Annotated in this window: 167 protein-coding genes, 1 tRNA gene and 1 pseudogene; 82 read left to right on the top strand and 87 right to left on the bottom strand. The window is 60.0% G+C overall.

All coding sequences use genetic code 11. The features are described from left to right. Window positions 1-283 precede the first annotated feature (283 nt). From BMY45_RS01095 to BMY45_RS01080, 4 genes are all read left to right on the top strand, one after another. On the top strand, window positions 284-3,895 hold the full coding sequence (locus tag BMY45_RS01095) for a Tc toxin subunit A (RefSeq protein WP_092393408.1): 3,612 nt from the start codon (window positions 284-286) through the stop codon (window positions 3,893-3,895). Continuing rightward, on the top strand, window positions 3,892-7,974 hold the full coding sequence (locus BMY45_RS01090; RefSeq protein WP_092393404.1) for a Tc toxin subunit A-related protein: 4,083 nt from the start codon (window positions 3,892-3,894) through the stop codon (window positions 7,972-7,974). The genes BMY45_RS01095 and BMY45_RS01090 overlap by 4 nt, the downstream gene beginning before the upstream one ends. Continuing rightward, complete coding sequence (locus BMY45_RS01085) at window positions 7,967-12,730, top strand: hypothetical protein (protein ID WP_256573614.1); 4,764 nt, start codon at window positions 7,967-7,969, stop codon at window positions 12,728-12,730. Before BMY45_RS01090 ends, BMY45_RS01085 begins: the two co-directional genes overlap by 8 nt. A 143-nt stretch (window positions 12,731-12,873) precedes the next feature. After that, window positions 12,874-13,764: a hypothetical protein gene (locus tag BMY45_RS01080; protein WP_143071592.1), complete on the top strand. Its 891-nt coding sequence runs from the start codon at window positions 12,874-12,876 to the stop codon at window positions 13,762-13,764. A gap of 16 nt (window positions 13,765-13,780) precedes the next feature. Here BMY45_RS01080 and BMY45_RS01075 read toward each other — a convergent pair whose 3' ends face one another. The 6 genes from BMY45_RS01075 to BMY45_RS01050 all read right to left on the bottom strand — a co-directional run bounded on the left by BMY45_RS01075 (window position 13,781) and on the right by BMY45_RS01050 (window position 20,670). Next, a complete protein-coding gene (locus BMY45_RS01075) occupies window positions 13,781-15,112 on the bottom strand; it encodes a DUF58 domain-containing protein (RefSeq protein ID WP_092393398.1) in 1,332 nt (443 codons plus the stop codon). Between the two features lie 175 nt (window positions 15,113-15,287). Then, complete coding sequence (locus BMY45_RS01070; RefSeq protein WP_092393395.1) at window positions 15,288-16,292, bottom strand: AAA family ATPase; 1,005 nt, start codon at window positions 16,290-16,292, stop codon at window positions 15,288-15,290. Continuing rightward, the gene (locus BMY45_RS01065) at window positions 16,289-17,452 is read right to left on the bottom strand and encodes a DUF4350 domain-containing protein (protein ID WP_092393392.1); all 1,164 of its coding nucleotides are present in this window, start codon (window positions 17,450-17,452) and stop codon (window positions 16,289-16,291) included. The genes BMY45_RS01070 and BMY45_RS01065 overlap by 4 nt, the downstream gene beginning before the upstream one ends. Next, a complete protein-coding gene (locus BMY45_RS01060; protein WP_092393389.1) occupies window positions 17,449-18,987 on the bottom strand; it encodes a DUF4129 domain-containing protein in 1,539 nt (512 codons plus the stop codon). Before BMY45_RS01060 ends, BMY45_RS01065 begins: the two co-directional genes overlap by 4 nt. Beyond that, window positions 18,974-19,948 (bottom strand): stage II sporulation protein M, encoded by a 975-nt coding sequence (locus BMY45_RS01055; RefSeq protein WP_092394873.1) that lies wholly within the window; start codon window positions 19,946-19,948, stop codon window positions 18,974-18,976. The genes BMY45_RS01060 and BMY45_RS01055 overlap by 14 nt, the downstream gene beginning before the upstream one ends. Next, window positions 19,945-20,670, bottom strand: a complete 726-nt coding sequence (locus tag BMY45_RS01050; protein WP_092393386.1) for an RDD family protein — start codon at window positions 20,668-20,670, stop codon at window positions 19,945-19,947. The genes BMY45_RS01055 and BMY45_RS01050 overlap by 4 nt, the downstream gene beginning before the upstream one ends. A 361-nt stretch (window positions 20,671-21,031) precedes the next feature. On the opposite strand from BMY45_RS01050, the gene sbcB reads away from it, so the two are divergent. Continuing rightward, on the top strand, window positions 21,032-22,459 hold the full coding sequence (gene sbcB, locus BMY45_RS01045) for an exodeoxyribonuclease I (protein ID WP_092393383.1): 1,428 nt from the start codon (window positions 21,032-21,034) through the stop codon (window positions 22,457-22,459). A gap of 93 nt (window positions 22,460-22,552) precedes the next feature. Here the strand turns inward: sbcB and mvaT are convergent, their stop codons facing one another. Beyond that, on the bottom strand, window positions 22,553-22,930 hold the full coding sequence (gene mvaT / locus BMY45_RS01040; RefSeq protein ID WP_092393380.1) for a histone-like nucleoid-structuring protein MvaT: 378 nt from the start codon (window positions 22,928-22,930) through the stop codon (window positions 22,553-22,555). Between the two features lie 303 nt (window positions 22,931-23,233). Here mvaT and purU point away from each other — a divergent pair, with 303 nt between their 5' ends. Together purU and BMY45_RS28100 are read left to right on the top strand one after the other, a co-directional pair. Continuing rightward, entirely contained in the window at window positions 23,234-24,082 is an 849-nt protein-coding gene (gene purU, locus BMY45_RS01035; RefSeq protein ID WP_092393378.1) for a formyltetrahydrofolate deformylase, read from the top strand. A gap of 57 nt (window positions 24,083-24,139) precedes the next feature. Continuing rightward, window positions 24,140-24,310 (top strand): hypothetical protein, encoded by a 171-nt coding sequence (locus BMY45_RS28100; protein ID WP_177193287.1) that lies wholly within the window; start codon window positions 24,140-24,142, stop codon window positions 24,308-24,310. Between the two features lie 111 nt (window positions 24,311-24,421). Here the strand turns inward: BMY45_RS28100 and BMY45_RS01030 are convergent, their stop codons facing one another. From BMY45_RS01030 to BMY45_RS28550, 5 genes and pseudogenes are all read right to left on the bottom strand, one after another. Then, window positions 24,422-25,417: a glucosaminyl phosphatidylglycerol flippase gene (locus BMY45_RS01030; RefSeq protein WP_092393375.1), complete on the bottom strand. Its 996-nt coding sequence runs from the start codon at window positions 25,415-25,417 to the stop codon at window positions 24,422-24,424. Then, window positions 25,414-26,205 carry an N-acetylglucosaminyl phosphatidylglycerol deacetylase gene (locus BMY45_RS01025; protein ID WP_092393371.1) on the bottom strand — a complete coding sequence of 264 codons (792 nt, stop codon included), beginning with the start codon at window positions 26,203-26,205 and terminating at the stop codon, window positions 25,414-25,416. Before BMY45_RS01025 ends, BMY45_RS01030 begins: the two co-directional genes overlap by 4 nt. Further along, window positions 26,198-27,319, bottom strand: coding sequence for an N-acetylglucosaminyl phosphatidylglycerol synthase (locus tag BMY45_RS01020; protein WP_092393368.1), 1,122 nt, complete (start codon window positions 27,317-27,319; stop codon window positions 26,198-26,200). The genes BMY45_RS01025 and BMY45_RS01020 overlap by 8 nt, the downstream gene beginning before the upstream one ends. A gap of 195 nt (window positions 27,320-27,514) precedes the next feature. Continuing rightward, window positions 27,515-28,279 carry a methyl-accepting chemotaxis protein gene (locus tag BMY45_RS28555; RefSeq protein ID WP_370695207.1) on the bottom strand — a complete coding sequence of 255 codons (765 nt, stop codon included), beginning with the start codon at window positions 28,277-28,279 and terminating at the stop codon, window positions 27,515-27,517. Between the two features lie 93 nt (window positions 28,280-28,372). Further along, window positions 28,373-29,404, bottom strand: a pseudogene (locus tag BMY45_RS28550) (cache domain-containing protein); the annotation flags it as partial. Window positions 29,405-29,593: 189 nt separating this feature from the next. On the opposite strand from BMY45_RS28550, the gene BMY45_RS01005 reads away from it, so the two are divergent. Next, window positions 29,594-31,081 (top strand): helicase HerA-like domain-containing protein, encoded by a 1,488-nt coding sequence (locus tag BMY45_RS01005; protein WP_092393359.1) that lies wholly within the window; start codon window positions 29,594-29,596, stop codon window positions 31,079-31,081. A 149-nt stretch (window positions 31,082-31,230) separates the two neighbouring features. Here the strand turns inward: BMY45_RS01005 and BMY45_RS01000 are convergent, their stop codons facing one another. Further along, window positions 31,231-31,686: a DUF721 domain-containing protein gene (locus tag BMY45_RS01000; RefSeq protein WP_092393357.1), complete on the bottom strand. Its 456-nt coding sequence runs from the start codon at window positions 31,684-31,686 to the stop codon at window positions 31,231-31,233. 307 nt (window positions 31,687-31,993) lie between these two features. Here BMY45_RS01000 and secA point away from each other — a divergent pair, with 307 nt between their 5' ends. From secA to BMY45_RS00980, 4 genes are all read left to right on the top strand, one after another. Beyond that, the gene (secA, locus tag BMY45_RS00995) at window positions 31,994-34,729 is read left to right on the top strand and encodes a preprotein translocase subunit SecA (RefSeq protein WP_092393354.1); all 2,736 of its coding nucleotides are present in this window, start codon (window positions 31,994-31,996) and stop codon (window positions 34,727-34,729) included. 122 nt (window positions 34,730-34,851) lie between these two features. Then, window positions 34,852-36,069: a bifunctional glutamate N-acetyltransferase/amino-acid acetyltransferase ArgJ gene (gene argJ / locus BMY45_RS00990; RefSeq protein WP_092393351.1), complete on the top strand. Its 1,218-nt coding sequence runs from the start codon at window positions 34,852-34,854 to the stop codon at window positions 36,067-36,069. 174 nt (window positions 36,070-36,243) lie between these two features. Continuing rightward, a complete protein-coding gene (locus BMY45_RS00985; protein WP_092393348.1) occupies window positions 36,244-36,876 on the top strand; it encodes a glutathione S-transferase family protein in 633 nt (210 codons plus the stop codon). Beyond that, window positions 36,873-37,817 (top strand): Nudix family hydrolase, encoded by a 945-nt coding sequence (locus BMY45_RS00980; protein ID WP_092393345.1) that lies wholly within the window; start codon window positions 36,873-36,875, stop codon window positions 37,815-37,817. The genes BMY45_RS00985 and BMY45_RS00980 overlap by 4 nt, the downstream gene beginning before the upstream one ends. A gap of 141 nt (window positions 37,818-37,958) precedes the next feature. On the opposite strand, the gene BMY45_RS00975 is transcribed toward BMY45_RS00980, so the two are convergent. Genes BMY45_RS00975 through BMY45_RS00965 form a run of 3 tightly spaced genes read right to left on the bottom strand, consistent with a single transcriptional unit; the run spans window position 37,959 to window position 41,543 of the window. After that, a complete protein-coding gene (locus tag BMY45_RS00975; RefSeq protein WP_092393342.1) occupies window positions 37,959-38,540 on the bottom strand; it encodes a cob(I)yrinic acid a,c-diamide adenosyltransferase in 582 nt (193 codons plus the stop codon). 2 nt (window positions 38,541-38,542) lie between these two features. After that, window positions 38,543-40,579: a sensor histidine kinase gene (locus BMY45_RS00970; protein WP_092393339.1), complete on the bottom strand. Its 2,037-nt coding sequence runs from the start codon at window positions 40,577-40,579 to the stop codon at window positions 38,543-38,545. 46 nt (window positions 40,580-40,625) lie between these two features. Continuing rightward, the gene (locus BMY45_RS00965) at window positions 40,626-41,543 is read right to left on the bottom strand and encodes a putative 2-dehydropantoate 2-reductase (RefSeq protein ID WP_092393336.1); all 918 of its coding nucleotides are present in this window, start codon (window positions 41,541-41,543) and stop codon (window positions 40,626-40,628) included. Between the two features lie 142 nt (window positions 41,544-41,685). On the opposite strand from BMY45_RS00965, the gene BMY45_RS00960 reads away from it, so the two are divergent. Both BMY45_RS00960 and BMY45_RS00955 read left to right on the top strand, forming a co-directional pair. Beyond that, a complete protein-coding gene (locus tag BMY45_RS00960) occupies window positions 41,686-42,171 on the top strand; it encodes a YajQ family cyclic di-GMP-binding protein (RefSeq protein ID WP_003205057.1) in 486 nt (161 codons plus the stop codon). A gap of 178 nt (window positions 42,172-42,349) precedes the next feature. Beyond that, window positions 42,350-43,192 (top strand): mechanosensitive ion channel family protein, encoded by an 843-nt coding sequence (locus BMY45_RS00955; RefSeq protein ID WP_092393331.1) that lies wholly within the window; start codon window positions 42,350-42,352, stop codon window positions 43,190-43,192. A 151-nt stretch (window positions 43,193-43,343) separates the two neighbouring features. Here BMY45_RS00955 and BMY45_RS00950 read toward each other — a convergent pair whose 3' ends face one another. Then, window positions 43,344-44,618 carry an OprD family porin gene (locus tag BMY45_RS00950; RefSeq protein ID WP_092393329.1) on the bottom strand — a complete coding sequence of 425 codons (1,275 nt, stop codon included), beginning with the start codon at window positions 44,616-44,618 and terminating at the stop codon, window positions 43,344-43,346. An 855-nt stretch (window positions 44,619-45,473) separates the two neighbouring features. On the opposite strand from BMY45_RS00950, the gene BMY45_RS00945 reads away from it, so the two are divergent. Continuing rightward, window positions 45,474-45,899: an HIT family protein gene (locus BMY45_RS00945; RefSeq protein ID WP_092393326.1), complete on the top strand. Its 426-nt coding sequence runs from the start codon at window positions 45,474-45,476 to the stop codon at window positions 45,897-45,899. A gap of 4 nt (window positions 45,900-45,903) precedes the next feature. Next, window positions 45,904-46,110, top strand: a complete 207-nt coding sequence (locus BMY45_RS00940; protein WP_092393323.1) for a SlyX family protein — start codon at window positions 45,904-45,906, stop codon at window positions 46,108-46,110. A 70-nt stretch (window positions 46,111-46,180) separates the two neighbouring features. Here the strand turns inward: BMY45_RS00940 and BMY45_RS28525 are convergent, their stop codons facing one another. Then, window positions 46,181-46,786 carry a cold-shock protein gene (locus BMY45_RS28525; RefSeq protein WP_092393320.1) on the bottom strand — a complete coding sequence of 202 codons (606 nt, stop codon included), beginning with the start codon at window positions 46,784-46,786 and terminating at the stop codon, window positions 46,181-46,183. A gap of 375 nt (window positions 46,787-47,161) precedes the next feature. Between BMY45_RS28525 and BMY45_RS00930 the strand changes: the two genes are divergently transcribed. The 18 genes from BMY45_RS00930 to BMY45_RS00845 all read left to right on the top strand — a co-directional run bounded on the left by BMY45_RS00930 (window position 47,162) and on the right by BMY45_RS00845 (window position 60,908). Beyond that, window positions 47,162-47,635 (top strand): Dps family protein, encoded by a 474-nt coding sequence (locus BMY45_RS00930; protein ID WP_092393315.1) that lies wholly within the window; start codon window positions 47,162-47,164, stop codon window positions 47,633-47,635. Window positions 47,636-47,841: 206 nt separating this feature from the next. Further along, window positions 47,842-48,183 (top strand): ribbon-helix-helix domain-containing protein, encoded by a 342-nt coding sequence (locus BMY45_RS00925; protein ID WP_092393312.1) that lies wholly within the window; start codon window positions 47,842-47,844, stop codon window positions 48,181-48,183. 212 nt (window positions 48,184-48,395) lie between these two features. After that, entirely contained in the window at window positions 48,396-48,617 is a 222-nt protein-coding gene (locus tag BMY45_RS00920; protein WP_003178589.1) for an FmdB family zinc ribbon protein, read from the top strand. 75 nt (window positions 48,618-48,692) lie between these two features. Next, complete coding sequence (aspS, locus tag BMY45_RS00915) at window positions 48,693-50,468, top strand: aspartate--tRNA ligase (protein WP_092393309.1); 1,776 nt, start codon at window positions 48,693-48,695, stop codon at window positions 50,466-50,468. 119 nt (window positions 50,469-50,587) lie between these two features. After that, complete coding sequence (locus BMY45_RS00910; protein WP_092393306.1) at window positions 50,588-51,334, top strand: YebC/PmpR family DNA-binding transcriptional regulator; 747 nt, start codon at window positions 50,588-50,590, stop codon at window positions 51,332-51,334. Window positions 51,335-51,466: 132 nt separating this feature from the next. Beyond that, window positions 51,467-51,991 (top strand): crossover junction endodeoxyribonuclease RuvC, encoded by a 525-nt coding sequence (gene ruvC, locus BMY45_RS00905; RefSeq protein WP_030140802.1) that lies wholly within the window; start codon window positions 51,467-51,469, stop codon window positions 51,989-51,991. Between the two features lie 114 nt (window positions 51,992-52,105). Further along, the gene (ruvA, locus tag BMY45_RS00900; protein WP_047227070.1) at window positions 52,106-52,714 is read left to right on the top strand and encodes a Holliday junction branch migration protein RuvA; all 609 of its coding nucleotides are present in this window, start codon (window positions 52,106-52,108) and stop codon (window positions 52,712-52,714) included. Continuing rightward, on the top strand, window positions 52,715-53,776 hold the full coding sequence (ruvB, locus tag BMY45_RS00895; RefSeq protein WP_092393303.1) for a Holliday junction branch migration DNA helicase RuvB: 1,062 nt from the start codon (window positions 52,715-52,717) through the stop codon (window positions 53,774-53,776). Window positions 53,777-53,904: 128 nt separating this feature from the next. Further along, on the top strand, window positions 53,905-54,372 hold the full coding sequence (ybgC, locus tag BMY45_RS00890) for a tol-pal system-associated acyl-CoA thioesterase (protein ID WP_092393300.1): 468 nt from the start codon (window positions 53,905-53,907) through the stop codon (window positions 54,370-54,372). Continuing rightward, entirely contained in the window at window positions 54,362-55,057 is a 696-nt protein-coding gene (tolQ, locus tag BMY45_RS00885) for a protein TolQ (RefSeq protein ID WP_047227067.1), read from the top strand. The genes ybgC and tolQ overlap by 11 nt, the downstream gene beginning before the upstream one ends. A 23-nt stretch (window positions 55,058-55,080) precedes the next feature. Then, entirely contained in the window at window positions 55,081-55,533 is a 453-nt protein-coding gene (tolR, locus tag BMY45_RS00880; protein ID WP_160893274.1) for a protein TolR, read from the top strand. After that, entirely contained in the window at window positions 55,533-56,576 is a 1,044-nt protein-coding gene (gene tolA, locus BMY45_RS00875) for a cell envelope integrity protein TolA (protein WP_092393297.1), read from the top strand. The genes tolR and tolA overlap by 1 nt, the downstream gene beginning before the upstream one ends. Further along, window positions 56,573-57,874, top strand: coding sequence for a Tol-Pal system beta propeller repeat protein TolB (tolB, locus tag BMY45_RS00870; protein ID WP_092393294.1), 1,302 nt, complete (start codon window positions 56,573-56,575; stop codon window positions 57,872-57,874). The genes tolA and tolB overlap by 4 nt, the downstream gene beginning before the upstream one ends. Window positions 57,875-57,926: 52 nt before the next feature. Beyond that, window positions 57,927-58,424 (top strand): peptidoglycan-associated lipoprotein Pal, encoded by a 498-nt coding sequence (pal, locus tag BMY45_RS00865; protein ID WP_003205029.1) that lies wholly within the window; start codon window positions 57,927-57,929, stop codon window positions 58,422-58,424. 6 nt (window positions 58,425-58,430) lie between these two features. After that, complete coding sequence (ybgF, locus tag BMY45_RS00860) at window positions 58,431-59,261, top strand: tol-pal system protein YbgF (RefSeq protein WP_092393291.1); 831 nt, start codon at window positions 58,431-58,433, stop codon at window positions 59,259-59,261. Window positions 59,262-59,427: 166 nt separating this feature from the next. Beyond that, window positions 59,428-60,075 carry a 7-carboxy-7-deazaguanine synthase QueE gene (gene queE, locus BMY45_RS00855; RefSeq protein WP_047227061.1) on the top strand — a complete coding sequence of 216 codons (648 nt, stop codon included), beginning with the start codon at window positions 59,428-59,430 and terminating at the stop codon, window positions 60,073-60,075. Between the two features lie 19 nt (window positions 60,076-60,094). Then, entirely contained in the window at window positions 60,095-60,769 is a 675-nt protein-coding gene (gene queC, locus BMY45_RS00850) for a 7-cyano-7-deazaguanine synthase QueC (RefSeq protein WP_171061329.1), read from the top strand. Between the two features lie 63 nt (window positions 60,770-60,832). Beyond that, window positions 60,833-60,908, top strand: a tRNA-Lys gene (locus BMY45_RS00845). A 126-nt stretch (window positions 60,909-61,034) separates the two neighbouring features. Here BMY45_RS00845 and BMY45_RS00840 read toward each other — a convergent pair. Beyond that, entirely contained in the window at window positions 61,035-61,970 is a 936-nt protein-coding gene (locus BMY45_RS00840; protein ID WP_092393288.1) for a LysR family transcriptional regulator, read from the bottom strand. A gap of 171 nt (window positions 61,971-62,141) precedes the next feature. On the opposite strand from BMY45_RS00840, the gene BMY45_RS00835 reads away from it, so the two are divergent. Genes BMY45_RS00835 through BMY45_RS00810 form a run of 6 tightly spaced genes read left to right on the top strand, consistent with a single transcriptional unit; the run spans window position 62,142 to window position 69,049 of the window. Then, entirely contained in the window at window positions 62,142-62,759 is a 618-nt protein-coding gene (locus BMY45_RS00835) for a thermostable hemolysin (RefSeq protein ID WP_092393285.1), read from the top strand. Further along, the gene (locus BMY45_RS00830) at window positions 62,756-64,321 is read left to right on the top strand and encodes an AMP-binding protein (RefSeq protein ID WP_092393282.1); all 1,566 of its coding nucleotides are present in this window, start codon (window positions 62,756-62,758) and stop codon (window positions 64,319-64,321) included. The genes BMY45_RS00835 and BMY45_RS00830 overlap by 4 nt, the downstream gene beginning before the upstream one ends. Beyond that, window positions 64,296-65,177 carry a TauD/TfdA family dioxygenase gene (locus BMY45_RS00825; protein ID WP_092393279.1) on the top strand — a complete coding sequence of 294 codons (882 nt, stop codon included), beginning with the start codon at window positions 64,296-64,298 and terminating at the stop codon, window positions 65,175-65,177. The genes BMY45_RS00830 and BMY45_RS00825 overlap by 26 nt, the downstream gene beginning before the upstream one ends. An 8-nt stretch (window positions 65,178-65,185) precedes the next feature. Next, the gene (locus tag BMY45_RS00820) at window positions 65,186-66,313 is read left to right on the top strand and encodes an aminotransferase class III-fold pyridoxal phosphate-dependent enzyme (RefSeq protein ID WP_092393276.1); all 1,128 of its coding nucleotides are present in this window, start codon (window positions 65,186-65,188) and stop codon (window positions 66,311-66,313) included. Beyond that, on the top strand, window positions 66,291-67,631 hold the full coding sequence (locus BMY45_RS00815; RefSeq protein ID WP_092393273.1) for an aspartate aminotransferase family protein: 1,341 nt from the start codon (window positions 66,291-66,293) through the stop codon (window positions 67,629-67,631). The genes BMY45_RS00820 and BMY45_RS00815 overlap by 23 nt, the downstream gene beginning before the upstream one ends. Then, a complete protein-coding gene (locus BMY45_RS00810; protein WP_092393270.1) occupies window positions 67,628-69,049 on the top strand; it encodes an amidase in 1,422 nt (473 codons plus the stop codon). The genes BMY45_RS00815 and BMY45_RS00810 overlap by 4 nt, the downstream gene beginning before the upstream one ends. A gap of 6 nt (window positions 69,050-69,055) precedes the next feature. On the opposite strand, the gene BMY45_RS00805 is transcribed toward BMY45_RS00810, so the two are convergent. From BMY45_RS00805 to BMY45_RS00780, 6 genes are all read right to left on the bottom strand, one after another. Next, on the bottom strand, window positions 69,056-69,967 hold the full coding sequence (locus BMY45_RS00805) for a DMT family transporter (protein WP_092393267.1): 912 nt from the start codon (window positions 69,965-69,967) through the stop codon (window positions 69,056-69,058). Between the two features lie 112 nt (window positions 69,968-70,079). Further along, on the bottom strand, window positions 70,080-71,267 hold the full coding sequence (locus BMY45_RS00800; RefSeq protein ID WP_092393264.1) for a cyanate transporter: 1,188 nt from the start codon (window positions 71,265-71,267) through the stop codon (window positions 70,080-70,082). Window positions 71,268-71,516: 249 nt separating this feature from the next. Beyond that, window positions 71,517-72,446 (bottom strand): copper homeostasis membrane protein CopD, encoded by a 930-nt coding sequence (copD, locus tag BMY45_RS00795; RefSeq protein WP_256573613.1) that lies wholly within the window; start codon window positions 72,444-72,446, stop codon window positions 71,517-71,519. A 1-nt stretch (window position 72,447) separates the two neighbouring features. Further along, window positions 72,448-72,834 (bottom strand): copper homeostasis periplasmic binding protein CopC, encoded by a 387-nt coding sequence (gene copC, locus BMY45_RS00790; RefSeq protein ID WP_092393261.1) that lies wholly within the window; start codon window positions 72,832-72,834, stop codon window positions 72,448-72,450. A 59-nt stretch (window positions 72,835-72,893) separates the two neighbouring features. Beyond that, entirely contained in the window at window positions 72,894-73,814 is a 921-nt protein-coding gene (locus BMY45_RS00785) for a copper resistance protein B (protein ID WP_092393258.1), read from the bottom strand. A gap of 10 nt (window positions 73,815-73,824) precedes the next feature. Continuing rightward, window positions 73,825-75,558, bottom strand: a complete 1,734-nt coding sequence (locus tag BMY45_RS00780) for a copper resistance system multicopper oxidase (RefSeq protein ID WP_092393255.1) — start codon at window positions 75,556-75,558, stop codon at window positions 73,825-73,827. A gap of 478 nt (window positions 75,559-76,036) precedes the next feature. On the opposite strand from BMY45_RS00780, the gene nadA reads away from it, so the two are divergent. Next, window positions 76,037-77,095, top strand: coding sequence for a quinolinate synthase NadA (nadA, locus tag BMY45_RS00775; RefSeq protein WP_047227049.1), 1,059 nt, complete (start codon window positions 76,037-76,039; stop codon window positions 77,093-77,095). Window positions 77,096-77,327: 232 nt separating this feature from the next. Here nadA and BMY45_RS00770 read toward each other — a convergent pair whose 3' ends face one another. The 8 genes from BMY45_RS00770 to BMY45_RS00735 form a co-directional block, all read right to left on the bottom strand. Beyond that, on the bottom strand, window positions 77,328-77,816 hold the full coding sequence (locus BMY45_RS00770; RefSeq protein ID WP_092394867.1) for an RDD family protein: 489 nt from the start codon (window positions 77,814-77,816) through the stop codon (window positions 77,328-77,330). A 94-nt stretch (window positions 77,817-77,910) separates the two neighbouring features. After that, on the bottom strand, window positions 77,911-78,123 hold the full coding sequence (locus BMY45_RS00765) for a cold-shock protein (protein ID WP_092393252.1): 213 nt from the start codon (window positions 78,121-78,123) through the stop codon (window positions 77,911-77,913). A gap of 393 nt (window positions 78,124-78,516) precedes the next feature. Next, the gene (gcvT, locus tag BMY45_RS00760; protein WP_092393249.1) at window positions 78,517-79,641 is read right to left on the bottom strand and encodes a glycine cleavage system aminomethyltransferase GcvT; all 1,125 of its coding nucleotides are present in this window, start codon (window positions 79,639-79,641) and stop codon (window positions 78,517-78,519) included. 39 nt (window positions 79,642-79,680) lie between these two features. After that, window positions 79,681-81,057, bottom strand: coding sequence for an L-serine ammonia-lyase (locus BMY45_RS00755; RefSeq protein WP_092393246.1), 1,377 nt, complete (start codon window positions 81,055-81,057; stop codon window positions 79,681-79,683). Window positions 81,058-81,253: 196 nt separating this feature from the next. Continuing rightward, the gene (gene gcvP / locus BMY45_RS00750) at window positions 81,254-84,103 is read right to left on the bottom strand and encodes an aminomethyl-transferring glycine dehydrogenase (protein WP_092393243.1); all 2,850 of its coding nucleotides are present in this window, start codon (window positions 84,101-84,103) and stop codon (window positions 81,254-81,256) included. 10 nt (window positions 84,104-84,113) lie between these two features. Beyond that, window positions 84,114-84,497, bottom strand: coding sequence for a glycine cleavage system protein GcvH (gcvH, locus tag BMY45_RS00745; protein WP_092393240.1), 384 nt, complete (start codon window positions 84,495-84,497; stop codon window positions 84,114-84,116). A gap of 428 nt (window positions 84,498-84,925) precedes the next feature. Beyond that, window positions 84,926-86,434, bottom strand: coding sequence for a sigma-54-dependent transcriptional regulator (locus BMY45_RS00740; RefSeq protein ID WP_092393237.1), 1,509 nt, complete (start codon window positions 86,432-86,434; stop codon window positions 84,926-84,928). A gap of 213 nt (window positions 86,435-86,647) precedes the next feature. Next, a complete protein-coding gene (locus BMY45_RS00735; protein WP_092393234.1) occupies window positions 86,648-87,553 on the bottom strand; it encodes a LysR family transcriptional regulator in 906 nt (301 codons plus the stop codon). Between the two features lie 112 nt (window positions 87,554-87,665). Between BMY45_RS00735 and BMY45_RS00730 the strand changes: the two genes are divergently transcribed. Both BMY45_RS00730 and BMY45_RS00725 read left to right on the top strand, forming a co-directional pair. Next, window positions 87,666-88,544 carry an MBL fold metallo-hydrolase gene (locus tag BMY45_RS00730; protein WP_092393232.1) on the top strand — a complete coding sequence of 293 codons (879 nt, stop codon included), beginning with the start codon at window positions 87,666-87,668 and terminating at the stop codon, window positions 88,542-88,544. 59 nt (window positions 88,545-88,603) lie between these two features. Continuing rightward, entirely contained in the window at window positions 88,604-89,218 is a 615-nt protein-coding gene (locus BMY45_RS00725; RefSeq protein WP_092393229.1) for an NAD(P)-dependent oxidoreductase, read from the top strand. 179 nt (window positions 89,219-89,397) lie between these two features. Here BMY45_RS00725 and BMY45_RS00720 read toward each other — a convergent pair whose 3' ends face one another. The 11 genes from BMY45_RS00720 to BMY45_RS00670 all read right to left on the bottom strand — a co-directional run bounded on the left by BMY45_RS00720 (window position 89,398) and on the right by BMY45_RS00670 (window position 101,916). Beyond that, window positions 89,398-89,727, bottom strand: a complete 330-nt coding sequence (locus BMY45_RS00720; RefSeq protein WP_177193297.1) for a GlpM family protein — start codon at window positions 89,725-89,727, stop codon at window positions 89,398-89,400. 26 nt (window positions 89,728-89,753) lie between these two features. Then, entirely contained in the window at window positions 89,754-91,082 is a 1,329-nt protein-coding gene (locus BMY45_RS00715; protein ID WP_092393223.1) for a two-component response regulator AauR, read from the bottom strand. Beyond that, window positions 91,079-92,980, bottom strand: coding sequence for a two-component sensor histidine kinase AauS (locus BMY45_RS00710; RefSeq protein WP_092393220.1), 1,902 nt, complete (start codon window positions 92,978-92,980; stop codon window positions 91,079-91,081). The genes BMY45_RS00715 and BMY45_RS00710 overlap by 4 nt, the downstream gene beginning before the upstream one ends. A 156-nt stretch (window positions 92,981-93,136) precedes the next feature. Then, entirely contained in the window at window positions 93,137-93,871 is a 735-nt protein-coding gene (locus BMY45_RS00705; protein WP_047227036.1) for an amino acid ABC transporter ATP-binding protein, read from the bottom strand. Continuing rightward, window positions 93,868-94,539, bottom strand: coding sequence for an amino acid ABC transporter permease (locus BMY45_RS00700; RefSeq protein ID WP_092393217.1), 672 nt, complete (start codon window positions 94,537-94,539; stop codon window positions 93,868-93,870). Before BMY45_RS00700 ends, BMY45_RS00705 begins: the two co-directional genes overlap by 4 nt. Further along, entirely contained in the window at window positions 94,539-95,285 is a 747-nt protein-coding gene (locus BMY45_RS00695) for an amino acid ABC transporter permease (RefSeq protein WP_092393214.1), read from the bottom strand. The genes BMY45_RS00700 and BMY45_RS00695 overlap by 1 nt, the downstream gene beginning before the upstream one ends. Before the next feature lie 193 nt (window positions 95,286-95,478). Further along, window positions 95,479-96,393, bottom strand: a complete 915-nt coding sequence (locus BMY45_RS00690) for a glutamate/aspartate ABC transporter substrate-binding protein (RefSeq protein ID WP_092393211.1) — start codon at window positions 96,391-96,393, stop codon at window positions 95,479-95,481. A 448-nt stretch (window positions 96,394-96,841) separates the two neighbouring features. Beyond that, window positions 96,842-98,380 carry a glycerol-3-phosphate dehydrogenase gene (gene glpD / locus BMY45_RS00685; protein ID WP_092393208.1) on the bottom strand — a complete coding sequence of 513 codons (1,539 nt, stop codon included), beginning with the start codon at window positions 98,378-98,380 and terminating at the stop codon, window positions 96,842-96,844. 251 nt (window positions 98,381-98,631) lie between these two features. Further along, on the bottom strand, window positions 98,632-99,387 hold the full coding sequence (locus BMY45_RS00680; RefSeq protein ID WP_092393204.1) for a DeoR/GlpR family transcriptional regulator: 756 nt from the start codon (window positions 99,385-99,387) through the stop codon (window positions 98,632-98,634). Between the two features lie 95 nt (window positions 99,388-99,482). Further along, window positions 99,483-100,988: a glycerol kinase GlpK gene (gene glpK / locus BMY45_RS00675; RefSeq protein WP_092393201.1), complete on the bottom strand. Its 1,506-nt coding sequence runs from the start codon at window positions 100,986-100,988 to the stop codon at window positions 99,483-99,485. Window positions 100,989-101,064: 76 nt separating this feature from the next. Next, window positions 101,065-101,916 (bottom strand): MIP/aquaporin family protein, encoded by an 852-nt coding sequence (locus BMY45_RS00670; protein ID WP_092393197.1) that lies wholly within the window; start codon window positions 101,914-101,916, stop codon window positions 101,065-101,067. A 321-nt stretch (window positions 101,917-102,237) separates the two neighbouring features. Between BMY45_RS00670 and ybaK the strand changes: the two genes are divergently transcribed. Continuing rightward, the gene (gene ybaK, locus BMY45_RS00665; RefSeq protein ID WP_047227027.1) at window positions 102,238-102,708 is read left to right on the top strand and encodes a Cys-tRNA(Pro) deacylase; all 471 of its coding nucleotides are present in this window, start codon (window positions 102,238-102,240) and stop codon (window positions 102,706-102,708) included. A gap of 133 nt (window positions 102,709-102,841) precedes the next feature. Next, a complete protein-coding gene (locus tag BMY45_RS00660) occupies window positions 102,842-103,624 on the top strand; it encodes a PhzF family phenazine biosynthesis protein (protein WP_092393194.1) in 783 nt (260 codons plus the stop codon). Window positions 103,625-103,748: 124 nt separating this feature from the next. Here the strand turns inward: BMY45_RS00660 and BMY45_RS00655 are convergent, their stop codons facing one another. Then, window positions 103,749-104,852: an ABC transporter ATP-binding protein gene (locus BMY45_RS00655; RefSeq protein ID WP_092393191.1), complete on the bottom strand. Its 1,104-nt coding sequence runs from the start codon at window positions 104,850-104,852 to the stop codon at window positions 103,749-103,751. Continuing rightward, window positions 104,849-105,769, bottom strand: a complete 921-nt coding sequence (gene argF, locus BMY45_RS00650) for an ornithine carbamoyltransferase (RefSeq protein ID WP_092393188.1) — start codon at window positions 105,767-105,769, stop codon at window positions 104,849-104,851. The genes BMY45_RS00655 and argF overlap by 4 nt, the downstream gene beginning before the upstream one ends. Window positions 105,770-105,964: 195 nt before the next feature. On the opposite strand from argF, the gene BMY45_RS28275 reads away from it, so the two are divergent. The 4 genes from BMY45_RS28275 (at window position 105,965) to grxD (ending at window position 109,106) form a co-directional block, all read left to right on the top strand. Further along, window positions 105,965-106,090: a hypothetical protein gene (locus BMY45_RS28275; protein ID WP_256573612.1), complete on the top strand. Its 126-nt coding sequence runs from the start codon at window positions 105,965-105,967 to the stop codon at window positions 106,088-106,090. 47 nt (window positions 106,091-106,137) lie between these two features. After that, complete coding sequence (locus BMY45_RS00645) at window positions 106,138-106,425, top strand: hypothetical protein (protein WP_047227023.1); 288 nt, start codon at window positions 106,138-106,140, stop codon at window positions 106,423-106,425. Window positions 106,426-106,556: 131 nt separating this feature from the next. Then, the gene (locus BMY45_RS00640) at window positions 106,557-108,665 is read left to right on the top strand and encodes a molybdopterin oxidoreductase family protein (RefSeq protein ID WP_092393185.1); all 2,109 of its coding nucleotides are present in this window, start codon (window positions 106,557-106,559) and stop codon (window positions 108,663-108,665) included. Window positions 108,666-108,764: 99 nt separating this feature from the next. Beyond that, complete coding sequence (grxD, locus tag BMY45_RS00635; RefSeq protein ID WP_092393182.1) at window positions 108,765-109,106, top strand: Grx4 family monothiol glutaredoxin; 342 nt, start codon at window positions 108,765-108,767, stop codon at window positions 109,104-109,106. Window positions 109,107-109,332: 226 nt separating this feature from the next. Here the strand turns inward: grxD and bfr are convergent, their stop codons facing one another. Both bfr and BMY45_RS00625 read right to left on the bottom strand, forming a co-directional pair. After that, window positions 109,333-109,806: a bacterioferritin gene (bfr, locus tag BMY45_RS00630; RefSeq protein ID WP_092393179.1), complete on the bottom strand. Its 474-nt coding sequence runs from the start codon at window positions 109,804-109,806 to the stop codon at window positions 109,333-109,335. Between the two features lie 199 nt (window positions 109,807-110,005). Further along, window positions 110,006-110,224 carry a bacterioferritin-associated ferredoxin gene (locus tag BMY45_RS00625; RefSeq protein WP_003178704.1) on the bottom strand — a complete coding sequence of 73 codons (219 nt, stop codon included), beginning with the start codon at window positions 110,222-110,224 and terminating at the stop codon, window positions 110,006-110,008. A gap of 305 nt (window positions 110,225-110,529) precedes the next feature. On the opposite strand from BMY45_RS00625, the gene BMY45_RS00620 reads away from it, so the two are divergent. After that, window positions 110,530-111,132, top strand: a complete 603-nt coding sequence (locus BMY45_RS00620; RefSeq protein ID WP_092393176.1) for a peroxiredoxin — start codon at window positions 110,530-110,532, stop codon at window positions 111,130-111,132. A gap of 192 nt (window positions 111,133-111,324) precedes the next feature. Here the strand turns inward: BMY45_RS00620 and rnt are convergent, their stop codons facing one another. Then, window positions 111,325-112,002: a ribonuclease T gene (gene rnt / locus BMY45_RS00615; protein ID WP_047227017.1), complete on the bottom strand. Its 678-nt coding sequence runs from the start codon at window positions 112,000-112,002 to the stop codon at window positions 111,325-111,327. After that, on the bottom strand, window positions 111,999-113,045 hold the full coding sequence (gene pyrC / locus BMY45_RS00610; protein ID WP_047227016.1) for a dihydroorotase: 1,047 nt from the start codon (window positions 113,043-113,045) through the stop codon (window positions 111,999-112,001). The genes rnt and pyrC overlap by 4 nt, the downstream gene beginning before the upstream one ends. A gap of 191 nt (window positions 113,046-113,236) precedes the next feature. Between pyrC and BMY45_RS00605 the strand changes: the two genes are divergently transcribed. Beyond that, on the top strand, window positions 113,237-114,199 hold the full coding sequence (locus tag BMY45_RS00605) for a flagellar protein MotY (RefSeq protein WP_092393173.1): 963 nt from the start codon (window positions 113,237-113,239) through the stop codon (window positions 114,197-114,199). A gap of 127 nt (window positions 114,200-114,326) precedes the next feature. After that, window positions 114,327-115,544, top strand: a complete 1,218-nt coding sequence (locus tag BMY45_RS00600; protein ID WP_092393170.1) for an argininosuccinate synthase — start codon at window positions 114,327-114,329, stop codon at window positions 115,542-115,544. Between the two features lie 99 nt (window positions 115,545-115,643). Here BMY45_RS00600 and BMY45_RS28270 read toward each other — a convergent pair whose 3' ends face one another. Continuing rightward, window positions 115,644-116,144 (bottom strand): hypothetical protein, encoded by a 501-nt coding sequence (locus tag BMY45_RS28270; RefSeq protein ID WP_092393167.1) that lies wholly within the window; start codon window positions 116,142-116,144, stop codon window positions 115,644-115,646. 471 nt (window positions 116,145-116,615) lie between these two features. On the opposite strand from BMY45_RS28270, the gene BMY45_RS00590 reads away from it, so the two are divergent. Then, entirely contained in the window at window positions 116,616-117,242 is a 627-nt protein-coding gene (locus BMY45_RS00590) for a response regulator transcription factor (protein ID WP_047227014.1), read from the top strand. 56 nt (window positions 117,243-117,298) lie between these two features. On the opposite strand, the gene BMY45_RS00585 is transcribed toward BMY45_RS00590, so the two are convergent. The 8 genes from BMY45_RS00585 to metG all read right to left on the bottom strand — a co-directional run bounded on the left by BMY45_RS00585 (window position 117,299) and on the right by metG (window position 124,082). Continuing rightward, window positions 117,299-117,481 carry a PA3496 family putative envelope integrity protein gene (locus BMY45_RS00585; RefSeq protein WP_047227013.1) on the bottom strand — a complete coding sequence of 61 codons (183 nt, stop codon included), beginning with the start codon at window positions 117,479-117,481 and terminating at the stop codon, window positions 117,299-117,301. A gap of 107 nt (window positions 117,482-117,588) precedes the next feature. Continuing rightward, window positions 117,589-118,227: an endonuclease III gene (gene nth, locus BMY45_RS00580; protein WP_092393164.1), complete on the bottom strand. Its 639-nt coding sequence runs from the start codon at window positions 118,225-118,227 to the stop codon at window positions 117,589-117,591. Next, window positions 118,224-118,757, bottom strand: coding sequence for an Rnf-Nqr domain containing protein (locus BMY45_RS00575; protein WP_092393161.1), 534 nt, complete (start codon window positions 118,755-118,757; stop codon window positions 118,224-118,226). The genes nth and BMY45_RS00575 overlap by 4 nt, the downstream gene beginning before the upstream one ends. After that, window positions 118,750-119,361: an RnfABCDGE type electron transport complex subunit G gene (locus BMY45_RS00570; protein WP_092393158.1), complete on the bottom strand. Its 612-nt coding sequence runs from the start codon at window positions 119,359-119,361 to the stop codon at window positions 118,750-118,752. The genes BMY45_RS00575 and BMY45_RS00570 overlap by 8 nt, the downstream gene beginning before the upstream one ends. Continuing rightward, window positions 119,358-120,344, bottom strand: coding sequence for an RnfABCDGE type electron transport complex subunit D (locus tag BMY45_RS00565; RefSeq protein WP_092393154.1), 987 nt, complete (start codon window positions 120,342-120,344; stop codon window positions 119,358-119,360). The genes BMY45_RS00570 and BMY45_RS00565 overlap by 4 nt, the downstream gene beginning before the upstream one ends. Then, window positions 120,331-121,338, bottom strand: a complete 1,008-nt coding sequence (gene rsxB, locus BMY45_RS00560) for an electron transport complex subunit RsxB (RefSeq protein ID WP_092393151.1) — start codon at window positions 121,336-121,338, stop codon at window positions 120,331-120,333. The genes BMY45_RS00565 and rsxB overlap by 14 nt, the downstream gene beginning before the upstream one ends. Then, window positions 121,335-121,907, bottom strand: a complete 573-nt coding sequence (locus BMY45_RS00555) for an Rnf-Nqr domain containing protein (RefSeq protein WP_092393148.1) — start codon at window positions 121,905-121,907, stop codon at window positions 121,335-121,337. The genes rsxB and BMY45_RS00555 overlap by 4 nt, the downstream gene beginning before the upstream one ends. A gap of 129 nt (window positions 121,908-122,036) precedes the next feature. Next, window positions 122,037-124,082, bottom strand: coding sequence for a methionine--tRNA ligase (metG, locus tag BMY45_RS00550; RefSeq protein ID WP_092393145.1), 2,046 nt, complete (start codon window positions 124,080-124,082; stop codon window positions 122,037-122,039). Between the two features lie 343 nt (window positions 124,083-124,425). Here metG and apbC point away from each other — a divergent pair, with 343 nt between their 5' ends. Further along, window positions 124,426-125,520, top strand: coding sequence for an iron-sulfur cluster carrier protein ApbC (gene apbC / locus BMY45_RS00545; protein WP_092393142.1), 1,095 nt, complete (start codon window positions 124,426-124,428; stop codon window positions 125,518-125,520). Window positions 125,521-125,647: 127 nt separating this feature from the next. On the opposite strand, the gene BMY45_RS00540 is transcribed toward apbC, so the two are convergent. After that, window positions 125,648-126,406 carry an SDR family oxidoreductase gene (locus BMY45_RS00540; protein WP_092394864.1) on the bottom strand — a complete coding sequence of 253 codons (759 nt, stop codon included), beginning with the start codon at window positions 126,404-126,406 and terminating at the stop codon, window positions 125,648-125,650. A gap of 163 nt (window positions 126,407-126,569) precedes the next feature. Between BMY45_RS00540 and BMY45_RS00535 the strand changes: the two genes are divergently transcribed. The 4 genes from BMY45_RS00535 (at window position 126,570) to groL (ending at window position 130,076) form a co-directional block, all read left to right on the top strand. Beyond that, entirely contained in the window at window positions 126,570-127,301 is a 732-nt protein-coding gene (locus BMY45_RS00535) for a HugZ family pyridoxamine 5'-phosphate oxidase (protein WP_092393139.1), read from the top strand. Window positions 127,302-127,367: 66 nt separating this feature from the next. Next, window positions 127,368-127,844 (top strand): FxsA family protein, encoded by a 477-nt coding sequence (locus tag BMY45_RS00530; protein ID WP_092393136.1) that lies wholly within the window; start codon window positions 127,368-127,370, stop codon window positions 127,842-127,844. A 244-nt stretch (window positions 127,845-128,088) separates the two neighbouring features. Continuing rightward, window positions 128,089-128,382 (top strand): co-chaperone GroES, encoded by a 294-nt coding sequence (locus BMY45_RS00525; RefSeq protein WP_003204913.1) that lies wholly within the window; start codon window positions 128,089-128,091, stop codon window positions 128,380-128,382. A gap of 50 nt (window positions 128,383-128,432) precedes the next feature. Then, window positions 128,433-130,076, top strand: a complete 1,644-nt coding sequence (gene groL, locus BMY45_RS00520) for a chaperonin GroEL (RefSeq protein WP_092393133.1) — start codon at window positions 128,433-128,435, stop codon at window positions 130,074-130,076. Between the two features lie 108 nt (window positions 130,077-130,184). On the opposite strand, the gene BMY45_RS00515 is transcribed toward groL, so the two are convergent. Beyond that, window positions 130,185-130,925: a phosphatase PAP2 family protein gene (locus BMY45_RS00515; RefSeq protein ID WP_092393130.1), complete on the bottom strand. Its 741-nt coding sequence runs from the start codon at window positions 130,923-130,925 to the stop codon at window positions 130,185-130,187. Window positions 130,926-131,259: 334 nt separating this feature from the next. On the opposite strand from BMY45_RS00515, the gene colR reads away from it, so the two are divergent. The 5 genes from colR to BMY45_RS00490 all read left to right on the top strand — a co-directional run bounded on the left by colR (window position 131,260) and on the right by BMY45_RS00490 (window position 134,959). Next, window positions 131,260-131,943, top strand: a complete 684-nt coding sequence (gene colR, locus BMY45_RS00510) for a two-component system response regulator ColR (RefSeq protein WP_047226998.1) — start codon at window positions 131,260-131,262, stop codon at window positions 131,941-131,943. Then, on the top strand, window positions 131,933-133,210 hold the full coding sequence (locus BMY45_RS00505) for a sensor histidine kinase (protein ID WP_092393127.1): 1,278 nt from the start codon (window positions 131,933-131,935) through the stop codon (window positions 133,208-133,210). The genes colR and BMY45_RS00505 overlap by 11 nt, the downstream gene beginning before the upstream one ends. A 141-nt stretch (window positions 133,211-133,351) precedes the next feature. Then, window positions 133,352-134,020: a class I SAM-dependent methyltransferase gene (locus BMY45_RS00500; RefSeq protein ID WP_092393124.1), complete on the top strand. Its 669-nt coding sequence runs from the start codon at window positions 133,352-133,354 to the stop codon at window positions 134,018-134,020. Window positions 134,021-134,024: 4 nt separating this feature from the next. Continuing rightward, window positions 134,025-134,729, top strand: coding sequence for a lipopolysaccharide kinase InaA family protein (locus tag BMY45_RS00495; protein WP_092393121.1), 705 nt, complete (start codon window positions 134,025-134,027; stop codon window positions 134,727-134,729). Window positions 134,730-134,731: 2 nt separating this feature from the next. Beyond that, complete coding sequence (locus BMY45_RS00490; protein WP_076383717.1) at window positions 134,732-134,959, top strand: hypothetical protein; 228 nt, start codon at window positions 134,732-134,734, stop codon at window positions 134,957-134,959. A gap of 234 nt (window positions 134,960-135,193) precedes the next feature. On the opposite strand, the gene BMY45_RS00485 is transcribed toward BMY45_RS00490, so the two are convergent. From BMY45_RS00485 to BMY45_RS00435, 11 genes are all read right to left on the bottom strand, one after another. Then, window positions 135,194-138,220, bottom strand: coding sequence for a multidrug efflux RND transporter permease subunit (locus tag BMY45_RS00485; protein ID WP_092393118.1), 3,027 nt, complete (start codon window positions 138,218-138,220; stop codon window positions 135,194-135,196). A gap of 13 nt (window positions 138,221-138,233) precedes the next feature. Next, entirely contained in the window at window positions 138,234-139,382 is a 1,149-nt protein-coding gene (locus BMY45_RS00480) for an efflux RND transporter periplasmic adaptor subunit (RefSeq protein ID WP_092393115.1), read from the bottom strand. Window positions 139,383-139,515: 133 nt separating this feature from the next. Further along, window positions 139,516-140,613 (bottom strand): DUF1513 domain-containing protein, encoded by a 1,098-nt coding sequence (locus BMY45_RS00475; protein ID WP_092393112.1) that lies wholly within the window; start codon window positions 140,611-140,613, stop codon window positions 139,516-139,518. A gap of 2 nt (window positions 140,614-140,615) precedes the next feature. Beyond that, the gene (locus BMY45_RS00470; protein ID WP_092393109.1) at window positions 140,616-141,680 is read right to left on the bottom strand and encodes an imelysin family protein; all 1,065 of its coding nucleotides are present in this window, start codon (window positions 141,678-141,680) and stop codon (window positions 140,616-140,618) included. 29 nt (window positions 141,681-141,709) lie between these two features. Continuing rightward, window positions 141,710-143,137, bottom strand: a complete 1,428-nt coding sequence (locus BMY45_RS00465) for a di-heme oxidoreductase family protein (protein WP_092393106.1) — start codon at window positions 143,135-143,137, stop codon at window positions 141,710-141,712. Window positions 143,138-143,378: 241 nt separating this feature from the next. Then, window positions 143,379-144,719, bottom strand: a complete 1,341-nt coding sequence (locus BMY45_RS00460) for a sensor histidine kinase (RefSeq protein ID WP_092393104.1) — start codon at window positions 144,717-144,719, stop codon at window positions 143,379-143,381. Between the two features lie 66 nt (window positions 144,720-144,785). Then, window positions 144,786-145,232 (bottom strand): Spy/CpxP family protein refolding chaperone, encoded by a 447-nt coding sequence (locus tag BMY45_RS00455; protein WP_092393101.1) that lies wholly within the window; start codon window positions 145,230-145,232, stop codon window positions 144,786-144,788. Window positions 145,233-145,558: 326 nt separating this feature from the next. Beyond that, a complete protein-coding gene (locus BMY45_RS00450; RefSeq protein ID WP_047226985.1) occupies window positions 145,559-146,236 on the bottom strand; it encodes a response regulator transcription factor in 678 nt (225 codons plus the stop codon). A gap of 7 nt (window positions 146,237-146,243) precedes the next feature. Further along, on the bottom strand, window positions 146,244-146,654 hold the full coding sequence (locus BMY45_RS00445) for an SH3 domain-containing protein (protein ID WP_092393098.1): 411 nt from the start codon (window positions 146,652-146,654) through the stop codon (window positions 146,244-146,246). 107 nt (window positions 146,655-146,761) lie between these two features. Further along, window positions 146,762-147,061: a YciI family protein gene (locus tag BMY45_RS00440; RefSeq protein ID WP_092393095.1), complete on the bottom strand. Its 300-nt coding sequence runs from the start codon at window positions 147,059-147,061 to the stop codon at window positions 146,762-146,764. Window position 147,062: 1 nt separating this feature from the next. After that, on the bottom strand, window positions 147,063-147,659 hold the full coding sequence (locus tag BMY45_RS00435; protein ID WP_076383722.1) for a septation protein A: 597 nt from the start codon (window positions 147,657-147,659) through the stop codon (window positions 147,063-147,065). 87 nt (window positions 147,660-147,746) lie between these two features. On the opposite strand from BMY45_RS00435, the gene BMY45_RS00430 reads away from it, so the two are divergent. The 6 genes from BMY45_RS00430 to rluB all read left to right on the top strand — a co-directional run bounded on the left by BMY45_RS00430 (window position 147,747) and on the right by rluB (window position 152,763). Beyond that, window positions 147,747-148,610 (top strand): PHP domain-containing protein, encoded by an 864-nt coding sequence (locus BMY45_RS00430; protein WP_092393092.1) that lies wholly within the window; start codon window positions 147,747-147,749, stop codon window positions 148,608-148,610. 13 nt (window positions 148,611-148,623) lie between these two features. Beyond that, window positions 148,624-149,253 (top strand): L-threonylcarbamoyladenylate synthase, encoded by a 630-nt coding sequence (locus BMY45_RS00425; protein ID WP_047226981.1) that lies wholly within the window; start codon window positions 148,624-148,626, stop codon window positions 149,251-149,253. Between the two features lie 132 nt (window positions 149,254-149,385). After that, window positions 149,386-150,084 carry a segregation and condensation protein A gene (locus BMY45_RS00420; protein ID WP_160893268.1) on the top strand — a complete coding sequence of 233 codons (699 nt, stop codon included), beginning with the start codon at window positions 149,386-149,388 and terminating at the stop codon, window positions 150,082-150,084. Between the two features lie 11 nt (window positions 150,085-150,095). Continuing rightward, the gene (gene scpB, locus BMY45_RS00415) at window positions 150,096-151,055 is read left to right on the top strand and encodes an SMC-Scp complex subunit ScpB (protein ID WP_092393089.1); all 960 of its coding nucleotides are present in this window, start codon (window positions 150,096-150,098) and stop codon (window positions 151,053-151,055) included. 138 nt (window positions 151,056-151,193) lie between these two features. Then, window positions 151,194-151,385, top strand: coding sequence for a DUF1289 domain-containing protein (locus BMY45_RS00410; protein WP_047226978.1), 192 nt, complete (start codon window positions 151,194-151,196; stop codon window positions 151,383-151,385). Window positions 151,386-151,527: 142 nt separating this feature from the next. Continuing rightward, window positions 151,528-152,763: a 23S rRNA pseudouridine(2605) synthase RluB gene (gene rluB, locus BMY45_RS00405; RefSeq protein WP_092393086.1), complete on the top strand. Its 1,236-nt coding sequence runs from the start codon at window positions 151,528-151,530 to the stop codon at window positions 152,761-152,763. 270 nt (window positions 152,764-153,033) lie between these two features. Here rluB and BMY45_RS00400 read toward each other — a convergent pair whose 3' ends face one another. Beyond that, window positions 153,034-153,999: a M29 family metallopeptidase gene (locus BMY45_RS00400; RefSeq protein WP_092393083.1), complete on the bottom strand. Its 966-nt coding sequence runs from the start codon at window positions 153,997-153,999 to the stop codon at window positions 153,034-153,036. Between the two features lie 89 nt (window positions 154,000-154,088). Beyond that, window positions 154,089-154,226 carry a hypothetical protein gene (locus BMY45_RS28090; RefSeq protein WP_003178782.1) on the bottom strand — a complete coding sequence of 46 codons (138 nt, stop codon included), beginning with the start codon at window positions 154,224-154,226 and terminating at the stop codon, window positions 154,089-154,091. A gap of 647 nt (window positions 154,227-154,873) precedes the next feature. Here BMY45_RS28090 and BMY45_RS00395 point away from each other — a divergent pair. Both BMY45_RS00395 and arfB read left to right on the top strand, forming a co-directional pair. Beyond that, window positions 154,874-156,292 (top strand): amino acid permease, encoded by a 1,419-nt coding sequence (locus tag BMY45_RS00395; RefSeq protein ID WP_092393080.1) that lies wholly within the window; start codon window positions 154,874-154,876, stop codon window positions 156,290-156,292. Window positions 156,293-156,591: 299 nt separating this feature from the next. Next, complete coding sequence (arfB, locus tag BMY45_RS00390; protein ID WP_047226974.1) at window positions 156,592-157,005, top strand: alternative ribosome rescue aminoacyl-tRNA hydrolase ArfB; 414 nt, start codon at window positions 156,592-156,594, stop codon at window positions 157,003-157,005. On the opposite strand, the gene BMY45_RS00385 is transcribed toward arfB, so the two are convergent. The 3 genes from BMY45_RS00385 to BMY45_RS28085 form a co-directional block, all read right to left on the bottom strand. Continuing rightward, a complete protein-coding gene (locus BMY45_RS00385; RefSeq protein ID WP_092393078.1) occupies window positions 157,002-158,201 on the bottom strand; it encodes an MFS transporter in 1,200 nt (399 codons plus the stop codon). The genes arfB and BMY45_RS00385 overlap by 4 nt on opposite strands. An 83-nt stretch (window positions 158,202-158,284) precedes the next feature. Next, window positions 158,285-158,530, bottom strand: a complete 246-nt coding sequence (locus BMY45_RS00380; RefSeq protein ID WP_092393075.1) for an immunoglobulin domain-containing protein — start codon at window positions 158,528-158,530, stop codon at window positions 158,285-158,287. A 37-nt stretch (window positions 158,531-158,567) separates the two neighbouring features. Beyond that, entirely contained in the window at window positions 158,568-158,711 is a 144-nt protein-coding gene (locus tag BMY45_RS28085; RefSeq protein WP_172833788.1) for a hypothetical protein, read from the bottom strand. Between the two features lie 317 nt (window positions 158,712-159,028). Here BMY45_RS28085 and BMY45_RS00375 point away from each other — a divergent pair, with 317 nt between their 5' ends. Continuing rightward, complete coding sequence (locus tag BMY45_RS00375) at window positions 159,029-160,654, top strand: methyl-accepting chemotaxis protein (RefSeq protein WP_092393072.1); 1,626 nt, start codon at window positions 159,029-159,031, stop codon at window positions 160,652-160,654. Between the two features lie 79 nt (window positions 160,655-160,733). On the opposite strand, the gene BMY45_RS00370 is transcribed toward BMY45_RS00375, so the two are convergent. Together BMY45_RS00370 and BMY45_RS00365 are read right to left on the bottom strand one after the other, a co-directional pair. Then, on the bottom strand, window positions 160,734-161,039 hold the full coding sequence (locus tag BMY45_RS00370) for a PepSY domain-containing protein (protein ID WP_092393069.1): 306 nt from the start codon (window positions 161,037-161,039) through the stop codon (window positions 160,734-160,736). Between the two features lie 82 nt (window positions 161,040-161,121). After that, window positions 161,122-162,249: a glycerophosphodiester phosphodiesterase gene (locus BMY45_RS00365; RefSeq protein WP_092393066.1), complete on the bottom strand. Its 1,128-nt coding sequence runs from the start codon at window positions 162,247-162,249 to the stop codon at window positions 161,122-161,124. 244 nt (window positions 162,250-162,493) lie between these two features. Between BMY45_RS00365 and BMY45_RS00360 the strand changes: the two genes are divergently transcribed. Beyond that, window positions 162,494-162,820 carry a DUF2025 family protein gene (locus tag BMY45_RS00360; RefSeq protein WP_092393063.1) on the top strand — a complete coding sequence of 109 codons (327 nt, stop codon included), beginning with the start codon at window positions 162,494-162,496 and terminating at the stop codon, window positions 162,818-162,820. A 137-nt stretch (window positions 162,821-162,957) separates the two neighbouring features. Here BMY45_RS00360 and BMY45_RS00355 read toward each other — a convergent pair whose 3' ends face one another. Beyond that, the gene (locus BMY45_RS00355; RefSeq protein WP_092393060.1) at window positions 162,958-163,272 is read right to left on the bottom strand and encodes an antibiotic biosynthesis monooxygenase family protein; all 315 of its coding nucleotides are present in this window, start codon (window positions 163,270-163,272) and stop codon (window positions 162,958-162,960) included. Then, window positions 163,269-163,979 (bottom strand): CTP synthase C-terminal region-related (seleno)protein, encoded by a 711-nt coding sequence (locus BMY45_RS00350; RefSeq protein ID WP_092393057.1) that lies wholly within the window; start codon window positions 163,977-163,979, stop codon window positions 163,269-163,271. Before BMY45_RS00350 ends, BMY45_RS00355 begins: the two co-directional genes overlap by 4 nt. Window positions 163,980-163,993: 14 nt before the next feature. Here BMY45_RS00350 and BMY45_RS00345 point away from each other — a divergent pair, with 14 nt between their 5' ends. After that, a complete protein-coding gene (locus BMY45_RS00345) occupies window positions 163,994-164,941 on the top strand; it encodes a LysR family transcriptional regulator (protein WP_092393054.1) in 948 nt (315 codons plus the stop codon). 3 nt (window positions 164,942-164,944) lie between these two features. Here the strand turns inward: BMY45_RS00345 and BMY45_RS00340 are convergent, their stop codons facing one another. Beyond that, a complete protein-coding gene (locus BMY45_RS00340; RefSeq protein ID WP_092393051.1) occupies window positions 164,945-165,556 on the bottom strand; it encodes a TetR/AcrR family transcriptional regulator in 612 nt (203 codons plus the stop codon). Between the two features lie 192 nt (window positions 165,557-165,748). Between BMY45_RS00340 and BMY45_RS00335 the strand changes: the two genes are divergently transcribed. Next, window positions 165,749-166,804 carry an MBL fold metallo-hydrolase gene (locus BMY45_RS00335; RefSeq protein WP_092393048.1) on the top strand — a complete coding sequence of 352 codons (1,056 nt, stop codon included), beginning with the start codon at window positions 165,749-165,751 and terminating at the stop codon, window positions 166,802-166,804. 31 nt (window positions 166,805-166,835) lie between these two features. On the opposite strand, the gene BMY45_RS00330 is transcribed toward BMY45_RS00335, so the two are convergent. Continuing rightward, window positions 166,836-167,153 carry a helix-turn-helix domain-containing protein gene (locus BMY45_RS00330; protein WP_092393045.1) on the bottom strand — a complete coding sequence of 106 codons (318 nt, stop codon included), beginning with the start codon at window positions 167,151-167,153 and terminating at the stop codon, window positions 166,836-166,838. 83 nt (window positions 167,154-167,236) lie between these two features. Next, window positions 167,237-168,013, bottom strand: a complete 777-nt coding sequence (locus tag BMY45_RS00325) for an AraC family transcriptional regulator (RefSeq protein WP_092393042.1) — start codon at window positions 168,011-168,013, stop codon at window positions 167,237-167,239. A 111-nt stretch (window positions 168,014-168,124) separates the two neighbouring features. Here BMY45_RS00325 and BMY45_RS00320 point away from each other — a divergent pair, with 111 nt between their 5' ends. The 3 genes from BMY45_RS00320 to BMY45_RS00310 are packed head-to-tail and all read left to right on the top strand — an operon-like array spanning window position 168,125 to window position 170,044. Further along, window positions 168,125-168,937, top strand: a complete 813-nt coding sequence (locus BMY45_RS00320; protein ID WP_092393039.1) for a sulfite exporter TauE/SafE family protein — start codon at window positions 168,125-168,127, stop codon at window positions 168,935-168,937. Window positions 168,938-168,994: 57 nt separating this feature from the next. Beyond that, window positions 168,995-169,366, top strand: coding sequence for a hypothetical protein (locus BMY45_RS00315; RefSeq protein ID WP_092393036.1), 372 nt, complete (start codon window positions 168,995-168,997; stop codon window positions 169,364-169,366). An 18-nt stretch (window positions 169,367-169,384) separates the two neighbouring features. Next, window positions 169,385-170,044: a DUF6933 domain-containing protein gene (locus BMY45_RS00310; protein ID WP_092393033.1), complete on the top strand. Its 660-nt coding sequence runs from the start codon at window positions 169,385-169,387 to the stop codon at window positions 170,042-170,044. 42 nt (window positions 170,045-170,086) lie between these two features. Here the strand turns inward: BMY45_RS00310 and BMY45_RS00305 are convergent, their stop codons facing one another. After that, the gene (locus BMY45_RS00305; protein ID WP_092393029.1) at window positions 170,087-171,076 is read right to left on the bottom strand and encodes a hypothetical protein; all 990 of its coding nucleotides are present in this window, start codon (window positions 171,074-171,076) and stop codon (window positions 170,087-170,089) included. A 323-nt stretch (window positions 171,077-171,399) separates the two neighbouring features. Between BMY45_RS00305 and BMY45_RS00300 the strand changes: the two genes are divergently transcribed. Further along, entirely contained in the window at window positions 171,400-172,716 is a 1,317-nt protein-coding gene (locus BMY45_RS00300) for a type II toxin-antitoxin system HipA family toxin (RefSeq protein WP_092393026.1), read from the top strand. Next, entirely contained in the window at window positions 172,713-173,144 is a 432-nt protein-coding gene (locus BMY45_RS00295) for a helix-turn-helix domain-containing protein (protein WP_256573611.1), read from the top strand. Before BMY45_RS00300 ends, BMY45_RS00295 begins: the two co-directional genes overlap by 4 nt. 154 nt (window positions 173,145-173,298) lie before the next feature. On the opposite strand, the gene BMY45_RS00290 is transcribed toward BMY45_RS00295, so the two are convergent. Further along, entirely contained in the window at window positions 173,299-173,808 is a 510-nt protein-coding gene (locus tag BMY45_RS00290) for a BRO-N domain-containing protein (protein ID WP_092393018.1), read from the bottom strand. Window positions 173,809-174,522: 714 nt separating this feature from the next. Between BMY45_RS00290 and BMY45_RS00285 the strand changes: the two genes are divergently transcribed. Together BMY45_RS00285 and BMY45_RS00280 are read left to right on the top strand one after the other, a co-directional pair. Beyond that, on the top strand, window positions 174,523-175,035 hold the full coding sequence (locus BMY45_RS00285) for a hypothetical protein (RefSeq protein ID WP_092393015.1): 513 nt from the start codon (window positions 174,523-174,525) through the stop codon (window positions 175,033-175,035). Window positions 175,036-175,094: 59 nt separating this feature from the next. Beyond that, complete coding sequence (locus BMY45_RS00280; protein WP_092393013.1) at window positions 175,095-175,718, top strand: DUF2272 domain-containing protein; 624 nt, start codon at window positions 175,095-175,097, stop codon at window positions 175,716-175,718. 352 nt (window positions 175,719-176,070) lie between these two features. Here BMY45_RS00280 and BMY45_RS00275 read toward each other — a convergent pair whose 3' ends face one another. Further along, window positions 176,071-177,318: a ribonucleotide-diphosphate reductase subunit beta gene (locus BMY45_RS00275; protein WP_025215114.1), complete on the bottom strand. Its 1,248-nt coding sequence runs from the start codon at window positions 177,316-177,318 to the stop codon at window positions 176,071-176,073. Window positions 177,319-177,504: the final 186 nt, after the last annotated feature.

Here is a 177,504-nt window from a genome sequence, read left to right as displayed (position 1 = left end):
GCAATCGCTGTCCGCTGGCGGCCACTGGTGCCGGTTCAAGCAAACCCTCACCGACACGGCGGACGGTGCGACGGCGTCCGATTGGGTTGAGAGCGAACGCTTCGAAGTCCTGCCGCCCACTAGCCCGACCCAGGCGCCCAACTCCCGATAGACGGTCATGAAACCTGTCGGTTCTGACAGTAGACGGCTTCGGCCCTTAAGCGCCCAATCATGTTAACCAAACGCTCGACCTGACGGCTTCGTCGGGCCGTTGCGGGCCGACATCGAATGCGAGGACTCGTTCATGGCTGATTCGCGCCCTGCTTTACAGCTGCTGACTCAGGTGTTCAGTGAGCAACAACTCACACATTACTCGACACTGCAGACGTACCTCGAAGAGGGTGGTTCGATTTTTGCGCTGGTGGAAAAGGGCGGACAGGGATTGGTGAGGGACTTTGGCGTGAGCCCCGATGATGCCCGTCAGTTGTTGCGGCGCTTCAACAGCATGGCCATTTACCTGCGGCGTCAGTTCATCGAACACAGTCTGTACGGTTCTGCAAAAGAACGGCGGCGGGCAAGCAGTGGCTTGCTGTCGATGGTTCAAGGCCCCAGTTTTGAGCTGCTGTTCAACCCCCGGTTCGACAGTCTGTGCCCACCCCAGGCGCTGGAGTCTATCGCCTCACCCGTGGCGTATTTGATTGAGTTGATGAGGTGGATCGAGCAACGCATCGAAGCGGCGTCGAGCGACGCAGGCAAGTTGCCGTTGCATGACCGGCGCAAAGACCTGAAGCCGCTGAGCGTTGATTTCAACGCGGTGCATCAATCGGTGTCATCGGTGGACATCATCGTCCCGGTGCTGGAAAAGTTTATCGATCTGGCGCCAGAGAACCTTGAGCAAGCCATGATCGAAGCGCGCTATCCCAATGGGCTTCCTTACTACCAGCATTGGGTTACGGTGGATACGGTCGCCCGCCATCATGGTTTGTCGGTGGGCAGTTTTGCCCAGCACGTGAGCCCGTCCTTTCCTTATTTTTTCCAGACGCAGGCCTGGTACGGCGATGCGGGACCTGCCTTGGCCCATGCGTCGCGGCTGGGGCCTTATCAGCGGCGGTTGCTCACCGAACCGGCCATCACCAGCGCGAACAGTGAGGCCTTTTATTTGCAGAACTTCGGCGCCGGAGAGGGCGCGTGGGAAGACCTCGAGAAGGTGCCGTTCTTCGGTGAGCGAACCAAGCTCGACACCCAGGGGCTTGAGGCATTGCTGTCAGTACGGGGTTTTGCGCCGGCACGCTCGGCCAATGTGACCTACTCGTCGCCAACGGTGCCTGAAGAGCCGGAAAGCGGACGCTCCGGTTCGGTTTATCTGAATGCCAATGCCCACCCGGCGGTCCATATTGCCGGTAGCGGAGAGGGCGATACGTACCTTCATACACTCTCCGTGAGCCCAGGTGATGACGCCGGACTTGCGCATTACGACCGAATGAATCGCAAGTTGCGCCTGGACCAATGGCTGGCACTGCCGAGCGAGAAGGTGGATGCGTTGCTAGTGGCGGCCATCAAGGCTGAAGTGCGCGGGGGGGCACCGGCCGGTGACTGGTGGATCACCGAACAAGTCGTGCATGCGCTGGGGTTGTTTCAGTCATTGCGCGAGCGCTGTGAGTGTCCGGTGGACGACTTTGCGGTGTTCATCGACGAGTTGTCGATTTACGGTCGCGGTGAAGCGCTCTCCCAATTCGATCAGGTCTTCAATGACCAGGGCGACTACCGTGAACCCTTGAAGCTCGATAACGGAACCTTTCCGATCGTGCCGGCACCGGAGGTGCCCGACCTGACCGTCAGCCAGCTGTGCAGCGCGTTGGGCATTGACCTGCAGACCTACAACTACCTGGCCGTGGCGATTGCCAAGGCTCATGGCATCGCCGGCGACAGCCTGCCGCGTAATCTGGCGATCATGTCCAGCTTCTACCGCATGGTGAAGCTGCCCCGACTGTTGGGCATCACCCCGGTCGAAGGCGTGTTGTTGCTGACGGTGCTGGGTGGAGAACTTTGGCTCAACGGCCTGGCGGGTGTGCCCCTGATCCATTCCAGCGCCAGCGACAGCCCGGATGCGCTGAACCTCATCCATGCCATGCAATTGTGTGTGGACTGGTGCGCCGACCACGACCTGCCGGTGCTTTGGATGGTGCAGCAGGTCTCGTCGCCCTCCTTGCTGGACACCTCCCTGGACGCTGAGGGGCGGCTTTTTGAACAGCTGCTCAACCTGTTGCCCGGCGCACTGCTCACCCACTCGGCGATCCTGATGGCCGGGGTGCCAGCGATGGCGGGCGCCAGCTGGCTGGAGTTGTTGGGGATGCAGACGATCTTGGTCGAGTCTGACGGGCTGGTGACGTCACGGCCGGGCACCGAGGCTCAATACTTGGAGTTTGCCCGAGAACAGCTTAATCAAGCCGTGACCATTGGCCTGGGTGACCAATATGAGTTGGAGCGGCCCGCCATTGTCGAGAGAATGCTCGCCGTGGTGCTGGAGGCCAGGGACGCCCAGATGTCGGTGGTCAAGGAATGCCTGGCGGTTTACACCGGGGTCAGTGCGGAGCAGGCATTTGAGGTGCTGGCGTGGGCCAATTCAACGGTGAGCCGGCTGCTGCGCCAGGTGCTCGACCGTGACCTTTCGAGTCTTGACGGCAGGGTGAAGGGCCGTAACGCATTGACTGACCCATTGCTTGCGCTGTTGGCCGATGTACGCCGGCGCAGTGCGGTGGTGGCGAAACTGGAGCTGGGTGCCGTTGTGTTGCGCGAGTATCTGGATTACGGCCATAAAGCCTGGCTGGACCAGGACGACAAGCATGCATTCACCCTGCGCACGCTGTACTACCTGACCACCCTCAACCGTGCGTTTGAGCTGAGCGACCAACCGGCGCAGACGCTGCTCGACTACCTGCGCGAGGTCAATGCGCTGCCTTCTCCGATAGGGGGGCACGCGCTGCGTCTGGCCGAACAGGCGGCGTCCATCCGCCTGGCCGGTTTTTTTGACTGGAGCGTGCAAGAGGTTCGCGAGTGCGTCAGCCGCTTTGAGTCTGCGCACAAAATCCTGAAAAACCTGCCTCAACTGGATCTGTTGATGCGGGTTCGGGTGCTGGCGGCGCGCACCGGCATGGATGCCTTGACGATTTTCCTGATGGGCGGGCTGCCAGAAGAGGTCGACAAGCCGGCCTACAAAGAGGCCGCCGAGCATGCCTTGCTGAGCCTGTCCGAATCCGATCGGCCGTTGGTGACCTTCACCGGGGATCTGAAGCAGCTCGTTACTGTGACCTGCGTCCCGGACAATACCTCGGTGGCGGCTGCACCCGAAGAAAAAATCACCTTCACGGTCACCCTCAAGGACAGCGACGGCAACCCGTTGGTCGGGGTCAACGTTTACTGGAGCGCCGAGCTGGGGACCATTGAAACCAAGGCGACGAATACCGAAGGCGTGGTTTTGGCCGAGTACATACCGGGCAAGGTGTTGGGGTGGGACACGCCGCAATATTGGCTGGACCTGTTTGAACGTGAGCATGCCCCTACCGTCCAGGTCACGATCGATAAGAACAACATGGACATCCCGACACGATACCTGTCACCGGTACCCCGGGGAACGGTACCCCCCGGGCAGGAAGTCGAGCTCTACGCCACCATCAGGGACGTTCATCGAAACCTTGCGAAAAACCATCCCGTACGCTGGTTAACCACGGATATGGGCGGTGGACAAGGTACGGTGGTTTATCGACCGGACCAGTCCTACACCAATCAGGAGGGCCTGGCCCGAACATTTGCGTCCAGCCCTACCGGTGGACGATTCAGGATCACCATTGCCCCTGACGGTGGCGTGACCGCTGATTTCCCGGCCATCACCTTTGAAAGCGAGGAGCCAGCGCCATGACACTGAATACGATGAGCGACTTGCTCGAAAAGCGTCGGACCGCCCTGATCGAATACAGCCTCGGGCACGTTGGAAAAAGTGGCGCCAATCCTCCGTACAACTTCCTGCGTACCCCGGCGGATCTGTTCGAACTGCTGCGCCTGGATCCGCTGGACAGCTACCCGGTGCAGAGCTCCTGGGTCGCCGAAGCGACCAGCTGTGCCCAGCAGTTCATCCATGCCGCCTACCGCAAACTGGAGCCCGGCTATGCCGACACCGAGTTCGACAAGCGGGACCTGGCCACCTGGGAACTCTACAACAACTACCCGGATTGGTCGGCGCTGCAAATGATCGCGCTGTACCCGGAGAACTTCATCAACCCCTTCGTGCGGCAGCGCAAGACCAGCCTGTTCAAGGCCCTGGAAAACAACCTCAACCAGGCTCACTTGAACAGCGATTCGGTTCAGGTGGCGTTGCAGGAGTACCTGCAAACGTTCGAGCAGACCTGCAACCTGGACGTGCTCAGCAGCTACATGGACAGCGTCTCGCCCGCCCGGGCCGACTACTACTTTGTCGGCCGTCAGCGGGTGCCGCCTTACCAGTATTTTTGGCGCAAGGCCGAGGTCGAGCTCTCCCCCAGTTGCACAGCCATTAACCCGGCGGCCTGGAGTGAGTGGCTGCCGGTGGATACGCCGACGGGCGTGAATATCCTGGATATCCGGCCGGTGTTCTGGAGCGGACGGCTGTGCCTGGTCTGGGCTGAATGGCAGTACAAGGTAGAGGGGAGCGGTGATCAAAGCGTGCCGCACCGTCTGGACGTCAGAGTGGCGTTCATGGCCCAGAACGGTCGTTGGTCGGCACCGCTGAGCCTGCACAGTGGCGAGTATGAGGAGGACCGTTCCGAAGGCGCCCGCCTGATTGCCATCGTGTGGGCCGACCACTACCACCCCAAGGGCAAGCTGGGGGTTTTGCTGACTAACGGCAGGGCTGATAACGACCCCGAACGCCTCAAGGTGATAGCCGTGCGTGATGTGCTGTTCCGCCCTGTGACCTGGGATGATGGGCACTGGTTGGAGCAGGCTGCTTACCAGCGCTTTATCAGTGCGAATACGGTCCAGCACCCGCTGACGAATCAGCCGACCATGGTCAAGACCGTCGAGGGTGCAGGGGGCACGCTGACGCCGTACCTGGGTTTGCAGGCTGTGGTGTTTCGCGTCCTGGACGATGATGTTCTCATGGTGCAAGGTTTTTTGCGGCCCTCCGGTCAAACCGGCAGCGCTGTGTTTGATTTGACCTTGGACCACAAGGATGGCAGCGACCCGGACCCGATTACCGTCACCGAGTCGGTTGCCGGAGGCTGGAGTACCGAATGGCAAGTCTTTAGCCGAAGCAAAGGTTCATGGAACAAGCCTGTCTTTTCCTTTGGTACTAAAACCGGCGGCTATGGGCGTATAAACGTTGAACTGACCATCACCAACGTCACGAAGTTTCCTCCCGCGTCACTGCTCAAGAACAGCCTGGATGCGGCGCAGTTCCTCTCTCTCAACCAGGCCGAGCTGACCCTTAAATACGCCCGCCTGAATTCGCTGTTCGGCCCCGAGCTGGTGCAGCGCTCGAATATTTCTGTCGATGCGGTGCTGGATTGGGACACGCAGTTTCTGGCGGAGCCGCCCCCGGAATCCCAAACGATCAGCGAGCCCAACGGTGCCTTTGACGGGGCTAACGGGCTGTTTTTCTGGGAGCTGTTTTTCCACCTGCCGCACCTGGTGGCCACACGCTTGCGCATCGAAGATCGGTTCCTGGAAGCGCAGAACTGGCTGCATTACCTGTTCGATCCGCAAGCGCCGGCCGACCCAGGCGATGATCCTCAATACCCCCATCCCAAACCGGCGTATTGGCGCTGCCGTCCCTTGAGCGGTTCGGGCAACCTGGGCTGTGAAACCCAGGCGCCCACCGACCCCGACGCCATCGGCTATTCGGCGCCCAAGCACTTTCAAATCCTGGTGTTCTCCGATTACGTCAGGAACTTGATGGCCTGGGGAGACTGGTATTACCGCCAACTCACCCGTGACAGCCTGGTGGCGGCCAAGCTGTGTTACGTCCAGGCCGAATTCCTGATGGGCAAGGCACCGGCGGTGCGAACGGTCAACCGTTGGGAAACCGACACGGTGGACAGCCTGATCAACAAAAGCACGTCGCGACCGGATCTTGAGGCGTTTGAGCAACACTTCGCCTTCAGCCTCGCGGACTTTCCCGCTGCCGCCGAAGCACCGCCGTTGCTGGGGCTGTTGGCCAACGATCCCTTCAAACCGCCGATCAATGAACAGTTGCTCGCACTGTACGACTTGCCCGGCCAGCGCCTGCATAACCTGCGCAATAACCTCACCCTGGACGGCAAGCCACTGGAGGTCGCGCTGTTCAGCCCCCCCACCGATCCCAACGCGTTGCTGCGTGACCTGGCGGCCGGTGGTGCCGGTGCGCCCAGACCCATGGGCGGCCGATTGGTGGTGGGGGCGTTCCGTTGGCGTACGACGTTCGAGGTGGCATTGCGCGCCGTACAGGCACTGCAGGATCACGGCGCCCAGGTCCTGCGTTTACTCGAACAACGGGACCAGGCCGAGCAGCAGGAGCTGCAGCAAAACCATCTGGTGGAGCTGGGCGCTTATGCCCAGACCGTGCAAGAAGAGAACATCAGTCAGCTACAAGCGAGCAAGATCGCGCTGGAGCAAAGCCGGGCGGTGGCACAGGAGCGGGCAGACGCTTATGGGCGTCTCTATGAAGAAAACGTGTCGAAGGTTGAGTACGAAGTGATGGAGAGCCTGCAGCTTTCCAAAGTGCTGTCGTTGACGTCGGCCAATATCAAACCTGGAGGTGCGGTGATTGCCTCGCTGCCGACGATCTTCGGCCTGGCCAACGGTGGAAACCGTCTCGAAAAAATAGCCGACGCGGTGTGTTTCGGGTTGGATATCGCCGCGTCGGTGAAGCAAATGGACGCCGACAAACAGGCCACCACCGAGAGCTACCGTCGCCGCCGCGAAGAGTGGTTACTGCAACGTAATCAGGCGTTGGCGGAGGTGCGTGCCATCGATGCGCAAATCGTCGCCCAAGACCACGCCGTGAAAGCCACCCAAACCACCCTGGAGCAAACCCTCGTGGCCAACAGTCAGGCCGTGACGGTGTACAACTTCATCAAAAAGCGCGCGACCAATGCCGAGCTGTACGGCTGGTTGCTGGGCCAGTTCAAGGCGTTGCATTACCAGGCCTACGATGCCGTCGTCAGCCTGTGCCTCAGCGCCCAGGCGTCGCTGAGTGCCGAAACCGGTGACTATGACTCGCAGGTTCCCTTGCCCCAGGTCTGGTTGGACGAGCGCCACGGTCTGACGGCCGGCGAGCACTTGCGCGGGCATTTGATGCGTATGGAGCGCGAGTACCTGCAGCGCTATGAACGGCGGTTGGAGCTGGTCAAGACCATCTCCTTGCGCCAGTTGTTCGATGATACGAGTGACCCGCAGACGGGCATCGACAGTTGGGACAAAGCGCTGGTGCAGTTATCCAAAGGGACGCTGGAGTTCAAACTCTCTCAGTTGCTGTTTGATCGCGACCACCCGGGGCACTACTGCCGGCAAATCAGCTCGGTCGAGGTCGACCTGCCTGTGCTGATCGGGCCTTATGAACATGTACGTGCCACCTTGCTGCAGGTCAGCAGCATGACCGCGACCAAGGCAACCATTCCGTCGGTGGAGTACTTGCATGATCCGACGGGTAAAGTGGCGCCTTCCGATCTGCAGATCAACCTGCGCAGCGGTCAGCAGATCGCCTTGTCGATGGGGCTTGGCGACCACGGCATGGTGGCGATGAAACCCGATGACAGCATGCTCAACCCCTTCGAAAACACCGGGGTGGTTTCGCGCTGGCTGTTGAGCTTTCCAAGGCCGGACAAAGAACCGCAGAAAAGCATGCTGCTCTCTTTGACGGACATCATCGTGCGCATCCGTTACATGGCCAGGGCCGGCGAGCCGCCGTTCGTGCGAGCCGTCGAAGATCAAATTGCCAAAGTTGAAATCAATCCAACCGGCGAAGGAGCAGGTCGCCATGAATAAGCCGATTATCCTGGCCAATGAAAATCTGGTGCTCAATGGCGACTTCGAAGAGTCGACCGATTACTGGACAGAGGGACCGATTCAGGGTGACTTGGGTGTTATGAGGGATTGGTATGACGAGGAGGGTCAGTACCTTCGTTTTCTGACCATCGGCAATGGGGCTTCGCTCAGTCAGGCGCTGACGGCGCCCAAGGACCCCGGCGCGCAAGCTCGCTACGTCCTTACCTTCCTGTGCGAGACGAGGCATACCGAATCGGGCAGGCTGGTCATTAGCAGCGATAAACAGCCGCAAGAGCAGGAAATCCTGTTGCCGCCGGGCCCAGCCCGGGATGTGGAGCAGGATCAGGCACGGCTGAGGGACGGTCAGCCGCTGGCGTACAGACCCATTGTCTACAACGTCCCGCTGGACCTGCCGTTCAGCGCTCAAGACACCCTCACGGTGAGTATCTACAGCCCGCTAAACGCCCCCGATGATGACGTCTCGGCCGTCCGTATCACCCGCATCAACCTCCAGTTGCACCTTGAGCCGGCGGTGATGCAAACGTTCAGGCTTGACGAGCAATCACTACCGGCAACCGGGCCTCTTTACGTGTGCCTGGGGGCCTCGGGTGACTTGGCTCATCAGCTAGCGTTCGTTCCTGATCCGGGCAATGCCTGGGTCGGCACCAGCGCCGCGTTGAGCAGCGACGATAACCCTCAGGGCGCGGTGGTCGCGACCCCGGTCTGGGGCGTGGATCACCCGTTGGATTCGGCCTGGATCCTGGACTGCCCGGCAATCGGTGAGGACGGCCCTTATCTGTTCTCGATGGACCTGGTCAACCAGTTCGCCGCCGAGGCGTATCCGGTGCAGGTGTCCCTGGGGCATCACCGGTTGGCCTTTCGTGAAGTGCTCGAGGCGGCGTATTACCCGGTGCTTGAATACGCGCAAAGTGTGCGCTTGGGGGTGCAGGTCACGTCCTATTACACCGGGCAACCCTTGAGCGACCGCACCGTGAACTGGACATCCACGACCGGGCAGGTCACCGGCGTCGCCGTCACCCGCACGGACGGCTGGGCCTACTTTGATTTTCAGCCGACGCAGGCCGGCGATACCGAGATCCAGGCGTCGGTCGAGAGCCTGTATTACGCCTCTGGCGTCTTGACTCAAACCCTGACGGTGCGGGTGCTGGCGACGGATCCATGGAAGGACGTGCTGGCGGTGGTGGAGGGGGTTGAGTCGCGGTGGGAGGAAAAAACCGGTTACCCCAATCGCGGCTCGGATTATCCCCTGGACTTGAAACTGCCCGCCGCCAGTCCCTTGCAGGGGGCGGATCTGTCGTTGCATTGGAGCGGTGATCCCTATGAGCAATTGGGCGTGGTTGTCAGCCCGGCCCTGGAAGCCCCCGTGCCGGTCACCGGCGCCGAGCTGGCCTGGACCCTGACCAGCGAAGATGAATATGACGGTCGGTTCGAGCTGCAACTGGTCTGCTCGAAACTGTTGCAGCCTTCGCCGAAAAAAGCCATGTCGCTGGCGCGCAATCTGGTCCGGGTGGGCGAAGTACGAGAGGCCAACAAGTTTCCCGTGGTGGACGAAAACGAAAGCGTACTGTTGCGGGTGCAGGTGCTGCACTTCGTGGTCAGCGGTGACGGTGATCCGGTCATCAATGCTCAGGTCGAATGGAAAACCGGGGACGTGACGCTATCCACCGTGACCACGGGCATTGGCGGTTGGGCCAGTGTGTTGTACACGCCGCAGAGCGCGGGGGACAAGGTGATCATCGCCAGCATCAAGGCCCATGGCGAGGCCGTGGCGGTGGAGCACCCCTTTGATGTGACGGCGATTGCCACCAGCCCCTGGAAAAACGAGGTCAGTATTCTGCTCGATGATGAGGTGGTCGAGCGCAATGCGCTCGGTGTGCTCTGTCGGCGCGGGCAGACCCACACACTCAAAGTGGTGCCCGAACCCGGCAGCACCTGGATCGGTAAAAACATCAGTTTGCATTGGCGCGGGGCCGCGCCGGATATCGGGTTGGTGCCCAGTGACCTTGGAGCGGCGAAGCCGTTGGTAGCGGCAGGCGCGCAATGGACCCTTGCCTCACAGGTCAATAGCAGCACCAGCAGTCTGTTTGAGCTGGAGTTGCGCCTTGAGAGTGTGTCGCTCGTTCGTGAGCTGACGGGGCGATTGGTCTCCGAGAATCTGACGGAAGAAGTCAGCCTGAGGCTCGACCAGATAACCGCCGCACTGGACGCACAGGCGCTTTATCCGTGCCTGGGGGCGGTTCATCGCTTCAGCGTTTTGCCCAATGCACTGAGCCCGCTGGTGGGATTGGAATCAACGCTGGCATGGTCAGGGACATCCGCCGAGGAGCTGGGGGCAACGGTTCGCCCGGCGTTGAATCTGGCGCAACCGATCAACGACGGCGGCGCAATCTGGACGCTGGACTTTACCGCCAGTCAGCAACCCGGCGAGTTTGCCCTGGCGTGGGCAGTGCCTGCGCTGGACTTCGTCGCCACGGCCAAACCGATGACGCTGGCGCATAACAAGGTCAGGATCCACGCCTGGCGCGATGCGCCGGTCGACCCGGTGCCAGGCCAGGAACCTGCGTGGTTGTGGGTCCAGGTGGTTTCCCACTTCACCGGGCTTGCCGTCGATCAGGTTCCGGTGAGCTGGACAGCGGGCCGCACAAGCACGCAGCCCACTAACGCTGAAGGCTGGTCCGGTTTTGCCGTGGCGCCGGCCAGCGCCGGCACCCAGGCGGTGAGGGCCTCGGTCAGCAGTCGCTACGACGGCTACGAGGAGGAACGCCCCTTTGAAGTCACGGCGTTGGCCAGTGACCCCTGGGCGGGGCTGACGGTCCGGTTTGACGGCGCAGCGGCGCAACCCTGGGGCGAAAAAACCTACTTCCCGCGGCGCAAGGGCGAGCACCTGTTTGAGTTGATGGCCCCCGAGAACAGTCCCTTGTTTGAGCGTGAGCTGACCCTCGGCATGACCGGAACCGGGCCCACCGAACTGGGCATCAGCTTTTTACCTGACCCCTTGGGAATGCCTCGCGAGTTTCCCCGCGAGGGCCTGCGCTTCACGCTCAAGGCCGGCGACCTGAAGGACGGCAGCTTTGCCTTGCGCCTGGCGTCCCAGCGTCTGGCCAGCCTGTCCCCGGCGAACGCGATGTCGTTGGGCGAAGGTGAGCAAGTGCTGGAGATCCGCTGGGACAGCGCTGTTCACCAGACACTGGACTGGGAGCAGGAACTGGTCGAACAGGTCAGCGTGGTCTCCTCCATCAGTGGCAAGCCGATTGCCGGGGTGACCGTGACCTGGCGCGGTGATGACCTGGGGGAAGTGACCACCGTGACCGATTATTACGGCGTGGCGCGCGTGCGTTATGTGCCCACCACGCCCGGCGCCGCGCAGTTGACCGCGACGGTGGGAGAAGGGCAGTACGCGGCATCGGTGGCGCTGTCGTACTTCTTGCACGAGCCCCGGGAAATCCAGTCGCTCACCAGCGACAAAACCAATGGTCATATCGGCGAGCTGGTTTCAGCGGTGGTGACCGTGGTGTCGGCCATGACCGGCGAGCCTTTGGAAGACGTCGAAGTGCGGTGGGAGTACCCCCACATCACGATTGCTCCGACCAGAACCAATGCCGAGGGACAAGCCCCGGTGCAGTTCAGGTTGTCGGGTGTCAGGAAGGGGGTTCTGCGAGCCATCGTCAAAGGGGGTTATGCCGGATGGGAGGTGGCAGGTCTTGCCTTTGAACTGCTGCCCAATGACATGACCTGGCTTCAGGAATTCAAACCCAACCTCAATGGCCAATCCGTAAGGTGGCCTGACGTTGAACTGAGTCTGGTAGCCGGAGAGGTTTGCACACTGACGCTCGATTATGAATACAGCTGGTTGATTGGCGATCCGGATGCGCAAGTCCTTCTGGAATACAAGCCGGGCGAAGAGGCGCAGGGGGTGGTGTTCGATCCGCCGTTGGGGCAACGGGTGGCAATGGAGGCGGGGAGTACTTCGTTGAGTTGGTCTATTTCCACCCAGGAGACGCAGATCGACTCGTTTGTATTGCAGTTTGATATGCCGTTGATGAGTGGGATGCCGAAGTCACCACCTTTGCCGGGAGGGTCGGTCAGACCTGATTACGAGGTGGTAGAGCTGAGTGTTCCTCAAGTCGGTATTCTTTTTAACGAATCCACGAGGGCGCAGGTGTTAGTACGTCACCGCATCGACAAAACCCCTCAGGCCGGCGTAGAGGTGACGTGGGATTTCACGGGGCACCCAACGGTTATTACCCAGACGGGCGCTACAGGTGTGGCCTATTGTGATATTCAGGGCGAGCGCCACACAGAAACCGGTATTGCCAGGCTGACGGCCTCTGTTTGGAGTCGACCGGGTGAGGCTGGGAGCACGTTTGCCGATGTGTGGTTATTTGATGTAAGCAATGCCGTACTTCGGGGAACTGAAGTGAAGATCGATGGTTTGCCTTATGTGTGGGCCATCACGCTGCCTTACAATTTTATTAAGCGCGAAGCGACCATCAGCGTGAAGTTTCGCGAGGAAGATCTAGGGCGTGATTGTGCGATCGCCTGTACGCACCCAGACGTGGTATTCACGCCGCCGGCCAACGAGTTGCGACCAGTTACATCCCAGCTCGAATGGAATATCACGGTCGATCTACCGGTGAATACCCTATTTGCTTTCTCCGTGTATTGCCCAGGTGTCACGGGCTCTGCCGGCGGTCATTTTCGCTTTGTACCGGGTTCAGTTGAAGACGAGCGTTAACGCTTTCCTGCGTTATCCCTGTTTTACAGGGCGATGCGGGCTGGGAGGTGGCCCCTATGAAAGTTGCATCCGTACCCACTGATATGACCTGGTTTCAGGAGTTCAGACCTTACGTGAATGACCGACCCGTAAGGTGGCCAGACGTGGAACTGAATCTGGTACCCGGAGAGGCTTGCACGCTGACGCTCGATTATGAATACAGCTGGTTGATTGGTAATCCGGACGCCCGGATTCTTCTGGAATACAAACCGGGCGAAGAGGCGCAGGGTTTGGTGTTCGATCCGCCGTTGGGGCAGTTGGTGGCGATGGAAGCGGGGAGTACCGCCTTGAGCTGGTCTATTTCTCCAGGCGAGGGGCAAGGCGGCACTTTTGTATTGCAGTTTGGAATGCCATTAATAGAGGAAATGCCAAAGTCGCCGCCACTACCGGGGAGGGTAGTGGATGTCGCGCAAGCGCTGCACGTTAAATTCGATGAGTTTGCGCTCACTTTTGGAGAGGGGGCCGCGTACCCTTGCCATGGTGCAAGCCACACGTTTACCGTTTGGTGTGAACCTTCCAGCCCGCTTCTGAATAAGCAGGTAAAGCTGGTGTGGGAGGGGGAATCAGCGGTGAGTCTTGGTGTGGTGGTCACCCCTGCATTAGAGAGTGCCCAGTTATTGACTCCAGAGGGCGCCCGTTGGGAATTGAATTGCCGCGACACTACCCGGGATGGAGATTTTTCCTTGCGCATGGACGTTGTGGAGTCGGGCGTAACGACTGGGTTACTCGCCATGTCGTTGGGGCATAACCTGGTGAGGGCTGAGCGTTGGACGACGGGACCATTCCCGTCTTTTGATCCGTTACTTGATTATTATCTAAAGCACATTCGTGCCATCTCCAAGTTTTTGAATGAGCCCGCACCGGGTGTTCGAACACTGCTTAACGGAACCCCCTACAATCGCACCAATGCTCAGGGTGAGGTCAGTGCGACGCAATTAGAGGGTGAGAGCATGTCCCTGTCGATCGTCAATCGGTATGACGCAAGTCATGCCTGATATCCGCGTTGACGGCCTACAGATTCCCCGCCTTCTTCCATCCCAGATACAACGTCACCAGCTCGGCCCCCAACTCCCCGGGCCGGGCTTGCAGCACCGACACACCATGGGCATTCAAGCGCTCATGCAGTTCGGCCCGGGCGTTCAAATAATCCACTGTTCCACAATAGGTCAGGGCTTCGGGCAGGGTTTGTACCGGTGTCTGGCGTAAGCGGTCGAGGGCCTCTTCCCGCAGGCTCGCCACCAGCACCCGATGCTGCTGGCCCAGGCGTTTGACGGCGGCCAGCAGCTCTTCATCGTCTTCATCGCGAAGGTTGGTCACCAGCACCACCAGGGCCCGGCGGTTTTGCCGGGTCAGCAGTTGGTTGACGGCGGTTTGGTAGTCGGCGGGGCGTTGGCTGCTGTCGAGGTCGTAGACGGTGTTGAGCAGCACGTTGAGCTGGCCGCTGCCTTTGACCGGGGCGAGGTAGCGCGGCTGTTCGCTGGCGAAGGTGCTCAGGCCCACGGCGTCGCCCTGGCGCAGCGCGGTGTAGCTGAGCAGCAGGCAGGCGTTGAGGGCATGATCGAAGTGCGCCAGCTCGCCGTCCTGGCTGCGCATGCGCCGGCCGCAGTCGAGCATGAAGATGATCTGCTGGTCGCGCTCGTCCTCGTACTCCCGGGCAATCGGAGTGCGATGGCGAGCGGTGGCCTTCCAATCGATCTGGCGCAGGCTGTCGCCTTCGCGAAATTCGCGCAGTTGATGAAACTCCTGTCCCTGGCCCCGGCGTTGGCGCTGGCGGATACCCAAATGACTGAGCCAGTTGTCCACCGCCAATAGCTGACCGTCGTAAAGCCGGGCGAAATCCGGGTAGACACGGGTGTCGTCGCGCGCGTCCAGCAGGCGTTTGCCGTCCCACAGGCCCAATGGGCTGGGCAGGCTGACTTCGCAGTGTTCAAAGCGGAAGTGACCTCGTTTGAGAGTGCGCAGACGGTAGCCAATTTGGCTGTGTTGATCTGGTTGCAGCTCGACCGACAAGGGGAGGTTTTCGAAGTCCAGGCCGGCGGGGACGTGATCGAAGACTTGAATATTCAGCGGCTGCGTAAAGTCATGGCTGATCTGTAGCCGCACTTCGCTCCAGCGACCCAGTGCCAGGCTGCCGGGCATCTGCCTTTGCACCCGGGGCGAGGGCATGTGCTTGAGGCGCATGGCGTCGAGTATCGCCAAGGCGAGCAAGGCCAGCAGCAGTCCCCAGTGGATTGACAGCAACATCGATGGAACCGCAACGCCCAGCGCCCGCAATGCGCCCAGGATGATGCCGAGGGCTAGCAGAATGGCGAGCCAGGTCAGGAGCAGGCGCGAGGGTTTCATGGGGGCGTTCCCATTGGAGAAATGCAGAGCGCGCTTTTGTGGCGAGGGGATTTATCCCCGCTGGGCTGCGAAGCAGCCCCCTGTTTTTGTCTGACACACCGCAAGGGGCCGCTGCGCGCCCCAGCGGGGATAAATCCCCTCGCCACAATGAGTTTCTCCATCATGAAATGTGTATTCACAACCGCGGCGCCGGCACTTGATCGAGCAGTTGGCCCAGCACCTGATCCACCGACAACCCTTCGATGTCCAGCTCCGGCGCTAGCCGCACCCGGTGGCGCAGGACGGCCAGGGCGCAGCCCTTGATGTCGTCCGGCACCACGAACTCGCCGCCGCGCAACAACGCCCGGGCCCGGGCGCAACGTACCAGGGCAATCGAGGCACGCGGTCCGGCGCCCAGGGTCAGGCCCGGCCAGCTGCGGGTGGTGCGGGCCAGGCGCACGGCGTAGTCGAGCACCTGATCATCCATCGGCAGGTCACTGGCGATGCGTTGCAGCGCTTGCACGTCCTTGGCCTGCAACACTGTGCGCAACGGCTGTACATCGAGCATGTCGGCCCGGGTCGAACGGCTGACCTGACGGACCATGTTCACTTCCTGGTCGGCGTCGGGGTAATCCATGCGCACCTTGAGCATGAAACGGTCGAGCTCGGCTTCCGGCAGCGGGTAGGTGCCTTCCTGTTCGATCGGGTTCTGGGTGGCGAGCACCATGAACGGTTGGGCGATGGGCAGGGCACGGCCTTCGAGGGTGACCTGGCGTTCCTGCATGGCTTCGAGCAGCGCGGCCTGGGTCTTGGCCGGGGCGCGGTTGATTTCGTCGGCCAGCAGCAGGTTGGTGAACACCGGTCCCTTGCGCAGCTTGAATTGCTCGGTTTGCAAGTCATATACCGCATGCCCGGTGACGTCGCTGGGCATCAGGTCGGGGGTGAACTGGATGCGCGCGAACTCGCCGCCGAAACAGCGGGCCAGGGCGCGCACCAGCAGCGTCTTGCCCAATCCCGGAACCCCTTCGAGCAAGACATGGCCGCCGGCGATCAGGGCCGTGAGCACATCGTCGATCACCGCGGCCTGGCCGACCACCGCCTTGTGCAGCTCGGTGCGAATGGCCTGGGCCAGTTGACTGGCGCGTTGGCGCTGTTGGGCGGCGTGGGTCTGGCCGCCGGCAGGTTCGTTCTCTTCAGTCATAAGGCATTCCTGAGGGTTTGCAGATGGGCGACCTGGCGGCAGAACTCAGCGCTGGACAGGCGCTGTTGCGGCCGGGGGCTTAAGGCCTGGCTGATGGCCCGCGTAGGTTGGCGGGTCAGGCGGGCGAGCACTTGCCATTGTTCGGCCACGGCCAGTTGTTCGAAACCGGGATGCAGATGGCGTGCCCGGCGCAGCAGGTCCTGTTGCAAGCTGTGCAGCAGATGCTGCCGGCCATTGTGCCGCAGATGAAAACCGGCGCTGGCCTGCACGTGCTCCTCCAACTGCCGCCGCGCCTTGGAGGCCGGTTGTTGCAGCGGGCCCTGACGCACCGCCGAACGCCAGAGCCAGAGGGCGATCAACGCCAGCAGCGCCACCAAGGCCTGGGGGAAATAACGCAGCAACAGGGCCAGCAAGTTGTCGTGGTCGATGTCGTACAGCAGCGTGACGTTCGTGTCGGCGCTCAAATACCAGAGCAGCCAGGCGTTGTCGTATTGGTCGATATGATCGTTCTTCCACAGCTCGGCGTCGGTGAGCACCGTGATCGAGCCCAGGCCGTGGTTGAGCTGCATCATATGGGTCGCCAATGCGCTGTTGGCCCACGCCTGGGCGAGGTTCTGCGGGTCTTCGAGGTGGAAGTCGGTGTCGAAGCCGACATACGCAGGCGCTTCTTCGTCCTCCAGGTACAGCTTGGTCAACTTGGGGTAGCGATCCTTGATGAGCTCGGGCTCCGGCGCCTTGAGGTCCTTGCTCAGGAATTGACGCAGGCGCACACGGTCCAGCAATAAGTCGCCGCTGCTGGCGGTACTGTTATCCCACAAGGCTTCGGCGACAAACAGCAAGCGTCCACCGGCCTGGGCCCAGTTCATCAATTGATCGACTTCCCGTGGGGTCATGTGGGTGCGTTCACCCAGCAACAGCAGGCTGCGCTGATGAGGCTCAAGGTTGGGCAGGACGTCCAGATTATTGGCGTGCTCGACGTTTATGCCCTGCTGGCGCAGGAAATGTTCGGCGGCCAGGTAGGGGTTGGCCTGGGCCTCGGGAGAGGGGCCGTGATCGATGGTTTCCTCATAGGGCACCGCCTTCAAGAACAGGTAAATGCCCAAGACGAACAACAGCGCGGCCACCCCGACGCCGACCAACAACCCTGCGCGGCGATTCATCGAGCCCCCTGCGGCCCGAACAGCCCGCGCCAGTCGTCGCACAGCTGCTGTTGCAGGTGTGTCGGCGGCGGGCGATGGCCGTACGCAATGTTTTGCCAGTGCAGGGTCAGGTGTTGGCTGAACGTCAGCAGGCGTTCATGCTGAAGCTGTTCGATGCGTTGCAGCACCTGGCCTTCGGTGTCGGCCGGTTTCAAGGGGATCGCAAAGTCATGATGCAACCGGCTGAGCAGAGCCCGATACAGCAGGCCCAAGGCCTGGCGCGGGTCAGCGGCCCATAGCTGTTCCACGCTGGCGGCCACGTCGTCGGGCAGGCTCTCTTCGCGAATATCCAGGCCGAACATTTGCGCCGGCACCGCTCGTTGCGCGGACGGGCGTTTCGGCGGCCGCAGATTCACCAAGGCCCTGAGCCTTTCCCGGTAGCGCCAGGCCAGCCAGGCAATCGCCGCCACCAGACACGCCCACAGTACGACCTGGATCAGTGCGGCGGCGATGTCGAAGCGTTGGCCGCTGATCCATTTGAACCATGCCTTGAGCCAGCCCGGCGCTTCGTCGGGCCCGGGCGATTCGGCGGTTTCTTCACCCAGGCGATAGCGGGTGAGCGTTTCCGGGTTCTTGAACGGCGGAGCCTGGAGGATCGCCTTGATGCTGTCCCTGGAGGCTTCGCTGGTCAGGGGTTGGTTGAGCAGCCGCGGGCTGTCGGGGGCGGTGCTGTCTTCGGCGGCCCAGGTCGGCGGTGCCAGCGGCACCAGCAGCAGTGCCAGCAGCATCAGCGCGGGGGCTGTGCTGCTCAGGCGTTGGCGCAGGCGTCGGAACACCAGTTCAATGTCCCAGGCTTCGAGTATCGTGCGCCGGTTCAGGTAGAGGCTGAAACCGCAGGCGACATACACCGGCTCCCAGACGATCAGCAGCAGGGGATACAACAGGTTGATCAGGTGTTCGAGCCACAACCAGTCGTGCTCGGCGACGGCGATCAGCGTCTGCCAGTTCCATTGCAGTTCGACCTGTTGCGGCACGAGCAGGTAGAACAGGGCCATGAGACCGAACCACAAGGCGATTTCCAGATGCACGCCGATCACGGTCAGCCACTGCGCCGCGCCACCGTTTCGTTGCAGCAGCACCCGCAAGCGCTGTTCACGCGCCTCGCCGTCGAGTCCTTCGAGTTGCACCACGGGCATCAGGAAGCTGCGACTCAGGCTCAGCCGGCGCCAGGTCAGGCTTGCCAGCAACTGGGGTTTGAGCAGCGTCGGCCACTGACGCAAGGCCTGTTTCAGCGTCGGTGTTTCGCCGAACAGCGCCTTGGACACAATGTACAGGGGCAAACGGTCAAAGGCCGGTTTCAACCACCAGAACAGGAACATCGCCAGAGAGGGCGAATCCCACAGCAGCAGCGACAACAGCGCAAACACCGGCAGCGTGATGACGGCCCAGCTGGTCATCAGCAAACGTCGATGCTGCTGGCTCATCAGCACGCCCAGGTCCATGGCTTCCCAGGTGGTGCGCGGGCGGATGACCACGGTGGCATCACTCAGACGCATGGCGGGCCCGTCCGGCAAACACCAGATAACTGATCACCAAAAGCCACAACAAGGCGCCGACCGTGTATTTGGTGGCGGCTGTCACGGCGCTGGAGGACCAGTACGCTTCGATGAACGCGGCAATCAGCAGCAACAGCATCACGCCGCCGACCATCAGCACGCTTTTGCCGGCGGCGATGCGCAAGGCCTCGCCTCGGCTGAGACGCCCCGGCGCGATCAACGCCCAGCCCAGTTGCAGGCCGGCGGCACCGGCCAACGTGATGGCGGTGAGCTCGAAGGCGCCGTGGCCGATGACGAACGACCAGAACGTCCCACCCGAACCGATCTGGGTCAGGTGCCCGGCCACCGCGCCAATGGTCAGGCCGTTGAAAAACAGGAAGAACGCGCTGCCCAGGCCGAACATCAAACCACTGGCAAACGTCTGAAAGGCGATGCCGATGTTGTGCATGATGTAGTAGCCGAACATGACCCAATCCTCGCTGGCGGCCCGCTCGATCGAGCGCCCCAGGTGCCCACTGGCCGGGTCGTACATGTCACGTATCTGGCTGACTTCCTCGACGCTCAACAGGCTGTAGACCAGCTCGGGAAACAGATAGACCAGCAGCCCGATGCCGATCAGGCTAGCCATGAACATCGCTCCGGCGGCCAGTACGAAACGCCATTGTTCCCGCACGAGGCGGGGGAAACCGGCCAGGATGAAAGTCGAAAGGCTGGTCGAGGGCCGGCTGCGATCCCGATAGAGTTGCTGGTGACCGCGCAGCGCCAACTGCTGCAGTGTGTCGACCAGCAGGCTGCTGTAACCCCGTGCCTGGGCCAGCGCCAGATGCTGACAAAGCCTGCGGTAGGCAGGAGGAAAGTCACTGCTTTGGGGCACGTTACGACTGCGCTCCAGTTGATCGAGTTGTCGGGACAGGCGGTCCCATTCCCCTTGGTGGCGGCTTTCGAACAGGCTTTGTTTCATGTCGGCCCCAGCAGGCCACGGGCGATGCCATTGAGTTCGGCCACGGCTTTGGGGGCCTGGACGTTCAGTGGCGCGGCCAGGATGCTCGCCAGTTCGTTGACCCGTGCTTCAGACAGTTCAGCCTGGCGTTCAGCGAAACCCAGCACGGCGCGTTGTTCGTTCAGGCTCAGGGTAAAGGGCGGTCGTATCGACTGCGCCAGGGGTAGCGCGGGACGTTTGACCGGTTGCTCGCGATACACCACCAGGGTGCCGGCGGCCAGGTCTCCCAGGCGTTTGAAGGCAGGATGTTGCAGGCAACTGATTGCCCCGAAGGTGTAGCCGAAGGGCAGCATGTCGACAAAACGCAGCAGGTTGCGGATCAGTGAAGCGGACCAGCCGATAGGCCTGCCGTCGTCCTGCACCACTCGCAACCCCATGATCTGCTTGCCGGGGGAGCGCCCTTGGTTCAGCACCTCGAACAGCACCATGTACCACCAACTGACAACGAACAGCAGGATGGAGCCCAGACCAATGCCCAGCTCACCAAAAAACGCCAGGATGATGAACAGCAACCCCAGGACCAGCCCGCGTATGCCCAGGTCGATGGCAAAGGCCAGCGCACGAGGCATCAACCCCGCCGGGCGCAGCGGCAGGTCGATGCCTTCGGGCGTTTCAACCTGATACCGCGTATCGAGTGGCGGGGGCAGCGTCGCGTTCCTTTGCAGTGCTGGTCTCTCGAGCATGGGCAACCTGAGTGATGGGCCGGTTCGAACGTTGAATGTCGGCTCAGATGCTAGCAGCCTTCGCACGGGCAAACGACATAACTATGTATGTCATTTCATGGCTTGCAACAGGATTGAGGGCCCGAAGACAAAGCAGAACCCGTGTGGGAGCGAGCCTGCTCGCGATAGCGATGGCACATTCAACATTGATCCCGACTGATCCACCGCTATCGCGAGCAGGCTCGCTCCCACATTGATTTTTCAGTGCTTACAGAACCCATGTTCGTCTCAGCGCCCGTTTGGGTTTCAAAAGTTATGCAGCGCTGGCCGCCGATGGGCTCGAAGGCCTAGACTTCGCCAGTCTTCAACCCAGGAACAACCCGTGACTTCCATCTTCTGGTACGACTACGAAACCACCGGCATCAACCCACGTTGCGACCGGCCCTTGCAGGTGGCGGGGATCCGTACCGATTTCGAACTCAATGAAATCGACGAGCCGGTGAATCTGTATTGTCGGCCCAGCGAGGACATCCTGCCGCATCCGGCGGCTTGTGCGATCACCGGCATTACCCCGCAACGCCTGGTCGACAATGGCTTGACTGAAGCCGATTTCATGACCCGTATCCACGGGCAACTGGCCGCGCCCGGCACCTGTGGCGCCGGTTACAACACCCTGCGCTTCGACGATGAAATGACCCGCTATAGCCTCTATCGGAATTTTTTCGACCCGTACGCGCGGGAGTGGCAGGGCGGCAACAGCCGCTGGGATCTGATCGACCTGGTGCGCGCCGCCTATGCGCTGCGCCCCGAAGGCATTGTCTGGCCGCAAGAGGAGGGCCGCGTGACCCTCAAGCTGGAGCGCCTGACCGCCGCCAATGGTATTGACCACGGCCAGGCCCACGATGCGTTGTCGGACGTGCGCGCGACGATCGCCCTGGCCCGTCTGATCCGCCAGAAACAACCCCGGCTTTACGAGTGGCTGTTCCAGTTGCGCAGCAAACAGAAAGTCATGGATCAGGTCCGCCTGTTGCAGCCTATGGTGCATGTTTCCGGGCGCTTCTCGGCTGCGCGAAACTATATCGGAGTAGTTTTGCCATTGGCCTGGCACCCGAAAAATCGCAATGCCCTGATTGTCTGTGACTTGCACCTGGACCCGCTGGGTTTGCTGGACCACGATGCTGAATCCTTGCGGCAACGTTTGTATACCCGCCGTGAAGAACTGCTCGAAGGCGAGTTGCCGGTGCCTCTCAAACTCATTCACATCAACAAGTGTCCGGTGGTCGCCCCGCTCTCGGTGCTGCGTGCCGAGGACCAGCAGCGGCTGCAACTGGACATGGACGTTTACCACGAGCGTGCGCTGCGGCTAACTGACGCACAGCAAGTTTGGCAGGACAAACTTCAGGCTATTTATGGGCGCGAGGATTTCACGGCCAGTGAGGATCCCGAGCAGCAGTTATACGCAGGCTTCATCGGCGACCGCGATCGTCGATTGTGCGAGCAAGTCCGCATGGCTGACCCTGCTCAATTGGCTTCAGCGCACTGGCCTTTTGATGATGAGCGTTTACCGGAGTTATTGTTCCGATATCGCGCGCGCAACTTCCCTGAGACCTTGACCGCCGAAGAGCAGGAGCGCTGGAGACTGTTCTGTCAGCAGCGTTTGTCTTCCCCGGAATGGGGGGCGCCTAATACCTTGCAAAGTTTTGATGAGGCGATGGAGGAGTGGATGGCCGTTTCTACGCCATTGCAGCGCGAGGTACTCATAGAGTGGCAAGGCTACAGCCAGCAATTGCGTAAACGTTTAAGCCTTTGAGTGGCGATGAAGTGGGTAAATCACAGGCATAAAAAAACGCCAGCAATCGCTGGCGTTATTTTGTTCGCATAAAGCGGCGCGAACCGCTGGGGCTTAGCCCAGCAGGGTTGCCCAGCTTTCAACCACGTCACCGCCCCACTTGGCTTTCCACTCTTTCAGAGTCTTGTGGTTGCCACCTTTGGTTTCGATGACTTCGCCGTTGTGCGGGTTTTTGTATTGCTTAACTTTGCGAGCGCGTTTGGTGCCAGTAGTTTTTACGGCGCCACGGGTTGCTTTGCTCGATTTGGCTTCTGGATCCAGCATGGCAATGATGTCACGCAGCGATTTCTGGTATTCGCCCATCAGCGTGCGCAGTTTGCCTTCGAATTCCAGTTCTTTCTGCAGCTTGTCGTCTTTGGACAGGGCTTTCAGGCGTTCTTGCAGTTCTTTGATTGCTTCTTCGGTGCTGCGGTATTCATTGATCAAGGACATGAGGACTACCTTATGTAGGACGCGGGTGACAAGGAGACAGTGAGGCAATAGTAATCAGACAGTTTCATCAAGTAAACATTTAACCGATGTTTTATTTAATTAATTAGTGCAGCCTCGCAAAATCGGCGTTGCAGTTAAATACTGAAACACAGTCTTCACATCTGCTCACAAATATAGCGTGTTGCCAAAGGTCCGGCCCATTGCTGCCTGGGCAGACAAATGTGCGCGGCGTGTCATCGATACTGCAGTTTTGCCGCGCAATGGCTAGAATGGCCGCCTTTGTGAAGTTCTGGAGTTCCCCTAATGCGCACTTTTCGGCTGGTGATCGCTTGCCCGGACCGCGTCGGCATCGTTGCTAAAGTCAGTAATTTTCTGGCGTCCCATAATGGTTGGATCACTGAAGCGAGCCATCACTCGGACACTCACAGTGGCTGGTTCTTCATGCGTCACGAGATTCGTGCCGACTCGCTTCCCTTCGGCATCGAAGCCTTTCGCGAAGCGTTCGCACCGATTGCCGAAGAGTTTTCGATGGACTGGCGAATCACCGATACCGCGCAGAAAAAACGCGTGGTGTTGATGGCCAGCAAAGAGTCTCACTGCCTGGCGGATCTGCTGCACCGTTGGCACAGCGACGAGCTCGATTGCGACATTGCCTGTGTCATCTCCAACCATGACGCCTTGCGCAGCATGGTGGAGTGGCACGGTATCCCGTATTACCACGTCCCGGTCGACCCACAGGACAAGCAGCCGGCGTTTGCCGAAGTGTCGCGGCTGGTCAAACAGCACGACGCCGAGGTGGTGGTGCTGGCCCGCTACATGCAAATCCTGCCGCCTTCCTTGTGCAGCGAATACGCGCACAAGGTCATCAATATCCACCACAGCTTCCTGCCGTCGTTTGTCGGTGCCAAGCCGTATCACCAGGCCTCGATGCGGGGCGTGAAGCTGATTGGCGCCACCTGCCACTACGTGACCGAAGAGCTGGACGCGGGGCCGATCATCGAGCAGGACGTTGTGCGCGTCAGCCACAGCGACAGCATCGAAGACATGGTGCGTTTCGGCCGTGACGTGGAAAAAATGGTACTGGCGCGAGGCTTGCGTTATCACCTGGAAGACCGGGTGCTGGTGCACGGCAACAAGACCGTGGTGTTCTGACTACACTGCAAAGGGCCTGGGCGAGTGATCACCAGGCCCTTTTTCATGAGGTTCGCCATGACCGATCCGTTGGACAAAGCCACCTCCCGAGCCCCGGCAACCCTGGGTGAGGGTTGCCTGAGCCGCTACGATCCAGAAGCGTTGGGCCCGGAAGACGGCACGGAGTTTCCCGACGCTGCGCAACTGTGGAAACAAACGCACCCCGATGATGAATCCGATCCCTCGTAGGAGCTGGCGAAGCCTGCGATCTTTTGATCTTCAGCCTCGCTGAAAACGCCAAGAGATCGCAGGCTTCGCCAGCTCCTGCAAAAGCGCGAAGCGGTGATGTGTGGATGGGCGTCAGGCTTGCTTGAGCTTGATCAGTTTCTTGATCAATGGTCGCCCGACCATCAAAAAGAACACCGGTCCACCGGCGACCAGATAAAAGTAATAGGTCACCGCCCGCCAGATCAGAATCGCCGCTGCCGCTGTGGATTTGCCCACCATCGGCGCCAGCAGTGCCGCCGAGGTCAACTCCGCCGCCCCGGCGCCGCCGGGCAGCAGGCTGAACTGCCCCGCGCTCAAGGAGAGCATCTGGATCAGAAAGCTCCAGGCCCACTGCAAATCCGCCCCCAGTCCTCTCAACGCCAGATACAACACGCTGTAGCGCAGCGCCCAGTGAAGGCACGTCAGGCCGAAGACTTGAAACAGGGTCTGACGGGGCAATTTCAGGGTGTCGGTAAATGCCGCCAGAAAGTGCAGGATCTTGCGTCCCCAGCGTTGGCGAGTGGCGGTCTTTACCCGCAAATGTCGCAATAACCGCGCGCCCAGCAGAATCAGTTTGCGGTGGTAGCGGGCCACCAGCACGCAGCCGAACAGTCCGCCAAACAACGAGAAGGCACTCAATGCCAGCATCCATTCGATGCGCTGGCTGAGGTTCTGGAACAGTGCATAAAACAGGATGCCGACCAAGGCACAGAGGAAAAACAGCAGATCGCTCAACTGATCCATGGCAAACACCGCGCTGCCATGGGCCGGACGCACGCCATTACGCGCCAGCAATGCCATCAGCGTCAGCGGCCCGCCACTGCCGCCGGGCGTGGCGCACATGGCGAACTCGGTGGACATGACGACGCCAATGCTTTTCAGCCGGCCGACGCGCCCGCGGTGTTCACCCAGCAGCAAACGCAGCCGCACAGAGTTCAAGCCCCAGCAGAGGACAATCATGCCGAGCATGGTCAGCAGCAATGACAAGGGAAAACGCTGCACCCGCGACCACATCTCCCCGCCACCCATCAGCCACGGCACCAGCAGCGCCATGAGCAAGGCGGCGCTCAGCCAGATCAGCCGTTTCATGCGGCGTCGCAGGCCCGCAGGCCCTGGGTCATCAGCCATTGGACCTTGGTTAACGGCTCGCGGCCGTCGTTGAGCAGGCGCTCGAGGGTGCGCAACCAATAATCCCGGGAAAAGTCGTGACGCATGTCGACGGGATGCAGGCCTAGGCGAATGACTGGCGCCTGGCGCCAGCGCTGTTCACGTTGATCATTGATGACTTTGGAAAGGCCTCGGCGCCAGGCGCTGCGGGCGCTCCAGACCAACCCCGGGGCGTCGAGCGGGGTGAAGTCCGGCAAGCGATAGAGATGCTGGGGATCGCTGGTGTAACTCAGTGGCAACTGGCGCAGTGCCTGGCGCGTGCCTTCGCTCATGAGCCAGGCCGGCGCGACGAAACCTTCCAGCGGCCACTGGTAGCGCTGGAAGGTTTCGACACCCGCGCGCAGGCGGGCGAGGGCCGCCTCCTCGCCGAGGCTGTAGAACTCGCCTTCGTGGGTATACACCCGGCGCATGAACCAGTCCTTGGGATGAGTCGCCGGTGGACCGTCGTCGCAATGGTAGTAGCCGTGCAGCACCAATTCGTCGCCGCGCTCGACCCTCTCGTCGAGCAGGCGTCGAAAGCCTGGGTGATGCTCCAGCGCGTTGGTGTGGTGAAAGTCCGGCACCACCAGCCAGGTCATTGGCACGGCGCCAAGGGCGTCGACAGCTTCGACAAAGGGCTGGTAGTCAGGCCAGGTTTGCGGCGCCACGTCATGCAACACCAACAGCAGGCTGGGCGAGTGATTGATCGACACGGACGTCACCTCAACCATTGGCCAGCAGGGGCAGTTGTTCACCCAGTACGCTGTAGTAGTGCCCCAACAGGCTGTTGACCACCGAGTCCCAGGCGTAGTGGCGCTCCACGTGCTGGCGCGCCAGCACACCGCGTCGCTGGCAGCCTTCGGCAAACAGCTGCCGCACGGCGTTGGCCATGGCCTGTGGATTGTCGGGTGTGCACAGCAGGCCGCAGTCTTCGTGGACGATTTCGGTGAAGGCCCCGGCCGCCACCGCCACCACGGGGATGCCGCTGGCCATGGCTTCAAGGATTACCAGGCCGAAGGTTTCCTGGTCGCCGGCATGCACCAAGGCATCGGCGCTGGCCATCAGCCGGGCGACTTGCGGCGCCGGACAGAACTCATCGACCACCGTAACGTTGTCCGGCACCACGGCGGGCATGGACGAACCCACCAGCAGCAGGTGATAACGCTCACCCAGGCGTTTCATGCACTTGAGCAGCACCGGCAGGTTTTTTTCCCTGGAACCGCGACCGGCGAAAATCAGCAGGCGGGTGTCTTCGGCGATTCCCAGTTCGGCTCGCAGTTCCGGGTCGCGGGCGGCGGGGTTGAAGGTTTGCAGATCCACGCCCAAGGGCTGCACGTAGACGTTCTTGACCCCCAGCCCGATCAACTTGTCGGCCATGACCTGGCTCGGCGCCAGGACCCGGTCGAAATTGCCGTACAACTTGCTGACATAGGCTTCGATGTTGGGCGTGAACCAGTTGCCCATGCGGTTGCTGACCAGCAGCGGCAGGTCGGAGTGATAGAAACCGATCACCGGCACATCGAGCTGGCGCCGGGCGTCCAGGGCAGCCCATGCGGTCAGGTAGGGATCACCGACTTCAATCAGGTCTGGTTGTAAATCACGCAGGACATTGCGCCAAGGTGCCAGGCGAAGCGGGAAGCGATAGCCCTTGCCGAAAGGCAGCGCGGGGGCGGGAACCTGATAGATCCCGTCGTGCTCGCTCAAATGCGCGCCGGGGATCAACAGACTGTGACGAATGGCGGGCCGATCACTCAGGCGCCGGTGCTTGGCATCCAGATAAGTGCGCACGCCGCCGCTGGCGGGGGCGTAGAACATGGTTATGTCCGCTATGTGCACGATGAACATCCCTCCGGTCTGTATTCTCCTTTGTTGACCTTTAGTAAGAATAGATGTTCGGTTGGGGTTGTGGGCGGCGGGATGTCTGTCAGCAGTGTGTTGTTTGAGAGAGCCCCATCGCGAGCAGGCTCGCTCCCACAGTGGATCTGTGTACACAAAACCGATGTGGGAGCGAGCCTGCTCGCGATGGCGTCAGTCCAGGCCTCAGATGCGGAAACTGCCCACCAGTTGCTTCAACCGCGCCGCCTGCTGCTCAAGGTCTGAGCAGGCACGCAATGTCGATTGCAGGTTCTCCACGCCTTCCTGGTTCAGCGTGTTGATCTCGGTGATGTCCACGTTGATGGATTCCACCACGGCCGTCTGCTCCTCGGTGGCGGTGGCCACTGATTGGTTCATGCCATCGATTTCGCCGATGCGCTGGGTCACGCTGTTCAGACGCTCACCGGCCAGGTTAGCGATTTCCACGCTTTCCTGGCTGTGGCGCTGGCTGTCGTTCATGGTTGTGACCGAATCACGGGCGCCAACCTGCAATTCCTCAATCATGGTCTGCACCTGTTGCGCCGATTCCTGGGTGCGGTGGGCCAGGTTGCGCACTTCATCGGCCACCACGGCAAACCCGCGCCCGGCCTCACCGGCCCGGGCCGCCTCGATCGCGGCATTGAGGGCCAGCAGGTTGGTTTGCTGGGAAATACTGGTGATCACTTCCAGGATCTGGCCAATGTTCACGGTTTTGCTGTTCAGCGATTCAACGTTGCTGCTCGAAGCACTCAGCAAGTCGGACAAGCGATTCATCGCGGCGATGCTGCGATCCACCACTTGTTGGCCGTCCTCGGCCAGGCCACGGGCGTCGCTGGCCTGATGGGACGCTTGCGCTGCATTGCGGGCGATTTCCTGAGCAGCGGCGCCTAATTGATTGATGGCCGCGGCAACGCTGTTGGTGCGACTGGCCTGCTCGTCGGAATTGACCATCGAGGAGTTCGACGCGCTCACCACCCGCAAGGCAACTTCGTTGACGTGTTCGGTGGCGGAAGACACTTCGCGGATCGAATTATGGATACGTTCCACGAAGCGGTTGAACGCCGTGCCCAGAATGCCGAATTCGTCCTGATTCTGGATCGTCAGGCGTTTGGTCAGGTCGCCGTCGCCATCGGCGATGCCCTCCATCGCCCGGGTCATCACATGCAACGGCTGGATCAGCAAGCGGATCAACATGCTCAGCAGCGCAATGATGAACGCCACGGCAATGACCGTCGCCACGACGGCCGAGGTGCGGAAATCGCTGAGCATCGAGTAGGCCTTGTCTTTATCCACCGACACGCCGACGTACCAGTTCACCGAGGGCAGGCCCTTGATCGGCGTGAAGGTCACGATGCGCGTATGGCCATCGACCTCGACTTCGCTGACTTGGTCGCTGATCTTCGGGGTGTTCGTCGGGTAGGCTTCGGCCAGGGTTTTCATGACCAGGGCTTTATCCGGGTGGACCAGGATCTTGCCGTCGGCGCTGATCAGGTAGGCATACCCCATGCCGTCGAAATTCACGGTCTTGAGGTTGTCCACAATGGTCTGCAGGCTCAGGTCGCCGCCCACGACACCGACATTTTGCGTGGCGTTTTTCGAGGCGCTGGCGATGGAAATGATCAGCCCGCCACTGGCAGCGTCGATGTAGGGCTCGGTCAGGGTCGAGGTGCTGCTGCTTTGTGCGCCTTTGTACCAAGGACGTACGCGCGGATCGAAACCGTCAGGCATCTTCGCATCGGGACGAATGATAAAACTGCCCTGGGCATCGCCAAGGTAGGACGCCATGAAGGTCGAGGTCAGCGCTTTCTGTTCCAGCAGGTGGGTGACGCTGCTCGGGTCCGGTGTGACGGCGATGTTCTGGGCCAGGTTCTCGATAAGCAGGATGCGGCCGGTCAGCCAGGTCTGAATGTTGTTTGCCGTGACAGCACCCATTTCATGCAGGTAGCTGTCCAGGTCGTCACGGATGGCGTTGCGTTGCAGGTAATCGTTGTAGGCCGTGAAGGAAGCGAAGGCTGCAATCACGATGAGCGCGGCGGCTATTAGAATTTTATGGCTAAAGCGCAGGTTTTTATTCATGGCTCGGGGGTCCGCTAAGGTCTTGATACGCTAAGCGTGCTTATATATAAGCGCGCAAAAATGGCTTCATAGTGAAAAAAAGCTGATATTTCCTTCTCTCCTTAGGGAATTATCCGACCTTGTTTTCAGTAGGGTCTGTCGCTTTAGATATCGGCCATGCAAGGCCATAGATTAATCACAGGTGACGAAATGCCTGACTCATCGCAACTTGTTATTGGCGCCGACCTTGCCGGCCAACCCATCGCCCAGGCCATGCGCCTGGCCAACCGTCATGGTCTGGTGGCGGGTGCCACCGGCACCGGCAAGACCGTCACCTTGCAGCGCCTGGCCGAAACGTTCAGCGACGCGGGCGTTGCGGTATTCGCTGCAGACATCAAAGGCGACCTTTGCGGCCTCGGCGCCGCCGGCAACCCCCAAGGCAAAGTCGCCGAGCGTATCGCCGGCATGTCCTGGCTCGGCCACACCCCCCAGGCGTATCCGGTGACCCTGTGGGACATTCACGGCAAATCCGGTCATCCGCTGCGCACCACCCTGAGTGAAATGGGCCCGCTGTTGCTCGGCAGCCTGTTGGAACTCACCGACAGTCAGCAATCGGCGCTGTACGCGGCCTTCAAGGTTGCCGACCGCGAAGGCCTGTTGCTGCTGGATCTCAAGGACTTGAAGGCGCTGCTCAACCACCTCAGGGACAACCCCGAGCTGCTGGGGGACGACGCCGCTTTGATGACCACCGGTTCCAGCCAGGCTTTGCTGCGGCGCTTGGCCACATTGGAGCAACAAGGCGCGGATGCGTTGTTCGGTGAGCCGGCCTTGCAGTTGGAAGATATTCTGCAACCGGCCAGCAACGGCCGCGGCCGCATCCATTTGCTGGACGCCAGCCGTCTGGTGCATGAAGCGCCGAAAGTCTATGCCACGTTCCTGCTTTGGCTGCTGGCCGAGTTGTTCGAGCAATTGCCCGAGCGCGGCGACGCGGACAAACCGCTGCTGGCGCTGTTCTTCGATGAGGCCCATCTGCTCTTTGCCGATACCCCCAAGGCGTTGCAAGAGCGATTGGAACAGGTCGTGCGGCTGATTCGCTCCAAAGGCGTGGGTGTGTATTTCGTGACCCAGTCGCCAGGAGACTTGCCGGACGACGTGCTGGCGCAGTTGGGCCTGCGCATCCAGCACGGCCTGCGGGCCTTTACCACCAAGGAGCAGAAATCCCTGCGGGCAGTGGCGGACGGTTTCCGGCCCAATCCGCAATTCGATGCCCTGACGGTGCTGACCGAGCTGGGTATTGGCGAAGCCCTGGTCGGCACCCTGCAGGAAAAGGGCACGCCGCAGATGGTCCAGCGCGTGCTGGTGGCGCCGCCCCAGTCGCGGATCGGGCCGTTGACCGAAGCTGAGCGCGCAGGGCTGATCGCCGGTTCCCCTTTGCAAGGGCGTTATGACAAACCCATTGATCGCGAGTCGGCCTATGAAGTGCTGATGGGGCGCAAGGGCTTGGAGCCGCAAGCCGAAGAGGTTCAAGGCAAGGCGACTGCTGAAGAACCGAGCTTCACCGACAAGGCCGGGGAGTTTCTCGGTACGGCGGCCGGCCAGGCATTGAAATCGGCGATGCGCCAGGCGGCCAATCAGTTGGGCCGGCAGTTGGTGCGTGGGTTGATGGGGTCGTTGCTGGGGAGCAAAAAACGCCGGTAGTTTTAACAGGGGGGGTGGCTGATATACCGCTATCGCGAGCAGGCTCGCTCCCACAATGGTCCTGTTTCGTGCACAAAATCTGTGTTCACCGAAGATCCCCTGTGGGAGCGAGCCTGCTCGCGATAGCTATTCAATAGGCCCTGAAGATATCAATCCTTGGGCCGCGCATGCGCCGCCAACCGCTCCAGCGCCGCCCGCAGGTTGGGGTCGCTGATGCCGTCCGCAGTGGCCTGGATGGTGGCGGCTGCGTCGGTGGACAAGTCCAGCGTGTGCCCCTTGACGGCGACCTGCACGGTGGGCGGTTGTACCTTGAACAGAATCCGCGTCAGGCCGGCAAATTCCTCGAACGCCTGCAATTGCCTCAGCAGGCGCTTTTGCTGATAGCGCAAGCGCGTGGCCCAGTGCCCGTCCGTGACGATCAGCAGCAGACTGCCTTCGCGCCAGGAGGCCACGTGGCAGTGCTCGCGAGCGGCGGGCTGTAATTGGCTGTCCAGCAGGCGCTGCAAGTGACCCAGTCGTTTGGCGTGGCCGAAGATGGCTTTCAGCGGTTTGGCTTCGCGCAGCAGAACGGCGGGAACCTTGGCTGGAAGAGGGCGAAAGGCCATGAACGAATACCGCAAGTGACAGAGGCGCCATGGTAGCAGAAACCGCCGAGTGCGCCGCCACCGCTCGCCGCGGGCGCCTTTGTCCGCCCAATCAATGAATAACTTCTCTCGTTTGTGGGTTGAAGTTCCCGTAAAAGCCCTTATTTTAGGGAGGCCCCGTCACAGCGCTGTGCCAGCATCGTGGAATAACGCCACTTTCCTCACCATCGTTTCCGGGTAGAATGCTCGTTCGCATGCGGCCATGAGGGCTGCACGGGCGACTCACGGGGCCGCCCTCCATCCCTTTAGTGTGGAAGATCCTGCCGATATGTTTGCGCCTTTGTTAAAGAAACTTTTTGGAAGCAAGAACGAGCGTGAAGTCAAACGCATGCTCAAGACGGTACAGATCGTCAATGCCTTCGAAGAGCAAATGGTGGCCCTTTCGGACGATCAGTTACGCGCCAAGACTGCCGAATTCAAGGACCGCATCGCCAAGGGTGAAACCCTTGACCAGCTCCTGCCCGAAGCCTTTGCGGTTGCCCGTGAAGCCGGCAAGCGGGTGATGGGCATGCGTCACTTCGACGTTCAGTTGATCGGCGGCATGACCTTGCACGAAGGCAAGATCGCTGAAATGCGTACCGGTGAGGGCAAGACCCTGGTGGCGACACTGGCGGTATACCTCAATGCACTGTCCGGCAAGGGCGTGCATGTGGTGACGGTCAACGATTACCTGGCCCGCCGTGATGCCAACTGGATGCGCCCGCTGTATGAATTCCTCGGCCTGACGGTCGGGGTGGTCACGCCGTTCCAGCCGCCGGAAGAAAAACGCAGCGCCTACGCCTGCGATATCACCTACGGTACCAACAACGAATTCGGTTTCGACTACCTGCGCGACAACATGGCGTTCAGCCTGGATGAAAAATTCCAGCGCGAACTCAACTTTGCCGTGATCGACGAAGTCGACTCCATTCTCATCGACGAAGCCCGTACCCCGCTGATCATTTCCGGTCAGGCCGAGGACAGTTCCAAGCTGTACATCGAGATCAACAAGCTGATCCCGCAGCTGGAACTGCACGTCGAAGAAGTCGAGGGTGAAGTGACCAAGCCCGGCCATTACACGGTCGACGAGAAGACCCGCCAGGTCGAGCTCAATGAAGCCGGTCACCAGTTCATCGAGGAAATGCTCACCCGCGTCGGCCTGCTGGCCGAGGGCGAGAGCCTGTACTCGGCCCATAACCTGGGCCTGCTGACCCACGTTTATGCCGGTCTGCGTGCGCACAAGCTGTTCCATCGCAACGTCGAGTACATCGTCCAGGACGGCCAGGTCGTGCTGGTGGATGAACATACCGGCCGGACCATGCCGGGCCGTCGTCTGTCCGAAGGCCTGCACCAGGCCATCGAAGCCAAGGAAGGTCTGAACATCCAGGCCGAGAGCCAGACCCTGGCCTCGACCACTTTCCAGAACTACTTCCGCCTGTACAACAAACTGTCCGGCATGACCGGTACCGCCGACACCGAAGCGTTCGAATTCCATCAGATCTACGGCCTGCAAGTGATGGTGATCCCGCCTAACAAGCCGCTGGCCCGTAAAGACTACAACGACCTGGTGTTCCTCACCGCCGATGAGAAATACGCGGCGATCATTGCCGACATCAAGGAATGCATGGCCCAGGGCCGTCCAATCCTGGTGGGTACCGCCACGATCGAAACTTCCGAGCACATGTCTGCATTGCTCACCAAGGAAGGTATCGAGCACAAGGTCCTCAACGCCAAGTTCCACGAAAAAGAAGCCGAGATCATCGCCCAGGCCGGTCGTCCGGGTGCCCTGACCATTGCCACCAACATGGCCGGTCGTGGTACGGACATCCTGTTGGGTGGCAACTGGGAAGTGGAAGTCGCCTCCCTGGAAAACCCGACGCCCGAGCAGATCGCGCAGATCAAGGCCGACTGGCAGAAGCGTCATCAGCAGGTGCTCGAGTCCGGCGGTTTGCAGGTGATCGCTTCCGAGCGTCACGAATCGCGTCGTATCGACAACCAGCTGCGTGGCCGTGCCGGTCGCCAGGGCGATGCCGGTTCCAGCCGCTTCTATCTGTCGTTGGAAGACAGCCTGATGCGTATCTTCGCTTCTGATCGGGTGAAGAACTTCATGAAGGCCCTGGGCATGCAGCCCGGCGAAGCGATCGAACACCGGATGGTGACCAACGCCATCGAGAAAGCCCAGCGCAAGGTCGAGGGCCGCAACTTCGATATCCGCAAGCAATTGCTGGAGTTCGACGACGTCAACAACGAACAGCGTAAAGTGATTTATCACATGCGTAACAGTTTGTTGGCCGCCGACAACATTGGCGAAACCATCGCCGATTTCCGCCAGGACGTGCTCAACGCAACCATCAGCGCCCACATTCCGCCGCAGTCGCTGCCTGAGCAGTGGGATGTCGCCGGTCTGGAAGCTGCCTTGCAGAGCGACTTCGGCGTGGCGTTGCCGATCCAGCAATGGCTGGACGAAGACGATCACCTGTACGAAGAAACCCTGCGCGAGAAGCTGCTGGCCGAACTGATCGCTGCGTACAACGAGAAAGAAGACCAGGCCGGCGAAGAAGCGCTGCGCTCCTTCGAGAAGCAAATCGTGCTGCGGGTGCTGGACGACCTGTGGAAAGACCACCTGTCGACCATGGATCACTTGCGCCACGGTATCCACCTGCGTGGTTATGCCCAGAAGAACCCCAAGCAGGAGTACAAGCGCGAGTCCTTCACGCTGTTCTCCGAGTTGCTGGATTCGATCAAGCGCGACTCGATCCGCGTGTTGTCCCACGTTCAGGTTCGCCGCGAAGACCCGGTCGAAGAAGAAGCCCGTCTGCGTCAGGAAGCCGAAGCCCTGGCCGCGCGCATGCAGTTTGAGCACGCCCCGGCCCCAGGCCTGGAAGTTGCCCAGGAGGAGGGCGCCGAGGTGGATGTTGCCTTGGCGACCGCGCCGGTACGTAACGAGCAGAAGCTGGGCCGCAACGAGCTGTGCTATTGCGGTTCGGGCAAGAAATACAAGCATTGTCACGGGCAGATTCAGTAACACCCGTTTCAAACGCTGAACGACCCGCGCCGCGACCGGCTTTCAGCCGTCGCGGCGTTTTGCCATTTTGATTCGCCGTCTCGATTAAGGCGGTGTCGATTTATCTATTTAGGAGCGCATTCATGGCTGTTGGTCTTGGTCCGTTGCCAACGTTGCACCCGGTTGCCGGTTTTGAACTCGGTATCGCCTCGGCGGGCATCAAGCGCCCAGGGCGCAAGGATGTCGTGGTCATGCGTTGCGTCGAAGGCTCGACGGTGGCCGGCGTGTTTACCCTCAACGCCTTTTGCGCAGCCCCCGTCATCCTGGCCAAGCAACGGGTCCAGGGGCCGGTGCGTTACCTGCTGACCAACACTGGAAACGCCAACGCCGGCACCGGTGCCCCAGGCCTGGCTGCCGCCGAGCGCACCTGCGCCAAACTGGCCGAGCTGACCGGCGTCGACGCCAGCCAGGTGCTGCCGTACTCCACCGGCGTGATCGGCGAACCGTTGCCGGTCGAGAAAATCGAAGGCGCGTTGCAGGCCGCTCTGGATGACCTGTCGGAAAACAACTGGGCCGCTGCCGCTACCGGCATCATGACCACCGACACGCTGCCCAAGGGGGCCAGTCGTCAGTTTCAGCACGATGGCGTGACGGTCACCGTCACTGGCATCAGCAAAGGCGCCGGCATGATCCGCCCGAACATGGCGACCATGCTTGGTTACATCGCCACTGACGCCAAAGTCTCCCGGCAGGTGCTGCAAGACCTGATGCTCGACGGCGCCAACAAGTCGTTCAACCGCATTACCATCGACGGCGACACCTCCACCAACGACTGCTGCATGCTGATCGCCACCGGCAAGGCTGACCTGCCGGAAATTACCGAAGCCAGCGGTGCGCTGTTCGCCGCCCTCAAGCAGGCCGTGTTCGAAGTGTGCATGGAGGTGGCCCAGGCCATCGTCCGTGACGGCGAAGGCGCGACCAAGTTCGTGACCGTGCAGGTCAACGGCGGCGGCAACCATCAGGAATGCCTGGACGTCGGCTACACCGTGGCGCACTCGCCGCTGATCAAGACCGCACTGTTCGCCTCCGACCCGAACTGGGGCCGGATCCTCGCCGCGGTCGGCCGTGCCGGTGTGCCGGAGTTGGACGTGAGCAAGATCGACGTGTTCCTCGGTGAAGTTTGCATCGCCAGCCAGGGCGCACGCGCCGCCACCTACACCGAAGCCCAGGGCGCGGCGGTGATGCAGCAGGAAGAAATCACCATTCGTATCGAGCTGGGACGGGGTGATTGCAGCGAAACGATCTGGACGACCGACCTGTCCCACGAGTATGTGAAGATCAACGCTGAGTATCGGACTTAACAGTTCGGGATCGAGTTGCGCCAATCGCGAGCAGGCTCGCTCCCACAGGGGGTCGTTGGGTGATATAAAAAGTAGTCACACCACAATTTCCTCTGTGGGAGCGAGCCTGCTCGCGATGGCGCCCGTACAGATTCGACACAATTTCTGATTGACCCATAAGAAAGGATTCCAGACATGAGCCTGCACCTGATCATCGGCGACAAACACCTTTCCTCCTGGTCCTTGCGCGGCGCTTTGGCCCTGGCGTTGACCGGCGCAAAGTACACCGAGGAACTGGTCAGGCTCGACCAACCCGACACCCGTGAAAAACTGCTCAAGTATTCAGCCACCGCCAAGGTCCCGTTGCTCAAGACCGAATTCGGTGTGATCGCCGACTCCCTGGCGATTGCCGAATACCTGGCGGAACAGTTTCCAGACGCCGGCCTCTGGCCCAGGGACGTGGTGGCCCGGGCTCAGGCACGTTCGGCCTGTGCACAAATGCACAGCGGTTTTTTTGCCATCCGTAGCCACATGCCATTTGACCTGGCCCGCGATGCGCCGCTGGAGCCTATGCCGGCGGAGGTTCAGACGGAAATCCAGCGGATGCTGGCGCTGTGGGCCGAATGCCGTGCCGCGGCGACTGAAGCCGGGCCCTACCTGTTTGGCCGCTTGAGCCTGGCCGATGTGTTCTTCGCCCCGGTGGCCGTGCGCTTGCGCACCTATCAGGTGGCGTTGCCCGAGGTCGATGCGGCCTATGTCGAAACTATCTATCAATGGCCGGCGTTCAAGGCGTGGCAACAGGCCGGCCTGGAGGAAACAGCGCGGTGAAACGAGTCCATGTAGCGGCGGCGGTCATTCGTGACGCTGCCGGCAAAATCCTGATCGCCCGACGGGCCGACACTCAGCACCAAGGCGGCCTCTGGGAGTTTCCCGGTGGCAAGGTCGAGGCGGATGAGTCCGTCGAAACCGCCCTGGCCCGAGAGCTTCATGAAGAGCTGGGGATTGTGGTCGACACCGCCCGGCCGCTGATCAAGGTGCGCCATGATTATCCGGACAAACAGGTGTTGCTGGATGTCTGGGAAGTCTCGGCGTTCACCGGCGAGCCCCACGGCGTCGAAGGGCAACCGTTGGCCTGGGTCACGGGCCGGGAGCTTTTGAACCATGAGTTCCCGGCGGCCAACCAGCCGATTATCGCGGCGGCCCGTTTGCCGGGCGAATACCTGATCACCCCTGAAGGCCTCGAAACGCCGCAGTTGCTGCGCGGCATGCAAAAGGCTATTGCCGGCGGGATCAAACTGGTCCAGTTGCGCGCCCCCAACGGCTACGACCCGCAATACCGCGATCTGGCGGTGGACGCGGCAGGATTGTGCGCTGGCAAGGCCCAGTTGATGCTCAAGGGGCCCTTCGAATGGCTGGGGGATTTTCCTTCCGCCGGTTGGCACATTACCGCCGCGCAATTGCGCAAGCATGCTGCGGCCGGTCGTCCTTTCGGCAAGGACCGTTGGTTGGCGGCGTCCTGCCACAACGCCGAAGAGTTGTCCCTGGCGCAGCAGATAGACGTGGACTTCGTCACGCTCTCGCCGGTGCAACCGACCCAGACCCATCCCGAGGCCCAACCGCTGGGGTGGGAAGAGGCTTCGCGGTTGATTGAAGGCTTCAACAGGCCGGTGTATCTGTTGGGTGGGGTCGGACCTGACGAACGGCAGCAAGCCTGGGCAGCGGGCGCGCAGGGCGTGGCGGGGATTCGAGCGTTTTGGCCTGGGCCTTGATTGGGTGGGGTGTTCGCGGGCCTCATCGCGAGCAGGCTCGCTCCCACAGAGAGTCTGTTGCGTGACATGGATACTGGTTACACCACAAATCCCATGTGGGAGCGAGCCCGCTCGCGATGAGGTCCTGCCAGGCGACCCAGCTCAACTCCCAGGCTTGGCAGCCGCCACCCACAGCACCTCCGCCACCCCCTGCCTGCGGGCAATGACCCGCGCCGCGACGAACAACAGATCCGACAGGCGATTGATATACGCCAGCCCCGGCCCGGCCAATGGCTCCACGGCGTTCAACTGCTGACAGCGGCGTTCGGCGCTACGGGCCAGGCTGCGGCAGACATGGGCCTGGGCGATCAGTGTCGAGCCACCGGGCAGGATGAAATTCTCCAGCGGCCCCACTTCTTCGTTCCATGCATCGATGGCGGCTTCCAGGCGCTCGACTTCCTTCATGTTCAAGGCTTGATAGGCTGGCATCGCCAGTTCACCGCCCAAGTCGAACAGCCGGTGCTGACACGGCGCCAAGACCTCGATCAGCTCCTGTAGCGCCGGATATTCAGCTACCTCTACAGCAAGGCTGGCGAGCAACAATCCCAACTGACTGTTGAGCGTGTCGACCTCGCCAATGGCCTCGACCCGTGGATGGTCCTTGGCTACACGGCGACCATCCCCCAACCCGGTTTCACCTTTGTCGCCGGTGCGGGTGTAAATCTTCGACAGGCGAAAACCCATGTTCAGCGCTCCAGTTGCTTGTGTTCCTGCGGCACCATTGAAGGGCCAGTCAACGGCAGGCGCAAGGTGAAGCAGGTGCCCTGGCCCGGCGCGGACTGCACTTCCATCTGGCCCTTGTGGTTATTGGTGATGATGAAATACGACACCGACAGCCCCAGTCCGGTCCCTTGGCCGATTTCCTTGGTGGTGAAGAACGGCTCGAAGGTGCGTTTGCGCACGTTCTCGCTCATGCCGATGCCGTTGTCCTCCACCTGGATCTCTGCCCACGGTGGGTTCAGCCGCGTGCGCAGGATAATCCGGCCGGGCTCGCTGTCGTCCTGGCGTTGATGGATCGCCTGGGCGGCGTTTTTCAGCAGGTTGAGCAGCACCTGCTCCAGCTCGTTGGCGGTGCCGGGCACCGGGCCCAGGTTCGGGTCGAACTGCCGGATGATCGCCTGGCCCTTGAAATCGAAACCGATCGCCAGGTCAAAGTCGTTACCGGCGATTTCCACCGCTTGGTCGATCAGCGCCGGCAGGTCGCAGGGGGCCATCTGCCGGGTGCTGCGCCGGCTGAAACTGAGCATGTGGGTGACGATTTTCGCCGCCCGGGCGCCGGCCTGCTGAATGCCATCGAGCAATTGTGGGATTTCCCGGCTTTGCAGGTAAAGGTTCACCCTTTGCAGTTCGATATTCAGTTGTTCGGCCTGTTCGATGTTCTTCGGCAGCTCCGGCGACAGACGCCGACGGATGTTTTGCACGTTGTGCAGGATGGCTCCCAACGGGTTGTTGATTTCATGGGCCATGCCCGCCGCGAGTCCGCCGACCGAGAGCATCTTCTCCGACTGCACCATCATTTCTTCCAGCGACAGACGCTGGGTGATGTCATCGATGCGGATCACCACGCCGCGGCCGGCGCCGCCCATCAGTGGATAGAAGGTCAGGGCATAGTGCCGGGCCTCGTCGTCCTTGGTCCAGGTGACACGTTCGATCTTCGCCACCGTGTGCTGTTCGACCGTTTGCTTGAGCTGCGGCAGGTAAGGCTTGAGCGGTTCGAAGGCGAGGAAGATCGGCTGGTTCAGCGCCTCGTCCAGGCGTGTGCCGGAGAGGGCGCTGGCTTCCTGATTCCATTGGGTGACGTAGAGCTGTTCGTCGAGGGCAATCAGGGCCGAGGGCATGGAATCGATAATGCTGTTGAGGTAGTTCTGGAAGCCGGTGAGTTTTTTCTCGATCTTGCTGCGCACCTGGACTTCCAGTTCCAGTTTGCGATTGGTGTGGCGGGTTTCTTCCGCCAGGCCCTGGGCCTGGTCGTAGGCAGCCTGGGAATCGTCCCGCGCGCGCTTGAGCTGCTGCTCTCGGGCTTCGATCCGCGAGAGCATGGTGTTGAACGCCTCGGCCAAGCTGCCGATTTCGTCGTGGTTGCCGCGGGCGGCGCGCAGGGAATAGTTCTCCTCGCGGGTGACCTGGCGCGACAGCTCCTCGAGCTGATGAATCGGCTGGGTGATCAGGCGCTTGATCTGCTGGGCAATGACCAGCCACAGCAATACGCTGAAAATCAGGATGCCGAGGCTGGCGGTCAAGGTGCCGGTGTAGAACGCCGTCGGCAGTTCGCTGCTGGCCACCAGCAACAGATGACCCGGCGCCGTGCCGGGACGGGGCAGGGTGATGACCTGATTGCTGCGAAACTCACTGGCTTGCCATGCCTGCATATGGCGGTAATGGTCCGGCAGCTTGAGCTTTTCGCCCTCCTGCAGTTGCGCCAGGCGTTCACCTTCGCCGTCATACAAGGCGGCGGCCCGCAACGGTGTGTAGCTGTTGAGTTCATCCAGCAAGCGCTGGGCGGTCTGGGGCGACTGCAGGGCGTCGGCGATCAGGCTCGGGTTGGCCACCAGTCGACCGATGGTCTGCAGGGCCTGGGGCGCCATGCTTTCCTGGGAGATGTAATAGGCGGCGCTGATAAAGGTCAGGTTGGCCACCAGCAGGACGGTGGTCAACAACACCAGCAGGGCGGCCAGCAGTTTCTGGCCGACCGGGAGGTTTTCAAGGCGCTGGCGCAATGGCATCGGACTCTTCGTTAAAAAGGAACACGAGGGCCAGCGTAGCCGCTGCTCAGTCGCCGGGCAATCCGAGGTTGTGCAAGTGGGCAATCAGTCGCTGCCGCACTTGTTCCAGATGGGGCACCGCCAACCGGTGGCGCTCGGCAACCTTGCACGCGTGGCCGAGCAGGTAGCTGATTTCGGTGCGGCGCCCATTGGCGACGTCCTGGTACATCGAGGAGTAGTTGGCGGCGGTGGCCTGGATGACCCGTTCGACTTCCGGCTGCAAGTCTTCGGCTGCCATGGGCTGGCCGCAGCGTTCCAGCAGGTCCGTGAGTTCTGCGCAGAGGGTCGCCACTTCGCAGTGATGCGCCTGCAAGCCGCCGTTCTTGCAGTGGTGCAGGACGGTCAGTGGGTTGATCGCACAGTTGAGCGCCAGTTTGCGCCACAGGCGGGTGAGGATATCAGCCGTCCATTCGTGGGGAATGCCGGCGGCGGTGAGGTCGTCCAGCCAGATCGGTGCCACCGGGTGCGCGGGGTCACCTAGCCAGGTGTAGCCGTGGCCGGCGAACACCACGCGCCAGTCACCGTCGCGGAACGCCCCTTCGGTACTGGAGGCACTGATGCAACGGGCCAGGGGAACACGATTGGCGACCGCGTCCTGACTGCCGAGGCCGTTCTGCAGCAGGATCAGTTCCGAGTCGGCGCTCAGCCGATGGGCCACAGAAGCCACGGCCGCTTCGGCGTCATAGGCTTTGCAGGCCAGGAGCAGGCGTTTGATCGGCTCGGGGGCGTCGGCTGTTTGCCCAGGTACCGGGTAATGCCGGGCCTGGCCCTGTTCCACCAGCGTCAGCCCCCCGGCGGCCTGATAGGCCTGCAAGCGTTGTTCATTGCGCAGTACCAGTCGCACCGGCAAACCGGCCCGGGCCAGGCGCGCTGCCCACAACATGCCGAGGCTGCCGGCCCCCAGGACATGCCAGGTGGTGGACATCAGTTTTTTACTCGGTTTGGCGCAGGCATCTGGGGGCTCGCAGTGTCGACAGGAAAAGACCCGTTATAATGAGCCCGATTTTAACCACAAGCCAAGCACGCGCCTTTGTTACGGGCGCGTCTTTTTTATTGGAGAACACTACATGCCGTCATTCGACGTGGTATCCGAACTGGACAAACACGAAGTCACCAACGCCGTTGAAAACGCCGTCAAGGAACTCGACCGTCGTTATGACCTCAAGGGCAAGGGCAGTTTCGAGTTCAAGGAGAAGGACCTGACCGTCAACCTGACCGCCGAGGCCGACTTCCAGCTTGAGGCAATGATCGAGATCCTCAAGCTGGCCCTGGTCAAGCGCAAGATCGACGTGCAGTGCCTTGAGGTCAAGGACGCCTATGCCTCGGGCAAGCTGATGAAGCAGGAAGCCGTGCTCAAGGAAGGCATCGATAAGGAACTGGCAAAGAAAATCGTTGCTCATATCAAGGACGCCAAGCTCAAGGTGCAAGCCGCCATCCAGGGCGAGCAAGTGCGCGTCACCGGCAAAAAGCGTGATGACTTGCAGGAAGCCATCGCGGCATTGCGGGGCAAGGAATTCGGCATGCCTTTGCAGTTCAATAACTTCCGCGACTGATAGCCGGTTGCACAGGAAAACGGTTGGCACAGAGAAGTACTGTGGCGAGGGAGCTTGCTCCCGCTTGGGTGCGTAGCACCCACAAGAAGGGCCGCTACGCAGCCCAGCGGGAGCAAGCTCCCTCGCCACAGGGTATTTGCACAAGTCTTACGTGGTAACAGGAATAAAGGGGAAGTAGATGGACTTGAACGCTGAAGTGGACAATTTGATCAAGGCGTCCGAGGCCTGGATCCCCATGATTATGGAGTACGGCAGCCGGGTGCTGCTGGCGGTGATCACGCTGGCCATCGGCTGGTGGCTGATCAACAAGGTAACCCGCAAACTCGGCGGGCTGCTGGCACTGCGCAATGCCGACCTGGCGCTGCAAGGGTTTATCAGCAACCTGGCGAACATCATCCTCAAGATCCTGCTGATCGTCAGCGTGGCGTCGATGATCGGCATTGAAACCACCTCGTTCATCGCGGCCATTGGTGCGGCGGGCCTGGCGATCGGTCTGGCGTTGCAGGGCAGCCTGGCGAACTTCGCCGGTGGCGTGCTGATTCTGTTGTTCCGCCCGTTCCGCATCGGTGACTGGATCGAAGCCCAGGGCGTGGCCGGTACGGTCGACAGCATCCAGATCTTCCACACCGTGATTCGCACCGGTGACAACAAAACCGTCATCGTACCCAACGGCAACCTGTCGAACGGCATCATCACCAACACCAATCGCCAGCCGACCCGCAAAGTGGTGTTCGATGTGGGCGTGGATTACCAGGCCGACCTGCAAAAGGCTCGGGAAGTGTTGCTGGAGCTGGCCAAGGACGAGCGCGTACTGGCCGACCCGGCGCCGGAGGCGGTGATTTCGACCCTGGGTGACAGTTCGATCACGGTGTCGTTGCGGGTATGGGTCAAGACGGCCGATTACTGGAACGTGATGTTCATGTTCAATGAACAGGCCCGAGATCGTTTGAAAGACGCGGGGATTGATATTCCGTTTCCACAACGCGTTATTCGTATGGTTCACGAAGGGGCAGCGCAATAACGCTTTGAATGCATCAAGAGATTGTTAGTTGGCTTGCTAATTACCAAGTTGTTTTTAAGCTGACATGCAATGGATACAAAAAAACCGCTCACCTGAATCAGGTGAGCGGTTTTTTATGTGTTGCGGGTGTAACTATCGAACGACCGCTGAATTACAAGATGCTCAGAGGGTATTCGACGATGAAGCGGAAGTCGTTGTTGTCCCTGACGCTGACAGAGTCAGTATGGGCAGTGTTGGTGCGGTAGAACGCGCTACGAATGCGGAAAGACAGGTCTTTGGCTGGACCGCTTTGCATAACGTACTTGGTTTCGAAGTCCCACTCGTGTTCTTTGCCCTCTACGCCGCCAGTGGTGATGTTGTCGCCAGTGACGTAACGAGTCATGAAGCTCAGGCCGGGAACGCCATAAGTCTTCATGTTCAGGTCGTAGCGAGCCTGCCAGGAGCGCTCGTCTTCGCTGTTGAAGTCGGAGTACTGTACGGAGTTGGCGAGGAAGATAGTACCGCCGCCGTCAACGCCGTATGCGTAGCCACTGTCACCGCTGGAGCGCTGGTGAGCCAGGGTGAACTTGTGCGCCCCGATAGCATAGGCCGCTGCGAGGGACCAGATGCGGTTGTCGATATCGCCGCTCAACTCTTGACCCTGGCTCTTGCTGTCGTAGCCGTTGAAATCGAAGTTCAGAGACTGATCTTCGTTAATTGGCAGGGTGTAGTTCAGATTGATGTATTTTTTCTTGAAGTAATCTTCAACGTCGGAAGCCGCTACGCCAGCTACGAAATTGTCGGTGAACTGGTAGGTTGCACCTGCAATGTCAGCGGATTTCAAGCCAGGATTACCCGCGCCGTTGATGCTGTCACGGCCCATGCCTGTCTGTGCGCTCATCGCAGTGAAGTGACCTGCGCTCAGCTCCAGACCCTTGATTTCGTTGCTGGTGATCAAGGTGCCGGTGGCAACTTCAGGCAGCAGACGACTGTCGTCGGTGGAGAATACTGGGCTGGTGGTGATCTGGTTGCCGTATTTCAGGACGGTGTCGGACAGACGGAATTTAACTGCGCCCCCAGCCTTCGATTGAGTGTCTTCCAGATTGCCATCGCTGTCCGCAGCGAACAAACCGTTACCGGCACGGCCGGTGCCACCGTCGAATCTGGCGGAGCCGAATGCAAAGGCGTCAACGCCTACGCCTACGGTGCCTTGGGTAAAGCCCGACTCGTACATGGCACGTACGCCAAGGCCGGCTTCTTCACGATAACTTTGGCGAGTGCTTGCTTCGTTCTTGAAGTCGCGGTTCATGTACAGCATACGGCTCAGAACGTTCAGGCTCTGATCTTCAAAAAAGCCCTTGGATTCTTCCTGGGAAGAGGCCATTGCGAACTGCGAGGTACTGGCCGAAACAGCCAGTGCGATCATGCTCCACTTCATCACGCGCATCGTGATTTGCTCCTTTGGTTTTTAGAAGAGTCTTGCCGTCCCACCTGTTTTTTTATCTGGGCGGCTCTTTCTTTTTGTGTCGGCGCGAACTTATATCACGACGACATTCATTGGCGATACTTGCCCATCCAATCTTTCAGCTTCTTTACGACCCTGTCGCCAATGGCTCGATCCATGTCGTATTTAGGCTGTTCCGGCGCAATCGGACTCACAACTCGAAGTTGCTTCTTTTTTCCCGGCGTCGGTGTAAAGAGTCCTTTGTTACTGCGCTTGAAGCTCCCTGTGGGCAACCTTGCCACTTTATTTATAGGCCAGCAGGTTTTCGCTTCCGGCGAGACCCTGCAGGCAATGTGGGGATGAATGCAACAAGCATGCTCAAACCCGGTTTTTGTTCACGTTTTTTTCACATTCTCCCTGCTGGCGCGGCGAAACCTCATGAAACCGGGCTCCAAAGGCCTTGTTTTAATTAGGGTTGACTGCTGTGCTGCTCTCGTGTTTACAGCCGTTAAACGCTGCGAGACAACCAAAAACGTTACCGGTTCACCCTCTCAGTGAGTAGATCACGGATGCTTTGTGCACTGAGCGTAGACGCGTTGTGCTGTTTTGGTGCAAAAAACTTCATCCTGTACGAAAATTTTACAGGCTCGGTGCAGGAGGCAACGTTCGCAGCGCCCGTCTCAGGCCTATGTGTTACCGGTTGCGCTGAGTTGGTGCGCGCGCTGGAAAAAAAGCATCAGGCAGGGTCATCGCTGTACGCAGTGAACCCTTCGGCGTTCAAGGGTATGCTGCGATTCTGTGTCCCACGCAGGCCCGCTGAGTCGGGCAAAAAACGATAACCAGCGAGGAGTGTGCGCGGTGTTTGCTTTAGATCCACAACTGCAACAAGACACATTGGTCATGGGTGACTTCCCGCTGTGCCGGTTGCTCTTGTCCAACGACGCCAATTACCCGTGGTTCATTCTCGTGCCGCGGCGGGAAGATATCAGCGAATTGTTTCAGTTGGATGACGCCGATCAACAGCAACTGTGGAAAGAAACCACCGCGCTGGCCGAAACCCTCAAGGACTCCTTCAGTGCTGACAAGCTGAACGTTGCAACCTTGGGTAACGTTGTCAGCCAACTGCATATGCACGTCATCGTGCGCAAACGTGATGACGCGGCCTGGCCAGCGCCGGTCTGGGGCAAGCACCCGGCCAAGCCTTATACTACTGAACAGGTGAAGGTCATTCGCGACCGATTGCGAGCGGCCTTGACCGATGATTTCAAGTTTCTGGAGGGCTGAAACCATGAACCTTGAAGAGCGTGTAATGGATCTGGAAAGCCGTCTGGCGTTTCAGGATGACACCATCCAGGCACTCAATGATGTGCTGGTGGCGCAGCAGCGAGTGGTCGAGCGTCTGCAACTGCAAATGGCTGCTTTGCTCAAGCGCCAGGAAGAGATGGCCGGGCAATTCGAAACCTTTGAAGAAGAAGCGCCTCCGCCTCACTACTGATCGAGTGGAACGCCAGGCAATAAAAAACCGCGAGCAGCGTGGCTGTCTCGCGGTTTTTTTACGCTTGGGATCAGCGACGCGGTAGCGCGGCGATCACATCTTCGGCCTGCAGGCCCTTGTCGCGGTTCATCACGGAGAACTCCACGCGCTGGCCTTCGACCAGAACACGGTGGCCTTCACCACGAATGGCCCGGAAATGCACAAAGATGTCATCGCCGGAGTCGCGGGAGATGAAACCGAACCCCTTGGAAGTGTTGAACCACTTCACGGTGCCCGTATCGCGGTTGGACATGTCGTAGTTCTGCGGTGCGGCGGCCGGTGACGACTTCTTGTAGAAGCTGACAGCCAGGTGCAATGCCACGGCAAGCAGTGATGCGGTCAGGCTGAACAGCACAGCCGGTTGACCGGCGATTTGCGGCATGGGCGCCAGCAGGGTCAGGGTTTGCAGGGCAACGGCCAACACCAGCAAGGCGCTGACCAGGTTTTGCAGTTGATGACGTGGGCCTTTGTTCCAGTAGGGGATAACAGGGGCAAGGGTCAGGTTGAGCAGGCCGAAGAAGGCCAGGTAAAGCGCATCGGGATGTTGCAGGTAAGGCGTGGCTTCGGAACCCAGGCTAGGGATGAAGGACAGCAGCAGGGCAGCTGCGCCCATTAGCAAGTGGACGATTTTCAACATTTTGATTGACTCACGGTTAAGACGGATCACTAAGGAAGAGCTGATCGGGGCGGTTCGCTTCGGAACAATAGAGAGGCGTTGGACACATTCCCGAATTCAGCCTATGCGCCATGCCCGGAAAAATGGGCGTAGCGACACACTGCCTATTTAACAGCAAAGCCCCGACCTTCTCAAACCCGTTACGGGGGCGGACCGCGCTGTTCGTCGGCGCAAGGGGTCGGGCAAGGGCGTGAAATTTCCCGCTTCGTCGGAACCGTCCGGTGTTGCGGCTTGTCGGTTCAGGAGGGCTGGCGATTTGTCGCAGGCTGGCGGCGGTAACACCCGCTAGAGTGCAAGAACCGCTGTCGAATTCATCACCGCAGGAGATCAACCAACATGGCAATTGATATCGGGATCAGTGAAGAAGATCGCAAATCCATCGTCGAGGGGCTTTCACGCCTTCTGTCGGATACTTATGTCTTGTACCTCAAGACCCATAATTTTCACTGGAATGTCACGGGGCCGATGTTTCGCACCCTGCACCTGATGTTCGAGGAGCAATACAACGAACTGGCGCTGGCAGTGGATCTGATTGCCGAACGCATTCGTGCCCTGGGCTTTCCCGCGCCGGGCGCTTACTCCGTGTATGCACGCTTGTCTTCTATCAAGGAAGAAGAAGGCGTGCCTGGCGCCGAAGACATGATCCGTCAGTTGGTCGAGGGTCAGGAGGCCGTGACGCGTACGGCCCGTAGCATCCTCCCTTTATCGGACAAGGTCAGTGACGAACCGACCACCGATCTGCTGACCCAGCGCATGCAGGTCCATGAAAAAACCGCATGGATGTTGCGCTCGTTGCTGGAAGACCGGTAAGCGCCGGGCCCGGCGATGACGGGGGCGTTGGCATTATCGCCCGCACTTTGTGTAGGACGTCGTAATTCGTCGCCTGCTTGCTGCTGGCTTGTCCTACGCCGATGGTCATAAAGTCATCTGGATCTGGCGATGCCGTTGAGCTTCCATAGAGCCACTGATTGGTTGTTCCAATTGAGAGGTTCGTATGGCAAAGGAGTGTCAACGGTATGATTCAAGGAAAAGAACCCGGGGAGGGTGTGCATGGGCGCTTTCAGCCCATTATCATCGACCCGTTCGTCCGGGGGTTCGACATGCAACTGGCCCGGCCCCTGTCCCGATCGATTCGCCTGAACGGGTTCGCCACCTGTCTTCGGCTTGAGCAGGTCTATTGGGATATTCTCGGTGAGATGGCCCAGCTCAACAGCTGTTCCATCAGCACCTTGCTCTCCCATGTGGACCGGGAGGTGCACCTGCGCCATGGTGGGGTGCGCAATTTCAGCGGTTTGGTGCGCGTGGTTTGCGTGGTGCACAGTTTGAAGGACGCTGGCATGGATCATGGTGCGGCGTAGGAGCTGCCGAAGGCTGCGATTAGACTCAAGTGCCTGGGGCAAGATCGCAGCCTCGTTGCACTCGTCAGCTCCTACGTAACTCCTACACAGTATCTACTCGACAATGACTGTTTAGTCTTGCGGCTGCACAGGCCGCATTTAATGGATATAATCCCGCTCTTTGCCGCAAAGCCCAGCCTTTGCGCGAGTAACCTGATCGCCGAGACAACCCCATGCCGATGTACGACTATCAATGTGCTTCCTGTGGTCATCAGATGGAAGCCATTCAAAAGATCAGCGCGGCACCGCTGGTCGATTGCCCTGCCTGCCAGGCGCCGGAACTGAAAAAGATGCTGTCCATGCCAGGTTTCCGCCTCGGTGGTACCGGCTGGTATGAAACCGACTTCAAGACCGGCGCCAAGAAGAACCTGGCCGGTGGCGACAAAGCGGACTGAGTTGAACACGCGCGAGCTCTTGCACGGGCAGGGCCTCCAACCGAATTTCGAATTACGAGAAGTGAAACCACTACCATGATGCGCAGCCATTATTGCGGCCAACTGAACGAAAGCCTGGAAGGTCAGGAAGTTACTCTTTGCGGATGGGTCCATCGTCGCCGTGACCATGGCGGGGTGATTTTCCTCGATATCCGTGATCGTGAAGGCCTGGCCCAAGTGGTGTTCGACCCGGACCGCGCTGAAACCTTCGCCGCCGCCGACCGCGTGCGCAGCGAGTACGTGGTCAAGATCACCGGCAAGGTACGCCTGCGTCCGGCCGGTGCCGGCAACGCCAACATGGCCTCGGGCATGATCGAAGTGCTGGGCTACGAGCTGGAAGTGCTCAACGAAGCGGAAACCCCGCCGTTCCCGCTCAACGAATACTCCGACGTGGGCGAAGAAACCCGCCTGCGCTATCGCTTCATTGACCTGCGTCGTCCGGAAATGGCCGAGAAGCTGCGTCTGCGTTCGCGCATGACCACCAGCATCCGTCGTTACCTGGATGAAAACGGTTTCCTCGACGTCGAGACGCCGATCCTGACCCGTGCAACGCCTGAAGGTGCTCGCGACTACCTGGTGCCGAGCCGCACCCACCCCGGCAGCTTCTTTGCCTTGCCGCAATCGCCGCAGTTGTTCAAGCAATTGCTGATGGTGGCCGGCTTCGACCGCTACTACCAGATCGCCAAGTGTTTCCGCGACGAAGACCTGCGTGCCGACCGTCAGCCTGAGTTCACTCAGATCGACATCGAGACCAGCTTCCTCGACGAAAAAGACATCATGGGCCTGACCGAAGGCATGATCCGCAACCTGTTCAAGGAAGTGCTGGGTCTGGAATTCGGCGAGTTCCCGCACATGACCTTCGAAGAAGCCATGCGCCGCTACGGTTCCGACAAGCCGGACCTGCGCAACCCGCTGGAACTGGTGGACGTGGCCGATCAGCTCAAGGAAGTCGATTTCAAGGTGTTCAGCGGCCCGGCCAATGATCCGAAATGCCGGATCGCGGCCCTGCGTGTGCCAGGCGGGGCAAGCATGCCGCGCAAGCAGATCGACGACTACACCAAGTTCGTCGGCATCTATGGTGCCAAGGGGCTGGCGTACATCAAGGTCAACGAGCGCGCGGCGGGTGTCGACGGCTTGCAATCGCCGATCGTGAAAAACATCCCTGAAGCCAACCTGAACGTGATCCTCGATCGCGTGGGCGCGGTTGATGGCGACATCGTGTTCTTCGGCGCCGACAAGGCCAAGATCGTCAGCGAAGCCTTGGGCGCGTTGCGCATCAAGCTGGGTCACGACCTCAAGCTGCTGACCTGCGAGTGGGCGCCGATGTGGGTCGTCGACTTCCCGATGTTTGAAGAGAACGACGACGGCAGTTTCTCCGCGCTGCACCACCCGTTCACCGCGCCGAAGTGCTCACCTGAGGAGTTGGAAGCCAACCCGGCCACCGCTCTGTCACGCGCTTACGACATGGTCTTGAACGGCACCGAGCTGGGTGGCGGTTCGATCCGTATCCACCGCAAGGAAATGCAACAGGCGGTCTTCCGTCTGCTGGGCATCAGTGAAGCGGAGCAGGAAGAGAAATTCGGCTTCCTGCTCGATGCGCTGAAGTACGGTGCACCGCCCCACGGCGGCCTGGCCTTTGGCCTGGACCGTCTGGTGATGCTGATGACCGGCGCCCAGTCGATCCGTGAAGTGATCGCGTTCCCGAAAACCCAGAGCGCGGCCGATGTCATGACCCAGGCTCCGGGCGTAGTGGATGCCAAGGCTCTGCGCGAGCTGCACATCCGTCTGCGTGAACAGCCAAAGGCTGAGTAAGGCCGACACCTGGAGGCGCATCTTCGGATGCGCCTTTTCATTGGGGTCGATATTTCTGGTTGCCGGCTCTTGCGCCAGCGCAGGGCGGGCAATGTTTCAAAGAGAAACCGGAGCGAGTTATGGCAGGTCATTCCAAGTGGGCGAACATCAAGCACCGCAAAGAACGTCAGGATGCCAAGAGGGGCAAGATTTTCACCAAGTGGATCCGTGAGCTGACGGTCGCTGCCCGCCAGGGTGGCGGTGATCCGGGCTCCAACCCGCGCTTGCGCCTGGCCCTGGACAAGGCGCTTGGGGCGAACATGAGTCGCGACATCATCGATCGGGCCGTTGCCCGCGGTGCGGGTGCGACCGAAGCCGATAATGTGGAAGAGCTGACCTACGAGGGTTACGGTCCCGGTGGCGTGGCGGTGATGGTTGAGTGCATGACCGACAACCGCAACCGTACCGCCGCCGCCGTGCGTCATGCCTTCAGCAAATGTGGGGGCAACCTGGGCACCGACGGTTCGGTGGCGTACCTGTTCGAGCGCAAGGGGCAGATCAGCTTCGCGCCGGGTATCGATGAAGACGCCCTGACGGAAGCGGCCCTGGAAGCCGACGCCGATGACGTGGTCAGTCATGAGGACGGTTCGTTCGACGTGTTCACCTCGTTCGCCAGCTTCTACGCCGTGCGCAATGCGTTGGAGGCCGCCGGTTTCATACCCGCCGACGCCGAAATCGTCATGCAGCCGACCACCAGCGCCGAACTGGACCTGGAAGGCGCCGAGAAGGTGCTCAAGCTGATCGACATGCTTGAAGACCTGGATGATGTGCAGAACGTTTATTCCAACGCCGATATTCCTGAAGCGGTCGCCGAACAACTCGGCTAACCCCCGTAGGAGCTGGCGAAGCCTGCGATCCTTTGATTTTCTGGTCGAAAAGGCAAAATCAAAAGATCGCAGGCTTCGCCAGCTCCTACACGGCTGTATCCTCAAGCAACCGCATTACCTTTCGCAGGCGTTATGACTCTAATCCTTGGTATCGACCCCGGTTCGCGCATCACCGGCTACGGCGTGGTTCGTGATACCGGGCGTGGCTGCGTATACGTCGCCTCAGGCTGTATCCGCACCGGCGCCGGTGAGTTGCATGAGCGCTTGCAGATTGTTTATCGCGGCGTGCGTGAAGTCATCCAGACCTACGGCCCGGTCACCATGGGTATTGAAAAGGTCTTCATGGCGCGCAACGCCGATTCTGCCCTGAAGCTGGGGCAGGCTCGAGGGGCGGCCATTGTGGCCGGTGCGGAGGAAAACCTGGAAATCGCCGAATACACCGCAACCCAGGTCAAGCAGGCAGTCGTTGGAACGGGGGCGGCGAATAAGGAGCAGGTGCAGATGATGGTGATGCATCTGCTGAAACTGGTCAGCAAACCGCAGATCGACGCCTCCGACGCCCTGGCCATCGCCATTTGCCATGCCCATACCCGTTCCAGCCTGTTGCCGCATGGCCTGGGAGCCGCACGCAGTCGTGGCGGGCGCCTGCGTCTCTGATAGCATCAGCGCAATCTTTCGTGAGCCCGAGCATTTTGCGCCTGTGTCGTCGGCCTCCATGCTTCGGCCGTTACTCGCCAGCCCACGGCTGGCCTACGCCCAAGGATCTGAAACGTGATTGGACGCTTGCGCGGCACCCTGGCTGAAAAACAGCCGCCGCACCTGATTCTGGATGTAAATGGCCTGGGTTATGAGCTTGAAGTGCCCATGACCACGCTGTATCGCCTGCCGTCGGTCGGTGAACCGCTGACGCTGCACACCCATTTGGTCGTGCGCGAGGATGCCCAGTTACTCTATGGCTTCGTCGGCAAGCGCGAGCGGGATTTCTTCCGCGAGCTGATTCGTCTCAACGGCGTCGGTCCGAAATTGGCCCTGGCCTTGATGTCGAGCCTGGAAGTCGACGAACTGGTGCGCTGCGTGCAGTCCCAGGACACGTCGGCCCTGACCAAGGTGCCAGGGGTGGGCAAGAAAACCGCCGAGCGCCTGCTGGTTGAGCTCAAGGACCGGTTCAAGGCCTGGGAGGCAGTGCCAGCCATGTTCGCGCTGGTGCCGAACCAGCCGGACGCGCCAGCGCCCGCGGCCAGCGCGGAAAACGATGCGGTCACCGCACTGATCTCCCTGGGCTACAAGCCGCAGGAGGCCAGCAAGGCGATTTCCGCTATCAAGGAAAAAGGCTTGAGCACCGAAGACATGATTCGTCGTGCCCTGAAGGGAATGATTTAAGTGATTGAAGCCGATCGTCTGATCGCCGCCACGGGTGCCCCCCGTGACCGTGAAGAAGTACAAGACCGTGCGATTCGTCCCGTCAGCCTGGCCGATTACATCGGTCAGCCGGCGGTTCGCGAGCAAATGGAACTGTTTATCCAGGCGGCCCGCGGGCGTAACGAGTCTCTGGACCATACCTTGATCTTCGGTCCTCCCGGTTTGGGCAAGACTACCCTGGCCAACATCATTGCCCAGGAGATGGGCGTGTCGATCAAGAGTACCTCCGGGCCGGTCCTCGAACGTCCGGGTGACCTGGCGGCGCTGCTGACCAACCTTGAGCCCCATGATGTGCTGTTCATCGATGAAATCCACCGGCTGTCGCCGATCGTCGAGGAAGTGCTGTACCCGGCCATGGAGGACTTCCAGCTCGACATCATGATTGGCGAGGGGCCGGCGGCCCGTTCCATCAAGCTGGATCTGCCGCCTTTTACCCTGGTGGGCGCCACTACCCGCGCTGGCATGTTGACCAACCCGCTGCGGGACCGTTTCGGTATTGTCCAGCGCCTGGAGTTCTACAACAACGCCGATCTGGCGACGATTGTCGGCCGCTCGGCCGGCATTCTCGGGTTGCCGCTGGACCCGGATGGCGCTTATGAAATCGCCCGGCGGGCGCGGGGTACGCCGCGGATCGCCAACCGGCTGTTGCGTCGTGTCCGGGATTTTGCCGAAGTCCGCGCCAAGGGCCACATCACCAAACCGATTGCCGACCTGGCGTTGAACCTGCTGGACATCGACGAGCGTGGTTTCGACCACCAGGACCGGCGCCTGCTGCTGACCATGATCGAGAAGTTCGACGGCGGTCCGGTGGGCGTGGACAGCCTGGCGGCGGCCATCAGCGAAGAGCGCCATACCATCGAAGATGTGCTGGAACCGTACCTGATCCAACAGGGCTACATCATGCGCACCCCGCGCGGGCGTGTGGTGACTCGCCACGCCTATCTGCACTTCGGCTTAAACATCCCGACACGAATGGGTGAGATGCCGGTAGTAGACGAATTCCTCGATGCCGTGGACGATTGAACGACCTCTGTGCAGCGACTTTTTTCAGGTTCGTGCTGTCCCAGACGACACCCGGAGCGTCATTGCATTCGAGAATGAAAAAAACAGTTGCCTGGCCGATTGGCAACCTGAGGAGTAAGCACTAGAGTATGCGCGCGCAAAACGGGCTGGAGTCGTTCGCACATCGCTGTCGCGTTTATTACGAGGACACCGATGCCGGCGGCATCGTTTACTACGTCAATTACCTCAAGTTTATGGAACGGGCTCGAACCGAACGGCTGCGGGAACTGGGTTTTGCCCAATCCGCGCTGGTGGGGGAGGACCTGTTATTCGTCGTGCATTCCAGCGAAGCGCGTTACCACGCGCCGGCGCGACTGGACGATGAGCTTCTGGTAAGTGCCGATGTCATCGAATTGAACCGTGCCAGCCTGCGCTTCAAGCAGCAGGTCAGGCGGGCTACGGATAATGCGCTGCTCTGTGAAGGGCAGTTTCTGGTGGCCTGTGTGCGCACCCATAGTTTGAAACCCCGGGCCATTCCCGAAGCTCTACGCGCGGCCTTTGCCGGCGTGAGCGGCGCCGGTACATACTCAGAGCAGGAGATAAAGCGTGGAAGCTAACGTCGTCGACCATTCCTCCATGTGGAGCCTGGTCAGCAATGCCAGCGTTGTGGTGCAGTTGGTAATGCTGATCCTGGTAGCCGCATCGGTGACCTCATGGATCATGATCTTTCAGCGCAGCAACATGCTGCGCGCCGGTCGTCGAGCCCTGGAGAGCTTCGAGGAGCGCTTCTGGTCCGGTATCGACCTGTCCAAACTCTACCGCCAGGCGGGCAGCAACCCGGACCCGGACTCGGGTGTCGAGCAGATCTTCCGCGCCGGCTTCAAGGAGTTCTCCCGTCTGCGCCAGCAACCAGGCGTAGACCCTGAAGCCGTGATGGAAGGCGTGGCCCGTGCCATGCGCGTCGCCATCTCCCGCGAGGAAGAAAAACTCGAGCAGGGCCTGCCGTTCCTGGCCACCGTCGGTTCGGTCAGCCCGTACATCGGCCTGTTCGGTACCGTGTGGGGGATCATGAACTCCTTCCGTGGCCTGGCCACAGCCCAGCAAGCGACCCTGGCCACCGTGGCCCCGGGTATTGCCGAGGCACTGATTGCCACCGCCATTGGTCTGTTCGCGGCCATCCCGGCTGTAATCGCCTACAACCGCTTTGCTGCCCGCAGCGAAACGCTGACCAGCCGTTACTACACCTTCGCCGATGAATTCCAGGCGATCCTGCACCGCAAAGTGCACACCAGCGAAGAATAAGCAGGTATTTCCCAATGGCTTTAATCGCTCGAGCCCGAAAAAAGCGCAAGCCGGTTGCCGAGATGAACGTGGTGCCCTACATCGACGTGATGTTGGTGCTGCTGGTCATCTTCATGGTGACCGCGCCGATGCTCAATCAGGGCGTGAAGGTTGATCTGCCCAAGGTTTCCAGTGAAGCCTTGCCGCAGGACAACGACACCCAGGTCCTGACCATTTCGATCAAGGCTGACAAGACCTACTACTGGAACCTTGGCAGCGAAGTCGACACCGAGAAGCAGCAGGACCGGGCCATGACCTTGCCGCAGATGACCGATGCGGTGACCAAGATCATCAACGCCGGCAACAGTAACGGCAAGCGCACCCAGGTTTTCATTCGCGGCGACAAGACTGTCGACTACGGTGCGGTGATGGGCGCCATGGGCGGCCTGCAAAAAGCCGGGGTCGGTAATGTTGGCTTAATCACTGAGGCGCCCTGATGCAGCAACAGCGAGAGCCGTCCGCCTCGGAAAGCTACTTCTGGCCTAGTGTCTGGGCAATTGGCTTGCATGTGCTGGTGTTTGGCATGCTGTTCGTCAGTTTTGCCATGACTCCGGAGCTGCCGCCGGCCAAGCCGATCGTGCAGGCGACCCTGTATCAGCTCAAGTCCAAGAGCCAGGCCACCACGCAGACCAACCAGAAGCTTGCCGGTGAGGCGAAGAAATCCGCCGCGCGCCAGACCGAAGTCGAGCAGATGGAGCAAAAGAAGGTCGAGCAGGAAGCGATAAGAGCTGCGGAACAAAAGAAAGAGCAAGCGGCTCAAAAGGCCGAAGAAGCCAGGAAGGCTGACGAAGCCAAGAAAGCCGATGAAGCGAAGAAGACCGCCGAGGCGAAAAAGGCTGAAGAGAAACAATTGGCTGATATAGCCAAGAAGAAGTCCGAAGAAGAAGCCAAGAAAGCCGCTGAAGAAGAGGCCAAGAAAGCGGCCGCTGAGGCAGCGAAGAAAAAGATTGTCGAGGACGCCAAGAAAAAAGCGGCCGAGGACGCCAAGAAGAAAGCTGAAGCTGACGAGGCGAAAAAGAAAATCGCCGAAGACGCGAAGAAGAAAGCCGCCGCCGACGCCGCCAAGAAAAAGGCTCAGGACGCAGCGCGTAAATCCGCCGAAGAGAAAAAGGCCCAGGCCTTGGCAGATTTGCTTTCCGACACGCCAGAGCGTCAGCAGGCATTGGCTGATGAGCAGGGCGATGAAGTCGCCGGCAGTTTCGATGATTTGATTCGCGCCCGAGCAGCAGAAGGCTGGGCTCGTCCACCTTCGGCACGCAAAGGCATGACTGTAGTATTGCAAATCGGCATGTTGCCCGACGGTACGGTTACCTCGGTCAGCGTGGCCAAGTCCAGCGGTGATGGCCCGTTCGACGCCTCGGCGGTCGCAGCGGTCAAGAACATTGGGCGATTGACGGAAATGCAAGGAATGAAACCGAGCGATTTTGCTCCCTATCGTTCATTCAAGATGACATTCACACCTGAGGATCTAGCCTTGTGAGAAACCTTCTTCGATCAATGCTGGTCGTTATCTGCTGCCTGGCAGGGATAGCGGTAGCAGAGGAAAAGAACATTCTGGTCACCAGTGGCAGCGACCGGGCGACCCCGATCGCCGTCGTACCGTTCGGCTGGCAGGGCGGTAGCGTCCTGCCGGACGACATGGCGGAAATCATCGGTAATGACCTGCGCAACTCGGGTTACTACGCGCCGATTCCGAAGCAGAACATGATCAGCCTGCCGACCCAGGCCAGCGAAGTCATCTATCGCGACTGGAAAGCCCTGGGCGCCCAGTACCTCATGGTCGGCAACATCGTGCCGGCCGGCGGTCGCCTGCAGGTGCAGTACACCCTGTTCAACGTCGCCACCGAGCAGCAAGTGCTGACCGGTAGTGTGTCGGGCAGCGTCGATCAACTGCGTGACATGGCACACTACATCTCCGACCAGTCGTTCGAGAAACTCACCGGCATCAAAGGGGCGTTCTCTACCCGCATGCTCTACGTGACGGCCGAACGCTTCTCTGAGAAAAATACCCGTTACACCTTGCAGCGTTCAGACTATGACGGCGCTCGTGCAGTGACCCTGCTGCAATCGCGCGAGCCGATCCTGTCGCCGCGTTTCGCCCCCGATGGCAAGCGCATCGCTTATGTTTCGTTCGAACAGAAGCGTCCGCGTATCTTCATGCAACACATTGACACTGGTCGCCGTGAGCAAATCACCAACTTCGAAGGCCTGAACGGTGCGCCAGCCTGGTCGCCAGACGGTACGCGCCTGGCATTCGTGCTGTCCAAGGACGGTAACCCGGACATCTATGTGATGAACCTGGCGTCTCGTGCGATTTCTCGCGTGACCAATGGTCCCGGCATCAACACCGAACCGTTCTGGGGCAAGGATGGCTCGACCATCTACTTCACCTCCGACCGTGGCGGCAAGCCGCAGATCTACAAGACCAGCGCCAGTGGTGGCGGTGCCGAACGCGTGACGTTTGTCGGTAACTACAACGCCAACCCTAAACTGTCGGCGGACGAAAAGACCCTGGTGATGATCCATCGCCAGGATGGCTTTACCAATTTCAAGGTGGCGGCTCAGGATTTGCAGCGAGGTAGTGTAAAGATCCTCACTGATAGCACTCTGGACGAGTCACCTACTGTTGCGCCCAACGGCACCATGGTAATCTACGCCACCCGCCAGCAGGGCCGGGGAGTCTTGATGCTCGTGTCCATTAATGGACGCGTGAGGCTCCCGCTTCCTACCGCACAAGGCGAAGTCAGAGAACCGTCCTGGTCCCCTTACCTGAACTGACGCGGCGCAATACGTTTTACTTAACACACTGGGGTTCATTAGGAGTTTCACGATGGAAATGCTGAAGTTTGGTAAATTTGCTGCGCTGGCTCTGGCCATGGCTGTAGCTGTAGGTTGCTCGTCCAAAGGCGGCGACAACGCCGGTGAAGGCGCTGTTGATCCAAACGCTGGTTACGGCGCTAACACTGGTGCAGTTGATGGCTCCCTGAGCGAAGAAGCTGCTCTGCGCGCAATCACCACCTTCTACTTCGAATACGACAGCTCGGACCTGAAGCCAGAAGCCATGCGCGCTCTGGACGTTCACGCCAAAGACCTGAAGTCGAACGGCGCTCGCGTTGTTCTGGAAGGCAACACCGACGAACGTGGTACTCGTGAGTACAACATGGCACTGGGCGAGCGTCGTGCGAAAGCCGTTCAGCGCTACCTGGTACTGCAAGGTGTTTCCCCAGCTCAGCTGGAACTGGTTTCCTACGGCGAAGAGCGTCCAGTTGCTACCGGCAACGACGAGCAGTCCTGGGCTCAAAACCGTCGCGTCGAACTGCGTAAGTAATTCGTCATGCGAACGTGCCGCCGTGCTGTAACTGTTCTGGCTCTCAGCCTCGCGCCGCTTGCGGTGTGGGCTGCGGTTCCCGTGGTCGATAATGATTCCGGCTATAACAATAGCGCAAGCAATTATCCGCCTGCAGGTTACGGTACGAGCGGCGCCTATGCCGGGGGAGGGGTTTCGGCCCCTGTCTCGGCACAGGGCCAGCTGTTCGATCAACTGCAGCAAATGCAAGACCAGATTTCACGCCAGCAAGGCGCGATAGAGGTTCTGCAAAATGAAATTTCGCGCATGAAGCAGGAAAACCTGGAGCGATACCAGGATCTTGATCGGCGCATAGGAACCGGTGTTGCACCTGCCGCGACTCCTGAGAATTCTCCAGCCGGTGGCGACTCAAACGCCCCTGGCGCAGCCGCAGGCGCGGGAGCAGCTGCTCCGGCACCTGCAGCCGGTGGTGAGCCGGCTGATCCGGCGAAGGAAAAGCTCTATTACGACGCTGCCTTCGATCTGATCAAGGCCAAGGATTTCGACAAGGCCAGCCTGGCCTTTGCCGCTTTCCTGCGCAAATACCCCAACAGCCAGTATGCGGGCAACGCCCAATATTGGCTCGGCGAAGTGAACCTGGCCAAGGGCGACCTACAAGGTGCCGGCGAGGCATTTGCCAAGGTTTCGCAGTTGTATCCCAAGCACGCCAAGGTGCCGGATTCGCTGTACAAGCTCGCTGACGTGGAACGCCGCCTCGGTCACACCGATAAGGTCAAAGGCATTCTGCAACAGGTGGTGGCCCAGTACCCGGGGACATCCGCCGCCCAATTGGCTCAGCGTGACTTGCAGCGTATGTGAGGCTGTTTGATCCGTTTCGAAGAAACCCGCGCTTGTCGCGGGTTTTTTCGTTAGAATTCACGCCCTTTTTATGAAACACGCTTCTTGGGATCTGCGCGTTGGCGGGGTTGCTGGAAGTGCCTGACGGAGGCGGACAGCCTGTTTAGCTGTTACGCCCGTGGCGACTATGCAAGACACATTGAGAATTACCGAAGTTTTTTACTCGTTGCAGGGTGAAACGCGAACGGCCGGGCTGCCCACAGTATTTGTGCGCCTCACCGGTTGCCCATTGCGTTGCCAATACTGCGACAGTGCCTACGCCTTCAGTGGCGGCACCCTGCGAAGCCTCGACGACATCCTTGAGCAGGTGGCCGGTTTTCGCCCGCGCTACGTCTGCGTTACGGGCGGCGAGCCACTGGCGCAACCCAACGCCATCCCCTTGCTCAAGCGATTGTGCGATGCCGGTTACGAGGTCTCGCTGGAAACCAGCGGCGCCTTGGACATCGCCCCCGTTGATCCGCGAGTCAGCCGCGTCGTCGATCTGAAGACCCCAGGGTCCAAGGAAGCCCATCGCAATCGCTATGAGAACATCGAACTGCTGACGCCCAACGATCAGGTCAAGTTCGTTATCTGTTCGCGGGAAGATTATGACTGGGCCGTGTCCAAGCTGATTCAGTACGGGCTCGACCAGCGGGCTGGCGAAGTGTTGTTTTCGCCGAGTCATCATGATTTGAACGCCCGGGAGCTGGCCGACTGGGTGGTGGCAGACAATTTGCCGGTGCGCCTGCAATTGCAACTGCATAAATATCTTTGGAACGACGAGCCGGGGCGCTGATATGACTGAACACTCGAACATTGCAGAAAAACGTGCGGTCATCCTGTTGTCCGGCGGCCTGGATTCCGCGACGGTCGTGGCCATGGCGCGTGCCGAGGGCTACCGCTGCTACACCATGAGTTTCGATTACGGCCAGCGCCACCGCGCTGAACTGCACGCCGCCGAGCGGGTGGCCCGGGACCTGGGTGTCGTCGAACACAAGGTGATCGGACTGAACCTCAACGGCATCGGTGGCTCGGCCTTGACCGACAGCTCCATCGACGTGCCTGAAACCCCCAGCGAAGGTATTCCGGTGACCTACGTACCGGCACGCAACACCGTGTTCCTGTCCCTGGCCCTGGGCTGGGCCGAGGTGCTGGGCGCCCGTGACATCTTCATCGGCGTCAACGCCGTGGATTATTCCGGCTACCCGGACTGCCGCCCGGAGTTCGTCGAGGCGTTCGAGCGTATGGCCAACCTGGCGACCAAGGCCGGTGTAGAAGGGCAGGGCTTCCGTATTCAGGCGCCACTGCAGAATCTCAGCAAGGCCGATATCGTTCGGGCTGGGGTGAAGCTTGGCGTGGACTACGGACTCACCGTTTCCTGCTATCAGGCTGATGATCAGGGGCGTGCTTGCGGTAAATGCGACAGCTGTCGCCTGCGTGCCGAAGGCTTCGCAGCGGCGGGTGTGAGCGATCCAACCCCTTATTTTTGATTTATTTCAAATTAGGTGTTGAATAGTCCTTAGAAATCAGTATTATACGCGCCACCACACAGCGGGTCGTTAGCTCAGTTGGTAGAGCAGTTGGCTTTTAACCAATTGGTCGTAGGTTCGAATCCCACACGACCCACCATTTTTTGCAGTTTTAAAAGTCTGGAAGGCCCACGAAAGTGAGGATTTCCGGATTTTTTTTTGCCTGTAGAAAATCGCAGCTCGACCACCGGAACCACCCGATGATCCGAGTGGTTCCCTGGGCTTGTTAAAGCAGGCCGTCCTCGGCGCATACCTTCACGATCTGTTCGCGAAACCAGATGTTGGCGTTGTCCTGGCCGGGTTTCTCGCTCCACATCATTTCCAGCGTAAAGTTCGGTAAGCCCGCTGGCGGTCTGCGCTGGCTGTATTTGCCTTCATCGCAGGTCAGCGCCTGGATACGCCGAGGCAGGGTCAGGATGAAGTCGGTCCCCGGAATCATATTCAGTGCTGCCACGTAGCTGTTGGCCCGGGCGACAATCTGTCGGCTGTAGCCTTGCCGGGCGAGCCAGCCGTCCACCATGTTGGTGTCGGAGGTCCAGGGCGTCGGAAAAACATGCTGGCAGGCGACGAATGCCTCCAGATCAAATTCCTCCCTGGGCAGTGAAAAGTCTTTATCGACCACGCAAACCAGTTCATCTTCCAGTAATACTTGCGAGCGCAATCCCTTCGCGCCGCGATGAAAGTGGGGGCCGAAACAAACAACCAGATCGAATCGACCGTCCATCAATTCATCAACCGGAATGTCTTTGTGGAATTTCGTGATGTTAACGATGACGGGGAAGCGGCTACCAATGAATCGTTTGACTAATTGGGGGAGTATGAGAAGTTCGAAATACTCCGGGGCGCAAATATTGAATGTTATTTCTTTCTGGGTCGGGTCGAATGTTTGAATGCCGGAATGGCATATATTGATGGTTTTGAGAATATTGAGTACGTGGCTGTACATGGCCGTGGCTTTATTTGTTGGCCGCATGCCACTACGGGTATTGATGAACAGTTCATCTTCGAAACTTGTGCGCAGCTTTTTCAGGCAGTAGCTCACGGTTGACTGGCTCACACAAAGGGTCTCGGACACCTCGGTGACGCTGCTTTGCTCGTACACCGCGACAAACACCATCAGGTCCTGCATGTCCAGCTTTCTAAGCAAATTACTATTGAGCATAAGATCCTTCTCGGCGCAATCCATCAGCTAGCGTCCCTTGTTTTTATGACAAAGGGGTTTATTTATATATTAGCGGAAGGCATTTATTTTTTAAATGGCTTGTGGGAATTTTCTTAAATATGCTCGCCTCGCTTTTTATAGAAATCCTGCACAAGGACGGAGGAGGACGATATGCAAATTCGCGTCGCAGAAACTAAGACAGCGTTATGGGTGCAAGCCACTGAAGTAGTGAAAGAGAAATTTCGCCGTTCTTATTCGGCTTCGGTTGAGCCGAATCCACAATACTTTGCGGTCACCCAAGATCCGTCAGACCGTATTCTTGCCTGTGCCGGTATTACATTCGCGGACCACCGCACACTGTTTTCCGAGCAATACCTGGCGCAGCCGATAGAAGTGATTTTGTCCCAGCGTCTGGAGAAAACGATCGACCGCTCAAACATTGTCGAGATCGGCAACCTGATCTCCCATCACCTGACGGCCGGCATGATTCTGGTCAACATGATTCCCCTGTTGTCCTGGTGCATGGGTGGGCATTACTTGTTGTGTACGGTGACGCCCCGCGTTCGGCAAATGATGGAAAGTTGCCAGATCGATTTCGAGCCGTTGCTGACAGCAGACCCTGCGCGCCTGGGCGAGGAGGGGGGCAAGAACTGGGGGACTTATTACTCCAAATTGCCGGTCACCGGGTTCATCCGGGTAGACCCGCAGCGCTCGCGTTTCGCGGCCATGACGCTCAACACCTCGTTCACCCAACTGCCTGGCGATTCACTGGCGAGGGCGCAGCCATGAGCGGCGGATTTATCCATCACTTGAAAAGCGCGTTGCAAGACAATCGCCAGGCTGTCTGCGCGGTGGACTGGTCGGCGTCGGGCGGCGAGCCGGTGGCGTTGACCTATGGCGAGCTGGAGCATCGTGCCCTCAATCTGGCCGCCGAACTGCAACGGCGTTTTCCCAGCCCGGCCCATGGCGATCATGTGGTTTTGGGAATTGCCACGCGTAACAGCAGCGACTGGCTGGTGGCCGATCTTGCTTGCCTGTTTGCCGGGATTACCGCGTTACCGTTGCCATTGGCTTTCAGCCAGGCTCAGGCGGAGCATCTGGCCGAGCGTTGCGACGGGTTTGTAGTGGATGCCGCCGGGCAGCGGACACTGGCGCAGCGTTGGAAGTTGAATTTCCCTGAAAGCCGTTTGCGCCACATCAGCGAGCCGGTCATCGAACAGCCTTTATTGCATACGCCCGACGGTGATGAAGACTGGATCTGCAAAATCATTCACACCTCGGGCACGACCAGTCGGCCGAAGGGCGTCCAGTTGAGTACCCAGGCGGTCGGCGCCGTGCTGGCATCGCTGCGTCAACGTATGCCCGCCGATGCTCATCGCCGTTACCTGTCGCTGGTGCCCTTGAGTTTGCTGCTCGAACAGGTGACTGCCGCCTATCTGCCGTTGTTGGCGGGCGGAACCGTGCATTTCTTGCCACCGAACGAAGCGTTGCTCGGCGAGCCTGGGGCTTCGCCACAGCGTCTGGTCGAGTGGATCCTGCAGGTCCAGCCAACGGCCCTGACGGTGCCGCCGGTGATGGTCAACCGCTTCCTGGAACAAATGGACGAGGGCGGCGAGCAGGGCGAGCGACTGGCGCGCTATCTCCAATCGGGTGCGCATATTACCTGCGGCGGTGCAGCGGTCAGCATCGATGTGCTGCGCGGATTGGAAGAACGGGGCATTGCTGTGTACCAAGGCTACGGCCTGTCCGAGAACGCCTCGGTGGTCAGCATGAATACCTTCGAACAGCAGCGTCTGGGCAGCGTGGGCAAACCCTTGCCTCATGTCCAGGTGCGCATCGGCGCCGACCAGACCATTGAGGTCAAGAGCAGCTCACTGTTCAGCGGCTATTCCGGCACAGACCCCAGCGCCTGCTCCATGTCCGCCGATGGCTGGATGGACACCGGAGACTTGGGAATGCTGGACGACGATGGCTACCTCTACGTGCACGGGCGCAAGAAGAACGTGATCTGCCTGCCCAACGGGCGCAACGTCAGCCCCGAACAGGTTGAGCTGGAGTATCGCAAATACCCCGGCGTCAACGATGCCGCCGTGTTTTTCGATGAACACCACGGCCTGGTGGCGTTGCTGTGTGTCGAGACGGCCCCGGCATGCGATGAGTTGGTGGCCTGGTCAGCCGGGCGGTTTTCCGACATCGAAAGACCCAGCCGACTCTGGTTGTTGACCCAGGACGACCCGTTGATCGAGCAGCTTTACACCGTTACCGGCCGGCCAAAACGCGCCGACATCGCCAGTGTTTTTTCCACTCTGCAAGGGACTGCATCCAATGACCACACCTGCCTTTCACTTTGAAACCGCGGACATCTCCATCGTCGAGCCGCACCACTTCGCCAGCCTGGGCAAGAGCGAGCTGTATGAGCTGCTGGGCCATTACGGGGTCGTGCTGTTTCGTAACTGTATCCACAGCGCCGAAGATTTCAGCGCCTACGTCAAGCAAAACAGTTCGCGGCTGAGCCTGGATCCGGCCCGCGTCATGGTGGGCGGCGCGGCACAGTTGGTGGACGCGGGACATCAGGCGGTTGGCCTGCACTGCGAAAACGGTAACTCACCGTTCTGGCCGGACATGACCTGGTTCTATTGCCAGGAAGCACCACGCAAGGGGTCGCAAACCACGTTGTGTGACGGTGAGAAGGTGTTGGCGAAACTGTCCCCAGCCTGCCGCAGTTTTTTTGAAGAAAACCCTATCCGCTACAGCCGTACCGTTGCGGGGGAAAAGTGGCGTCGCCTGGTTTGCCACTATTCGCCAGCGTTGTCGGACCCGGCGGCCGTCGAAATCGAGGACCTGTGGCAAATCATCGGGGAGGACCCGCAGACGGTCATTTCCTTCAACCCCGCCGACGACTCCATTCACTACGCCTTCAGCACCTCGGCGATCCTCACGTCGGCGTTCAGCCAGCGGCCGGCGTTTGCCAACAGCATTCTGGGACCTTCCTTCAACTACGAAGCTCCGGTGATCGACACCGTGGGCGGGCAGCCGATCCCCGCCGGGTTTCTGCTGGAAATTGCCGAAGTGTCCGCCCAGTACACCTGCCCGGTGGGTTGGCGCGATCACGACGTGGTGATGATCGACAACCGTCGGGTCATGCACGGTCGGGAAACCATCGTCGATGAACGTCGACGCATCTTCAACGCCTTGAGCTATCGCTGAGACTCCTCATGAAGAACAACAACAAATACATCATCAGCGGACAGTACGAGACCTACCTCGACGGCGATGGCCGGCAGATTATCGACCTGAGCGGCGGGTTCGGTTTCCAGGTGCCGCCGGTGATCGAGGCGGTCAGCCGCCAAGCGGACATCATGGGCTTATCCAACCGGGTATTGATGTCCGAACCTCTGATTGCCTTGTGCCGACGCCTGGCCGAGCTGCTGCCCGCGCCGCTCGTCAGCTCTTATGTGTGCAGTTCCGGGGATGAGGCGTTCGAGGGCGCATTGAAGTTGTGCAAAGGCCTCAAGCCCAAGGGCAACACCATCGTGTTCATCCAGGGTGGTGATTATGGCGCGTTGACCTATGGACGTTGCCTCAGCGCCGCGCAAGATGATCTGGTCGTACAGAGTTTTCTAGGGTTCAAGCGAGTGGCGATTCGGCATTTGGCTGACCTGGACACGGTGGACTGGAGTGATTGTTTCGCGGTGTGCCACAGCAACACCCGCGTGGATGCCAACGGCCGATTGCAACTGCTCGATGCTGCATTGCTCGAGCAATTGCATGCCCGCGCAGCACAGGCTTGCGCGCCGGTCATCGCGGTCGACACCCACAGTTGCCTCGGTAGCCTGGGTTCGCTGTTCGGTTTTCAGCGTTATCGTCCTGTCCCGGACATTGTCGTGCTTGGGGGGCCACTGGGAGGCAGCGCGATCCCCATCGGCACCTATACCTGCAGCGAGCGCATGGCCTGGCAGGTCTATGGGCGCAGCAGTCCGGCCAAACACGGCAGCACCACCGCCGGCAACCCGATGGCGTGTGTAGCGGCCCTGGCCGCCCTGGATTATGTGCAGGCCCACGATTCGTCTCGGCATTGTCTGGAGAACGGTCAGCGATTGGCGCAAACCCTTGCTCCCTTCGGTGCCGTAGAAGTGGGCGGCTGGGTCAGCCTGCCGCTGGCCGGTGACCTGCAACCGTCCCTGCTGTGCGAAGCGCTTTACCAACAAGGCGTTTATGTCAGCCCACCCCGAGGCCGCGAATTGATCTTGCGCTGCCCGATCACTGCACGCCCCGAACAGATTCAACGTGCCGCCCACCTCATCAAGGAGACGCTAAGCCATGTCCTTACTCAGGCCGCATGAACAACTGCTGGATGATTGCCAGCGGCACTGGAGCGCATCGGCAGCCAAGCTGTATCGCCTGGGCAAGACCAGCGTTGAACAGCAGACCGATGGCATTCATGTTACCGATCACACCGGCAAGCGCTTCATTGACTGCGCGTGCAGCTACGGGGTGTTTATCGTCGGGCATCGCAACCCGACGGTGCGTGAACGGGTACAGACGCAATTGAATCAGCTGGCCTGGGTCCCGGAAGGCCGGCGCCATCCGCTTCAAGACAAGCTGTCCGAGCGGCTTTGCCAATTGGTGCCAGGAGAATGGGGCGACGTGCAATTCATGGTCTCGGGCGCCGAGGCCGTCGAGCAAAGCCTGCGTTATGTGCTGCGGGTCCAGCCCCAGCGACGCAGGATCGTCGTGATGAGCGGCTCTTATCATGGCAAGACTTTGGCGGCGATGAGCATTCTGGGCCAGCAACAGCACCACAGCAGTTATGGCATCGCTTGCCCCGAAGTGACCTGTGTCCCCTATGGCGATTTCGCCGCCCTGCAAAAGGCCGTGGGCGAGGGTGTCTGTGCGGTGTACGTCGAGCCGATTCTGGGTGGCGCTCATCTACAGGTGCCCCCGGTGGGCTACATGGCCAACCTTCGAGCCTTGTGCGACGCCACGGGCACGCTGCTGGTGGCGGATGAAATCCAGACCGGTTTCGGGCGCTGCGGAAAATGGTTCGCCGTGCAGTATGACGACGTGGTGCCTGACATCATGATCCTCTCCAAGGGCCTGACCGGCGGCTACACGTCGTTCGCCTGCGCCCTGTACAGCCGGCGCCTGGCCACCCAGTATCCACTCAGCGAAATCGAGCCCGACACGCGCACCAATGGCGGGCATCCGCTAGCCTGCGCCTCGGCGCTGGCGGCCATCGATTACATCGAGCAACACAATCTGGTGGAGCTGTCGCGGGTCAACGGCGGTTTGCTGCGCCACGGCCTGCAACGACTGGCCTTGCGTTATCCGCACATCGTCGAGGATGTGCCGGGCGTCGGCCTGATGACGGGGCTGCGCCTGCGCGGTTCGGTCTATGAAGCGCTGATGAGCATGGAGCTGGGCAAGCGTGGCGTCCACGCCGGGCATTCCATGAATGAAAAGGCCGAACGTCCGGTGTTGCGTTTCTATCCGCCGCTGAATATCACGGCCGAAGCCTTGCAGCATGTCCTGGCGATGATTGAAGAGTCCCTGCAAGCCATCGATCGGCGCCCGGCGCTGGCGGTGAAAGCGTTTTCCCTGGTGGTGCGCAACATGTATCTGTTGCCCAACAAGTGGCTGCGCAGCAAGGAGCCATCATGAACACGTTCAACCCCGATACGCTGACCCTGCGGGAAATGGCCGGTCTGCTGCGACGTGGTGTGCTGACCAGTGTCACGTTGCTGGAGTTTTACCTGCAACGCATCGCTGAGCGTAACCGGCACATCAACGCACTGATCCAGCTGGCGCCAGTCGAGGAACTGCGGCGCCAGGCTCGCGAGGCTGACGAGATGGCGCGCGTTGGCCAAATCAGTGGCCCGCTGCATGGCATTCCCATCACCATCAAGGATGTCCTGCATGTGCGTGGTTTCAAGATGTCCCGCGGGCTGGGGGAGCTGTTGGGCGAACCCAGTGAGCAGGACGCAACGGCCGTTGCCCGGCTTCGACAGGCCGGGGCGATCATCCTGGGCATCAGCAATGTGCCTGAGCTGTGCATGGCCTTTGAAACCGAAAACCTGATCTACGGCCGGACCCTGAACCCCCACGACCTGCAACGCTCCGCCGGCGGCAGCAGCGGCGGTGAGGCCGCGGCGATCGCTGCCGGGTGTTCGCCGGCCGGGCTGGCCTCCGATGCCTGTGGCAGTGTGCGGATACCGGCGCACTTCAATGGCATTTGCGGCTTGAAACTGACCCAGGGGCGGGTGCCGCTGACCGGCCAGTTTCCCAATGACCGTTCCGGGCTGTTCCACATGACCTCGGCCTTTGGCGTGATGGGCCGTTATGTCGATGACCTGGCGCTGCTCGGTCAATTGATCAGCGGTGCCGACGGGCAGGATCCGGACACCGTCGATGTACCGTTCACCGCCAGCGAGCCGCTGGCCAACCTGCGGGTGGCGCTGTTCTCGGCGTCGAACCGTCCGCCGGTCAGCGCGGCGGTGAGCCAGGTATTGCAGCACGTCGAACGGTGCCTGGGCCCGGTGGTGGCCGAGGTGAGCACGGTCGCGCCGCCGCTGCTCGATGAGGCCTGTGATGTGCTGTGGCGGGTGTTCATCACCGGCGCTGACGCCGGTCGAGGTTGGCGGCAATTGTTCGAGTCCATGAACAAGCGACGTTTTACCCCGGCCATCGCTCAATTGCTGGACATGAGCGAGGCGGTGGAGTTGACCGTGGATGAAGTCAAACGCGACTGGATCATGATCGATACGTTTCGCTATGAGTTGGCGAAGTTCTTCAAGCAGCACGACCTGTTCATCTGTCCGGTATTTCCGGACGTCGCATTCCGTCACGGAGAGTCCCTGAAGGATCGCGACCAGTATGCCTTCGTGTTCCCGTTCAGCCTTAGCGGTTCCCCGGCAGTGGTGATCCGCGCCGGAACGGACTCGACTACCGGAATGCCCATCGGCATCCAGATTGTCGGGCCTCATTGGCAGGAAGAACGGTTGTTGGCGGTGGCTGCTTTTCTGGAGCGGGAGCTGGAGCGCTGGCGTCCGGTTACGCCCCGTCCAGCATCGACGTATTGACCGCCCTCAAGCCGTGACGGTTCTGGCGTTACGGCTGCTGACCACCAGTGCCAGCATGCCGATACCCACCAGGACAGCACCGAGGATCTCGATCATCAGCGGTTGCTGCCTGAGCCAGAACCAGTGCAGCACGGTCACGAATAGGGTGCTGAGGTAGACATAGGAAACCACCGTGGACGGCGCGATCACCCCAATGGCCCGGTGCAACAGCCAGAAAGTGGCGAGGGTGCCGAACACGGCCAGGTACATCAGCCAGCCGATGTCCAGCGTCGACAGCTGCAGAGCGCTGCGCCAGCCGCCGCTGAACAGGCAAAACACCAGCAGAAACAGCGCCCCGAACAGCATGTTCCAGAACGTCATCGTCACCGGATCGCGGCCTTTCAGCGCGCGGGCCTTGAACCGTTGGCTGAGGGGGGAATACAACGCCATCGCCAGGCAACCGGCACCGAAAACCAGCACGGGATAGAGCGCCGGCAATTGTCCCGGGGCCGACCCCTTGAGGGTCAGCAACACCGCGCCGATCGCTGCGGTCGACATCGGCAGCAGGCGGGTCTTGAGGCTTGGGTTGGGCAGCAGAAATACCTCGAACAACAAGGTCATCAACGGCACCAGCGTATACAGCGTCGCGGTGTTGACCGCCGAGGTGTAGCGCAACGCTTCGAACAACGAACCAAAATACGTCGCCAGCAGAAGACCAAGCACGGCATGGGCCAGCAGGCCTCTACCGGAGACAGGCGTTGTGGTTTTCAGGAGCAGCAGCGGCAGGAACATCAGTGCCGAAAACAGCAGTCGCAACCCCGTGAGCAGGATCGGATCGATTGACTGACTGACCTGCGCCGCAGCAAAAAACGACGCTGCGATCAGTATCGCCCAGATGAGCATGCCCCAGTGAGCGGCTGCGAAACCGACGTTTTTCATCAAGGTTTTATTCCTGCTTTCAAATACCGGAACGTCATGAGGGACACATTGGCCGGCCGGCATGGTGAGTATGAAAAACAGGGCCGCAGTCAACTGCAGCCCTATGACGCCGCTAGCTGATATGTCGCGCGTAGTGTTTGGGATTGAAGCGCAGGACCATCACGATCATCAGCGCCATGACCGCCGTGAGCGACCACCAGGCCCATTCGAAGCTGCCCAACTGATCGCGGATCATCCCGGCAATCAGCGGCGAGAGCCCGGCGATCAGGTAGCCGATGCCTTGCACGAATGCTGTCAGGCCACCGGCCCGACGCGGGTTGTCCAAGTGATCGAGGGACACGATCAGGCTCATCGGGAACAGGCCGCCAATGCCCAGCCCCAGCAGGCAAGGCCACAACAGGCTGAAGCGGTCCGGGCTGAGGATCAGGCCGCAGAAACCCGCGATGATCAGGGCCAGCAAAACGGCCAGGACCAGGCGCTTATCCTGACTGCGGTTGGCAATCGCCGGGGTGACGAGGCCGGACAACACTTCCATCGCGGTGAGGAACCCCAGCAGCAGGCCGGCGTGCTGTTCGCTCCAGCCTTTTTCCACGTAATACGGCGCCAGCCACGCCAGTACGCAGGTGTAGGAGGCAGTGCCGAGGCCGAAGAAGATCGCCAGCAGCCAGGCCCGCGAGTTGCTGAAAAACGATTCCTGGCGCTGCGCCGGGGCTGCGGGCAAAGGCGTGATGGCCGCGCGCTGGGCGTACCAGCAGCCCAGGGCGATCAGCGCCAGCAGTGCCCAGATCGCCAGGCCGATACGCCAACTGCCGGTCTGCGCCAGGACGAACGGTGAAAATGACGCTGCAATCGCCGCGCCGCCCATGATGGACGTGACGTACAGGCCCATGAACAACGAGACATTGTCGGCGAAGCGCGATTTGATCAGTGCCGGCATCACGGCCTGGATCAGGGCGATGCCGATCCCCGCCAGCACCGCGCTGATAATCAGTTCGGCGGCGCTGTCCAGGTACAGGCGCGAAGCCGTGGCGATGCCGATGATCAGCAGCGACAGCACGATGGTGCGGTGCTCACCGATGCGCAGGGCAATGCGCATGCCCAAGAACATCGCCAGGCCCATGGCCATGACCGGCAGCATGGTCAGTAACGAAGCGGTGCTGAAACTCAACGGCACCTCGCCACGAATGGCTGATAACAACGGCCCGACCGCCGCCATAGAGGGGCGCAGGTTCAGTGCCACCAACACCACGCTGACCATCAGCCAGGCGGCGTGGGTGCTTGAAGTTCGAACGTTTTCCATAACAGAGCCTTGCTGGATAAAGCTCCATTTAGGCTGGGATGTGCGGGGCGGGGCAAACTGAAATCTGGTGGGGGGTATTTAAAAATCAGGTGGTTCACTAACCGGTCCGGTGAGTGAACCTCTGTGGGAGCAAAGCGTGCTCGCGATGGCGGTGGATCAGCTTGCCTCAATATTGGATGTGATGGCCTCTTCGCGAGCAAGCCCGCTCCCACAGGGCTGCGGGTTGTTTGGAAAATCCCTGGCAGCCTGTCAGGAGTCCATCGCCGGGCTCAACGTCCCGAGCCATGCCACCAACGCCAGTATGGCCACCGCCACGGACAACTCCAGAGCCATGCTGCGCCGCAGGGCATTGACCGCAACGCTGTGCTCCCCGGTCTGTCGAGCCTGTTCCAGCAACGGGCTCAGATGAAAACGGTTCAGCGCGGCGAACACCAGCATCGCCGCGAACAACACGACTTTCAGCGTCAGCAATTGACCATAGGTGCTATCCAGCAGCCCGTCGACGCGAGGACCGACGATGAACAGATAGTTCACCACCCCTGTCACACTGATCACCACCACAATCACCGCCCCGGCGGTTTCAAACCCGGTCAGGGTTCGCGCCAGGACCGGCAGCCGCTGTTCAGCCTGGCGAAGCAGCAGGGCAAACGCCGCCAGGGCGCCTACCCAGCCGCCCGCCGCCCACAGGTGCAGAAAATCGGTGATGAAGTGCCAGTTACGGCGCAGGCCTTCGTCCATGGCGCCATGCCCGGCCCAGGCCAGTGTCGCAAGGGCCACGGCGCCGCTCAGGGTGACCAGCCACAAGCTGGCGGCTGGTGAGCGGTGGTTCAGGGCCACCGCTATCGCCGCCAACGACAGCGCCGCGATCCGAACGCTCCAACTCAAACCCACGTCGGTTTCCAACACCATCATTTCAATGTGCGGCAGCAACTCGCTCCAGTCGCTGACGCCGCTCATGGCCCAGGCCATGCACAGCATGGCGGCCACGGACAACAGCACGCCGAACAGCGCCGTGGTCAGTAGAAGTGCCCTGAAATGCAGCACCACGCCCGAGGTCCGCTCTGGGCCGCGCAAGCTATACAGGCCGAAAGCCGCCAGGCCGAACAACAACATCAAATCCAGATACAGGGCCAAGCGCAGAACAATGTTGAGCAGGTCGATGTTGATTGATGTGCCCAAGTCACTTCACCTTGAACGTGACATTACCAGTGATCGGGTGAGTATCGGACGACACCGCGCGCCACTGGACCTGGTAGGTGCCGGTGGTGAGCGGAGCGTTCGGGGTAATGATCATGGTTTTGGGATCATCGCTGCCGGAGACCTTGGCCTTCATGGGCATCGGCGAGTGCGCCGACATGCCGGGCATCCCGGTCATGACCAGCTTGGCACCGGAGAATTTGCTCATCAGGTTTTCGGAAAAATGCAGTTCGATTTTTGCCGGCGCCGCACCTTCAGCGCCCTCGGCGGGCGTGGAGGAAAGCAGCTTTGGGTGCGCTTGGGCCAAGCCACTGATCAACAGGCCTGTGGACAATGCGACGGTGACTACAGCGGTTCTGATAAAGGACATGCAAGGACTCCTACAGCTCAGGTTTCTAGTTTTTTGGTTGATTGCGATGACAGACACTCTCAGAACCACATGCGCACGCCCAGCACCAGGCGTGCCTCGCTGCGGTCTTCGCCTTCTTCCCGGGCGTAGTCGGCGGTGTTGCCGTAGACGCGGTTCCAGGTGACGCCAATGTACGGAGCGAACTCGCGGCGGATTTCGTAGCGCAGCCGCACACCCACCTCAGTGTCCGACAGCCCGGAGCCGACCCCTCGATCAGGATCGTTCTTGCCGTAGAAGTTGGCTTCGGCGGTGGGTTGCAGGATCAGACGATTGGTCAGCAGGATGTCGTAGTCGCCTTCCAGGCGCATCGCACTCTGACCGCCTTCACCGATGAACGCGGTGGCCTCGGCTTCGAAGTTATACAGCGCCATGCCCTGTACACCGAACGCGGCCCAGGTTTGCGGGGCGCCCGGCTTGAAATCCTGGCGCACGCCGGCGACCACGTCCCACCAGGGGCTGACCGCGTGCCCCCACAGGGCTTGGAGCTCGGCGTGCTCGGTCTTGCCGTTGGTGCGTTCGCCTTCGGAGCGCAGCCACAAGCGATCGATGTCGCCGCCGATCCAGCCCGAGGCGTCCCAGCTCAGGGCACTGCCATCATCGGCGTCCTGCCATTCAAGTTGGTCGATGAGCAACAATGAGTTGATCGCGCTGTCGTGCACCGCGTGACCGCCATGGTCTTCGTAGACGGCGGCGCGGTCGGCAGCGGTCAGTTCGGGGATCGGCGTGCGGCTGCTGGTCGGGGCCGATTGCATCGGTTCCATACCCTGCATCGGTTCCATACTCTGCATTGAGCCCATGCCTTGCATCTGGCTATGGTCCATCCCCTGCATCTGGCTGTGATCCATGCCTTGCATGTCGTCGCTCGCGGCCCAGGTCGAGCCGGTGGCGCCCAGGGTGAGGCTGGCAAGAAGTGCCAAGGGGTAGTGAAAAACAGTGGTCATGGTCGGCTCCTCATTCCTGCACCCGAACTTCACGAAACATCCCCATCTCCATGTGGAACAGCAAGTGGCAGTGATAGGCCCAGCGTCCGAGGGCGTCGGCGGTGACCCGGTAACTGCGTCTGGAACCCGGCGGCACATCGATGGTGTGTTTACGCACCATGAACTGGCCATTCTCGTCCTCCAGATCGCTCCACATACCGTGCAGGTGGATGGGGTGAGTCATCATGGTGTCGTTTATCAGCACGATGCGCAGGCGCTCGCCGTACTTGAGCAGCAGCGGCGCGGCATCGGAGAACTTCACGCCGTTGAACGACCAGCTGAATTTCTCCATGTGGCCGGTCAGGTGCAGTTCGAGGGTGCGGCCCGGTTCACGCCCGTCGGGGTCGGGGAATGTGCTGCGCAGGTCCGAGTAGGTGAGGACCTTGCGACCGTTGTTGCGCAGGCCCATGCCCGGGTCGTCGAGCTTGGGGCTGACGCTCATGGCCTGCATGTCCACCAGCGGATTGTCTTTCTCGGAGTCTGGATGGGACAGCCCGTTGTCCATGCCTTGCATGGAGCCGTGGTCCATCCCCGCCATTTGACTGTGATCCATGCCCGCCATGCCCTGCATCGATCCATGATCCATACCGCCCATGCCCATGTCGTCCATGGTGACCAATGGCCGTGGATCCAGCGGCGGCACCGTTGCCGAGAGACCGGAACGGGTCGCCAGGGTGCCGCAGGCGTACCCGGTGCGATCCATCGATTGGGCAAACAGCGTATAGGCTTCTTCGCTTGGCTCGACGATAACGTCATAGGTTTCGGCCACGGCGATGCGCAGCTCATCGACGCTCACCGGTTTGACGTACTGTCCGTCGGACGCCACCACGGTCATTTTCAGGCCGGGGATGCGCACGTCGAAGTAGGTCATGGAGGAGCCATTGATCAAACGCAGGCGAAGGCGTTCGCCGGGTTTGAACAGACCGGTCCAGTTCATGTCCGGCGTCTGGCCGTTCATGAGGTAGGTGTAGGTGGCGCCACTGACGTCGGCCAGGTCGGTGGGGTTCATCTTCATTTCGGCCCACATCTTGCGATCGGCCACGGTGGCGGCCCAGCCGTTCTTGCCGACATCGTCAATGAAATCACCGACGGTGCGTTTGTTGTAGTTGTAGTAGTCCGATTGCTTCTTGAGCTTGCCGATGACATCGGCGGGGTCTTCGTCAGTCCAGTCGGTGAGCATCACCACGTAGTCGCGCTCGTACTCGAAGGGCTCGGGCTCCTTGGCGTCGATTACCAGTGGGCCGTAGACCCCGGATTGTTCCTGGAAGCCGGAATGACTGTGGTACCAGTAAGTACCGTTTTGCCGGACCTTGAACTGATAGACGTACATGCCATCGGGCTCGATGCCCTTGAAGCTCAGTCCCGGCACGCCGTCCATGTTGGCCGGCAGCAGAATGCCGTGCCAGTGGATGGAGGTTGGGTCCTTCAAACGGTTGCGTACCCGTAGGGTCACGGTGTCGCCTTCACGCCAGCGCAGCAGCGGGCCGGGGATGCCGCCGTTGATGGTCTGGGCGATGCGCGGATTGCCGGTGAAGTTGACCGGGCTTTCGCCGATGAACAGGTCGAACTCGGTGCCTGTCAGTACGTTGGGTTGGCCAGCACTGGTGACCGCCCAGACGGGCGCGCGCCACAAGCCCAGGCCACCCAGGATGCCGCCGGCAGTCAGGCCTTTTACGAAGGTTCGCCGGGAAGTATTTGATTGCATGCCGTTTGAAGTCCGTCAGTCGATTTTGTAGCGAGTACAGGGCATTGCCCGGTGCCGGTGTGAACAGAAGATGACATAAGCCGGCCGGGCAGGTGATTACATTTCAGTCAGCTTGAGTGAGGCGCTTATCCATCGGCGTGAACGGGCTTTTGTGGCGAGGGAGCTTGCTCCCGCCGGGTTGCGAAGCAGCCCCAAAAAAAGCTGGGTACAACACATCTGGCGGGTCAAGATGGCAGGTCTGGAGGGCCGCTACGCGCTCCAGCGGGAGCAAGCTCCCTCGCCACGGTGGGCCGCGTCCGGTTCTGGGGCGTGGCACAGGTCAGAATGATCTTTTGCAACGACGGGTTATTCTGTAGCCTTGCCGGCTTCACGCTATACCGTGCCTGATTGATACCCACTTTCCCGGCGGTACCCGAGTGGTCCAGAGCCGGGTGTATACTCGACTTTCGCGCAAAACGCGCCTGCAGGTCTTGCGAACATGACGCAAATTTCCGAACGCCTTCTGGTTCAGGCCCATCTCGACGCCAAGCAGCCCAAGCCGCTGACCGCCGAGCAAGAGGCCTGGTACCGCGCCGCCATCGCCGCCGAGCTCAAGGCTCAGGATGCGGTGCTGGTGGCGCACTTCTACTGCGACCCGATCATCCAGGCCTTGGCCGAAGAGACCGGGGGCTGTGTGTCCGACTCCCTGGAAATGGCCCGCTTCGGCAACGCCCATCCGGCCAAGACCGTGGTGGTGGCCGGGGTCAAGTTCATGGGCGAAACCGCCAAGATCCTCAACCCCGAAAAACGCGTGTTGATGCCTACCCTGGAGGCCACGTGCTCCCTGGACCTGGGCTGCCCGGTGGAAGAGTTCTCGGCGTTCTGCGACCAGCACCCGGAGCGTACCGTGGTGGTCTATGCCAACACGTCGGCGGCGGTCAAAGCCCGGGCCGACTGGGTGGTGACGTCCAGTTGCGCACTGGAAATCGTCGAGAGCCTGATGGACAACGGCGAGACCATCATCTGGGGCCCCGACAAGCACCTGGGCACTTATATCCAGCGCAAGACCGGTGCCGACATGCTGCTTTGGGACGGCGCCTGTATCGTCCATGAAGAGTTCAAGTCCAAGCAGTTGGAGGACATGAAGGCGCTGTACCCGGACGCCGCGATCCTGGTGCACCCTGAGTCGCCGACCTCGGTGATTGAACTGGCCGATGCGGTGGGCTCCACCAGCCAGTTGATCGCCGCGGCCCAAAGCCTGCCGAACAAAACGCTGATCGTCGCCACTGACCGTGGCATCTTCTACAAGATGCAGCAGTTGTGCCCCGACAAGGTCTTCATCGAAGCCCCCACGGCCGGCAACGGCGCGGCCTGCCGCAGTTGCGCGCACTGCCCGTGGATGGCGATGAATACCCTGGAGCGCACGCTCAAGAGCCTGCAGGAAGGCACCAACGAGATCTTCGTCGACCCCGCGCTGATCCCCCAGGCCATTCGCCCGCTCAAGCGCATGCTGGACTTCACCCAGGCGGCGCGGATGAAGCTGGCGGGCAATGCTTGATTATTGAAAGATAGAGGCTTTCCAAAGGTTCAAGGCTGTTGGAAGGTTCCGAGAGCTGAGGGGCTTTGTGTGGCGTGCAAGCGTGCTCCCTCGGTACTGCGGTGTAGGAGCTGTCGAGTGCAACGAGGCTGCGATCTTGTCCCAGGCAATTGAATCCTGAGCGAAAGATCAAAAGATCGCAGCCTTCGGCAGCTCCTACGCATCCTACGCGCAGCCGAGCGGGAGCAGGTTCTTACTTGGCCTTCTTGGGAACCCGCACCAGCTGGGTATCCGAGTAGATGTCATGCCAGGTGCGTTTGCGCTTGTCGAACAGCGACCAGATAAAACCCAGCCCCACCAGCAGCAGTGATGCAATCGACACCACAAACCGCAACAGCGCCTGCCACAGGCTGATGGCCGTGCCATCGGCGTTCTGCACGCGGATGCACCACACCTGCATGCCCAGGGTCTGGCCGTTGTGGGTCCAGAACTTGGCGAAGAAACCGAACAGCACGAACAGCAGCACGGTAGACAGCAGAGGATCGCCGTCCAGGGCGCCGGCATCGGTGAGGGCGCGCATTTTTTCTTCGCCAATGATTGCCATCTGAATCATCTTGTAGACGCCACCGGTGACGATCAGCAGGGCCGTGCACAGCAAAAAGTCATAGAACATCGCGGCCAGGCGACGGCCCAGGGTGGCGGGAGGGAACTCGCCTTGGGGGATGAGCAGGTGTTTGGGCATGACAGTCTCGGCCGAAAAAGAAGCCATTTTACGGATTTACGCCCATAAAAAAGCCCCTGATATCAATCAGGGGCTTTTTTGTTTCTCGAAAGCTTTAGCCTTCGGTCTGAACCTCGTCAGCCTGCATGCCTTTCTGACCTTGCACAGCTACGAAAGAGACTTTCTGGCCTTCCTTCAGGCTTTTGAAGCCGGTGCCCTGGATAGCGCGGAAATGTACGAACAGATCCGGACCGTTGTCAGGCGTGATAAAACCAAAACCCTTTTCGTCGTTGAACCACTTGACGATACCATTCTGACGATCAGCCATTTTCTTATTTCCTTTGACGCTAAATTAATGACAGCCTCTTCCATATGAAAGAGTACTGGGGCTGGGTTGCAGGAAAGTAAGAGACGTCGAACGGGATGTAGCAAACTTCATAAGCTACTGCCCAGGTCACGATTCCAAGCGACCCATGCAAACACAGTGATCAGACTCTACGCCAACTAGGAACAAAAAAACAACCCCCTCTGAAGGGCCCGTATTTGCTCGGTATTCTGGCATTTGCAGGGGCTGCGGGGCTGGGCTTATTGATAGACTAGTTCAATTGTTTTGAATCGTTATAGGTGCAATTCCAATACGAGTAGATGCACCTTTTTATGGCGGTTGCGTTACACATTAGTGCACGTATAACGCAACCGCGTTACGTATAGAAACAGTCAATCAGCCGCGGTAGTAGCGTTGTGGCACAAATGGCATTTTGCTTACAAGCAAAGGCACCTTTTTCCCACGCACCATGGCCCAAACTGGCGTGTCCAGTGCGACATAGGCACTGTCCAGATAACCCATCGCCAATGGTCCGCCCAGCGATGGGCCGAAACCGCCACTGCAAACCGTACCGATGATCTCGCCTGCCTCGTTAACGACCTCAGCGCCTTCGCGCACGGGCGTGCGCTCCTGGGGCAGCAAACCAACACGTTTGCGCTTCACGCCGCCCTGTTGCTGGGCAAACACCGTTTCAGCCCCAGGGAACCCCCCAGCGCGGGCGCCATCGGCACGTCGCACTTTGGAAATGGCCCACAGCAGGCTGGCTTCGATTGGCGTCGTCTCAGTGTTCATGTCATGGCCGTAAAGGCACAGGCCGGCTTCCAGGCGCAGGGAGTCGCGGGCGCCAAGGCCGATGGCGGCCACTTCCGGTTCGGCCAGCAGCGCGCGGGCCAGTTTTTCCGCATCGGCGGCGGGTACGGAGATTTCAAAACCGTCTTCACCGGTATAGCCCGAACGGCTGACAAAGCAGTCCATGCCCAGCAGCGTGACGCGCTGGAACTGCATGAAGGTCATCTTCGCCACGTCTGGCGCCAGGCGCGCAAGCACGGTGACGGCGGCCGGGCCTTGCAGGGCGAGGAGGGCGCGGGCTTCGAACAGCGGCTCGATGCTGCACTGATCGCCGATATGGGCGCGCAGGTGGGCCAGGTCCTGGTCCTTGCAGGCCGCGTTGACCACCAGGAACAGCTCGTTGTTGCCCAGGTTGGCGACCATCAGGTCGTCGAGGATGCCGCCGTTTTCGTTGGTGAACATCGCATAGCGCTGCATGCCCACCGGCAGGTCGATGATGTCCACCGGCACCAGGGTTTCCAGCGCTTTGGCGGCGTCGGCGCCGCTCAAACGGATCTGGCCCATGTGGGACACGTCGAACAGCCCGGCCTGATCGCGGGTGTGCTGGTGCTCTTTCATTACGCCCAATGGGTATTGCACCGGCATGTCATAGCCGGCGAACGGCACCATGCGGGCGCCGAGTTCGAGGTGCAGGGCGTGCAATGGGGTCTTCAGCAGTTGTTCGGTGGACATATCAGCTCCTGGAAAAAATGTAGAAGTGAGGCAAGCGCATCAACATTCGATGATGTTGACCGCCAGACCGCCGCGGGCGGTCTCCTTGTATTTGCTTTTCATGTCGGCGCCGGTCTGGCGCATGGTGCGGATGACTTTGTCGAGGGACACGAAGTGATGGCCGTCGCCGCGCATGGCCATGCGCACCGCATTGATGGCTTTCACCGAGCCCATGGCATTGCGCTCGATGCACGGCACCTGCACCAGGCCACCGATGGGGTCGCAGGTCAGGCCGAGGTTGTGTTCCATGCCGATCTCGGCGGCGTTTTCCACTTGCTGCACGGTACCGCCGAGCACTTCGCACAGGGCGCCGGCGGCCATGGAACAGGCCACGCCGACTTCACCCTGGCAACCTACTTCGGCGCCGGAGATGGAGGCGTTTTCCTTGTACAGGATGCCGATGGCGGCGGCGGTCAGCAGGAATCGCACGACGCCGTCTTCATTGGCTCCAGGGATGAAGCGCATGTAGTAATGCAGCACGGCCGGGATGATCCCCGCCGCACCGTTCGTTGGAGCGGTGACGACGCGGCCGCCGTAGGCGTTTTCTTCGTTGACCGCCAGGGCGTACAAGTTGACCCAGTCCAGCACCGACAATGGATCGCGCAGGGCGGCTTCGGGGTTCTTGCACAACTGGCGGTGCAGCGCCGCGGCCCGGCGCTTGACCTTCAGCCCGCCCGGCAGGATGCCTTCGTTGCGACAGCCGGCCGCCACGCAATCCTGCATCACTTGCCAGATCTTCAGCAGGCCGGCGCGGGTTTCGGCTTCGGGGCGCCAGGCGCTTTCGTTGGTCAGCATCACCTGGCTGATGGACAAGCCGTAGGTGGTGCAGTGGCCGAGCAGGTCCTTGGCACTTTTGAACGGGAAGGTCAGGGGGGTGGCATCTTCGACGATACGGTCGGCACCGGCAGCGCTTTCGTCGACGACAAAACCGCCGCCCACCGAGTAATACTCGCGGCTGCGCACCTGCAGGCCCGCCGCGTCGAAGGCGCGGAAAATCATGCCGTTGGGGTGAAAGGGCAGCGGCTTGCGAATCATCGCCAGGTGCAGTTTTTCGTTGAATTCAATGCAGTGTTCACCCAGCAGGTTCAGGCTCCCGTTGCTGCGAATCTCGCGCAAGCGGGCGTCGACCGTTTCAGTGTCCACGGTATCCGGGTGTTCGCCTTCCAGGCCCAGCAGCACGGCCTTGTCACTGCCGTGGCCTTTGCCGGTGGCGCCGAGTGAGCCGTAGAGCTCGACCTTGACGCTGGTGATGGCGTTGAGCAGGTCATCACGACGCAGCCCTTCGACGAAACGGGCAGCGGCACGCATCGGGCCGACCGTATGGGAACTGGAGGGGCCGATGCCGATTTTGAACAGGTCGAACACGCTTAACGACATGGTGTTTCTCCGGTTTCTTTTTATGAGGATCGACGATTGAGGGTCTACATGGATTCCGTGTGGGAGCGAGCCTGCTCGCGATAGCGGTGTGGCAGTTGACATAGATGTTGACTGACACTCCGCTATCGCGAGCAGGCTCGCTCCCACAGGGGATCTGCGGTTTGTTGAGGGGCGACTACTCGCCCCCCTCCACTGGTCAAGCGTAGCTTTCGATTGACGGGCAGGCGCAGACCAGGTTGCGGTCGCCGAACACGTTGTCGACCCGGCCCACCGGCGGCCAGTACTTGCCATCGATCAACGTGGCCACCGGGTACACCGCTTGTTCGCGGCTATAGGGGTGGGTCCACTCGCCGACGATTTCCGCGGCGGTGTGGGGGGCGTTTTTCAGTGGGTTGTCGTCTTTGTCCAGGCTGCCGTTTTCCACCGCACGGATTTCTTCGCGGATGCAGATCATGGCGTCGCAGAAGCGGTCCAGTTCTTCCTTGGATTCGCTTTCGGTCGGCTCGATCATCAGCGTACCGGCCACCGGGAACGACATGGTCGGCGCGTGGAAGCCGAAGTCGATCAAGCGCTTGGCCACGTCATCGACGCTGATGCCGCTGCTGTCCTTGAGTGGGCGCAGGTCGAGGATACACTCGTGGGCCACCAGTCCGTTGCTGCCGGAGTAGAGCACCGGATAGTGTTCTTCCAGACGGCGGGCGATGTAGTTGGCGTTGAGGATCGCCAGTTGCGAGGCACGCTTGAGGCCAGCGCCACCCATCATGCGGATGTACATCCAGGTGATCGGCAGGATGCTCGCGCTGCCGAACGGCGCCGCGCACACCGCGCCTTCCTTGCGCGCCATGTTGGCGTGGCCCGGCAGAAACGGCGCCAGGTGGGACTTGACGCCGATCGGGCCGACACCCGGGCCGCCACCGCCGTGAGGAATGCAAAAGGTCTTGTGCAGGTTCAGGTGGGACACGTCGCCGCCGAACTTGCCCGGCGCGCAGAGGCCGACCATGGCGTTCATGTTGGCGCCGTCGATGTACACCTGGCCGCCGTTGTCATGAATGATGCCGCAGATTTCGCGGATGCCTTCTTCGAACACACCGTGGGTGGACGGGTAGGTGATCATCAGCGCCGCCAGGTGTTCACGGTGCTCGGTGGCCTTGGCCCGCAGGTCTTCGATATCGACGTTGCCGCGCGCATCGCAGGCGGTCACGACCACACGCATGCCGGCCATGTTGGCGGTAGCCGGGTTGGTGCCGTGGGCCGACGATGGGATCAGGCAGATATCGCGACGGTCTTCGCCACGGCTCTGGTGATAGGCGCGGATAGCCAGCAGACCGGCGTATTCGCCCTGGGAACCGGCGTTGGGTTGCAACGACACCGCGTCGTAACCGGTGGCGGCGCACAGCATGGCTTCCAGTTCGTCGGTCAGTTGTTGGTAGCCGGCGCTCTGCTCGGCGGGGGCGAACGGGTGCAGGGCGCCGAACTCGGCCCAGGTCACCGGGATCATTTCGCTGGCGGCATTGAGCTTCATGGTGCAGGAACCCAGCGGGATCATGGTGCGATCCAGGGCCAGGTCCTTGTCGGCAAGCTTGCGCAGGTAGCGCATCAGCTCGGTTTCGGAGTGATAGCGGTTGAACACCGGGTGGCTGAGGACTGCCGACTGGCGCACCAGCTCGGCCGGGATGCGGCTTTGCACGGTGGCGGCCAGGGCGGCGAAGTCCGGCAGGGCCTTGCCGTCGGCCAACAGGCTCCACAGCGTTTCGACGTCAGCCTGGGAGGTGGTTTCGTCCAGGGACAAGCCCAGGCGTTCAGCGTCCACCACGCGCAGGTTGATGCGCTGGGCACGCGCCTTGTCGTGCAGGGCGGCGGTTTGCGCGCCGGTGTGCAGGGTCAGGGTGTCGAAGAAGCTGTCTTGTTCAACGCTCAGGCCCAATGCGCCCAGGCCTTTGGCGAGGATCGCGGTCAGGTGGTGGATGCGGTTGGCGATTTGCGTCAGGCCTTTAGGGCCGTGATACACGGCGTACATGCTGGCGATGTTGGCCAGCAAGACCTGGGCGGTGCAAATGTTGCTCGTGGCTTTCTCGCGGCGGATGTGTTGTTCGCGGGTCTGCATCGCCAGGCGCAAGGCCGGCTTGCCGAAACGGTCCACGGAAACACCCACAAGGCGGCCAGGCATATCGCGCTTGAAGGCATCCTTGGTGGAGAAATACGCCGCGTGTGGACCGCCAAAGCCCAGCGGCACGCCGAAGCGCTGGGCGCTGCCGATGGCCACGTCGGCGCCGAATTCACCCGGTGCCGTCAGCAGGGTCAGGGCCAGCAGGTCTGCGGCCACGGCGACCAGAGCGTTGGCGGCATGGAAGCGTTCGGTCAGTTCACGGTAATCGAACAGGTCACCGTTGCTGGCCGGGTATTGCAGCAGCGCGCCGAAGAAGCTGGCGACATCGGTCAGTTCCCGTTCGTCGCCCACGACTACGTCGATGCCCAAGGGCTCGGCACGGGTGCGCAGCACATCGAGGGTTTGCGGGTGGCAATGGCGGGAAGCGAAGAAGGCATTGCTGCTCTTGTTCTTGCTCAGGCGCTTGCAGAAGGTCATGGCCTCGGCGGCGGCGGTGGCTTCGTCCAGCAAGGATGCGTTGGCGATCGGCAGACCAGTGAGGTCGCTGATCAAGGTCTGGAAGTTCAGCAGCGCTTCCAGACGGCCCTGGGAAATTTCTGGCTGGTAAGGGGTGTAGGCGGTGTACCAGGCCGGGTTTTCCAGCAGGTTGCGCAGAATCGGCGCTGGCGTGTGGCAGTTGTAGTAGCCCTGGCCGATGTAGGTCTTGAACAGTTGGTTCTTGCCGGCGATGGCTTTGATCGAGGCCAGTGCATCGGCTTCACTCTGGCCGTCGCCCATGTCCAGCACGCTGGTGCCCTTGATGCTTTCCGGAATGACGCTGGCGCTCAACGCTTCCAGGGAGTCGTAGCCCAGGCGCTCGAGCATGGCTTGCTCGTCGCTGGCCCGCGGGCCGATGTGGCGGGCGATGAATTCGTTGGCGGTGCCGAGATTAACGGTCATGTTGCGCTCCTCAGGCTTCGGCGTTGGCTTTGATCAGGCGGTCATAGGCGTCCTGATTCAGCAGTTGGCCAACTTGGCTGGCGTCGGCGGGCTTGAATCGGAAAAACCAGCCTGCACCCAGCGGATCTTCGTTGACCAGTTCCGGATTGCTTTCCAGGGCCGGGTTCACTTCCAGCACTTCTCCGTCCAGCGGCATGTACACACCGCTGGCGGCTTTTACCGATTCCACGGTAGAGGCTTCGTCACCCTTGGCGTAGCTTTGCAGTTCCGGTAACTGAACATAGACCACATCGCCCAAGGCGTTCTGGGCAAACGCGGTAATACCAACGGTAACGCTGCCGTCGGCTTCAGTGCGCAGCCATTCGTGATCTTCAGTGAAACGCAACTCGCTCATGGAAACTCCTGGGGCCAGATTCGTCTGGTGGACGCGAAGAAAGGCGCGGGGCTTGGCCCGGCCGAATGGTTATATCCTTAGCAAGAATGCGGCCAATACAAAAAAATATTTAAATATCAATGATTTGGATTGTATTGGCCAAGACTGAGCGGTTCTGTCTGTAGCGAAATCGCTACAGATCCGCGCCCGGATAAAACCCTAGTGGGATCAAAGCCTTGCACAGCGCTGCCTGGCGACCTCTGTAGCGATATCATTCCACTGTAGCGCTTTCAGTACAGATGGAGGTCGGTTTTGAAGCGTTTCCGCATGCGATGCAGCTCATTGTGGGAGCGAGCCTGCTCGCGAGAGCGGTGGGTCAGCCAGCACTGATGTTGACGGATACATCGCTATCGCGAGCAGGCTCGCTCCCACAGAGGGCAGCAGCGGGTCTATGGCTTGCCGGAAATCCCGTATTTGCGCAACCGATGGGCAATGGCGGTGTGGGAGGTTTGCAGGCGGCTGGCGAGCTGGCGGGTGGAGGGATAGTTGACGTAGAGGCTTTCGAGCAGGTGTTTTTCGAAGGCTTCCACGGCTTGCTCAAGGCTCTCGACTTCCACGTCACCCTGGCGCGCCACGGAAGTGCCGGCAATGTCCAGGTCGCCAATGTCCACCAGGCTGCTTTCACAAATGGCCGCGGCGCGGAAGATCACGTTCTGCAATTGCCGCACATTGCCCGGCCAGCGGTTACCCAGCAGCGCCGGGTAGGTGCCGGGGGCCAGGCGGCAGACCGGGCGCTGGATTTGCGCACAGGCCTGCTGCATGAAGTAGCGCGCCAGCAGCAGGATGTCCTGGCCGCGTTCACGCAGCGGCGGCACTTCGACATTGAGCACGTTCAGGCGATAGAACAGGTCTTCGCGGAACGAACCTTCGCTGACCATTTTTTCCAGGTTGCGGTGGGTCGCGCTGAGAATGCGCACATTGACCTTGATTTCCCGGTCGCCGCCGACCCGACGGAAGCTGCCATCGTTCAAGAACCGCAGCAGTTTGGCTTGCAGGTAAGGCGACATCTCGCCGATTTCATCGAGAAATACCGTGCCCTGGTTCGCCAGTTCCATCAGCCCTGGCTTGCCCCCCCGTTGCGCCCCGGTGAAGGCGCCCGGGGCGTAGCCGAACAGCTCGCTTTCGGCCAGGTTTTCCGGCAGTGCGGCGCAGTTCAAGGCCAGGAACGGCGCGCCGTGACGGGCACTGATGGCGTGGCAGGCCCGAGCCACCAGCTCTTTGCCGGTGCCGGTTTCGCCCTGGATCAGCAAAGGTGCATCCAGCGCCGCCACCCGCTGGGCCCGGGCCTTGAGAGTGCGGATCGCCGGGGATTCGCCGAGCAGCGCGTCAAACCCTTCGGCGTGGTCGTGGTGCAGCGCCGACAGGCGTTCGCCGATGCGGTTTGGCTGATAGAGGGTCAGCAACGCACCAGCGTTCGTGATGGGCGTGGCGTCCAGCAGCAGAGTCTGGCCGTTGAGGGTGATTTCCCGCAGCGGCAGGCGGAAACCATTCTCCAGCAAAGCCCCCAACAGGGCCTCGTCACCGAACAGCTCGGCAACGCTTTCTCCGGCCGGTTCACGGCCGTACAGGGCGATCAGCGCCGGGTTGGCCAGCAACACGTGGCCGGCGCTGTCCAGGGCCAGTACCGGGTCGGTCATGGCCGCGAGCAGGGCGTCGAGCTGCAAGTGCCGACGCTGGCCTGGCAGGATGTCCACCACAGTGACTGCCTGCACACCCCGCACGCTGAACAGCGCCTCGCGTAATTCGTCCAGCACCTGCGGGCTGAGGGTCGGAGCGTCGATGTAGACGTTGGGCGGCACCATCTCCACCGCATCCAGATTGAGATTGCGCCCACCGAGCAAAGCCAGGACTTCCTGGGTAATGCCGACGCGGTCGATGAAACTGACGTGGATACGCATGGGGCGGTTTTGGGTTCTGGAATACGGAGGGTGGCCAGTATGCCTTGGGGCGGGCTATTGGTGAAATCCTGGCGCATGACTTGAGGCTGTACAGATAACTTCTGTGGGAGCGAGCCTGCTCGCGATAGCGGTGAATCAGTCAGCCTCTGTGTTGAATGCTAATGCGCATCGCGAGCAGGCTCGCTCCCACAGGGATCTCGGTGAGGCCAGGGTTTACAACCCAATATCCCACTCCGGCGTCTCGGGAAACTTGAGCACCAAAAAATCCAGCAGGCTACGCAGTGCCGAGGGCATGTGCTTGCGTGATGCATACACCGCGTACATGTTCATTTTCCGGGGTTCGGCGTGGGTCAGCAGGCGGATCAGCTCGCCGTTCTGGATGTGCGTGCCCGCCTGGTAGCTGGGCAGCATCGCCACCCCGGCGCCAGCCATGGTCGCCCGCAGCAGGGTGCTGGCCTCGTTGGCGCTGATGTTGCCCTGCACCGGCACCGAGACCTGCTCGCCGTCTTGCTCGAAATGCCACAGGCTCCTGCCGACGTAGGAGTGGGTCAGGCAGTTGTGCCGGCTCAGGTCCTCGACCCGCTGTGGCGCCGGATGTTCCTGCAGGTAAGCGGGTGAGGCGCAGATCACCGAGCGACAAACCGTCAAGCGCCGGGCAATCAGGTTCGGGTCAAGGTCGTTGCTCATGCGGATCGCCAGGTCGATGCGTTCGTCCACCAGGTTCACCGTGCGATCGAGCATTTGCAGGTCGATGCTGACCCCCGGATAACGCCCGACGAACTCGGCCATGGCCGCCGCCAGTTGGGCCTGGCCGAACGAGGTGCTGGCGCTGATGCGCAGCATGCCACGGGGCGCGTCGTCCGGCGTACTGACGGCGGCCTGCATGTCGCCGGACAGCTCCAGCATCTGCCGACAGCGCGGCAGGATTTCCAGGCCCGCAGCCGTCAGGCTCAGCTTGCGGGTGGTGCGGTGCATCAACCGGGCTCCGACCCAGTCCTCCAGTTCCGCCAGATACCGTGACACCACCGGTCGCGACAGCTCCAGGTGTTCGGCTGCCGCCGACTGACTGCCCAACTCCACCACCGCGACGAACACTTGCATTGCGTGTAGACGATCCATGATTTGCCCGATTTCAGAAACAAACTATGTCCAAGCATCGCATTTTTTGAAACGAGTCAGGTCACTAAGCTGCGCTCATTGCCAATCGGGCTTATGCACAACGGAGCACAACATGACCGGATCCACCTTATTCAAGCGTCTGCTGCTGACCAGCGCTTCGATGATTTTTGCGGCCAACACCTGGGCAGCCGACCTTGCGCTGGATGTCTATAACCCCGGCGCAGCGGCAGTGTTCCCGGTGACTTCGGTATTGGTCAGTGGAGAAAAAGAGGCGATTCTGGTGGACGCCCAGTTTGGTAAGTCTCAGGCCGAACAATTGGTGCAGAAAATCCGCGCCAGCGGCAAGCAATTGACCACGATTTACATCAGCCACGGCGATCCCGACTACTATTTTGGTCTGGAGACTCTGTCCGCCGCGTTCCCGAAGGCCAAGGTGCTGGCATCCGCGCCGACCGTCGAACACATCAAGCACACCCTGGACGGCAAGTTGAAATATTGGGGGCCGATCCTCAAGGCTGATGCGCCGAGCAAAGCGATTGTGCCCCAGGTACTCAAGGGCGACAGCCTGACCCTGGAGGGTAAGCGCTTGCAGATCATCGGTCTTGATGGCCCGCAACCGGACCGCAGCTTCGTCTGGATCCCGTCGATCAAGGCCGTGGTCGGCGGCGTCGTGGTGGCTGAGAACATTCACGTCTGGATGGCCGACACGCAGACGCCGCAGTCCCACAAGGATTGGCTGGCGACGCTGGAGGGCATTGAAAAACTGCAACCGAACACCGTGGTTCCCGGCCATTACCTGGGTGAAAGCGCCCGGTCCCTGGCGCCGGTGAAATTCACCGCCGACTACATCAAGGCCTTCGACGAGGAAACCGCCAAAGCCAAGGATTCCGCTGCCCTGATCGCCGCCATGAAGCAGCGCTACCCCGATCTTGGGGAAGACAGCTCCCTGGAGCTTAGTGCCAAGGTAGCCAAGGGTGAGATGAAGTGGTGATTCGGTTGTAGCGCCACATCAGCCTGTCTTTCAAACATCGCTAACCAACGGAGAACATCATGAGCAAAATCGCAATCATCGGCGCCACCGGTCGGGCTGGCAGCCAGTTGTTGGAAGAAGCCCTGCGTCGCGGTCACAGCGTGACGGCCATTGCCCGTAACACCGCAAAAATCGGCGAGCGGGCTGGTGTGGTCAGCCAGCAGTTGGATGCATTGGACAGCGAGGCGTTGACCGCAGCGGTAGCCGGTCATGATGCGGTGATTTGCGCCGCCCATTTCGCCACCGTGCCGGCCGACAAAGTGATCGCCCCCGTCAAGGTGGCCGGAGTCAAGCGCTTGCTGGTGGTGGGCGGGGCCGGTTCGTTGCTGCTGCCGGACAATAGCCGTGTGATCGACAGCGAAGGCTTCCCTGAGGAATACCTCGCCGAAGCCAGTGCCGGAGCATTGTTCCTGGACGTGCTGCTCAAGGAGCAGGACCTGGACTGGACCTTCCTCTCGCCCTCGGCGGAGTTCGTCGAGACCGAGCGCACCGGGCAGTTCCGTATCGGCAAGGATCACCTGCTGTTCGACGCCACCGGGCGCAGCTGGATCAGCTTTACCGATTACGCCATTGCAATGATCGATGAAGTGGAGACGCCGCAGTTTTCGCGGCAGCGCTTTACCGTCGGTTATTGATCTTGCACCACCTGCACGAACTTTCTGACCTGCACAACCTGCACGAACTCTCTGACCTGCGCGAACTGTAGGAGCTGTCGAGTGCAACGAGGCTGCGATCTTGCCCCTGGCAATTGAGTCGCGAGCGAACGATCAAGATCAAGGTCAAAAGATCGCAGCCTTCGGCAGCTCCTACGGGGTCAGCTGTGGATTCTCATCCACACGCTGACCAGCACCGTCGCCGCCATCAGCCACGCCACCGCCGCCACGGCCAGCGAAGCTTCAAGGCGCATCCGGTCGACCATCACATACAGTGTGGCCAGGTACACGAAATAGGGGATGATCGACCACATGCCAAACACGATGGTGGTTTTCAGATCGTCCACTGAACGGCTTTTGCCAACAATGTAGTGGGCGATCAGGGCGAAGGTGGGGAACAGTGGCACCAGTCCGGCGATGTAATAGTTCTTGGTCTTGGCGAGCATCGCCAGGATGACCACCACGGCGGCACCGAGCGCTGCTTTGAAAATCAGGTCCACAGGTCTACTGCCCCAGGTTAATGGCTCAGGCCATATTTTTTGACTTTGTCGAACAGCGTGGTTTTGGCCATGCCTAGCTCCAGGCTGGCTTGGGTCAGGTTGCCACCGCTGCGTTGCAGGGCGTCCACCAGCAGGTTGCGTTCGAAGGCTTCTACCGCTTCGGCGAAGGCCAGGCCCTGGCTGGCGCCGCTGGCCCCCGACTTCTTGAAGGCCGGCAGGCCCAGTGCATAGCGTTCGGCAACGTTGCGCAGTTCCCGCACGTTGCCCGGCCAGTCGTGGCTCATCAGGTTGGACAGCGTCTGGTTGTCCAGCTCCGGCACCGTACGGTCGAAGCGCAGGGACGACTGCTGCAGAAAATGCTCGAACAGTTGCAGAATGTCTTCGCGGCGCTCGCGCAGTGGCGGCAGTTCCAGGGTCACCACGTTGAGGCGGTAATACAAGTCGCTGCGAAACTGCCCGGCCCGGCCCAGTTCGTCCAGATCGGATTTGGTGGCGGCGATGACCCGGCAATCCACCGCCACGCTCTGGTTTGATCCCAGGCGCTCGAGGGTGCGTTCCTGCAACACCCGCAGCAACTTGATCTGCAAGGGCAGGGGCATGCTCTCTACTTCATCGAGAAACAGCGTGCCGCCGTCGGCGTGCTCGATCTTGCCGATCCGGCGTTTGCCGGCACCGGTAAAGGCATTGGCCTCATGGCCGAAGATCTCGCTTTCGAAGAGGTTTTCCGGCAGGCCGCCGCAGTTCAGCGCGACGAACTGTTTGCTGTGACGCCGACTGAAGTCGTGCAGGCAGCGCGCGATCAGTTCCTTGCCGGTGCCGGTTTCTCCTTCGATCAGAACGTTGGCCGAGGTGTCGGCCACGTTGGCGATCAGCTCTCGAAGGTGCTGCATGGCCGGTGAACGGCCAATGATCCGGCCTTCCAGGGAGTCGCGTTCGGCCAGTTGCCGGCGCAGCGATGAAACCTCCCGGGCCAGGCTGCGTTGTTCCAGCGCGCGGCGGGCGACGTCCACCAGGCGTTCGGGGGAGAAGGGTTTCTCCATGAAGTCATAGGCGCCTTTTTGCATGGCACCCACGGCCATGGAGATGTCGCCGTGGCCAGTGATCAGCACCACCGGCAGGCTGCGGTCCCGGGCCTTGAGGCGGGTCAGCAGCTCCAGGCCATCGATGCCCGGCAGGCGAATGTCACTGATGACGATGCCGGCAAAGTCATCGCCGACCCGCTCCAGGGCCTCTTCGGCGCTGCCCACACCGATGCAGGGAATGTCTTCCAGGGTCAGGGCCTGCTGGCAGCCCAGCAGGACATGCGGGTCGTCCTCGACGATCAGTACGCTCAGGTCGTTGTTCATGGCTGCTCGGCAGGTAAAGGGCTTACCAACGGTAAACTGAGGATAAAAGTGGTTCCACCTTCGGTCGGGGACTCGACCCCCAGATGGCCACCCGCGGCGGCGGCCAGGCTTGCCGAGAGGGTCAAGCCCAAGCCAAGGCCTTGTTCGCCGGGTTTGGTGGTAAAGAACGGTTCGAACAAATGCTTGCGTGCCTCGGGATCGATGCCATGGCCGTTGTCTCGCACCCGCAGGCGATATTTGCCATCCGAGGCAGTGCCTTCAAGCCACAGCCGCGGCTCGGGTTGGCTCTGCATGGCGTCCAGGGCGTTGCCGATCAGGTTCACCAGGATTTGTTCAAGACGCGTCTGGTCGATCTGTACCTGCACGTCGTCGTAACCGGCATGCATCTGGATCTTCAGGCTTTCGAGGCGTCCACCCAGCAGTTGCAGCGCGGCTTCGACTGCCTTGCCAAGGCTGGCCCGACCCTGATCGTCGCCGCGTCGGGCAAAGGAGCGCAGGCTGGCAGTGATCCGGCCCATGCGGTCGATCAGGTCGTTGATGGTCTTGAGGTTGGCGCTGGCGATATCCAGTTGACCCCGCTCCAGGAAGCGCACGGTGTTGCCGGACAAGGTACGCAACGCCGCCAGCGGCTGGTTGAGTTCATGGGCGATGCTGGTGGACATCTGGCCGATGGCGGCGAGCTTACCGGCCTGCACCAGTTCGTCCTGGGCCCGGCGCAACGTCTCTTCGGCCTGCCGCCGTTCGCGGATCTGGCCCTTGAGCCGTTCATTGCTGGCCCGCAGGTCGGTGGTGCGTTCGGTAATCCGACGTTCGAGCTGATTGTTGGCTTCCTGCAAGGCTTCCCGGGCAGCGAGGCGAGTGGCGATGACCTTGCGCCGCTCGTTCCAGGCGATCAGCAGGAAAGCCACCAGGGCGAAGGCCACGGCCACCAGGATTCCCTGGTTGATCGCCTGGCGACGCAGGTCTTCAAGGGGCGTCAGCAGGGTGAAATTCCAGGGCGTGTCGCTCAAGGGGCGGGTCTGTGACAGATAGCTGATGGCCCGTTCGTCGGACACCAGCTCAGCGTTGGCCGGGAAGGTCAGTTTTTCCATGCCTTCGGCCAGTCGTTCGCGAGCCAGGGGAATCAGCTCGTTCAATGGGAACCAGTAATACTGCAGGCTGCGGGCCAGGCGCTCCTTGGTTTCGTCGCTCAAAGGTCGCACGGATTTGAGCCGTCGCGCCGGATCGCTGGACAAAATGATGATGCCATTTTCGTCGCTGACGAAGGCTTCCAGGCGCGCGCGTTGCCAGCGCTCTTCCATGGCTTCCAGGCGCACTTTGACCACCGCCACGCCGATGATCTTGCCCTGCTGTTCCAGGCCATGGGCCAGGTAATAGCCAGGCTCGCCGCTGGTGCTGCCGATGCCATAGAAGCGCCCGGGCTGACCGCGTACGGCGTTCTGGAAATAGGCGCGGAAGGACAGGTCTTCACCCAGGTAACTGTCGACGTCGCGCCAGTTGCTGGTCGCCATGACCCGACCTGTGGTGTCCATCACGTAAATGGCCCGACTGCGGCTGCGCCGGTTCAGGCCTTCGAGGTATTCGTTGACAGTCTTGCGATGCTCGGGCGTGGGGTCGTCGAGCAGTTGCGAAACGCTGGATTCAAGCTCCAGCAGGCTGGGCAGGTAGGTGTACTTGCTGATCTCGCTCTCGACCGCACGGGCGTGCAGCTCCAACTGGCGCTCGCCGTTCTCGCCCAGACCACGAATGCCGTAGTGCTCACTGATCCAGAAACCGAGGTAACCCAGGCCGATCATCAGGGCAATGATCAGTGGCGGCAGGAACAGATGGCGAATCAGACGGGGCTTCACGGCAAGTGATGGCGGCGCGGCGCGATAGAGAGTGGGGTCGCATTTCATCACAGAAGCCTTGGGTCAACCACAACACTTACCGAAGTACCGCAGTCCCTTGTGGGAGCGAGCCTGCTCGCGATAGCGGACGGACATTCAACATCAAGGTTGACTGAACTGGCCTCATCGCGAGCGGGCTCGCTCCCACAGGGGAACTGGTGTTGTTTAGTGCTGCAGGATTTTCTCAAGGAAATGCTGCGCACGTTCGGAGCGGGCGCTGATATCGCCGAAGAACTCTTCCTTCTCGCAGTCTTCGATGATCTGGCCCTGGTCCATGAAGATCACCCGGTTCGCCACTTTGCGGGCGAAGCCCATTTCGTGGGTCACGCACATCATGGTCATGCCTTCGTGGGCCAGTTGCACCATCACGTCGAGCACTTCGTTGACCATTTCCGGGTCAAGGGCCGAGGTCGGTTCGTCGAACAGCATCACGATCGGGTCCATCGCCAGGGCGCGGGCAATCGCCACGCGCTGCTGCTGGCCGCCGGAGAGCTGGCCCGGGTGCTTGTGGGCATGGGCCGACAGACCGACCCGCTCAAGCAACTGCAGGCCTTTCTGGGTAGCTTCTTCCTTGCTGCGGCCCAGCACCTTGATCTGTGCGATGGTCAGGTTTTCGGTGATGGTCAGGTGCGGGAACAGCTCGAAATGCTGGAACACCATGCCAACGCGCGAGCGCAGTTTCGGCAGGTTGGTCTTCGGGTCGGCGATGGACGTACCGTCGACCACGATGTCGCCTTTCTGGAACGGCTCCAGGGCGTTTACGCATTTGATCAGCGTGGACTTGCCCGAACCCGACGGACCGCACACCACCACAACCTCACCCTTGCTGACCTCGGTGCTGCAATTGGTCAGTACCTGGAAGTCCCCATACCACTTGTTGATGTTCTTGATAGAGATCATACGGCGAACCTTTTTTGCAGACGCTTGACCAGCAGCGAGGCGGCAAAGCTGATTGTGAAGTACACGAGACCTGCGACGATCAGGAACTCATGGGAGCGGCCGATGATGTCGCCATTGGCCCGCGAAGCATTGAGGAAATCCACCAGACCGACCGTGTAGACCAGCGAGGTGTCCTGAAACAGGATGATGCTTTGTTGCAACAGCAGCGGGGTCATCTTGCGAAACGCCTGGGGCAGGATGATCAGGCGCATGGTCTGGCCATAATTCATGCCCAGCGCCTGGGCAGCGCCCATCTGACCCTTGGGGATCGACTGCACACCAGCCCGTACGATTTCGCAGAAGTACGCCGCCTCGAACATCATGAACGCCACGACGCAGGAGCCAAACGCACCGATCGGTGTGTCTTCGCCAGTGATCCAGCGCAGTACGAACGGCACCGCCAGGTAGAACCAGGTGATGACCAGCAGCAGCGGGATCGAGCGGAAGTAGTTGACGTAGGCGCCAGCAATGCTGGAGATCAGCTTGTTGTGGGACAGGCGCATCAGCGCCAGGATGGTCCCCAGGATGATCCCGCCGACGACGCCCAGGGCCATCAGCTTGAGCGTCATCACCATGCCGTTCCACAAACCGGGAATGGCCGGGATGACGCCAGTGAAGTCGAGTTCCATTATTTACCCCCCACGGAAATCAGGCCGGGCACCGCGACTTTCTTCTCGACCATGCGCATGAGCAGCATCAGGCTCATGTTCAGGGTGAAGTAGATCAGCGTCGCCAGGGTGAAGGCTTCGAACAGGTTGGCGGAGAACTCGGCAGTCTGTTTGGTCTGTGCGAGCAGTTCCATCAGGCCGATCAGCGACGCCACGGAGGAGTTCTTGAAGACGTTCAGGAATTCCGAGGTAAGCGGTGGGATGATGATCCGGTAGGCCTGGGGCAGCAGGACGTTCCAGTAGATTTGCGGCAGCTTGAAGCCCATGGCCCGGGCGGCGGATTCCTGGCCGCGCGGCAGCGCTTGAATACCGGTGCGAACCTGTTCGCAGACCCGCGCGGCGGTAAACAGGCCCAGGCACACCACGACGCTCAGGTAGGCCGAGGTCGTGGGGTTCAGGTCCTGCTTGTACCACTCCTGCAGGTCTGCTGGCAGCAAGTCGGGCACCAGGAAGTACCAGATGAACAGCTGAACCAGCAGCGGCACGTTACGAAAGAGCTCCACGTAGCCGGTGGCGATACCCGACACCAGCCGGTTCGGCACGGTGCGCATCACGCCCAGAACCGAACCCAGCAGTAGGGCGATGATCCAGGCCGCGACGGCGATGGCGATGGTCCAGCCCAGGCCGGCCAGGTACCAGTCGAGATAAATCTCGCTGCCGATGCCGGTGGACTTGAAGAACACGCCCCAGTCCCAGTTGTAATTCATTAGGGTCTCCCCTCAGATCGATCGATATGCAAATACCCGCCTGGGGAAGTTCCATTCCCACCTGACCCTTGAAGGGCAGGCACACGCGATCGGCTCGACAGCCACCGGTTCGAGTGTTTCCAGATATGCCAGCAGGGAGTGACCATTCCCTGAAAGTGCAAAAGCACTTTCAGGGAACAAGGTTAGTCAGGAATCAGGATTTCTTTTCGTCGGCCGCTTTGTCGGTCGGTTCGGCGATCAGTTTCTTGAGCTCTTCGCTCATCGGGAAGTTCAGGTTCAGGCCTTTTGGCGGAATTGGCTGCATGAACCACTTTTCGTAGATCTTGTTGATTTCGCCAGAAGCGTAGGTGGCCTTGATGGCGTCATCGACTGCCTTTTTGAACGGCTCGTCACCCTTGCGCATCATGCAACCGTAGATCTCGAAGGACTGCGGGGTACCGGTCACGGCCCAGTCGGCGGGTTTCTTGGCCTTGGCCATTTCACCGGCCAGCAAGGCGTCGTCCATCATGAAGGCAACGGCGCGGCCGCCTTCGAGCATGTTGAACGATTCGCCGTGGTCCTTGGCCGAGATCACGTTCATGCCCATCTGCTTGTCGGCATTCATGGACTTGAGGATGCGCTCGGACGTGGTGCCGGCGGTGGTCACGACGTTCTTGCCCTTGAGGTCGTCGAAGTCTTTGTACTTGGAGTCTTTCTTGGACAACAGTTTGGTGCCGATCTCGAAGATGCCAACGGAAAAATCAACCTGCTGTTGACGCTCGACGTTGTTGGTGGTGGAACCGCATTCCAGGTCGACGGTGCCGTTTTGCACCAGCGGGATACGGGTTTGCGAGGTCACCAGGTTGTACTTGACCTGCAGGTTCGGCACGTCCAGTTCTTTTTTCAGGGCTTCGACGACTTTCAACTGAATGTCGTGGGAGTAGCCGACCGGTTTGCCGGAGGCGTCCGCGATGTAGGAAAACGGAATGGAAGCGTCGCGATGCCCGAGCGTGATGACGCCGGACTCTTTGATCTTTTTCAGCGTACCGGTGAGTTCGGCAGCGAAAACCGGGGTGCTGATCAGAGCGGCAGCAATGGCTGCGCCCAGGAGATGGGGAACGATGCGCATCGATATTTCCTCGACATTGTTTTTCTTATTCAGCCGGTTCGTCGGCCCTGAGTGCTTCGAAGTACCTGGCAGCTCCTGTTGTGTTGGCATGCAGGCATTCGTCTCGAAGGAGTGTAGAGCATGAGTCGTGCCAGGCCAGTTGGCTCAGATTAACTGTTTGTTTTTAAACGTAATTAAGGATTTTTTTTGATTTATTCCACAGGCTGTTTATCCGGTTGGCCGAATTGACTGGCCGGTCGTGTTCGGAAAACCGAATGCACTCCGGCATCTCCATATCCCTTGTGGGAGCGAGCCTGCTCGCGATAGCGGTCTGCCTGGCGAGACTTATATTGAAGCTGATGGCCTCATCGCGAGCAGGCTCGCTCCCACAAAGGACGGCGGTGTATGCCAGATAGCAAAAAGCCCCTGAATCGGCGGATTCAGGGGCTTGGGTTAATCACTTTAACGTTCAGGCCGCTTCGATCTTGCGGCGATTGTGTTCGACCTCGTTGAGGTACTGCTGCAGCTTTTCCTGTTCCGCCGCAGTAGTGAACAAGCCAAGTTTGCTGCGGCGCCACAGGATATCGTGGGCATCGATAGCCCATTCATCGCTGCACAAGTAGTCGACTTCCCGGGTGTAGAGGCCCGCACCGATGTGTTCGCCCATGTCACCGAGGCTGTGCACGCCCTCAAGCATGCGCCAGGTGCGGCTGCCATAGGTGGTGGCCCAGCGGCGGGCGAGGTCGGTCGGTACCCAGTCGAATTTGTCGCGGATCGCCGAGCACAGCGCTTGCGGGGTGGTCATGTTTTCGCCGCCGGGGAGGGTGGCGACGGCGGTCCAGCTCGGGCGCATCTGAGTAAAATACGGGGCCAACTGCGCCATGGCCGATTCGGCCAGTTTGCGATAAGTGGTCAGCTTGCCGCCGAACACCGACAGCAGCGGCGCTTCTTCGCTACTGCCCGAGAGCGCCAGGGTGTAGTCCCGGGTGACGGCTGACGGGTTGTCGGATTCGTCGTTGCACAACGGACGAACGCCGGAATAGCTGTGCAGGATATCGTCGCGGCTGATCTGCTTCTTGAAGTGAGCGTTGACCACTTTGAGCAAGTAATCGGTTTCGCCCTCAGTGATCGCCACGTTGGCTGGGTCGCCGGTGTATTCGCGGTCGGTCGTGCCGATCAAGGTGAACCGGTTCAGATACGGAATGGTGAATACGATGCGCTGGTCTTCGTTCTGAAGAATGTGCGCATGCTCGCCTTCGTAGAGTTTCGGCACGATCAGATGGCTGCCTTGGATCAGGCGGATGCCGTAGGGCGACTCCAGCTTCAGGTCATCGCGAATGAATTTGGCGACCCACGGGCCGGCCGCATTGACCAGCGCCTTGGCGCGGATCGAAAACAGGCTGCCGTCGGCGCGTTCCAGATGCAAATGCCACAGGCCTTTGCTGCGGCGGGCATTCACGCAGCGGGTGCGCGTGTGGATATGGGCGCCTTTTTCCCGGGCGGCCATGGCGTTGAGCACCACCAGTCGCGCATCGTCGACCCAGCAGTCGGAGTATTCAAAACCTTTGGTGATCTCGCTTTTCAGCGCGCTGTCGGCGCCGAATTTCAGGCTTTTGGAACCGGCAAGTTGTTCGCGCTTGCCCAGGTGATCGTAGAGGAACAGGCCGGCGCGAATCATCCAGGCGGGGCGCAAGTGCGGGCGGTGGGGCAATACGAAGCGCATCTGCTTGACGATGTGCGGCGCCTTGGTCAACAGCACTTCGCGCTCGGCCAGCGCTTCGCGCACCAGGCGGAATTCGTAGTGTTCGAGGTAGCGCAGGCCGCCATGGATCAGCTTGCTGCTGGCCGAGGAGGTGTGGCTGGCCAGGTCGTCCTTTTCGCAAAGGAACACCGAGAGGCCGCGACCCGCTGCGTCTGCGGCAATCCCCACGCCGTTGATCCCACCGCCAATGACGGCGACGTCGTAAACCTCAGCGAGAGGGGGCGTAGGCAAGGTAGAAGTGGGCATCGGCTGGCCTCGGGTTCTTTTCGTAATATTTGAATTCGAACATTAATGTTCATTTGCGAAAATACTAGCCGATAAACTCAGCAACAGCCAGTCGTCTTCGATTGAAAATACTGATCAAAGGAAACTGAAAGGAAAATTTTCGAACAGAAAAAAAGATCGCAGCCTTCGGCAGCTCCTACAGGAATAGGCGTAGGAGCTGCCGAAGGCTGCGATCTCTTGAAGCTTGAAGCTTGAAGCTTGAAGCTGCTTCTCTACACCACCTCCAGCCGAATCTTGTGCTGGCTCAGCAATTGCGCCAGGGCCGGCACGGGGGGCTGATCGGTCACCAGGCAGTCGATCAGGCTGATCGGCCCCAGTCTGACCATGGCGTTGCGTCCGAATTTGCTGGAGTCCGCGGCGAGCAGCACTTGCCGGGCGTTGGCGATGATCGCCTGGGAGACGCGCACTTCCTGGTAATCGAAATCCAGCAGGCTGCCGTCCTCATCGATCCCGCTGATGCCCACCAGGGCGAAGTCGACCTTGAACTGGTTGATGAAGTCGACGCTGGCCTGGCCTACCACGCCTCCGTCGCGTCGTACATTTCCACCGGCGATCAGAACTTCGAAGTCGTCCTTGGCGCTGAGGATCGAGGCCACATGCAAGTTGTTGGTGATGATCTTCAGATGGTTGTGGTTGAGCAGCGCCCGGGCGATGGACTCGGTGGTGGTGCCGATGTTGATGAACAGCGAGGCGTGATCAGGGATCTGGGCGGCAATGGCTTCGGCGATGCGTTGCTTCTCGTCGCGCATCTGATCGGCGCGCATGGCGTAGGCGGTGTTTTCAACGCTCGAATCATAGGCCGCGCCGCCGTGGTAGCGACGCAGCAGGTTCAACTCCGCCAATTGATTGATGTCGCGACGGATGGTTTGCGGGGTGACGACGAAGAGCTGCGCCATTTCCTCGATGCTGACGTAGCCGCGTTCGCGGACCAGTTCGAGGATTTGCTGCTGACGGGGAGGCAGATTCATGGGGCTTCCTTTGGGCTGCCATACAAAATTTGCCCATGATGCCGCAGGAATCCCCTCCCGACCAGTTTCACACCCTCGCCGTACTCAGCTTCGGCTTATTCAGCGTCTTCGTGAGGTTCCCAGTCGCGGGTGCGGCTGACCGCTTTCTGCCAGCCAGCGTAGAGTTTTTCCTTGGCCTGCTCGTCCAGTTGCGGTTCGAATTCGCGCTCGATCACCGCCTTGCCGCGCAGTTCATCCAGGCTGCCCCAGAAACCACACGCCAGGCCGGCCAGATACGCGGCGCCCAACGCTGTAGTTTCCCGCATTTTCGGGCGCTCGACCCGGGTGCCGAGAATGTCCGCCTGGAACTGCATCAGGAAGTTGTTCGCTACCGCGCCGCCGTCCACGCGCAGGGCCTTGAGGCGTTCGCCCGAATCCTGCTGCATGGCGTCGAGTACGTCGCGGGTCTGGTAGGCAATCGACTCCAGCGCTGCACGAATGATGTGGTCGACCCGCACGCCGCGGGTCAGGCCGAACAGCGCGCCACGGGCATAGGGGTCCCAGTAGGGGGCGCCCAGGCCGGTGAAGGCCGGCACCAGGTACACGCCGTTGCTGTCCTTGACCTTGTTGGCGAAGTATTCGGTGTCGAGGGCGTCATTGATGATTTTCAACTCATCGCGCAGCCACTGGACGGTGGAGCCACCGTTGAATACCGCGCCTTCCAGGGCGTAGGCCACTTCGCCGCGTGGGCCGCAGGCGATGGTGGTGAGCATGCCATGATTGGATTTGACGGCTTTGTCGCCGGTGTTCATCAACAGGAAGCAGCCGGTGCCATAGGTGTTTTTCGCCTGGCCTGGCTCCACGCACATCTGGCCGAACAGGGCGGCCTGCTGGTCGCCGGCGATGCCACCGATGGCGATGCCGCTCTTGGTGCGGGCATAGACTTCCGAGGACGACTTCACTTGCGGCAACATCTCGCGAGGGATGTCGAGAATCTCGAGCATCTTCGCGTCCCACTCCAGCGAGTGAATATTGAAGAGCATGGTGCGCGAGGCGTTGGTGTAGTCGGTGACGTGGACCTTGCCGCCGGTAAATTTCCAGATCAGCCAGCTGTCCACGGTGCCAAACAGCAGTTCGCCGTTACGCGCGCGTTCGCGGCTGCCTTCGACGTTGTCCAGGATCCACTTGAGCTTGGTGCCGGAGAAATACGGGTCGGTGACCAGGCCGGTGGTTTCGCTGATGTACGGTTCGTGGCCGTCACGCTTGAGTTGCTGGCAGATCTCGGTGCTGCGCCGGCACTGCCAGACAATCGCGTTATAGATCGGCCGGCCGGTGGTCTTGTCCCAGACCACGGTGGTTTCGCGCTGGTTGGTGATGCCGATCGCAGCGACCTGATCATGATGCAGGCCCGCCTGGGCCAGGGCTTCCACCATCACCGCGCTCTGGGTCGCGAAGATTTCCATCGGGTCATGTTCGACCCAGCCGGCCTGGGGGTAATGCTGGGCGAATTCGCGCTGGGCGGTGCAGACCACATTGGCGTCACGGTCGAAGATGATCGCCCGTGAGCTGGTCGTACCCTGGTCGAGGGCAATGATGTAGTTCTTGTTCTGAATGTCGGTCATGTCGATTGCCTTGGGACGTGAATAAGGGGTGAGGCTTGGCGCACGCTTGAGCGGGCAGAAGTGTGCGCCGATTGTTTCAGGATGTTCTGGGCTTGCCGTCAATGGCCGGTTCTGCATCCTTTGTAACAACCGTGGCGCTGGGCAGATGGCGGGCAATCAACCCGCGATAGGCTGCAGCGCCCAGGCATGCACCCACGATCGGTGCAAAAATCGGAACCAGGAAGTACGGAATGTCGCGTCCACCCGTGAGGGAAATTTCACCCCACCCGGTGAAGAAAGTCATCAGTTTAGGGCCGAAGTCCCGCGCCGGGTTCATCGCGAAGCCCGTCAGTGGCCCCATCGAGCTGCCAATCACCGCGATCAGCAGGCCGATCAGCAGTGGCGCCAGCGGGCCGCGGGGCAGGCCATTGTTGTCATCGGTCAGGGACATGATCACGCCCATCAGAATGGCGGTGATGATCACCTCCACCAGAAAGGCCTGGCCAGTGGACAGCGCTGGATGTGGGTAAGTGGAAAATACCGAGGCCAGTTCAAGGCTGGCTTCTGAGCCACGAATCATCTGCCGGGACTGTTCGAAATCGAAGAATAGATTGCTGTACAGCGTGTAGACCAGCAGCGCGCCACAAAAGGCGCCGGCCACCTGGCAAATAATGTAGAAGGGTAACTTACGCTTTTCAAAGTCGGTGAAAATACACAGGGCGATGCTGACGGCGGGGTTCAGGTGTGCGCCGGAAACGCCGGCGCTGAGGTAGATCGCCATGCTGACACCGACACCCCAGATGAGACTGATTTCCCACAGGCCGAAACTCGCACCCGCGACCTTGAGCGCTGCAACGCAGCCGGTGCCGAAAAAAATCAGTAGGGCAGTCCCCAGGAATTCGGCCAGGCATTGGCTGGAAAGGGGTGGCTGTTGTAAAGCAATTGTCATTCAAACCTCGGTTTTTGTTGTTGTCTGGCGCGTCCGGTAAAGCCCGATCGCGCGTTCAGCGCCGAGGCAGGATCCTCATCCTGAACTCGGGGTGTTGGTTGAGACCTGCGTTTATGTTTTCAGTTTCGAAAAAATATAGACAAGAAACGCTGGTGTCAAAGGTCGAAAGTGAACCGTCGGTCATATTTAAACTATTCGTGGCGTGAATGACTGTTTCGCCACCATGGTTTTGCCGGGTAAGCCGCTGCGCCCCAGCGCCTTTTGGTCAGCGATGCCTTAGAATTCGGGCACTCTCTACGTCGATTCGCCTCAGGAGCGGTCATGACCCCTGCATTGGATTTGCTGAAAAAGGTGCGCGCCGAACATCGCATTCATAGTTATGAACACGATCCCAAGGCAGCCTCCTATGGTTTGGAAGCGGCAGAAAAGCTTGGACTGGATCCGGCGCAGGTCTTCAAGACGTTGTTGGCGGCCAGCGAAAAAAACGAGTTGTTGGTGGCGGTGGTGCCCGTGGTCGGCAGCCTGGATTTGAAAGCCCTGGCCCATGCCGCCGGCGTAAAGAAAGTCGAGATGGCCGACCCCGCGGCCGCCCAGCGTTCGACCGGTTATCTGCTCGGTGGTATCAGTCCGTTGGGGCAGAAAAAACGTCTTCGCACTTTTATCGACAGTTCTGCCCAGCCGTTTGCCAGCATCTTTGTCAGTGCCGGAAGGCGCGGGCTGGAGGTAGAGCTGGCGCCTGCGGTACTGGCCGAGCATACCGGGGCGGCGTTTGCGGATATCGGCCGGGCTTGAGTCTGGCGCAGGGCGTGAGCGTGGCTACCGGGGCCTTCGTCCTGGGCTGTAGGGTGAAAATTCGTCGGATCTGTCACTGGAAAAGCAGTAGCTCGCCACCCATGCTCATGCATCAATAATCAGGAGAAGTGCCATGCAGCTTGCGTTTCATCAAGTCGATGCGTTCAGTGATCGGCCGTTTGGCGGCAATCCGGCGATGGTCTATCGGCTCGACGCCTGGCTGGCCGATGACTTGATGCAAAGGATCGCCGCTGAACATAACCTGGCTGAAACGGCTTTTCTGGTGCGTGAAGGCCAGCATTGGCATATCCGCTGGTTCACGCCCACCACCGAGGTACCGTTGTGCGGGCATGCCACCTTGGCTAGCGCCCATGTGCTGTTCGAGGTCTATCACGAAGCCGTCGAGCGACTGGACTTCATCTGTCGATCCGGTGCGTTGAGCGTCACTCGCGAAGGTGATCGGCTATGGCTGGATTTTCCAGCCATCGTCCCCAGCGAGTTGGGTGCATCCCTGGTGGTCCAGGCTGCCCTGGGTGTGGAAGCGGTGGACGTGTTGAGCGCCAACGAACTGTTCGTCGTGCTGGAGTCGGAGCAGGCGGTGCTCGATTGCAAGCCGGACATGGCGGCCCTGGCGAAACTGCCGTGGCCGGGCGCAATCGTGACTGCGCCGGGAAGCCGGCATGATTTTGTCTCGCGCTATTTCGCCCCGGCGATTGGCATCAATGAGGATCCGGTCACTGGCTCGACCCATTGCAGCCTGATCCCATATTGGTCCAGGCGCCTGGGCAAGTTGGGGCTGACGGCTTATCAGTGCTCGGCCAGGGGCGGCGAACTGTTCTGCCGACTCGAGGGGGAGCGGGTGAAGATTGGGGGGAATGCGAGGTTGGTGGCCAGTGGGATGTTGATGTTGGGGTGATAAGAGGGATTTATTCCCACTGATCCCCTCCCTGTAGGAGCCGGCGAAGCCTGCGATCTTTGATCTTTCGCTTGGGACTCAATGGGCAAAGGAAAGATCGCAGCCTCGTTGCACTCGTCAGCTCCTACAGACTGTAGCGCCGCACGCCGCTTTCCGCGGGGGGGATATGGGCCGCCGTGCTCCCTGAAGCCTGGAACAGCACCAGGTGTTCAGCCGCTACGCGAATGCCGACATCGTCCCCCACCAGATGGTCGGCATGGCTCGGGAAAATCGATTCCAGCTGCGCTCCGGTCGGCAATTGCAGGCGATACAGGGTTGAGGCGCCCAGGAACGTCTTGCCGACAATCCTGCCTGTGAGCGGACTGTCCGGTGCGTAGACGATATCGTCCGGGCGCAGCAGCACATCCACCGCACCACCGATGGGCCAGGTGTAGGCCCGGTTGCCGCGCAGGATACCCAGCTCGGTTTGCACCGATTCCGGGCTGTCGAGCTGGCCGCGAATGAAGTAACCCTGGCCAATGAAGCTGGCGACAAATGGCGTCAGCGGTTCATGGTACAGATTGTAGGGCGTATCCCACTGTTCCAGCCGGCCCTCCTTGAATACCCCGACATGGTCGCTCACCGCGAAGGCTTCTTCCTGATCGTGGGTGACCAGAATCGCGCTGGTGCCGCGGATCTTGAGAATGTCCCGCACTTCATGGCTGAGCTTGCGCCTGAGCTCACCATCGAGATTGGAGAACGGTTCGTCGAGCAGCAGCAACTGCGGTTCCGGTGCCAGGGCGCGAGCCAGGGCCACGCGTTGTTGCTGACCCCCGGACAGTTCATGGGGCAAGCGCTTGCCCAGGCTCTTCAGGTTGACCAGTTCCAGCAGTTCCTCGACCACGCGGTCCTTGTCCGGATGCTTGCGAATGCCAAACGCAATGTTCTCGGCCACGCTCAGGTGAGGGAACAGCGCATAGTCCTGAAATACCATGCCGATGCGGCGTTTTTCCGGGGCGAGGGTGAAGCCGGCGCGGGAGATGGTTTTCCCCGCCAGCTGGATCTCACCTTCCTGTACCGGCTCGAAACCGGCGATGGCTCGCAGCGTCGTGGTCTTGCCACACCCGGACGAGCCGAGCAGGCACCCGATATCCCCGGCATTGAGGTGCAGGTTGAGGTTCTGCACGACGCGCTGGTTTTGATATCCGCACGTCAGGTTCTGCAGGTTCAGTAACAGGGTATGACTCATGCGTGGTGGTACGCCGGCTCGACAAGAAACTCGAGCAAGGCCTTTTGTGCGTGAAGGCGATTTTCTGCCTGGTCCCAGGCCACGGAGCGTGGATCGTCCAGCAGGTCGACGCTGATCTCCTCGCCGCGATGGGCCGGCAGGCAGTGCATGAACAGCACGTCGGCGTCCGCCAGGTCGAGCAGGGCACGGTTGACCTGAAGCGGCGCGAACAGTTTCAGACGCTTGGCGGTTTCTTCTTCCTGGCCCATGGAGGTCCAGACGTCAGTGCTCACCAGATGCGCGCCGGCCACGGCCTGTTTCGGATCACGGACGATGGTCACCCGGCTCCCGGCCTTGGCCACCAGTTCGGCGCTGGGGTCGAAGCCTTCCGGACAGGCGATGCGCAGTTGGAAGTCGAACTGGATCGCGGCTTCTATATAGCTGTTGCACATGTTGTTGCCATCGCCGACCCAGGCCACGGTCTTGCCCTGAATCGAGCCGCGGTGTTCGAGGAACGTCTGCATGTCGGCCAGCAGCTGGCAGGGGTGCAAGTCATCGGACAGACCATTGATCAGCGGCACGCGCGAGTGCGCCGCAAACTCAGTCAGCGTGCTGTGGGCGAAGGTACGGATCATCACCGCATCCAGCATGCTCGACATGACGATGGCGCAGTCGCCGATCGGTTCGCCACGGCCCAGCTGGGTGTCGCGGGGCGACAGGAAGATTGCCTGGCCGCCGAGCTGGATCATGCCGGCTTCGAAAGAAATACGCGTGCGGGTCGATGACTTCTCGAAGATCATCCCCAGCACACGGTTTTTCAGGGGCTCGAACAGTACGCCGCGATTACGCAGGTCCTTGAGCTCCACGCCTCGACGGATCACGCCGAGCAACTCATCGGGCGTTAAATCCATCAGGGAGAGAAAGTGCCTTGCGCTCATGATTGACTACCTTTTGTCACTGATCGCAGATGCTCAAAGCCTTGTTTCATGAAAAAACGGGCGAGACCTGCGGCAAAAGCCGCACGGGGCGACGAAATAAGGGAAAGGCGCGATCTTATAAGGAAATGTCGCGTCTTACCAATAGGGCTACAATTTTAGGGGATTTCAGCGAGGTCATAGCAGGCTGGCGAAGACATGTATGAAGCCGGTTTCCTGACAGCAGCCACCCATTTGTACACCGGCCTTGCGCAGCTTGGCAATCAAACCGGGCCGTTATTGAAGGATTTGGCCGGCCTGTTCATGGGCGTGAATATTTCCTAATGCCAGGGCCTGGGTTATAAATGAACCTCAGACGCAGGAGCCCCGAAATGGATTCGAAAGAGCAACAACTGATGGAACTACTGGGGCTGACAGCGCGCTCCCTGACTCACCTGACCGCTTCGGTGACGTCCATGTCATTCGAGTTGCTGCGCAGTGACGACGAAGTGACCAAGGCTGCAGGTCGACGCATGATCGATCGCATGGCCACCATCAGCAGCGGGCTCGACGAGCATTGGCGATTGATCGGAGAGTTGACGGGCGTGCCCATCGCTCACGAACAAGTGGAAACCATCGAGGAAATCCAGTTGCTGGCGCCACCCTCCGAGCAGCCTTGAGCTCACTGCATCGGCGGGCCTGATGCCCGGCAATTCACAGGACGAACGTCGCTGGCGCGGGGGTGGATCACGCGCCATAGTTTTGTTCCCGCGGCCGAAAGCGCCCGTTACGAATAAAATAGAGGCTGGCCATGACCAAGACTCTCCACCACCGTGCGTGCCATCTGTGCGAAGCCATCTGTGGCTTGACCCTTGAAACCACCGAGACCGAAGGCCAGGGCCTGGCGATCACCTCGATCAAGGGCGATTCACTGGACAGTTTCAGTCGCGGCCACATCTGCCCCAAGGCGGTAGCCTTGCAAGATATCCAGAACGACCCGGATCGCCTGCGCCAGCCCATGCAGCGGGTCGGTAGCGAGTGGCAGCCGATTGCCTGGGACGATGCCTTCGCGCTGGTGGCCGAACGGCTGGCGGGCATTCAGGAACGTCATGGCCAGAACGCGGTGGCGGTCTACCAAGGCAATCCCAGCGTGCATAACTATGGGCTGATGACCCACAGCAACTATTTTCTGGGGCTGCTCAAGACCCGCAGCCGGTTTTCGGCGACTTCGGTGGACCAACTGCCTCACCACCTGACTAGCCACCTGATGTACGGTCACGGCCTGCTGTTGCCGATACCGGATATCGATCACACCGACTTCATGTTGATCCTGGGCGGCAACCCGCTGGCGTCCAATGGCAGCATCATGACCGTGCCGGACGTGGAAAAACGCCTCAAGGCGATCCAGGCGCGTGGCGGTAAAGTGGTGGTGGTCGATCCGCGTCGCAGCGAAACGGCGGCGATGGCCGACCAGCATGTGTTCGTGCGCCCGGGTGGCGATGCCGCTTTGCTGTTTGGTGTGCTCAATACCCTGTTCAGCGAAGGCTTGACCCGTGACAGCCACCTGCCGGTGGATGGCCTGGAAGACGTGCGCCGGGCCGTTGCGGCCTTCACTGCTGAAGTGATGAGCCCGCTCTGTGCCGTGCCGGCTACGCAGATCCGGCAGTTGGCCCGGGACTTCGCCGCCGCGCCTTCAGCGGTCTGTTATGGCCGGATGGGCGTCTCAACCCAGGCGTTCGGCACGCTGTGTCACTGGCTGATTCAGGTGATCAACCTGGTGACCGGCAATCTTGACCGGGTCGGTGGGGCCCTGTGTACCGAGCCTGCGGTGGACCTGGTGGCAACCACCTCGGGAGGGCATTTCAATCGCTGGCAAAGCCGGGTGTCCGGGCGTCCCGAATACGCGGGCGAACTGCCGGTTTCGGCTCTGGCCGAGGAAATGCTCACCGAGGGCGAAGGCCAGATTCGTGCGCTGGTCACCGTGGCGGGCAACCCGGTGCTGTCCACTCCCAACGGGCGGCAACTGGAGCAGGCGCTGGACGGGTTGGAGTTCATGGTCAGCGTCGATCTGTACATCAACGAAACCACGCGCTACGCCGACCTGATCCTGCCATCCACCTCGGCCCTGGAAAACGACCATTACGACACCACGTTCAACCTGTTCGCGGTGCGCAACGTGACCCGTTTCAACCGGGCGATCCTGCCCAAGCCCGAAGGGGCGCTGCACGACTGGGAAATTTTCGTCGGTCTGGCCAAGGCTTTCGCTGCCCGAACCGGCAAGGAACTCAAGCCGACCATGCCGCCGGCGCAAATGATCGATTTCGGCCTTCGTGCCGGCGCCTATGGCGATGCTTCGCCGTATAAGCTGTCCCTGGCGACCCTGTTCGACCATCCCCATGGCATCGACCTGGGCGCCCTCAAGCCTAACCTGGCACCACGGTTGAAAACCGAAAACCAGCGAGTGCAGGCTGCACCGGCGGTCATTCTTGCCGACCTCACGCGCTTTGCCGGGTTGCAGGCACCCCAGGCGGATGAGTTGCTGATGATTGGCCGACGTCATGTGCGCAGCAATAACTCCTGGATGCACAATTTCCACCGCTTGGTGAAGGGCAAGCCGCGTCATCAATTGCTGATGCACCCGGAGGATCTGAGCAGTCGCGGGTTGAGCGACGGGCAACGGGTGAAAGTCAGTTCGCGGGTGGGTATGCTTGAAGTCGAGGTGCAGGGTAGCCTGGACATGATGAAAGGCGTGGTCAGCCTGCCCCACGGTTGGGGCCATGCCCGTCCAGGCGTGCAGATGACCATTGCCAGCGCCCAGCCAGGTTCCAGCGCCAATGATCTGACCGATGACTGTCAGCTGGATGAGTTGTCTGGCAATGCAGCGCTCAATGGGGTTCCGGTGAAGGTGGTGGCTGCGTGAATTTGTCTCTCGGGGAGACCGAGCAGCGTGCTCGGCTTTCCGTTACAATGCGCCACCGTGTCGACAACTGAAGTCGCAAAGTTTAAGCCGAGGTGCTCCGTGGATATCATCGAAACGATTAAAGACCAGATTGCCAACAACACCATCCTGCTTTACATGAAAGGCTCGCCGAATGCGCCACAGTGCGGCTTCTCGGCCAAGGCTGCTCAGGCGGTGATGGCGTGTGGTGAGAAGTTTGCCTACGTGGACATCCTGCAGAACCCGGAAATCCGCGCCAACCTGCCCAAGTACGCCAACTGGCCAACGTTCCCGCAGCTGTGGGTGGCTGGTGAGCTGATCGGTGGTAGCGATATCATGACCGAGATGGCGGCCGACGGCTCTTTGCAGGCCACGATCAAGGCTGCTGCCGAGAAAGCGGCGGGGAACAAGACTGAAGCCTGATCCATGATGATCTGTGTTCACCACATGATGAGTTGAACACGGACATGTGGGAGCGGGCTTGCTCGCGAATGCGGTGGGTCAGATAGCACTTCTTTACCTGACCCACCGCATTCGCGAGCAAGCCCGCTCCCACAGTGGATTTTCGGTGGCCTGGGAATCCAGGCAATAAAAAGCCCCGCCTCTGGAAAGAGGGCGGGGCTTTTTATTGGCTCGCTTTTGGGGAAGGTTACTCTTCGCCCATCTGCGATTGCAGGTAGTTCTCAAGACCCACTTTATCGATCAGGCCCAGTTGGGTTTCCAGCCAGTCGATGTGTTCTTCCTCGGACTCGAGGATGTCTTCAAGCAGTTCGCGGCTGCCGAAGTCGCCAACGCTCTCGCAATGGGCGATAGCGACTTTCAGGTCGGCGTGGCCGGCGCGCTCGATGGTCAGGTCGCACTCGAGCATTTCCTGGGTGTGTTCGCCGATGTGCAGCTTGCCCAGGTCCTGGACGTTGGGCAGCCCTTCGAGAAACAGGATGCGCTTGATCAGCTTGTCCGCGTGTTTCATCTCGTCGATGGACTCGTGGTACTCGTGCTTGCCCAGCTTATTCAGGCCCCAATCCTCATACATGCGCGCATGCAGGAAGTATTGGTTGATCGCGACCAGCTCATTGGCGAGGATCTTGTTGAGATGCTGGATGACTGTAACGTCGCCTTTCATGGTGAGGGCCTGCCCTGTAATAGCTGTGTATAAGGCTGAGTTTGAGCCGCGCACTGACGAGTGTCAAACCTAAGTTATTGAATAATAAATGAAAATTAATCGGAATAAGAATGTTTGTGTTCCGCGTCTAGAGGCTAAGCGCTTGATTTACAGGCATAAAAAAACCGGACATTGAGCCCGGTTCTTCAAGAAGCTGGATTTAAGCGGCAGTAAATTCTACCGGATAGGGAATCGAGGCCTGGGCCGTTTGCACCTTGGCGAGGGTTTCGCGAACCACTTCCTTGGCCAGGCACGCACATTTGCCGCATTGGCTGGCTACGCCGGTGGCCTGGCGGACTTCGCGGTAGCTGCAGCAGCCTTCGTAGATCGCTTCGCGGATTTGTCCGTCGGTGACGCCAGTGCAGAGGCAAACATACATAAGTAAGAACCGTCGCTGGTTGTGACTCAATTGAGACGGATCTTAATGTTAACGAGAATGATTGTCAAAGTGGTTTCTGAAACCCTTGCGCCAGAGCTGACGAACGGTTTTTTTTCCAAGGTCAATGAGGGGGCAAGGATAGGGAAAGGAATTTTTGGACTCGCCGAAAAACCGTTGAAGACAGTCCAAATTCGCAGTGTATGATGGTCGGTCCTTACGCAGCGGGTTCGTGTCACAGGGCTGTCGCCTGAGGGTGGCAGGCTGGCCCGGACCTAGTTTTCACGTTATTCACCAGGAGATATCCAATGAGCGTACTCGTAGGCAAACAAGCCCCTGACTTCACCGTTCCAGCTGTTCTGGGCAACGGCGAAATCGTCGACAGCTTCACCCTGTCCTCGGCCATCAAAGGCAAATACGGCCTGGTGTTCTTCTACCCGCTGGACTTCACCTTCGTCTGCCCATCCGAGCTGATCGCGCTGGATCACCGTATGGACGACTTCAAGGCTCGCAACGTTGAAGTGGTTGCCGTTTCGATCGACTCGCACTTCACCCACAACGCCTGGCGCAACACGCCTATCAACGGTGGTGGTATCGGCCAGGTGAAATACACCATGGCCGCTGACATGAAGCACGAAATCGCCAAGGCCTACGACGTTGAGTCCGAAGGCGGCGTGGCCTTCCGTGGCGCGTTCCTGATCGACGACAAGGGCGTTGTCCGTTCGCAGATCATCAACGACCTGCCGCTGGGCCGTAACATGGAAGAGCTGATCCGTCTGGTCGACGCGCTGCAGTTCCACGAAGAGCACGGCGAAGTTTGCCCGGCCAACTGGAAGAAAGGCGACAAGGGCATGACCGCATCCCCTGAAGGCGTTGCCGCCTACCTGGGCGAGCACAGCGACAAGCTGTAAGCGCAACAGGCATAAAAAAACCGGCCCTCGATGGGCCGGTTTTTTTATGCCTGTTGTAGGAGCTGTCGAGTGTAACGAGGCTGCGATCTTTTCTCAGTCAGTTGAATCTTGGGTGAAAGCCTAAGATCAAAAGATCGCAGCCTGCGGCAGCTCCTACAGGGCAGTCTCGTCTAGCCACAATGGCTCTACTCTCTAGTCGTCGAAATCCTGCCAACCACCCATTTCTTTCCAGCGATTGACGATGCCGCAGAACAGCTCGGCGGTCTTCTCGGTGTCGTAGCGGGCCGAGTGGGCTTCACGACCATCAAAGTCGATGTCGGCCGCCTGGCAGGCCTTGGCCAATACGGTCTGGCCGTATGCCAGACCGGCAAGGGTCGCGGTGTCGAAGCTGGAAAACGGATGGAACGGGTTGCGCTTCATGTCCAGGCGCGCAACGGCGGCATTGAGAAAGCCCAGGTCGAAGCTGCTGTTGTGGCCGACCAGGATCGCCCGTTTGCAGCCGTTGGCCTTCAACGCTTTGCGCACGCCTCGGAAAATGTCAGTCAGGGCTGTCTCTTCACTCACCGCCATGCGCAATGGGTGATCAAGCTTGATCCCGGTGAACTCCAGGGCTGCCGCCTCGATGTTGGCGCCTTCGAACGGTTCGACGCGGAAGAAATAGGTGTGATCAGGGAACACAAAACCTTTTTCGTCCATGCCAATGGTGGTCGCAGCGATTTCCAGCAGCGCATCGGTGGCGGAGTTGAAACCGCCGGTTTCTACGTCGACCACGACCGGCAAGTAGCCCCGGAAGCGGGCTGCCATGGGGTGACGGGCCGCGCCCGAACCACCGTTGCCGTCCAGCTCGTCGTCGAAATGATCTTCACTCACACACTTTCCTCCAGCAGGCGCCAGCGCAGTTTTTCACCGGCGCGCAGCGGGATAACAGTCAGCTCGCCAAAAGGCAGGCTGGCGGGGGCGGTCCACTCGTCGCGAACCAGGGTAATACGATCAGTGTTCACCGGCAGGCCATAGAAGCGCGGGCCGTGGAGGCTGGCAAAGCCTTCGAGTTTGTCCAGCGCATTGCGTTGTTCGAATGCCTCGGCATACATCTCGATGGCGGCATAGGCGGTGTAGCAGCCAGCGCAACCGCAGGCCGCTTCCTTGGCATGCCGGGCATGGGGGGCCGAGTCCGTGCCGAGGAAAAACTTGGCACTGCCGCTGGTGGCAGCGTCGAGCAAGGCTTCTTGATGGGTGTTGCGCTTGAGGATCGGCAGGCAATAGAAGTGCGGCCGGATCCCGCCCACCAGCATATGGTTGCGGTTGTACAGCAGGTGATGCGCGGTAATGGTCGCGCCAACGTTCGCCGGGGCTTCGTTGACGAACTGCACGGCATCGCCGGTGGTGATGTGTTCGAACACCACCTTGAGCGTCGGGAAGCGCTCCACGACACGACGCATGTGCTCATCGATGAAGATTTTTTCGCGGTCGAACACGTCGACATCGCCACGCGTGACTTCACCGTGGATCAGCAACGGCATGCCGACTTCGGCCATGGCCTCCAGCGCCGGGAAAATCTTGTCGATGCTGGTGACGCCGGAGTCCGAGTTGGTGGTGGCGCCGGCGGGGTACAGCTTGGCGGCATGGACGAAGCCGCTGGCCTTGGCCTCGCGTATTTCTTCGGGCTGCGTACGGTCGGTGAGGTAAAGCACCATCAGCGGTTCGAAACGGCTGCCGGCCGGGCGTGCGGCCAGGATTCGCTGGCGATAGCCGTCGGCCTCGATGGCGTTGCGCACGGGCGGAACCAGGTTCGGCATGATGATTGCGCGCCCGAAGGTGCGCGCGACATCGGCGACGGTATGGGTCAACACAGCACCATCGCGAAGATGAATATGCCAGTCGTCGGGACGCAGCAGGGTCAGGCGGTCGGACATTGGGGGGCTTCCAGGCGGGTCAAACTCTGGGGAATGCTACCGGAAAAGACCGATTCAGGCACCCGCTATCAAGTTCTGGCGCAAGTTACCGATAGCTCCTACAGGTGTGCCACGAATCCGTTGGGTGCCCCGGACAGGCGTCATACTCTCAACGTGTGTCGATCTTCGTATAAAAGCCAGTGGAGCCTCCCGTGCGCCAGCGTTATTTAGCCTTGCTCAGTGTGTTTGCCAGCCTTCCCGCCATGGCGCTCACTTTCCAGACCCGTCTGGAGAGCATTGAGTGGACGGTCGAAGGCGACAAGTTCGAGTGCCGGCTGAGTCAGCCGGTCACCGATTTCGGCAGCGGCGAATTTGTGCGCCGGGCCGGTGAGCAGGCGATCTTCCGGCTCAAATCCCATAACCCGATGCTCGGTGGCGGTTCGGCCATTCTGCTGGCGGCCGCCGCGCCATGGCAGCCGGGACGGGGCGACATCAACCTGGGCTCGGTCAGGCTCGGCAGCGGCGATGTGCTGTTCAACAGCTCTCAGGTCCAGGCGGGCCGCTTGATCAGCGGGCTGATGGAAGGGCGCAGCCCGGTGGTACGGCGTAACACTGGGGACGGGCGGGTGTCGGAAGTCCGGCTCCTGCCCGTGCGCTTCAACAAGGCCTTCAGTGATTATCAGGGCTGCGTGGCAAAACTGTTGCCGAAGAATTTCGAGCAGGTCAAGCAATCCCAGATCGGCTTTCCCGGCGAAGGCGTTGAGCTCGATGCCCGGGCCAAGGCTCAGTTGCAGGTGATGATCGACTTCATCAAAGCCGACCCGACCGTCAATCATGTCGAACTCGACGGTCACTCCGATAATAGCGGCAATCGATTGACCAACCGTGAGCTGTCTCGTCGCCGTGCCCTGGCGGTCCAGGACTTCTTCAAGGCCAACGGCTTTCAAGAGTCGCAGATCACCGTGCGGTTCCACGGCGAACGTTACCCCCTGGTGCCCAACACCAGTGCCGCCAACCGGGCCAAGAACCGTCGTGTGGCCGTGCGCCTGGAGCGTGTAGCGGTGCCTGAAGCGCCGGCACCGCAGGCTACACCCGCCGCGCCCCCTGCCAAGGTTCCGGCGCCGAACGCGACACCGGCCAAGCCCACTGCAGCCACCGCAGCGCGAACCTCCTGACCTGTGAGGATCGTCGCGCGGTCGACATAATCTGTCGCTTCGTCGTCATAAGCTGTCGCGCCCCTGTAAATTATCCGCGCTGGACGTTAAACTTCCCGGCTTTCCGTACAACCCGTGGAGTGATGGCATGGCGGACGTAAACAAGGTCGTTCTGGCGTATTCCGGCGGCCTGGACACTTCGGTGATCCTCAAGTGGCTGCAGGACACTTATAACTGTGAAGTGGTGACCTTCACCGCTGACCTGGGGCAGGGCGAAGAAGTCGAGCCTGCACGCGCCAAGGCTCAGGCCATGGGCGTCAAAGAGATCTACATCGATGACCTGCGCGAAGAGTTCGTCCGTGACTTCGTGTTCCCGATGTTCCGCGCCAACACTGTTTACGAAGGCGAGTACCTGCTGGGTACCTCCATCGCCCGTCCGCTGATCGCCAAGCGCCTGATCGAAATCGCCAACGAAACCGGTGCCGACGCCATTTCCCACGGTGCCACCGGCAAGGGCAACGATCAGGTGCGTTTCGAACTCGGTGCCTATGCCCTCAAGCCCGGCGTGAAAGTCATCGCACCGTGGCGCGAGTGGGATTTGCTGTCCCGTGAAAAGCTGATGGACTACGCCGAAAAGCACGCCATCCCGATCGAGCGCCACGGTAAGAAGAAATCCCCGTACTCGATGGATGCCAACCTCCTGCATATCTCCTATGAGGGCGGCGTGCTGGAAGACACCTGGACCGAGCACGAAGAAGACATGTGGCGCTGGACCGTCTCCCCGGAGAAGGCTCCTAACACCCCGCAATACCTGGAGCTGACCTATCGCAACGGCGATATCGTCGCGCTGGACGGCGTGGAAATGAGCCCGGCCACCGTGCTGGCGACCCTGAACCGTATCGGTGGCGAACACGGCATCGGTCGTCTGGACATCGTCGAGAACCGTTATGTCGGCATGAAGTCCCGCGGCTGCTACGAGACCCCGGGCGGCACCATCATGCTGCGTGCTCACCGCGCGATCGAGTCGATTACCCTGGACCGCGAAGTGGCTCACCTCAAAGACGAGTTGATGCCCAAGTACGCCAGCCTGATCTACACCGGTTACTGGTGGAGTCCGGAGCGCCTGATGCTGCAACAGATGATCGATGCCTCCCAGGTCAACGTGAATGGCGTCGTGCGCCTGAAACTGTACAAGGGCAATGTCATCGTCACCGGGCGCAAGTCTGACGACTCCCTGTTCGATGCCAACATCGCGACTTTCGAAGAGGACGGTGGCGCTTACAACCAGGCCGACGCTGCTGGCTTCATCAAGCTCAACGCCCTGCGCATGCGCATCGCGGCGAACAAGGGTCGCAAGCTGTTCTGATCCTTGCTCCATGAAAACGGCCTGCCATGTGCAGGCCGTTTTTTTTGGGGGACCTTTCCTCTGCGCTGCGCATTCGTTGTGGCGCTGTCTCCTGACCGCTCATCCATCCTGTCTGTCCGCTAAAGCTTCAGTGCTGTCGCGGCGGCCAATGAGGTGGACGACGATTCGTGTGCGTTCAGTGGCCTGTTTTGCGCGTTTGGGTCGATCGGCTTCGGCCAGGCCTTCCGGTGGCCGGGGGATAACCAGAATGATCAGTCGTTGCTGTTTTTTTTGTGGATGAACAGTTATCAGCCATCCTTTGCCCTTGGTCGCCCTGCGGGAAAGCCGTTCACGCCGACAGCTCGAATCATCCATGATTTTCATGAAGTGTTTGCTCTTGCGAAAATCAGAGGGCGAATATAACGAGCGGTAGTTAAAGTTCAGGGTGATGAAAAAAAGAAATAATAGATAGAACGGAAAGCTGATCAGAAACCAAAGATAGTATTCACGGTCCTGATCGTCGAGGAAAGGCAGGGAGATGGCTGCCGAAGTCTCGGACAAAGTTGCGAATATAGCGATTAGTGTCATGGGGTTGGTGATAATTTTTGACGGTTTGTTCATGGTGGATGCTCATAACGTATTCAGGCTCGGTGATTGCATTAGAAGGGTGTGAGTAATTGATAAGTTTTCGGTGAAGGTGTTGAACGTGGTGTCTCCTCATAAAAGGGATTGAATAAATTTCGCTTATTCTTTATGTGAATTCAAATCTATTTAAATAAAATCATTGTGGTTGTGTTGGTAAATAATTCAGTTACTTTTTATGAGTCGAGTGTTTTTTCGCTATTTGCGGACGGGGGGGGATGCAGAAAAAATCGCTTGTTTAGAGGGGGCACGGGTCGCCGGATGCATCCATTTGCCGCTGTAAACAAATTTATGGCGCATTATTTCCAAGGGGATTTGTAGGATTTTTCTGTATCGCTTGTAGGTTGCGTCTCTCGGTGCGAGCGGTCAGGGGGGGCGGCATGCCAAGGTAGAATTGACTAGGCTATTGTGCGTGCTCTAAAAATTCGAACAGCGAAGTTGGATTTGCCCATGAATAAAGTGCTGATCGTGGATGATCATCCCGTCATTCGTCTTGCTGTACGTTTGCTAATGGAGCGTCATGGATATGAAGTTATTGCTGAAACCGATAATGGCGTCGATGCGTTGCAACTTTCCCGTGAACTTATGCCTGATATCGTTATTCTGGATATCGGCATTCCGAAACTGGATGGATTGGAGGTCATCGCACGCCTGACCGCCAACCCTTCACCTTTGAAAGTTCTGGTGCTGACTTCCCAAGCACCTGGGCATTTTTCGATGCGCTGCATGCAGACGGGCGCAGCCGGTTATGTGTGCAAGCAGCAGGACCTCACCGAGTTACTCAGTGCAATCAAGGCGGTGCTGTCGGGGTACAGTTATTTCCCCAATCAGGCGCTGCATACGGTGCGTTCGAGTCTGGGTAACGCAAGCGAGTCCGATATGGTCGATCGACTGTCCGGGCGAGAGATGATGGTCTTGCAGCAACTGGCTCGCGGAAAGACCAACAAAGAAATTGCCGATGGGATGTTCTTGAGCAACAAGACCGTCAGTACCTACAAGACACGCTTGTTGTTGAAGCTCAATGCCCGCTCGCTGGTTGATCTGATCGAACTGGCCCAGCGTAACGGGTTAGTGTGAGTTTTTCCGGCTGCGCGTACTCAGTAAAAAGCCTCCATTCGGGAGGCTTTTACGTGTCAGAGGTCAAAGTCGTAATCGGCCAGTTGTTTCTGCAAGCGGCGCTCTTCCAGCAGATTATCAATCGTGCGACGTTTGCTCAGATTGGTTTTCGCTGTTTCGACGACCACAGGTTCCACATCGTCGGCCTCAACGGCGATGAAATCGTCTTCTACATCCAGTTGTTCTTTGTCAGCACTCATGGGATCGACTCCAGGCTTAAACTGCCATTGGCGCTCCTTATATCGATAAACCACGGGCGGGTAAAAAAGATTTTTTCAATCGACAAATCAATAAAAGCAATAGCGCCTCAATCGTCGGAGGTCTTGTGCTTGTATTCGCACAAATCCTCGATCCGGCAGCTGCCACAGCGGGGCTTGCGCGCCAGGCAGACGTAACGTCCGTGAAGGATGAGCCAGTGATGGGAATCGAGTAGAAACTCCTTGGGTACGAATTTCATCAGCTTTTTCTCCACCTCCACCACGTTTTTGCCCGGCGCCAGCCCGGTGCGGTTGCTGACGCGGAAAATGTGCGTGTCGACCGCCATGGTCAGTTGGCGAAACGCGGTGTTGAGCACCACATTGGCGGTTTTGCGACCGACCCCTGGAAGCGCTTCCAGCGCTTCGCGAGTCTGTGGGACTTCGCCGTCGTGGCGCTCGATCAGCAGGCGGCAAGTCTCGATCACGTTTTTTGCCTTGCTGTTGAACAGGCCGATGGTCTTGATGTATTCGGACAGCCCTTCGACGCCCAGCGCGTGGATCGCCTGCGGCGTGTTGGCCACCGGGAACAGCTTGGCCGTGGCCTTGTTGACGCCGACGTCGGTGGATTGGGCCGACAGAATCACCGCGATCAACAGTTCGAACGGCGAGCTGTAGGCCAGTTCAGTCTTCGGTTCCGGGTTGTCTTCGTGCAAGCGACGGAATATTTCCAGGCGTTTTGCGGCGTTCATGGGCGCGGCGTTTCCTCGATCGTTGAAGGGGGGCTGGCGCCCGTCCAGGCTTGACGCGCTGCCAGCAGCAGGCCGAGCAGAATAAATCCGCCAGGGGCGAGCAAGGCCAGTGGTATTACGTTGCCAATCAGCTCGCGCAGGGCGCCCAAGGCAATCATCAGCAGGCCGAACAGCCCCGCCAGCCGGAGACGCTCGGGCAGGCGCGAGCTAGCGAAGACGTCGTCATGCTCCAGCACCACGCAGCTCAAAGCGACCCAGCCAATGTAAAGGCTCAGCGACTGATACGTCTGCAGTGCCCAGGCCTGTGCTACCAAGCTTGCACAAGCCGTCAGGGTGGCGGCCAGCACAATGGAGGCGAGCAGTCGCTGAGGCGCTGTCAGGTGGGACCGTAACAGCCCCATGGTCAAACCATGGCCGGCACTGATCAGTGCCCAGGCCAGCCATAAGCCCAGCGCGTTTACCAGCGAATCGCTGGCGCCGACCAAGGGGACGAGCAGCAGGCCGCGGGTCAGGACCAATGGCTTATTCATCAATGATCACTCCGGTCAGTTGAGCCTTATGCTCGTCGAAGTACCGCAGTGCATCGTGAACAGCCTGCAGGACTGATCGGGACGTGACGGTCGCGCCAGCCAGTTGATCGAACTGCCCCTGATCCTTTTTTAACGCCCAGCCGCTGTCGGTGGGAGCCTGGAGCGACTTACCATTGAAGGTTTGCAGCCAGGGGTTTGGCCAGTCAGCGATGGCCGCGCCCAGGCCGGGCGTTTCCGACTGGCGCAGGGTTTTCACCCCCAGCAACCGCCCCTGCGGGTCGATAGCGACCAACAATTGGATGCTGCCTTCATAGCCCAGTGCCTGGCTGTGTAGCAACACCGCGCTGGGCTGGCCGGCGCGAGTCGCCAGGTATCCGCCCAGCAGTGTGCTATGGGCCAAGGTCACGGGGGTCGTTACGACAGGTTGCGCCAATGGCTGATTGTCGTATCGGTCGGTCGGCAGCACGTCGAGCAAGGTTCTGTTCGCAAGGTCTTGTTGCTGACCTTTGATGCGTCCTGCGGTGCTGAGCTGAGTCAGGTAAGTGGCCCCAATGCCGAGACCGATCAGCAAAGCCAGGATGGCACCACCACGGTAGTTTTTCATAGGGGCTGCGGCCTGTTTCGTGCTTCGGCGAAGCGATCCAGCGCGGGCACGCCGAGGTTCATCAGCAGCACCGCAAACGCCACGCCGTCCGGGTAACCACCCCAGGTCCGGATCAGGTAAATCAGCAGTCCCACGCCTGCGCCAAACAGCAGGCGAGCGAGGGGCGCTTTGGCGCCCGAGACCGGTTCGGTCACGATAAAAAATGCACCCAGCATGGTGGCGCCCGTGAGCAGATGAAACAACGGCGAGCCATTGGAGTCGGAGCCCGATCCGTTCCAGCACAACAAGCTGATGATGAACAGGCCGGCGAGCATGCCCACCGGCGCGTGCCAACTGAACACCCGTTGTTGCAGCAGGAACAGGCCGCCGGCCAGAAACCCCAGGTTGACCCACTCGACGCCGCGCCCACCCCAGCGTCCGAACGCCGGGTGGGCGGCGAATAGCTCATCGATGGTCAGGCTTTTGTTGATTCGCAGGCTGTCCAGGGCCGTTGCTCCTGCCCACCCATCAGGCCCAGGGTAAACCCCGAACACCTGTTGCAGGCCGTCGGACAGGCTCATGCCGTGGAGTGCCGGCCATTGATTGAGTTGCTGGGGAAACGCGATGAGCACCAAGGCGTAGCCGAGCATCGCCGGGTTGAATGGATTATTGCCGACACCGCCCCACAGGTGCTTGCCGAACAGCAAGGCGCAAGCCGTGGCTGTGACGGTCAGCCACCAGGGGCAATATGCCGGCAAGGCCAGCGCCAACAGCGTGGCGCTCACCAGCGCGCTGCCATCGTTGAGTGCGGGTTTGAGCGGCCGGCGCCTTAAGCGTAGCGCCAGTGCTTCGACGGCCAGTGCGCTAAGGCCCGCCAGTAACAGGTTGAATACCACGCCCCAGCCATAAAACCAGGTCAACGCCAGAATGCCGGGCAATGTCGCCAGTAGCACCCGCAGCATCGCCTGCCGCAGCCGTTCGTCCATGGGCTCAGGGAGCGACATGAGCATCCACCTGGCGTTCGGCGTCTTTCACCGCTTGCTCCAAGGACTCTACTTGTTCATCCGGCGCCCCTGCGGCCCTGGCCTTGCTGAGTTCGGCGCGACGCATCGCCAATTGGATCTTGGCCCGCTTCAGCTCAGCACTTTGAGTGGGGGCGGGGGTTGAAACAGTGGGCTGTACAGTCCCTTCCAACTGCATCAAGGCTTGTTGCGCTGCTTCGAACTGGCGCTGTAGCACGATCAATTGCGACTGTTGTTCGAAGGTCGGCGGGTGGCCGAATGCTTTCAAGGATTTGTTCAACTGAGCCCGGCTCATCGCCAGGTCGATCTTGGCTTTTTTCAAGGCCGCATCGGCGTTGGCGGCTTTTTGCGCACGTACCCGCTCCAGTGCCGCTTGCACCGGATCGACGGACTGGATTTGGGCCTGGGAGGCGCGCTGTGTACGGGCCAAGCGCTCAGCCAGACGCTGCTCCTCTTCCCGGCGCAGCCGTGCGTTGCGCTGTTCGAAGCGCCGCCGGGCATGATCGCGCTTGGCGGTGCGCGCCTGCTGTTCTTCGATGCTGGAGGCCAGGCCGCCAACCACCGGCACCACGGTTGCCGTGGGCAATGGGTGCATTTCGATGCAATCGACCGGGCAGGGCGCCACACAAAGATCGCAGCCTGTGCATTCGTCGACCAGGACGGTGTGCATCAGCTTCGCCGCACCGACAATCGCATCTACCGGGCAGGCCTGGATGCACTTGGTGCAGCCGATGCATTCGGCTTCGCGAATAAAGGCGATCTGCGCCGGGGCTGAACCACGGCTGGTATCCAGTTCAAGCACAGGTACTTTCATCAGCTCGGCCAGGGCGGCAATGGTTTCACGGCCACCGGGCGGACACTTGTTGATCGGTTCGCCCTGGGCAATACCTTCGGCGTAGGGCTTGCACCCCGGGTGGCCGCACTTGCCGCATTGGGTCTGCGGCAGCAGGGCGTCGATACGTTGAATCAGACTCATGCTTTGACCAGCCCGCGCAATCCAAGAAATGCCACCGCCATGAGCCCTGCGCCGATCAGCTGGATCGGCAGGCCACGAAAGGGCCTGGGAATATCGTTATCGAAGGTGCGCTGACGTAAATCGTCGAACAGGCTCAACACCAGCCAGAAACCCAGGCCGGCGCCCAGGCTCGCGGCGACGGCGAGGCCCAGGCCGTGGTCATCCCGGCTGTTGAGCAGCGTGATGCCCAGTATGCCGGCATTGCCCAGCAGCAGTGGCCACAAACCATCGAACGGCAGCTTCGGCAGCCAGCGCCCCAGCCAGTGCAACAACGGCGCAATCAGCAACACGCTCAAGGACAGCCATGCAAACAGGCGCAGCGAGGTCAGATTGGCCGGAACCAGCAGCCAATGATCGATCAGATAACCCAGGGTGCCGACCATCAGCATCAGGCATGTCGTCGTCAGGCCCAGGGCGTGGACTTGCCTTCTTCCATTGGCCGCCAGCAGCGGATTGACGCCCAGCGGCCAATGCAACACGAGGTTGTTGATCAAGGCGGCGCTGAACAGCGTAAGGACGATTTCGGTCATGGGGTGCTGGAACAAGAACCTGTCTTTAGAGGTTAGGCATTATCCGGCACACCGTCAGGGTGGGCCAGATATGAAAATCCCACAGCCGCCTGCCGGGCGACTGTGGGATCGGTACAGCACCGGGTTGCGTTATTTAATCCGCTGGCCCGGCTTGGCGCCGCTATCGGGGCTCAGCAGGTAGATTTCTTCACCGCCGGGGCCTGCCGCCATCACCATGCCTTCGGAGATGCCGAAACGCATTTTGCGAGGCTTGAGGTTGGCGATCATCATCGTCAGCCGGCCTTCGAGCTTGGCCGGGTCCGGATAGGCGCTCTTGATGCCGGAGAACACGTTGCGTTGCTCATCGCCGATGTCCAGCGTCAGGCGCAGCAGCTTATCGGCGCCTTCCACGGCTTCAGCCTTGAGAATCAGCGCCACGCGCAGGTCGATGGCGGCAAAGGCGTCGAAATCGATCTCCGGCGACAGCGGGTCCTTGGCCAGTTCGCCATTGCCGGCAGGGGCGCCGGTGTCGGTCTGGCTGGCGGCCAGGTCTTCTTTCGAAGCGTCGGTCATGGCTTGCACCTTGGTGGCATCAATGCGAGTCATCAGCGGCTTGAACTCGTTCAGTTGATGGTTGCTCAGCAGCGTCCGGTGGTCGTCCCAGGTCAGCGGCGCGACGTTCAGGAACGCCTCGGCGTCGGCGGCCAGCAGCGGCAGCACCGGCTTGAGGAAGATCACCAGTTGGCGGAACAGATTGATACCCAGGGCGCAGATCGCCTGGACTTCGTCCTGCTTGCCTTCCTGTTTGTTCAGTGACCACGGTGCCTTGTCGGCGATCCAGGCATTGGCGCGGTCGGCCAGGGCCATGATCTCGCGCATCGCACGGGCAAAGTCACGGGCCTCGTAGGCATCGGCGATGCTCGGTGCCGCCGCCAGGAAGGCCTCGGTCAGCTCCGGCGCGGCGTTACCGGCCACCAGTACACCGGCGTTGCCTTTGTGGATGAAGCCCGCGCAACGGCTGGCGATATTGACCACCTTGCCCACCAGGTCGGAGTTGACCTTCTGCACGAAATCTTCAAGGTTCAGGTCCAGGTCGTCCACGCCACGGCCGAGCTTGGCCGCGTAGTAGTAGCGCAGGTATTCCGGCGACAGGTGATCCAGATAGGTGCGGGCCTTGATGAAGGTGCCACGGGACTTGGACATTTTCTGGCCGTTGACGGTCAGGTAGCCGTGGACGTTGATGCCGGTCGGCTTGCGGAAACCGGCGCCCTCGAGCATGGCGGGCCAGAACAACGCATGGAAGTTGACGATGTCCTTGCCGATGAAGTGATACACCTCGGCCGTGGAGTCCTTGCCCCAGAACGCGTCGAAGTCCAGCTCAGGCGTACGGTCGCAAAGGTTCTTGAAGCTCGCCATGTAGCCGATGGGTGCATCCAGCCACACGTAGAAATACTTGCCGGGCTCGCCGGGGATTTCGAAGCCGAAGTACGGCGCATCGCGGGAAATGTCCCACTCTTGCAGGCCGGAGTCGAGCCATTCGGCGAGCTTGTTGGCCACCGCGTCGTGCAACGTGCCGCTGCGAGTCCAGGTTTGCAGCATCTGCTGGAAATCCGGCAGCTTGAAGAAGAAGTGCTGGGAGTCCCTGAGCACCGGGGTGGCGCCGGAAATCGCCGATTTCGGGTCTTTCAGGTCGGTCGGTGCGTAGGTGGCGCCGCATTTTTCGCAGTTGTCGCCGTACTGATCCTCGGTGCCGCATTTAGGGCAGGTGCCCTTGATGAAGCGGTCGGCCAGGAACATGTTCTTTTCCGGGTCGAAGTACTGGGTGACCGAACGGGTCGCGATGTGCCCGGCGTCACGCAGTTTCAGGTAGATCTGGCTCGACAGCTCACGGTTTTCTTCGGAGTGGGTGGAGTGGAAGTTGTCGAAGTCCACCAGGAAGTCGGCAAAGTCGGCACTGTGTTCAGCCTGGACGTTGGCGATCAGTTGTTCCGGGGTGATGCCTTCCTTTTCCGCACGCAGCATGATGGCCGAACCGTGGGCGTCGTCGGCGCAGACATAGATGCAGTGGTTGCCGCGATGTTTCTGGAAGCGCGTCCACATATCGGTCTGGATGTATTCCAGCATATGGCCGAGGTGAATCGAACCATTGGCATAGGGCAGGGCGCTGGTGACGAGGATCTTGCGTGGCTCGGACATGGGGCTCGGCTACTTGATGAAACGGAGGTCGGCCACTATAAAGCGCCGGGAAATATATTTCACCCCACCGGCCTGTTTCCGCATGCATCGGTTGGGGGCCTGAGCCAAGCTCAATTTGTGGCGAGGGGATTTATCCCCGCTGGGTTGCGACGCAACCCCAAAACCTGGCACCTCGGTGAGGCAGGCTGGTCAGATTCGAATGTTTTGGGACTGCTGCGCAGTCCAGCGGGGATAAATCCCCTCGCCACAAAAGGTGTTCGCCCTGCTGTAATCGGGTCGCCACGCGGGAGCGTGGGGCGTAGGATAGCGGCCTGTTTTTCAAGTCTTGTTATCGGAGTTGCCCATGAGCGCCGTCAATCGCGCAGCGGTGGAAGCCGTTCTTCGCCAGTACACCGACCCTTACCTGAACCAGGACCCGGTCAGCGCCGGATGCGTGCGCGCCATCGACATCCAGGGGGATCGCGTCAGCGTTCAACTGGAAATCGGCTACGCCGCCGATCTGTTCAAGAACGGTTGGGCGCAGATGCTGCAGATGGCGATCGAGGCCTTGGACGGTGTGGTCGCCGCCAAAGTCGACGTCACCAGCGTGATCGCTGCCCACAAGGCCCAGGCGCAAGTGCCGGGGCTGGCGAACGTCAAGAACGTGATCGCCGTGGCCTCGGGCAAGGGCGGCGTGGGTAAATCCACCACCGCCGCCAACCTGGCCCTGGCCCTGGCCCGTGAAGGCGCGAAGGTCGGGATTCTCGACGCGGATATCTATGGTCCGAGCCAGGGCATCATGTTCGGTGTTGCCGAGGGCACCCGGCCACAAGTCAAGGATCAGAAGTGGTTCGTGCCGATCCAGTCCCATGGCGTGGAAGTCATGTCCATGGCTTTCCTGACCGATGACAACACGCCGATGGTCTGGCGCGGGCCGATGGTTTCCGGCGCGTTGCTGCAACTGGTGACGCAGACCGCCTGGGGCGATCTGGATTACCTGGTGATCGACATGCCGCCAGGCACCGGGGATATCCAGCTGACCCTGGCGCAGAAAGTCCCGGTGGCTGGCGCGGTGATCGTCACCACGCCGCAGGATCTGGCCTTGCTGGACGCCCGCAAGGGCGTGGAGATGTTCCGCAAAGTGAACATCCCGGTGCTGGGTGTGGTGGAAAACATGGCCGTGCACATCTGCTCGAACTGCGGGCATGCCGAGCATCTGTTTGGCGAGGGCGGCGGGGAGAAACTGGCGAGCCAGTACGGCGTCGAACTGCTGGCCTCGCTGCCGCTGTCGATGTTGATTCGCGAACAGGCCGATGGTGGCAAACCGACCGTCATTGCCGAACCGGACAGCCAGATCGCTATGGTCTATCAGGAACTGGCCCGCCACGTGGGCGCGCGGATCGTGTTGCAGGAAGCGGCCATGCCGGCAATGCCAAACATCACCATCAGCGACGATTGATCGGCTGAACTGCAATCTCCTGTGGGAGCGGGCTTGCTCGCGAATGCGGCGTGTCATTCAACGGATAAGTTGGCTGGTCTACCGCATTCGCGAGCAAGCCCTCTCCCACAGTCGTTTTGCGGTGCTTTTAGATCCGCAACCCGCCATCCATCTCCAGGATCCGGCCGGTGTAATAGTCGTTCTCGAAGATGTACGCCGCCGAATGGGCGATCTCTTCGGGTTTGCCCATACGCTTGAGCGGGATCCCAGAGGTCATTTTTTCCAGGGCTTCGGGTTTCATGCCCAGGGTCATTTCGGTTTCGATGAAGCCCGGCGCGATGCCGGCGACACGGATACCGTAGCGTGCCAGCTCCTTGGCCCAGGTCACGGTGGCGGCCGCCACGCCGGCCTTGGCCGCCGAATAGTTGGTCTGGCCGACGTTGCCGGCGCGCGAGATCGACGAAATGTTGATGATCGCGCCGCTGTTCTTCAGCTCGACCATTTTCGCTGCCACTTCGCGGGTGCACAGGAAGACACCCGTGAGGTTGACGTCGATCACTGTCTGCCACTGGGCCAGGCTCATTTTGCTCATTTCGCCGTCCTTGACCTTGAGCAGCAGGCCGTCGCGCAGGATCCCTGCGTTGTTGATCAAGCCATGAATCGCGCCGAAGTCCTCGGCGACCCGGGCGACCATGTCGCTCACTTGCTCCTCATTGGCGACGTTGCACAGATAAGCCCGGGCCTCTACGCCCTTGGCCGCGCAGGCGGCAACCGCCTGGTCGAGTTTTTCCTGATTGAGGTCGACCAGGGCGAGCTTCGCGCCTTTGCCAGCGAGATACTCGGCCATGGAGCGGCCCAGACCCTGGCAACCGCCGGTGATAATGATTACTTTGTCGGTGAGTTGCATGCGCATGTCCAGATTGCAGAGCGGTGGAGGATTTTCCTTTTAATGGCCTCTCGGTCTGCGACGGCGTAGCCCGGCTGCACACGAGAACTGCCCAAAGGCGCGCTGGTACATTGCTCCAGTCGCCTGACCGTTTCCAGACGGATTTGATCAAAGGAGTCATAAATTGAGCGTTGAAGCTGCCAAGCATGCACGAGAATTGCTGCTCAAGGAATACCGTGGAGTGCTCTCCACCCATTCCAAATCCATGCCCGGTTTCCCGTTCGGCTCCGTGGTGCCCTATTGCCTGGACGACCAAGGCCGTCCACTGATCCTGATCAGCCGCATCGCCCAACACACCCACAACCTGCAAAAGGACCCCAAGTGTTCAATGCTCGTCGGTGAGCGAGGGGCCGAGGATGTGCAGGCCGTAGGGCGCCTGACTTATCTGGCCGAGGCGCGCAAGCTGCAAGACAACGTCGCCATCGACGCCGCCGCTGAACGTTACTACCGTTATTTCCCTGAATCGCAGAACTACCACAAGGCCCATGACTTCGATTTCTGGGTGCTCCACCCGGTGCGTCATCGTTACATCGGTGGCTTTGGGGCCATTCACTGGATCGACCAGATCACCCTGGCCAACCCCTTCGTCGGCAAGGCCGAAGCCAGCATGATCGACCACATGAATGCCGACCATGCCAAGGCTATCGCGCATTACGTCGAACTGGCCGGTCTGCCCGCAACCGAACCTGCGCAACTGGCCGGTATCGACAGCGAAGGCATGCACTTGCGGATCGGTCAGGCCCTGTACTGGCTGGCGTTTCCAGCGCCTTGCAATACGCCGACACAAGTGCGCGAAGCCTTGGTTTATCTGGCTCACGCCGAGCAATGGCCAAAAAATGCTGAGGCTGACGCTTGAATTCACGAAAGGGCGACGTCATTTAGGGTTTGATAGCAAGGCATTCTTGCGTTGAGGAACCTTTTGATGCGCCCTTTTTTGTTGCTCTTTCTGCTGTTCCCGGTGTTGGAGCTGTTCGTATTCGTCAAGGTCAGCGGTGCGATCGGGTTTTTCCCGGCGTTGCTGCTGGTCATTCTCGGCTCGATGCTCGGCGTGTTCGTGCTGCGCATCGCCGGCCTCGCCACGGCCTTGCGTGCCCGTGAAAGCCTGAACCGTGGCGAGCTGCCTGCCCAGACTATGCTCGAAGGCCTGATGCTGGCCTTGGGTGGCGGTCTGTTGATCCTGCCTGGCTTCATCAGCGATGTGCTGGGCCTGGTCATGCTGCTGCCGTTCACCCGTCGGTTGCTGGCCAATAAAATGCGCCAGCGTGCCGAAGAACAGGCGATTCGCCAGCGAGCCTTCGCCGACGACCTTCAGCCCCGTGGCGGGCCGACTCCACGAGAACCTGTGGGGCGCGAACCGGATGTGATCGAAGGCGAGTTCGAGCACCGCGATCCCAAGTAAAACCAGCGACACGGCACCTTCGGGTGCCGTGTTCGTTTTCGGCTTCGTGAAGTAAAAAATTTTCTACCCGACCCTTGAAATCGGCTTGTACGCCCTTATGTATGGGTCACCGCAAGGTTTCCGGTGGCGACACTGGACAGACTTCCGCGGTTCGCTTGACGAACCGCATCCGGCTCCGCCGGCTTTTGTTAAACCCGCCGGGACTACACCGGCCGATGAAAACCAAAATTAGGAGAGATCGACAATGAAGCTTCGTCCTCTGCATGACCGCGTCGTCATCCGTCGCAGCGAAGAAGAGAAGAAAACCGCTGGCGGTATCGTCCTGCCAGGTTCGGCTGCTGAAAAAGCCAACCACGGTGAAGTTCTCGCTGTAGGCCCAGGCAAGGCTCTGGAAAACGGTGAAGTACGTGCGCTGGCCGTGAAAGTGGGTGACAAGGTTGTGTTCGGCCCTTACTCCGGCAGCAACACAGTGAAAGTCGACGGCGAAGACCTGCTGGTGATGAGCGAGAACGAAATCCTCGCTGTCCTGGAAGGCTGATTCCCCCGCTCATTTTCCCGTTACTACAAAGTATTTAAGGAATATCGATCATGGCTGCTAAAGAAGTTAAATTCGGCGATTCCGCCCGCAAGAAAATGCTCGCCGGTGTCAACGTCCTGGCTGACGCAGTAAAAGCGACCCTGGGCCCTAAAGGCCGTAACGTGATCATCGAGAAGAGCTTCGGCGCTCCGACCATCACCAAGGACGGCGTTTCCGTCGCCAAAGAAATCGAGCTGAAAGATCGCTTCGAAAACATGGGCGCGCAGCTGGTCAAAGACGTTGCCTCCCGTGCCAACGACGACGCCGGTGACGGCACCACCACCGCCACCGTTCTGGCTCAATCGATCGTCAACGAAGGCCTCAAGGCTGTCGCTGCCGGCATGAACCCGATGGACCTCAAGCGCGGCATCGACAAGGCGACCATCGCCATTGTCAAAGAGCTTAAAGCCCTGTCCAAGCCATGCGCTGACACCAAGGCCATCGCTCAGGTCGGCACCATCTCGGCCAACTCCGACAACTCCATCGGCGACATCATTGCCGAAGCCATGGAAAAAGTCGGTAAAGAAGGCGTGATCACCGTTGAAGAAGGCTCGGGCCTGGAAAACGAACTGTCGGTTGTAGAAGGCATGCAGTTCGACCGTGGCTACCTGTCGCCGTACTTCGTCAACAAGCCGGACACCATGGTTGCCGAGCTGGACAGCCCGCTGATCCTGCTGGTCGACAAGAAAATCTCCAACATCCGCGAAATGCTGCCAGTGCTGGAAGCCGTTGCCAAAGCCGGCCGCCCACTGCTGATCGTGGCTGAAGACGTTGAAGGCGAAGCCCTGGCGACTCTGGTTGTGAACAACATGCGCGGTATCGTTAAAGTCGCTGCCGTCAAGGCACCGGGCTTCGGTGATCGCCGCAAGGCCATGCTGCAGGACATCGCCGTACTGACCGGCGGTACCGTTATCTCCGAAGAGATCGGCCTGAGCCTGGAAAGCACCACCCTGGAGCACCTGGGTAACGCCAAGCGCGTGATCCTGTCCAAGGAAAACACCACCGTGATCGACGGTGCCGGCGTCGAGGCTGATATCCAGGCTCGCGTGACTCAGATCCGCGCCCAAGTGGCCGACACTTCCTCCGACTACGACCGTGAAAAACTGCAAGAGCGTCTGGCCAAGCTGTCTGGCGGCGTTGCAGTGATTAAGGTTGGCGCTGGTTCCGAAGTTGAAATGAAAGAGAAGAAAGCCCGCGTTGAAGACGCCCTGCACGCAACCCGCGCAGCCGTCGAAGAAGGCGTGGTACCTGGCGGCGGCGTGGCACTGGTTCGTGCCCTGCAGGCCATCAGCGAGCTCAAAGGCGACAACGATGACCAGAACGTGGGCATCCAGTTGCTGCGTCGCGCTGTTGAAGCACCGCTGCGCCAGATCGTTGCCAACTCCGGCGACGAGCCAAGCGTTGTGGTCGACAAGGTCAAGCAGGGTTCGGGTAACTACGGTTACAACGCTGCTACCGGCGAATACGGCGACATGATCGAAATGGGCATCCTGGACCCGGCCAAAGTGACTCGTTCGGCTCTGCAAGCGGCTTCGTCGATTGCCAGCCTGATGATCACCACCGAGGCGATGATCGCTGAAATCAAGGAAGACGCTCCAGCTGGCGGCGGCATGCCAGACATGGGCGGCATGGGTGGCATGGGCGGCATGATGTAAGCCAGCCTTACCCCTGTACTGAAAAACCCCGCCTGCGAAAGCAGGCGGGGTTTTTTAATGCCTCGGTTTTACCCCGGCATTGGCAGGGGACCAGTGCTCCCATGGGGTTTAGGCGCTAACAGGATCCCCCTCGGCCACTGGGTCAGCTCCAACGGCCGGTCTGTAAAGGATGTAGTAATAACACCCCAGGCAAATCAGCCAACAGAACACCGCCGTCCACACATTATGGGAAAAGAAGTGCGCCCCTTGCATCATGCGGCTCACGGAGAACAGCGTTCCCAGGGAGGCTGCGAATATGAAGGCCAGGCGGGCCAGGCGCGGACGACGGTCGCGCAGTACGAAGAACAACGCGAACAGCGTAAACCCGGTGGCAGCGTGACCGCCGGGCCAGCATCGGCCGGGTTTGTCAGTGGCCGGGCGCGGGCTCAGCAGTTCGCTGTAGGTCTGCTTGCCACCGAACTCCTTCAGGCTCCAGGGGCATTGCACTGCCGTTACGGCTTTCATCGGCGTGACGAATGAAGTCGCCAGCGCCAGGGAGAGCACCAGGCAGCCCAGTTCGCGTTTGAACGGTTTGAGTCGGGTGAGGAAGAACGTGCAGATGAACCCGAGAATCGACAGCACAGAAAACGCGATGACCACCTGTTTGGCCCGGTCATGCAGAATGTCTTCCAGAAAAAAACTGTGCCGACCGATGAACCCTTCGGCCGGGTCGTAGAACAGCCTGGCCAGATCCATGTCCAGGGTGGTCAGTTCCAGCAGCACCAGGATGATTGCGATAGCAGCGGGCAGGCCCAGGGCGACCCGCAAATTCAGTGGCCTGGAGACGGGACGGGTGGTGGTGGAAACCATGGCAGTACCTTTCTAAGAGGCTTCGTGAACAGCGCGTTGCGCGCAGTCTGGTCCGGGCACCGTTGGCGAGGCGTCAATGCCGGGTGAAAAACTCGTCAATGCCGGGCAACCCACTCCATGGGCCGTATGACAGTTGTGGGAGCAGGGAAACCGGAAACCACCACTGAGGAGGTTTGGATGGCCGGGAAGTCTAGGGCTAAATAAACCATCCAGGACAGTTGCTCCCACATGGGGTTACTCGCCTGGGCCACCGATACACCCCTAGCCGTGATTCACACTTGGCCTTAAGCTGCGCGGGCCACGATGACCGTCCACGTGCGCAGAGGAGATGCCCATGCGAATTCTGTTGGTTGAAGACAACCGTGACATCCTGGCCAATCTGGCCGATTACCTGGGGCTCAAAGGCTATACCGTCGATTGTGCCCAGGACGGTTTGTCGGGGTTGCACCTGGCCGCGACCGAGCACTACGACCTGATCGTGCTCGACATCATGCTGCCGGGCATCGACGGCTACACCTTGTGCAAGCGTCTTCGCGAGGACGCCCGACGTGATACACCGGTGATCATGCTCACCGCCCGGGATCAACTGGACGATCGCCTGCAAGGGTTCAAGTCCGGCGCCGATGATTACCTGGTCAAACCTTTTGCCTTGTCGGAGCTGGCGGCGCGGATCGAAGCGGTCATGCGTCGGGCCCAGGGCGGCGGGCGGCGCGCCTTGCAGGTCGGTGACCTGAGTTACGACCTCGACACCCTGGAAGTCACCCGCGAAGGCAAACTGTTGAAGCTCAACCCGGTCGGCCTGAAGCTGCTGGCGGTCTTGATGCAGAAAAGCCCCCACGTGCTGCGCCGGGAAATCCTCGAAGAAGCCTTGTGGGGCGATGATTGCCCGGACAGCGACAGTCTGCGCAGCCATGTTCACCAATTGCGTCAGGTGATCGACAAACCGTTCGACAAACCGCTGCTGCACACCGTGCATGGCGTTGGTTACCGTCTGGCCGAGGGCCGAGATGGAGTTTAAGCAGAGCCTTGCCCAACGGATCATCATCGCCTTTGCGCTGATGAGCGCGTTGGTCGCCGGGGCATTCGCCATGGGCATCGTGGCGACGGTTCATTTGGTGGAAGAAAGACTGATTTCCGCCGGGCTCGGCGGAGACCTGCAACGCCTGCTGCTGATGGACAGTGTTTCGGACTGGAGTCACCGTCCGGAACCTGACCAGTTGTTCTATTTCAGCGGCGGCCCGGGTGACTTCGATTTACCCAAGGATCTGCGCCACCTGGATCGCGGTTTCCACGAGATCTTTCGTGCGCAATTGTCGTATCACGCCATGGTCGAGATTGTTGACGGTCGACACTACGTGTTACTGCAGGACCAGAGCGACTTCGAAGAGCGCGAACGGGTGCTGTTCGCCGTGGTGCTGGTGGGATTCGTGCTCAGCCTGGCGCTGGCGGTGTTCCTGGGTTGGGTCCTGGCTCGCCGGGTGATGGCGCCGGTCGTGCGCCTGGCCCGGCAGGTGCGCCATCGCGACCAGCTCCTGGGGCTGGCCCCGCCGCTGGCCCCTGACTATGCCGCCGATGAAGTGGGTGAGCTGGCCGTGGCATTCGACGCTACGCTGGGGCGACTGCGCCAGGCCCTGACGCGTGAGCGGTTGTTTACCAGTGACGTAAGCCATGAGTTACGCACGCCGTTGATGGTCCTGGCCAGCTCCTGTGAGCTGTTGCTGGAGAACCCGGCTCTGGATCAGCGCGGTCGCAAACAGGTCGAGCGGATCAATCGAGCCAGCGAAGAAATGCGCGAGCTGGTGCAAACCTTCCTGATGCTCGCCAGGACCCAGCGCGAAGACAACGGCATGTCGCCCCGGTTGACGTTAGGGCAGGTGGCCGAGGACCTCGTTGGGCTGTGGCGTGCACCGATCGAAGCCAAGGGCCTGACCCTGATCTTCGAGCCGGGGCAAACCGCCGACACTCCGTATAACGCCACGTTCCTGACCGCCGTCATGGGCAACTTGCTGCGCAACGCCTTGCACTACACCGACCAGGGCTTCATTCGCCTCACGCTGTCTGCGACCGGGTTCGTGGTCGAGGACAGTGGCGTGGGCATTCCTGAGGAAAAACGCGAGGCGATGTTTGAACCGTTCGTGCGAGGTAACGAAAAGCGCGGCGAAGGGCTTGGTTTGGGGCTTTCGCTGGTGCAGCGGATTTGCGAAAACCAGGGCTGGACCGTGAGCCTCAGCACCATGGAGCCCAATGGCTGTCATTTTGAGGTTGAGTTACATCCTCGCAACTGAGCAAGGCGCTCAGGCCTGCATGTTGGAAACATCCTGAAAACCGTCGAGTGCCTGCATGATGAAGTTTTCACAAAGGGATGACTTGGCGTGCACATGTCCATCCCTAGTGTGGGAGCCATTGCATCATGGAGGCTCTCGCCAATGTCCAATCCTATCAAGCTCGACTTTTCCGAAAAATATGACGAAAAGCACGCCCACCAATACCTGCATAAACACCAGACCGGTCTGAGTCGTCGCCTTTCCCACCGCCGTGATGAACAACTGGCACGCACGGCCTTGACGTTGGCAGGTGACCCAGGACTGGTGCTGGACCTACCGTGTGGCGCCGGGCGTTTATGGCCTGTGCTGGCCGAAAAGCCGAACCGGGTAATCATCGGTGCGGACAATTCCACAGCCATGCTTCAGACCGCGTTGAACGCTCAACCCGCCGATGTTGTAAAACGGGTACAACCCTTGCACGCTTCTGCGTTCGACATTGCCTTGCCTGATAACGCCGTCGACAGCATTTTTTGCATGCGCCTGCTCCACCACATCGGTGAACCTGCGCATCGACTGGCGATTCTGCGGGAATTCGAGCGTGTCACTCGTGATAGCGTGATCGTTTCATTGTGGGTCGATGGAAATTTCAAGGCCTGGAAACGTAAACGTCTGGAGTACACGCGTGGGCAAAAAGGCTACCAGAATCGATTTGTGTTACCGGCCGCTACAGTCGAAGGTGAATTCCGACAGGCCGGTTTCCGCATTCAGGAACGACTGGACTTCCTGCCGCTCTATGCCATGTGGCGAGTTTATGTATTACGCAAGAGGTAACAGCATGGTTGTGGCAGTAGAGACAACAGCGGCCCCCCGCTGCGGCTTCGAACACTTCTGGAATCAGCAGGGTGAATGGGTGGAACAACCCAATGTGCGTCGTGGTGGTGAAAGCGGAGTGCAGCGGATCAACAACGGCGGCGATCTGCTCTATGCCAAGCGTCAGACAGGGCATATTTACCGTAGCTTGTTGCATCCGTTTGGCCGCCCAACCGTCCTACGTGAGCAAGATGCCCTGCTGGCATTGGCCCGGCTCGACGTCAGCGTTCCAAAGGTCATCTTCTGTGGTGCACAGCGGGACCCGATTCACAAGTGGCGTGCGCTGCTTGTGACTCATGCGCTGGACGGTTTCGTGGAGTTGGATCACTGGTATGCCGCAGGCGGGCGCGAGCGTCATGGCGAAGCGGGGCATGACCGAATTCTCCAAGCATTGGCAGAGAACCTGGCTCGCATGCATAAGGGGCGTTGGCAGCATGGCTGCCTCTATATCAAGCATGTATTTGTGCGCGTGACCGGAGAGGGTGAGTCCGCTCGGGCCGAAGTGGCCCTGCTGGATTTGGAAAAGTCCCGTCAACGCCTGACTTCCCGGACCGCAGCGTCCCACGACATGAAGCAACTGCGACGCCATTCGTCGTTCAGCGATTCAGAATGGGAAAAACTCGTCTACTTTTACAGAGCGGCGTTTGGCAGCGCTATCAAAGGTTTATAGCAATGAAATTAGAAATTGCTAGAGGTCTGTTTCTCGTAGGAGCCCTGGCAGTTACCTCAATGGCGGTGGCGGTATGGGAGCAGCCCCGTTCGCAGATCCTCAGTGCTTCCCACCCGGACGCGCACTGCCCTTTGCCACGTGTGGCCAAGGCCAGCGAGGCGATCCGGCCGGACGATGATCTGTTGTTGTTCATGTTCAGTCTTTCCCAAGGCATGAGGCCCCAGAGTTGATGGACAGGAAGCCAAAATAAAGGCCTCGCGTGTGCGAGGCCTTTATTTTTGGACCTGTAGTAAATCACCGTGGCGAGGGAATTTATCCCCGCCGGGCCGCAGGACCTGCGTAGGAGCTCTGTAGGAGCTGTCGAGCGAAGCGAGGCTGCGATCTTTCCGTGGGCACTTGAGTCTCAAGCGAAAGATCAAAAGTTCGCAGCCTTCGGCAGCGCCTACAGGGCCAGTGGCCACACGTTAGGGTTTGTCCGGCTTGGCCAGCAGTGTGTAGACGCAGGGCAAGACGAACAGTGTGAACAACGTGCCAATCGACATCCCGGTGGCGATCACCAAGCCGATGTCGAAGCGGCTCACCGCCCCGGCCCCGGTAGCGAGGATCAATGGCACCATGCCAAATACCGTCGCCGCGGTGGTCATCAGTACGGGACGCAAACGAATCGATGCGGCTTGCTCCACGGCCTCCCGTGGGGTTAGCCCCTGTTCCCTGCGCAGCTGGTTGGTGAATTCAACGATCAGGATCCCGTGCTTGCTGATCAGGCCGATCAGCGTCACCAGTCCTACCTGGGTGTAAATGTTCATGCTCGACCAGCCGAGGAATAGCGGAATCAAGGCGCCGCAAATCGACAGCGGTACTGTCACCAGAATCACCAGCAGGTCCCGGAAGCTTTCGAACTGGGCGGCCAACACCAGGAAGATGATCGCCAGAGCCAGGGCAAAGGTGACCCACAGCGCGCTTCCTTCCTGGACGAACTGTCGCGACGCCCCTGCGTAGTCGAAAGCGAACCCTACCGGAGCCTCTTCTTGGGCAATCTGGCGGACCGTCTCGATGGCCTCGCCCATACTCACGATGGGAAAACCCGAAATCGTCACCGCGTTGAGTTGCTGGAACTGATTCAACTGCCGTGGTCGCGCCCGATCGCTGACTTTGATCAGCGTCGACAGCGGCAGCAATTCACCCTGGGTATTTTTTACGTAGTAGTTGTTCAACCAGTCCGGATTGTCCCGGAACGGCCGTTCGACCTGGGCGATGACCTTGTAGCTGCGCCCTTCGATGGTAAAACGGTTGATCTCGGCTTCACCCAGCAGGGTGGCGAGTGTGCCGCCCAGGTCTTGCATCGAGACGCCCATCTGGGCGGCCTTGGCACGATCGATGTCCACGACGACTTCGGGCTTGTCGAATGCCAGGTCAACGTCCATGAAAGCGAACTTGCCGGATTCCAGTGCACGCTTTTTGACCCGGTCGGCAATCTGCAACAGCGTTGCGTAGTCCTTGGGCGAGTTGATGACGAACGCAAATGGCAAGCCTTCGCCGGTGCCAGGCAGGGAGGGTAGGTTGAAACCGAATATTTGCAGGCCGGGGATGTTCTCCAGCTTGGCCTGGACTTCAGGCAGGATTTCCATCTGGCTGCGGCTGCGTTCGTTCCAGGGTTTGAGCAGGAAGCCGCCGATGCCGGATTGCACGCCGTTGTATCCGTTGATCTGGAACGAGGAGTAGTACTCCGGGAACTCCTTGAAGATGGTGATGAAATGATCGGTGTAGCTGTTCAGGTAGTCGAGGTTGGTGGGCTGTGGGGCATTGGCCATCATGAAGATGATGCCCTGGTCTTCATCGGGGGCCAGCTCGGACTTGGTGAACATGATCAGCACCGGAATCAGCAGCAGCACGATCACCGCGAACACCAGCACCACAGGCCGGGTATTGAGCATGCCGTGAAGCATGCGCTGGTAGCGGTTTTTAAGACGTTCGAAAACCACGTCCAGTCTATGAGCCAGTCCCGAGGGGTTCTCCTCGTGACGCAATAGCATGGCGCACATCATGGGCGAGAGGGTCAGTGCGACGATCCCGGAAATCACCACTGCCCCAGCGAGGGTCAGCGCGAACTCCTTGAACAGCGCCCCCGTGATCCCCTCCAACAGCCCGATCGGTGCGTACACCGCCGCCAGTGTGATGGTCATCGAGACCACCGGCATAGCGATCTCCCGGGCACCTTCAATTGCAGCGTCGAACGGACTTTTGCCTTCCTCGATGTGCCGGTGGATGTTTTCCACCACCACGATCGCGTCATCCACCACAAGACCAATTGCCAGCACCATGGCGAGCAGCGTCAGGAGGTTTATCGAGTAACCCATCAACTGCATGAAGAACATCACGCCAATCATCGACAGCGGGATGGTCACCACCGGGATGGCCACCGAGCGCAGGGCGCCTAAGAACAGGAACACCACGACGATGACAATCAGCACCGCCTCGAAGAGGGTTTTGACCACCTCGTCGATGGAGGCCTGGATGAACAGGGTGGCGTCGTAGGCGATCTCGGCCTTGAGGTTGGCCGGCAGTTGGGCCTCCAGGTCCGGCATGATCCTGCGCACTTCCTTGATCACGTCCAGCGGGTTTGCGCCAGGGGTGGCCTTGATGCCGATGTACACCGAGGGCGTGCCACCGAAGGAGCTGATGGTGTCGTAGTTCTCGGCGCCCATCTCCACCCGGGCGACATCGCGCAGCAGCACGCGGCTGTCGCCGTCGGTCTTGAGCGGGATCGCCGCGAAGGCCTCGGCGGACTTGAGTTCGGTGTTGGCGTTGATACTGGTGACCACGTATTCGCCTTTCACCTCACCGGCGGCCGAGAGGAAGTTGTACTGGCGCACGGCATCGGTCACGTCGGCGGCGGTGAGGCCGAAACCGGCAAGCTTGACCGGGTCCAGCCACAGGCGCATGGCGAATACCTGGTTGCCGAGGATCTCCGCTTCGGCCATGCCCGGCAATGTCGCCAGTTTGGGCTGGACCACCCGGGACAGGTAGTCGGTGATCTGCGGGTTGTTCAGTTCCTTACTGAAAAAACTGATGTACATCAGTGCCGAGGCATCGGCGGCCTCGCGGCTGAGCACCGGGTCTTCAGCATCTTGGGGTAGCTGGTTCTTGACTTCATTGGCCTTGGCCAGCAGCTCGGTAAAAAGCCGGTCGCTGTTGGAGCCGATGCGGGCGTAGACCGATATCACCGAAAAGTTCTGACGGCTGACCGAGGTCATGTAGTCGATGCCCTCGGCGCTGGCCAGACTCTGTTGCATCGGTTGGGTGATATAGCCCTGGATCGTCTCGGCGTTGGCCCCGGGGTAGGCGGTGGTCACCGTGATCAGGGCGTTCTCCATCTGCGGGTACTGGCGCAGGGGCAGCTTGCTCCAGGCCTGGAAACCCAGCAGCACGATCAGCAGGCTGACCACGGTGGCGAGCACCGGGCGGCGGATGAACGGATCAGTAAAAGCCATGAGGGTTCCTTGATCAGTCCGCAGGGGGCGGGCTGTTCTGTTCGGTCAGGGTCTTGTCGTCGCTGATAGCGATGGGCGTGCCGTTATCCAGTTTGATCTGGCCGGCGATCACGACCTGTTCGCCGCTCTGCACGCCTTTGGAAACCAACACCTGCCCATCACGTCGCTCACCGGTTTCGACGAATCGCCGTTCGGCGATCAGGATCGGCTGGCCCTTGTCATCTTTTTCGACGTTGCCGTCGTCGGTCTTCTTCTGCGTCACGACGTACATGGAGTTGCCGTACAGGGTGTAGGTCACGGCGCTTTCTGGCACGACGATGGCGTTGGCCTTGTCCGGCAAGATCACCTGCAGGCTGGCGAACATGCCGGGCAACAGCCTGCCGTCGGGGTTGCCCAGGGTGGCGCGTACCAGCACATTGCGAGTGCTGTCTTCGATCTTGGGATTGATAGCGCTGATGGCGCCGACGAAGGTCTGGCCGGGATAGGCCGAGACACTGACGTTGACTGCCTGACCAACCGCGAGCATGGGTACCGCGTGCTCGGGAAGGTAGAAATCCGCATACAGGCTGCTCAGGTCCTGCAGGGTGGCGATCACCGTGCCGCTGGCCAAGTAGTCGCCGACGTCCACCTGGCGAATGCCGATGGTGCCGCTGAAAGGCGCGACGATGTGTTTCTTGGCCAGTGAAGCCTTGAGCTGGTTGACCGTGGCCTGGTTCTTTTTCAACTGCGCCGCGAGCCGGTCGAATTCGCCCTTTGAGATCGCCTGGCTGCCCACCAGTTGCCGACCCCGGCCAAAATCCAGTTTCGACAGCTCAAGGTGGGCCACGGCGGTTTCCAGCAGCGCTCTTTCGACGTCACTGTCCAGTTGCACCAGTGGCTGGCCGGCCTTGACCTTTTGCCCCGACTGGAACTGCACCTTCTGCACCGTCCCGGCAATCTCCAGGCTCAGGTCTACGCCTTGCAGCGCGGTGAGGCTGCCGACGGTGGGCAGGCGAGCTTGCCAAGGCTGCTCGACAGCCGTGGCCACGGCCACGCTGACCGGCGGTTTGGGGGCAGAAAACATCTGGATCTGCTGGTAAACGGAGAAGGCCTTGTAGCCGGCCAGTAGCAGTACCACCAGCAGGACAACACCCAACATGATCAGCATGCGGCGTCGCAGCATGTTCCACTTCCTTGGAAATAAGCCGAGAGAAAAGACAGACAGGCGGGCACATTACTCCGAGTGCGCGACCGATTCAAAACGATGTTTGTCGGTAATGTGTAAGGGGTTTTCCCAAAAGCTCGCCGCCCGCTTGTCAGATCAAATGCAAATGGTTGTCCCAGAGCCCCGCCGGCAGATCCAGTGGTTTTGCAACCAGTTGTGACTGTCGACAATCGTAAAAGCGGCAACGGCCCTGACCCGATGTCACGACGAAACCGTCGGCCACCGCACCCACACCGGCGCAGTCCGGCAGAGGCGCATCCAGGCGTACTTCGCCGCTGTCCAGGTCCCAGATAAAAAAGCGATTGCCACGGGGCGCTGTCAGGGCCACCAGGCGCAGGTCGCTGTGTACGGCAACGCTGGCGGTGTAATGACCCATCGCCTGCAATTGATGCTCGGCCACCGGGAATGCCTGGAACGGCTGGCCCGGACGCTTGATCGCCAGCAGCTCGGAGGATTCGTGGGGATCGCCCATGAATTGCTGGCCGCAAACGATGGTGCCATCGCTGGCGATGCCCATGTGGCGCACGCTGTTCATCGATTGGGCGAGGGTTTCCTTGCTCAGCAGTGTGCCATCGCGCTGCATCAGCACCAGGCTCGGCTCCATGGCATTGAGGTTCATCTCGACGCGGCTTTCGGCCTCGGTGCGGATGCCGCCGTTGGCGACCACCAGCGTTTCGCCGTCGGGCATCCACGACACTTGATGAGGGCCGATGCCGTGAGTGGACAGTTCGCCGCTGTGCACCAAGCGTTCGCCTTCGAAACGGTACACACCCAGCAGGCCACGGCCCGGATCGGTCGTGTCGTTCTCGGTGGCGTACAGCCATTCGCCGCTTTTGTGAATCACCGCGTGCCCATAGAAATGCCGATTCGGCAACGAGGTGAGGGTCTGCAGCAGCGTACCGTCGCGCAGGTCGATCAGGTAGCTTTCGGTGCCTGGGCGACGGGCGACGAACAGCGCAATCGGTTGTGTCGGATGGTCAATGATGTCATGGCAGCGCTGCGTGACCTGGGTGGCGAACACCCGACTGCCGTCCAGTCGATAGCCCACGGCGTAGTGCTTGCCGTCGCTATCGTCCCGTGCCGAGAGCAGGAGCGGGCTCCTGTCCTTTTGCTTGAACAGCGTCCAGCCGCCCAGGGTAACGGCGCCGAGCAGCAGGCTGCCCAGTGCCAGAGCCTGACGTCGAAACATGATCAGTCACCGTCGTTGGCATTGAAGCCCAATTGAATGCCCAGCGCCTTGGCCAGTTCGCCTTCGTGCAGGCGATGGACTACGTTGAGGCTGTCGTACAGTTCGTTGAGCTGCTGGCGTCCGGCGTCGTCCCCGAGCATTTCGGTCAGCGAGCGCTGGCTGTCGGCGAACAGTTTCAACGAGCTGTCGTAGGCCGCGTCGATCTTGTCGGCCAAGGGTTTCTGCTCGCTTGGCAACAGGCTGCGCAGGCCCTGGTTATCCACGCCGACCCAGACGGTCCTGGCCGCGCTCAGGCTGGCTTGCAGGCCCTGCAACGACGACTGGCTGCGCCAGGCATCGGCCTGGAAAGGTTGTGGTACGCCTTTGCTCTGGCGACCCATTGGTGTGCCGAGTTTCTTCTTCAAGGTGTCCAGGGCGGTAACCTGGACTCGCAGCAAATCGGCGATTGCTTCGTGGGAATCGGCGTAGCGCTGGTTCGGAAACTTGCTCATCTGGGCGAGCATGCCGTCGTTGGTATTCCAGCGTGACAGGATATCTTCGGCCAATTGCTTCTGACGTTCGCCAATGGCGATCAGCAGCGGGCAGTACTTGGCTTTTTGCGCGTTGTCGGCCATGTCGATCCTGGCGTCGAACAGCAGGTACTCATAGGCTGAGAGGCCCTGGACCACCACGCTGGACTTGGCCAGGCCGGCAACGTCGATCTGCGGCTGGCTGTTGACCAGTTGCTCGACCTGACGGCCCACCAGGTTTTTCTTGTCCGGCCAGAATTGCACCTGCCAGGCGCGATTGCCCTCGGCCAGTGGACCGATCAGCAGCGGTTGCAACTCGGCCCAGGCTTTTTGTGCCTTGAGGAAGTCGGCGCGGGCGGTCTCCAGGTTTTCCTTGCCCTGGCAGAACGCCAGGGCGCTGGTTGCCAGTTGCCGGTCGGCCTCAACCCAGCGGCTGTAGGTGGGCAGGATCACTTGCTTGGCGATAGCCGCCGAAGTGACCGCTTGCGGATCCTGGGGCGAGCACGCGCCGAGGACGATGGCGGCGAGGCTGGTAAACAACAACTTGGGACGGAACATGTCGGGCTCCCGTTTTTCGGAGAATGCGATTAAAGGGAATTCAGGAACGCCAGCAACGCCGCGCGTTGCTCGGCATTGAACGCTAGAACCTGTCGTTGCGCCGCTTGCGCTTCGCCGCCATGCCATAGCACGGCTTCGAGCAGGTTGCGTGCGCGACCGTCGTGCAAGAACTGGGTGTGACCACCGACGGCTTCGGTCAGGCCGATGCCCCACAGCGGTGGGGTCCGCCAGTCACGGCCGCTGGCCTTGAATTCGCTGCGGTTGTCGGCCAGGCCTTCGCCCATGTCGTGCAACAGCAGGTCGGTGTAGGGGCGAATGACCTGGTTCGCCAGTTCCGGTTCGGCAGCGTTGGCGGCCGTGGTGTACTTCGGGGTGTGGCAGGACTGGCAGCCGGCCTGGAAAAACAGATTCTTGCCGGCCAGCACCTGGGGCGAGTTCACCTCGCGCCGGGCCGGTACGGCGACGTTGCGGCTGTAGAACAGCACCAGCCGCAGAATGTTGTCGCTGACTTCCGGCTCGCCATCGGCGCCGTTGCCGTTCGGCGCGCGCTTGCAGTCGACCTGGGCATCGGTGCAGTCGTCGAAGGGCCGCAGGCTTGTCGTAAGCCCCATGTCACCGGAAAAGGCGTGGACGTTCTGCTGATTGAGGTTTGGCTGTCCGGCCTTCCAGCCGAAACGCCCCAATACGGTCTTTTGCTGGACATCGTCCCAGACCTGGTTCGGCCGGCCGAGGATGCCGTTGTTTTCCCGTGCTTGGGCTTGGGCGTTGGCGAGGAGCGCTTCATCGGGAATGGCTTCAAGCAGCCCCAGGCCGATCATCGGCGGTGCGACGCGGGCCGAAAAGCGCGTGTCGGGGTGCATCGGGCCGTAGCCCAGTTGGGTGATCTGCAGTTGCGGCTTGCGCAGTTCTACAACGGTGCCGTCGTCGAAGCGCACCGGGACCGGCGTGTAATCGACCCGCACCTTGCCTTCGGGGACAACACCGGGCACGGACATGTCCTGCAATTGCCCGCCATAGGTCGGCTCCGGCACCACCCCCAGTTGTTCGATGACCTTGGCGTAGGCCGGAACATCGGGAATCGACAGGCGCACCAGCATCGACACGGCGCTGGTCGCGTCCGGTGCCGGCGGATGGCCGCGACCGTCCTTGACGTGACAGTTCTGGCAGGCGTTGGTATTGAACAATGGCCCCAGACCGTCCCGGGCGGTGGTGGTCGAGGGCGCGATTACCCAGGGGCTGCGAAAAAAACTGTTGCCCACGGCGAAGTCCACGCGCCGCGAAGGTGGCAGGTTGGCCGAGGGCAGGGAAAAGGCGTTCTGATCACTCTTGCGTACCGTCGCGGCGCCACCGGACCGGGCTTCGCCGGGTTCGGCCTGGGTAAAACGCGGGGCGTCATCGCAGGCACTCAGGCCCAGGGCCATGAACAGAGCGCATAAGCGAAGAGGCAACGACGGCATTGGGCTTCCTGGAAGACGAGTGAAACGAGGGAGCAAAGTCTAACAGGGCGGGGGAGTTTGAATAAGAGGAATTATCGTTTGGTTTGTGGAACCTGCGTGGCTCTAGAGCTGCGTAGGAGCTGTCGAGTGCAACGAGGCTGCGATCTTGTCCCAGACGATTGAGTCGAGAGCGAGAGATCACGGTCAAAAGATCGCAGCCTTCGGCAGCTCCTACAGAGTCCGGTGCACCACCGTGCAACTCTTAAGGCTGGACCACAGCCCCCGGCACCAACGGCAGTTCCAGACTCGCGATGAATCCGCCCTCGGGGTGATTGGCCAGCACCAGCGCGCCGCCGTGGCGCTCGGCAGCGCGGCGGGCGATGGCCAGGCCCAGGCCATGACCTGCGGCGGTCTGGCCGGGGGCGCGGTAGAACGGCTCGCTCAACTGACCCAGGTGTTCGGCCTCCACCCCCGGCCCGTGATCACGCACGCTGACTAGGATCCTCTCCCCTTGGCGCAGCGCGCGGACTTCGATCGGTTGATCGGTTGGATTGAAACGCTGGGCGTTGCGCAGCAGGTTATCCACAGCTCGTTCGATCATGGTCGGCCAGCCCTTGAGGGTCAGGTTCGGCTCTGCGTCCAATTGCATGCTTTGTTCTGGTGAAGCTAGCTGCGCATCTTTTTGCAGGGTCATCAGCAGATCGTTGAGGTCCACTTCTTCAGCGCTGGCGTTGTCGGCATCGACCCGGGCCAACACGAGGATTTCGCTGATCAGCGCCTCCAGGCGATCACATTCGCGGGTCAGGCGCGGCCAGAGTTTTTCCCGCTCCTGGGGGCTGGCCCGTTCTGCCAGCGCCAGGGCGATGCGCAGTCGGGCCAGGGGCGAGCGCAATTCGTGGGACACATCGCGCAGTAATTGGCGCTGGCTGGCGATCAGGCTTTGCAGGCGCGCGCCCATGCGATTGAAATCGGTGGCCAGCACACCAAACTCATCCCGGCGATTGGCCAGCTTGGCGAGGCTGTTTTGCTGGTAAGTGGTCTGCCCCAAATCATGCACTGCACCGCGCAGGCGGCTCAACGGCCGGGTAATGGATAGGGTCACCAACAGGCTGAACAACGTCAGCACCACCAAGGCGATACCCAACGCGCTGAGGGGCCAGAGCAGACTGCCGCGGTGCCAGGCATCCAGTTCGGGGTGGGGTATGCGGTAGATGAACAGGTAAGTGTCGCCGGTTTTGGCGCTGGTGAACTCGTCGGTCAAGCGCCGCCAGGGCAGGCGTCGCTCGTTGTTGTTCTGTCGCGCCTCGAAGGCCTGCGCCCGACGCGGGAAAGTGCCGCGTACCACCGGGGCACCGCTCTCGTTAAGCACCTGGACGTTGATGTGATACTGATGCTTGCGCTGTTGCAGGATCTGCTCGGCGGCGTCTTCGCCCTGGCTTTCGAAGGTTTGTGTCCACTCTTCGGCCAGGGTGCTGAGGCCCGGATGGCGGCTGAGGATCCAGGCATCCTGGTTCAGCATGTGGCCCAGCAGAATCGAAAGCCCTGCAACCAGGGCGATGGCCAGCCAGAAACTGGCCAGGATGCGCCAAAACAGTGAACGCACGATAAATCCTCGAAAACAAAGAAAGCCCAACGGCGATTGGCCGTTGGGCTGGGGTGCTTCAGGGCATTATTGCGCCTTTTGCGGCTGTTGCGCTTTCCAGGCCTTGAACTCGGCCCACTCGGCCCGGCGCTCGGCCTGCTTTTTCTGAATGGCGTCAAACTCTTTTTGCTGCTCTGGCTTCAACAACCCACGGATCTGGGCGTCGACTTTTTCGTGCCGGGCCGCCATTTCATCTTTCATGGCTTTCTGATCGGCAGGTGACAGTTTGGCCAGGTACTTTTCTACCAGTTCGCGGCGCTCATGGCGCTGTTCGCCCATGATCTTGCGGATTTGCTGGCGCTGTTCGCGGCTCAGGTCCAATTGGCTGTACGGACCTTTGTGGTGCATCTGGCCGCCGTGACGCGGGCCGTCCATCGGCCCCATGGGGCCCATCGGGCCGGCGCCTTCCGGCATGGCCATCGCGACAGTAGGCAGGGCCGCAGCGAACATCAGAGCGATAAGGGTCTTGCGCATGGTGTATCTCCTTGTCTCGTTCCCGGTCAGTTCCGGATGTGTGCAGATTACGGAGATCAAGGTCAGCGGCGGTCAGGGGGGCGTAAAGCTTGAGTAAAGACGGTTTGGTGACGAGCTTACAAAACAGTGGACGCAAAAAATGCGGCGAGGAGATTATTTGTGGCGAGGGGATTTATCCCCGCTGGGCCGCGCAGCGGCCCTCTTGGTTTTATCTGATGCTCCGTGGTGGCAGACACATCTGGGGGCGCTTCGCACCCCAGCGGGGATAAATCCCCTCGCCACAAAGGGATCATTTATCCGGTCCAAGCAAGGAATCGTTGCAGCGTTCAGAGGCTGTAGTAATAACCACGGCTACGCAACGCCACGATGCGCGGGCGACCGTCGGCGTGAGGGCCGATTTTCTTGCGCAGGTTGCTGACGTGCATGTCGAGGCTACGGTCGTACAGGGTCAGCTTGCGGCCCAGGGCGATCTGCGCCAGTTCCTGCTTGTCCAGTGGCTCGCCCGGTTGCTTGAGCAGCGCTTCGAGCAGGCGGCTCTCGGAAACAGTGAGGGTCTGCTCTTGCTCATCGATGCTGACTACCCCACGCACCGGGCTGAACGTCAGGTCGCCCAGTTCGATCTGGCTGGACACCGCCGTCGGATGGCTGCGGCGCAAGACCGCGCGCAGGCGGGCGGTCAGTTCCCGTGGATCGCAGGGTTTTGCCAGGTAATCGTCGGCCCCCAGTTCCAGGCCCAGGATGCGATCCAGTGGTTCGCCACGGGCCGAGAGCATCAGCACCGGCAGCTCCGGATGATCGTTGCGCAACTGCTTGAGCAGTTCCAGGCCGCTGCCGTCGGGCAGCATCACATCCAGCACCACCGCCGCCGGGGCGGTTTCGGCCAAAGCCTTGCGGGCGCTATGGCCATCGTGGCAGGCCCGGACCAGAAAACCTTCCTGGCCCAGCCAACTGCCGAGGAGCTCACACAGCTCCTGGTCATCATCAATCAGTAACAGCTCGCTCATGACTCACTCAATTTAGCCATTGCCGACGTTGTCTACGTCCACCGCTGGCAAAGATACCGCAGAGCAGGGCCAATAGCGCTACCCCGGCACCAATGACGAACCACTGCTGCTGATCTGTCAGCAGGCGTGGCAGAGGGCTGGCCTGGGCTTCCTTGAGTTGCAGCTTCAGACGCTGGTTCTCCTGGCGCAATCGACTCACCAGCGCGCTCTCGCGTTCGCTGTTGGCGTTTTGCAGTTGCTGGGTCAGTTCCTCGCGCATGCGTTCGCTGTTTTTCAAGCGTTGCTGCAGTTCGGTGATCTGACTGCCTGCGCTCAAGGACAAGGGCGTCGAATGACTGCCGTCGGTGGTTTCTTCCCCATGGGCGGGAGCCCCGATCACCAACATGACCCCTAACAGGCACAGCGGACCTTTGCGCATTGCAACTCCTGAATTCCAATCGAGATTAGACAGGTTGTCGGCAGGTAAACGAGAACAATGAGCGATTGAGCGCAATGAGCCGCGAAGGCTCATCACGCATCGGGATGTTAAGGCAGGACTTGCTTGAACGGCTTGACCACGACATTGGCGTAGACACCGGCGGCAACGAACGGATCGGCTTCGGCCCAGGCTTGGGCTGCGGCCAGGGAATCGAACTCGGCGACGATCAGGCTACCGGAGAAACCCGCCGCGCCGGGGTCGTTGCTGTCCACCGCCGGGTGCGGGCCCGCCAGTACGACGCGGCCTTGGGCCTTGAGCTGTTGCAGGCGCTCAAGGTGTTCAGGGCGAGCGGCCAGGCGTTTTTCCAGGGAATTGGCGACGTCGGTGGCAATGATTGCGTAGAGCATGTCAGTCCTCGGTTTTTGGCGTGGTGGTGTCGGCATCGTGCAGATGACGGGACAGGTAGATGCCCTGGGCGATCAGGAACAACAGCGTCATGCCCAGGCTGCCGAAGACCTTGAAGTCGACCCAGTAGCTCTGGAAAGTGAACGCGACGAACAGGTTGGCGGCGCCGCAGAACAGGAAAAAACCGATCCAGGCGATGTTGAGCCGGGTCCAGATGACGTCCGGCAGGTTCAAGGCGTGGCCCATGATGCGCTTGATCAGCAGGCGATCGCCGACGAAGTGACTGCCGATGAACGCCAGGGCGAACAGCCAGTTGACCACCGGGGCTTTCCACTTAAGGAAGGTTTCGCTGTGGAAGGCCAGGGTCAGGCTGCCGAAGACGAGGCAGGCGATCAGGGTCAGCCACTGGCTTTTCTCCAGCTTGCGTTGGGCCACGAACAGTGCGCCATAGACCACCAGCGAACTGATGATCAGCATCGCGGTGGCGCTGTAGATACCGCCTACAGTCAAGGAGTGACCGGCAATGTCGACGGTCCGTGGGTCAAGTTTGTAGACGATGAAAAACAGCAGAAGCGGGATGAAGTCGATGAATTGTTTCACAGTGGCAGCCAGAAGCAGGATGTGACGGCATAATAACAAACATCCTTGGCCGCGATAGGGCCAGCTGATTTGAGGTAACAAACTCTCGTGAATGTTGATTTGCACTGCCATAGCACGGCCTCCGATGGCGCCCTCGCGCCTGCGGTTCTGGTGGCGCGGGCGTTCGAGCACGGCGTGCGAGTCCTGGCCCTGACCGATCACGACACCCTCGAAGGCCTCGACGAGGCCCGTGGCGCGGCGACGGCGCTGGGCATGCAACTGGTCAACGGGGTTGAGTTGTCCTGCACCTGGGGCGGCGCGACCATTCATGTACTGGGTTACGGTTTTGATGTAAATGCGCCGTCACTGGTCCAGGCCATTGCGCAACTGCACGACGGCCGCTGGCTGCGTGCCGAAGAGATCAGCCGCAAGCTTGCCCTTAAAGGCATGCCTGGTGCGCTTGAGGGCGCCCGGCAAATCCAGCAGGGGCTGGGCGACAGTGGCAACGCCCCGGCCCGCCCGCACTTTGCGGACTGGATGGTGCGCGAAGGTTTCGTCAAGGACCGCGCCGAAGCGTTTCGCAAATGGTTGGGGGCCGGCAAACTGGGGGACGTCAAGCAACACTGGCCGACGCTGGAAGAGACTGTCCAGACCCTGCGAGCCGCCGGAGCCTGGGTCAGCCTGGCGCATCCGTGGCACTATGATTTCACCCGCAGCAAGCGCCGTCGCCTGGTGGCCGACTATATTCAAGCAGGGGGCCACGCCATCGAGGTGGTCAATGGCCATCAGCCGGCCGAGCAGGTCGGCAGTCTGGCGATTCTGGCCCGTGAGTTCGGCCTGCTGGTGACCGCCGGCAGTGATTTTCATGGCCCTGGAGGCTGGTCCGAGATAGGCGAATATCGCCCGTTGCCGGAAGATCTGCCACCACTATGGTGTAGATTCAAACATGATCCCGTTACCGCCACCGTCTGAACAGGTAGAACATGTGAGTCAATTTTTCCAGATTCATCCGGAAAACCCGCAAGCGCGCCTGATCAAACAGGCGGTGGAAATCATTCGGGGCGGTGGTGTGGTGGTCTATCCCACCGATTCTTCCTACGCCATCGGCTGTCAGATCGGCGACAAGAACGCTGTAGAGCGGGTAAGACGCCTGCGTCAACTGGATGACAAGCACAACTTTGCGCTGATCTGCAGCGATCTGTCGCAGTTGGGCCTGTTCGCCAAGATCGACACCGGTACCTTTCGCCTACTCAAAGCCCACCTCCCAGGGCCGTACACCTTTATTCTCAACGCTACCCGGGAAGTCCCGCGGCTATTGCTGCACCCGAAAAAACGCACCATCGGCCTGCGGGTGCCCAGCCACCCCATTGCCCTGGCATTGCTGGCCGAGCTGGGTGAACCGCTGATGAGCGTGACCTTGATCATGCCCGGCGAGACGGAGCCGATGAATGACCCTTACGAGATGCGTCAATTGCTCGAGCATCAGGTCGACCTGATCATCGACGGCGGTTTCGGCGGAATGAAGGCATCCACGGTGATCAATCTGGCCGATGGCGAGCCGCAAGTGGTGCGTATCGGTTGCGGCGATCCAGCCCCGTTCCTGGTCGAGGCCTGAGTGTCCGCAGTGGAAACCGCCGTTGAGAGTGCCGACAGCCAGGCCGGCGCTCAGCAAGAGCTGCCGTTCGCCATGGTCTATGGCCAGGCGGTCATGGAAATGCCCCTGGACCTGTACATTCCGCCGGATGCGCTGGAGGTGTTTCTTGAAGCCTTCGAAGGCCCGCTGGACCTGCTGCTGTACCTGATCCGTAAACAGAACATCAACATCCTCGACATCCCCGTGGCCGAAATCACCCGCCAGTACATGGGCTACGTCGAGTTGATGCAGTCGGTGCGCCTGGAACTGGCGGCCGAATACCTAGTGATGGCGGCCATGCTCGCCGAGATCAAGTCGCGAATGCTGCTGCCGCGCTCGGCAGAGATCGAGGAGGAAGAAGACGATCCGCGCGCCGAACTGATCCGCCGCCTGCAGGAATACGAACGCTTCAAAGTGGCGGCCGAAGGCATCGACGGCTTGAGCCGGGTCGGGCGCGATGTGGTGGTACCCAAGCTCGATGCGCCCGAGGCGCGAGCGCGCAAATTGCTCCCGGATGTCAGTCTCGAAGAGTTGCTGATGTCCATGGCTGAGGTGCTGCGTCGGGGCGACATGTTTGAAAGTCACCAGGTCAGCCGTGAAGCACTGTCCACCCGCGAGCGCATGAGCGATGTGCTGGAACGGCTCAAGGGCGGCGGTTTTGTGCCCTTCGTCGAGCTGTTCACCGCCGAGGAAGGGCGCCTGGGAGTGGTGGTGACGTTTATGGCGGTCCTGGAATTGGTCAAGGAATCCTTGGTCGAGCTGGTGCAGAATGAGCCGTTCGCAGCGATCCACGTGCGGGCACGAGCCGAATAACGAGCAAATCAATGAATCTGACTGAACCCCGCGAGCTGGCACCGTTGCTTGAAGCTTTCCTGTTGGCCTCGGGAAAACCGCAATCGATGGAGCGCTTGTTCGAACTCTTCGAAGAAGGCGAACGGCCCGAGCCGGCCGTGTTCAAGAAAGCCCTGGCGCTGCTGGGTAAGTCCTGCGAGGGGCGGGCGTTCGAACTCAAGGAAGTGGCTTCCGGCTACCGTCTGCAGATCCGCGAGAAGTTTTCGCCCTGGGTCGGGCGTCTGTGGGAAGAGCGGCCTCAGCGCTATTCCCGCGCCATGCTCGAAACCATGGCATTGATCGCTTATCGCCAACCGATCACCCGGGGTGAAATCGAAGATGTGCGGGGCGTGGCGGTCAACAGCCACATCGTCAAGACGCTGCTTGAGCGCGAGTGGATCCGGGTCGTCGGTTATCGCGACGTACCGGGTAAACCGGCGATGTTTGCCACCACCAAGGCTTTTCTCGATCACTTCAACCTCAAGAACCTGGACGACCTGCCGCCGCTGGCCGAACTGCGGGAGCTGGAACCGGAGCCGATGCTGGAGTTCGACGACGCCCCGGTGCCCCAAAGCTTGCAGGAGCTGGCCGACGCCAGCGCCGAGCCGGAGGAACCCAAGGAAGAAACCAGTTTCCATTCGTTGTTGCTGGAACTGGACACCATGGAGGAGGGGCTCAAGACCGATTTCGACGATCTGCTGCGTGAGGCAACGGATCTTGACGGCGAAACGGATGAGCACGCGCAACCGGGCAGCGAAGTTGAACTTCAGGCCGAACCTGACCCCGAACCAGAAGAAGACATTCTTGGCGTCGCCGCGGCCCGGGAAAAACTGCTGGCCGCCGTCGCCGCTCTCGAACCACGCGAACCCGAGCCTGAGCTCAGCGATGAAGAAGCCGAGGCCCGTGCCCTGGCCGAAGCGATCGAAAATGAACGACGCCAGTTCGAGGATTGATCCGGACCGTCTGACACATCGCATTCCCTTGTGGGAGCGAGCCTGCTCGCGATAGCGGCCTGTCAGCCAACATCATTTTTGACTATGAAATCGCTATCGCGAGCAGGCTCGCTCCCACATTAAGTCATGCGGTGCACCATGAGCTCCACCAAAGACCCCTGCATCAGCCTCTGCAAGTTCGACGACGACATCTGCATCGGTTGTGGCCGCAGCAAGCGCGAGATCAAGGCCTGGAAGAAACTCGACAAGGATGACAAGCGCACGGTGTTGGCCGAAGCGGCCCTGCGCCTGATCAAACTGGGCGCCACCGGTCGGCGGAAAAAGCGCTGAAGGTTCGTCGATCAACTAGTCTCTGATGCGCAAATGCCTTAACGAGCGTATGATTCGCGACCCTTTGGCGATCCCTTCGTCATAGACCTGTTTTCAACGTGTCAGGCCACGCCTGACCCGACCACACCGGGAGGTGCCCAGAATGAAAGACCAAGACCAGAACGACAGCCAGGAAATCGGCCCAGCAGGCGAGAAACTGCAAAAAGTCCTCGCCCGTATCGGCGTTGGCTCGCGCCGCGACGTGGAAACCTGGATCACCCAGGGCCGGATCAAGGTCAACGGCAAAGATGCCACCTTGGGCCTGCGTGTCGACATGCACGACGCCATCACCATCGATGGCAAGGTGATCAAGCGCGAAGAGGCCGCCGAAACGGTGCGCCGCGTGATCATGTACAACAAACCCGACGGCGAGATCTGCACCCGTGACGACCCGGAAGGCCGTCCGACGGTGTTCGACAAGATGCCGCGGCCCAAAGAAGGCCGCTGGATCAACATTGGTCGCCTGGACATCAACACCACCGGTTTGCTGATGTTCACCACTGACGGTGAGCTGGCCAACCGCCTGATGCACCCGTCCTACGAAATGGACCGCGAATACGCCGTGCGTGTACGTGGCGAAGTCGATGACGAAATGATCGAGCGCTTGAAGGCCGGCGTCGTGCTGGAAGACGGCCCGGCGCGTTTCACCGACATCAAGCAGGCACCGGGCGGCGAAGGCTTCAACCACTGGTACCACTGCGTGGTGATGGAAGGTCGTAACCGTGAAGTGCGACGCCTGTGGGAATCCCAGGGGCTGGTGGTCAGCCGCCTGAAGCGCGTGCGTTTCGGTCCGGTATTCCTTAACTCCGACCTGCCGATGGGCCGCTGGCGCGAAATGAGCCAGTACGAAGTCGACATCCTGGCAGCCGAAGTCGGCCTCAAGCCGGTGGCGATGCCACAGATGACCGCCAAGAGCAAGGACAAGCTGGAGCGCATGCAGCGTAAATCCTCGCGTCCGATGGGCAAGACCGAGCGCGTGCGCACGCTGCGTCCGGCCGCCGATGGCCCGGCTGCGGGTCCGCGTCCGTCCCGTGAGCCGCAGATCGAAGGCGAACGCCCGGCCCGCAAGCCTGCGCCACGTCAGGACGGCGAACGCGGCCCGCGCACGCCACGTCCGGCCAACGGTCGTACTGAGCGCGGCGAAGGTCGCGGTGTTCCGGCCGGTCGTGGTACGCCGGTAGCGGATCGCCCGGCCGACACCAAGCGCCCGGCCAAACCCGCACCGAAGAAGCGCCCGGGTATTGTGTTGGTGGATCGCGACACGCCATCGGGTAAACGCCGTGGTGCTCCGGCCGGTTCCGGACAGCGTCCGGGGTTTGGGCGTCGTAAGCCGGAGTGAGGCAGCTTTGAGTTTCTAGTGGCAAGCTGCAAGAAAAAACGGCAACCATTGGGTTGCCGTTTTTGTGTCTGGCGTTATTGATACGGTGCCTGTGCGGTCGTCTTCGCGAGCAAGCCCGCTCCCACACTTGATCTTCAGTGAATAGAAGATTTGGGGCGGAGCCGCTTCATTGTGGGAGCGGGCTTGCTCGCGAAGAGGCCAGCGGATCCACCACCATCCAGAGGCTATTGGCTCTTTCTTGCAGCTCAAAGCTGGCCGCTTGAAGCTGCCCTAAAGCACAAACCGCCCATCAAACATCCGCTCATTATCCAGCGCCAACACACCGCTCTCAAAAATCAGATCCAGGTGATGGCTGCCCTTGGCCCCGCCACCCAGGCCCAGGTGCAGGCCGCAATGGCGTTCTTCGAAACCGGCATTGCGGGCATAGAGGCTCTTGACCCCTTCGTTGGTGCCGATGCCCAGTTCCTCGATGCGCCGGTTGGAGGGGTTGGCGTCCAGGTATTTGTTGAAGTCGTGCTCCAGCCCCGGCACGTCGGTGGCGATTTTCTGGATAGTGGAGTCTTCGATCCACAACTCCAGCGGCGATTGCAGCACACCGTACTTGCGGGCGAACGGGATGGTGCTCAGGAACGTACCGACGAACTTCACCTGACCATTGATGGTGTCGCTGTGGGTGGCGATTTCGCCGGGGGCCAGGTCATAGTTGCCGAGACCGTTGATGTCGGTCCATTTCTTGACGCTGTTGAGGTCGGTGTCGAAATACGAACCCAGGTCATCCTGAAAGCTCAAGGTCGTCGCCTGGGACATGCGCCGGATCAGGTGGCTGTTGAGCCCGGCGATGCGCTGAGGAATCACGCTGAAGGTGTCGTAGAAATAATCGCCGTAGTCCTTGAACAGCAGTGATTTCTTCCAGTTGTCTGCCATCACGCCTTGCAGCGCGCGAACAAAGTCCGGGCCGTCGGGGCGTGGATTGGGCAGGGTGGAAGAGTCGTAGAAGAAAATGTACAGATCGCTGTCGGCAATGGCCTTGGACAGTCGCTCTGTGGATTCAAGGTCCAGGCGCATGGCGCTGAACCGGAAGGGCGAGCCGCTACCGGCCTGTTCGGCAATGGCTCCGGTCAGTGCTTCGTAGTCGGCGGTATGGCCGAGCAACACCTTGGCGGGCTGGATGCCGGCCAGGGCTGGATGGTGTTCGAGGTAGTAAAGGAAATGTGAGATGGCTCGTTGTGTGTCCATGCTTATTCTTCCCTGACAGTGGTGTTGGCTTCCCTGAGTGTCTGCAAAGTGGCGGAGCCGACCGGCCGGATCACCTCCGCCGGTAGCGCTTACAGAGGCCACATCGCCGTGCCGAACGGAACAACGGCGTCGGCTTGCATCATTTCAACGGCGGCTTCATGGGTCGGTGCTTCAAACCATTCGTCCAGTTGCAGTTCGGTTTCCAAGTCTTTGTCCAGTGCTTGCATAGTGAATCTCCTAGATGACTTTTACGGAAAGTTGCGAAGTCGATTCCGCGATTGAGAACTGACCGGAAGCGACTGTGCAAAACCTGCCGGTACGACGCCTTGGCAAGTCGCTGAAAACCTAGTCGAGGGTTTTTTGGAATGCAAAAAAATAAATTATTTTTTTCGTTTGAACTTTTTGTTCTATTTTTTCCGAGAAAATTACTCATTCAAAAACAGTTGTCTGGGGAATATTTTTAATAGGTAGCTATCTACCGTCAATTTGCAGTCAGCTTTCCGAAAGTTCCTACATGGAAAGCTTGCGTTACGGTTCGTAAAGAAATGCTGACGATTTTTGCCTATCGAACGGATCGGTACCGGTGCTTGGCTGCGCTGTAAGAAAAAGCTGCCGAAGAGGTCGGTTCGAAGGGTTTTCCGACACCTCGCAGCGCTTGTTTCAAATCAGCGGTACGGGTCAGATGCGCGGCAGACCTGAAGGACGGGGTGCGCGGGGGTCTGGTCGCAGTGGGGCAGCGGTGTACAATGCGCCGCGTTTTACTGTGACCCTTCGCGTACCCACGCACTTTCAAGGTTATCCGCCTTGTTCACTCCGCCACGTCACAAGCGTGTCGGGTTCGATTTCGTCACAGATAAAAACAAACAGGTGACGCATGACCGTTGTAGAAAATACGCATTCAGGCGAGCTGAAACGCGGCCTGAAAAATCGACACATTCAACTGATCGCCCTCGGCGGCGCGATCGGTACAGGCCTGTTCCTCGGCTCGGCGGGGGTGCTGAAGTCAGCGGGCCCGTCGATGATCCTTGGTTACGCCATTTGCGGCTTCATTGCCTTCATGATCATGCGCCAGTTGGGCGAGATGATTGTCGAGGAACCAGTGGCCGGCTCCTTCAGTCACTTTGCCCACAAGTATTGGGGCGGTTTCGCCGGTTTCCTGTCGGGCTGGAACTGCTGGATTCTCTACATCCTGGTGGGCATGTCGGAACTGACCGCGGTCGGCAAGTACATCCACTACTGGGCGCCGGACATTCCTACCTGGGCTTCGGCGGCAGCGTTTTTCGTCCTGATCAACGTCATCAACCTGGCCAACGTCAAAGTGTTTGGTGAGGCTGAGTTCTGGTTCGCGATCATCAAGGTCGTGGCAATTGTCGGCATGATTGCCCTGGGTAGCTATCTGCTGGTCAGCGGCAATGGTGGTCCGCAAGCTTCGGTGACCAATCTGTGGGCTCACGGCGGATTTTTCCCCAATGGCGTGAGCGGTCTGGTGATGGCGATGGCGATCATCATGTTCTCCTTCGGTGGCCTGGAAATGCTTGGCTTCACCGCGGCCGAGGCCGACAAACCGAAAACCGTGATCCCCAAGGCCATCAACCAGGTGATCTACCGGATCCTGATTTTCTACATCGGTGCCCTGGTGGTGCTGTTGTCCCTGACCCCATGGGACAGCCTGCTGAGTACGCTCAATGCCTCCGGTGATGCCTACAGCGGCAGCCCGTTCGTGCAGGTGTTCTCGATGCTCGGTAGTAATACGGCCGCGCACATCCTCAATTTCGTGGTGCTGACCGCCGCGTTGTCGGTGTACAACAGCGGCACTTACTGCAACAGCCGCATGTTGCTGGGCATGGCCGAACAGGGCGATGCGCCCAAGGCCCTGGCCAAGATCGACAAGCGTGGCGTGCCGGTGCGTTCGATCCTGGCTTCGGCTGCGGTCACGCTGGTGGCAGTGCTGCTGAACTACCTGATCCCGCAGCATGCGCTGGAGTTGCTGATGTCGCTGGTGGTCGCGACCCTGGTGATCAACTGGGCAATGATCAGCTATTCGCACTTCAAGTTCCGCCAGCACATGAACCAGACCCGCCAGACACCGCTGTTCAAGGCGCTGTGGTATCCGTACGGTAACTACGTCTGCCTGGCCTTCGTGGTGTTCATTCTTGGCGTGATGCTGCTGATTCCCGGCATCCAGATATCGGTCTACGCGATTCCGGTATGGGTGGTGTTCATGTGGGTGTGCTACGTGATCAAGAACAAGCGCAGTGCCCGGCAGGACATGGCTGTGGCGGCAGCCAAGTAAGCACGAAACCTGTGGGAGCGAGCCTGCTCGCGATGGCGGCGGCTCAGTCAATACAGATATCGCCTGTGATGGCCTCTTCGCGAGCAAGCCCGCTCCCACACTGGATCTTCAGTGGTCGCAGAATGTGTGTTCACTGCGGAATCTCGTGGGAGCGGGCTTGCTCGCGAAGAGGCCGTCACATCCGGCATAGGTTTCACCTACCAGACCGCCATCGCGAGCAGGCTCGCTCCCACAAGGGTTGGTCGCTGTCTTGAGGATTCGCGGTATTCTGTGGGTCCTGATACCGGACCTCTTTTTTCATGCTGGCAATTTCCAACACTGTGCACATCCCGGACGCCGAGATCGAGCTGACGGCCATCCGCGCCCAGGGCGCCGGGGGGCAGAATGTCAATAAGGTCTCCAGCGCCGTGCATTTGCGCTTCGACATTGCGGCCTCGTCCTTGCCCGACTTCTACAAGGAGCGGTTGCTGGCGCTACGCGACAGTCGCATCACCAGCGACGGTGTGTTGATCATCAAGGCCCAGCAATATCGCACTCAGGAACAGAACCGGGCCGATGCCCTGGAACGCCTGACCGAACTGATCCTCAACGCCACCAAGGTCGAAAAGAAGCGCCGTCCGACCAAGCCGACCCTGGGCTCGAAGAAACGTCGCCTGGAATCCAAGACCAAGCGCGGTTCGATCAAAGCCGGGCGCGGCAAGGTGGACTTCTAGTTTTTCTCCCGCGCCTGGCGATGTATCGGCGCTTGGCGGTACAGGTAGAGACTCAGCAACAACCCGCCCAATGCCGCCAGCGCGGCGAACAAAAAGATCGAAGCAAAACCGAAACCGGCGGCAATCGCACCGGCCAACGGCCCGGTAATCCCCAGTGACAAGTCAATGAACAACGAATAGGCGCCCACCGCCGCGCCACGGCTGGAGGCCGGTACCAGGTTCACCGCTTCCACCCCCAGCGCCGGGAATACCAGGGAAAAACCGAAGCCGCTCAATGCCGCGCCGGCCAAGGCCCAGTGCGCATCAGGCGCCAGCCACAGTAACAACAAACCCAGGGTTTCCACCGACAGGCAGGCAATCGCCACCCGGAAGCCGCCCAGGCGGTTGATCAAATTACCGAACAGCAAGCGCGCGCCGATGAAACTGGCGCCGAACAGGCTCAGGCACAGCACCGCGTTGTCCCACTGCTGCGTGGCGTAATACAGGGTGATAAACGTGGCGATGGTGCCAAAACCGATGGAGCCCAAGGCCAGGCCGCAGCCGTGGGGCAGGACGCGCCCGAGCACATGCATGAACGGCAGCCGTTCGCCCGTGACAATCGGCGCCGGCGTTTTCGGCCAGGCCAGCGCCAGCCCCAGCAGCGCCAGCAAGACAATGCTGACGCCCATGCTCCACAGCCCCAGGGACTTCACCAGCCACACGCCCAACGGCGCGCCAATCGCCAGCGCGCCGTAGCTGGCGATACCGTTCCAGGAAATCACCTTGGCGGTGTTCGCCGCGCCGACCCGACCGATGCCCCAGCCGATCGACCCCGAGCCGACCAGGCTCTCCGCACTGCCCAGCACCAGGCGGCCAATCAGCAGGCTGATCAGGCTCAGCGTCGGCAGGGTTGACGTCCAGGCAGAGACCAGCATGAACACCCCGCTCAACCCGCAACCGGCGAGGCCGAACATGACCGCGCGCTTGCTCCCCAGGTTGTCGATGATGCGCCCGGCATACGGACGGCTGAGGAGGGTGGCCAGGTACTGGACGCTGATCACCAGCCCGGCGATCACCGCGCCGAAGCCCAGTTCGCTGTGGACGAACCCGGGTAACACGGCAAGGGGAATACCGATATTCAAGTAGCCAATGAAAGTAAACAGAACGATGGAAACGACTTGCAGCGTGACCGCCAAGGGGCGCTGGGTATCTGGCATGGGTAGAGGGTCCACGGAGCAGCAGGATAGATAGGCTGCTTATGATAGCGGTGCCTGCGGCCGTGAAGCGTGGAAAAGTAAAACTATTTGCCGGATGGCGCTGAGTTGTCGTCGTGCCCGGCAACCAGTTGCGTGGTGACCAGCGCGGCGAGGGCGTTTTCTTCGGTGCCGAAACGTGCCAGCAAGGCGGCCTGTTTTTCCGGGGAAAGGCGCGTCCAGATATCGACCATCTTTTCGGCGGTGCCGATCAGAACGCTGGCTTGGGCTTCGCTGAAGGTGGGGGCATCGGTCATGGGGGACTCAGGATTCAGGCAGTGTGGAAAGCGCATCTTAGCGCTTTCCACACGGTCTGGTCGTGCGGGTAAATCAGTCTTCGCTGTCGGCCTGGCGGCGTTCAGTGGCTTCTTTAGGCTCGGGTTGCTGGGCGTCTGGTTGCCCCCCGGCTTGTAGCGTGGTCGTCTGCTCAGTTTCGTGCAGGCTAGGGAAGGGGAGATTAGGAATCTCGTGCATATCGCGCTCCTCGCAAAGTCTGTGGGTAGATCTGGTAGATCCGCGCTTTTACAAAGCGTGGGCAGGATACCGCAGAAGAAATGACAAAAAGACTTTTAAGTTCCGTTGCGGCGACAAAAGGGCTTGTCTGGACAGGACATGTCCAATCGTCAAACGACCGCTACCGGTCGTCGCGAAGGCTCAAGAATACCCCCGGCGGGTCGATGGCTAAGTACATATCCCTGGATTCGGTTGCGACACTGCAAACCATGAACATGGAGGTCGGGACGTGTCGTTCGTGAGCCTGGCTCTTTCTTCTTTTCAAGAGATTTCCCTCCATGTTTCTACAAAAATCCCTGAGAGCGCAGATTCTCGCTTTGCTCAGTGGCAGCCTGCTGGCGATGCTGTTGATTGCCCTGGCGTCTTTCCATTTCCTTTCCAATGGCGTGCAGAATTATCGCAACCTGATCGATGGCCCGTTGCGTGCTTCGCAGTTGATCGATGAGGCCAACCTGCAATTCAAGGTGCAGGTCCAGGAATGGAAGAACGTGCTGCTGCGCGGCAAGCAGCCGGCGGACATGGCTAAATACTGGAAGCAGTTCGAAGATCGCCAGCACGATGTGCAGGGCATCCTTGGCCAGTTGATCGGCCTCGAAGGGGTTGCGACGCCCATCAAGACCCGGATTGAGGGGCTGCGAGACGAACATAAGCAATTGGGTGTGGCCTACCAGAAGGGCCGTGATGCATTTGTGACGGCGGGTGGCGATGCCTCAGCGGGTGATGCGGCGGTCAAGGGTGTGGACCGCGCGGCCAGTGAGCAAATGAGTGCGCTGGTGGTGGAATTACGCAAGCATGCCAGTGAACAATCGACGCAAATCAGTGCCGGCGCCGATCACACGATTATGCTGGGCACCGTGGTCATGCTGATTTCCGGCCTGCTGATCGGCTTGTTCAGCTTGTGGTTGGTCAATCGCAACCTGGTGCAGCCGATCCGCAACCTGATCGAGTACGTGACCCAACTGAGTCGTGGCCGTTTCGCCGAGCGCGTGGTCAGCAACCGGCAGGACGAGTTGGGTGACCTGGCGCTGGCCGCCAATACCCTGCGCGATTTTCTCGCCGAAACCTTCTCGCGTCTGCAACGCAGTGCCACCGAACTGGACAGCGCCAGCGGCGAACTTAATGCCATCGCCAGCCTGATGAGCCAAGGAACCAGCGAGCAATTCGAACGCACCGATCAGGTGGCGACGGCGATGAACGAAATGTCCGCCACCGCCCAGGAAGTCGCCTGCCATGCCGCCGACGCGGCGCGAGCGGCCGACGATGCTGATCAATCGGCGCAGCAGGGCGAGAAGGTCATGCAAGGAACCATTCACACCATTACCCGCATGCGCGGTGAAATCGCCAACACCGCCACGGTCATCCGCCAGTTGGAAACCGATAGCGGGCGCATTGGCAAGGTTCTGGAAGTGATCCGCGGTATCGCCGAGCAGACCAATCTGTTGGCCCTCAACGCTGCCATCGAAGCGGCCCGGGCTGGCGAGGCCGGGCGCGGTTTCGCGGTGGTTGCCGATGAAGTGCGCAGTCTGGCCCAGCGCACTGCTTCGTCCATCATCGAGATCAACCAGATTATTCAGACCGTGCAAACCGGTGCGGTGGACGCGGCCCAGGCCATCGAGAGCGGCCAGTCGCGCAGTGAGGAAAGCGTGGAGCAGGTAACTCAGGCCGGTGCGATGCTCGAGCGCATTACCCAGGCCGTGGAAGCGATTCGCGACATGAACCGTCAGATCGCCACTGCCGCAGAAGAGCAGACCTCGGTGGCTGAAGACATCTCGCGCAACCTGACCGAAATCACCTGCATCGCCAGCACTAACCTGGACAATGTGCAGCGTACCGAAGCCGCGAGTCGAAACCTGCACGGCTTGTCGGGGCAGTTGAATGAAGTGACGGCGCGGTTGAGTGCCTGATCATTGTGAGTGTCAGTTGTTCGAAGACGTAAAAAAGCCGCGCAACCCTAAGGCTGCGCGGCTATTTTTTGATGTTCAATCAAGTGTCTTGTTTGTTGGACAGTACTTTGCCGGTAGTGGCATCGAAGTCAACGTCATACTCTTTGCCATCGGCGGTTTTCAGTTCAACTTCATATTCATAACCGTTGAAGTGGTTATCCAGGTCGGTGTCGGTGATAGTGGCGCCCGGGTGCAACTTCAGGGCCTCTTCATTCATCGATTCCAGCGACTTGATCTTGCCTTCCTTGACCAGTTGTGGAATCTGGTCCACTCGAACATCAGCCTGGGCCAGGCCAGCGGTGAGGGTCAGGGCCGCAGCGGTGAACAGGGCAGTTAAAGTTTTCATAGGTTCTTTCCTTAGCGTCGTTAAAGGTGTGTTTCGTTTAAGTGGCTTCATATTAACTGTGGCAACTTAATTCACCCTTAATTCAGTAACCGTTGTTCTCCAGCACCTGTGCCACGCTGCCTGTCGCGGGACGCTTCAAGTACTTGAGCAGTTCACTGGCGCGGTTGGTGAAGATGCCATCCACTCCGGCCTCCAGCACTTTTTTGAAGTCCACCGCTTCATCCACCGTGTAGACGTGCACCAACAGACCCTGATCATGGGTGTATTGGTTCATCCACGGCTGCACCAGGTCCGAATAACTCTGGCTGCCGCCGTGGGTCAATGCGGCAGACGGCCCGGTGCCGATGGCGCCTTGTGCCTTGGCCAACTGGACCCATTGTTCAAATTCGGCTTTGTCCTTGGGCTGCTGTTTGGCGTAGTAAGCCGCCTTGTCCGTTTCGCCGGACTCGGCAAACGTCACCTTCGACTTGGCCTCGATGTAGCCATCGCCCACCCACAGCAGCAGGACCTTTGGCACGTTGGGCATTTCTTTTTGCAGCAGTTCGAGGCTGCTCTTTTCGAAGGTTTGCAAGACCACTTTACCTTTGCCCTGACCTACACCGGTGGCGCGTTTGGCGAGCTTGGAACCCGCCGGGCTCAACCAGCCGCGGTCCTGCAATTTATCCTTGAGGTCGCGTTCGATGCCGGGGAACAGCTTCGGCTCCTTGGTTTCAATGTACAGCCCCGGTTTGTGCAGCGGGTTGCCTTCGGCGATGTTGATGACCTCGTCAAGGGTCAGAATTTTCAGGCCCACGAACGACGGGCGAGCGCGGTCCGGGTAGGCGGCGTTGAACCAGCTTCCGGCATCCAGGGTTTTGAGTTCCGCCATGGTGAATTCGTTGGCGGTGCTGTCCTTGCGCTCGGGGAATTTGGTCGCGACATCCGTGGTGCGCAGCAGGCTGTCGTCGTGCAGTACGAACAGGACGCCGTCCTTGCTGCGTTGCAGGTCCAGCTCCAGGTAATCGGCGCCCAGGTCGCGGGCCAGTTTGTAGGCCGCAGCGGTGGTCTCCGGCGCGTCAAACGAGGCGCCGCGGTGGGCGATCACCGCCGGGTGAGGAATACCTTGCAGGGCCGCGAGGGCCTTGGGGGACGGGACTTCGCCGGCCTGTGTCTGGCCGAAGCCAAGTAGCAGGCTCAGCATCAGGGCGCTACGGGTGAAGGTGACAGGCATGCTCGAGATCCTTTCGTAGGTTTCGCAAAGACCTATCTTTTAACAACTGAACGTTTCTGGCGCTATCGCTATACCGACATAAAAATGCGCAAAGCAGATTTTTCCCACGCTTTTTCAGGCCGCTTTGCAGTACGCTTGGCCGCACCAGTTTCCCCGGCAGAGGGAAACCCGAAGACAGCGTTCACTTGCCCTGCGTGTAAACCATCGATCAGACGTCCTGCGGGACGCATCCATGAGGTTTACCATGCGCACCACTTCGACATTCATCTGCCAGGCCGCCGACCAGCTCAAGGGTTTTGTCGGCCTGAACCGCAAAACCGGCCAGTACATCGTGCGCTTCAGCGAAGATGCCTTTGGCATGGACGTGGCCGACGACGGCATCATTGCGGCATCCGAATTTGTCTGGACGCCCGTAGCGGACGGCACCATGACCCTGAATCGCGAGCGCATCCAGTTGCTGCTGGACCAGAACATCGACGACCGGATCAACCTCACCGAACCGTTACGGGTTTACATGGCCCGCCGTGATTTGCCCGAAATCGTTGCGGTGCGGCAGTTGGTGGAAGGCTGAAGCCACGCCGATCATGAATGGGATAAGAACCCCGCTGTGGGAGCAAGGCTTGCCCGCGATGGCAGCGGGAGATTCAGCATGGATGCAAGCTGATCCGGCGCTATCGCGAGCAGGCCCATGGGTTTTGCAGGCTGACATCAGGTTGGGCGTTGAAAGGCATAGTCCCGTTCGACCTTGCACACCCGCGTATGGCAATGGGCGTACCAGGTCGAGCGACCGCGTTCGCGGATTGCGCTGTGTTCGGGGTGCTGCTTCCAGGCCAGGATCGCCGCTTCGCTGCTCCAATAGGACACGGTGATGCCCAAGCCGTCTTCGCCGCGGGCCGATTCGACGCCGAGGAAGCCCGGCTGCTTTTGAGCCAGGGTGAGCATGCGTTCAGCGGCTTGGGCGTAACCCTGGTCCCCCTCAGTGCGCAGGGACGTAAAAATCACTGCGTAATACGGTGTGCTCATAATGCTGTCCTCCGGCAAGCTTCGACAAACGCAGTCACTAGCGGCGGTACACGCCCTTCCAACGCTGCTCGCTCAGGCTGGAACAAGGTGGCGACAAAGAAGGGGTGATCACGCAGCTCCACGGCTCGCAAGTCACCCGCCGAATCCCGTGCGACGGCGTGCAAGCCTTCGCTCAGCAAATCCCGTTCATATTGTGGATTGACCCCAAAGCTACAGCGATAACCTTCGAAAACCGTCAGGCGACCATAAGCTCTGGCAATCAACGAGTCCGCATCAAGCTGAAGACTGTCGATTGTTTCGATCAACGCACAGCTCAACGGCGTCAGCAGTGCCCGTTCAGCCGCGTGAGCGGTTTCGCCATGGGCGGCATCGGCCCAGCCCATCACGTTGCGCGCGTATTCCAGCACGGCATGCTGAAAACCGCCGCAGGTGCCGAGGAAAGGGCGACGCTGTTCGCGGGCAAGACGTATGGCTTGCAGGGCGCCGTCTTCGTTTCGGTAAGGGCTACCGGGCACGCACCAGACGCCGTCGAAATCATTCAGGACGGCGCTGTCGGTGATGAGGTCGGTGGCCAGCCATTGAAAACCCATGTGATAACCGGTTTGTTTGCCAACCAGCTCAAGTGCGAGGGGGATCGCCCGATGAGCCGTTATTTGAGGGTCATAGTCGCCGACCAGGGCGATGTGTAAACAACGCTGATTTTCCATGAGAGGCTCGCCGCTTGTTGATTCCTGGTTGCCACTATAGATTGGCGCTCGCGCAATCAATATTGGCGTTTACCCAAGTGATCAATGCACCGACGCACTATCGTCTGGACTATCCCGATCTGTCCCTGATCCTGGCGCTGGTCCGTGGCGGCTCGCTGGCCCGGGCCGCGCGCTTGCTGCAGGTGGATGTGTCCACGGTCTTCCGCTCGGTACGGCGGCTGGAGGCCGCCCTGGGCCAACCCTTGTTCGAAAAAAGTCGTTCAGGTTATTTGCCCACGAACCTGGCCCAGGCGCTGACTGAGCAGGCCGAGCGCGCCGAACAGGCGTTGGAGGCGGCGCGTATCGGGGTGGAGCAGGGCGGTGAGGTCATCTGCGGTACGGTGCGCGTGACCTGCACCGATTCGGTCCTGCAAGCACTATTGCTGCCGGCCCTGGCGCGGTTCATGCCTGCCTACCCGGCGCTGTCCCTTGAGCTGAGCACCTCCAACGATTTCGCCAATCTGAGCCGCCGTGACGCCGACATCGCCTTGCGCCTGACTCGTACGCCGCCGGAACATCTGGTCGGGCGACAACTGGGCACCGTGGCCTATCGGGTGTGCGCCAGCACAACTTACCTGCGATCGCTGGATGGGGATGAGCCGGCCGCCATGACCTGGATTGCGCCGGATGACTTTCTTCCCGATCACCCCACCGTGACCTGGCGTCGCCAGCATCTACCCGGCGTGGTGCCGGCTTATCGCTGCAACAGCATGCTCTCGGTCACCGAGTTGGTTCGAGCCGGGCTGGGTGTCGCGGCGTTGCCGGACTTTCTAATCGGCGAAAACAAAGGCCTGACGCCCATTGGCGAACCGCTGGCGGGGTATGACACGGCCCTTTGGTTGCTGACGCGCCCCGACTGCCGTGCGCTGCGTTCGGTAGTGACGCTGTTCGATGAGCTGGGGCGCAATCTGCGGTTACGCTGATATTCAGCGCTGATAGCGGGCCAGAAACATGTCGAGGGCCGATTCAACCACCTGAACCTGTTCATCCTCGGTCAGGCTCGGCTGGCCCATGGAAATTTGGGGCCAGAAGGCGAATGTCTTGATCAGCCCGTGCATCTGTTGCGCGGCAAACGCCGGCTCCACGGCTTTTAACCGGCCATCGGCCTGGGCCTGGCGAATCCACACGGTCAAACCTTCTTCGCGCTGACCCATGCGCGCAACCATGTCCTGAGCCCGCTCGGGCGAATGAATGGTCGCGGCGATGGCGATGCGCGCCAGGTCGAGAAAATTATCGTCCGCCAGCATGTGCAGTTTGGCTCGCAGCAGCTTTCGAAGCTGCTCGCGTAAGGGCTGCTCCGGGCTGTAGGCCGTATCCTGTTCTGCGGTAACGCTGTTCCATAACCGATTCAGAATTTCGGCAAACAGGGCTTCCTTGCTGGGGAAGTGGTTATACACCGTGCGCTTGGACACACCGGCCGTCGCCGCAATTTTGTCCATGCTGGTGATCTCGAAACCGCTGCTACGGAATTCGGAAATCGCAGCCTGGAGGATGGATGCGCGTTTTCGTTCGGTGAGGCGCTGCGGCGGTACGGTCATGGCAAGTCGTCATATGAAGAAGGGAAATTACACTTGGCAGTTTACTTGCTCCCTGGATTCATGCAATCTACAAACTACACCGGGTAGTGTAGTTCTGGTGATCAAACGTACGGCTGAGCGTGCATGCAACGGCCATTAGCGTCCCACAACGGCGAAGCGCAATTGCGACGACGTCCTTGGAGTTTTCGCATCATGACCATTATTTCTTCGACTGACAGCCCTGCGGTGCTTCCTTCATCCCAGCAGGAACAAGGGAAGTACCGTAACCACGCCCATACACCGCGCGAAGGGCTCGGCCAGATGCTACGCATCATGTGGAACATGATCTTCCACAAGCCGCGCAATACCCGTCCTGCGGGCACCATCGATGTACAACCGCTGACGCGCGCCGACCTGCTGGCCGCGCCGAACAACAGTGTTTTCCGCCTCGGTCATTCCACGGTGCTGCTCAAGCTGCGAGACAAATTCTGGCTGACCGACCCGGTTTTTTCCGAGCGTGCCTCACCCGTGCAATGGGCTGGCCCCAAGCGCTTCCATCAGCCGCCCATCAGCCTGGAAGAGCTGCCGCCCATCGAAGCAGTGATTCTTTCCCATGATCACTACGATCATCTCGATCATCAGGCCATCCTCAAAATCGCGGCCAAGACACAGTATTTCCTGGCCCCTCTTGGCGTAGGCGACACCCTGATCAAATGGGGCGTTGACGCCAGCAAGGTGCGTCAGCTGGACTGGTGGCAGGGCACCGAAGTGGACGGTATCGAGTTTATCGCCACACCCTCCCAGCATTTTTCCGGCCGTGGCCTGTTCGACGCTAACAGCACGCTATGGGCTTCGTGGGTGATGATCGACGGCGCCACCCGGATCTTCTTCAGCGGCGACACCGGTTACTTCGACGGCTTCAAGCGCATCGGCGAGCGATACGGCCCATTCGACCTGACGCTGATGGAAACCGGCGCCTACAACGTCGAATGGCCGCACATCCACATGCAGCCGGAGCAAACCCTCCAGGCGCATATTGACCTCAAGGGCCGTTGGTTGCTGCCGATCCACAACGGCACGTTCGATTTGTCGATGCATGCCTGGTACGAACCCTTCGATCGCATCCTGGCCCTGGCCTGGGAACGCAACGTGTCTATCACCACCCCGCAAATGGGTGAAGCCTTTAATCTCGCACAGCCGCAACGTGGGCGAGCCTGGTGGCTGGACGTGGAACCCTCGCCTTATCAGGACCAGCCCGACATGGCCTGACCCTCGACGCATCGATCATTCGATCATTCGATCATTCGATCATTGCGTAGTCTGGCCGCCCCATCGGATCCGGCGTGGCACCTTTGATATTCATGCCGCGTCCCGGCGCAAAGCCAGGGAAGAACACCAGGCCTTCGGCTTCCAGCCGAAAGGCCAGGGCCAGGCGGGTGACATCAAGTAGCTCACCCCCCGCTTCAAAGCGCCGGATTGCCCGGATCGACACGCCGGACTGCCGGGACAGTTCTTCGACACTCCAGCCCAGCATGGCTCGGGCCTGTGCGCTATGGGCAGGGGTGAATTGATAGACAGCGATGCGTTCCAGGGTGGTTTTGATTGCGAGAGAGGCCATGGGAATTCTCCAAAGCGGTGGATTCAAAAAATACTGTGTTTTTGTACAGTTGTTTTGAATCCTGATCAATCTCATTTTTTTGATCAATGACCAGTGGTCTTCTCCAGCCAGGCACTCGGTGCGTGACCCAGCACCCGGCGAAACATGGTAGAGAACGCCGCAGGGCTGTCGTAGCCCAGATCCAGGGCAATACGGGTTACCGAATCGCCTACGACCAACCGGGACAATGCCGACATCACACACGCTTGTTGTCGCCATTGGCTGAAACTCAGGCCGGTTTGACGGCTGAACAGCCGATTGAACGAGCGCAGGCTCACAGGCAACTGCTCCGCCCATTGCACGGGTGAGACGTGGGCGTTGGGGTGTTTCAGAAACCCTTGGCACAGGCCGAGCAGGCGTGGGTCCTTGGGCAGTGGCAGGTGCAACGGCAAATGAGTGCTGCGCAACAGTTCGTGCAGTAAGAGATTGATCAGCGCGCCGTCGCGTCCGGCCTCGTCGTATTCCGGCACAAGCTCAACGGCTTCCAGCAGCAACTGGCGCATCAGGGGCGATACGCTGATGACCTGACAACGGGCGCCCATCGCCGTCACGGCATCGGGTTCGATGTACAAACTGCGTGTACTGACCCCCAGCATCAACACCTCATGGGCAACCCCGGGCGGGATCCAAACCGCCCGTTGCGGCGGCACCACCCAATTGCCGTCTTCGGTGCTGACCTGCATCACACCCGTGGCGCCATACAGCAACTGCGCCCGGCGATGATGGTGCGAGGGCAGTAAATGTCCCGGTGGGTAGTCAGTGCCAATGGCGACGACAGTCCTGGGAATCGCATCCAATAAATCGATCGAAGTGTTGCGCATTGAGGGACTACTCATCATTGGCGTAAACGCAAACATTATTGGCCGGTTTGCTAGAGCGGGCCAAGCTTCGCTTATCTAACGTGGGGCGCCTCCCATTACGGATTCGCCACGATGTTCTATGTATTGCTTGCGTGCTTTGGCTGCCTGAGCGGCGTAACAGCGGTGTTGTTCGGCTTTGGCGGCGGTTTCGTCGTGGTGCCTTTGATGTATCGCATGCTGATGGCCCATCACTCGGGTGACGTCATTGGTGAATCGGCAATGCACATTGCCGTCGCCACCTCCACCTGCGTCATGGTCATCAACGCCCTGGTCGCCGCCGGAAAACACCACCGTGCCGGTCAGATGATTCGTCATTACCTGTGGCCGTTCGGCGGCTTTATTGCGCTAGGGGCCGTCTTCGGCGCAGCGGCCGCCATTTGGCTCAATGGTGAGGTTATCCGCTACGCCTTCATCGCCTACCTGGGCCTGACCATCCTGGACTGCCTGCTGCGGCGAGGTTTTCTGACACGCGCCAGCGATGCCGTCCTACGACCTTTGGCGCCCATGGAGACCGCCTTGGGCGGCACAACCATCGGAATTGTCGCCACGATGCTGGGCGTCGGCGGTAGCGTCATGACCGTGCCCCTGCTGCGCCGTTGTGGCCTGAACATGTCCCAGGCCACCTCCATGGCCAATCCGCTGAGCGTGCCCGTCGCTTTGGCCGGTACTGTTACCTACATGGCCTTGGCCGGTTTCGCCGGGAAAGACTTCGGTCCGTGGTTTGTCGGTTATGTCGACTTGCTGGCCTTTGCTGTGCTCACACTCGGCGCGCTACTGGGCATCCGCCTGGCAACGCCATGGATCGGGCGGATACCGGATCGGCTGCATGCGCGGGTGTATGTGGGGTTATTGATGTTGGTGATGGGTGGGATGTTCAGCGGTTAGTATTGATGAACATGCGGCAGGTTAGAGGTTACTCCGCATGATCGAGAGGAGTTGTATATGCATAAGCCTATCCCGGAAAAAGACTGGAAATTATTCAAAGGGCTGCGTGAGTTGGCGTTGGAGCGTTTTTGCCAGGGTGTACTGACCGATGCCATGACGATAAGCGAACGCGGCGCACTAACGGCACACGCCCGATACCTAAAGCTTTATAGGTTGATGGAGGATCGCGACAAAGACCTTGCCAATGCCTTTAACCATTTCAGTCGGTCAACTGCGAGAATGTGCCTGGCGCTTATGGTCATGCACGACTTGTTGACCGAGGCCGAGTTGTCCGTGTTGAGCGAAGAAACGCTGAACGGAATCAGCTATGTGGTTCGGCAACCCTATGAGCTGGAGTGGGGGCCGGAGACCGTGCGACAGGATCAATAAACGCGAAGGGCTTCCCTGATGCTGATATTCAACTGCACCGAAGCGGCGAGCAAGTTCTTCAGCCGCGTACATAAGGGCAAAAAAATAACGCCTGTTGAAGCTCCACCAGAAAATGAGCCAACGGACGATCTACCCAGCGAGCAATGGCTGGTCCATGCCGTCACCCTTCAGCGCAAGCATGTGCTGTTCGTCCTGCACTTTGAAACGCGATATTGCATGGTTCTTTCGGCTCCCGATAAAGCGGATCTGCAAGGTTTTATTCACAAATTCATGCGGCGCTGGATCGACGGCGTGATGCAGCACGCAGCGCGAACCGGTGTGCTGGAACAAATTGATTTCACCTCCACATTTGAACGCCTCCAGGCGGGTGAAAGCCAATACCACTTTTACAGGCGTGGCGACCGTAGTGTTCAAGGCCATCTCAACGAAATTGTCTGGATGTTCACTGGGCAAACGATGGAAATGGGCCTGCCTGCGGACGAGATCGCGGCCAATCAATGTGATCGCTGGCTCAACGGAATGCTTAAGGGCCTCAAGGGCCAGAAAGACTACATTGTGCCGAACGAAGAAATGCTGATGCACTGGTTCAAGCACTATTGCGGTGTCAGTGATACCGACGTTGCATCTGCACGCGGGCGGTACAAGGCATTGATGCGCGAAAGCGCAGCCTTTGAGTGAGCTGTTTGATATCGGCTGACGCGTTCCGAAGGTGGAGCTCGGTTATCCGGCAGCCAACCCCGGCGCTTCCCGAATAATGAAGTGATCCAGATTCTCGATATGGGCACTGAACACCCCGAACGTCTGCTCGGGGTTTTTCTTGCTCGGCACCTGTTTCAACTCCGGCGTCACACCATAAAAGAAGCAATACAACGGCGCGTCACTCTCGATGGCGTGCTTGATCTCTGCCAGAAACGCTTTGCGTTTGCGGTAGTTGTCGATCAGCTTCTTACTCAGGTAAACGTTCACCGAGTAAGGCTTTTTCTTCGCCTCGCCCGGTTGCTTGAACCAGACTTTTTGTTCGAAATCGATGCGAAAACTGGCGCTGTGGTAGTCCTCGATCTTTTTGATCTTGCCCCAGTAAATCAGCCCTTTGTTGTCCAGCAGAAACTCGATTTTCTTGAAGAACGAACTGTAGGGCGCGGTGTGCTCGCCAATCTTCAGCGGCGTGCGCTTGAGCAGCTCCTTGTCCGCGAAGTTCGACACAAAACACTCCACCGGATGGGCGAAGACATGGGTCTTGTCCGGCGCCGAATCACGGCTCGGGTGCTCGCCATGACTGGCGGCTGAAGGCGCACGCTCATCGCGCATCACGTCCGCCGCCACCGCCGGGCTGGAGGGCTTGCGCACATACTCACGCCGAGTCAGCAACAATTCCGACGGGAAATGTTCCTCCCGACTGTCATCCGTTTCCCCACCATCCGCCTCCAGGCCCGACGCTGGTGTCTTCAGACTGACATAAGGACACCCCTCGACATGCCGGGTGCTGGGGATGTTCTTGAAGTGCGGGGTGCGCACGTAGTTCACGTTCTTGGCATTGAACGTCCCCAACACATTCGCCACATCAAACGCCGCCCGACAGGCATCGTTGGGGCACTGGAACTGTTCCTTCGCAGAATCGAACGCCACCGTCTCGTCAAAATTCAGATCGCGCACGTCATAGATCGACAGCTTGTCGTCGAGGCTGCGGCAGTAGGCGAGGTCGAATTTCATGACGGGCTCGGGTCCTTGAGTGGGAATGTATTAATAGCGAAGGGTAGGGCCGGTTGCACTCGAAGTTTCAGCACACCACCAAAAAACTGTGGGAGCGAGCCTGCTCGCGATTCCCAAAACCAACCCGACCTCGAGCCTGCCGCCTACTTGTGGCGAGGGAAGTTCAGGGCATGAAGCGGCCCCGTTCTGGCTGTCCTATGCTCAGGAGATTCGGCATCATAATACCGATTTAGAACTCCGCTCTCCCCGTAGTCGGAATTATATTGCTGATATATGGTCTTTGAGTCACACTAGCCGGCATCATAGTTCCGGTTGAGGTGGAAATGTTAGGGCATCTCACTATCCAGACTTACGTTGACGGCCATTGGCACGATGCTGTGGTCCTCACTGTGTCGAACGCTCAGAAGATTGATGAGTCGCGATGCAGCGTATCTTACGACCAAGATTACTTGGTCAATTTCATCCATAAGCTGGAGTCCCCATTCGAACTCGCCATCAGCGTAAACCTTCCGCTGAGCTGGAATGCTGTCGATAGCAAAGGCTATCCCCCATTCGTCTACGACATCATACCCGCCGGTGCCGCTCGGAAATCGTTGCAGAAGCGATTTGGCGGAGAAAGGCCCGATGGGATGGACATGAGTTTTTTCCTTCTGAGTCGCTGCACGCCCTCGCCCATAGGGCATTTGCGCGTGAAGGAGTCTTTCGAGCATATCGATCAGACTCGCAAGGAGGCCTTTGCACGCAAAGAAGTCGTAGACAGAACAAATGACTTCCTCGAATACGCTTATGAATCTGGCGCTGCCCTGGGCGGTGCTACGGGGGCCCAAGGGGAAGCACCGAAGCTGATCATGGTTGAGGGGGACGACGGGGCCCTGTATGCAGATGCCATGCTTTCGGACGATCTAGCGCGCCGCCATTGGCTGGTGAAGTTTGCTCGCAACCAAGTCACTGAGCGCGACAAGAACATCCTGCGGGCCGAGTACCACTACTACAAGGCAATCTCTCAACTCGGTTTGAACACCATATCCACAGATGGGCTGGTGCTCGAAGAAGCGGATAAGCCAAGTCTGTGGATGCCGCGTTTTGATCGGCGAGTCGCCAACGGCATGGTGGAAAGGGTTCCGGTCGAGTCGATCTATTCGGTGTGTGGGAATACCGAGCCGGGTTCCAGAATGAATCATGAGGATGTGCTCAACAGCCTGATCCAACTGTGGCGTAAGAATGGGCAGGACGGAGAGCTTGAGGAGCTGGTATTTGAGTACGTACGCCGTGATTTGCTTAACCGTATTCTCGGAAACTCGGACAACCATGGGCGCAACACGGCCATTTTTAGGTATCGGGACCGATTCGAGCTGGCGCCAATCTACGATCTGGCTCCAATGGTGCTCGATCCGGAAGGCGTTACTCGAGTCACCAAGTGGCAGCCCGAGCACAAGGGAAGTCCGGACTGGAGAACGATCTGCGGATCTTTCCATGACGTGGTGAACCCTGACGTGCTGTTCGAGCGTCTGCTTGGAGCCGCTGAGACGTTTAGAGCTTTGCCCGATCTACTGGTAGATCTTCCAGAGGAGGTGAGGCGCGCCCAGTCTATTCCGATAAACAATTTGGATAAGCGCCTGGTTGAATGGGGACTTCGATGAAAGAGAGCACCAACGAAAGGCGAAAGGAACTCCTCGATGACATTGCGATGCAACACGCGATGGGCCACGAAACCCTGGGAACTGCTGTTCGCCGGCTGCGGCTCGAGGTCACCGGTTTAGACCAGGACACCTTTGCCGCGATGTGCAAAATGTCGACCAAGGCCCTGTACCAGATCGAGAAGGACAAGGGCAACCCGACCATCAGCACCATTGAGGGCATTCTGAGGAAATTCGGACTGCGCCTGGGGCTGACCAGAACGAGCACAACCCCTTACACACCGCCAATTGTGCAGCACAAGCCCGTCTCTAAAGCGCCTGTTCGCGGTGCCAATCCTCAGCGTAAGTACGCAGGTCAACTCAGTAAAGTGGCTACTCTGAAAGCCACTGCGAAGGCTAAGGATGGCGACAAGGACGAGGGCAACGTGTGATAGCCTGTTCCAGCCAGGTACCAGCGCCAACAAGCCAACCACCAACCCGTGGCGAGGGAGCTTGCTCCCGCTGGGCTGCGCAGCAGCCCCAAATTCCAAACAACCAACAAAAAAGCCGCCGCCCGAACACGGACGACGGCTTTTCATCACCAGATCAAAACCCCCGCAAAACCCGCGCCGCTTTCCTCCACCAAGACTCATGCTGACTAAACGGATCATCCACCAGCACCGCCGGCATATCCCGCAAACGAATCCATGGTTCATCCTGCCAGTGCAGCATGCAGAGCGACATCTTCGGCCAATCCAGCACGCTCAACGTAGGACGCTCCACCTTATGTGAGTAGCGCTCATCCCGCAGCGTAGGCACCACCTGATGTGTGATCCACTCACGCAGCAACCGGTACTCGGGACAGTAGTGATAAACCAGCAACGCATAAACGCCCGACTCGCTCAGCATCAGACGCTCCTCGGTCAAGCCGTGGACATGCACGAGCATCATCCGGCGCTGGTCAGGGTCAAGCTTGCGGGTCATGCGCTCATCGAGGTGCTTGCTCATCAAGCGTCCCAAGTCGGAGGCGCTGAACCAAGCCTGGTTTTCAACCAGGAGGGCATGCAGATGGATATTGTGTCGAATAAATTGAGTAGGAATCAGCGGATCAGACATGACAGACCTCCAGAAGCGACTGTGCATGAGCTGACGGGCGGGTAGGGCTGGTTACCTTCATCTTGAAGGTCAGGTTTGCAGGCATATCCTTTACCTCTGGCTGCTTTCTTAGGGCATTCGTTATGGGGGTCGGGAGCTAAGAAACCCACCAGAGACGGGCCGGACATATTCCCCTTTCGGGTCTTGTATTCGCCCACTCCCGACATAACGGGGAATTTTCGCAGGCGTAGAGAAACCGCAGACGAAAAAAAGCCGCTGACTGTCGGGTGCGGAGGGCCGCTCTGGTTGAGGCGTTTCTTAGGCGCCGGATTGAGAGCCTAGAGGCTCAATGCCGCAGGGTCAACCCTTCAAAATCGGCCATGATAGTTGAGTCCATCTTGGCCGTTCTAGAAGCCTAAAAATCTCGCATATGGGGATTTTTTCGATTGGTAGCATACCACCTCAAGAATCTTCAGCTAACGTAACCAGTGGGTTCGCGCTGCGAGGGTCGTATAGGCCCAAGATCAACCGCATCGGATCGGCGAAGGCGTTACATAGACTTTAACCATAACGGGACGTCTAACTTCAACCCGCATAGCAGGTCTTTATTATTTTGCGAGCGCTCTGGCTAGACTGATTGTTGTATGGATTTAACAACCAAATAATCCGGCTACGCATCGAGTTCTGGCTTCAGATTCAAAGTTGAGTCAACAACGCTGCATCAGGGAGACCAACATGGAAAATAGACATGCTGTGACAGACCTTGAATCCACAGATACTCCAGCAACAGCCATTTCGGAAAAGGGCCCTGAAGCAACTTGGTATAAGACGCTGCAAGTCCATTTGGGCAGCAACCCGGGCACCATCATTTTTGCTACTCTCTTTTTCTTCGCATTCGCCGGCCTGATCTGGAATCTCACCAGCACCTTAAGTGGTGGCACTGAAAGCGAGGTGGGACTTAATCGACTGATCGCCTTGCTCGGGGCGCTGGTGGGATGGGGTGTCGGGGTGCTCTTCGCACCATTCTCGAAAGCAGAAAAAGAGCAGTTTCAGGGGATTGCGAAGGTGGTATCAGCCTTCGTCGCCGGTTATCTGTTATCGAAGGCCGAGGTATTTATCAAGCTGACCCTGTTTCCGGAGGGGATTTTCCCAGCTATGAACTGGATTCGGGTCGGAATTTTTCTGTCCACGTTCTTGCTGGGCGCCTTGATTGTGTTCATCCACCGACTTTATGCTTTCCGTAAATAACCATTGTTAACTGTTTCGTATAGGCGTAGTTCATTAATTCATCCTCCGAGGGGCTCGCTATGACAATCGCAGATATCCTGGTTCATGCAGCCCGTTCCGAACTGAGGAACTGGACCACAAACGAACTTGTCGAGTGTGTTTATAACGCATCCGGGAAGCCGAGCGCTCCGGGGGAACAGCAAGGCTCCGATACAGTCGCCAAGTATTGGAGCAATGGCTTGGGGGACAACAGTCGCAATGGTTGCAGCAGCTATGCGTGGTCTGCGGCCTTCATTTGCTGGTGCTTAAGGCAGGCCGATATCAGGTTGGAGCAGTTTCCCTTCCATGGAGCTCACCATGCCTATATCCGTTGGGCGATCAACAACGCGAAGAGCGCTAAGCAAGGCAAGCTCTACTACGGCCGCCGGATTGATGCATACTCACCAAAGCCCGGGGATTTGATTGCGCAATGGCGCAAAAAAGATAAGGACGATCCAGATCCGGATGTTTCCTTTGATAGTCAGCCAGATGAGTTCTATGCGTCGCATTGCGACATCGTGATCAGGACGACCGCTGACCGGGTCTTTGCTGTTGGAGGCAACGTGTCCAACAGAGTGCGAGAAAGTTCCTTCGGCCTGTCCCAAGGACTGTTGAAGCCCAAGAAGGAGCTGATCTGCATCATGGAGCTCACTGAACTTCCATAGACGTCGTTGTGTTGCCGTCGGTGCATTTTTCACCACATGCCTGAATCTCATTGATCCAGTTTCGAATACCAAACGAATTGTAGAATATCGCTTTCAGACTGCTGGGTTGGGGCAGAATAGCGTTGCACCTAGTCAAGAATGCATTGGCGGTAATACTTTTCTTCTGATCAATAAGCTTATCGACTGCACCACCGCCTCACCCACTTAAGAGGTCTAGACGCCAGACTTTCTGCGCTTTGCGTCCAGCGCATACATGAAAAAAGGGTTGCCGACTGGCAACCCTTTTCTCAGAAACCATTTCATTTTTTATGAGACGGGTTCAGGTTCTGATGCGACTTTGCCGCTTAAGAAATCAATCCCAGCTAAGCGCACCCCCCGTCTGATACTCAATCACCCGAGTCTCAAAGAAATTCTTCTCTTTCTTCAAGTCCATGATCTCGCTCATCCAAGGGAACGGGTTCGTGGTCCCTGGATACTCTTCTTTAAGACCAATCTGCGACAGACGACGGTTAGCGATGAACTTCAGGTAGTCCTCCATCATCGCCGCATTCATCCCCAATACCCCACGAGGCATGGTGTCGCGGGCGTATTCGATCTCCAGCTGCGTACCCTGCAGGATCATCTGGGTCGCTTCTTCCTTCATTTCGGCATCCCACAGGTGCGGGTTTTCGATTTTGATCTGGTTGATCACGTCGATGCCGAAGTTCAGGTGCATGGATTCGTCGCGCAGGATGTATTGGAACTGCTCGGCGACGCCGGTCATTTTGTTGCGGCGGCCCATGGAGAGGATCTGGGTGAAGCCGCAGTAGAAGAAGATGCCTTCCAGAACGCAGTAGTAGGCGATCAGGTTGCGCAGCAACTCTTTGTCGGTGTCCGGGGTGCCGGTTTCGAATTTCGGATCGGAGATCGAACGGGTGTATTTCAGGCCCCAGGCGGCTTTTTTCGCGACCGATGGGATCTCGTGGTACATGTTGAAGATCTCGCCTTCATCCATGGCCAGCGATTCGATGCAGTACTGGTAGGCGTGGGTGTGGATCGCCTCTTCGAACGCCTGGCGCAGGATGTACTGGCGGCATTCGGGGTTGGTGATCAGGCGGTACACGGCCAGGACCAGGTTGTTGGCAACCAGGGAGTCGGCGGTGGAGAAGAAGCCCAGGTTGCGCATCACGATGCGGCGCTCGTCGTCGGTCAGGCCTTCCGGGGTTTTCCAGAGGGCGATGTCGGCGGTCATGTTGACTTCTTGCGGCATCCAGTGGTTTGCGCAGCCGTCCAGGTACTTCTGCCAGGCCCAGTCGTATTTGAAAGGCACCAGCTGGTTGAGGTCGGCGCGGCAGTTGATCATGCGCTTTTCATCGACGGCAACACGGGCGGAGGCGCCTTCGAGTTCGGCGAGGCCTTCGGCCACGTCGAGTTTGTCGAGGGCGGCTTTGGCGCGAATGATCGCGGCCGAGTCGCTGGCCGTCACGGCGCGGGCTTCGAGGGCGGCGGCACCGCCGGCGCTGTCGAGGCGGTCCATGTTGGCTTCAGAAGCGTGGCCGGCGTTGGCGCCTTTTACAGCGACTTCGCCGTCTTCTTTGTCGAATTCGTCCCAGCTCAGCATGACGTGTTGTCTCCTGCGTGAGGGCCAGATGCCCGTTGAAGGCCTACTGGCCGCGGTGGATCTTGGAAAATCGTTTGTTGCAGCAGCTGACGCAGGCAATAAACAGAAAAATGTACGGGTCGTTCTGAAGCGGCTGTGAACGCGATGAGGTAATGGGCCTCTGCGTGGGCTTCAGGCTGGTTTGAC

Source organism: Pseudomonas sp. NFACC39-1, assembly GCF_900110355.1.
GTDB classification, from domain to species: domain Bacteria; phylum Pseudomonadota; class Gammaproteobacteria; order Pseudomonadales; family Pseudomonadaceae; genus Aquipseudomonas; species Aquipseudomonas tehranensis.
The sequence above is the reverse complement of the archived record's forward strand: the minus strand, read 5'-3'. Positions and strand labels throughout refer to the sequence as shown.

Coding starts and splice junctions, on each gene's coding strand:
- BMY45_RS00310 (WP_092393033.1), top strand. CDS start 169,385: ATGCTGATATTCAACTGCACCGAAGCGGCGAGCAAGTTCTTCAGCCGC.
- BMY45_RS00785 (WP_092393258.1), bottom strand. CDS start 73,814: ATGACCACTGTTTTTCACTACCCCTTGGCACTTCTTGCCAGCCTCACC.
- BMY45_RS28100 (WP_177193287.1), top strand. CDS start 24,140: ATGACCGATCCGTTGGACAAAGCCACCTCCCGAGCCCCGGCAACCCTG.
- groL (WP_092393133.1), top strand. CDS start 128,433: ATGGCTGCTAAAGAAGTTAAATTCGGCGATTCCGCCCGCAAGAAAATG.
- BMY45_RS00820 (WP_092393276.1), top strand. CDS start 65,186: ATGAAGAACAACAACAAATACATCATCAGCGGACAGTACGAGACCTAC.
- BMY45_RS00960 (WP_003205057.1), top strand. CDS start 41,686: ATGCCGTCATTCGACGTGGTATCCGAACTGGACAAACACGAAGTCACC.
- BMY45_RS00585 (WP_047227013.1), bottom strand. CDS start 117,481: ATGAGTGCTGACAAAGAACAACTGGATGTAGAAGACGATTTCATCGCC.
- BMY45_RS00480 (WP_092393115.1), bottom strand. CDS start 139,382: ATGCTGCGACGCCGCATGCTGATCATGTTGGGTGTTGTCCTGCTGGTG.
- queE (WP_047227061.1), top strand. CDS start 59,428: ATGCAAGACACATTGAGAATTACCGAAGTTTTTTACTCGTTGCAGGGT.
- BMY45_RS00355 (WP_092393060.1), bottom strand. CDS start 163,272: ATGAGCACACCGTATTACGCAGTGATTTTTACGTCCCTGCGCACTGAG.
- BMY45_RS00670 (WP_092393197.1), bottom strand. CDS start 101,916: ATGACAATTGCTTTACAACAGCCACCCCTTTCCAGCCAATGCCTGGCC.
- BMY45_RS01025 (WP_092393371.1), bottom strand. CDS start 26,205: ATGGTTGAGGTGACGTCCGTGTCGATCAATCACTCGCCCAGCCTGCTG.
- BMY45_RS00680 (WP_092393204.1), bottom strand. CDS start 99,387: ATGAATCTGCCTCCCCGTCAGCAGCAAATCCTCGAACTGGTCCGCGAA.
- pyrC (WP_047227016.1), bottom strand. CDS start 113,045: ATGTCCGACCGCCTGACCCTGCTGCGTCCCGACGACTGGCATATTCAT.
- BMY45_RS00705 (WP_047227036.1), bottom strand. CDS start 93,871: ATGATCTCTATCAAGAACATCAACAAGTGGTATGGGGACTTCCAGGTA.
- BMY45_RS00445 (WP_092393098.1), bottom strand. CDS start 146,654: ATGCGCAAAGGTCCGCTGTGCCTGTTAGGGGTCATGTTGGTGATCGGG.
- BMY45_RS00475 (WP_092393112.1), bottom strand. CDS start 140,613: ATGTTTCGACGTCAGGCTCTGGCACTGGGCAGCCTGCTGCTCGGCGCC.
- BMY45_RS00690 (WP_092393211.1), bottom strand. CDS start 96,393: ATGCGCATCGTTCCCCATCTCCTGGGCGCAGCCATTGCTGCCGCTCTG.
- BMY45_RS01065 (WP_092393392.1), bottom strand. CDS start 17,452: ATGAATCGCCGCGCAGGGTTGTTGGTCGGCGTCGGGGTGGCCGCGCTG.
- BMY45_RS01050 (WP_092393386.1), bottom strand. CDS start 20,670: ATGCTCGAGAGACCAGCACTGCAAAGGAACGCGACGCTGCCCCCGCCA.
- BMY45_RS00375 (WP_092393072.1), top strand. CDS start 159,029: ATGTTTCTACAAAAATCCCTGAGAGCGCAGATTCTCGCTTTGCTCAGT.
- BMY45_RS00325 (WP_092393042.1), bottom strand. CDS start 168,013: ATGCGCAACACTTCGATCGATTTATTGGATGCGATTCCCAGGACTGTC.
- BMY45_RS00735 (WP_092393234.1), bottom strand. CDS start 87,553: ATGGATCGTCTACACGCAATGCAAGTGTTCGTCGCGGTGGTGGAGTTG.
- BMY45_RS01030 (WP_092393375.1), bottom strand. CDS start 25,417: ATGAAACGGCTGATCTGGCTGAGCGCCGCCTTGCTCATGGCGCTGCTG.
- BMY45_RS00975 (WP_092393342.1), bottom strand. CDS start 38,540: ATGGGTTTTCGCCTGTCGAAGATTTACACCCGCACCGGCGACAAAGGT.
- BMY45_RS00300 (WP_092393026.1), top strand. CDS start 171,400: ATGTTAGGGCATCTCACTATCCAGACTTACGTTGACGGCCATTGGCAC.
- glpK (WP_092393201.1), bottom strand. CDS start 100,988: ATGACCGACATTCAGAACAAGAACTACATCATTGCCCTCGACCAGGGT.
- BMY45_RS00815 (WP_092393273.1), top strand. CDS start 66,291: ATGTCCTTACTCAGGCCGCATGAACAACTGCTGGATGATTGCCAGCGG.
- BMY45_RS00910 (WP_092393306.1), top strand. CDS start 50,588: ATGGCAGGTCATTCCAAGTGGGCGAACATCAAGCACCGCAAAGAACGT.
- BMY45_RS00920 (WP_003178589.1), top strand. CDS start 48,396: ATGCCGATGTACGACTATCAATGTGCTTCCTGTGGTCATCAGATGGAA.
- tolA (WP_092393297.1), top strand. CDS start 55,533: ATGCAGCAACAGCGAGAGCCGTCCGCCTCGGAAAGCTACTTCTGGCCT.
- BMY45_RS00380 (WP_092393075.1), bottom strand. CDS start 158,530: ATGCGCTTTCCACACTGCCTGAATCCTGAGTCCCCCATGACCGATGCC.
- gcvT (WP_092393249.1), bottom strand. CDS start 79,641: ATGTCCACCGAACAACTGCTGAAGACCCCATTGCACGCCCTGCACCTC.
- BMY45_RS00540 (WP_092394864.1), bottom strand. CDS start 126,406: ATGCAACTCACCGACAAAGTAATCATTATCACCGGCGGTTGCCAGGGT.
- BMY45_RS00500 (WP_092393124.1), top strand. CDS start 133,352: ATGTCCAATCCTATCAAGCTCGACTTTTCCGAAAAATATGACGAAAAG.
- BMY45_RS01020 (WP_092393368.1), bottom strand. CDS start 27,319: ATGTTCATCGTGCACATAGCGGACATAACCATGTTCTACGCCCCCGCC.
- BMY45_RS00335 (WP_092393048.1), top strand. CDS start 165,749: ATGACCATTATTTCTTCGACTGACAGCCCTGCGGTGCTTCCTTCATCC.
- rsxB (WP_092393151.1), bottom strand. CDS start 121,338: ATGAGTCTGATTCAACGTATCGACGCCCTGCTGCCGCAGACCCAATGC.
- BMY45_RS00280 (WP_092393013.1), top strand. CDS start 175,095: ATGACAATCGCAGATATCCTGGTTCATGCAGCCCGTTCCGAACTGAGG.
- BMY45_RS00590 (WP_047227014.1), top strand. CDS start 116,616: ATGAATAAAGTGCTGATCGTGGATGATCATCCCGTCATTCGTCTTGCT.
- BMY45_RS00620 (WP_092393176.1), top strand. CDS start 110,530: ATGAGCGTACTCGTAGGCAAACAAGCCCCTGACTTCACCGTTCCAGCT.
- BMY45_RS00275 (WP_025215114.1), bottom strand. CDS start 177,318: ATGCTGAGCTGGGACGAATTCGACAAAGAAGACGGCGAAGTCGCTGTA.
- BMY45_RS00565 (WP_092393154.1), bottom strand. CDS start 120,344: ATGTCGCTCCCTGAGCCCATGGACGAACGGCTGCGGCAGGCGATGCTG.
- BMY45_RS00655 (WP_092393191.1), bottom strand. CDS start 104,852: ATGAGTCATACCCTGTTACTGAACCTGCAGAACCTGACGTGCGGATAT.
- BMY45_RS00740 (WP_092393237.1), bottom strand. CDS start 86,434: ATGCGTATCCACGTCAGTTTCATCGACCGCGTCGGCATTACCCAGGAA.
- BMY45_RS01070 (WP_092393395.1), bottom strand. CDS start 16,292: ATGACTGAAGAGAACGAACCTGCCGGCGGCCAGACCCACGCCGCCCAA.
- gcvP (WP_092393243.1), bottom strand. CDS start 84,103: ATGACCGTTAATCTCGGCACCGCCAACGAATTCATCGCCCGCCACATC.
- BMY45_RS00330 (WP_092393045.1), bottom strand. CDS start 167,153: ATGGCCTCTCTCGCAATCAAAACCACCCTGGAACGCATCGCTGTCTAT.
- mvaT (WP_092393380.1), bottom strand. CDS start 22,930: ATGTCCTTGATCAATGAATACCGCAGCACCGAAGAAGCAATCAAAGAA.
- BMY45_RS00350 (WP_092393057.1), bottom strand. CDS start 163,979: ATGGAAAATCAGCGTTGTTTACACATCGCCCTGGTCGGCGACTATGAC.
- BMY45_RS28275 (WP_256573612.1), top strand. CDS start 105,965: ATGTATGAAGCCGGTTTCCTGACAGCAGCCACCCATTTGTACACCGGC.
- BMY45_RS00940 (WP_092393323.1), top strand. CDS start 45,904: ATGAACCTTGAAGAGCGTGTAATGGATCTGGAAAGCCGTCTGGCGTTT.
- purU (WP_092393378.1), top strand. CDS start 23,234: ATGCGCACTTTTCGGCTGGTGATCGCTTGCCCGGACCGCGTCGGCATC.
- ybgC (WP_092393300.1), top strand. CDS start 53,905: ATGCGCGCGCAAAACGGGCTGGAGTCGTTCGCACATCGCTGTCGCGTT.
- BMY45_RS00485 (WP_092393118.1), bottom strand. CDS start 138,220: ATGGCTTTTACTGATCCGTTCATCCGCCGCCCGGTGCTCGCCACCGTG.
- BMY45_RS00800 (WP_092393264.1), bottom strand. CDS start 71,267: ATGGAAAACGTTCGAACTTCAAGCACCCACGCCGCCTGGCTGATGGTC.
- BMY45_RS00695 (WP_092393214.1), bottom strand. CDS start 95,285: ATGAATTACAACTGGGACTGGGGCGTGTTCTTCAAGTCCACCGGCATC.
- BMY45_RS00490 (WP_076383717.1), top strand. CDS start 134,732: ATGAAATTAGAAATTGCTAGAGGTCTGTTTCTCGTAGGAGCCCTGGCA.
- gcvH (WP_092393240.1), bottom strand. CDS start 84,497: ATGAGCGAGTTGCGTTTCACTGAAGATCACGAATGGCTGCGCACTGAA.
- BMY45_RS00320 (WP_092393039.1), top strand. CDS start 168,125: ATGTTCTATGTATTGCTTGCGTGCTTTGGCTGCCTGAGCGGCGTAACA.
- BMY45_RS01060 (WP_092393389.1), bottom strand. CDS start 18,987: ATGCGTCTGAGTGATGCCACCGTGGTCATCCGCCCGCGCACCACCTGG.
- BMY45_RS00830 (WP_092393282.1), top strand. CDS start 62,756: ATGAGCGGCGGATTTATCCATCACTTGAAAAGCGCGTTGCAAGACAAT.
- BMY45_RS00505 (WP_092393127.1), top strand. CDS start 131,933: ATGGAGTTTAAGCAGAGCCTTGCCCAACGGATCATCATCGCCTTTGCG.
- BMY45_RS00525 (WP_003204913.1), top strand. CDS start 128,089: ATGAAGCTTCGTCCTCTGCATGACCGCGTCGTCATCCGTCGCAGCGAA.
- BMY45_RS00575 (WP_092393161.1), bottom strand. CDS start 118,757: ATGAATAAGCCATTGGTCCTGACCCGCGGCCTGCTGCTCGTCCCCTTG.
- BMY45_RS00400 (WP_092393083.1), bottom strand. CDS start 153,999: ATGGACACACAACGAGCCATCTCACATTTCCTTTACTACCTCGAACAC.
- pal (WP_003205029.1), top strand. CDS start 57,927: ATGGAAATGCTGAAGTTTGGTAAATTTGCTGCGCTGGCTCTGGCCATG.
- metG (WP_092393145.1), bottom strand. CDS start 124,082: ATGTCCGAGCCACGCAAGATCCTCGTCACCAGCGCCCTGCCCTATGCC.
- BMY45_RS00315 (WP_092393036.1), top strand. CDS start 168,995: ATGCATAAGCCTATCCCGGAAAAAGACTGGAAATTATTCAAAGGGCTG.
- BMY45_RS00965 (WP_092393336.1), bottom strand. CDS start 41,543: ATGTCCACCACCTGGCATGTCCTGGGGGCCGGCAGCCTCGGCATGTTG.
- BMY45_RS00715 (WP_092393223.1), bottom strand. CDS start 91,082: ATGAACAACGACCTGAGCGTACTGATCGTCGAGGACGACCCGCATGTC.
- BMY45_RS00285 (WP_092393015.1), top strand. CDS start 174,523: ATGGAAAATAGACATGCTGTGACAGACCTTGAATCCACAGATACTCCA.
- BMY45_RS00645 (WP_047227023.1), top strand. CDS start 106,138: ATGGATTCGAAAGAGCAACAACTGATGGAACTACTGGGGCTGACAGCG.
- BMY45_RS00625 (WP_003178704.1), bottom strand. CDS start 110,224: ATGTATGTTTGCCTCTGCACTGGCGTCACCGACGGACAAATCCGCGAA.
- BMY45_RS00370 (WP_092393069.1), bottom strand. CDS start 161,039: ATGAAAACTTTAACTGCCCTGTTCACCGCTGCGGCCCTGACCCTCACC.
- BMY45_RS00765 (WP_092393252.1), bottom strand. CDS start 78,123: ATGGCTGATCGTCAGAATGGTATCGTCAAGTGGTTCAACGACGAAAAG.
- BMY45_RS00780 (WP_092393255.1), bottom strand. CDS start 75,558: ATGCAATCAAATACTTCCCGGCGAACCTTCGTAAAAGGCCTGACTGCC.
- glpD (WP_092393208.1), bottom strand. CDS start 98,380: ATGCCCACTTCTACCTTGCCTACGCCCCCTCTCGCTGAGGTTTACGAC.
- BMY45_RS00395 (WP_092393080.1), top strand. CDS start 154,874: ATGACCGTTGTAGAAAATACGCATTCAGGCGAGCTGAAACGCGGCCTG.
- BMY45_RS00950 (WP_092393329.1), bottom strand. CDS start 44,618: ATGCGCGTGATGAAGTGGAGCATGATCGCACTGGCTGTTTCGGCCAGT.
- BMY45_RS01085 (WP_256573614.1), top strand. CDS start 7,967: ATGAATAAGCCGATTATCCTGGCCAATGAAAATCTGGTGCTCAATGGC.
- secA (WP_092393354.1), top strand. CDS start 31,994: ATGTTTGCGCCTTTGTTAAAGAAACTTTTTGGAAGCAAGAACGAGCGT.
- arfB (WP_047226974.1), top strand. CDS start 156,592: ATGCTGGCAATTTCCAACACTGTGCACATCCCGGACGCCGAGATCGAG.
- BMY45_RS00450 (WP_047226985.1), bottom strand. CDS start 146,236: ATGAGCGAGCTGTTACTGATTGATGATGACCAGGAGCTGTGTGAGCTC.
- BMY45_RS00515 (WP_092393130.1), bottom strand. CDS start 130,925: ATGGTTTCCACCACCACCCGTCCCGTCTCCAGGCCACTGAATTTGCGG.
- BMY45_RS00600 (WP_092393170.1), top strand. CDS start 114,327: ATGGCGGACGTAAACAAGGTCGTTCTGGCGTATTCCGGCGGCCTGGAC.
- BMY45_RS00925 (WP_092393312.1), top strand. CDS start 47,842: ATGATTCAAGGAAAAGAACCCGGGGAGGGTGTGCATGGGCGCTTTCAG.
- BMY45_RS01090 (WP_092393404.1), top strand. CDS start 3,892: ATGACACTGAATACGATGAGCGACTTGCTCGAAAAGCGTCGGACCGCC.
- BMY45_RS00710 (WP_092393220.1), bottom strand. CDS start 92,980: ATGAAATGCGACCCCACTCTCTATCGCGCCGCGCCGCCATCACTTGCC.
- BMY45_RS00365 (WP_092393066.1), bottom strand. CDS start 162,249: ATGCCTGTCACCTTCACCCGTAGCGCCCTGATGCTGAGCCTGCTACTT.
- colR (WP_047226998.1), top strand. CDS start 131,260: ATGCGAATTCTGTTGGTTGAAGACAACCGTGACATCCTGGCCAATCTG.
- BMY45_RS00700 (WP_092393217.1), bottom strand. CDS start 94,539: ATGGAACTCGACTTCACTGGCGTCATCCCGGCCATTCCCGGTTTGTGG.
- bfr (WP_092393179.1), bottom strand. CDS start 109,806: ATGAAAGGCGACGTTACAGTCATCCAGCATCTCAACAAGATCCTCGCC.
- BMY45_RS28555 (WP_370695207.1), bottom strand. CDS start 28,279: ATGGTCAATTCCGACGAGCAGGCCAGTCGCACCAACAGCGTTGCCGCG.
- BMY45_RS00955 (WP_092393331.1), top strand. CDS start 42,350: ATGGACTTGAACGCTGAAGTGGACAATTTGATCAAGGCGTCCGAGGCC.
- nth (WP_092393164.1), bottom strand. CDS start 118,227: ATGAACGCCGCAAAACGCCTGGAAATATTCCGTCGCTTGCACGAAGAC.
- BMY45_RS00730 (WP_092393232.1), top strand. CDS start 87,666: ATGACCGGATCCACCTTATTCAAGCGTCTGCTGCTGACCAGCGCTTCG.
- BMY45_RS00295 (WP_256573611.1), top strand. CDS start 172,713: ATGAAAGAGAGCACCAACGAAAGGCGAAAGGAACTCCTCGATGACATT.
- argJ (WP_092393351.1), top strand. CDS start 34,852: ATGGCTGTTGGTCTTGGTCCGTTGCCAACGTTGCACCCGGTTGCCGGT.
- BMY45_RS00495 (WP_092393121.1), top strand. CDS start 134,025: ATGGTTGTGGCAGTAGAGACAACAGCGGCCCCCCGCTGCGGCTTCGAA.
- BMY45_RS01055 (WP_092394873.1), bottom strand. CDS start 19,948: ATGAAACAAAGCCTGTTCGAAAGCCGCCACCAAGGGGAATGGGACCGC.
- apbC (WP_092393142.1), top strand. CDS start 124,426: ATGAGCGCCGTCAATCGCGCAGCGGTGGAAGCCGTTCTTCGCCAGTAC.
- aspS (WP_092393309.1), top strand. CDS start 48,693: ATGATGCGCAGCCATTATTGCGGCCAACTGAACGAAAGCCTGGAAGGT.
- BMY45_RS00805 (WP_092393267.1), bottom strand. CDS start 69,967: ATGAAAAACGTCGGTTTCGCAGCCGCTCACTGGGGCATGCTCATCTGG.
- ybgF (WP_092393291.1), top strand. CDS start 58,431: ATGCGAACGTGCCGCCGTGCTGTAACTGTTCTGGCTCTCAGCCTCGCG.
- BMY45_RS00305 (WP_092393029.1), bottom strand. CDS start 171,076: ATGAAATTCGACCTCGCCTACTGCCGCAGCCTCGACGACAAGCTGTCG.
- nadA (WP_047227049.1), top strand. CDS start 76,037: ATGACGCAAATTTCCGAACGCCTTCTGGTTCAGGCCCATCTCGACGCC.
- BMY45_RS00290 (WP_092393018.1), bottom strand. CDS start 173,808: ATGTCTGATCCGCTGATTCCTACTCAATTTATTCGACACAATATCCAT.
- ruvC (WP_030140802.1), top strand. CDS start 51,467: ATGACTCTAATCCTTGGTATCGACCCCGGTTCGCGCATCACCGGCTAC.
- BMY45_RS01005 (WP_092393359.1), top strand. CDS start 29,594: ATGCCTGACTCATCGCAACTTGTTATTGGCGCCGACCTTGCCGGCCAA.
- BMY45_RS00455 (WP_092393101.1), bottom strand. CDS start 145,232: ATGCGCAAGACCCTTATCGCTCTGATGTTCGCTGCGGCCCTGCCTACT.
- BMY45_RS28270 (WP_092393167.1), bottom strand. CDS start 116,144: ATGAACAAACCGTCAAAAATTATCACCAACCCCATGACACTAATCGCT.
- rluB (WP_092393086.1), top strand. CDS start 151,528: ATGAAAGACCAAGACCAGAACGACAGCCAGGAAATCGGCCCAGCAGGC.
- BMY45_RS01095 (WP_092393408.1), top strand. CDS start 284: ATGGCTGATTCGCGCCCTGCTTTACAGCTGCTGACTCAGGTGTTCAGT.
- BMY45_RS00410 (WP_047226978.1), top strand. CDS start 151,194: ATGAGCTCCACCAAAGACCCCTGCATCAGCCTCTGCAAGTTCGACGAC.
- BMY45_RS00570 (WP_092393158.1), bottom strand. CDS start 119,361: ATGAAAAACTACCGTGGTGGTGCCATCCTGGCTTTGCTGATCGGTCTC.
- BMY45_RS00985 (WP_092393348.1), top strand. CDS start 36,244: ATGAGCCTGCACCTGATCATCGGCGACAAACACCTTTCCTCCTGGTCC.
- BMY45_RS00340 (WP_092393051.1), bottom strand. CDS start 165,556: ATGACCGTACCGCCGCAGCGCCTCACCGAACGAAAACGCGCATCCATC.
- ybaK (WP_047227027.1), top strand. CDS start 102,238: ATGACCCCTGCATTGGATTTGCTGAAAAAGGTGCGCGCCGAACATCGC.
- BMY45_RS00835 (WP_092393285.1), top strand. CDS start 62,142: ATGCAAATTCGCGTCGCAGAAACTAAGACAGCGTTATGGGTGCAAGCC.
- BMY45_RS01075 (WP_092393398.1), bottom strand. CDS start 15,112: ATGAAACCCTCGCGCCTGCTCCTGACCTGGCTCGCCATTCTGCTAGCC.
- scpB (WP_092393089.1), top strand. CDS start 150,096: ATGAATCTGACTGAACCCCGCGAGCTGGCACCGTTGCTTGAAGCTTTC.
- BMY45_RS00840 (WP_092393288.1), bottom strand. CDS start 61,970: ATGCTCAATAGTAATTTGCTTAGAAAGCTGGACATGCAGGACCTGATG.
- BMY45_RS00555 (WP_092393148.1), bottom strand. CDS start 121,907: ATGACCGAAATCGTCCTTACGCTGTTCAGCGCCGCCTTGATCAACAAC.
- BMY45_RS00385 (WP_092393078.1), bottom strand. CDS start 158,201: ATGCCAGATACCCAGCGCCCCTTGGCGGTCACGCTGCAAGTCGTTTCC.
- BMY45_RS00825 (WP_092393279.1), top strand. CDS start 64,296: ATGACCACACCTGCCTTTCACTTTGAAACCGCGGACATCTCCATCGTC.
- BMY45_RS00360 (WP_092393063.1), top strand. CDS start 162,494: ATGCGCACCACTTCGACATTCATCTGCCAGGCCGCCGACCAGCTCAAG.
- BMY45_RS00440 (WP_092393095.1), bottom strand. CDS start 147,061: ATGCTCTACGCAATCATTGCCACCGACGTCGCCAATTCCCTGGAAAAA.
- BMY45_RS00970 (WP_092393339.1), bottom strand. CDS start 40,579: ATGCCATTGCGCCAGCGCCTTGAAAACCTCCCGGTCGGCCAGAAACTG.
- BMY45_RS00770 (WP_092394867.1), bottom strand. CDS start 77,816: ATGCCCAAACACCTGCTCATCCCCCAAGGCGAGTTCCCTCCCGCCACC.
- BMY45_RS00465 (WP_092393106.1), bottom strand. CDS start 143,137: ATGCCGTCGTTGCCTCTTCGCTTATGCGCTCTGTTCATGGCCCTGGGC.
- BMY45_RS00530 (WP_092393136.1), top strand. CDS start 127,368: ATGCGCCCTTTTTTGTTGCTCTTTCTGCTGTTCCCGGTGTTGGAGCTG.
- BMY45_RS00470 (WP_092393109.1), bottom strand. CDS start 141,680: ATGTTCCGTCCCAAGTTGTTGTTTACCAGCCTCGCCGCCATCGTCCTC.
- BMY45_RS00640 (WP_092393185.1), top strand. CDS start 106,557: ATGACCAAGACTCTCCACCACCGTGCGTGCCATCTGTGCGAAGCCATC.
- copC (WP_092393261.1), bottom strand. CDS start 72,834: ATGTCCTTTATCAGAACCGCTGTAGTCACCGTCGCATTGTCCACAGGC.
- BMY45_RS28525 (WP_092393320.1), bottom strand. CDS start 46,786: ATGTTGAAAATCGTCCACTTGCTAATGGGCGCAGCTGCCCTGCTGCTG.
- BMY45_RS00725 (WP_092393229.1), top strand. CDS start 88,604: ATGAGCAAAATCGCAATCATCGGCGCCACCGGTCGGGCTGGCAGCCAG.
- BMY45_RS00660 (WP_092393194.1), top strand. CDS start 102,842: ATGCAGCTTGCGTTTCATCAAGTCGATGCGTTCAGTGATCGGCCGTTT.
- BMY45_RS00755 (WP_092393246.1), bottom strand. CDS start 81,057: ATGTCGTTAAGCGTGTTCGACCTGTTCAAAATCGGCATCGGCCCCTCC.
- BMY45_RS00810 (WP_092393270.1), top strand. CDS start 67,628: ATGAACACGTTCAACCCCGATACGCTGACCCTGCGGGAAATGGCCGGT.
- argF (WP_092393188.1), bottom strand. CDS start 105,769: ATGAGCGCAAGGCACTTTCTCTCCCTGATGGATTTAACGCCCGATGAG.
- BMY45_RS28085 (WP_172833788.1), bottom strand. CDS start 158,711: ATGCACGAGATTCCTAATCTCCCCTTCCCTAGCCTGCACGAAACTGAG.
- BMY45_RS28090 (WP_003178782.1), bottom strand. CDS start 154,226: ATGCAAGCACTGGACAAAGACTTGGAAACCGAACTGCAACTGGACGAA.
- BMY45_RS00930 (WP_092393315.1), top strand. CDS start 47,162: ATGGCAATTGATATCGGGATCAGTGAAGAAGATCGCAAATCCATCGTC.
- BMY45_RS01000 (WP_092393357.1), bottom strand. CDS start 31,686: ATGGCCTTTCGCCCTCTTCCAGCCAAGGTTCCCGCCGTTCTGCTGCGC.